The sequence below is a fragment of the Actinomadura flavalba DSM 45200 genome (assembly GCF_000374305.1).
In the GTDB taxonomy this organism is placed as follows: domain Bacteria; phylum Actinomycetota; class Actinomycetes; order Streptosporangiales; family Streptosporangiaceae; genus Spirillospora; species Spirillospora flavalba.
In genome coordinates this window covers 1-228,747 of record NZ_KB894096.1, presented here as the reverse complement: position 1 = coordinate 228,747, position 228,747 = coordinate 1, and the positions used below count along the sequence as shown (strand labels likewise).

Annotated in this window: 200 protein-coding genes, 1 rRNA gene, 1 pseudogene and 3 riboswitches (1 of these 205 only partly in view); of the genes and pseudogenes, 92 read left to right on the top strand and 110 right to left on the bottom strand. The window is 74.3% G+C overall.

Annotated elements, in window-relative coordinates; all coding sequences use genetic code 11:
- On the top strand, positions 1-144 hold the end of the coding sequence (locus C229_RS0117025; RefSeq protein ID WP_018656293.1) for an SDR family NAD(P)-dependent oxidoreductase. Its footprint begins 642 nt before the window's first position; 144 of the gene's 786 nt are visible here — the last part of the coding sequence; its start codon lies off the left edge, out of view; the stop codon is at positions 142-144.
- Between the two features lie 20 nt (positions 145-164).
- Here the strand turns inward: C229_RS0117025 and C229_RS0117020 are convergent, their stop codons facing one another.
- Entirely contained in the window at positions 165-1,805 is a 1,641-nt protein-coding gene (locus C229_RS0117020; RefSeq protein ID WP_018656292.1) for a TlrC/CarA/OleB/SrmB family ABC-F type ribosomal protection protein, read from the bottom strand.
- Between the two features lie 239 nt (positions 1,806-2,044).
- Between C229_RS0117020 and C229_RS0117015 the strand changes: the two genes are divergently transcribed.
- Positions 2,045-2,650: a TetR/AcrR family transcriptional regulator gene (locus C229_RS0117015; RefSeq protein WP_018656291.1), complete on the top strand. Its 606-nt coding sequence runs from the start codon at positions 2,045-2,047 to the stop codon at positions 2,648-2,650.
- A 180-nt stretch (positions 2,651-2,830) separates the two neighbouring features.
- Positions 2,831-4,261, top strand: a complete 1,431-nt coding sequence (locus tag C229_RS0117010) for an FAD-dependent monooxygenase (RefSeq protein ID WP_026313875.1) — start codon at positions 2,831-2,833, stop codon at positions 4,259-4,261.
- Positions 4,262-4,267: 6 nt separating this feature from the next.
- Here the strand turns inward: C229_RS0117010 and C229_RS0117005 are convergent, their stop codons facing one another.
- Entirely contained in the window at positions 4,268-4,741 is a 474-nt protein-coding gene (locus C229_RS0117005) for a MarR family transcriptional regulator (RefSeq protein WP_018656289.1), read from the bottom strand.
- A 99-nt stretch (positions 4,742-4,840) separates the two neighbouring features.
- Between C229_RS0117005 and C229_RS0117000 the strand changes: the two genes are divergently transcribed.
- The 4 genes from C229_RS0117000 (at position 4,841) to C229_RS0116985 (ending at position 10,537) form a co-directional block, all read left to right on the top strand.
- On the top strand, positions 4,841-6,283 hold the full coding sequence (locus tag C229_RS0117000; RefSeq protein ID WP_018656288.1) for an MFS transporter: 1,443 nt from the start codon (positions 4,841-4,843) through the stop codon (positions 6,281-6,283).
- 227 nt (positions 6,284-6,510) lie between these two features.
- A complete protein-coding gene (locus C229_RS32990) occupies positions 6,511-8,709 on the top strand; it encodes a cytochrome P450 (RefSeq protein ID WP_018656287.1) in 2,199 nt (732 codons plus the stop codon).
- A gap of 93 nt (positions 8,710-8,802) precedes the next feature.
- Positions 8,803-9,429, top strand: a complete 627-nt coding sequence (locus C229_RS0116990; protein WP_018656286.1) for an RNA ligase family protein — start codon at positions 8,803-8,805, stop codon at positions 9,427-9,429.
- Positions 9,413-10,537, top strand: coding sequence for an AAA family ATPase (locus C229_RS0116985; protein ID WP_018656285.1), 1,125 nt, complete (start codon positions 9,413-9,415; stop codon positions 10,535-10,537). Before C229_RS0116990 ends, C229_RS0116985 begins: the two co-directional genes overlap by 17 nt.
- A gap of 4 nt (positions 10,538-10,541) precedes the next feature.
- On the opposite strand, the gene C229_RS0116980 is transcribed toward C229_RS0116985, so the two are convergent.
- Positions 10,542-11,324, bottom strand: a complete 783-nt coding sequence (locus C229_RS0116980; RefSeq protein WP_018656284.1) for an alpha/beta fold hydrolase — start codon at positions 11,322-11,324, stop codon at positions 10,542-10,544.
- 113 nt (positions 11,325-11,437) lie between these two features.
- Here C229_RS0116980 and C229_RS0116975 point away from each other — a divergent pair, with 113 nt between their 5' ends.
- Complete coding sequence (locus C229_RS0116975; RefSeq protein WP_018656283.1) at positions 11,438-12,190, top strand: SDR family oxidoreductase; 753 nt, start codon at positions 11,438-11,440, stop codon at positions 12,188-12,190.
- Here the strand turns inward: C229_RS0116975 and C229_RS32985 are convergent.
- On the bottom strand, positions 12,187-12,783 hold the full coding sequence (locus tag C229_RS32985; protein WP_018656282.1) for a hypothetical protein: 597 nt from the start codon (positions 12,781-12,783) through the stop codon (positions 12,187-12,189). The two genes, C229_RS0116975 and C229_RS32985, sit on opposite strands and share 4 nt — an antisense overlap.
- Positions 12,784-12,963: 180 nt before the next feature.
- On the opposite strand from C229_RS32985, the gene C229_RS0116965 reads away from it, so the two are divergent.
- Complete coding sequence (locus C229_RS0116965) at positions 12,964-15,084, top strand: sensor histidine kinase (protein WP_018656281.1); 2,121 nt, start codon at positions 12,964-12,966, stop codon at positions 15,082-15,084.
- 32 nt (positions 15,085-15,116) lie between these two features.
- Positions 15,117-15,791, top strand: a complete 675-nt coding sequence (locus C229_RS30945; protein WP_081639917.1) for a GNAT family N-acetyltransferase — start codon at positions 15,117-15,119, stop codon at positions 15,789-15,791.
- Here the strand turns inward: C229_RS30945 and C229_RS30940 are convergent.
- Positions 15,684-16,631, bottom strand: a complete 948-nt coding sequence (locus C229_RS30940; protein WP_018656279.1) for a helix-turn-helix transcriptional regulator — start codon at positions 16,629-16,631, stop codon at positions 15,684-15,686. The genes C229_RS30945 and C229_RS30940 overlap by 108 nt on opposite strands.
- Before the next feature lie 83 nt (positions 16,632-16,714).
- Here C229_RS30940 and C229_RS0116950 point away from each other — a divergent pair, with 83 nt between their 5' ends.
- On the top strand, positions 16,715-17,449 hold the full coding sequence (locus C229_RS0116950; RefSeq protein WP_026313873.1) for an alpha/beta hydrolase: 735 nt from the start codon (positions 16,715-16,717) through the stop codon (positions 17,447-17,449).
- On the opposite strand, the gene C229_RS0116945 is transcribed toward C229_RS0116950, so the two are convergent.
- The gene (locus tag C229_RS0116945; RefSeq protein ID WP_018656277.1) at positions 17,429-18,091 is read right to left on the bottom strand and encodes a phosphatase PAP2 family protein; all 663 of its coding nucleotides are present in this window, start codon (positions 18,089-18,091) and stop codon (positions 17,429-17,431) included. The genes C229_RS0116950 and C229_RS0116945 overlap by 21 nt on opposite strands.
- 187 nt (positions 18,092-18,278) lie before the next feature.
- On the opposite strand from C229_RS0116945, the gene C229_RS0116940 reads away from it, so the two are divergent.
- Positions 18,279-19,310, top strand: coding sequence for an alpha/beta hydrolase (locus C229_RS0116940; RefSeq protein ID WP_018656276.1), 1,032 nt, complete (start codon positions 18,279-18,281; stop codon positions 19,308-19,310).
- A gap of 145 nt (positions 19,311-19,455) precedes the next feature.
- Here the strand turns inward: C229_RS0116940 and C229_RS0116935 are convergent, their stop codons facing one another.
- Both C229_RS0116935 and C229_RS0116930 read right to left on the bottom strand, forming a co-directional pair.
- Positions 19,456-21,213, bottom strand: a complete 1,758-nt coding sequence (locus C229_RS0116935) for a fatty acyl-AMP ligase (protein WP_018656275.1) — start codon at positions 21,211-21,213, stop codon at positions 19,456-19,458.
- Between the two features lie 50 nt (positions 21,214-21,263).
- Positions 21,264-22,235, bottom strand: a complete 972-nt coding sequence (locus tag C229_RS0116930; protein WP_018656274.1) for an acyl-CoA desaturase — start codon at positions 22,233-22,235, stop codon at positions 21,264-21,266.
- Positions 22,236-22,676: 441 nt separating this feature from the next.
- Between C229_RS0116930 and hxlB the strand changes: the two genes are divergently transcribed.
- Genes hxlB through C229_RS0116910 form a run of 4 tightly spaced genes read left to right on the top strand, consistent with a single transcriptional unit; the run spans position 22,677 to position 25,691 of the window.
- A complete protein-coding gene (hxlB, locus tag C229_RS0116925) occupies positions 22,677-23,303 on the top strand; it encodes a 6-phospho-3-hexuloisomerase (protein WP_018656273.1) in 627 nt (208 codons plus the stop codon).
- A gap of 2 nt (positions 23,304-23,305) precedes the next feature.
- Positions 23,306-24,082, top strand: coding sequence for a triose-phosphate isomerase (locus C229_RS0116920; RefSeq protein ID WP_018656272.1), 777 nt, complete (start codon positions 23,306-23,308; stop codon positions 24,080-24,082).
- The gene (locus C229_RS0116915) at positions 24,079-25,080 is read left to right on the top strand and encodes a sugar phosphate isomerase/epimerase family protein (RefSeq protein WP_018656271.1); all 1,002 of its coding nucleotides are present in this window, start codon (positions 24,079-24,081) and stop codon (positions 25,078-25,080) included. Before C229_RS0116920 ends, C229_RS0116915 begins: the two co-directional genes overlap by 4 nt.
- Positions 25,077-25,691 carry an HAD-IA family hydrolase gene (locus C229_RS0116910; protein WP_018656270.1) on the top strand — a complete coding sequence of 205 codons (615 nt, stop codon included), beginning with the start codon at positions 25,077-25,079 and terminating at the stop codon, positions 25,689-25,691. Before C229_RS0116915 ends, C229_RS0116910 begins: the two co-directional genes overlap by 4 nt.
- On the opposite strand, the gene C229_RS0116905 is transcribed toward C229_RS0116910, so the two are convergent.
- From C229_RS0116905 to C229_RS0116895, 3 genes are all read right to left on the bottom strand, one after another.
- Positions 25,692-27,011 carry an AI-2E family transporter gene (locus C229_RS0116905; RefSeq protein WP_018656269.1) on the bottom strand — a complete coding sequence of 440 codons (1,320 nt, stop codon included), beginning with the start codon at positions 27,009-27,011 and terminating at the stop codon, positions 25,692-25,694. It lies immediately after the preceding gene.
- Positions 27,012-27,086: 75 nt separating this feature from the next.
- Entirely contained in the window at positions 27,087-27,875 is a 789-nt protein-coding gene (locus C229_RS30935) for a hypothetical protein (protein WP_155884892.1), read from the bottom strand.
- 30 nt (positions 27,876-27,905) lie between these two features.
- Positions 27,906-28,871 (bottom strand): EamA family transporter, encoded by a 966-nt coding sequence (locus C229_RS0116895; protein WP_018656267.1) that lies wholly within the window; start codon positions 28,869-28,871, stop codon positions 27,906-27,908.
- 129 nt (positions 28,872-29,000) lie between these two features.
- On the opposite strand from C229_RS0116895, the gene C229_RS0116890 reads away from it, so the two are divergent.
- Positions 29,001-31,904: an ATP-binding protein gene (locus tag C229_RS0116890; protein WP_155884891.1), complete on the top strand. Its 2,904-nt coding sequence runs from the start codon at positions 29,001-29,003 to the stop codon at positions 31,902-31,904.
- A 643-nt stretch (positions 31,905-32,547) separates the two neighbouring features.
- Here the strand turns inward: C229_RS0116890 and C229_RS0116885 are convergent.
- The 6 genes from C229_RS0116885 to C229_RS0116860 all read right to left on the bottom strand — a co-directional run bounded on the left by C229_RS0116885 (position 32,548) and on the right by C229_RS0116860 (position 39,282).
- Positions 32,548-33,579 (bottom strand): DUF5996 family protein, encoded by a 1,032-nt coding sequence (locus C229_RS0116885; RefSeq protein WP_018656266.1) that lies wholly within the window; start codon positions 33,577-33,579, stop codon positions 32,548-32,550.
- Positions 33,580-33,603: 24 nt separating this feature from the next.
- Entirely contained in the window at positions 33,604-34,548 is a 945-nt protein-coding gene (locus tag C229_RS0116880; RefSeq protein ID WP_026313870.1) for an NADP-dependent oxidoreductase, read from the bottom strand.
- Positions 34,549-34,699: 151 nt separating this feature from the next.
- A complete protein-coding gene (locus C229_RS0116875) occupies positions 34,700-36,220 on the bottom strand; it encodes an MFS transporter (RefSeq protein WP_018656264.1) in 1,521 nt (506 codons plus the stop codon).
- Positions 36,221-36,298: 78 nt separating this feature from the next.
- The gene (locus C229_RS34700) at positions 36,299-36,664 is read right to left on the bottom strand and encodes an ATP-binding protein (RefSeq protein WP_018656263.1); all 366 of its coding nucleotides are present in this window, start codon (positions 36,662-36,664) and stop codon (positions 36,299-36,301) included.
- A gap of 686 nt (positions 36,665-37,350) precedes the next feature.
- Positions 37,351-37,557: a DUF3040 domain-containing protein gene (locus C229_RS0116865; RefSeq protein WP_018656262.1), complete on the bottom strand. Its 207-nt coding sequence runs from the start codon at positions 37,555-37,557 to the stop codon at positions 37,351-37,353.
- An 84-nt stretch (positions 37,558-37,641) separates the two neighbouring features.
- Positions 37,642-39,282 carry a glycoside hydrolase family 10-like protein gene (locus C229_RS0116860; RefSeq protein ID WP_018656261.1) on the bottom strand — a complete coding sequence of 547 codons (1,641 nt, stop codon included), beginning with the start codon at positions 39,280-39,282 and terminating at the stop codon, positions 37,642-37,644.
- 821 nt (positions 39,283-40,103) lie between these two features.
- Here C229_RS0116860 and C229_RS30925 point away from each other — a divergent pair.
- The 6 genes from C229_RS30925 (at position 40,104) to C229_RS0116830 (ending at position 46,330) form a co-directional block, all read left to right on the top strand.
- Positions 40,104-41,063 (top strand): Rv2578c family radical SAM protein, encoded by a 960-nt coding sequence (locus C229_RS30925; protein WP_018656260.1) that lies wholly within the window; start codon positions 40,104-40,106, stop codon positions 41,061-41,063.
- Positions 41,064-41,750: 687 nt separating this feature from the next.
- The gene (locus tag C229_RS0116850) at positions 41,751-42,605 is read left to right on the top strand and encodes a ZIP family metal transporter (protein ID WP_018656259.1); all 855 of its coding nucleotides are present in this window, start codon (positions 41,751-41,753) and stop codon (positions 42,603-42,605) included.
- Between the two features lie 112 nt (positions 42,606-42,717).
- Complete coding sequence (locus C229_RS0116845) at positions 42,718-43,023, top strand: hypothetical protein (protein ID WP_018656258.1); 306 nt, start codon at positions 42,718-42,720, stop codon at positions 43,021-43,023.
- Between the two features lie 64 nt (positions 43,024-43,087).
- Entirely contained in the window at positions 43,088-43,828 is a 741-nt protein-coding gene (locus C229_RS30920; RefSeq protein ID WP_018656257.1) for a spermidine synthase family protein, read from the top strand.
- Between the two features lie 48 nt (positions 43,829-43,876).
- Entirely contained in the window at positions 43,877-44,449 is a 573-nt protein-coding gene (locus C229_RS0116835; RefSeq protein ID WP_018656256.1) for a biotin transporter BioY, read from the top strand.
- Between the two features lie 645 nt (positions 44,450-45,094).
- On the top strand, positions 45,095-46,330 hold the full coding sequence (locus C229_RS0116830) for an isochorismate synthase (protein ID WP_018656255.1): 1,236 nt from the start codon (positions 45,095-45,097) through the stop codon (positions 46,328-46,330).
- Positions 46,331-46,341: 11 nt separating this feature from the next.
- On the opposite strand, the gene C229_RS0116825 is transcribed toward C229_RS0116830, so the two are convergent.
- The 3 genes from C229_RS0116825 to C229_RS0116815 all read right to left on the bottom strand — a co-directional run bounded on the left by C229_RS0116825 (position 46,342) and on the right by C229_RS0116815 (position 48,973).
- Complete coding sequence (locus C229_RS0116825) at positions 46,342-46,914, bottom strand: dihydrofolate reductase family protein (protein WP_018656254.1); 573 nt, start codon at positions 46,912-46,914, stop codon at positions 46,342-46,344.
- Between the two features lie 177 nt (positions 46,915-47,091).
- Complete coding sequence (locus C229_RS0116820) at positions 47,092-47,898, bottom strand: Fpg/Nei family DNA glycosylase (RefSeq protein ID WP_026313868.1); 807 nt, start codon at positions 47,896-47,898, stop codon at positions 47,092-47,094.
- A gap of 25 nt (positions 47,899-47,923) precedes the next feature.
- Complete coding sequence (locus C229_RS0116815) at positions 47,924-48,973, bottom strand: fatty acid desaturase family protein (protein ID WP_018656252.1); 1,050 nt, start codon at positions 48,971-48,973, stop codon at positions 47,924-47,926.
- Between the two features lie 276 nt (positions 48,974-49,249).
- On the opposite strand from C229_RS0116815, the gene C229_RS0116810 reads away from it, so the two are divergent.
- A complete protein-coding gene (locus tag C229_RS0116810; protein WP_018656251.1) occupies positions 49,250-50,068 on the top strand; it encodes a tyrosine-protein phosphatase in 819 nt (272 codons plus the stop codon).
- A gap of 81 nt (positions 50,069-50,149) precedes the next feature.
- Here the strand turns inward: C229_RS0116810 and C229_RS0116805 are convergent, their stop codons facing one another.
- From C229_RS0116805 to C229_RS0116785, 4 genes are all read right to left on the bottom strand, one after another.
- Positions 50,150-50,737 carry a hypothetical protein gene (locus C229_RS0116805; RefSeq protein WP_018656250.1) on the bottom strand — a complete coding sequence of 196 codons (588 nt, stop codon included), beginning with the start codon at positions 50,735-50,737 and terminating at the stop codon, positions 50,150-50,152.
- A gap of 482 nt (positions 50,738-51,219) precedes the next feature.
- On the bottom strand, positions 51,220-52,893 hold the full coding sequence (menD, locus tag C229_RS0116795; RefSeq protein WP_018656248.1) for a 2-succinyl-5-enolpyruvyl-6-hydroxy-3-cyclohexene-1-carboxylic-acid synthase: 1,674 nt from the start codon (positions 52,891-52,893) through the stop codon (positions 51,220-51,222).
- A complete protein-coding gene (locus C229_RS0116790) occupies positions 52,890-53,849 on the bottom strand; it encodes an o-succinylbenzoate synthase (protein WP_033424472.1) in 960 nt (319 codons plus the stop codon). Before C229_RS0116790 ends, menD begins: the two co-directional genes overlap by 4 nt.
- A 5-nt stretch (positions 53,850-53,854) precedes the next feature.
- Positions 53,855-54,754, bottom strand: coding sequence for a 1,4-dihydroxy-2-naphthoyl-CoA synthase (locus tag C229_RS0116785; RefSeq protein WP_018656246.1), 900 nt, complete (start codon positions 54,752-54,754; stop codon positions 53,855-53,857).
- Between the two features lie 87 nt (positions 54,755-54,841).
- Between C229_RS0116785 and C229_RS0116780 the strand changes: the two genes are divergently transcribed.
- From C229_RS0116780 to C229_RS0116770, 3 genes are all read left to right on the top strand, one after another.
- Positions 54,842-56,014: an AMP-binding protein gene (locus C229_RS0116780; RefSeq protein WP_018656245.1), complete on the top strand. Its 1,173-nt coding sequence runs from the start codon at positions 54,842-54,844 to the stop codon at positions 56,012-56,014.
- Between the two features lie 12 nt (positions 56,015-56,026).
- Positions 56,027-57,049 (top strand): cation diffusion facilitator family transporter, encoded by a 1,023-nt coding sequence (locus tag C229_RS0116775; protein WP_018656244.1) that lies wholly within the window; start codon positions 56,027-56,029, stop codon positions 57,047-57,049.
- A gap of 174 nt (positions 57,050-57,223) precedes the next feature.
- Positions 57,224-58,603, top strand: a complete 1,380-nt coding sequence (locus C229_RS0116770; RefSeq protein ID WP_018656243.1) for an RNA polymerase sigma factor — start codon at positions 57,224-57,226, stop codon at positions 58,601-58,603.
- Positions 58,604-58,803: 200 nt separating this feature from the next.
- On the opposite strand, the gene C229_RS0116765 is transcribed toward C229_RS0116770, so the two are convergent.
- The 4 genes from C229_RS0116765 to nirB are packed head-to-tail and all read right to left on the bottom strand — an operon-like array spanning position 58,804 to position 63,640.
- Entirely contained in the window at positions 58,804-59,523 is a 720-nt protein-coding gene (locus C229_RS0116765; RefSeq protein WP_018656242.1) for a sirohydrochlorin chelatase, read from the bottom strand.
- Positions 59,516-60,709: a uroporphyrinogen-III synthase gene (locus C229_RS30915; RefSeq protein WP_033424470.1), complete on the bottom strand. Its 1,194-nt coding sequence runs from the start codon at positions 60,707-60,709 to the stop codon at positions 59,516-59,518. The genes C229_RS0116765 and C229_RS30915 overlap by 8 nt, the downstream gene beginning before the upstream one ends.
- Complete coding sequence (gene nirD / locus C229_RS0116755) at positions 60,693-61,088, bottom strand: nitrite reductase small subunit NirD (protein ID WP_018656240.1); 396 nt, start codon at positions 61,086-61,088, stop codon at positions 60,693-60,695. The genes C229_RS30915 and nirD overlap by 17 nt, the downstream gene beginning before the upstream one ends.
- The gene (gene nirB / locus C229_RS0116750; protein ID WP_018656239.1) at positions 61,085-63,640 is read right to left on the bottom strand and encodes a nitrite reductase large subunit NirB; all 2,556 of its coding nucleotides are present in this window, start codon (positions 63,638-63,640) and stop codon (positions 61,085-61,087) included. The genes nirD and nirB overlap by 4 nt, the downstream gene beginning before the upstream one ends.
- A 428-nt stretch (positions 63,641-64,068) precedes the next feature.
- Between nirB and C229_RS0116745 the strand changes: the two genes are divergently transcribed.
- Positions 64,069-64,539 carry an NUDIX domain-containing protein gene (locus tag C229_RS0116745; protein WP_026313866.1) on the top strand — a complete coding sequence of 157 codons (471 nt, stop codon included), beginning with the start codon at positions 64,069-64,071 and terminating at the stop codon, positions 64,537-64,539.
- 27 nt (positions 64,540-64,566) lie between these two features.
- Here the strand turns inward: C229_RS0116745 and C229_RS0116740 are convergent, their stop codons facing one another.
- The 5 genes from C229_RS0116740 to C229_RS0116720 all read right to left on the bottom strand — a co-directional run bounded on the left by C229_RS0116740 (position 64,567) and on the right by C229_RS0116720 (position 69,613).
- On the bottom strand, positions 64,567-64,815 hold the full coding sequence (locus C229_RS0116740) for a hypothetical protein (protein WP_018656237.1): 249 nt from the start codon (positions 64,813-64,815) through the stop codon (positions 64,567-64,569).
- Positions 64,816-64,937: 122 nt separating this feature from the next.
- Positions 64,938-66,521, bottom strand: a complete 1,584-nt coding sequence (locus C229_RS0116735) for a glycosyl hydrolase family 18 protein (protein WP_018656236.1) — start codon at positions 66,519-66,521, stop codon at positions 64,938-64,940.
- A 199-nt stretch (positions 66,522-66,720) separates the two neighbouring features.
- Complete coding sequence (locus tag C229_RS0116730) at positions 66,721-68,112, bottom strand: MFS transporter (RefSeq protein WP_018656235.1); 1,392 nt, start codon at positions 68,110-68,112, stop codon at positions 66,721-66,723.
- A gap of 206 nt (positions 68,113-68,318) precedes the next feature.
- Positions 68,319-68,996, bottom strand: coding sequence for a maleylpyruvate isomerase N-terminal domain-containing protein (locus tag C229_RS0116725; RefSeq protein WP_018656234.1), 678 nt, complete (start codon positions 68,994-68,996; stop codon positions 68,319-68,321).
- 200 nt (positions 68,997-69,196) lie between these two features.
- Positions 69,197-69,613, bottom strand: coding sequence for a hypothetical protein (locus C229_RS0116720; RefSeq protein ID WP_018656233.1), 417 nt, complete (start codon positions 69,611-69,613; stop codon positions 69,197-69,199).
- Between the two features lie 151 nt (positions 69,614-69,764).
- Here C229_RS0116720 and C229_RS0116715 point away from each other — a divergent pair, with 151 nt between their 5' ends.
- Positions 69,765-70,358, top strand: coding sequence for a TetR/AcrR family transcriptional regulator (locus C229_RS0116715; protein WP_018656232.1), 594 nt, complete (start codon positions 69,765-69,767; stop codon positions 70,356-70,358).
- Between the two features lie 269 nt (positions 70,359-70,627).
- A complete protein-coding gene (locus C229_RS0116710) occupies positions 70,628-70,831 on the top strand; it encodes a DUF5999 family protein (protein WP_018656231.1) in 204 nt (67 codons plus the stop codon).
- A 126-nt stretch (positions 70,832-70,957) separates the two neighbouring features.
- On the opposite strand, the gene C229_RS0116705 is transcribed toward C229_RS0116710, so the two are convergent.
- On the bottom strand, positions 70,958-71,566 hold the full coding sequence (locus C229_RS0116705) for an alpha/beta hydrolase family protein (protein ID WP_018656230.1): 609 nt from the start codon (positions 71,564-71,566) through the stop codon (positions 70,958-70,960).
- Positions 71,567-71,636: 70 nt separating this feature from the next.
- Between C229_RS0116705 and C229_RS0116700 the strand changes: the two genes are divergently transcribed.
- Positions 71,637-72,062: a PPOX class F420-dependent oxidoreductase gene (locus C229_RS0116700; RefSeq protein ID WP_018656229.1), complete on the top strand. Its 426-nt coding sequence runs from the start codon at positions 71,637-71,639 to the stop codon at positions 72,060-72,062.
- On the opposite strand, the gene C229_RS0116695 is transcribed toward C229_RS0116700, so the two are convergent.
- Together C229_RS0116695 and gcvP are read right to left on the bottom strand one after the other, a co-directional pair.
- Positions 72,059-73,156, bottom strand: a complete 1,098-nt coding sequence (locus tag C229_RS0116695; RefSeq protein ID WP_018656228.1) for a tetratricopeptide repeat protein — start codon at positions 73,154-73,156, stop codon at positions 72,059-72,061. The two genes, C229_RS0116700 and C229_RS0116695, sit on opposite strands and share 4 nt — an antisense overlap.
- A gap of 188 nt (positions 73,157-73,344) precedes the next feature.
- Positions 73,345-76,221, bottom strand: a complete 2,877-nt coding sequence (gene gcvP / locus C229_RS0116690; RefSeq protein ID WP_018656227.1) for an aminomethyl-transferring glycine dehydrogenase — start codon at positions 76,219-76,221, stop codon at positions 73,345-73,347.
- Positions 76,222-76,297: 76 nt separating this feature from the next.
- A riboswitch (glycine riboswitch) is annotated at positions 76,298-76,404 on the bottom strand.
- Positions 76,405-76,500: riboswitch (glycine riboswitch) on the bottom strand.
- Between the two features lie 197 nt (positions 76,501-76,697).
- Here gcvP and C229_RS0116685 point away from each other — a divergent pair.
- The gene (locus C229_RS0116685) at positions 76,698-79,172 is read left to right on the top strand and encodes a flippase-like domain-containing protein (protein ID WP_018656226.1); all 2,475 of its coding nucleotides are present in this window, start codon (positions 76,698-76,700) and stop codon (positions 79,170-79,172) included.
- Between the two features lie 16 nt (positions 79,173-79,188).
- Here the strand turns inward: C229_RS0116685 and C229_RS0116680 are convergent, their stop codons facing one another.
- The 9 genes from C229_RS0116680 to clsA form a co-directional block, all read right to left on the bottom strand.
- A complete protein-coding gene (locus tag C229_RS0116680) occupies positions 79,189-79,782 on the bottom strand; it encodes a MerR family transcriptional regulator (RefSeq protein ID WP_018656225.1) in 594 nt (197 codons plus the stop codon).
- A gap of 232 nt (positions 79,783-80,014) precedes the next feature.
- Positions 80,015-80,485, bottom strand: coding sequence for a bifunctional nuclease family protein (locus C229_RS0116675; protein WP_018656224.1), 471 nt, complete (start codon positions 80,483-80,485; stop codon positions 80,015-80,017).
- 143 nt (positions 80,486-80,628) lie between these two features.
- Entirely contained in the window at positions 80,629-81,369 is a 741-nt protein-coding gene (gene ftsR, locus C229_RS0116670) for a transcriptional regulator FtsR (protein WP_018656223.1), read from the bottom strand.
- Positions 81,370-81,442: 73 nt separating this feature from the next.
- Positions 81,443-81,979, bottom strand: coding sequence for an FHA domain-containing protein (locus tag C229_RS0116665; protein ID WP_018656222.1), 537 nt, complete (start codon positions 81,977-81,979; stop codon positions 81,443-81,445).
- 322 nt (positions 81,980-82,301) lie between these two features.
- On the bottom strand, positions 82,302-83,015 hold the full coding sequence (locus C229_RS30910; RefSeq protein ID WP_018656221.1) for a DUF881 domain-containing protein: 714 nt from the start codon (positions 83,013-83,015) through the stop codon (positions 82,302-82,304).
- On the bottom strand, positions 83,012-83,344 hold the full coding sequence (locus C229_RS0116655; RefSeq protein WP_018656220.1) for a small basic family protein: 333 nt from the start codon (positions 83,342-83,344) through the stop codon (positions 83,012-83,014). The genes C229_RS30910 and C229_RS0116655 overlap by 4 nt, the downstream gene beginning before the upstream one ends.
- Complete coding sequence (locus tag C229_RS0116650; protein ID WP_018656219.1) at positions 83,341-84,207, bottom strand: DUF881 domain-containing protein; 867 nt, start codon at positions 84,205-84,207, stop codon at positions 83,341-83,343. Before C229_RS0116650 ends, C229_RS0116655 begins: the two co-directional genes overlap by 4 nt.
- A 35-nt stretch (positions 84,208-84,242) precedes the next feature.
- Positions 84,243-86,741 (bottom strand): mannose-1-phosphate guanyltransferase, encoded by a 2,499-nt coding sequence (locus C229_RS0116645; RefSeq protein WP_018656218.1) that lies wholly within the window; start codon positions 86,739-86,741, stop codon positions 84,243-84,245.
- Complete coding sequence (gene clsA / locus C229_RS0116640; protein ID WP_018656217.1) at positions 86,738-87,472, bottom strand: cardiolipin synthase ClsA; 735 nt, start codon at positions 87,470-87,472, stop codon at positions 86,738-86,740. The genes C229_RS0116645 and clsA overlap by 4 nt, the downstream gene beginning before the upstream one ends.
- 258 nt (positions 87,473-87,730) lie before the next feature.
- Positions 87,731-87,844, top strand: a riboswitch (TPP riboswitch).
- Between clsA and thiC the strand changes: the two genes are divergently transcribed.
- Positions 87,840-89,576: a phosphomethylpyrimidine synthase ThiC gene (thiC, locus tag C229_RS0116635; RefSeq protein ID WP_018656216.1), complete on the top strand. Its 1,737-nt coding sequence runs from the start codon at positions 87,840-87,842 to the stop codon at positions 89,574-89,576. It overlaps the preceding riboswitch by 5 nt.
- Here thiC and C229_RS0116630 read toward each other — a convergent pair.
- Together C229_RS0116630 and C229_RS0116625 are read right to left on the bottom strand one after the other, a co-directional pair.
- Positions 89,573-90,073, bottom strand: coding sequence for an anthrone oxygenase family protein (locus tag C229_RS0116630; RefSeq protein WP_018656215.1), 501 nt, complete (start codon positions 90,071-90,073; stop codon positions 89,573-89,575). The two genes, thiC and C229_RS0116630, sit on opposite strands and share 4 nt — an antisense overlap.
- A gap of 30 nt (positions 90,074-90,103) precedes the next feature.
- On the bottom strand, positions 90,104-90,934 hold the full coding sequence (locus C229_RS0116625) for an NAD(P)H-binding protein (RefSeq protein WP_018656214.1): 831 nt from the start codon (positions 90,932-90,934) through the stop codon (positions 90,104-90,106).
- A gap of 81 nt (positions 90,935-91,015) precedes the next feature.
- Here C229_RS0116625 and C229_RS0116620 point away from each other — a divergent pair, with 81 nt between their 5' ends.
- Positions 91,016-91,954, top strand: coding sequence for an AraC family transcriptional regulator (locus C229_RS0116620; RefSeq protein ID WP_026313864.1), 939 nt, complete (start codon positions 91,016-91,018; stop codon positions 91,952-91,954).
- A gap of 198 nt (positions 91,955-92,152) precedes the next feature.
- Complete coding sequence (locus C229_RS0116615; protein ID WP_018656212.1) at positions 92,153-92,407, top strand: EF-hand domain-containing protein; 255 nt, start codon at positions 92,153-92,155, stop codon at positions 92,405-92,407.
- An 84-nt stretch (positions 92,408-92,491) separates the two neighbouring features.
- On the opposite strand, the gene pgi is transcribed toward C229_RS0116615, so the two are convergent.
- A complete protein-coding gene (pgi, locus tag C229_RS0116610; RefSeq protein WP_018656211.1) occupies positions 92,492-94,156 on the bottom strand; it encodes a glucose-6-phosphate isomerase in 1,665 nt (554 codons plus the stop codon).
- Between the two features lie 91 nt (positions 94,157-94,247).
- Positions 94,248-95,480, bottom strand: coding sequence for a DUF2252 family protein (locus C229_RS30905; protein ID WP_018656210.1), 1,233 nt, complete (start codon positions 95,478-95,480; stop codon positions 94,248-94,250).
- A 129-nt stretch (positions 95,481-95,609) separates the two neighbouring features.
- On the opposite strand from C229_RS30905, the gene C229_RS0116600 reads away from it, so the two are divergent.
- Both C229_RS0116600 and C229_RS0116595 read left to right on the top strand, forming a co-directional pair.
- The gene (locus C229_RS0116600) at positions 95,610-96,644 is read left to right on the top strand and encodes a lactonase family protein (RefSeq protein WP_018656209.1); all 1,035 of its coding nucleotides are present in this window, start codon (positions 95,610-95,612) and stop codon (positions 96,642-96,644) included.
- 45 nt (positions 96,645-96,689) lie between these two features.
- Complete coding sequence (locus tag C229_RS0116595) at positions 96,690-98,063, top strand: NADP-dependent succinic semialdehyde dehydrogenase (protein WP_018656208.1); 1,374 nt, start codon at positions 96,690-96,692, stop codon at positions 98,061-98,063.
- A 13-nt stretch (positions 98,064-98,076) separates the two neighbouring features.
- Here C229_RS0116595 and trxA read toward each other — a convergent pair whose 3' ends face one another.
- Entirely contained in the window at positions 98,077-98,451 is a 375-nt protein-coding gene (gene trxA / locus C229_RS0116590) for a thioredoxin (protein ID WP_018656207.1), read from the bottom strand.
- A 154-nt stretch (positions 98,452-98,605) separates the two neighbouring features.
- Here trxA and C229_RS0116585 point away from each other — a divergent pair, with 154 nt between their 5' ends.
- Complete coding sequence (locus tag C229_RS0116585; protein WP_018656206.1) at positions 98,606-99,580, top strand: Gfo/Idh/MocA family protein; 975 nt, start codon at positions 98,606-98,608, stop codon at positions 99,578-99,580.
- Here C229_RS0116585 and glpK read toward each other — a convergent pair.
- The gene (gene glpK, locus C229_RS0116580) at positions 99,577-101,094 is read right to left on the bottom strand and encodes a glycerol kinase GlpK (RefSeq protein WP_018656205.1); all 1,518 of its coding nucleotides are present in this window, start codon (positions 101,092-101,094) and stop codon (positions 99,577-99,579) included. The two genes, C229_RS0116585 and glpK, sit on opposite strands and share 4 nt — an antisense overlap.
- A 113-nt stretch (positions 101,095-101,207) precedes the next feature.
- Between glpK and C229_RS0116575 the strand changes: the two genes are divergently transcribed.
- A complete protein-coding gene (locus C229_RS0116575) occupies positions 101,208-102,143 on the top strand; it encodes a tellurite resistance/C4-dicarboxylate transporter family protein (protein WP_018656204.1) in 936 nt (311 codons plus the stop codon).
- Here C229_RS0116575 and narI read toward each other — a convergent pair.
- The 4 genes from narI to C229_RS0116555 are packed head-to-tail and all read right to left on the bottom strand — an operon-like array spanning position 102,130 to position 108,704.
- Positions 102,130-102,855 carry a respiratory nitrate reductase subunit gamma gene (gene narI, locus C229_RS0116570; protein WP_018656203.1) on the bottom strand — a complete coding sequence of 242 codons (726 nt, stop codon included), beginning with the start codon at positions 102,853-102,855 and terminating at the stop codon, positions 102,130-102,132. The two genes, C229_RS0116575 and narI, sit on opposite strands and share 14 nt — an antisense overlap.
- A complete protein-coding gene (gene narJ / locus C229_RS0116565; protein ID WP_018656202.1) occupies positions 102,852-103,445 on the bottom strand; it encodes a nitrate reductase molybdenum cofactor assembly chaperone in 594 nt (197 codons plus the stop codon). The genes narI and narJ overlap by 4 nt, the downstream gene beginning before the upstream one ends.
- Complete coding sequence (gene narH, locus C229_RS0116560; RefSeq protein WP_018656201.1) at positions 103,442-105,103, bottom strand: nitrate reductase subunit beta; 1,662 nt, start codon at positions 105,101-105,103, stop codon at positions 103,442-103,444. The genes narJ and narH overlap by 4 nt, the downstream gene beginning before the upstream one ends.
- 1 nt (position 105,104) lies before the next feature.
- Positions 105,105-108,704: a nitrate reductase subunit alpha gene (locus C229_RS0116555; RefSeq protein WP_018656200.1), complete on the bottom strand. Its 3,600-nt coding sequence runs from the start codon at positions 108,702-108,704 to the stop codon at positions 105,105-105,107.
- Between the two features lie 216 nt (positions 108,705-108,920).
- Here C229_RS0116555 and C229_RS0116550 point away from each other — a divergent pair, with 216 nt between their 5' ends.
- Both C229_RS0116550 and C229_RS0116545 read left to right on the top strand, forming a co-directional pair.
- Positions 108,921-110,048, top strand: a complete 1,128-nt coding sequence (locus C229_RS0116550) for a serine hydrolase domain-containing protein (protein WP_018656199.1) — start codon at positions 108,921-108,923, stop codon at positions 110,046-110,048.
- Positions 110,049-110,162: 114 nt separating this feature from the next.
- On the top strand, positions 110,163-111,005 hold the full coding sequence (locus C229_RS0116545; RefSeq protein WP_026313862.1) for a siderophore-interacting protein: 843 nt from the start codon (positions 110,163-110,165) through the stop codon (positions 111,003-111,005).
- On the opposite strand, the gene C229_RS0116540 is transcribed toward C229_RS0116545, so the two are convergent.
- The 4 genes from C229_RS0116540 to C229_RS0116525 all read right to left on the bottom strand — a co-directional run bounded on the left by C229_RS0116540 (position 110,995) and on the right by C229_RS0116525 (position 116,621).
- Positions 110,995-112,326 (bottom strand): ABC1 kinase family protein, encoded by a 1,332-nt coding sequence (locus tag C229_RS0116540; RefSeq protein ID WP_051109002.1) that lies wholly within the window; start codon positions 112,324-112,326, stop codon positions 110,995-110,997. The two genes, C229_RS0116545 and C229_RS0116540, sit on opposite strands and share 11 nt — an antisense overlap.
- 160 nt (positions 112,327-112,486) lie before the next feature.
- A complete protein-coding gene (locus C229_RS0116535; protein WP_018656196.1) occupies positions 112,487-114,706 on the bottom strand; it encodes an MMPL family transporter in 2,220 nt (739 codons plus the stop codon).
- Between the two features lie 185 nt (positions 114,707-114,891).
- The gene (locus tag C229_RS0116530) at positions 114,892-115,518 is read right to left on the bottom strand and encodes an acyl-CoA-like ligand-binding transcription factor (protein ID WP_018656195.1); all 627 of its coding nucleotides are present in this window, start codon (positions 115,516-115,518) and stop codon (positions 114,892-114,894) included.
- Between the two features lie 92 nt (positions 115,519-115,610).
- Positions 115,611-116,621, bottom strand: a complete 1,011-nt coding sequence (locus C229_RS0116525; protein WP_018656194.1) for a sigma-70 family RNA polymerase sigma factor — start codon at positions 116,619-116,621, stop codon at positions 115,611-115,613.
- A gap of 223 nt (positions 116,622-116,844) precedes the next feature.
- Between C229_RS0116525 and C229_RS32340 the strand changes: the two genes are divergently transcribed.
- Positions 116,845-117,381, top strand: a complete 537-nt coding sequence (locus tag C229_RS32340) for a universal stress protein (protein WP_169513846.1) — start codon at positions 116,845-116,847, stop codon at positions 117,379-117,381.
- Here the strand turns inward: C229_RS32340 and C229_RS0116515 are convergent.
- The 3 genes from C229_RS0116515 to C229_RS0116505 form a co-directional block, all read right to left on the bottom strand.
- The gene (locus C229_RS0116515) at positions 117,310-118,725 is read right to left on the bottom strand and encodes an amidohydrolase family protein (RefSeq protein ID WP_018656193.1); all 1,416 of its coding nucleotides are present in this window, start codon (positions 118,723-118,725) and stop codon (positions 117,310-117,312) included. The genes C229_RS32340 and C229_RS0116515 overlap by 72 nt on opposite strands.
- A 121-nt stretch (positions 118,726-118,846) precedes the next feature.
- Positions 118,847-119,899 carry an acyl-CoA dehydrogenase family protein gene (locus tag C229_RS0116510; protein WP_018656192.1) on the bottom strand — a complete coding sequence of 351 codons (1,053 nt, stop codon included), beginning with the start codon at positions 119,897-119,899 and terminating at the stop codon, positions 118,847-118,849.
- Complete coding sequence (locus C229_RS0116505) at positions 119,896-121,116, bottom strand: acyl-CoA dehydrogenase family protein (RefSeq protein ID WP_205624500.1); 1,221 nt, start codon at positions 121,114-121,116, stop codon at positions 119,896-119,898. Before C229_RS0116505 ends, C229_RS0116510 begins: the two co-directional genes overlap by 4 nt.
- Positions 121,117-121,296: 180 nt before the next feature.
- Between C229_RS0116505 and C229_RS0116500 the strand changes: the two genes are divergently transcribed.
- The 4 genes from C229_RS0116500 to C229_RS0116485 are packed head-to-tail and all read left to right on the top strand — an operon-like array spanning position 121,297 to position 124,936.
- On the top strand, positions 121,297-122,361 hold the full coding sequence (locus C229_RS0116500) for a hypothetical protein (RefSeq protein ID WP_018656190.1): 1,065 nt from the start codon (positions 121,297-121,299) through the stop codon (positions 122,359-122,361).
- Positions 122,348-123,124 (top strand): ATP-binding cassette domain-containing protein, encoded by a 777-nt coding sequence (locus C229_RS0116495; protein WP_018656189.1) that lies wholly within the window; start codon positions 122,348-122,350, stop codon positions 123,122-123,124. Before C229_RS0116500 ends, C229_RS0116495 begins: the two co-directional genes overlap by 14 nt.
- Before the next feature lie 38 nt (positions 123,125-123,162).
- The gene (locus C229_RS0116490) at positions 123,163-123,717 is read left to right on the top strand and encodes a TetR/AcrR family transcriptional regulator (protein ID WP_018656188.1); all 555 of its coding nucleotides are present in this window, start codon (positions 123,163-123,165) and stop codon (positions 123,715-123,717) included.
- Between the two features lie 37 nt (positions 123,718-123,754).
- The gene (locus tag C229_RS0116485; protein ID WP_018656187.1) at positions 123,755-124,936 is read left to right on the top strand and encodes an acyl-CoA dehydrogenase family protein; all 1,182 of its coding nucleotides are present in this window, start codon (positions 123,755-123,757) and stop codon (positions 124,934-124,936) included.
- Between the two features lie 4 nt (positions 124,937-124,940).
- Here the strand turns inward: C229_RS0116485 and C229_RS0116480 are convergent, their stop codons facing one another.
- Positions 124,941-125,879, bottom strand: a complete 939-nt coding sequence (locus tag C229_RS0116480) for an alpha/beta hydrolase (RefSeq protein WP_018656186.1) — start codon at positions 125,877-125,879, stop codon at positions 124,941-124,943.
- Between the two features lie 72 nt (positions 125,880-125,951).
- The gene (locus tag C229_RS0116475; RefSeq protein WP_018656185.1) at positions 125,952-126,689 is read right to left on the bottom strand and encodes a gamma-glutamyl-gamma-aminobutyrate hydrolase family protein; all 738 of its coding nucleotides are present in this window, start codon (positions 126,687-126,689) and stop codon (positions 125,952-125,954) included.
- Positions 126,690-127,227: 538 nt separating this feature from the next.
- Here C229_RS0116475 and C229_RS0116470 point away from each other — a divergent pair.
- Complete coding sequence (locus tag C229_RS0116470; RefSeq protein WP_018656184.1) at positions 127,228-128,370, top strand: globin domain-containing protein; 1,143 nt, start codon at positions 127,228-127,230, stop codon at positions 128,368-128,370.
- A 72-nt stretch (positions 128,371-128,442) separates the two neighbouring features.
- On the opposite strand, the gene C229_RS0116465 is transcribed toward C229_RS0116470, so the two are convergent.
- Entirely contained in the window at positions 128,443-129,264 is an 822-nt protein-coding gene (locus C229_RS0116465) for a helix-turn-helix transcriptional regulator (RefSeq protein WP_018656183.1), read from the bottom strand.
- A complete protein-coding gene (locus C229_RS0116460; RefSeq protein ID WP_026313856.1) occupies positions 129,261-129,977 on the bottom strand; it encodes a dienelactone hydrolase family protein in 717 nt (238 codons plus the stop codon). Before C229_RS0116460 ends, C229_RS0116465 begins: the two co-directional genes overlap by 4 nt.
- Before the next feature lie 159 nt (positions 129,978-130,136).
- On the opposite strand from C229_RS0116460, the gene thyX reads away from it, so the two are divergent.
- Genes thyX through C229_RS0116445 form a run of 3 tightly spaced genes read left to right on the top strand, consistent with a single transcriptional unit; the run spans position 130,137 to position 133,941 of the window.
- Positions 130,137-130,934: an FAD-dependent thymidylate synthase gene (gene thyX / locus C229_RS0116455; RefSeq protein ID WP_018656181.1), complete on the top strand. Its 798-nt coding sequence runs from the start codon at positions 130,137-130,139 to the stop codon at positions 130,932-130,934.
- A complete protein-coding gene (locus C229_RS0116450) occupies positions 130,919-132,997 on the top strand; it encodes a molybdopterin-containing oxidoreductase family protein (RefSeq protein WP_240487314.1) in 2,079 nt (692 codons plus the stop codon). Before thyX ends, C229_RS0116450 begins: the two co-directional genes overlap by 16 nt.
- Positions 132,979-133,941 (top strand): helix-turn-helix transcriptional regulator, encoded by a 963-nt coding sequence (locus C229_RS0116445; protein WP_018656179.1) that lies wholly within the window; start codon positions 132,979-132,981, stop codon positions 133,939-133,941. Before C229_RS0116450 ends, C229_RS0116445 begins: the two co-directional genes overlap by 19 nt.
- On the opposite strand, the gene C229_RS0116440 is transcribed toward C229_RS0116445, so the two are convergent.
- Positions 133,932-134,843, bottom strand: a complete 912-nt coding sequence (locus tag C229_RS0116440; RefSeq protein ID WP_018656178.1) for an SDR family oxidoreductase — start codon at positions 134,841-134,843, stop codon at positions 133,932-133,934. The two genes, C229_RS0116445 and C229_RS0116440, sit on opposite strands and share 10 nt — an antisense overlap.
- Before the next feature lie 56 nt (positions 134,844-134,899).
- Positions 134,900-137,047: an anthranilate synthase component I gene (locus tag C229_RS0116435; protein ID WP_018656177.1), complete on the bottom strand. Its 2,148-nt coding sequence runs from the start codon at positions 137,045-137,047 to the stop codon at positions 134,900-134,902.
- A 262-nt stretch (positions 137,048-137,309) separates the two neighbouring features.
- Between C229_RS0116435 and C229_RS0116430 the strand changes: the two genes are divergently transcribed.
- The 6 genes from C229_RS0116430 (at position 137,310) to C229_RS0116405 (ending at position 141,768) form a co-directional block, all read left to right on the top strand.
- A complete protein-coding gene (locus tag C229_RS0116430; RefSeq protein WP_018656176.1) occupies positions 137,310-137,858 on the top strand; it encodes a VOC family protein in 549 nt (182 codons plus the stop codon).
- 10 nt (positions 137,859-137,868) lie between these two features.
- The gene (locus tag C229_RS0116425; protein ID WP_026313855.1) at positions 137,869-138,525 is read left to right on the top strand and encodes a carboxymuconolactone decarboxylase family protein; all 657 of its coding nucleotides are present in this window, start codon (positions 137,869-137,871) and stop codon (positions 138,523-138,525) included.
- A 124-nt stretch (positions 138,526-138,649) separates the two neighbouring features.
- Positions 138,650-138,898 (top strand): DUF3311 domain-containing protein, encoded by a 249-nt coding sequence (locus tag C229_RS0116420; protein WP_018656174.1) that lies wholly within the window; start codon positions 138,650-138,652, stop codon positions 138,896-138,898.
- Positions 138,888-140,498: a monocarboxylate uptake permease MctP gene (gene mctP / locus C229_RS0116415; RefSeq protein WP_018656173.1), complete on the top strand. Its 1,611-nt coding sequence runs from the start codon at positions 138,888-138,890 to the stop codon at positions 140,496-140,498. Before C229_RS0116420 ends, mctP begins: the two co-directional genes overlap by 11 nt.
- 144 nt (positions 140,499-140,642) lie before the next feature.
- Positions 140,643-141,140, top strand: a complete 498-nt coding sequence (locus C229_RS0116410; protein WP_155884886.1) for a hypothetical protein — start codon at positions 140,643-140,645, stop codon at positions 141,138-141,140.
- A complete protein-coding gene (locus C229_RS0116405) occupies positions 141,127-141,768 on the top strand; it encodes a class F sortase (RefSeq protein WP_018656171.1) in 642 nt (213 codons plus the stop codon). The genes C229_RS0116410 and C229_RS0116405 overlap by 14 nt, the downstream gene beginning before the upstream one ends.
- Here C229_RS0116405 and C229_RS0116400 read toward each other — a convergent pair.
- The gene (locus tag C229_RS0116400) at positions 141,753-142,145 is read right to left on the bottom strand and encodes a phosphomannose isomerase type II C-terminal cupin domain (RefSeq protein ID WP_240487312.1); all 393 of its coding nucleotides are present in this window, start codon (positions 142,143-142,145) and stop codon (positions 141,753-141,755) included. The genes C229_RS0116405 and C229_RS0116400 overlap by 16 nt on opposite strands.
- 2 nt (positions 142,146-142,147) lie before the next feature.
- Positions 142,148-142,807, bottom strand: coding sequence for a TetR family transcriptional regulator (locus C229_RS0116395; protein ID WP_018656169.1), 660 nt, complete (start codon positions 142,805-142,807; stop codon positions 142,148-142,150).
- Between the two features lie 225 nt (positions 142,808-143,032).
- Here C229_RS0116395 and C229_RS0116390 point away from each other — a divergent pair, with 225 nt between their 5' ends.
- The 3 genes from C229_RS0116390 to C229_RS0116380 all read left to right on the top strand — a co-directional run bounded on the left by C229_RS0116390 (position 143,033) and on the right by C229_RS0116380 (position 147,062).
- Complete coding sequence (locus tag C229_RS0116390) at positions 143,033-143,554, top strand: acyl-CoA thioesterase (protein ID WP_018656168.1); 522 nt, start codon at positions 143,033-143,035, stop codon at positions 143,552-143,554.
- A 113-nt stretch (positions 143,555-143,667) separates the two neighbouring features.
- On the top strand, positions 143,668-145,581 hold the full coding sequence (locus C229_RS0116385; RefSeq protein WP_018656167.1) for a hypothetical protein: 1,914 nt from the start codon (positions 143,668-143,670) through the stop codon (positions 145,579-145,581).
- The gene (locus C229_RS0116380) at positions 145,578-147,062 is read left to right on the top strand and encodes an ABC transporter substrate-binding protein (RefSeq protein ID WP_018656166.1); all 1,485 of its coding nucleotides are present in this window, start codon (positions 145,578-145,580) and stop codon (positions 147,060-147,062) included. The genes C229_RS0116385 and C229_RS0116380 overlap by 4 nt, the downstream gene beginning before the upstream one ends.
- 7 nt (positions 147,063-147,069) lie before the next feature.
- Here C229_RS0116380 and C229_RS0116375 read toward each other — a convergent pair whose 3' ends face one another.
- From C229_RS0116375 to C229_RS0116340, 8 genes are all read right to left on the bottom strand, one after another.
- Complete coding sequence (locus tag C229_RS0116375; protein ID WP_240487310.1) at positions 147,070-147,450, bottom strand: nuclear transport factor 2 family protein; 381 nt, start codon at positions 147,448-147,450, stop codon at positions 147,070-147,072.
- Between the two features lie 118 nt (positions 147,451-147,568).
- A complete protein-coding gene (locus tag C229_RS30895; RefSeq protein ID WP_018656164.1) occupies positions 147,569-148,588 on the bottom strand; it encodes a YihY/virulence factor BrkB family protein in 1,020 nt (339 codons plus the stop codon).
- 39 nt (positions 148,589-148,627) lie between these two features.
- Positions 148,628-148,882, bottom strand: a complete 255-nt coding sequence (locus tag C229_RS0116365) for a DUF4235 domain-containing protein (protein WP_018656163.1) — start codon at positions 148,880-148,882, stop codon at positions 148,628-148,630.
- Positions 148,879-149,433 carry a DUF3618 domain-containing protein gene (locus C229_RS32980; RefSeq protein ID WP_018656162.1) on the bottom strand — a complete coding sequence of 185 codons (555 nt, stop codon included), beginning with the start codon at positions 149,431-149,433 and terminating at the stop codon, positions 148,879-148,881. The genes C229_RS0116365 and C229_RS32980 overlap by 4 nt, the downstream gene beginning before the upstream one ends.
- Positions 149,430-149,858 carry a phage holin family protein gene (locus C229_RS0116355; protein WP_018656161.1) on the bottom strand — a complete coding sequence of 143 codons (429 nt, stop codon included), beginning with the start codon at positions 149,856-149,858 and terminating at the stop codon, positions 149,430-149,432. Before C229_RS0116355 ends, C229_RS32980 begins: the two co-directional genes overlap by 4 nt.
- 220 nt (positions 149,859-150,078) lie before the next feature.
- Positions 150,079-151,308, bottom strand: a complete 1,230-nt coding sequence (locus tag C229_RS0116350; RefSeq protein WP_018656160.1) for an acyl-CoA dehydrogenase family protein — start codon at positions 151,306-151,308, stop codon at positions 150,079-150,081.
- Between the two features lie 148 nt (positions 151,309-151,456).
- Positions 151,457-152,434 (bottom strand): glucosyl-3-phosphoglycerate synthase, encoded by a 978-nt coding sequence (locus tag C229_RS0116345; RefSeq protein ID WP_018656159.1) that lies wholly within the window; start codon positions 152,432-152,434, stop codon positions 151,457-151,459.
- 200 nt (positions 152,435-152,634) lie between these two features.
- On the bottom strand, positions 152,635-152,823 hold the full coding sequence (locus tag C229_RS0116340) for a hypothetical protein (protein ID WP_018656158.1): 189 nt from the start codon (positions 152,821-152,823) through the stop codon (positions 152,635-152,637).
- Positions 152,824-153,039: 216 nt separating this feature from the next.
- Between C229_RS0116340 and C229_RS0116335 the strand changes: the two genes are divergently transcribed.
- Complete coding sequence (locus C229_RS0116335; protein WP_018656157.1) at positions 153,040-153,852, top strand: phosphotransferase family protein; 813 nt, start codon at positions 153,040-153,042, stop codon at positions 153,850-153,852.
- A 160-nt stretch (positions 153,853-154,012) separates the two neighbouring features.
- Here C229_RS0116335 and C229_RS0116330 read toward each other — a convergent pair whose 3' ends face one another.
- The 4 genes from C229_RS0116330 to C229_RS0116315 all read right to left on the bottom strand — a co-directional run bounded on the left by C229_RS0116330 (position 154,013) and on the right by C229_RS0116315 (position 158,679).
- Positions 154,013-155,722 carry a proline--tRNA ligase gene (locus tag C229_RS0116330; protein WP_018656156.1) on the bottom strand — a complete coding sequence of 570 codons (1,710 nt, stop codon included), beginning with the start codon at positions 155,720-155,722 and terminating at the stop codon, positions 154,013-154,015.
- Positions 155,723-155,739: 17 nt separating this feature from the next.
- Entirely contained in the window at positions 155,740-156,555 is an 816-nt protein-coding gene (locus C229_RS30885) for an ABC transporter ATP-binding protein (RefSeq protein ID WP_018656155.1), read from the bottom strand.
- Positions 156,548-157,567 (bottom strand): FecCD family ABC transporter permease, encoded by a 1,020-nt coding sequence (locus C229_RS0116320; protein WP_240487309.1) that lies wholly within the window; start codon positions 157,565-157,567, stop codon positions 156,548-156,550. The genes C229_RS30885 and C229_RS0116320 overlap by 8 nt, the downstream gene beginning before the upstream one ends.
- Positions 157,568-157,662: 95 nt before the next feature.
- Positions 157,663-158,679, bottom strand: a complete 1,017-nt coding sequence (locus C229_RS0116315; RefSeq protein ID WP_026313853.1) for a FecCD family ABC transporter permease — start codon at positions 158,677-158,679, stop codon at positions 157,663-157,665.
- A 60-nt stretch (positions 158,680-158,739) separates the two neighbouring features.
- On the opposite strand from C229_RS0116315, the gene C229_RS0116310 reads away from it, so the two are divergent.
- The gene (locus tag C229_RS0116310) at positions 158,740-159,717 is read left to right on the top strand and encodes an ABC transporter substrate-binding protein (protein WP_018656152.1); all 978 of its coding nucleotides are present in this window, start codon (positions 158,740-158,742) and stop codon (positions 159,715-159,717) included.
- 23 nt (positions 159,718-159,740) lie between these two features.
- Positions 159,741-161,531: a siderophore-interacting protein gene (locus tag C229_RS0116305; protein WP_018656151.1), complete on the top strand. Its 1,791-nt coding sequence runs from the start codon at positions 159,741-159,743 to the stop codon at positions 161,529-161,531.
- Positions 161,532-161,567: 36 nt separating this feature from the next.
- On the opposite strand, the gene C229_RS0116300 is transcribed toward C229_RS0116305, so the two are convergent.
- Positions 161,568-163,004, bottom strand: a complete 1,437-nt coding sequence (locus C229_RS0116300) for a helix-turn-helix domain-containing protein (RefSeq protein ID WP_026313852.1) — start codon at positions 163,002-163,004, stop codon at positions 161,568-161,570.
- A 150-nt stretch (positions 163,005-163,154) separates the two neighbouring features.
- Here C229_RS0116300 and aceA point away from each other — a divergent pair, with 150 nt between their 5' ends.
- The 4 genes from aceA (at position 163,155) to C229_RS0116280 (ending at position 167,130) form a co-directional block, all read left to right on the top strand.
- Entirely contained in the window at positions 163,155-164,438 is a 1,284-nt protein-coding gene (gene aceA / locus C229_RS0116295) for an isocitrate lyase (RefSeq protein WP_018656149.1), read from the top strand.
- A gap of 137 nt (positions 164,439-164,575) precedes the next feature.
- Positions 164,576-165,355 (top strand): ABC transporter permease, encoded by a 780-nt coding sequence (locus C229_RS0116290; RefSeq protein ID WP_018656148.1) that lies wholly within the window; start codon positions 164,576-164,578, stop codon positions 165,353-165,355.
- Positions 165,348-166,151 carry an ABC transporter permease gene (locus tag C229_RS0116285; protein WP_026313851.1) on the top strand — a complete coding sequence of 268 codons (804 nt, stop codon included), beginning with the start codon at positions 165,348-165,350 and terminating at the stop codon, positions 166,149-166,151. Before C229_RS0116290 ends, C229_RS0116285 begins: the two co-directional genes overlap by 8 nt.
- A 16-nt stretch (positions 166,152-166,167) precedes the next feature.
- Positions 166,168-167,130 (top strand): ABC transporter ATP-binding protein, encoded by a 963-nt coding sequence (locus tag C229_RS0116280; protein ID WP_018656146.1) that lies wholly within the window; start codon positions 166,168-166,170, stop codon positions 167,128-167,130.
- Here the strand turns inward: C229_RS0116280 and C229_RS0116275 are convergent.
- Positions 167,097-167,615, bottom strand: a complete 519-nt coding sequence (locus C229_RS0116275; protein WP_205624499.1) for a hypothetical protein — start codon at positions 167,613-167,615, stop codon at positions 167,097-167,099. The genes C229_RS0116280 and C229_RS0116275 overlap by 34 nt on opposite strands.
- A 205-nt stretch (positions 167,616-167,820) precedes the next feature.
- Between C229_RS0116275 and C229_RS30880 the strand changes: the two genes are divergently transcribed.
- The 5 genes from C229_RS30880 to C229_RS30870 all read left to right on the top strand — a co-directional run bounded on the left by C229_RS30880 (position 167,821) and on the right by C229_RS30870 (position 171,990).
- Positions 167,821-168,603, top strand: a complete 783-nt coding sequence (locus tag C229_RS30880) for a hypothetical protein (RefSeq protein ID WP_018656144.1) — start codon at positions 167,821-167,823, stop codon at positions 168,601-168,603.
- Between the two features lie 4 nt (positions 168,604-168,607).
- Positions 168,608-169,210, top strand: coding sequence for a hypothetical protein (locus tag C229_RS32975; RefSeq protein ID WP_051109000.1), 603 nt, complete (start codon positions 168,608-168,610; stop codon positions 169,208-169,210).
- Positions 169,211-169,337: 127 nt separating this feature from the next.
- Positions 169,338-170,744, top strand: coding sequence for an aldehyde dehydrogenase family protein (locus tag C229_RS0116260; protein ID WP_018656143.1), 1,407 nt, complete (start codon positions 169,338-169,340; stop codon positions 170,742-170,744).
- Between the two features lie 83 nt (positions 170,745-170,827).
- The gene (locus tag C229_RS0116255; protein WP_018656142.1) at positions 170,828-171,568 is read left to right on the top strand and encodes a hypothetical protein; all 741 of its coding nucleotides are present in this window, start codon (positions 170,828-170,830) and stop codon (positions 171,566-171,568) included.
- 47 nt (positions 171,569-171,615) lie between these two features.
- Positions 171,616-171,990 (top strand): YkvA family protein, encoded by a 375-nt coding sequence (locus C229_RS30870; RefSeq protein ID WP_018656141.1) that lies wholly within the window; start codon positions 171,616-171,618, stop codon positions 171,988-171,990.
- A gap of 2 nt (positions 171,991-171,992) precedes the next feature.
- Here the strand turns inward: C229_RS30870 and C229_RS0116245 are convergent, their stop codons facing one another.
- Positions 171,993-173,099: a helix-turn-helix domain-containing protein gene (locus C229_RS0116245; protein WP_018656140.1), complete on the bottom strand. Its 1,107-nt coding sequence runs from the start codon at positions 173,097-173,099 to the stop codon at positions 171,993-171,995.
- Positions 173,100-173,217: 118 nt separating this feature from the next.
- Between C229_RS0116245 and C229_RS0116240 the strand changes: the two genes are divergently transcribed.
- Positions 173,218-174,012 carry a class II aldolase/adducin family protein gene (locus tag C229_RS0116240; protein ID WP_018656139.1) on the top strand — a complete coding sequence of 265 codons (795 nt, stop codon included), beginning with the start codon at positions 173,218-173,220 and terminating at the stop codon, positions 174,010-174,012.
- Positions 174,013-174,161: 149 nt separating this feature from the next.
- The gene (locus C229_RS0116235; protein ID WP_018656138.1) at positions 174,162-175,046 is read left to right on the top strand and encodes a hypothetical protein; all 885 of its coding nucleotides are present in this window, start codon (positions 174,162-174,164) and stop codon (positions 175,044-175,046) included.
- Here the strand turns inward: C229_RS0116235 and C229_RS0116230 are convergent.
- Both C229_RS0116230 and C229_RS0116225 read right to left on the bottom strand, forming a co-directional pair.
- Complete coding sequence (locus C229_RS0116230) at positions 175,019-176,449, bottom strand: sensor histidine kinase (RefSeq protein WP_018656137.1); 1,431 nt, start codon at positions 176,447-176,449, stop codon at positions 175,019-175,021. The genes C229_RS0116235 and C229_RS0116230 overlap by 28 nt on opposite strands.
- Positions 176,446-178,080: an NAD(P)/FAD-dependent oxidoreductase gene (locus tag C229_RS0116225; protein WP_026313850.1), complete on the bottom strand. Its 1,635-nt coding sequence runs from the start codon at positions 178,078-178,080 to the stop codon at positions 176,446-176,448. The genes C229_RS0116230 and C229_RS0116225 overlap by 4 nt, the downstream gene beginning before the upstream one ends.
- A gap of 1,126 nt (positions 178,081-179,206) precedes the next feature.
- On the opposite strand from C229_RS0116225, the gene C229_RS0116220 reads away from it, so the two are divergent.
- A complete protein-coding gene (locus C229_RS0116220) occupies positions 179,207-180,253 on the top strand; it encodes a Gfo/Idh/MocA family oxidoreductase (RefSeq protein ID WP_018656135.1) in 1,047 nt (348 codons plus the stop codon).
- Between the two features lie 362 nt (positions 180,254-180,615).
- Here the strand turns inward: C229_RS0116220 and C229_RS0116215 are convergent, their stop codons facing one another.
- The 7 genes from C229_RS0116215 to C229_RS0116180 form a co-directional block, all read right to left on the bottom strand.
- A complete protein-coding gene (locus C229_RS0116215) occupies positions 180,616-181,584 on the bottom strand; it encodes a coiled-coil domain-containing protein (protein ID WP_018656134.1) in 969 nt (322 codons plus the stop codon).
- 569 nt (positions 181,585-182,153) lie between these two features.
- On the bottom strand, positions 182,154-182,594 hold the full coding sequence (locus C229_RS0116210) for an HNH endonuclease (RefSeq protein WP_018656133.1): 441 nt from the start codon (positions 182,592-182,594) through the stop codon (positions 182,154-182,156).
- Positions 182,595-183,320: 726 nt separating this feature from the next.
- The gene (locus C229_RS0116205) at positions 183,321-184,358 is read right to left on the bottom strand and encodes a hypothetical protein (RefSeq protein ID WP_155884882.1); all 1,038 of its coding nucleotides are present in this window, start codon (positions 184,356-184,358) and stop codon (positions 183,321-183,323) included.
- 836 nt (positions 184,359-185,194) lie between these two features.
- A complete protein-coding gene (locus C229_RS30865) occupies positions 185,195-186,151 on the bottom strand; it encodes a GNAT family N-acetyltransferase (RefSeq protein WP_018656130.1) in 957 nt (318 codons plus the stop codon).
- A 28-nt stretch (positions 186,152-186,179) separates the two neighbouring features.
- The gene (gene meaB / locus C229_RS0116190) at positions 186,180-187,151 is read right to left on the bottom strand and encodes a methylmalonyl Co-A mutase-associated GTPase MeaB (protein WP_018656129.1); all 972 of its coding nucleotides are present in this window, start codon (positions 187,149-187,151) and stop codon (positions 186,180-186,182) included.
- On the bottom strand, positions 187,148-189,334 hold the full coding sequence (gene scpA, locus C229_RS0116185) for a methylmalonyl-CoA mutase (RefSeq protein WP_018656128.1): 2,187 nt from the start codon (positions 189,332-189,334) through the stop codon (positions 187,148-187,150). The genes meaB and scpA overlap by 4 nt, the downstream gene beginning before the upstream one ends.
- A complete protein-coding gene (locus C229_RS0116180) occupies positions 189,331-191,154 on the bottom strand; it encodes a methylmalonyl-CoA mutase subunit beta (protein ID WP_018656127.1) in 1,824 nt (607 codons plus the stop codon). Before C229_RS0116180 ends, scpA begins: the two co-directional genes overlap by 4 nt.
- Positions 191,155-191,279: 125 nt before the next feature.
- Between C229_RS0116180 and C229_RS0116175 the strand changes: the two genes are divergently transcribed.
- The 5 genes from C229_RS0116175 (at position 191,280) to crcB (ending at position 196,071) form a co-directional block, all read left to right on the top strand.
- Positions 191,280-192,458: an acyl-CoA dehydrogenase family protein gene (locus C229_RS0116175; RefSeq protein ID WP_018656126.1), complete on the top strand. Its 1,179-nt coding sequence runs from the start codon at positions 191,280-191,282 to the stop codon at positions 192,456-192,458.
- A gap of 112 nt (positions 192,459-192,570) precedes the next feature.
- Positions 192,571-193,665 carry a carboxylate-amine ligase gene (locus tag C229_RS0116170; RefSeq protein ID WP_018656125.1) on the top strand — a complete coding sequence of 365 codons (1,095 nt, stop codon included), beginning with the start codon at positions 192,571-192,573 and terminating at the stop codon, positions 193,663-193,665.
- A 115-nt stretch (positions 193,666-193,780) separates the two neighbouring features.
- Positions 193,781-194,995: a PP2C family protein-serine/threonine phosphatase gene (locus tag C229_RS0116165; protein WP_018656124.1), complete on the top strand. Its 1,215-nt coding sequence runs from the start codon at positions 193,781-193,783 to the stop codon at positions 194,993-194,995.
- A gap of 40 nt (positions 194,996-195,035) precedes the next feature.
- On the top strand, positions 195,036-195,506 hold the full coding sequence (locus C229_RS0116160; RefSeq protein WP_018656123.1) for a fluoride efflux transporter FluC: 471 nt from the start codon (positions 195,036-195,038) through the stop codon (positions 195,504-195,506).
- A 190-nt stretch (positions 195,507-195,696) separates the two neighbouring features.
- On the top strand, positions 195,697-196,071 hold the full coding sequence (crcB, locus tag C229_RS34325; RefSeq protein ID WP_155884881.1) for a fluoride efflux transporter CrcB: 375 nt from the start codon (positions 195,697-195,699) through the stop codon (positions 196,069-196,071).
- Between the two features lie 102 nt (positions 196,072-196,173).
- Here crcB and C229_RS35425 read toward each other — a convergent pair.
- From C229_RS35425 to C229_RS0116140, 4 genes and pseudogenes are all read right to left on the bottom strand, one after another.
- Positions 196,174-196,716 (bottom strand): annotated as a pseudogene (locus tag C229_RS35425) (glycosyltransferase); the annotation flags it as partial.
- A gap of 779 nt (positions 196,717-197,495) precedes the next feature.
- Positions 197,496-198,680, bottom strand: a complete 1,185-nt coding sequence (locus C229_RS0116150) for a L,D-transpeptidase (RefSeq protein WP_033424485.1) — start codon at positions 198,678-198,680, stop codon at positions 197,496-197,498.
- A 228-nt stretch (positions 198,681-198,908) separates the two neighbouring features.
- On the bottom strand, positions 198,909-200,090 hold the full coding sequence (locus tag C229_RS0116145; RefSeq protein ID WP_169513845.1) for a L,D-transpeptidase: 1,182 nt from the start codon (positions 200,088-200,090) through the stop codon (positions 198,909-198,911).
- 146 nt (positions 200,091-200,236) lie between these two features.
- Positions 200,237-200,944, bottom strand: a complete 708-nt coding sequence (locus tag C229_RS0116140; RefSeq protein ID WP_018656119.1) for a VC0807 family protein — start codon at positions 200,942-200,944, stop codon at positions 200,237-200,239.
- A gap of 184 nt (positions 200,945-201,128) precedes the next feature.
- Between C229_RS0116140 and C229_RS0116135 the strand changes: the two genes are divergently transcribed.
- Positions 201,129-201,608: an SCP2 sterol-binding domain-containing protein gene (locus tag C229_RS0116135; RefSeq protein WP_018656118.1), complete on the top strand. Its 480-nt coding sequence runs from the start codon at positions 201,129-201,131 to the stop codon at positions 201,606-201,608.
- Here the strand turns inward: C229_RS0116135 and C229_RS0116130 are convergent, their stop codons facing one another.
- Positions 201,609-202,535, bottom strand: coding sequence for a LysR family transcriptional regulator (locus C229_RS0116130; RefSeq protein WP_018656117.1), 927 nt, complete (start codon positions 202,533-202,535; stop codon positions 201,609-201,611).
- 81 nt (positions 202,536-202,616) lie between these two features.
- On the opposite strand from C229_RS0116130, the gene C229_RS0116125 reads away from it, so the two are divergent.
- The 3 genes from C229_RS0116125 to C229_RS0116115 all read left to right on the top strand — a co-directional run bounded on the left by C229_RS0116125 (position 202,617) and on the right by C229_RS0116115 (position 205,396).
- Entirely contained in the window at positions 202,617-203,966 is a 1,350-nt protein-coding gene (locus C229_RS0116125; RefSeq protein WP_240487307.1) for a pyridoxal phosphate-dependent aminotransferase, read from the top strand.
- Positions 203,967-204,112: 146 nt separating this feature from the next.
- Positions 204,113-204,685, top strand: a complete 573-nt coding sequence (locus C229_RS0116120; protein ID WP_018656115.1) for a hypothetical protein — start codon at positions 204,113-204,115, stop codon at positions 204,683-204,685.
- Positions 204,686-204,805: 120 nt separating this feature from the next.
- The gene (locus C229_RS0116115; protein WP_018656114.1) at positions 204,806-205,396 is read left to right on the top strand and encodes a CGNR zinc finger domain-containing protein; all 591 of its coding nucleotides are present in this window, start codon (positions 204,806-204,808) and stop codon (positions 205,394-205,396) included.
- Positions 205,397-205,400: 4 nt separating this feature from the next.
- Here the strand turns inward: C229_RS0116115 and folP are convergent, their stop codons facing one another.
- The gene (gene folP, locus C229_RS0116110) at positions 205,401-206,240 is read right to left on the bottom strand and encodes a dihydropteroate synthase (RefSeq protein WP_018656113.1); all 840 of its coding nucleotides are present in this window, start codon (positions 206,238-206,240) and stop codon (positions 205,401-205,403) included.
- A 225-nt stretch (positions 206,241-206,465) separates the two neighbouring features.
- Here folP and C229_RS0116105 point away from each other — a divergent pair, with 225 nt between their 5' ends.
- From C229_RS0116105 to C229_RS0116090, 4 genes are all read left to right on the top strand, one after another.
- Complete coding sequence (locus C229_RS0116105) at positions 206,466-207,500, top strand: GDP-mannose 4,6-dehydratase (RefSeq protein ID WP_026313847.1); 1,035 nt, start codon at positions 206,466-206,468, stop codon at positions 207,498-207,500.
- A 28-nt stretch (positions 207,501-207,528) separates the two neighbouring features.
- Positions 207,529-207,792, top strand: a complete 264-nt coding sequence (locus tag C229_RS0116100) for a UBP-type zinc finger domain-containing protein (RefSeq protein WP_018656111.1) — start codon at positions 207,529-207,531, stop codon at positions 207,790-207,792.
- Positions 207,793-207,887: 95 nt separating this feature from the next.
- Complete coding sequence (locus C229_RS0116095; protein WP_018656110.1) at positions 207,888-208,745, top strand: LysR family transcriptional regulator; 858 nt, start codon at positions 207,888-207,890, stop codon at positions 208,743-208,745.
- A 32-nt stretch (positions 208,746-208,777) separates the two neighbouring features.
- Positions 208,778-210,376, top strand: coding sequence for a Na+/H+ antiporter (locus tag C229_RS0116090; protein ID WP_018656109.1), 1,599 nt, complete (start codon positions 208,778-208,780; stop codon positions 210,374-210,376).
- A 24-nt stretch (positions 210,377-210,400) separates the two neighbouring features.
- Here C229_RS0116090 and C229_RS0116085 read toward each other — a convergent pair whose 3' ends face one another.
- A complete protein-coding gene (locus tag C229_RS0116085; protein ID WP_018656108.1) occupies positions 210,401-211,312 on the bottom strand; it encodes an Lrp/AsnC family transcriptional regulator in 912 nt (303 codons plus the stop codon).
- Between the two features lie 629 nt (positions 211,313-211,941).
- Between C229_RS0116085 and C229_RS0116080 the strand changes: the two genes are divergently transcribed.
- The 4 genes from C229_RS0116080 to C229_RS0116065 all read left to right on the top strand — a co-directional run bounded on the left by C229_RS0116080 (position 211,942) and on the right by C229_RS0116065 (position 216,756).
- Positions 211,942-213,381, top strand: coding sequence for a GuaB1 family IMP dehydrogenase-related protein (locus C229_RS0116080; protein WP_018656107.1), 1,440 nt, complete (start codon positions 211,942-211,944; stop codon positions 213,379-213,381).
- Between the two features lie 160 nt (positions 213,382-213,541).
- Positions 213,542-215,053, top strand: coding sequence for an LCP family protein (locus C229_RS0116075; RefSeq protein ID WP_018656106.1), 1,512 nt, complete (start codon positions 213,542-213,544; stop codon positions 215,051-215,053).
- A gap of 63 nt (positions 215,054-215,116) precedes the next feature.
- The gene (locus C229_RS0116070) at positions 215,117-216,187 is read left to right on the top strand and encodes an enolase C-terminal domain-like protein (protein ID WP_018656105.1); all 1,071 of its coding nucleotides are present in this window, start codon (positions 215,117-215,119) and stop codon (positions 216,185-216,187) included.
- Complete coding sequence (locus C229_RS0116065; RefSeq protein WP_018656104.1) at positions 216,184-216,756, top strand: P-loop nucleotide/nucleoside kinase family protein; 573 nt, start codon at positions 216,184-216,186, stop codon at positions 216,754-216,756. The genes C229_RS0116070 and C229_RS0116065 overlap by 4 nt, the downstream gene beginning before the upstream one ends.
- Before the next feature lie 259 nt (positions 216,757-217,015).
- On the opposite strand, the gene C229_RS0116060 is transcribed toward C229_RS0116065, so the two are convergent.
- The 7 genes from C229_RS0116060 to C229_RS0116030 form a co-directional block, all read right to left on the bottom strand.
- Positions 217,016-218,830 carry a choline/carnitine O-acyltransferase gene (locus C229_RS0116060; RefSeq protein WP_018656103.1) on the bottom strand — a complete coding sequence of 605 codons (1,815 nt, stop codon included), beginning with the start codon at positions 218,828-218,830 and terminating at the stop codon, positions 217,016-217,018.
- On the bottom strand, positions 218,827-219,669 hold the full coding sequence (locus C229_RS0116055; protein ID WP_018656102.1) for a hypothetical protein: 843 nt from the start codon (positions 219,667-219,669) through the stop codon (positions 218,827-218,829). Before C229_RS0116055 ends, C229_RS0116060 begins: the two co-directional genes overlap by 4 nt.
- Positions 219,670-219,738: 69 nt before the next feature.
- Positions 219,739-220,614, bottom strand: a complete 876-nt coding sequence (locus C229_RS0116050; RefSeq protein ID WP_018656101.1) for a HalD/BesD family halogenase — start codon at positions 220,612-220,614, stop codon at positions 219,739-219,741.
- 309 nt (positions 220,615-220,923) lie between these two features.
- Positions 220,924-222,078 (bottom strand): acyl-CoA dehydrogenase family protein, encoded by a 1,155-nt coding sequence (locus C229_RS0116045; RefSeq protein WP_018656100.1) that lies wholly within the window; start codon positions 222,076-222,078, stop codon positions 220,924-220,926.
- Between the two features lie 20 nt (positions 222,079-222,098).
- Positions 222,099-224,060 carry an acetyl/propionyl/methylcrotonyl-CoA carboxylase subunit alpha gene (locus C229_RS0116040; RefSeq protein WP_018656099.1) on the bottom strand — a complete coding sequence of 654 codons (1,962 nt, stop codon included), beginning with the start codon at positions 224,058-224,060 and terminating at the stop codon, positions 222,099-222,101.
- A 4-nt stretch (positions 224,061-224,064) separates the two neighbouring features.
- Complete coding sequence (locus C229_RS0116035) at positions 224,065-225,597, bottom strand: acyl-CoA carboxylase subunit beta (RefSeq protein ID WP_240487333.1); 1,533 nt, start codon at positions 225,595-225,597, stop codon at positions 224,065-224,067.
- A 56-nt stretch (positions 225,598-225,653) separates the two neighbouring features.
- Entirely contained in the window at positions 225,654-227,567 is a 1,914-nt protein-coding gene (locus tag C229_RS0116030) for an acyclic terpene utilization AtuA family protein (RefSeq protein WP_018656097.1), read from the bottom strand.
- 102 nt (positions 227,568-227,669) lie between these two features.
- On the opposite strand from C229_RS0116030, the gene C229_RS0116025 reads away from it, so the two are divergent.
- Positions 227,670-228,284, top strand: a complete 615-nt coding sequence (locus tag C229_RS0116025; protein WP_018656096.1) for a TetR/AcrR family transcriptional regulator — start codon at positions 227,670-227,672, stop codon at positions 228,282-228,284.
- Positions 228,285-228,293: 9 nt separating this feature from the next.
- Here the strand turns inward: C229_RS0116025 and C229_RS0116020 are convergent, their stop codons facing one another.
- Together C229_RS0116020 and rrf are read right to left on the bottom strand one after the other, a co-directional pair.
- The gene (locus C229_RS0116020) at positions 228,294-228,434 is read right to left on the bottom strand and encodes a hypothetical protein (protein ID WP_155884880.1); all 141 of its coding nucleotides are present in this window, start codon (positions 228,432-228,434) and stop codon (positions 228,294-228,296) included.
- 70 nt (positions 228,435-228,504) lie between these two features.
- Positions 228,505-228,621: ribosomal RNA gene (gene rrf / locus C229_RS0116015) — 5S ribosomal RNA — on the bottom strand.
- Between the last annotated feature and the right edge of the window lie 126 nt (positions 228,622-228,747).

The window sequence follows — 228,747 nt, the reverse complement described above, 5'->3', positions numbered from 1 at the left end:
ATCGACGGGCTCAACGCGCGGACGCCGCTGGGCCGCGCCGCCGACCCGCTGGAGATCGCGCAGGCGGCGGCGTGGCTGCTGAGCGACCGCGCCTCCTACGTGACCGGCGCGGTCGTGCCGGTGGACGGCGGCATGCTCGCCTGAGCGCCGCCGCCCACGCGGCGTCACGCGGCCGCGTACTCGGCCACCCGGCCGTCGCGCAGGACCAGGTGCGATCCGGTGAAGCGGGCGCGCATCCGGCGGTCGTGCGTAACGATCGCCAGCGCGCCCGGGTAGTCGGTCAGGGCGTCCTCCAGTTCCTCAACGAGGGCGGGCGCGAGGTGGTTGGTGGGCTCGTCCAGCAGGAGCAGGTCCACCGGCTCCGCGACCAGCCGGGCCAGTTCGATCCGGCGCCGCTGCCCGTAGGACAGGACGCCGACGCGCAGCCGCAGTTCGGCCGCCTCGAACAGGCCGAGGGCGAGCAGCGCGTCGGCGTGGTCCTCCGGGTCGCCGTCGCGGCCTTGCGCGAACGCTTCCAGGACGGTGCAGCCGGGAGGCCAGGGCGTCTCGTCCTGGCGCAGGTGGCCGACGCGCCCGGCGACGCGCACCGCGCCGCCGTCCGGGCGCAGCTCCCCGGCCAGCACGCGCATGAGCGTGCTCTTCCCGGCGCCGTTGGGGCCGGTGACCAGGAGCCGTTCGCCGGGCCGGATGCGCAGCGAGCCCACCTGGAGGCGGTCCCCGACGGACACGCCCGTCAGCTCGGCGGCCGGTCCGGTCCCGGCCACGCCGCCGCCGCGCAGGTCGGCGGTGAGGACGAGCGGGTCGGCGGGCGGTGCCACGGGCGCGGCGGTGAGGCGTTCGGCGCGTTCCTTGGCGTTGCGAATCCGTACCATCGCGCCGTGCCCGCGCCCCCGAGCCCGGAAGCCGCCGTGCCCGAAGACGCTCAGCGGGACCTTGCGGGGGATGGCGTCCAGCCGGGCGACGTTGGCGGCGGCGAGCCGCCGGTTGCGGGCCAGCTCGTCCTTCCATTCGGCGTGTTCGCGGAGCCGCCGCCGGCGTTCGGCGGCCTTGGCGGTCCGGTAGCCGTCGTAGCCGTCGCCGTAGCGGGTGATCGTGCCCGCGTCGACCTCCAGGATCGTGGTGGTGAACCGTTCGAGGAACACCCGGTCGTGGGTCACGGCGACGACCGTGCCCCGGTGGCGGCGCAGGCGTTCCTCCAGCCAGGCGACGGCCTGGTCGTCCAGGTCGTTGGTGGGTTCGTCCAGCAGAAGCAGCTCGGGGTCGGCGGCCAGCGTCGCGGCCAGCGCGAGCCGGGAACGTTCGCCGCCGGACAGGGTGCCCAGCCGCCGGGCGGGGTCCAGGTGCGGCAGGCCCAGTCCGTGCAGCGCGATGCCGACCCGCGTCTCCGCCTCGTAGCCGCCCCGGGCCTCGTAGCGCTCCACGAGCGCGGCGTACCCGGCCTGCGCGGCGTCCAGGGCCGCGCCGGTCGCCGTGGCGAGGACGGCTTCGGCGCGGCGCAGCGCGGTCTCGATCGCGCGCAGGTCGGCCAGCGCGAGGTCGACGGCGTCCTGGACGGTCGCGTCGAGCGGAAGCGGCAGCGCCTGCGCCAGGTGGCCGACGCCGCCGTCCGCGACGACCGTCCGCTCACCGGAGTCGAAGCCCTCGACGCCCGCCAGGACGCGGAGCAGCGTGCTCTTGCCCGAGCCGTTGTCACCGATGACGCCGACCTTCTCGCCGGGACGGACGGTGCAGGTCACGCGGTTCAGGACGAGCCGGTCGTCGTAGCGCTTGGTGAGGTCGTGGAGTGCGAGTTGTGAGGTGCGCACAGAGCTGTCCCCCTTGTCTCGGCCGGGCCGATCGGTTCGGAGCGATGACGGGTCCGCGTGCACGCCGCCCGCGCGGAACGGGGTGCGGCGGGGCTGAGGAGGGGATGCCGGAAGCTGTATGGGAGTGCCCTTTCGTCGACCAACGAGACGATCCGTCTCGCGAACGGGCCCCACTCTGCATCATCCGTGGCGACTTGTCAAGACGGTCCGTCTCGTCTTGTTCGGATAGGATCGCCGCCATGACGACGCAGAGCCGCAAGGCCCCCGACGCCACCCGCCGCCGCGAGTCCTCGCGCCGCGCCATCCTGACGGCCGCGTTCGAGCTGGTCGGCGAGGTCGGCTACGGGAGGCTCAGCATCGAGGGCATCGCCGCCCGCGCGGGCGTCGGCAAGCAGACGATCTACCGCTGGTGGCCGTCCAAGGGCGCCGTGCTGTTCGACGCTTTCCTCCTGCTCGCCGCAGGCTCCGAGGGCGCGGACGCGTCCCTGCCCGACACCGGCGACCTGGCCGCCGACCTCAAGCTCGTCCTGCACGCCACCGTCGACGAGCTGAACGACCCGGCCATGAGCGAGCCGATGCGCGCGCTCACCACCGAGATCCTGCTCGACCCCGCCCTCGCCGCGACCTACGCCGAACGGCTGGACGCCCCGATGCGCGAGCTGAAGCGCGCCCGCCTGCGCAGCGCGCAGCGCGCGGGCGAACTGCCCGCCGACCTCGATCTCGACCTGGCCGTGGAGATCCTGTGGGGCACGCTGCGCAACCGCTGGCTCGAACGCACCGGCCCCCTGGACCACGCCTACGCCGACCGCCTGGTGGACACGGTCCTGAACGGGCTGCGCGGATAAAGCGCTGGACGCGGCGACGCCCGGCCTTGTACCTTGCGGACGGCCGCGACCCCGCCCGAGGAGGTGAGTCCCATGAACGCTGTAGCGCCGTGGGTGCTCCCCGTCCCGTCACGGTCGGGCGACTGACGCAGGTGTCGCCGGGAGCGCCCTTTCACTGGGCTTTCCCGAAAGGCACCACCGATGCATTCTGCTTTCGCAACTGACGTCGTCATCGCCGGATGCGGTCCGGCCGGCGCGATGCTGGCCGCCGAACTCCGTCTCCACGAGGTGCGGGTCCTCGTGCTGGAACGGGAGATCGAGCCCGCGTCCTTCGTCCGCATCGTCAGCCTGCACGTCCGCAGCCTCGAACTGATGGCGATGCGCGGGCTGCTGGACCGGCTCCTGGAGAACGGACGGCGGCGCCCGCTCGGCGGCCTCTTCGCCGCCCTTCCCGCGCCCGCGCCCACCCATCTGGATTCCCCGTACGCCTACCAGCTCGGCATTCCGCAGCCGGTCGTCGTCCGCCTGCTGGAAGAGCACGCCACCGCGCTGGGCGCCGAGGTCCGGCGGGGCCGCGCGGTGACCGGATTCGCGCAGGACGACGCGGGCGTCACCGTCGAACTGGACGACGGGGAAAGGCTGCGCGCGCGTTTTCTCGTCGGCTGCGACGGCGCGCGCAGCACCGTCCGCAAACGGCTCGGCGTCGGTTTCCCCGGCGAGCCCGCGCGGACCGAGACGCTGATGGGCGAGATGGAGGTCGGCGCCTCGCCGGAGGAGATCGCGGCGAAGGTCGGCGGCGCCCAGCGGCGCTTCTGGCTCCGGCCCTTCGGCGGCGGAATCTACAGCGTCGTCGTCCCCGCGGCGGAGGTCGGTGACCGGACGCGGCCGCCCACCCTCGACGATTTCCGGACGCAGTTGCGCGCCGTCGCCGGAACGGATTTCGGCGTCCATTCCCCGCGCTGGCTCTCCCGTTTCGGTGACGCGACCCGGCTGGCCGAGCGGTACCGGGTCGGGCGCGTGCTGCTGGCCGGAGACGCGGCGCACATCCACCCGCCCATCGGCGGGCAGGGCCTCAACCTGGGCGTCCAGGACGCCGTCAACCTCGGCTGGAAACTCGCCGCGCACGTCCACGGCCGGGCACCGGACGCGCTGCTGGACACCTACGAGGCCGAGCGTCGTCCCGTCGCCGCCGACGTGCTGGACAACACCCGCGCCCAGACCGAACTGCTGTCCGCCGAGCCGGGGTCGCAGGCGGTGCGCAGGCTGCTCACCGAGCTGATCGGCATCGAGGAGGTGAACCGCCGCCTGACCGAGAAGATCACCGCGACCGGCGTCCGCTACGACCTCGGTGACGGCCCCGTCCTGCTCGGCCGCCGCCTGCCCGACCTCGACGTGGCCGGGGGCCGCCTCTACGGCCTGCTCCGGCACGGCCGCGGCCTCCTGCTGGACCGCACCGCGCGCCTGCGCGCCGACGGCTGGTCGGACCGGGTCGACCACCTGCCGGACCCCACCGCCGACCTGGACGCTCCGTGCGTGCTGCTGCGCCCGGACGGCCACGTCGCCTGGATCGGTGACGACCAGCGGGACCTGGACGGCCACCTCGCCCGCTGGTTCGGCCCGCCCACCGGCTGACCCGCGTCAGGAGCGGGCGTGCTCGTCGTCGCGGGGCCAGGGGCGGCCCTCCCGGTCCTCGATGCTGGTGTTGAGGAGGGTGAGCAGGCGGGTGAGATCGGTGACGTCGGCGGCGTCCCAGCCCGACAGCACCCGGGACAGGCCGCCCATCGCCCACTGCCGGTCCCGGTCCAGGCGGCGGGCGCCCTCGGCGGTGATCCGGAACTTGCGGGCCATGCCGCCGTCGGGGTCGGGGATGCGCTCGACGACGCCGGAGCGCAGCATCGCGGCGGTCTGCCGGTTGACGGTGGAGACGTCCAGCCCGAACGCGGCGGCGAGCTGCCCGATCGTCAGCGGGCCCTCGGCGTCGATGCGGCGCAGCAGCAGGTAGGCGCTGCGCTCCAGGCGTCCGGTGGACGCGCCGTCGCGGACGGCGCCGATGGCGGCGTGCCGGCCGAGCAGCATCAGCTCGCGTTCGAGCGTGCTCAGCGGGTCCTGCATGAAGGGTCCTTTCCGCCGTTCGGCCCGCATCCCGGCTATGTAGGATGCACGCATTGTGTAGCACGCACGGTACAGGCGCCGTCCCCCGAACGGAGCGTCGTGAGCGCATCCCAGCCCGCCGCGCGCGGCGGCGCCGTCGTGGCCGTGCTCGCGGGCGCGGGCATCGTCGTGTCGCTGATGATGACACTGATCGTCCCGCTGATCCCCGACCTCCCCCGGATCTTGGGCACCGGCGCGGCGAACGCGTCATGGGCGATCACCGCGACGCTGCTGGCGGGCGCGGTCGCCACGCCCGTCGCAGGCCGCCTCGGCGACCTGTACGGCAAGCGGCGGATGCTGCTGGCGTGCCTGACGGCGATGGCGGCGGGCTCGGCGGTGTGCGCGCTGTCGGGGTCGCTGGTGCCGGTCGTGGCCGGACGGGCGTTGCAGGGTCTCGGCCTGCCGGTGATCGCGCTCGGGATCAGCGCGATGCGGGACGCGCTGCCGCCCGAGCGGCTGGGCCCGGCGGTGGGGCTGATGAGCTCGTCGCTGGGCGTGGGCGGCGCGCTCGGGCTGCCGCTGGCGGCGCTGCTGGCGCAGCACGCCGGGTGGCGGGCGCTGTTCTGGGCGGCGGCGGGGCTGGGCGCGCTGATGGCGGTGCTCGTCCGGGCCGTGGTGCCCGCCTCGCCGGCGCGGGCCGTGCCCGCGCGGTTCGACGTCCCGGGCACCGCCGGGCTGCTGGCGGCCCTCCCGGCGTTCCTGCTGGTGGTCTCCAAGGGCGGCGACTGGGGCTGGACGAGCCCGCGCACGCTCGGCCTGGCCGGTGGCGCCGCCGCCGTGTTCGCCGTGTGGGCGTGGTGGGAGCTGCGCACGGACGCGCCGCTGATCGACCTGCGCACCAGCGCGCGCCGCCAGGTGCTGGTGACGAACCTGGCGTCCGTCCTGGTCGGGTTCGCGATGTACGCGCTGTCGCTGCTGGCGCCGCAGGTCCTCCAGCTCCCGGCCGCGACGGGGTACGGGCACGGGCTGTCCATGGTGGAGGCCGGGCTGTGGATGGCGCCGGGCGGCCTGATGATGATGGTGACGGCCCCGCCCGCCGCGCGGCTGTCGCGGGCGCGCGGCCCGCGCACCACGTTGCTGGCCGGGGCGCTGACGATCGCGGCCGGATACCTGCTCGGCCTGCCGCTCATGGGTTCGCCGTGGGGGCTGCTGGTGTTCTCCGCGGTGATCAGCGGCGGCGTCGGGCTGGCGTACGCGGCGATGCCCGCGCTGATCATGGGGGCGGTGCCGCCGGCGGAGACCGCGTCGGCCAACGGGCTGAACTCGCTGGCGCGGACGGTCGGGATGTCGCTGTCCAGCGCTGTGCTCGCCGTGGCGCTGGCCCGGCTGACGGTCCCGCTCGGCGCGGTGGACGTCCCCTCGCGCGACGGCATCCGCGTGGGGCTGCTCATCGGCGCGGGCGCCGCGCTGCTGGCGGCGGCGCTGATCCCGGCGATTCCGGTGCGGGGCCGTCCGGGGCGCCCGGACCCGGCGGACGCGACCGTCCCGGTCCGCAGTCCCTGATCACAGCCGTCCCGAATTTTCGGGCGTCCGAAACTCGCGTGTCAGGATGCGAGACGGCGCGGGTCCGAGGGTAAAGCCCGGTCCAACGCGGGCGCGGCGCGCGCCGTAGCGCGTGGCGATGGCGCAGATTGCGGAGCACGAACGCGAACCCTATCCCCGGAGGTGGCCATGCCCCGCGGCATGACCGAAACGTTTCCGCCGCTCCCGATCGACCGGGACGAGGTGCCGTGACCCCCATCGATACGACGCACGACGCCCCGTCCCCGTTCACCGAAGCCGACGCCGGGTGTCCGGCCGCCTTCCGGCTGCCGGACCTGACCCTGCCCTTCGCTCCCCCGCCGTCCCGGCCCGACGCCGCCGCGCTGCGCGCCGGAGCCTGCGACCGGGCGCTGGAGCACGGCGTCCTGGGTCCGCGCGGCCACGAGCGGCTGTCCACCGGCCGCAACCTGGAGCTGGGGCTGGCGCTGACCGGCACCGCCCCGGCGGCCCGCGCGGCCGTCGCGATGGACTGGTTCGTGTGGATCCTGCTGCTGGACGACCGCATCGACGACGGCCCGTGGGCCACCGACGGGACGCTGGTCCGGTTCACCGAGCGGGTGCTGGCGGTGGTGCGCGGCACCGAGGTCCCGCACGGCGGCCTGGGCGAGGAGCCGATGCTGCGCGCGCTCGCCGGTGACCTGTGGCCGCGCACGGCCGCGCTGGCGGGCCAGGCGTGGCAGGACCGATTCGCGGCGGCGCTGGCCCGCCACCTGTGGGCGCAGTGCGACCTGGTGCACCGCCGCGACGAGTGCAAGACGATGGACGTGCAGGGGTACGTCCGCGAGCGCCGCGACCTGTTCGGCGCCGAGCTGTTCTTCGCGCTGATGGAGGCCGCCGACGACCACGTCGTGGCGGCGGGGGCCCGTCCGGCGGAGCTGCGCGAGGCCGCCGCCGACGTGCTGGCCTGGACCAACGACGTGTACTCGCTGGAGAAGGACCTGGCGTTCGGTGAGCCCGCCAACCTGGTGTGCCTGCTGCGCGACGAGCGCGGGGGTTCCTGGCAGGACGCGGTCGACCTCGCGCACGCGATGCTGGCGGGCCGCGTCGCGGACTTCGAGCGCGCCGCGCCGGGCGCCGACGCCCACTACGCGGCGCGGCTGGCGGGGGTGCTGCGCGCGTCGCTGGACTGGCACCGGTCGGTGCCGCGCTACCACTGGCAGGCGGCGGCCGACGTCGACACGCGCCGCACGCCGCCGAGCCTGCTGTGGCCGGCGTTCGAGCGCGACCCGTATCCGCTGTACGCGCGGCTGCGCGAGGAGTTCCCGGTGGTGCGCGACGAGCCGCTGGACGCCTGGCTCGTCAGCCGCCACGCCGACGTGCGCGCGGCGCTGACCGAGCCCCGGCTGACGCCGCGCAACTACGGCTGGCAGCTCGCCCCGATGTTCGGCGTCACGGTCATGCAGATGGAGGGCCGCGAGCACACCGCGCACCGGGCGTTCCTGACGCCGGCGTTCCGGGGGCGGGCGCTGGCGCGGCTGACGGCGTCGATCGAGTCGACGGCGCGGCGGCTGGCGGCGGGCGTCGCCGCGCGGCTGCGCGAGCACGGCCGGGCCGACCTGGTGGAGGGCTTCTGCCACCACCTGCCGATCAACGTTGTGGTGGAGGCGCTGGGGCTGCCCGCGCGGGACGCGCCGCTGTTCCAGGACTGGTACCGGGCGGGCTTCTCCTACCTGGGCAACTACCGGCAGGACCCGGCGACGCTGGCGCGGGGGCTCTCGTCGCGCGACGAGCTGTACGCCTACCTGGAACCGTTCGTGGCGGCGCGGCGGCGATGTCCGGCCGACGACCTGCTGTCGGTGCTGTGCTCGGTGGAGGTGGACGGCGCGCCGCTGCCCGACGACATGATCATGGGGTTCTGCGGGGCGCTGCTGGGCGCGGGCGGCGAGACGACCGACCGGGCGATGGCGTCGATGCTGACCAACCTGCTGGACGATCCCGGGCTGCTGGCGGCCGTGCGGGCGGACGCGGACCTGATCGCGCCGGTGTGGGCCGAGTCGCTGCGCCGCAACCCGCCGGTGCACGTGATCCTGCGGCAGGCCGACGGGGCGGTGGACCTGCCGTCGGGACGCGTGCCGGACGGGGCGACGGTGGCGTGCCTGATCGGCGCGGCCAACCGCGACCCGGCGCGGTTCGCGGACCCCGACCGGTTCGACCCGTTCCGTCCGGCGTCGGTGGACCGCGAGTTCACCGGCGCGGCGACCCATCTGGCGTTCGGCGCGGGCCGCCACTTCTGTCTGGGGTCGCAGCTCGCCCGGATGGAGGCGGAGATCGGGGTGCGCATCCTGCTGGAGACGCTGCCGGAGTTCGGCTACGCCGAGGGCTTCGTCCCGGTGGAGACGGGGTTGCTGACCCGCGCGCCCGAGCGGGTGCTGGTGGAGCCCCGCTGACGTCGCGCGTCCGCCCGCCGCGCCCGGCGGACGGGCGGACGGCGCCGGAAAACCGCTGTACCGCCGAGACGGCGACTCGCTACAACGGTGTCCATGATGCACAGATATCCCCGGACCCGGCATCTGGCCGGGTCGCGGCTCCAGCCCGGGGACCACGACCTGGCGGCGGCGCCGTTCGCGGAGATCGCGGGCCGCCACCTGGTCGTGGAGGAGAAGCTGGACGGCGCCAACGCCGGGATCAGCTTCGACGCGGCGGGAACGCTGCTGTTGCAGAGCCGGGGCCACTACCTGGCGGGCGGACCGCGCGAGCGGCAGTTCGGGACGTTCCTGTCCACCGCGCGCCGCGACGCGCTGCTGGCGGGCACGCCCGTCGTGGGCGTGCCCGTCCTGCACACCGGCGAGGTGCGGGACGCGGCGGCGTTGACGGCGCTGGTGGGCCCGTCCACGTGCCGGACGCCGCGCTGGCGGGAGGCGCTGGCCGAGGCGGCCGTCGCGGGCGGCGCCGACCCGGCCCGCACGGCCGCCGAGACCGACGCGGCCGAGGAGATGGAGGGCCTCTACGTCAAGGTCGAGGAGGACGGCCGGACGGTCGGCCGCTACAAGTGGGTGCGGGCCTCGTTCCTGACGGCGATCAGGGACGCGGGCTCGCACTGGCACGACCGGCCGATCGTCGCCAACGCCCTGGCCGATCCGGAGGCGCTGTATGCGCGTGTTCGCTGAGCTGTGCCCGGCGCCGCCGCGCTGGGAGGTGCCCTGGGACGACGTCGCGGCGGCGTTCGCGTGGGTGCGGCGGCTGGAGGGCGTGCCGCAGGACCGGCTGCACCACGCCGAGGGCGACGTCGCGGTGCACACCCGGATGGCGTGCGAGGCGCTGGCCGGGCTGCCCGCGTGGCGGGCGCGTCCGGCGGAGGAACGGGTGCGGCTGTTCGCGGCGGTGCTCCTGCACGACGTCGCCAAGCCGTACTGCACGCGGACCGACGCCGACGGCCGCGTCACCGCCCACGGCCACTCGCGGCGCGGCGACCTGATGGCGCGCCGCGTCCTGTGGGAGCTGGGCGCGCCGCCGGAGTGGCGCGAGCACGTCGCGGCGCTGGTGCGCCACCACCAGGTGCCGTTCTGGGCGCTGGAGCGCCCGGACCTGGCGGCGATCGCGTTCCGGGTGAGCCTGCTGGCCCGCAACGACGACCTGGTGCTGCTGGCGACGGCCGACCTGCTCGGCCGGATCTGCGGCGACACCGCCGAGATCCTGGAGAACATCGCGCTGTACGAGCAGTACTGCGCCGAGCAGGAGTGCCTGACCGGCCCGCGCCGGTTCCCCTCGCCGCACGCGCGGTTCTGGTGGTTCCGCAAGCCGGGCCGCGATCCGGACTACGACGCCTGGGACGACACCGGGCCGACGGTGACGATCATGTCGGGGCTCCCGGCGGCGGGCAAGGACACCTGGCTGGCCGCCCGTCTCCCGGACGTGCCGGTGGTGGGCCTGGACGCGCTGCGCGCCGAGCTGGGCGTCGATCCGGCCGGTGACCAGCGGGCCGTCGCGGCGGCGGCGTACGCGCGCGCCCGCGAGCATCTGCGGGCGCGCGAGTCGTTCGCGTGGAACGGCACGAACCTGTCGCGGGACGTCCGCGACCGGTGCACGGGCCTGGCCGCCGCCTACAACGCGCGGGTGGAGATCGTCGCGGTGGAGGCGCCGCCACCGGTGCTGCGGCGCCGCAACCTCGCCCGCGCCGCGCCGGTGCCCGAGGCGGTCGTCGAGCGGCTGCTGCGCCGGTGGGAGCAGCCCGACCCGACCGAGGCGCACGGCGTCCGCTGGATCACCACCGGCTGAGCGCTCAACCGGCGAAGAACACCGCGAGTTCCGGGGCCAGCGCCTCGGGCGTGACGTTGTGGTCCTGGTCCTTCAGGACGGCGTGCTGCGCGGCGGGCACGGCGGCCAGCACGCCCTGCACGGCGCGTTTGAGCACTTCGGGGCCGTGCTCGCCCTCCATGGCCAGGACGGGCGGGGCGAGCCGGGCCAGGTCGCCTGCGGGCAGCAGGCCGTCGTCCAGGACGGCGGCCTCGTAGGCGAGCGTGGGCGCGAGACGGACCATGGCGCCCCAGCCGGGCGCGGCGCGCAGGCCGGTGACGGCCTGCGCGGGCATGCCGACGTGGCGCAGGAACAGTTCGACGGCGTCCTCGTGCTGCCCGTCCGACAGCAGTTCGGTGAGGCGGGTGCGGTAGGCGGCGTGCTCGCGGCCCGCCTCGCCGTCGGTGCCGTAGGGCGGTTCGTACAGGGCCAGCCGGGTGATCGGCAGCCCGGCGAGGGCGGCGCGGGCGGCCAGGACGGCGCCGGAGGAGTGCCCGAAGACACCGGCGCGCCCGCCCGCCGCGTCGATGACGGCGGCCAGGTCCTCGATCTCGCGGTCGACGGCGTAGGGCGGGGTGTCGCCGCTGTCGCCGCGTCCGCGCCGGTCGTAGACGTAGGTGACGTGGCCGAGGGCGGCGAGCGCGCCGGCGTGCACGGCGAAGGCGCGGCGGTCGCACTGCGCCCCGGCGGCGAACACGACGGCGGGACCGGTGTCGCCGAACCGCTCGTAGGCCAGCGGCGTCCCGTCGGCCGAGTGGGCGATCTGCATCGGTCCTCCAGCGTGGGCGGAAAGGTGTCCTTCCTGCATCGTGTCCGCTGAGGCCGCCGCTACACCGTGCGACGGGTGTGATGGGATGGGCGCCGCCGGAGGGAGGGCGCGTGATGGCGGAGCGGGAACGGGTGGCGCTGGTCACCGGGGCCGGGTCGGGGATCGGCGCGGCGGTCGCGGCGGCGCTGCTGGAGCGCGGCTGGCGGGTGGCGCTGGCGGGACGGCGTCCCGGTCCGCTGGAGGCGGGCGCGGCGCGGGCGCCGGAGCGGGCGCTGGCCGTCCCGGCGGACGTGACGTCGGCGGCGTCGGTGGACGCGCTGTTCGCGGCGGTCGCCGACCGGTTCGGGCGGCTGGACCTGCTCGTCAACAACGCCGGGGTGTTCGGCGCGACCGCGCCGGTGCCCAACTTCTCCCCCGCCGTCTGGGACGAGGTCATCGCGGTGAACCTGACCGGGGCGTTCCTGTGCGCGCGGGCGGCGTTCGCGCAGATGCGCGACCAGGACCCGCGGGGCGGGCGCATCATCAACAACGGGTCGCTGTCGGCGCACACCCCGCGCCCGCACGCCGTCGCCTACACCGCCAGCAAGCACGCGGTGACGGGCCTGACCAAGACGCTGTCGCTGGAGGGCCGCGCGTACGGGATCGCGTGCGGGCAGATCGACGTCGGCAACGCCGCCACCGACATGTCCACCGGTTTCGGGGCGGGCACCGTGCAGGCCGACGGGTCGGTCCGCGCCGAACCGGTGATGGACGTGTCCGCGGTGGTGGAAGGCGTCCTCTACATGGCGGAGCTGCCGCCGGAGGCCAACGTCCAGTTCATGTCGGTGCTGGCGACGGCGATGCCGTCGTTCGTGGGCCGGGGCTAGGCGCGCGGCAGGACGGCGGCGGGGGCGACGGCGAGCCGGACGCCGAAGGTGGCGTAGGTGAGGACGAGCCATCCAGCGCCCAGGTAGGTGCCGCCCGCGTCGCCGAGCAGCGCCTGGCCGGGCAGCGTGACGGGCAGCCACAGCGACGCGGCGAGCAGGTGCCAGCGGGCGCCGCCGCGCAGCCGTCCCTTCCGGACGGCGGTGATGCCGACGACGAGCATGCCGAGCATCGACAGCGGCCAGCACAGGTCCAGCGGCAGCGTCCAGGACGGGCCGTCGTCGCCGTAGGCCAGGGCGGTGACGCACCAGAGGGCGGCGGCGGTCAGCAGCGCGGTCTCGACGGTGAGCAGCACGCGCCCGGCGCGGTCGCCGGTGGCGCGGACGGCGCGCAGCAGCAGCACCAGCGCGAGGACCGACAGCACGAACGCCATGCTCCCGGCGATCTCGGCGGGCAGGACCTCCTTCACCCGGTCCCCGGCGGCGAGGAGGGTGGCGGCCCAGGCGGTGGCGCCTGCGGCGAGCGCGGCGCCGGTGGCGCGCGCGGCGGTGAGGGGGGCGACGGCGGGGGTCGCGGGCGCGGCATGGAGCGTCATGGGGGTCCTTTACGTCCGTTGCGGTGGCGGGAGGCACCCTCACACTGCCGGTCCGGCGTCCCGGGCGACCAGGGCCGGGGCTCCCTGATGATCGGGGACGCGGCGCGGTGACCGATGTCCCGGTGGCGCGGGGACGCCGCTCCCGGGTGACCGGGACGGGATCACGGTCATGCTGGGACCGTGACCTCCGTTTCTTCTCCCGACGCCGCCGCGCGCCGCCGCCCGGCGGGCGCGGCCGTGGCGGTGGCGGTGCTGTGCGTCGTGGCGACGGCCGCGACGGTGTGGCTGGACGTGGCGCTGGGCGACGCGCGCCCGCCCGGGCCGCTGGACTGGCCGTTCTGGGGCTCGGCGCTGTCGGGACTGCCGCTGGCGCTGGCGGGCGGCGTGCTCGGGACGCGGCTGCCGCGCCATCCGATCACGTGGCTGATGCTGGCGGGCGGGGCGGTCGCCGTCGCCAACGGGTTCGGCGCCGCCTACGCCTCGACGTCGGTGCTGCTGCACCACGGCGACCTGCCCGGGACGGGCCTCGCGGTGTTCGTCGGAGGCCGCGCCGGACCGCTGATCAACATGATCGTGCCGCTGACGCTGCTGTTCTTCCCCGACGGGCGGCTGCCATCGCGGCGCTGGTGGTGGCCCGCCGGGATCGCGGTCGGGCTCCAGGCGCTCGGCGCGCTGGTGCTGCTGACGATCCCGTGGGACGTCATGTCCGGGGACGAGGGGCGCGCGCCGGGGCTGGCGGGCGTCCCGCTGGACCCGCTGACGCCGCCGCTGCCGGACGGGTTCTGGCCGCTGACGCCGCTGGTGTTCTGGATCGGGTTCCTGCTCGCGTTCTTCCTCGGCGTGGCGGCGTTCGCGACGCGGTTCCGCCGGTCTGACGAGGCGCGCCGCACGCAGCTCCGGTGGATGCTGCTGGCGCTGGTCACCGACGTGGTGCTCCTCGTGGCGCTGATGGCGGGGACGGCGTCGGCGCCGCAGTGGGCCAAGGTGTTCCTCGGGGACGTCACGCTGGTGCTCATGCACGTGGTGATCGCGGCGGCGGTCGTCGTCGCGGTGGCCCGGTACCGGCTGTACGACGTCGATCTGCTGCTGGGCCGCACGCTGCTGTACGCGGGCCTGGCGGCGGTGGTGGTCGGCATCGACGTGGCGGTGTTCGTCACGGCGGGCATGGTGATCGACGAGCCGGTCGCGGCGGTGGCGGGCGCGGGCGTGGTCGCGGTGCTGTACGCGCCGCTGCGGGTGCGGTTGCAGCGGTGGGTGGAGCGGGTGCTGACGGGCCGCGCCGAACCCTACGACGTGGTGTCGGCGCTGGCGGCGCGGCTGGAGGAGTCGGTCGGGCCGGACGAGCTGCTGGCCGAGGTGGCGCGGGTGGTGGCGTCCTCGTTCCGGTCCCCGTACGTGCGGGTCGAGCTGGACCGGCCGGACGGCCGCACGGTGGTGGTGGAGCACGGCGGGTTCCGGGAGGGGGCGGTGGTGCTGCCGTTCGAGTACCGGGGGACGGCGATCGGGCGGCTGGCGCTGGTGCCGCGCGCGGGGGCGCGGTTGTCGGACGCCGACCAGCGGCTGCTGGCCGACGTCGTCCGGCAGGCCGCGGCGGCGGCGCACGCGACGGCGCTGAGCGAGGAGCTCCAGGCGGGCCGGGAGCGGCTGGTGACGGCGGTGGCCGAGGAGCGGCGGCGGCTGCGCCGCGACCTGCACGACGGGCTGGGCCCGGCGCTGGCGGCGGCGACGCTGAAGATCGAGGCGGCGCGTCATCTGGCCGTGCGGGACGCGGCGGGCGCGGACGGCACGCTGGTGTCGGTGCGCGGCGACCTGTCGGCGGTGCTGGGCGACGTGCGGCGGCTGGTGCACGACCTGCGCCCGCCGTCGCTGGACCAGTTCGGCCTGGCGGGCGCGGTGGAGCAGGTCGCGGCGCGCTTCCACGGCCGTTCGCTGCGGGTGTCGGTGCGCTGCTCGGGCGAGTTGGGGTCGCTGCCGGCGGCGGTGGAGGAGGCCGCGTACCGCATCGTCGGCGAGGCGCTGTCGAACGTGGCGCGGCACGCGGCGGCGTCGGCGGCGGTGGTGTCGCTGGCGGCGGTGGCCGGGGCGCTGGAGGTCGAGGTCGCCGACGACGGGCGGGGCGTGCGGGCGTCGGCCCCGGCGGGCGTCGGGCTGGTGGGGATGCGGGAACGCGCGGCGGAGCTGGGCGGTCTGTGCACGGTCGAGCGGCGTGCGCAGGGCGGCACGCGCGTGCACGCGCATCTGCCCTTCGGCCCCCGGCCCGCGACGCTTCCGGTCCAGGGGGCGACCGCGCTGGCGGGCTGACGCGCCGCTGGGCGCGCCCCTAGGATCGGAGCGTGCTGCGCCCCGATTATCCCTTGCTGACCGAACGATTGCTGTTGCGCCCGTTCGAGACGGGTGACCTGGAAGAACTGTTCGCGTACCAGTCGCTTCCGGAGGTGGCGCGGTTCCTGTACTGGGAGCCGCGCGACCTGGAGGAGTCGCGGGTGTTCCTCCAGCAGAAGATGGCGGCGTCCACCCTGGGCAAGGAGGGCGACTGGCTCGTCATGGCGGTGGTGGACCGCGCGGACGGGCGGCTGATGGGCGAGATCAACCTGCGCTGGCACAGCCGCGAGCACCGGCAGGGCGAGCTCGGCTACCTGTTCCACCCCGACTTCCACGGCCACGGGTACGCGACCGAGGCGGCCGAGGTGGGGCTGCGGCTGGGCTTCGAGGTACTGGGACTGCACCGCGTCACCGGGCGGCTGGACGCCCGCAACGACGCCTCGGCGCGGGTCCTGGAGCGGCTCGGCATGCGCCGCGAGGCGCACCTGCGCGAGAACGAGTTCGTCAAGGGCGAGTGGAGCGACGAGATCGTCTACGCGATGCTGCGCCGCGAGTGGGACGCGCGCCGTCCGGGCCGGTCAGCGGCGGGCGCGGGCGTCCAGGCGGGCGGCCAGGTCGATGACGGCGCCGCGCAGCGCGTCGGGCCGCCGGATCGTGAAGGGCACGCCGAGCCCGGCGAGCAGTAGCGCGGCGCCGTCCAGGCGCTCGGTGCGCAGCGTCAGGACGACGCCGCCCTCGACCGCGCGCAACCCGGCGACGGTGGGCGGGACGCGGCGGCGCGCCTCGGGCAGCGTGGTCTCCAGCAGCACCTCGACCTCGTGGGCGTAGGGGACGGCGGCCAGCGCGCGGGTGACCAGGGCGACGGCGTCGGTCCCGTCGGGGACGGTGAACCGCGCGTCGTCGAGGACGGCTTCGGCGACGCGGTCGACGCGGAAGGTGCGGGTCTCGCCGGAGGCGTGGTCGTGGCCGGTGACGTACCAGCGGCCGGAGTGGAACACCAGGCCGTAGGGGTCCAGGTCGCGCCGGGTGGCGCCGCCGCGCCAGTTGCGGTAGGCGAGGCGGACGCGGCGGTGGTCGCGGGCGGCGGCGGCCAGGGTGAGCAGCGGGCCGGTGGCGGGGGCGGCGCCGTCGCGTCCGGCCAGGGTGAACTCCAGCGTGCCGCGCAGCGCCTGCACGCGGTCGCGCAGCGCGGCGGGCAGGACCCGCTCGACCTTGGCCAGCGCGCTCTCGGTGGCCTGGCCGGGCAGTCCGACGCGGCGTCCGGCCAGCAGGCCGAGGACGACGGCGGTGGCCTCGTCGTCGGTGAGCATGAGCGGCGGCAGCTTGAACCCGGGCATGAGCCGGTAGCCGCCGTGCCGGCCCCGGTCGGCGACGACGGGGACGCCGAGGTCGGCCAGGCGGGCGGCGTAGCGGCGGACGGTGCGCTCGTCCACCTCCAGCCGGGCGGCCAGTTCGGCTCCGGTGAGGCGGGGGCGGGACTGGAGGAGTTCGAGCATGGCCAGGATGCGCGTCGTCGGATGTGACATGGACCACTCCCCTATCCGGACGGCTTCTGACCGGATTCGATCCTAGGTTGGTGATCAACGGATGCACCGAGAAAGGCGTGACGATGGCGACGTTCGTACTGGTCCCCGGATTCTGGCTCGGCGCGTGGGCGTGGGACGGGGTGGCCGCGCGGCTGCGCGCGTCCGGCCACACCGTGCGCGCGGTCACGCTGCGCGGGCTGGCGGAGCGCGCCGACGAGGCCGACGGCGCGGGCGTGGACGACCACGTGGCCGACATCGTCGCGGTCGTCGAGGACGGCGACCTGCGCGACGTGGTGCTCGTCGGGCACAGCGGCGCGGCGGTGCCGGTGACGGGCGCGGCCGAGCGGCTGGCGGACCGGCTGGCGCGCGTCGTCTACGTGGACACCGCGCCGCTGCCGTCGGGCCTGGGCGTGCTCGACTTCTGGGAGCCCGAGCAGCGGGCCGAGGGCGAGAAGGCCATCGCGGCGACGGGCGGCCGCTTCCTGCCGCCGCCGCCGTTCACCGCGAACCCGGACGCTCCCGACCTGGCGGGCCTGTCGGAGGCGGACCTGGCGCTACTGCGCGAGCGCGCGACGCCCGAACCGGCGGGCGCGGTGACCGGGGCGCTGCACCGGGCGCCCGAGCCGCCCGCCGTCCCGGCGACGATGGTGGCGACGTCGATCCCGCTGCCGGCCGTCCGGCAGATGATCGAGGGCGGGGCGCCGATGTTCGCCGAGCTGGGCGGCGAGCGCTGGAGCTTCGCCGAGCTGCCGACCGGGCACTGGCCGATGCTGTCCGAGCCGGAGCGGCTGGCCGACCTACTCGCCGGGCTCGCCTGACCGGCCGGGCACCAGCAGCGCCCCGGCGCAGCCGAGGGCGGTGCCCAGGGCCCATCCGGCCAGGGCGTCGGTGGGCCAGTGGTAGCCGAGCGTGACGGTCGCGACGGCGACGGCCGCGGCCAGCACGGCGGCGGCGGCCGTCCAGCGGCGCGACGCGCGCAGCAGCACGGCGATCATGAGCAGGCATCCGGCGGCGTTGGCGGCGTGCCCGGACGGATAGGACAGGAACCCGTCCTGGAAGAGCGCGTCGCGGCCGTCCAGCGGCGGCGTCCGCGCGAACAGGTACTGGGCGCCGCGCGTCGCGGCCAGCGCTGTCACCAGCCACAGCGCGGCGCGGACCGCGACGCCGGGCGCCCGGTCGCGCCACGCGGCGTACAGGGCGGCCAGCGCGGTGAGGGAGCCGACGATCCAGTACTGGCCGCCGTTGACGATCGTGCGCCAGATCATGTGCCGGACGCCGGTGCGGGGCGGCAGCCCGCTGGCGAACGTCCAGGCGTCGAACCGGCGCAGCGCGCCGCCGGCCAGCACGTCCGCCGTGGTGAGGACGGCCAGCACCGCCGCGAGGACCGCCGCTGCGGCGATGACGGAGGTGCGGGACGGCGCGCGGGTGCGGCGCCCGTCCCGCGTTCGGAGCACCTGCATCCCCGCATCCTGCCGCATGGACCGCGATGGCCGGGCCCGCCGCTGACCTGGGGGGCTCACCCGCCGACACACATTGATCACTGTTTTGTCACTTAAGGACATAGAGCACAACACGCAGATACGGGACACTCTGCGGCTATCAGTGCGATCATCCGGGTCGCCCCTGCCCTGAAGCTCTGGGAGTGCCATGTCCCCCTCCACGCCCGTCCGTCCGCCCGTCCGGTGGCGTCGTTCCCTGGCCGCGTCGGCGATCGGCGTGGCGCTGGTCTCCGGTGCGGGCGTGGCGGCGGTCCCGGCGCAGGCCGCGGCGGCTCCGGCCAAGGCGGCCGACACCGGCGCGCGGATCACCTCCGTGCAGCAGATCGCCGCGGGCCAGATCGACCTGACGATCAACTCGCCGTCGCTGGGCAAGTCGGTCAAGACGCGTGTCCTGCTGCCGACGGGCTGGCGCGAGGGGTCGACGACCAAGTACCCGGTCATCTACGCGTTCCACGGCGGCCAGGACGGCTACCTGTCGTGGTCGCGCAGCACCGACATCGAGGGCTGGGCCCGCAAGTACCAGGTCATCGTCGTGATGCCCGAGGCCGAGAACGGCTCGTACGCTGACTGGCGCAACTACGGCAAGGGCGGCACGCCCAAGTGGGAGACCTTCCACACCAAGGAGGTCTTCCAGCTCATCGAGCGCAACTACGGCGCCAGCACGGTGCGCGCGGCGATCGGGAACTCCTCGGGCGGGCACGGCGCGTTCAGCTACGCGGCGCGGCAGCCCGGATCGTTCAAGTACGTGGCGTCGCTGAGCGGCATCCTGTCGATGCGCCAGCCGGGCATCCCGGCGCTGCTGATGTTCACCAACATGGGCAACGGCCAGGACCCGTACGCGATCTGGGGCATCCCGTGGTGGGACGACGCGTCGTGGCAGGCCCACGACCCGTACACGCTGGCCGACAAGCTGCGCGGCACGGGGCTGTTCTTCTCGGCGGGCACGACGGGCCGTCCGGGCCCGGGCGACCCCGACGTCGCGCCGTGGGACATCGGCCTGCTGAGCGAGATCGCGATCGGCTCGAACAACGAGGACTTCCGCAAGCGCCTGGACACCCTGAAGATCCCCTACACGGCGCACATCTACGACGACGGCCGCCACAACTGGCCCGCCTGGATTCGCGAGGCGACCGCCGTCTGGCCCAACCTGATCAAGGCGGTCGGCGCCAAGCCCGCCTGACCCCCGCACGCACACGAACGCCCGGACCCGCCGAGGGTCCGGGCGTTCGGTCGTTCTCCGGGCGCCGCGCGGGCGCCGGACGTGGGAGCGGCCCGGTGCCCGAGCCCCCTTGTGCTCGGGCACCGGGCCGCTGTCGGGGGGCGGGTCAGCCGGTGGCGGCGGACAGGTCGGTGACCGGGAGGGTGCCCTCCAGGTACGCCTTGCGGCAGGCGTGCCGGGAGACCTTGCCGCTGCTGGTGCGGGGCAGGCCGCCCGGCTCGATGAGGACCAGCTCGTGGACGCGCACGTCGTGGTGCTGCTTGACGGCGGCGCGGACGGCGTCGGTGACGGCGTCCAGGTCCAGGCGCTTGATGGGGACGCGGCGGTTGCGCTCGGCCACGACGACGAGCCGCTCGGTCTCCTCGCCGCCCAGGGCGAACGCGGCGACGTACTCGCGGCGCACGCCCTCGTGGGCGTGGTAGGCGGTGTACTCGATGTCCTGCGGGTAGTGGTTGCGGCCGTCGACGATGACCAGGTCCTTGATGCGGCCGGTGACGTACAGCTCGCCGTCGTACCAGACGCCGAGGTCGCCGGTGCGCAGCCACGGCCCGGCGGGCAGGTCCCCGAGGGTGCCCTGTAGGACGGCGCCGAACGTCTCGGCGGTCTCCTCGGGGCGTCCCCAGTAGCCGGCGGTGACGTTGGGGCCGTGAATCCACATCTCGCCGATGTGCCCGTCGGGCAGGCGGACGCCGGTCTCGGCGTCGACGACGGCGACGTGCTGCCCGTAGGGCTGGCCGCAGCCGACCAGGACGGTGGCGCGTTCGGCGTCGCGGTCGCAGGGCTCCAGGACGCCGCGGCCGAGGGCGTCGCGGTCGAAGGCCCGGACGGTGGGGACCTCGTAGCGCGAGGAGGAGGAGACGTAGACGGTGGCCTCGGCGAGCCCGTAGGCGGGGACCTGCACCTCGGGGCGCAGGCCCTTGGGGCCGTAGGCGTCCAGGTAGCGGCTGAGGGTCTCCTCGCGGATGGTCTCGGCGCCGTTCATGAAGACCTGCACGCCGGACAGGTCCAGGCCCTCCTTCTCCTCCTCGCTGACCTTGGTGGACAGGTAGTCGTAGGCGAAGTTGGGGGCGCAGGTGAACGCGTGGCCCTGCTGGGACAGCAGTTCCAGCCAGCGGATCGGCCGCATGATGAACGCGACGGGGTCCATGAGGACGGCGGGGCTGGCGTAGGCGATGGGCAGGCCGACGGCGGTGACCAGGCCCATGTCGTGGAAGAGCGGCAGCCAGTTGACGCCGGTGGACACGCGCGGGATGCCGTCGAAGGTGCCCCAGCACTGCTCGGCGTTGGCGGCCAGGTTGCCGTGGGTGAGCATGACGCCGGCGGGGACGCGGGTGGACCCGGAGGTGTACTGGAGGTAGGCCAGGTCGTCGGCGGAGATCGGCTCGTCGTCCCAGGTGCGGGTGGTGTCGATGGTGTCGACGGTGATGATCTGCTTGGGGCGCGGCAGGGTGTGCTGGTCGAAGAACGCCTCGACGTGCGGCAGCGCGGAGGTGATCGTCAGGACGGTCTCGGGCTCGGCGTCGCCGTAGACGGCCACGAGGCGGTCGGCGTGGCCGGGCAGGTCCGGGGAGAACAGCGGGACGGCGATGACGCGGGCGTAGTGGCAGCCGAGGAACCCGATGATGTAGTCGAGCGTCTGCGGGGCCAGGATGGCGGCGCGCTGGCCGGCGTCGGTGCCGTCGCGCAGCACGGCGGCCAGGGCGCGGGCGCGGCGGTCCAGCTCGCCCCACGTCATCTCGACGGCGACGCCGTCGACGTTCTCGCTGTAGTCCATGTACGTGTACGCCCGGTCGTCGGGGTACTGCTGGGCCCAGCGGGCGAGGCGGTGCACGAGCGGGGTGCGGTCCAGTTCCTTCAGGGTCATGCGAGGCGCTCCAAAGAAGCCAAGGGGGGCCGGAGGTCGGAGGGGGTGGGTCAGCGGGTGCCGGTGGGCTCGGGGTGCAGGCGGCGGGCGGCGAGGCGTTCCTCGTCGGGCCAGCGCACGTCCCAGACCCAGCCGAGCTTCTCGAAGAGCCAGATGGCGCGGGCGCTGATGTCGATCTGGCCCTTGAGGACGCCGTGCCGGGCGCAGGTGGGGTCGGCGTGGTGCAGGTTGTGCCAGGACTCGCCGAAGGACGGCAGGGCCAGCCACCACACGTTGCGGGACTCGTCGCGCGTCTTGAAGTGCTTCTTGCCGAAGACGTGGCAGATCGAGTTGATCGAGAACGTGATGTGGTCGCCGGCGAAGACGCGCAGGATTCCGGCCCAGAACAGGGCGGTGACGGCGCCGTGCCACGACCAGGTGAGCAGGGCGCCCAGGCCCATCGGGACCAGCAGCGTGCTGGCGGCGATGAGGACGTAGACGTCGTTGCGGCTCATGAACCGCAGGTCGGGGTCCTTGAGCAGGTCGGGCGCGTACTTGGTCCGCGAGGTGCGGGTCTTGCGGAACAGCCAGCCCATGTGGGCGTGGAACAGGCCCTTGGTCAGACCCCAGACGCCGGGTCCGAACGCCCACGGGGAGTGGGGGTCGCCCTCGCGGTCGGAGTACTTGTGGTGGCGGCGGTGGTCGGCCACCCAGAAGATCACCGAGCCCTGCCACGCCTGTCCGCCGAGAACGGCCAGGACGATCTTCAGCCACCGTTTGGCCTTGAAGCCGCCGTGGGTGAAGTAGCGGTGGTAGCCGACGGTGATGCCGAGCGCGTTGAACGGATACAGGAGCGCGAAGATCGCGACGTCGGTCCAGCCCAGGCCCCAGCCCCAGAAGAAGGGGACGGCGGCGGCCAGGGCGATGACGGGGCCGACGACGAAGACGACGACGCTGATGCGTTCGACGAGCGGGACGGCATTGGGAGAGATGTCGGGCAGCGGCGTTCTGCTGTTGCCCACATCGGCGACGCCCGCGGTCATGGGGGCTCCTTTGGCGTTCCGGTTCGCGGTGCAGGGTTCGGCCGGACGTGCTTCGGCCGCGATAGGGGACGACCGTACGGTCATGTCCGCGGGCAGGTCTTCACCTCGGGCGCAGCACTTGCCCGGCGGGGTGTGAAGCTCGTTGACAAAAACCGCCGGGAAGCCCGTCGTGGCGCACGACCGGGCGACATACCCGACTTAACTCGTCGGGTTCACCACCGCCCCCGGCATTTATTCATGATCTTTCATATCCGCGCCGGACCACTTCTATTTTTTCTCGGAAATGCGACTAGTGATCTCACCGCGGGGTATCGCCTTATCCGCGCCCCCCTCCATGAGAAAGACGGACGCGGGCCCACCAGGACACCGTTGAACTGCGATCACTCCGGATCGTCGCGGTGTTCCCGATTCCTTTCCGGTGACCGGACGTTGGGAGATTCCATGATCCGACCGGCCTCGTCGCCGCACTCCCGCGACGACTCAGAACGTTTCACCCCGGCGCACCGCGAGCGGTATCTCGGCCATTTTCCGGCGGCGCGTTCGTGCGTCCTCGGCGAGGTGGCCGCCACGGTCGGGGCGGTCCGGGCCGAGCAGGCGGTGGCGCTGCTCGGCGAGATCGGGGCCGCCGACCGGGTCTACCTGCTGGGCGCGGGCCGTTCGCGGCTGGCGGCGGAGGGGTTCGCGATGCGGCTCGTGCACGTCGGCGTGACCGCGCACGTCGCCCAGGAGGTGACGGCCCCGGCGGCGGGCGAGGGCGATCTGCTCATCGCGTGCAGCGGGTCGGGCGCCACGCCGACCGTGCTGGCGCTGGCCGAGTCGGCGCGGGCGGCGGGCGCGCGGGTGGCGGCGGTGACGGGCGATCCGGCGGCGGCGCTGGCGGAGGCCGCCGACCTGGTGGTGGACGTGACCGAGCACGAGACGGCCGGGCGGCCGGGCTCGGAGCAGTTCGTCGGGACGCTGTTCGAGCAGTGCGCGCTGCTGCTGTTCGACGTGCTGATCCTGACGCTGGAGCGGTCGGGCGCGGCCGATCCGGACTACATGTCGGCGCAGCACACCAACCTGGAGTAGTCATGGGCGTTGCGGCGGGACCGGCCGCGCTTCCGGCGCGGGTGACCGGCACCAACACCAAGGGGCTGCTGGGCCGTCGCGGCCTGGCGGCGTGGCTGGCCGAGCTGCGCGCCGACGCCGCGCCGCTGGCGGCGGCGGGGTTCTTCGTGGCCGTGCCGGGGCCGCTGACGGGCCCGGCGGCGCGCGCGCTGGAGGACACCGGGATCGCGGTGGCCGGTCAGGACTGCTGGCACGACGGGGACGCGGGGGTGCCGACGGGCGAGGTGGCGCCAGCGCTGCTGGCCGAGGTCGGGTGCACGCACGTGCTGCTCGGGCACGCCGACCGCAGGGCGCTGGGCGAGGACGACGCGCTGGTCGCCCGCAAGGCGGCCGCGGCGGCGCGGGCGGGCCTGGTGCCGGTGGTGACCGTCGGGGAGACGGGCCGGGGCCCGGCCGCCGAGGCGGTCACGGCGGCGCAGGCGTCGGTGGTGGCGGCGGCGCTGCCGCCGGGCGCGCCGCTGGTGCTGATGTACGAACCGGCGTGGACGATCGGCGCCGAGCAGGCCGCGGCGCCGGAGTACGCGGCGCCCGTCCTGCACGCCCTGCACGCGATCGGCCGGGGCCGCGCGGGCCCGGTGCGCGTCCTGTACGGCGGCGCGGTGGTGCCGGGGGTGTTCTCGCGGCTGGCGGCGGTGGCGCCGCTGGACGGCGTGGGCCTGGGCCGGGCGGCGCACGACGCGGGGATGCGCCGCGAGGTGCTGGCCGAGGTCCTGCACGGCGCGGCCGGGGAGGCGGGATGAGCGCGGACGTGGCCGGGCGGCCGGTGACGCTGCTGACGTTGCAGTGGACGGACCTGGAGCTGGCGGAGGTGTGCCGGCTGGCGGAGTCGTGGGGGTACGACGGGCTGGAGCTGGCGTGCCATCCCCGGCATCTGGACCTGCGCCGCGCCGGCGACCCGTCCTATCTGCGCGAGGTCCGGGCGACGCTGCGCCGCCACGGCCTGCGCGTGCACGCGCTGGCCGCGCACATGATCGGGCAGGCGGTGTGCGATCCGATCGACGACCGGCATCGCGGGATCGTCCCGCCGTGGGTGTGGGGCGACGGCGACGCCGAGGGGGTGCGGCGGCGGGCGGCCGAGGCGATGCGGGCGGCGGCCCAGGCGGCGGCGTGGCTGGAGGCGCGGACGGTGGTGGGGTTCACCGGGTCGTCGATCTGGCCGATGTTCCTGCGGTTCCCGCCGGTGAGCGAGGCGCGGATCGCGGCGGGCTTCGGCGACTTCGCCCGCCGCTGGACGCCGATCCTGGACGCCTTCGACCAGGTCGGCGTGCGGTTCGCGCTGGAGGTCCATCCGGGCGAGATCGCCTACGACTACTGGACGGCGCGGCGCGCGCTGGAGGCGGTGCAGGGCCATCCGGCGTTCGGGTTCAACCTGGACCCGAGCCATTTCGTGTGGCAGGGCCTGGACCCGGCGGTGTTCGCCGGCGACTTCCGCGACGTGCTGCTGCACGTGGACTTCAAGGACACGCGGCTGGCGCTGGACGGCCGCAACGGGCGGCTGGGCTCGCATCTGCCGTGGGCCGATCCGCGGCGCGGCTGGGACTTCGTGTCGGTGGGGCACGGCGAGGTCGACTTCGAGGCGATCGTGCGGGTGCTGAACGCGATCGGTTACACCGGGCCGATCTCGGTGGAGTGGGAGGACGCGGGCATGGACCGGGAGGCGGCGGCGGCCGAGGCGCTGACGCGGGTGCGGGCGCTGCTGCGGGTGGTGCCGGGCGCGCGGGACGGGGAGGGCCGGTGACGCCGGAGCTGGTGGTGTTCGACTACTCCGAGGTGCTGTCGCGCAACCTGCCCCCGGCGGTGCGGGCGCGGATCGAGCGGGCGGCGGGCGTGGACCCGGAGGTGTTCTGGGCGGCGTTCTGGGGCCGTCGCCGTCCCTACAACCTGGGCGGGTCGGCGGCGGAGTTCTGGGCGGGGGTGGCGGCCGACACGGGCGCGGGCTGGGACGAGGCGGCGCGGCAGCGGCTGTGGGCGCTGGACATCGGCGGGTGCCTGAACCCGCATCCGCCGACGGTGCGGCTCGCGCGGGACCTGGCGGCGCGGGGGGTGCGGCTGGCGCTGCTGTCGGACGCGCCGCCGGATCTGGCGGCGGCGCTGCGGGTGTCGCCGTCGATGGCGGTGTTCGAGCGGCTGTTCTTCAGTTGCGATCTGGGCGCGGTGAAGCCGGAGGACGCGGCCTTCGAGCGGATGCTGTCGGCGCTGCGCGCGGACGCGTCGCGGTGCCTGTACGTCGACGACGGCGCGGCCAACGTGGCGGCGGCGGCGCGGCACGGGTTCGTCGCGCACCGGTACCGGGGGGCGGGCGGGCTGGCGCGGTTCCTGGCCGGGCACGGGCTGCTGCCCGCGTCCTGATCAGCGGCGTCTGCGGCGGCGTTCGGGGCGGGCGGGGACGGTGGTGAGGGGGTGGTCCTCGACGGTGTAGCGGCGGATGTAGGCGGAGAAGAACGCCTGGATGCTGGCCCCGGCGGGCAGGGCGAGCAGCGCTCCGACGGGGCCGATGACGGCGGCGCCGGCCAGGACGAGCCCGAACGCGACGGCGGGGTGCATGTCCAGGGTGCGGGCGGTGATGCGGGGTTGCAGGACGTAGTTCTCGAACTGCTGGTAGGCGACGATGAACAGCAGCACCCACAGCGCGGTGGCGGGGCTCTGGGCGAGCGCGACGACGACGGGCAGCGCCCCGGCCAGGTAGGTGCCGACGGTGGGGATGAACTGGGACACCACGCCGACCCACAGCGCGAGGGTGAGTCCGTAGGGGACGTCCAGCAGCGACAGCGCGATGTAGTGCGCGACGGCCGAGCACGCGGCCAGCAGCGCGCGGGAGTAGATGTAGCCGCCGGTCTTGGTGACGGCGATCTCCCAGGCGCGCAGCACCTGCCGCTGGCGGTGCGGGGGCAGCACCGAGCAGACGGTGCGGCGGAACTGGGGGCCCTGCGCCGACAGGTAGAAGGTGAACAGCAGCATGCCGAGGCCCTTGACCAGGACGCCGGCGGCGGTGGCGCCGATCCCCCACACGTTCCCGGCCAGGTCGGACACGTGCCGGGACAGTTCCTCGGTGATCGACGGCAGTCGTTGCAGGAGGGTGCCGGGTGACAGGTCGGTGCCGAAGGCGTCGTTGATCCAGCCGACGACCTGGTCGGCGTAGCCGGGGACGGCGTTGATGAGGTGGGTGGTCTGGGCGATGAGCAGGGAGCCCAGGACGCCGCCGAACAGGGCGGCGACGGCGGCCAGGAGCAGGAACATGAGGCCGGTGGCGGGGCCGCGCCGCCAGCCGTGCCCGGCCAGCCAGTTGACGGCCGGTTCGATGGCGAACGCCAGGAACAGCGAGGTGAGCAGCAACAGCAGCAGGTCGCGCAGCCGTCCGAGCAGCCACAGCCCGGCGATGAACGCGAGGACGGTCGTCCCGGCCAGGACGAACGCGCGCGGCAGCCAGGGCGGCATGCGGCGCGGATCGGCGGCGGCGCGCGCCTGCTGCGCGGCGACCTCGGGCGTGTGCGTGCTGACGGTCCCGGGCCGCCGCGCCTCCCCCGCCTTGTCCCCCGCCTTGTCCCGAGGCTTGCCCGCCGCGTCGTCCGGTGCGTCGTCCGGCGTTCTGCTCGCGGCGTTCTCCGGCGTGCTGCCCGGGTTCTCGTCCGGCGTCTGGTCCGGGGAGTCGGCGGGGTCGGGTTCGGGCATGGTCGGACGGTAGGCGCCCGGCCGCCGGGACGGGGGCGGGGCGCCCGGGCGGGCGGGGTTTCTTTGCCGGGGTTTCTAGGGGTTGTGGGGGTGCAGGTCGTCCAGGCGGGCGCGCAGGGCGCGGCGGAGCCGTTCGGCGGCGTCGGGGGCGGGGGCGTGCAGGAGGGCGGCGAGCCGGTCGTCGCGGGCGTCCAGGGTGCCGGGCGCGGGCGGGTCGGCGGGGACGGCGCCGGGGCCGGGCGGGGGCCCGTACAGGGCGGTGACGCGGGGCAGGGCGGTGGCGGGGTCGGTGAGGAAGCGCAGCAGGCGGCGGCGCAGGTAGTCCGAGCCGGTGTCGCCGGCGGCGGCGCGGCGGGCGCAGCCGCGCGCGGTGGCGGCGCCCAGGGCGTGTTCGAAGCAGTCGGTGAGGGCGGCGCGGCGGGCGGCGATGAGGGCGTCGGCGTGCGGGTGTTCCAGGACGAACCGCAGGATGGCGCGGGTGGTGTGCTTGTGGTTGGCGCGCAGCCGCCGCAGGGCGAGCAGGGCGGTGACGACGTGGCCGGGCGGCAGCGCGCGGGTGAGGACGGCGGTGAGGCGGGCCAGGTCGGCGCGGTCGGCGTCGGGCAGCCCGGCCTGGGAGGCGGCCAGGACGCCGAGCAGCACGCGGGCGCGCTGCCAGGCGGCCAGGCCGGGCACCAGCGGCAGCAGCGGGTACAGGCGCGGGGCGGAGGCGTGCGCGGTGTGGTGCAGTTCGGCGTCGTCCCAGCACAGGGTGCCGCCGCGCGGCAGGGTGAGCGGGCGGTCGTGGTCGCGCAGATGGGCCAGCAGCGCCGGGATGTCGATGGGGTGACCGGTGAGGGTGTCCATGAGTGCCTCCGCAGTCATGGAGTTTAGGCAGTGCGGGGCGCCGGGCGGTCAGCCGGTGTGGACGGGCGGCGTGGTGGGCTGGGCGGCGGGGGCGGTGCCGGGGGTGACGGCGCGCTGGGCGAGGTAGGCGCCGGTCAGGACGGTGAGGCCGCCGGCGATCTGCACGGGGGTGAGGGTCTCGCCGAGGACGGCCCAGGCGATGAGGGTGGCGGCGACGGTCTCGGTGTAGGCGACGGCTCCGGCGATGGGCGCCGACAGGCGGCGGACGCCCGCGGCGCCGGCCAGGTAGGCGACGACGGTGGAGACGAGCACGATGACGGCGACGAGCAGCCAGCCGGGCGCGGTGGTGCCGGCGAAGTCGACGCGGCCGGGCAGGACGTCCCACGGCAGCGACCAGGGCGTCGCGGGGACGGCGAGGGCGACGGCGGCGACGCAGGTCCCGGCGGCGGTGGTGACGAGGGGGTCGACGGCCGAGCCGAGGTGGTCCAGGAGGAGGAAGTATCCGGCGGCGCAGGCGGCCGAGCCGATGCCGGCGGCCAGGCCGAGCGCGTCCAGGTCCAGTCCGGTCCAGACCCGCACGACCAGGGCGAGGCCGATCAGGGCGACGGCGACCCCGGCGACGGCCGAGCGGGGCACGGCGGCGCGCCGCACGACGCGCGTCCAGACCAGGACGAGCAGGGGCCCGGTGAACTCCAGCAGGATCGCGATGCCGACGGGCAGCCGGGACGCGGCCAGGAAGTACAGGGCCTGGGCTCCGGCGACGGCGGTGAAGCCGTAGGCGACGAGCTGGGGGGCGTGCGCGCGGGCACTGCGCAGCCCGGCGCGGCCCCGGGCGAGCAGCGCGACCGGCAGCAGGACCAGGGCCGCCCCGGCGATGCGCAGCCAGACGGCCTGCCAGGAGGTGAGCCCGGCCTCGATGAGGGCCTTGCCGAACGGCCCCGAGGCGCCGAAGCACACCGAGGACAGCAGCATGAACGCCAGACCGTGCGCGCGCAGCCGCGCGGTGCCGTCCACGGGCGCCTCCCCCTCCGTCCGGGCGGCGCCCGGAAGCCAGCAGCATCCTGGCACAAGGGTCCTTACATCCGCGACGGGGAGATGCCGGGAATGCGGCCGGCCGGGGCGCGGCCCACTACTATGCGCGGGGTGAGCGGGCAGGGGACCGGGGGAACCGGAACAGGCGCAGGCGGACCGTCCACCGACCTCTTCACGGCGGTCGAGGGCAACGTCCGGGAGCTGGTCGCGGCCCCTTGGTGGGCGTCGGCGACGCCGCCGCAGCGGGCCGAGCAGATCGCGGCGCGGATGCTGTGGGGCGCGGGCGAGTGGTGGCTGTACGGGGCGTGGGGCCGCTGGTACCGGTGCGGCCTGGACGGCTCGTGGCAGCCGTGCCCGCCGCCGTCGCAGCCCGCCGACCGCGCCGCGGCCGTCCCGGCGCCGCAGGGCGCGGGCACCCCGCCGATCCCGCCGCAGCTCTTCCCGACCGGCCCGGACCTGTCGGCGGGGCGCGTCAACCCGCACGGGTTCCTGGGCGCGTTGCCCGACACCGGCGTCGTCGCGCGGATCTCGCAGGCGCTGACGACGGCGCTGGCGGTGAACCCGGCGCAGTTCGCGCAGCGCGACCCGATGTTCCAGCCGGGGACGCCGTCGACGGTCGCGGCGGCGTGGGGGGCGCTGCTGTGGTGCGCGGGCGCGCCGGTGGCGCTGACCGAGCATCCGCTCATCGAGTCGTTCACCTACTACCTGACGACGCCCGCCGAGCGGCTGCACTGGATGATGCCGCCGGACTTCTCGACGCTGGCGGGGTACTACGCGCACCGGCTGGGCGCCGGTGACGGCGGCGGCGCCGCCCACATCGCCCGCGTCATGTACGAGGTCGCGACGGGGTTGCAGGGCGACGCGCGGTTCCGTCCGGGCGCCGACGCGCTGGCGGCGGTGACGGGCGCGTCGCTGCGCTACGTCCAGCAGGACCTGGCGATGGCGCGGTACGGCCCGGCGGCGATCGTGCAGGAGTGGCGGCGCCGGTGCCCGCCGGAGTTCGCCACGCCGATGATGCGCGACACCGCGCCGGGCGAGTTCCTGCGGCTGGCCCTGTACGACCTCCAGGAGATCGTCGCCGAGCTGGGCGCGGCGGGCGGCGCGGCCCCGGCGGGCCCGTTCGCGCGCGGCCAGGACCGGGTGCGGCACGCGGGCCTGGCGGTGCTGGCGGCCGATCTGGCGGCGGCGCCGGGGGCGCTTCCGGCGTTGCAGCGGTGGCTAGACACCGACAGTGCCCGCACGGTGCAGGCGGTCCTGGCCGATCCGGCGCATCCGCTGCGGGTGCTGTGGCCGCGCGACGGGCGGCTGCCCGCGGCGCTGCGCACCCAGGACGCCGACGTGCTGGCGTCGCTGCTGGCCACGACCTACGGGCTGGGGCTGACGTGGTGCCGCCTGGCGCAGGTGCCGCCCCCGGCGACGGGGTTCACGGTGCCGCAGGCGGTCGCGGCGGAGCTGACCAGCCCGGCCCTGTACAGCCCGCCGTCGACCGACGAGCTGTCGGCGTGGGACATCATCTCGGCGGCGCGGGCGCATCTGGCGGCGGCGCGTCCGGAGGGGCCGCCCGCCGACGCCCCGGTGGCGCCGGTGCCGGGCCCCGAGGACACCGGGGCGCCCGAGCCGCCCCCGGCGGTGGCGCCGTCGGCGCCGCCGCGCCCGCCCCAGCACGACGCCCAGCACCCGCCGCACGAGCCCGGGTACGGGTCGTCGCACGAGCCGGGGCGGTCCATGCACGGCCCCTCGCACGAGCCCGAGCACGGGCCCTCGCACGAGTCCTCGCACGGGCCCGGGCACGGGTCGCTGCATGGGCCGTCGCACGAGCCCCAGCACGAGTCGGCGCGCGAGCCCGGTTACGGGCGGCCGCACGCTGGGTGGCCGCACGACGGGCCGTCGGGCGCGGGCGCGGTGCGGGACGCGGCGCCGCAGCCGTTGCCGCTGCCGCACGCCGCCGGGCAGCCACCCGGCCCGCCGCCCGTCCCCCCGCCGGGTCCGCCGCCGGGTGCGGCGCCCGCCGGGCCGACGGCGCCGGTGTGGCCCGAGTCCGGTGCCGCCGCCCCGCCGGGAGCGGCGGGCACGCAGGTGGATTCGGGGGCGTTCGCGACGCAGTTCGACGATCCGGGGCGTGCGCGGCATCCGGCGTCGCCGCCCGATCTTCCGCCGCCGCCGGTGCCGGTGCCCGAGACGCCGCCGCCGGTGGTCCCGGCGGCCGAGCACCCGGCGGGGCCGCGGGTGGTGGAGTTGTACGGGGTCCGGTTCCTGTGCGGCGCCGACGACATCGAGCGGGTGGTGACCGAGGCGCGGCGGCGCGGCAAGTGGGCGGCGCGGCTGCGCGGGCAGGAGGTGTCGAGCGCGTCGGTGCCGGCTCTGCTGCTGATCGGGGAGCGTTCCAGCGGGCAGCGGCGGCTGGCGCGGATGGTGGCGCGGGCCCTGGCGGAGGTGGAGGTGTCGTCGGGCGAGGTCCGCACCGTGCACGCCGAGGATCTGCGGGCGGGCGGCGCCGAGCGGCTGGGCGCGGCGCTGGACGAGCATGCGGGGCACGCGCTGCTGCTGGACGGCCTGGACGAGCTGATCCTGGACGACGCGCAGGGCCGCGCGTTCGCTTCGGCGCTGTACCGGGCGCGGCTGGAGGGGGTGAGCGACACGGCGCTGCTGGCGACGTGCGCGCCCGAGCGGGTGGGCGAGCTGTCGGCGGCGGCGCCCGAGCTGCTGACGGATCTGCGCGCGGTGCGGCTGCCCGACACCGGCGCGGCCGAGGTCCGCGAGGCGCTGCTGGGGCTGCTGGCCGACGAGCGGCGGCTGCGGCTGGCGCCCGACGCGTGGGAGGCGGCGCGCGGCGACCTGCCGTCGCTGCGCGGGCGGGGCCGTCTGACCGGCGCGCGCCTGGTGGAGTCGTATCTGGACCGGGCGGCGACGCGGCGGCTGGGCCGCGCCGAGGAGACCCACGCCCTGGGCGACGCGCTGGAACTGACGTTGACGGCAGAGGACTTCGAGGGCGTGGCCCAGGAACTGGCGGGCTGACCCGCACCACACCGACCCAACGCCGGTCCGACCCGACGCCGGGCTGGATCGACGCCGGGCTGGATCGACGCCGGTCCGACTCGACGCGGGGCGGGGTCGGCGCGGCGTCGAATCTGCCCCGCACCGAATCGGTGCCGCACCGGATCAGGCCCGCACCGAATCGGCGACGCGTCGAGTCGGCGCCGGGCTGGGTCGGCGCCGCACCGGATCGGTGCCGCGTTGAATCGGTGCCGCGTCGGATCGGCACGGGGCAGGGTCGGTGCCGCGTCGGATAGGCGGCGCGTTGAATCGGCGCGGGGCTGGATCGGGGCGGGGCTGGATCGGGGCGGGGCTGAATCGGCCCCGCCCCGGATGGCGCGGGGCTGGTCGGCGGCGCGTCGGATCGGCACCGGGCGGTGGCGTGTCCAGTCGGCGCGGGGCGTGGTCGGCCCGGGCGTCGGACCGGCGCCGTGTCGGACCGGTGGCGCGTCGGATCGGCGCCGTGTCGGTGGCGCGCCCGGTCGGTGCGGGGCTGGGTCGGCCCGGCGTCGGGTCGGTGGCGTGTTGGGTCGGTGGCGCGTCGGGTCGGTGTGGGGCTGGCGTCGTTGCCGGGATGGTCGGTGCCGGTTTTAGGCCGGGCTGCGCTGGGTCGTTCTCGGGATGGTCAGGGGGTGTCGGTGGTTTCGGGGGTGGGGTGGGCGTAGGGGTCGGTGACGCCGTGGGGGCTGGTGAGGTCGTCGGTGTCGCCTTGGGTGAGGTGGGCGCCGGCGGTGTAGGCGGTGTCCAGGAAGCGCAGGACGGTGCCGACGGGGTCGTCGGTGGTGCGGGCGTCGTCGTACTTCAGGACGGCCAGGTGGCTGCCGCCGCCCGATTCGGTCCAGTGCGCCCAGTCGGGCCACAGGGGCTGGTCGGCGAGCCCGGCGGGTTCGGGCGCGGTGTAGGAGTAGAAGGCGGGCCAGGGGCGTTCGTCGTCGCCGAACCAGAACCCGGCGGAGATGACCTCCTGGCTGTAGGCCTCGCGGGTGACGGGGTCGGCGTTGGCGCTGACGGGGACGTGGCGTCCGGTGAAGCGGGTGACGGCCAGGTCGAAGGTGTGCCAGAAGTGGTGGACGGGGGAGGTCTTGCCGCAGAAGTCGGCGGCGTGCCGTTCCAGGACGGCGGCGACCTGGGACAGGATGCGCCAGTAGCGGGTGATGAGGGCGGGGTCGTAGTCGGCGTGGCGGGTGTCGTCGGCGAACGGGGTGGCGTCGTCCAGGTCGAACGGGACGTCCCAGATGTCGGGGTGGACGCCCAGGTCGGCCAGGGCGGCGAAGACGGCGTCGTGGAAGGTGGCGACGGACTGGCCGATGAGCGGGATCTGGATCTGGGCGCCGTCCATGCGGTCGACGCGCACCTGGTGGGAGCACAGGTCGAAGTCGACGCAGAACTGCGCGGCGGGGTCGCCCATGGGGCGGGTGGTGAGGCCGCGTCCGGTGAGGTGGAAGGGGACGTTCCACCAGTGGTTGCGGCGTACCGAGCACGCGAGCCGGATCTTGCCGACGATCTGGGCGAAGCGGTGGAAGGTGTCCTTGGTGGCGCGCCAGTCCTCCAGGGGCATGGCGGGGAACAGTTCCAGTTCGGCGCCGGGCGGGACGACCGGCGCGGTGCCGGTGCCCGGTTCGGTGCGCGGCGGGTCGTCCTGGGCGGTGCGGGTCATGGTGTCCCCCGGTTCGGGTGGCGGTCAGATGCGGAAGACGGTCTTGCCGCGCGCGTCGCCGTCGCGGGCGGCGTCCAGGGTGGCGGGCGCGTCCGACAGCGGCACCTGGTGCTCGATGCGGATCTTCAGGCGGCCGGCGTCGATGAGGTCGGCCAGGTCGGCGAGCCGCCGGGAGGTGGCCTGGTTGGAGTAGTTGACGCCGTGGACCTGCCGGGCGGCGAGCCCGTCGGGGTTGAGCGCGAAGACGGTGGACAGGTAGGTGCCGCCGGGCCGCAGCAGGTTGGCGTAGGGCTCGATGCCGGCGGCGGGCGTGACCAGGTCGATGATGACGTCCACGCCGCCGGGGTGGGCGGCGACGATCTGGGCGGGGACGGTGCCGGTGGTGTAGTCGACGGTCTCGGCGGCGCCGAGCGCGGTGAGCAGGTCGGCCGAGTCGGGGGCGGCGGTGGCGACGACGTGGGCGCCGCGGTCGGCGCAGAGCTGGACGGCGGCCTGCCCGACGCCGCCGGTCGCGCCGATGACCAGGACGGTCTGGCCGACGTCGACCTGGGCGGTCTCGACGAGCCCGGCGGCGGTGGTGGCGGAGGTGGGGACGGCGGCGGCCTGCTCGTAGATCATGCCGTGGGGCATGGGCGCGATGGGGCCCTCGGCGTCGGCGACGGCGTATTCGGCGTAGGAGCCGATGCCGCGGGTGACGTCGAGGAACTGGCCGTAGACGTGGTCGCCGGGGCGGAACCGGGTGACCTGGTCCCCGACGGCCTGGACGACGCCGGCGCCGTCGCTGCCCAGGACGAGGGGGAAGTGGTGGTCGGCGGCGTCCTTGAGGGCGCCGTCGGCGACCTTGAGGTCGAAGGGGTTGAATCCGGCGGCGTGCAGCCGGACCAGGACCTGGTGGGGGCCGTGCTCGGGTGCGGGCAGGTCGGTCAGGACGGGTTCGGCGCCGAACCCGCTGATGGTGATCGCGCGCATGACGGCCTTCTTTCCCTCGGCGTGCTGGTCGGCGTGCTGCACGGGGCGGGCGGCCCCGGTGGGGCTGATCCCCGCGCGGCGGCGCCGCGCAACCGTGTTTGGCGCAACCTTGGCGGGGTCTTGCCCGGCCGCTGGGCGCGCGTGCCCGGTGTCAGTCCCCCGGGGCGTTGAGGCGGGTCGCGGGCGACTGGCACGCCTGGTGGACGCCCGGAGGGATGTGGGTCTGGACGGGCACGTCGCGGCGGATGGTCAGCCAGGACGCGGCGCCGCCGAGCGCGCACAGCGCGGCGGCCAGCAGCATGGCGCGCGGATATCCGGCGCCCAGGGGCCCGTCGCCGCGGGTGTGGAGTCCGGCGGCCAGCGGCAGGACGGCGACGGCGAGCAGGTTCGCCAGCCGCGACACGGCGTTGTTGGTGCCGGAGGCGGCGCCGACGTGGTCCTCGTCGACCGAGGCGAGCACGGTGGAGGTGAGCGGCGCGACGGTCAGCGCCATGCCGAGGCCGAACACCACGACGCCGGGCAGCACGCCGGTGAGGTAGGACGCGCCGGGCTGCGCCAGCGCCATCAGCGCGACGCCCGCCCCGGCGATCAGCGGCCCGGCGGTCATGGGCAGGCGGGCGCCGGTGCGCTGCGCCAGGGCGCCGATGCGGCTGGACAGCAGCAGCATGATGACCGTCATGGGCAGGGTGGCGGTCCCGGCGGCCAGCGCCGAGTAGCCCAGGGACGTCTGGAGTTGCAGGGTGAGCAGGAACAGGGCGCCGCCGAGCGCGGCGTACACGGCCAGGGTGGTGAGGTTGGCGCCGACGAACTGGCGGGAGCGCAGCATGTGCAGGGGCAGCAGCGGGTTGGCGGCGCGGCGTTCGATGAACGGGAACGCGATCAGCCCGGCGGCGCCGGCGAGGGCGGCGGCGGTGGCCAGGGGCGTCCAGCCGTGGGCGGGGATCTCGATGAGGGCGTAGACGGCGCCGCCGAGCCCGGCGGTGACGGCCAGCGCGCCGGGGTAGTCCAGGCGGCGGCCGGTGGCGGCGCGGGTCTCGGGGACGCGCCGCAGCGCGTACAGGGTGGCGGCGGCCAGCGGGACGTTGATGAGGAACACCCAGCGCCAGGAGGCGGCGTCGACGAGCCAGCCGCCCAGGAAGGGGCCGAGGGCGGAGGCGACGCCGGCCAGGGCGGCCCAGCGGCCGATGGCGGCGCCGCGGTCGCGTTCGTCGATGGTGGCGTCGATGATGGCCAGGCTGCCGGGGACCAGCAGGGCGCCGCCGACGCCCTGGGCGACGCGGGCGGCGATGAGCGCTCCGGCGCCGGGCGCCAGCCCGCAGGCCAGCGACGCCGCGGTGAACACGACGAGCCCGGCGGCGAAGACGCGGCGGTGGCCGTAGCGGTCGCCGAGGGCGCCGCCGAGCAGCAGCAGCGCCGAGAGGGTGAGCAGGTAGCCGTCCAGGGTCCATTGCAGGACGGGCAGGCCGCCGCCGAGGTCGCGGCCGATGGCGGGCAGGGCGACGTTGACGACCGAGCCGTCCAGGAACGCCACGCCCGAGCCCAGGACGGTGGCGGTGACGATGTGGCGTCCGGTGGCCGAGCCGAGGCGGACGCGGCCGGTGCCCGGCGCCGGGCCGGGGGTGGGCGCGGGGTGCGTGGACAGGGTCGCCTCCGGTGCTGGTCGGGTGTTCACCGGGAGCGTGCCGTCCCGGGCGGGGCCCCCAAACCGCCTTTGAAGGTTACGGGAGGGGCGCGTGACCGTCCCGGGGGTTCAGGGCAGGGCGCGGGTGAACCAGACGGTCTTGCCGCCGGGGGCGGGGCGGGTTCCGGTGGCGGTGGCCAGGGCGGCGACGATGAGCAGGCCGCGGCCGTGTTCGGCGAGGGGGCCGGGGTCGGTGCGCGGGCCGGGCGGCGGGGCGTGGTCGGTGATCTCGGCGTGCAGGGTGCGGGGCGGCCCGGGGACCAGGGTGAGGCGCAGGGTGACGGGCCCGTGCCCGTGGACGACGGCGTTGGCGACCAGCTCGTCGATCATGAGGACGATGTCGCCGGTGGCGGCGTCGTCGGTGACGCGCCAGTCGGCCAGCGCGGCACGCCCGCGGGCGCGCGCGGCGGCTGCGGCCCGGGGCCCGACGGGCAACCGCAACCGCACACTGGGCCACGCCCCGCCAGTCGCCCCGCCGGTTGTGCCGCCGGTAGGCCCGTCGATTGTCACGCCGGTTGCCCCACTGCTCGCGCCGCCGCTCGTGCGGCTGCTCGTGTCTCCGGTTCTCCCGCCGATTGTGCCGCTGCTCGTGTCGCCGGTTGTCGCGTTCCGTGTCGTGTCCGGTGTGCCGTTGGGGGTGCCGGGTGGTGGGGCGGGTGGTGCGGTGAGCGGGCTGCTCGGGCGGGTCATGGTGGTCCTCTCCCCCGGTGGTCCGGCGGCCGGGCGGCCGTGCCGGTGCGTCGTCCCGACCGGTGGGACGCGCCGCGCGGCGGGCGGGTGCACGGGCGCGGGGGCGGGCTCGCCGTGGCGGGAGGGAACCGTCACCGGCGGGTGAGGGCGCGGCGGGGTCGCGGCGGGGTGAGGTGCGCGACACGGCGCGCCGTGGGGGCGGCGGTGGGAGGAGGCAGGGCCGGGAAGCGGTTACAGTGGACGCGGTCGGTGTGGCATGTGTCCCCCGGGCTCTATTCACAGCCTTCGTGGAATACCGCCGGGTCCTCGTGGCCCGGGCCGGAGCCGCGTTGTGCCTTTCGCCGTGAGGCGACCACCACACCGGCCTTGAACGTCGAAGGCCCCGGCAGGGTCTCCCTGCCGGGGCCTTCGACGTTCGTCGGGTGCGGTGGTCAGGTCAGAGCGGTCAGTGCCGCGGCCGTGAGAGCGGCGACCGCGGCGACGGCGACGAGCACGATCGCGGCGATGAGCCGGAGGTCGGTGCGGCGTGGCGGGCGGCGGCCGTGCGCGGTGAGGCGGGCGGCCAGGCGGGGGTCGTCGGCGGTGAGGTGGGCCTCGATCTCGGCGAGGAGCCGCCGTTCCTGCATCGACAGCGCCATGGGGACGTCCTCTGGGGTGAAGGCGACGGGGTGTGGTGGTTCTCCCCCGGCGAACGGGTTTTACCCGTCGCCTTCACTGCGGAGTCAGCGGCCGGGTGCGGTGACGGTGGCGGCGCGAGCGGGCGCCGACTCGTGGTGCAGGCGGTCCAGCGCGGTGACGTAGTAGGTGTAGGTCTGCCCGGCCTTGGCGGTGGGGTCGACGATGCCGCCGCCGCGCACGGACGTCAGCAGCCGGTCGGCGGGGACGGCCGCGCACGCGGCGCCCTTGCCGTCGACGCGGTAGACGGCGTAGGCGGTGGCGTCGCGGGAGGGCTGCCAGCCGACGCGGACGCCGCGGTCGCCGTCGGCGGCGGCGGTGACCGAGCGGACGGCGGCGGGCGCCTTGCCGCCGGGGGCGGGCGGCGGGAGGGCGGGGCGTCCGTAGTGGTCCTTGCGGACCCGCTGGGCGAGCCCGGCGCGGTTGCCGACCATGTCCTTGGCGGAGAAGTACACGTCGCCGCGCACCTGGGGGTGGCGCTGGTTGAGCGTGAGGTGCTTGGACAGTTCGGCGGGGTTCTTCCACGGCCCGGACTCGCCGCCGCGGTAGGCGGCCTGCCCGATCGTCAGTTGCACGCCGGTGCCCTGGACGAGCTTGGACCACCAGGCGACCAGGGTGCCGTAGTCGGCGCGTGAGTCGCCGATGGCCCAGTAGAGCTGGGGGGTGACGTAGTCGATCCAGCCCTCCTTGATCCAGCGGCGGGTGTCGGCGTACTGGGCGTCGTAGGACTGGAGGGCGCGGGTGTCGGACCCGGCGGGGTCGCTGGACTTGTTGCGCCAGACGCCGAAGGGGCTGATGCCGAACCGCACGTGCGGTTTGGCGCGGCGGATCTGGCCGTGCAGGTCGCGCACGAGGGTGTCGACGTTGCCGCGCCGCCAGGCGGCCTTGGTCTTGCCGTCGCCGAAGCGGCGGTAGGTGGCCTCGTCGGGGTAGTCGCCCGATCCGTCGGGATAGGGGTAGAAGTAGTCGTCGAAGTGGACGGCGTCGATGTCGTACTTGCGGACGACGTCCAGGACGGCCTTGGTGGCCAGGTCGCGGACCTCGGGAAGCCCCGGGTCGTACCAGAGGCCGCCGCCGTACTCGCGGACCCAGGAGGGGTTCTTGCGGGCGGGGCTGTCGGGGGCGAGCTTGGAGCGGTCGGTCTCGCGGGCGACGCGGTAGGGGTTGAACCAGGCGTGGAACTCCAGGTTCCGCGCGTGCGACTCCTTGATCATGAAGTCGAGGACGTCGTAGCCGGGGTTCTTGCCGGGCGTCCCGGTGATCCACTTGGACCACGGTTCGTAGGGCGAGTCGTAGAACGCGTCGGAGTTCGGGCGGATCTGGACGAACACCGAGTTGAGGTTGAGGTCGCGGGCGCGGTCGAGCAGGCGGCGGTAGTGGGCCTTCTGCTGCTCGGCGTCGTCGCCCTTGTCGGGCCAGTCGATGTTGCCGACCGTCGCGATCCACATCGCCCGCAGCTCGCGTTCCCGGGAGTCGCCGGGGGCGGCGACGGCGGGGCACTCGGGGCTGGTGCCGGTGCCGCCGCCGGCGACGGGCGCTCCGGCGGGCGGTGGCTCGGCGGCACCGCCCAGACCGCACGCGGCCAGTCCCGCGGCCAGGGCGCCGGTGAGCGCGGCGGCGGTGAGCGTGCGCGCGGGGCGGCGCGCGGGACGGGGCGGGATGGGGTCGTGCTGGATGGGTCGGACCATAGTGCGGCCCATTGTTACGCATTCGTCACCGTGCTCGGGACGATTCGGCTCCGACTTGCCGTGTTCGAACACCAGTTCTAGTGTGGGGCGGGTGGCCGAGGCGTCACCCCAGGTCAGACGGCCGGGTAACCGTGAGGGAGGCCCGCATGCGGTGGGATCACCTGCGCACCGACACCACCGGGGACGCGGCGCTCCGCACCCCCGGCGCGACGCTCGACGATCTCTTCGAGGAAGCGCCCGGCGATCCGAGCGGTGCCCGACCCGGGGATGCGAACGCGACGTCGGGCCGCCCGCCCGGTGCAACGTCCGGCGATCTTTTCGAGGGGGCGCCCGGCGATCTGCGCGGCGCCCCGTCCGGGCGTGCGAAGACGGCGTCGGGCCGCCCGCCCGGCGCAGAGCCCGGCGATCTTTTCGACGGAGTTCCCGGCGATCCGGGTGGCGCGTCATCCGGGGGTGCGAACGCGGCTTTGGGCCGCTCGCCCCGAGAGACGCCCGGCGATCTTTTCGAGGGGACGGCAGGCGATCCGGGCGGCGCTCCGGGCGGGAGCGCGAACGCGGCGACGGGTCGCCCGCCCGGCGCGACACCCGGCGATCCCTTCCAGGGGGCGCCCGGCGATCTGCGCGGCGCTCCGTCCGGGGGCGCGAACGCGGCGTTGAGCCGCCCGCCCGGAATGACGCCCGAGGATCTTTCGGAGGGGGCGGCAGGCGATCCGGGCGGTGCCGCGCTCCGGGGCGCGGCTCCGGGGCGCGCGCCCGGGGCGACGCTCGGCGGTGTCCCGGAGGGGGCGGCCGGTGGTTCCGGCGGCGCGCGCGGGACGCCGGTGCCGCTGCTGGAGCGCGGCGCGGTCGCGCGCACGTTCGCGACGCCGGCGTTCGCCGGGATGACGTTCTACGAGGTCCGGGCGCGCAGCGTCGTCAACCGCGTCCCCGACGGCTCGCACGTGCCGTTCCGGTGGACGATCAACCCGTACCGGGGCTGCTCGCACGCGTGCGTGTACTGCTTCGCCCGCAAGACGCACGAGTACCTCGATCTGGACTCGGGGGAGGATTTCGACCGTCGTGTCGTCGTCAAGGTCAACGCCGCCGAGTGCGCCCGCGCCGACCTGGCCGCGCCCCGGCTGCGCGGCGAGCACGTCGCGATGGGCACCAACGTCGACTGCTACCAGCGCGCCGAGGGCCGCTACCGGCTGATGCCGGGCATCATCGCAGCGCTGGCCGACGCGGGGAACCCGTTCTCGATCCTGACCAAGGGCACGCTGATCCTGCGCGACCTGCCGCGGCTGGCCGAGGCGGCGGCGCGCGTCCCGGTGTCCACGGCGGTGTCGGGCGGCGTCCTCGATCGCGACCTGGCGCGGCTGCTGGAGCCGGGCACGCCCGCGCCGCGCCGCCGGCTGGAGGCGTGCGCGCGGCTCAACGACGCGGGCATCGGCTGCTCGGTGCTGCTGGGGCCGGTGCTGCCGTACCTGACCGACTCCCCCGCGCAGCTCGACGCCGCCGTCCGCGCCGCCGCCGAGGCGGGCGCCACGTCGGTGACCGCGATCCCGCTGCACCTGCGTCCCGGCGCCCGCGCCTGGTTCCAGCGCTGGCTGCGCGAGCACCGCCCCGACCTGGTCGTCCCCTACGCCCGCCTGTACCGGGGCGGTTCCTACACGCCGCGCGCCTACCAGGACCGCATCGCCGCGCAGGTCCGCGACCTGGCGGCCCGGCACGGCGTCGGCACCCGCCCGCGCCCGCGCATCGCACCGCCCCCGCCCGAACCGCGCCAGCTCACCCTGCTGTGACCCGCGCACCCCAGGCCGCACCCGCGCCCCCGGGATGTGACCGCGCCCCCGGATGTCGCCGCGCCTCGCCAGTGCCCGCGCCCCGGCCGTGCCCGTGCCCGCGCGACCCGGGCCGTCGCCACACGCGGCGCGTCCGCGGCCGTGCCCTCGGCGGTGACCGTGCCTAGCCTGTGCCCGCGTCCCGGGCGTGGCCGCGCCCCCGGCGGTGGCCGTGCCTCGCCAGCGCCCGAGCCCCCGGGATGTGGCCGCGCCCCCAGGCCGTGGCGGCGGCCCCGGCGGTGGCCGTGCCTCGCCAGTGCTCGCGCCCCGGGCGTGCCCGCGCCCGCGGATGTGGCCGCGCCCCGGGATGTGGCCGTGGCTCGCGCGCGCCCGTGCGCCCCAGGCGGTGGCCGCGCGGCCCGGGCGGTGGCCGCGTCCGGGCCGTGGCCGTGGCTGTGGCCGTGGCTGTGGCCGTGGCTGTGGCCGTGGCTGTGCCCGCGTCCCGGGCGTGCCCGCGCGCCCCGGAACGTGGCCGTGCCCCTGGCGGTGGTTGTGTCTCGCCAGTGCTCGCGCCGGGATGTGGCGTGCCGCCGGGTGTGGCCGTGTCTTGCCGGTGCTCGGGTTGCGGGTGTGTCGGTGTCGTGGTGGTTCGTGGTGGGGGCCGGGGCGGGTTAGAGGGGGTGCGGCGGGGGCACGACACCAGGGTTCGTGATCATCGAGGTCGGGGGGCCGGGCGTGGCGGTGCTGCTGGCGCTGGTGTCCTCGGTGATGATCGCGGCGGGCGGCGGGGTGGCGCTGCGGATCGGGGACCGCCGTCATCTGGTGCTGGGGCTGGCGGGCGGCATCGTGCTGGGGGTGGTGGCGTTCGACCTGCTGCCCGAGGCGCTGCACGCGTCGGACGCCGAGCTGCTCCACGTCCCCGCGCCGATGATCGCGTTCGCGGCGGGGTTCGCGTTGCTGCACGTGGTGGAGCAGGCCACGGCGATGCACCACGCGCACGAGCACGAGTACGCCCCGCACCGTCATCCGGCCGCGCATCCGGCGGTGGACGCGTCGGCGGGCCCGGTGGGGGCGACGGCGAGCACGGCGGGGTCCGGGCACCGGCACGGCGCGACGGCGGGCCGGCTGGCGGCGATCGCGTTGATCACGCACACGTTCCTGGACGGCCTGACGATCGGGCTGGCCCTGGACGCGCCGGGCGCGACGGGGCTGCTCGTCACCGTGGCGATCTTCGCGCACAACTTCGCCGACGGGTTCAACACGGTGACGTTCGCGTCGCTGCGCGACCCGGCGCGCCGTCCGGCGCTGGGGTTCCTGGCGGCGGCGATGCTGGCCCCGGTCGCCGGTGCGGCGCTCACCCAGCTCGTCGAGGTGCCGCACGGGGTCCTCGGCCCGTATCTGGGTTTCATCTCCGGCGTGCTGCTCTATCTGGCGGCGGCCGACATCCTGCCCGAGGCGCACAGCAACCATCCGCGCGTGGCGACGCTGCTGATGACGGGCGCGGGCCTGGCCGCGATTCTGCTCGTCGTCGCGCTGGCGCACGGCGGCGGCCACGCGCACTGACCGCCCGTTCCGGGAGAATCGCCCGGCACCGGGTGTTACCGATCTTTCACGGCGGGTAGATGCCGCTCAGCCGCCGTACCCGCGCGGCGGCCCCGGCGGGAGGAGCACACCCGTGAACACGCGCGCCCGGACCGCAGCCCGCACCTCGACCCGGCATCTGGAACGGCACGGCCCCGTCATCGACCATCTGCGCCGCCGGTTCCCCACGCTCGATCCGGGCGCGGTCGAGGACGCCGTCCGCGCCGCCGCCGACTGCGCCGAGCATCTGGACCGCGTCGTGGACGACCGCGTCGTGGAGCACCTGGCCGCCGACCGGCTGCGCGGCCGCCTGGCCACCCATCATCTGCTGCCCGAGGCGAAGCCCGCCGATCCGCCGGACGGGCGCCGGCGCCATCCCGGCGACGGCGCCCGCCGCTGACCCCGGGCGCGGCGGGGGCGTGCGGCGTCCCCGTCCCGGCGCGGGTTCTGGCTACGCTGCCCTCATGGACGCGACACGGCCCACGCCGGGCGGACGGCCGGTCGTCGTGGAGCGCGCCGTGGGCGTGGGCGGGGAGCTGGTGCTGCGCCGCGCCGGAGCGCACCACGAGATCATCAGCAACGGCGTGTTCCTCATGGACACCCGCGACGGCACCAGCGAACGGCTCCTGGTCGACCTGGCCGTCGCCGGGCTGCAGGCACCGGCGGCGCTGGCGATCGGCGGGCTGGGCGTCGGGTTCTCGCTGGCCCGCGCCGCCGCGCACGCGCACCTGACCGCGATCACCGTCGTCGAGCGCGAACCGGCGGTCGCGGCCTGGCATCGCGGGCCGCTGCGCCGGTGTTCGGACGGCGCGCTGGACGATCCGCGCGTCCGGCTGGAGGTCGCCGATCTGCTCGACTGGGTCGCCGCCGCGCCGGGCCCGTTCGACGCGCTGTGCCTGGACGTCGACAACGGCCCGCACTGGACCGTCACCCCCGGCAACGCGCGCCTGTACGACGACGCGGGGCTGGCGCGGCTGGCGGCGCTGCTCACGCCGCGCGGCGCCCTGGCGCTGTGGTCGGCCGGGCACGCTCCCGGGTTCGCCGACCGGCTGGCGGCGCGTTTCGCCGACGTCGCCGTCCATCCGGTGCCGGTGCCGCGCGGCGAACCGGACCTGGTCTACGTGGCGCGGCGGCCCCGTCCTCCAAAGGACTCGGGCCGGAACTTGTCGCCCCGCCCCACCCCTACCGGACATCCCCTTCGCTAGGTTGCGACCACACCGAAATCTCCTATCGACCTCAGCGGAGGAACCACCGTGGCCCTCACCCACGCCCCCCAGCGCCTCGTCCTGGGCGACCTGCTCCCGGGCGCCCGCGTCCGCGACGCCGCGCTCGTCGCCGGTTCGGCGCTGGCCGTCGGCCTGGCGGCGCAGATCATCGTGCCGTTGCCGGGCACGCCGGTGCCCGTGACGGCGCAGACGTTCGCGGTGCTGCTGTCGGCCGCCGCGCTGGGCGCGCCGCGCGCCGTGCTCGGCATGGTGCTGTACCTGGTCGCGGGCGTGGCGGGCGTCCCGTGGTTCAACGAGGGCCAGTCCGGCGCGTCGCTGCCCACGCTCGGGTACGTGCTGGGCTTCCTGCTGGCGGCGGCGGCCGTGGGCACCCTGGCCCGCCGGGGTGGGGACCGCACTCCGGCGCGCACGCTGGCGACGATGGCGCTGGGCACGCTGATCATCTACGCGGTGGGCGTGCCGTACCTGGCGGTGTCGCTGGACGTGGGCCTGGCCAAGGCGCTGTCGCTGGGCGCGACGCCGTTCCTGGCGGCCGACGCCCTGAAGATCGCGCTCGCGGCGGCCCTCCTGCCCGCCACCTGGAAACTGACCCGCCACTGACCGACACCCGCGAAGCTCCCCGCCCTACCCACCAAGAAAACCCGGGTACCCCGGACTCGCCGCGCTCCGGCGGCCGCCGGAGCGCGGCGAGTCCGGGTCGGGGCGCGAAGCCGCCCCGGCACGCGGCGGTGCCGGGACGGTGGGAGCGAGCGTCCTCCGCGTGGGCGGGGGGACGAGCAGCGGGCCCGGTCGCGGCCCCGGACGACCTTGACCGCCTCCCCCACGCGGGGCGGCCCGTGTGGCCAAGCAGAACAGCGCGGAGACCCGCGCCCTCCGCGCGGGGGGGGGCCCTGACCCGTGACGGCTGGCGTTCGGGCGATGTTTTCTGGGCTTGGAGATTGAGACGCTTCCGTGCTCGCGTCCGGAGGGCGCGGGCGGGGGGGGGGGAGAGAGAGGCGGGTCGTGAGCGAGTCGTGGACTTCTGAATGCAGGGTGTTTTCCGCGCGCGGAGGCGTCGGCTGGGCGGTGACGGTCGTGGAGGCCGGGGCCCGTCCGGGGCGTCGGCGGTGCGTGGGCGGGACTCGGGTGGGCTGGGGTGGTCGCTTCGGGTGGGGGTGTCGCGGGGGCGGTGGGGTGGGTGTGGTGCGTGCCTCACCGTCGGGGCGTGCGTTTGAACGGGTTCAACTCTCCCGTACAGTTGGGCGCGTGAAGCTCGCCGCGACTGCAACGGACCGTCTGACCGTCCGCACCGCGCCGGTCGCCGATCCCGGTGACCTGCTCGCGCATCTGCCGGCGCCCGACGCGCTGGCGTGGGTCCACCGCGGCGACGGCGTCATCGGCTGGGGCGAGGCGGCCCGCATCACGCTGCCCGCGGGCGCGGGGCGTTTCACCGACGCCGCGTCGCGGCTGCGCGAGCTGTTCGCCGGCGCCCACGTCGACGACCCCCTGGCCTTGCCCGGGACCGGTCCGGTGGCGTTCGGCAGTTTCGCCTTCACCCCGCACGCGCCCGGTTCGGTGCTCATCGTGCCGCGGCACGTGCTGGGGCGCCGGGACGGGACGGCGTGGCTCACCACCATCGGCGCCGAGCCGCCGCACCCGGGCCTGGTGCAGCCGTCCACCGCGCCGGGCCCGCTGACGTGGAGCGACGGGGCGCTGCCCGCCCCGGCGTGGCAGCACGCGGTCGCCACGGCCCGCGACCACATCCGGGCGGGCCGCCTGGGCAAGGTCGTCCTGGCCCGTGACCTGCGCGCGCACGCGGACGCTCCGCTGGACGCGCGCGTCCTGCTGCGCCGCCTGGCCGCCCGCTATCCCGCCTGCTACACGTTCGCGGTGGCGGGCCTGGTGGGGGCGACGCCCGAGCTGCTGGTGCGCCGGCACGGGGGGCGGGTGGAGTCGCTGGTGCTGGCGGGCACGTCGGCGCGCGGGACGGGCCCGGCCGCCGACGCGGCGCGCGGCGAGGCGCTGCTGGCCTCGGCCAAGGACCAGCATGAGCACGCCTACGCCGCCGACATGGTGCGGGACGCGCTGGGGCCGCTGTGCAGCGACCTGCACGTCCCCGACCGGCCCCGGCTGCTGCGGCTGCCGAACGTGATGCATCTGGCGTCGGCGATCCACGGCCGCCTGTCGGGCGACCGGTCGGTGCTGGACGTGGTGGCGGCGCTGCATCCGACGCCTGCCGTCGGCGGCGCCCCCACGGCCGCCGCGCTCGACCTGATCGCGGAGCTGGAGGGCATGGACCGGGGCCGTTACGCGGCGCCGGTCGGCTGGATCGACGCGCGCGGCGACGGCGAGTGGGGCATCGCGCTGCGCTGCGCGGAGGTGGACGGCGCGTCGGCGCGGCTGTTCGCGGGGTGCGGCATCGTCGGCGGTTCCGACCCGGCGGCCGAGCTGGCCGAGGCGCAGAACAAGTTCCGCGCGATGCAGTACGCCCTGGAGGGCTGAACCCGGCGGGTTCAGCGCACGACGTCCAGGACGTTCATCTGGAGCCCGTTGCCGTACGCGCGGTGTTCGACGAGTTCGAGTTTCTGGGTGTCCTTGTCGGTGTCGCTGAACAGGCGCTGCCCGGCGCCGAGCAGCAGGGGGAACACCAGCAGGTGGTAGCGGTCGATGAGCCCGGCGTCGGACAGGTTCTGGTTGAGGGTGGCGCTGCCGTGGACGAGGATCGGGCCGCCGTCGGTCCGTTTGAGCGCGGCGACGTCGTCGAGGGTGCGCAGCAGGGTGGTGTCACCCCAGCCGGTGGCCAGGTCGCCGTCGGCGAGGGTGGTGGAGACGACGTACTTGGGCAGGGCGTTGTAGTCGGCGAACTCCTCCATCTTGGGCCAGACGGCGCTGAACGCCTGGTAGCTGACGCGACCCAGGAGCAGCGCGGCCGCCTCACGCTGTTCGCGTTCCTTGATCTCGAACGCCTCGGGGAGGAACGCGGTGTGCTGGAACGTCCAGCCCGAGTTGCGGTAGCCGGGTTCGCCGCCGGGCGCCTGCATGACGCCGTCCAGGGAGACGAAGGCGGTGGTGATCAGGGTGCGCATGGATCGTCCTCGATGTCGGGCCGGGCGAGCAGGGTGGTGAGCCAGTGCCGCCAGGCGGCTTCGGCGCCGCCGGCGGGCCGCTCGAACAGGTGGTGGAAGAGCGCGGCCGGGCAAGCGCCAATCGACGCGCGTCAGAGCCGGGCGCGCTCGTCCAACGCGGGCGCCCGGTGGCGGGGGTCAGCGTTGGCAGTGGGGGCACCAGAAGAGGTTGCGGGTGGCGAGGACCTGGGTCCGGATCTCGGTGCCGCAGATCAGGCAGGGCTGCCCGGCGCGGCGGTAGACGTAGACCTCGCCACCGTGGCCGTCGACGCGCGGGGGGCGGCCCATGGCCTCGGGAGTGTGCTCGGGGCGGACGGTGTCGATGCGCCCGTCGCGGACGCCGTCGGCCATGAGGGCGGCCAGGTCGTCCCAGAGGGCGGTCCAGCGGTCGACGCCCAGGTCGCGGCCGGGGATCTCGGGGTGGACGCCCTGGCGGAACAGCACTTCGGCGCGGTAGATGTTGCCGGGTCCGGCGACGACGGCCTGGTCCATGAGCAGGACGGCGACGGGTGCGCGGCTGCGCGCGATGCGCGCGTAGGCGCGGGCGGGGTCGGCGTCGGCGCGCAGCGGGTCGGGGCCGAGCCGGTCGCGCAGGCGTTCGACGTCGCCGGGTTCCAGGAGTTCGCACGCGTTGGGGCCGCGCAGGTCGGCGTGGCCGCCGGCGGCGGCCAGGCGGAGCCGGACGGCGCCGACGGGCGGAGGCGCGGGGGCGGGCCCGAAGGTGTACTTGCCGTAGATGCCCAGGTGGACGTGGAGGGTGCGGTCGTCGTCGAAGTCCAGGAGCAGGTGTTTGCCGTGGGCGTCGGCGCGGGTGAGGACGCGGCCGTCGATGCGGGCGGCGCCGCCCGCGAAGCGGCCCTGGGGGCTGGTGGCGGCGACGGCGGTGCCGCCGAACACGCGGTGGTGCTCGGCGGCCAGGCGGTGGACGGTGTGACCCTCGGGCATGGCGGCCAGCATACGGCCGGGCGGGTCACCCGGCGCCGGCGTCCTTCATGTGGGCGAGGGCCTGCCGGTAGGAGGTGAGGGCGCCGGTCTCGGTGTAGGGGAGGCCGACGCTGGCGCAGTGCTCGCGGACCAGGGGCCGCAGCCGGGCGAGGGAGGGCCGGGGGACGCTGGGGAACAGGTGGTGCTCGATCTGGTAGTTGAGACCGCCGGTGAGGTAGTCGGTGACGGGCCCGGGGCGCACGTTGCGGGAGGTGAGGACCTGGCGGCGCAGATGGTCCCACCGGTCGCCGGGGCCGGGCATGGCCATGCCCTTGTGGTTGTGGGCGAACGAGGCGCCCAGGTGCAGCCCGAACAGTCCCTGGTGGACGGCGATGAGCGCCAGTCCCTGCGGGACGGGCAGCAGCGTGAACACCAGCGCGAGGTATCCGGCGGTGTGCAGGGCGAGCAGCGTGCCTTCCAGGAGCCGTTCGCGGCGGGCGCGGCCGCGCAGGTACAGGACGCTGGCGACCTTGAGGTTGAGCCCTTCCAGGAGCAGCAGCGGGAAGAACAGCGCGGCCTGGTGGCGGATGATCCAGCGTCCGACGCCGCGCCGCCCGGCGGCCTGCTCGCGCGTCCAGGCCAGGACGCCCTCGCCGACGTCGGGGTCCTTGCCGACGTGGTTGGGGTTGGCGTGGTGCCGGTTGTGCTTGTCGTTCCACCAGCCGTGGCCCATGCCGAGCATGAGGTCGCCGAGCAGCAGGCCCAGCAGGCGGTTGACGCGGTGGGTGGCGGCGATCTGCCGGTGCCCGGCGTCGTGGCCGAGGAACCCGGTCCGCGCCGACAGGACCGCCAGGGGGACGCCGAGCGCGACGGCCCACCAGGCGGCGCCGTGGGCGGCCAGGACGCCCACGCCCGCCCACGTGGCGGCGGTCGCCGCGACGTTGAGCCCGATCATCAGCGTGTACCGGCCGCGGCGGCGGCGCAGCAGTCCCTGGTCGCGGACGCGGCGGGCCAGCGGCCCGAAGTCGCCGCCGGTGCGGGCGGGCGGGCCCGGGACGGGCGGCGGGGCGGGCGGGTCGGTCACGGCGACGGTCATGCGGCCTCCATCGGTCGGGTGCGTCCATGACGCTACGGAGCCGGGGGCCGCCCGGTCGTCCCGCGCGGGAGCCAACCCCGACGTGGTCCTGCGGTATCGGGTGGCCGGGCGGCCCCGGCGTTCTCCCACCCTGGACGCCCGCGCCGCCGGGCGCAGGGGGGCCTGCACCCGTCCCGGAGGGGGCCTGCCCCCACCACCCCGGACGACCACCGCGAACGCCGCAAAGCGGACCCTGGGTAAGAGAAAGGTCGAGAGCGCCCGTTAAAATCACAAGTCATGACCCTCAGTACGCGCTGGATCACGCTGGACGGCGCCGTCAACGTGCGGGACCTGGGCGGCCTGCCGACCGCCGACGGGCGGCGGACCCGGCTGGGGCGCGTGCTGCGCGCCGACAACCTCCAGAGCCTCACGGTCGCCGACGTCCGTGTCCTGCTCGACGACTACGTCCTGAAGAACGTCATCGACCTGCGCAGCGACGCCGAGGTGCGGCTGGAGGGCCCCGGCCCGCTGACCCGCACGCCCTCGGTCACGCTGCACCACCTGTCGCTGTTCGCCGAGGGCGGCGCGCACACCGACGTCGCGGCCGACACCCCCGGTACCGCCGCCGGGATCGACCTCGACCGGATTCTGCCCTGGCAGCGCCGCGACGACGGCGACCTGCCCGAGCAGGACCGTTCGATCGCCCACTACGAGGGCTACCTCGACCACCGCGCCGACTCGATCGTCGCGGCGCTGCGGGTGATGGCCCGCGCCGACGGCGCCGCGCTCGTGCACTGCGCGGCCGGCAAGGACCGCACCGGCGTGGTGTGCGCGCTCGCGCTGGAGGTCGCGGGCGTGCACCGCGAGGCGATCGTGGACGACTACGCCCAGACCGGGGAGCGCCTGGAGGCGATCCTGCGGCGCCTGCGCGGCAGCGACACCTACGCCGCCGACCTGGACGCCCGTCCCGCCGACTCCCACCGACCGCACGCGGCCATCATGGACAAGTTCCTGGGCCGCGTGGACGAGCGGCACGGCGGCACCCTGGGCTGGCTGGGCACCCACGGCTGGACCGACGAGGACTCCGCCGCCCTGGTGGACCGCCTCGTCGGCTGACCCCCCGCCCCCCTCAGAGCCGAGGGGTCTCGGGGTCTCGGGGCCGAAAAGTCTCGTGGCCTGGGGTCTCGGGGCCGGGGGTCACAGGGTGCGGTCGACGCGGGCGGCGGCCAGGTCCGGCCAGGCGAAGGTGAGCGCCTGGCCGGGTTCCAGTGCGCCCCAGCGCGGCGCCAGCTCGTCCAGCCGCGCCACGATCCGCTCCACGGCCGCGCGTTCCGCGCCGGGCAGCTCGCCGGGGTCGGCGAGCGCGGCCGACCCGGGTTCCAGCAGCGCGGCGGCGCGGGCGTGCGGCGGGACCTGCCCGTGACGGCGCCGCCACACCACGTCGCACAGCGCCGCCAGACGCTCGGACCGCGCCATGTCCGAGTCGCCCGTGCCATGGTCGTCGCGGCGCAGCGCGTCCTCCTTGCGGCGCCGCCGGCGTTCGGCGCGGCGCCGCTCACGCGCGTCCCCGCCGCCGGCGTCATGGAACGAGCCGCCACCGGCGGCGGCACGGCCGTAGACGCCACCGGTCAAACGCAGCTCGGCCTCCACCACGTAGTGGACGAGGTCGTGCGGGATGTCGGGGTCGTAGCCGGGCGCCGGGTTCATCAGCCGTTCGGGCCGCCCCGGCACCGCCACGATCGTCGCGTAACGCCGCCACCCCGTCCGCGCGAAGGTCACCTGCATGCCCCCACGCTAGGCCGACCCCCCTCCCCCGGTCACCCCGTTTTCGCGCCGCCCGCCACCTGGAACAGGTCCCACCACCGGGCAGCCGCTCGATCACCCTCCTGTCCCCCGCCATCACCCCCCACCCCGCGCGGCCTCGACCCGCTCACCACCCGCGAACGCGAGGTCACCGCCCTGGTCGCCCGCGGCCTGTCCAACCAGGAGATCGACGCCCACATGGTGATCAGCCACCCACCGCCAAGACCTACGTCAGCCGCGCCATGACCGGACTCCGCGCCCGCGACCGCGCGCAGCTCGTCATGCTCGCCTGCGAATCCGGCCTGGTCACTCCTCAACGCGACTGACCGGAACCATGTACTGGGCTAGTCCCCTGCTGAGGGGTTTTTCTTTTTCCTTAAAATGAAGAGGGTGCAACTAACCCGACACCTTTACACAGTAAGGTAAGACAGGGGTGGAACGGCCGAGCCCTCGCGGGGTGACGGTCAGCCGGTCGTCAGCGTCTCTCGGACGGCCGCGTGCGCCGCCGTCCGCAGGTCGGCGTGCAGGGCCGCGTTCCTCTCCCGGTCGGTGCGGGCCTCCACGATCCGCAGCCCCTCCCCCGTCAGCGCCTTGGACAGGTCCCCCGCCGTCTCCAGGCGCCGGTACGGCAGCCGGTGCGCCTCCGCGACCGCCGCGAAGTCCACGCTGTGCGGGGTGCCGAAGACCCGCTCGAACGGGTCGGCCAGCGCCGCCTGCGGCAGCAGCGAGAAGATCCCGCCGCCCTGGTTGTTCACCACGACGATCGCCAGATCCGGACGGCGCTCGTGCGGACCCAGCAGCAGCCCGTTCTGGTCGTGCAGGAACGCCAGATCGCCCAGCAGCGCGTACGACCGGCCTCCGTGCGCCAGCGCCGCCCCCACCGCCGTCGAGACGAGCCCGTCGATGCCGCTCGCCCCCCGGTTGGCCAGCACCCGGATGCCGCGCCGGGGCCGCATCACCTGGTCCAGGTCGCGGATCGGCATGCTCGCCGCCGAGAACAGCAGCGCCCCGCCCGGCAGCCCCGCCGCCAGGTCCCGCGCCAGCCCCGGCTCGGTGACCTCCGCGACGGAGTCCAGCACCGCGTCCACGGCGTCGGCGGCGGCCAGGTCGGCCGTCTGCCACGACCGCAGCCACGCCCCGTCCCCCGACACGACCGGGATCTCCACCTCCTGCGCCACCTGCGTCGCCGACCGCACCGGGTCGGGCCAGCGCGTCAGGTCCGGCGCCAGCACGATGTGCTCCTCGGCCCGCCGCAGCAGCGCCAGCAGCGGCCGCGACAACCCCGGCTTGCCCAGCGTCACCACCACCTCCGGACGGTGCCGCTCCACGAACTCCGGCACCCCCAGCAGGAAATGGTGCGCCGACAGCGCGTGGTCGCCGTACCGGGCGTTGCCCGACGGCTCCGACAGCACCGGCCACCCCGCCATCGACGCCGCCGCCACGTACCGCTTGACGTTCACCGCCCCGTCCCCGACGACCAGCAGCCCCCGCCGCGTCGGCGGCACGTGCAGCACCGACCCCGGCGTGGCCGCCCGCACCTTCGTCCACGCGCCGGTCGCGTCACCGTCCAGCGGCTCGCACCAGTTCTCGTCCCCGTCGGGCACCAGCGGCTCACGGAACGCGACGTTCAGATGCACCGGCCCGGGCGCGGGCGCCAGCGCGATCCCCCACGCGCGGCTCACCAGCGACCGCCAGTACGCCACCATCCCCGGCCGGTCCTCCGGCACCCCGACCTCGCTGCTCCACCGCACCGCCGTGCCGTACAGCTTCACCTGGTCGATCGTCTGGTTCGCGCCCGTGCCGCGCAGTTCCGGCGGACGGTCGGCCGTCAGCACCAGCAGCGGGACGCCCGACTCGTGCGCCTCCACGACCGCCGGAAGGAAGTTCGCCGCCGCCGTCCCCGACGTGCACACCAGCGCCACCGGACGCCCCGACCGCTTGGCGAGCCCCAGCCCGAGGAACGCCGCCGACCGCTCGTCGATCCGCACGTGCAGCCGCAGCCGGCCCGCCCGGTCGGCCGCGTCCAGCGCCAGCGCCAGCGGCGCCGACCGCGACCCCGGCGCCAGCACCACGTCGGTCATGCCGCAGCGCGCCAGCTCGTCCACCAGGACGGTCGCCAGCGCCGTCGCCGGGTTCACCGCGCGTCCAGATACACGGCCGCGGCGTCCGCGCGCTCACGCCACCCGGACGGATCGGCCTCGAACCGGGCCAGCGCCGCCTCGTCCACCTCCGGACGCCGGACGGCCAGGACGCCGTCCACCGGCGCCAGCGGCTCGTCCACCACGTCGCCCTCCAGCAGCGACAGCGTCCCCAGCCCGCACGCGTACGGCAGCTCGGGCAGCGCCGCCGCCAGCGCCACCCCCGCCGCCAGCCCCACCGACGTCTCCACCGCGCTCGACACCACCACCGGCAGGCCCGTCGCCTCGGCCACCCGCAGCGCCGCCCGCACCCCGCCCAGCGGCTGCACCTTCAGCACCGCGATGTCGGCGGCGCCCGCCGCCTTCACCTTCAGCGGGTCCTCGGCGCGGCGGATCGACTCGTCGGCCGCGACCGGCACGTCCACCCGCATCCGCACCGCCGCCAGCTCCTCCAGCGTCGCGCACGGCTGCTCGGCGTACTCCAGGTCGAACCGGCCCAGCGACCGCAGGATCGCCACCGCGTGATCGACGTCCCAGGCGCCGTTGGCGTCCACCCGGATCTTCCCGGCCGGGCCGAGCGCGTCCCGGACGGCCTCCACCCGCGCCAGGTCGTCGGCGTCGGTCTGCCCGCGCTCGGCGACCTTCACCTTCGCCGTCGAGCACCCCGACGCCCTGGCCAGCGCGTGCGCGGTCGCCGCGTCCACCGCCGGGATCGTGGCGTTCACCGGCACCCGGTCGCGCACCGGCGCGGGCCAGCCCACCCCGGACGCTTCCCGGGCCGCCGCCAGCCATCGGGACGCCTCCGCCGGGCCGTACTCGGCGAACGGGGAGAACTCCCCCCACCCGGCGGGGCCGTGCAGCAGCGCTCCCTCCCGCCGCGTGACGCCGCGGAACCGCGTCCGCATCGGGATCGCGAACACCCGCACCCGTCGAACCCCCTGCACCGCGTCGGACAAGACGCCTAGTAGTACCACGGGTACGGAGACCAGTCCGGATCACGCTTTTCCAGGAAAGAGTCCCTGCCCTCGGCCGCCTCGGCGGTGCCGTAGGCCAGCCGCGTCGTCTCCCCCGCGAACACCTGCTGCCCCACCAGACCGTCGTCGATCGCGTTGAACGCGAACTTCAGCATCCGCTGCGCCGTCGGGCTCTTACCGTTGATCTTGCGCGCCCACTCCAGCGCCGTCCGCTCCAGCTCCGCGTGCGGGACGACCGCGTTCACCATGCCCATCCGGTGCGCGTCCTCGGCCGAGTAGGTGTCACCCAGGAAGAAGATCTCGCGGGCGAACTTCTGCCCGACCTGCCGCGCCAGGTACGCCGACCCGAACCCGCCGTCGAAACTGGCCACGTCGGCGTCGGTCTGCTTGAACCGGGCGTGCTCGCGGCTGGCCAGCGTGAGATCGGCCACCACGTGCAGGCTGTGCCCGCCGCCCGCCGCCCAGCCCGGCACGACGCAGATGACGACCTTGCCCATGAACCGGATCAGCCGCTGCACCTCCAGGATGTGCAGCCGACCCGCCCGCGCCGGGTCGATCGTGTCCGACGTCTCACCCTCGGCGTACTTGTAGCCGTCCCGGCCCCGGATGCGCTGGTCGCCGCCCGAGCAGAACGCCCACCCGCCGTCCCGCGGCGACGGCCCGTTCCCCGTCAGCAGCACGCAGCCGACGTCCGACGACATCCGCGCGTGGTCCAGCGCCCGGTACAGCTCGTCCACCGTGTGCGGCCGGAACGCGTTGCGGATCTCGGGCCGGTCGAACGCGATCCGCACCGTGCCGTGCTCGACCGCCCGGTGGTAGGTGATGTCGGTGAACCCGAACCCCTCCACCTCCGTCCAGGCGTCCGCGTCGAACAGCTCCGAGACCATGGGTGCTCCTTCTCCGGTGGGCGACGACCCTATTCAACCCGCCCGGAAAGTGAACACGTTCAGCGGGGTCGTCTACGCTGAGGGATCATGGACCGCCGCCTGCACGCCCTCGTGCTGCCGCCCGGCCCGCGCCTGCTCAGCGCCCTGGCCGCCGCGCTGGACGGCACCGGCCCGGCGATCTGCCCCCTCTCCCCCGCCCTGCCCGCCCCCGCCCGCGACGCCCTCCTCGACGCCGTCGCCCCCCACGCCGTCGAGACCCCCGACGGCCTCACCCCCCGCCCCGGCGGCATCCCCGTCGACGACGCCACCGCCGTCCTCGTCGCCACCTCCGGCTCCACCGGCGCCCCCAAGGCCGTCGAACTCACCGCCGCCGCCCTGCGCCACTCGGCCACCGCCACCCTGCACCGCATCGGCGCCGCCCCCGGCGACCGCTGGCTGTGCTGCCTGCCCACCGACCACATCGCCGGACTCCAGGTCCTCGTCCGGTCCCTGGTCGCCGGCACCGACCCCGTCATCGTCCCCCGGTTCGACCCGGCCGCCGCCGACGGCGTCGCGCACCTGTCCCTCGTCCCCACCCAGCTCCGCCGCCTCCTCGACGACGGCACCGACCTCACCCGCTTCCGCACCGTCCTGCTCGGCGGCGCCCCCGCCGCCCCCGGCCTGCTCACCGAGGCACGCGCGCGCGGCGCCCGCGTCGTCACCACCTACGGCATGAGCGAGACCTGCGGCGGCTGCGTCTACGACGGCGTCCCCCTGGACGGCGTCCGCGTCACCACCGGCGCCGACGGCCGCGTCCGCCTCGCCGGACCCGTCCTGTTCAGCCGCTACCGGCTCCGGCCCGACCTCACCGCCGCCGCCCGCGACGGAGCCTGGTTCCGCACCGCCGACCTCGGCGCCCTCACCGGCGGCGTCCTCACGATCTCCGGCCGCGCCGACGACGTCATCAACACCGGCGGCGAGAAGGTCGTCGCCGGAGACGTCGCCACCGTCCTGTCCCGCCACCCCCGCGTCGGCGACGTCGTCGTCGTCGGCCGCGCCGACCCCCGCTGGGGCGAACGCGTCACCGCCGTCGTCGTCCCGCGCGGCACCGCCCCCGCCCTGGACGAGCTGCGCGCCTGGGTCCGCGCCACGCTCCCGCCCTACGCGGCCCCGCACGAACTCCAGCTCGTCACCCAGATCCCGCTGCTGCCGTCCGGGAAACCCGACCGCGCCCGGCTCAGGAACCCCGACCCGCCCGCCCCGGTGCCGAACGTCACATGACACGCTGGACGCATGCCTCGCGCCCGTGACCAGCACTCCGAGAGCACGCTGACGGTCTTCCTGGCGTTCGCCGCCAACCTCGGCATCGCCATCGCCAAGATCATCGCTGCGGTGCTGACCGGATCGGCGTCCATGGCGGCCGAGGCCGCGCACTCGGTCGCCGACACCTTCAACGAGGTGCTGCTCATGGTCGGGCTGCGGCGCAGCGCCCGCGCCGCCGACCGCCGCCACCCCTTCGGCTACGGCAAGGAACGCTACATCTGGACGCTGCTCGTCGCCGTCGCGATCTTCGGGATGGGCGCCCTGTTCGCGTTCTACCAGGGCGTCGAGGCGTTCCTGCGCACCGAGGAGGAGGAGACCTCCTACCTTGTCGCCTACACCGTGCTGGCCGTCTCGTTCGTCCTGGAGGGGATCTCCTGGCGGCAGGCGCTCAAACAGGTCCGCGCCGACGCCCGCGCCGAGGGGCTGCCGTTCCTGACGTTCCTGCGCCGCACCGACGAGCCCACCTCGCTGAGCGTCCTACTGGAGGACTCGGCGGCCCTGCTCGGCCTGCTCATCGCGTTCGCGGGCCTGGCCCTGCACGAGCTGACCGGCTCGGCCGTCTGGGACGGCGTCGGATCGCTGCTCATCGGCGTGCTGCTCACCACCGTCGCGCTCGTCCTCGGCCGCGTCAACCTCAACCTGCTGATCGGCAACCAGGCCGACCCGCGCCTGGTCGCCGACGTCCGCGAACGCCTGGCCGCCGCGCCCGAGATCGAGTGGGTCGTCGACCTGGTCACGATGACGGTCGGCGCCGACCGCATCCTGGTCTGCGCCCGGCTGGACTTCACCGACACGCTGACCGCCGGCGACGTCGAGCGCGCCTGCGTGCGGATGGCGCAGGAGCTGGGCGAGGCGCACCCGGAGATCGACGAGGTCTTCCTCGAACCGGTCCCCCGCGACGACCCCGACCTGCGCGCCCGCGTCGTCGCCCGCTACGGCAAGGCCCTCGGTGAGACGCGGGGCGAGTCCGGAGACGCGTCCGTCGAGGGGTAAATCCCCCGCCCGCGTCCTTTACATAGTAAGATCGAGGTGGTGGAGCGACCGTTATGTGTCGACGCCTACCGGCCGGGAACAAGAACCCCTCCATCCGACGTTCCCGCTATTGCGCGCGTCACGAGAGAAAACGTCTCCGCCGCACCACCACACGGAAGGGAGGGGGGCGTCACCATGCCGCGATCCGCCGCCAAGACCCCGCTCACGCAGCCCGCGAACCCCGCGCTGGAAGCCCTGCTCGAGCGCGGCCGTGCCAACGGCCGCCTGTCGCTCGACGAGGTCCGCCGGGCGTTCGAGACCGCCGGGATCAGCCCGGCCCAGGGCCGGTCCATCCTGCGCGGGCTCTCCGAGGCCGGCGTCAGCATGGCCGGTGACAACTCCGGCGAGGAGGACACCGCCCCCGGCGGCAAGCCCGCCGCACCCCGCAAGCGCGCCCGCAAGGCCGCCGCCGACGGCACCGCCGTCCCCGCCAAGCGCGCCCCCCGCGCCAAGACCGCCGCCGTGACGGCCGTCACCGCCAAGGCCGCCGTCCAGGCCGCCCCCGCCTCCCCCTCCCCCGCCGACGACGCCACCGAGGACGACGGCACGTTCGAGGTCACCGAGGTCGAGACCGAGCCCCCCGCCGACCTGGACGACACCTCCACCGTCATGGGCGACTCGGTGCACACCTACCTCAAGGCGATCGGACGGCGCCAGCTCCTCACCGCCGAACAGGAGGTCGACCTGGCCCAGCGCATCGAGGTCGGCCTGTACGCCGAGCACAAGCTGGAGAACGAGGTCGGCCTCGACCACGAGACCCGCCTCGAACTGGAGTGGGTCGCCGCCGACGGCCGCCGCGCCAAGGCCCACATGCTGGAGGCCAACCTCCGGCTCGTCGTCTCGGTCGCCAAGAAGTACTCCGACCGGGGCCTGTCGCTGCTGGACGTCGTCCAGGAGGGCAACCTGGGCCTCATCCGCGCCGTGGAGAAGTTCGACTACTCCAAGGGCTACAAGTTCTCCACCTACGCCATGTGGTGGATTCGCCAGGCCATCCAGCGCGGCTTCGCCGACTCGGCCCGCACGATCCGGCTGCCCGTCCACGTGCTGGAGATGCTGAGCAAGCTCAGCCGCATCGAACGCGAGATGCACCAGCGCCTCGGCCGCGAGCCCACCCCCGAGGAACTGGCCGTCGAACTCGACAAGAGCCCCGAGCAGGTCCGCGAACTGCTGCGCACCAGCCGCCAGCCGATCAGCCTGGACTCCACGATCGGCGAGGACGGCGAGACCCGCATCGGCGACCTCATCGAGGACACCGACAGCCCCGAAGCGGGCGACCTGGTCGACCGGCAGCTCATGGCCGAGCAGCTTCGGCGCACCCTCGACATCCTCAACCCGCGTGAGGCGAAGATCATGGCGATGCGGTTCGGGTTGTACGACGGGACGCCTCGGACGTTGGACGAGATCGGTAAGGCGTTGGGGCTTACCCGGGAGCGGATTCGGCAGTTGGAGAAGGAGTCGCTTTCCAAGCTGCGGCATCCTAGTAATGCCCGGCCTTTGCTGGACTTTGCCGTGTAGGGCGGTGGGGCTGGTGGCTGTGTAGGGCTGGGGTTGCTGGTCTTGCTGGGGGATGGTGCGGCGGGACTTGTTGGTGCGAGGGGCGTGTTTGCTGCCGCGACTGCGTCGCGGGGGGTCAGGGCCTCTTTGGCACCGACCCCGGGCCCGGTTGTTCGCGTGTATACGGGTGTGCCGGGCCTTGCGTGGTTCGGGTTCACTCTTTAGGGCACGGGGATCATGGTCTGGGTTCTTCTTCGGGCCTCGTCGTAGCGGCGGAGTAGGAGGCGGGCCACCGTGTCGTGGGCGCCTAGTGGGGCGGCTACCGCGTCAGCGTCTGCCTTGGTCATTCGGGTGTGGAACTCGCCCGGGGCCAGTACGTACGAGGCCACCAGGACGCGTCTTGCGCCGTTCGCGCGGGCCGCCGCCACCGTCGCGCGCAGGGACGGGCCGCCCGACGCGACGAAACCGCACAGCACCGGGCGCCGCAGCCGGCGGCCCAGCAGCCTTGCCGCCGCCCGCACGTCCGCGACGCCCGCCGGGTCCGACGAGCCGGGCGCCGCCAGCACCACCGCGTCGCCCGCGCGCGGCGCCGCCGCCTCGCGCAGCCGCGCCGCCAGCGCCTCGGCCAGCAGCCCGTGCGGCCCCAGCGGACGGCCCGGCACCGCGTCCGGACGCCGCCGCTCCACCCGCCCCGGAATGTCGATCAACGCGTGGTAGCCGCGCGCCAGCAGCAGCGGCACCGCGACGACCGGCGCCCCGGCCAGCCCGTCCAGCGCGTCCTCCAGCCGCGGCGCGCTGATCTCGGCGAACGCGCCGTGCACCGGCAGCCACGGCCGCAGCTCCCGCACCCGCGCCAGCAGCCGCCCCGCCGTCGCCGCGCCCTCCGCGCTGCGCGTGCCGTGCGCCACCGCCAGCAGCGCGGGCACGCCCGGCTCACCCACCGGAGAACTCCGCCCGCACCGGCTCGATCAGCCGCGGGTCGCACGCCAGCCGGTACCCGCGCTTGACGACCGTCTCCACGATCCCCGACCGGCCCAGCCCCCGCCGCAGCCGCGCCACCGCCATCTCCACCGCGTGCTCGTCGGCCTGCGGACGCGGATCACGCGACCACGGCGCCCCGCTCAGCACCAGCCGGCTCGGCAGCACCCCGGTCAGCTCCGCCCGCGACACCACGTGCCCCGGACGCCGCGCCAGCGCCCGCAGGATCGCCATCGGCGCCGGCGCGATCGGCCGCAACTGCCCGTCCAGCACCACCGCGTGCCCGCGCAGCTCCAGCGACGTGCCGCGCACCTCCAGCAGCCGCGACCGGTGCCGGGGCAGCTCGGCCGCCAACGTCCGCACCAGCGCCCCGATCCGGGGCCGCTCCGGCTGCACCGTCGGGACGCCCCGCTCGGTCAGCGCCTGCGCCGTCACCGGGCCCACGCACGCCGCCACCACCTGCCGCCGCAACGCGTCCAGCAGCGGCTCCTCCAGCCCGTCCTCGGCCGCCACCGCCAGCGTCGCCGCGACCGCCGGGGCGCTGGTGAACGTGATCGCGTCCACCGTCCCGGCCACCGCCTGCCCGACCAGGCGCCGCAGCGGCGTGGAGTCGTCGGTGCGCGACCACCGGTACACCGGGATCTCCACCACCTCCGCGCCCGCCGCCCGCAGCGCCTCGGTGAACTCCGGAAGCTGCTCGCCGTAGAGCTGCACCGCCACCCGGCGTCCCGCCAGGTCGTGCTCCAGCAGGTACTTCAGCACCTCCGCGCAGCTCTCCGACGCCGGAGACCAGCGCTCCTGGAGCCCCGCCGACCGGATCGCCCCGCGCGCCTTCGGGCCGCGCGCCAGGATCGACACCCCCGACAGCCGCTCCATCAGCGCGTCCCGCAGGCCCCAGCCGTCGGCGGCCTCCAGCCACGCCCGGAACCCGATCGCCGTCGTCACCACCAGGTGGTCGAACGGCCGCGCCGCGCACGCCCGCGTCGCCTCCAGCAGCTCGACGTCGTCGGCCAGCGGGATCAGCCGGATCGCCGGGGCGTGCACGACGCGCGCGCCGCGCCGCTCCAGCAGCGTCGCCAGCTCCTCGTGCCGGCGGGCCGCGGTCACCCCGACCGCGAACCCGGCCAAGGGTTCATTCGCGGTGCTCATCGCTCGTCCCCACCTCCACCCGATCCCCCGCCGCCGTGCGGCGGACCGGGAAGACGCGCAGGGACACCGCCGGATCGTCCAGGCAGACCCCCGTCTCCAGTGCGAAGACCTGCTTGTACATGGGCGAGGCGACCGTGGCGGCATCGCCGCGCGTCCCGAGCAGGCCGCGCGAGATCACCTGCGCGCCGCTGAACGGGTCGAGGTTGGACAGCGCGTACAGCGCCCCGTCGTGGGTGCGGAACACCGCGACCTGGACGCCGCCGACGATCGCGCAGGCACCCCGTTCGGGCAGCAGATCGGCGTAGGCGCACACGTCGGTCCAGCGGGGGCCGCCCGGAGGAGCCTCCCGGGCGAGCGTCGGAGCGGGCGTCGGGGTCATCGGGCGGCAACCTCCAGGCGGGTTCCGGCCACCAGGACCGGCTTGATCTGGTCGCGTTCGGGCTCGAAGACGATGCTGGGATCGGGCGTCCCGGGAGCGTTCACGAAGGACACGAAGCGCCCGAGCTTCTCCGGGTCGTCCAGCGTGTCGCGCCACTCGTCGGAGTAGGCGGCGACGTGCCGCGCCATGGCGGCGTCCAGCTCGGCGCACAGGCCGAGCCGGTCCTCCACGATGACCTCGCGGAGGTAGTCCAGGCCGCCGTCCAGGTTCTCCAGCCAGCTCGCGGTGCGCTGGAGACGGTCGGCGGTGCGGATGTAGAACATCAGGAACCGGTCGATGTAGCGGACCAGGTCCTCGTCGGTGAGGTCGGTGGCGAACAGGTCGGCGTGGCGCGGGCGCATCCCGCCGTTGCCCGCCAGGTACAGGTTCCAGCCCTGCTCGGTCGCGATGATCCCGAAGTCCTTGCCCTGCGCCTCGGCGCACTCGCGGGCGCACCCCGACACCGCCGACTTCAGCTTGTGCGGCGCGCGCAGCCCCCGGTAGCGCAGCTCCAGCCGGATCGCCATCGCCACCGAGTCCTGCACGCCGTACCGGCACCACGTCGACCCGACGCACGACTTCACCGTGCGCAGCGACTTGCCGTAGGCGTGCCCGGACTCGAACCCCGCCTCCACCAGGCGCCGCCAGATGTCGGGAAGCTGCTCGACGCGGGCGCCGAACAGGTCGATCCGCTGCCCGCCGGTGATCTTGGTGTACAGGCCGAAGTCGCGGGCGACCTCGCCGATGACGATGAGCCGTTCCGGCGTGATCTCCCCGCCCGGGATGCGCGGCACCACCGAGTACGTGCCGTTCTTCTGGATGTTGGCGAGGAAGTGGTCGTTGGTGTCCTGGAGGGCGGCCTGCTCCCCCGCCAGGATGTGGCCGTTGCCCAGGCTCGCCAGGATCGACGCCACCACCGGCTTGCAGATGTCGCAGCCGCGGCCCCGCCCGTGCTCCTCGATGAGCCGGGTGAACGTCGTGATCCCCCGCACCCGGACGATGTCGAACAGCTCGGCGCGGCTGTGCTCGAAGTGCTCGCACAGCGCCCGGCTGACCTGGACGCCCGCCGCCGTCAGCTCGGCGTCCAGCAGGTTCTTCACCAGCGGGACGCAGCTCCCGCACGTGCTGCCCGCCCGGGTGCAGTTCTTGACCGCCGCCAGGTCGGTGAGACCCTCGTCGCGGACCGCCGTGCGGATCGTCCCCGCGCACACGTTGTTGCAGCTACAGATGACGGTCGCGTCCGGCAGATCGCCGCCGGACGCCGCCTCGGTGCCGCCGAACAGCGTCTGCTCCGGGCTGCCCGGCAGCTCGGCGCCCAGCAGCGCCCGCAGCGTCGGGTAGGCGGCGGCGTCGCCGACGAGCACGCCGCCGACGAGCGTGCGGGCGTCGTCGCTGACGACCAGGCGCTTGTAGACCCCGGCGACCGGGTCGGTGTAGGTGACGTCCAGGTGGCCGTCGCGGGCTCCGGCGAACGGGTCACCGAAGCTGGCGACGTCCACGCCCATCAGCTTGAGCTTGGTGGACGCGTCGGCGCCCTCGAACCGGGCGCCGCTCGCGCGCCCGGCGGCGCGGGCCAGCAGCGCGTCCGCGACGACCTCGGCCATGGAGAAGCACGGCGCGACCAGGCCGTGCACCTGGCCGTCGACGCAGGCGCACTCCCCCACCGCGTAGACGTCCGGGTCGGCGGTGCGGCAGCCCGCGTCCACCGCGACGCCGCCGCGCTCGCCCACCGGCAGCCCGGCGGCGCGGGCCAGCTCGTCGCGCGGGCGGATGCCGGCGGAGAACACCACGACGCCCGCCTCGACGGCGCCGCCGTCGGCCAGGGCGACGCGGGCGACCGCGCCGTCCTCCCCCGCCTCCAGCCCGGCCATCGGCGTGCCCGCGTGCACGGTCATGCCCAGCGCCTCGATGTGGCGGCGCAGCATGGCGCCGCCGCCCTCGTCGAGCTGGCGCGGCATCAGCCAGGGTGCGATCTCGACGACGTGGGTGCGGACGCCGAGTCCTTGCAGGGCGCGGGCGGCTTCGAGGCCGAGGAGTCCGCCGCCGATGACGACGCCGTTCGCCCCGGGCCTTGACATAGTAAGGTTGGTGCAGTGGGCGCGGAGGGCGTCCAGGTCGTCCAGCGTCCGGTAGGCGAACACGCCGGGCAGGTCGTGCCCGGCCACCGGCGGGACGAACGGCGCCGAGCCGGTGGCCAGCACCAGCGCGTCGTAGCCGATCGCGCGGCCGGCGGCGGTGCGCACGGTCCGGGCCGCGCGGTCCAGCGCCACGACCGGGTCGCCGGTGACGAGCGTGACGTCCGCGTCGTGCGGCGCGCAGGCCAGGTCGGCGTCCTCCGTCAGGTAGGACGTGAGCGCCACCCGGTCGTAGGCGGGCCGCGTCTCCTCCCCCACCACGGTGACCCGCAGGACCCGGTCCGGGTCACGCTCCCGCAGTGCCTCCACCAGCCGGTGACCTGCCGGGCCGTGCCCGACGATCACGACGTCGCGTACCGCGTGCCCTTCGTCGTTCATGGGCCGATCCTCAGCAGCGGCCGTTTCGCGGTTGCGTCGCCTCTGTCACCGGCGTGTTAAAAGCCGCTCACTTTGCAACCTAATCGTGGTCATACCGCAACCGTATCCTTGTGAATTATGGCGATTCTTCCGGGCCGGGAAAATACGCACGGATGATCACCCGCCGATGCCGGTCGGCGCCCCGCACGGGGGTCACGCGACGGCGGCCGGAAGGCCCGCGCACCGGCGGGCGCGGCGGCGGGCCGCCCTCCCCTCGCCTTGACGGTCGCGGGTCAAGCGTTCTGCCGCGAATGCCGGGCGCCGTTCGCCGTCACACCCGCACATACCCGCACGGATCGGTGGCGATTCCCCCGCCGCGCGGCCCGATGCGGCCGGACCCGTCCCCGGCCCGGGGCGGCGGCCCGTCCGCGCGGTTTAGCCTCAAGGCCATGCCGGACCTCGCCTACTACGCCTCGCTGCCGCGCACCCGCGGCGCCGCCGCCGCCCTGCTGCTGGACGACCTCGGCCGCGTGCTGCTGGTCAAACCGACCTACAAGGAGGGCTGGTTCCTGCCCGGCGGCGTCATCGAGGCGGGCGAGTCGCCGCGCACCGCGTGCCTGCGCGAGTGCGAGGAGGAACTGGGCCTCGTCCCGGCCGTCGGCGGCCTGGTCTGCGTCGACTGGGCGCCGCCGCGCGAGGGCGTGGACGCCGCCAACGTCTTCGTGTTCGGCGGCACCGTCACCGCCGACGAGACCGCCCGGCTCACACTGCCGCCCGACGAGCTGTCCGACCACGCCCTGGTCCGGCCGGAGAAGATCGACGAGTTCGCGCCGCCGCACATCGCCCGCCGGATGGGCCCGGCCCTGCGGGCCCTGGCCGGGGGACGCACCGTCTACCTGGAGGACGGCCGCGAGCCCTGACCCGGCCCGCCGGGTCAGGACGGCGAGTCAGACCGAGACGTGGTCGCGGGCCTCCGCGCCGCGCTCGGGATCGGCGACGCGGGCGCAGTGCGCCGAGCAGTACCAGTGCCGGTCGACGTCGATTCCGTGCCCGATGACGCGGCAGCCGCAGTTCTCGCAGACCGGCGCCAGGCGGGTGATCGCGCACTCGAACGAGTCGAATGTGTGAACTCCCCCCTGCGCGTGGACTTCGAAGGACAGCGCGTAGTCGTTTCCGCAGACCTCACAGGTCGCCATGGTGGTCCCTTCCCCCGTGTCACCACTGCTGACCGCCCTACCCCGCCCGGTCCGCCGCGACGCATGGAAAGGTCCCGGAAGGCGGGTCGTCCGCCGTCCGGGACCTTTCGTCTCGGGGGTGCCTAGCCGAGGCCGCCGCGCAGGGCGCCGATCAGCTCACCGTTGCCGGTGTCGCCGCTCAGCTCCCAGAAGAACGCGCCGCCGAGGCCCTGCTGCTTGGCGTACGTGGTCTTCCCGCCGAGGGTGGCCGGGGTGTCGTAGCTCCACCACTGGTCACCGCACTTGGCGTAGGCGGTGCCGGCGACGGTGCCGGTGGCCGGGCACCGTTGCTTGAGGACCTTGTAGTCCTCGATGCCCGCCTCGTAGGTGCCGGGCGCCGCGCCGCCCGCCGAACCGCCGGGGGCCGCCTGCGTGACGCCCTTCCAGCCGCGTCCGTAGAACCCGACGCCGAGCAGTAGCTTGCTCGCCGGGACGCCCTTGGCCTTGAGCTTGGTGATCGCCGCGTCGGAGTTGAACCCCTGCTGCGGGATGCCGGGATACGACGTCAGCGGCGAGTGCGGTGCGGTCGGGCCGTTGGCGGCCCAGGCGCCGAAGAAGTCGTACGTCATCGGCAGGTACCAGTCGACGTACTGGGCGGCGCCGCCGTAGTCGGCCGCGTCGATCTTCCCGCCCGCGCTGGCGTCGGCGGTGATCGCCGCCGTGACGAGCTTGCTCGACCCGAACTTGGCGCGCAGCGCCGCCATCAGGTTCCGGAAGGACGCCGACCCGCTGGTGTCGCAGGTGAGCCCGCAGGCGTTCGGGTACTCCCAGTCGATGTCGATGCCGTCGAAGACGCCCGCCCAGCGCGGGTCGTTGACGAGCTGGTGGCACGACTCGGCGAACGCCGCCGGGTTGGCCGCGGCCTGGCCGAAGCCGCCCGACCACGTCCAGCCGCCGAACGACCACAGCACCTTCAGGTGCGGGTACTTCTTCTTGAGCTTGCGGAGCTGGTTGAAGCTGCCGCGCAGCGCGCCGGTGTCCCAGGTGTCGCCCACGCCGTCGACGCTCTCGGCCGCGCTGTAGGCGCGGTCGTAGTCGGCGTAGCTGTCGCCGATGGTGCAGCGGCCGTTCTGCACGTTGCCGAACGCGTAGTTGATGTGGGTGAGCTTGGCGGCCGAGCCGCTCGTGTCGATGTTCTTGACGTGGTAGTTGCGCCCGTAGACGCCCCACTGCGCGAAGTAGCCGACGATCTTCGCGCCCGCCGGGCCGGGCGGCGGCTCCTCCGGATCGGGGTCCGGGTCCGGGTCGGGATCGGGGTTGCCCGAGCCGTCGCAGGCCGCGCCGTTGACGGTGCAGGCGGTGGCCCAGCCGGGTCCGGACCCGTTGAAGCCGAAGCTCGCCTTGGCCCCGGGAGCGAGGGAGCCGTTCCAGGCGAGGTTGGTGAAGGTGTGGCGGTTCCCGGCGGCGGTCCGCGTGGCATCCCACACGGACGTGATCGTCGTCCCGGCCGGGAGGTCGAGGACGAGCGTCCAGCCGTTGACGGTGGCGGTCGTCCCGTTGGTGATCGTGCAGTTCCCGCCGAAGCCGGAACCCCAGTCGGTGCTCTTGGCGCACACGGCGGTGACTGTCGCGGCGGACGCTGCCGGTGCGACCGCGACGGCGGCGCCGGCGGTCAACGCCAGCGCTCCCGCCACGGCGACCCAGCGCCGCACACCCTTGTCGGACATCGTTCTCCTGTCAGCTCGGCCCCCGAACCCACAGACTCCGTCCACTGTTAGGAAAGTTTCCTAACAATTAGCGCGATGCTAACCGGGCGGATTGCCCACGGGCAAGAGCCATGCCGGAACACGCGTGGGCGCCCCGGTTCACCACCGGGGCGCCCACGTTCAGTGCCTGAAGGAGCCGATTCCGTCGTTCAGCGGGCCGTCACACTCCGGCCGACGCGAGACTGCGTTCCGCGTCCGCCTTCCCGCGCGGACGCCGCAGGTAGCAGGCCCAGGTCAGCAGCACGCAGACACCGTAGAACCCCGCCAGCGTGAGCAGCGCCGGGGCGATCCCGCCGGTCTGCTCGATCGACACGCGGAACGTCTGCTGGATGAGGACGCCGCCCGCGGCGCCGACCGCCGAGATGAGGCCGATCGCGGCGGCGGCCTCGCGCCGGGACGCCGCCACCGCCTGCTCGACCGCGCCCGCCTTGGTCGCGTCCGCCGCGGCCACCGCGCGGCTGCGGAAGATCGCCGGGATCATCTTGTACGTCGAGCCGTTCCCCAGTCCGGTGGCCACGAAGACCAGCAGGAACGCCGCCAGGAACCACGGCCAGCTCCCGGCACCGACCGCCGCCGCGACCGCCGCGATCCCGGCGCCCATCACCAGGAACGTCACCAGCGTGACGCGGGCGCCGCCGAGCCGGTCGGCGAGCCAGCCGCCGAACGGCCGGGCCACCGAGCCCGCGAAGGCGCCGAGCCAGATGAAGTGCGACCCCGTCACGTCCGGGAACTGCGTCTTGATCAGCACGCCGAAGCTGAACGAGTAGCCGATGAACGACCCGAACGTCCCCACGTACAGGACGGACATGACGACGGTCTGCCGGTCCCGGGCGCTCGCGCCCATCTCCCGCAGCGTGTACGACGACGCGGCGCTCGTCAGGTTGTTCATGAACAGGTAGGCCAGCACCGCCGCCAGCAGGATGAACGGCATCCACACCCAGCCGACCGCCACCAGCCCGAACGCCACGATCAGCGGCGGCATCGCGAGCTGTGTCACGCTCGTGCCGAGGTTGCCGCCCGCCGCGTTCAGCCCCAGCGGCAGGCCCTGCCGCGACGCCGGGTAGAAGTGCGTGATGTTCGCCATCGACGACGCGAAGTTCCCGCCGCCGAGACCGGTCGTCGCCGCGATGAGGAGCAGCACCCAGAACGGGATCGACGGGTTCTCGATCGCGTAGACGAACAGCCCGCACGGCACGAGCAGCAGCAGCGCGCTGATCACCGTGAAGTTCCGTCCGCCGAACAGCGCCGGGGCGAACGTGTACGGCACCCGCAGCACCGCGCCCACCAGGTTCGGCACCGTCGTCAGCCACAGCGTCTGCCCGACCGACAGCCCGATCCCCACGCTCGGCAGGCTCAGCACCGCGATGCTCCACAGCAGCCACACCGAGAAGCCGAGGTGCTCGGTGAGGATGGAGAACACCAGGTTCCGGTTGGCGATCCGGCGGCCCCTGTCCGCCCAGAACCGCTCGTCGTCGGGCGCCCAGTCGTCGATCCAGGCCCGCCCGCGGCCGGCCGGGGCCACGGTCACGGGTTCATCGGTCAGCGCGGTCATCTCGTCTGCCTCCAGGCTCGTCGGACAGCGCCGAACCTAGAAACCCCGCGTTACACCGAACCATGCCCCACGTGCCCACCCTGCTACATCCTGCGCACACCGAAAACACCCGACTGTGAGACACACCCACCGCCGGGCGATCTCAGACGCCGTGACGAGATGAAAGGTCTCCGTGTCCGGTCGACGCGGCGGCCCCTGGCATCCCGCTACATCCTGCGCGCGGAGGCGCGCGCGGGCGCCGTCCGGTGCGGGCGCGGCGGATGCCAGGACGGGTCGCGGCCGGACGAGCGGAGGACCGCTTCCCAGGGGTCGGTGGTGGCCAGGGGGCGCAGGCGCAGGTGCGGGACGCCCCAGTGCCAGGCGGAGACCAGGAGGGCCGGGTCGGCGGGGCGGTGGTCGGTGCCGAGGGCGCGGGCCATGTCCCAGGCGTGCAGGTGGAACTCGACGCAGGCGGCGCCGGTGTGGTCGCCGACCGAGTACTTGGTGCCCCGGTAGATCAGGTGGGTGCGGTCCCACTGGTCGGGGACGAGATCGGCGTAGGCGCCCGCCGACACGGTGAACGCCGTGACGCGGTCGGGGCCCGGCTCGGCCGGCAGCACCGCCAGCTCGGCGGCGTTCTGCCGGGCCTGCTGACGGATCAGCACGGCCGCCACCGCGTCCCGCGCGAACAGTTTGGCCAGCCGGCTGTCGGGCGCGTCCTGAAGGTACTCCAGGTAGTTCTCCGCGACGCACCGCAGATGCCCCGCCAGGTCGATCAGCAGCCAGTCGCCGCACGGAGTCGGCGTCTCCCAGTCGCCGGCCCGTCCCGCCAGGGCGCGGATCGCCCGCACCCCGTCCGTGTAGGACGCCAGGACGCGTGACCGGTCCGGAGGCGTGCGCTCCACGATGTGTCTCAACCCCCCGTGCTCGCGCGCGGCCGGAACCCCCTCCGGACCGCTGCGGCCTGCCCTTCCGGCCGCGCCCCCGCGCGGCCCCGCCCCGGTGCGCCGGGACGTTCCCCGGTGGGCAGGCTCTCAGAGATCGGTGGCCGGTGCCACCGTGTGACCTGGTGCCGGACGTAGCGCGCGCCGCGCCCGGCCGCGCGTCAGACGGCGATCGTCGGGACGGTGCGGAACCCGAGCCGGTGCGCCTCGCGGGCGGTGCGCAGCCGGTCGACCTCGGCCGTCCACGGCTTGACGGCGGGCTTGGCCTTGCCCCGGCGGCGGGCGATCTCGGCGGCGCGGCGCGTCTTGGCGTCCTGCTCGGGGAGCGCGTAGCCGCGCGGGCCGATCGCCTCGCGCTCGGCGGCCTCGGCCCCGGCCAGCGCGGCGGTGAGGGCGCGGTCGAAGGCGAGCGTCAGTTCGCGCAGCTCGGGCTCGGCCGCGTCGCGCGCCTCGGCGTCGCGCAGGGCGCGCTCGGCCGCGCCGGCCTCGGCGAGGCGGGTGCGGTACTCCCCGGCCAGGCGCCGGTCGGCCTCGTACGGCCCGGCGACGTCCTTGCTGACCCGGCGGCCCAGCGGCATGACGGTGCTCCTTCGATCTGCGATCACACGTTCCGATCGAGGCCAGCGTACGCGGGTGACCCGCCGAGTGTGAGCCGGGACACCGAGAATCGGCTCTTTACGCAGTAAGGTGACGTCCGTCCGCGCAGACTCCAGGCAGGGAGACGTCCCGATGGTCCGGCAGCCCAGCATCAACGCCCAGAACCGCCCGCCCCTGTCGATCGACCGCATCACCGACGCGGCCCTGTCGATCGTGGACGGCCAGGGCCTCGGCCGGCTGACGATGCGCCGCCTCGGCGACGCGCTGGAGGTCGAGGCGATGGCGATCTACCACCACCTCCCGCGCGGCAAGGAGCAGCTGCTCGACCACCTCGTCGCGCACGTCGCGGTGCTGCCCGCGAGCGAGGGCGACGCGACCGGCTGGCGGGACGCGCTGCACCGCTGGGCCGTCGCCTACCGGGCCCGGCTGCTCACCCACCAGGGCGTGCTGCCGCTGCTCGTCACCCGCCGCAACCCGGCCGCGCTCACCACGACGACGGCGTCGCTGCTGGAGCTGATGCGCGGCGGCGGCGTCCCGGAGGACACCGCGCGCGTCGCCGCCCACGTGCTGCTCGGCTTCGTCCTCGGCCACGCGGCCCTGGAGGTGCGCGGCACGCCCGCGTTCCCGGGCGACTCGGTCGGCACGCCCGGCGAGGCCCCGATCGACTGGGACGCGCGCTTCGCGGCGGGGCTCGACCAGGCCCTCGCGGGCGTCAATCCCGGCTAGGGCGTGGCCGCTCCAGGACGCCGTGCGTGACGGTGACCGCACCCTCCGGAACGTTTGGGCGGCGTCCGGCGTGTCGCACCCGTCCGTTCACGCGCACCGGGCACGCTGTGCCCAGCGCCTCGGCGTGACACGGCTCACAGCACGACGCCACGGCGGGCTCCCCTCATAATCGCCCGTTCGGACTATGGCGAGCGGACGGCGAACCGTTCCACACTGAGACGCGTCCCACATTTCGACAGCGATCACCGCACGGAACCGGAGGCACGCCGATGTGCCCGCACCAGCCGCCCTGTCCCATCGCCAGCGCGTCCGACCGCGACGCCGCGCGCACCGTCGCCCACCACCCCGAACAGGGGTGGAGCCTGCTGTGCAACGGCGTGGTCACCTTCGAGGACACCGGTGAGCTGCTGCCCGACGGGGGAATCATCGCACCGCACCGGCCGACCGACCTCGGGGTCGTGTCCGCCGCCTGACGTCCGCGCGGACTAGGGGGACTAGTCCGGACGGGTGATCTTCCTCGGGGGGCCGCCGCCCACCGCACGACCAGCAGAGACCGTCGCCGACCGGTCCGCCCCCGGCGGGCCGGTCTTCCCATGCGCTCAGCCCGCGCCGAGCCCGCCCCAGCGCCGCAGCCACGGCTCCACCGCCGCGCCGACCGCGTCCGGTGCCCGGTTCAGGTCGTGCCGCTCCCCCGGCAGCACGACGACGGCCGCCGCGTCCGCCGCGTCGGGGACGCCGAACGGGTCGCGGTCGCCGTTGACCACCAGCACCTCCGTGCCCGCGCCGCGCAGCTCGTCGACCCGGGTCTTCTCCGGGCGGCCCGGCGGGTGCAGCGGGAACGCCAGCGCGAGCACGCCCGTGGCGCCCGCCTCGGCGGCCGTCCGGCAGGCGACGCGCGCGCCGTTGGACCGGCCGCCCTGGACGAGCGGCACCGCGTCGCCGTACCGGCCCCGGACCCGCTTGAGGATCTCCAGCCAGGCGGCGTCCTGCGCGGCGGCCGGTCCGGGCGCCCGCCGCCCCGCCTTCCGGAACGGCTGGAGCACGCGGGCGACCGCGCCGCCGAGCCCGAGCGCGGTGTCGCGGACGGCGAGCAGGTCGGGCGCGTCCACGCCGCCGTTCGAGCCGTGCGTGAGGACGAGCAGGAACGCCGGACCGGCGACGTCGTCGAACGTGACCTCGGCCGGGCCCGCCCCGGTGGCGATCTCCATGGCGCCCAACCTAACGCGCCGCCCCGACCCGCTCACGCACCGGGATGATCACGTGCGGCAGACTGAGCGCATGGAGCACATGACCGAGAGTGAATGGCGCGCGTTCGTCTCCCACGGCACCCGCACCGCGAAGGTCGCGGTCGTCCGCGAGGACGGCTCGCCGCACGTGACGCCGGTGTGGTTCGTCCTGGACGGCGACGACCTGGTCTTCAACACCGGCGCCAGCACCGTCAAGGGCAGGGCGCTGCGCCGCGACCCGCGCCTCGCGCTCTGCGTCGAGGACGACGAGCCCCCGTTCTCCTTCGTCACGATCCTCGGTGCGGTCGAACTCACCGACGACGTCGAGGCGATGCTGCCCGTCGCCACCGCGATCGGCGCCCGCTACATGGGCGCCGAGCGCGGCGAGGAGTTCGGCCGCCGCAACGCCGTCCCGGGCGAGATCCTCGTCCGCGTCAAGATCGGCAAGGTGATCGCGGAACGCGACCTGGCGGACTAACCGGCGTCGCCGAGGGCGAGGCGGAGGCGTTCGGCGAAGCTCTCCTCCAGCAGCGGCCCCCAGGGGTAGGCGGCCGGGACGCGGACGGCCTCGGTGAGGGCCGCGTGCGCGGCGGCGGGCGTCTCGCCGGAGGGGTCCTCGGCGTGCCGGACGGCCAGCAGCGCGTACATGTGGTCCAGGGCGCCGAACGCCTCACCGGTGAGGACGGGCAGCGCGCCGTCGGCGGCGGCGCGTTCCACGACCGGTTCCCACCACAGGTCGGCCGGGTCGTCGGTGTCGGCGTCGTCGGCGAAGTCGCGGCGGAGCCGGGCGCGGACCTGCCCGGCGACGCCCGGGTCGGCCAGGCCGCGGCGCCAGGCGTCGCGGGCCTCCTCGTCGCGGCCGCGCAGCGGCAGCGTGCGGGCGAGCAGTTCGGTGGCCAGCGGGCCGACCTCGGGGTCGGCGGGTCCGTCGCCGAGGGCGGCGCCGAACGCGCCGATGGCCTGGTCCAGGCAGGCGATGCCGAGCGCGACGGCCAGCCGCGCGTACGCGTAGGGGGCGGCGTCGCGGTCGATGAGCTTGAGCCCGGCGGTCAGGACGCGCTGCGCGCGGGCCGCTTCGCCGCGTTCCAGCAGCCGCTGGGCGAGGTCGTGCGCGGCGAGCGTGCCGTACTCGGCGTCGCCGGTGCCGATCGCCTCCTCCCAGTGCTCCCGGGCGGCGTCGAAGTCGCCGCGGTCGTCCGCGAGCCGGGCCAGCGCCAGGTGCGCGGGCGGCAGGTACTCGGGGGTGCCGAACTCCAGGACGGTCCGCCACACGGGCGCGGCCTCGTCGCGTTCCCCGGCGCGCTCGTGCCCGAGCGCGAGGTGGTAGGCGGCGCGGGCGCCGTACTCGGGGTCGCCGGTGGCGATGGCGGTGCGGCCCGCCGCGCGGGCCCCGGCGACGTCGCCGGCGTCGTCCAGGACGACGGCGAGCCCGAGCGCGGCACGCGCCCGGTACGGGCCGTCACCGAGCCCGAGGACGCGCGCGAACAGCTCGGCCGCGCGGTCGGGCTCACCGTCCTCGGCCAGCCGCCGGGCCCGCTCGCACCACTCCGCCGCATCGGGCGTCTCCGTCATCGCTCTGCTGCCCTCGGGGGTCGGTCGGCCTCGGATCTCGGGGCCCGCGTCACAGGGGCGGCGGCCCGCAGACTCCCGGCCCGCGTCCGCCGCCCGGAGACGGCGGACGCGGGCCGGGAATTCGTCGACACAGCCTAGCGATCCGGGCGCCCGGCGTCGCGCCCCGACACCCGGAGGGCCGGTGGCGGTCAGTCCTCGAACGCCTCCGGCGGGGGGCAGGAGCAGACGAGGTTGCGGTCGCCGTACGCCTGGTCGATCCGGCGGACGGGCGGCCAGTACTTGTCCTCGCGCAGGGAGGGCAGCGGGTAGGCGGCCTCCTCGCGGGTGTAGGCGTGCTTCCACTCGTCGGCCAGCAGGGCGGCGGCGGTGTGCGGGGCGTTCTTCAGCGGGTTGTCGGCGGCGTCCCACTCCCCCGCGGCGACGCGCTCGATCTCGCGCCGGATCTCCACCATGGCGGCGACGAACCGGTCGAGTTCGGCCAGGTCCTCGCTCTCGGTCGGCTCGATCATGAGCGTCCCGGCGACGGGGAACGACAGGGTCGGCGCGTGGAAGCCGTAGTCGATGAGGCGCTTGGCGACGTCCTCGGCGGTGATCCCCGTCTCCTTGGTGATCTTGCGCAGGTCGGCGATGCACTCGTGCGCGACCAGGCCGTCCCGGCCGGTGAACAGGATCGGGTAGTGCGGGGCGAGCTTGGCCGCCAGGTAGTTCGCGGAGATCACCGCGCCCTCGGTGGCGGCGCGCAGGCCGTCCGGGCCCATCATGGCGATGTAGGCCCAGGAGATCGGCAGGATGCCCGCCGACCCCCACGGCGCCGCCGAGATCGGCCCGACGCCCGTGGCCGCGTCGCCCACCTCGGGACGCAGCGGGTGCGTCGGCAGGAACGGCACCAGGTGCTCGCGGACGCCGACCGGCCCGACGCCGGGGCCACCGCCGCCGTGCGGGATGCAGAACGTCTTGTGCAGGTTCAGGTGGGAGACGTCGGAGCCGAACTCGCCCGGCCGGGCCAGCCCGACGAGGGCGTTGAGGTTGGCGCCGTCGACGTAGACCTGGCCCCCGGCGGCGTGCACGAGGTCGCACACCTCGGTGATCGACTCCTCGAACACGCCGTGCGTGGACGGGTACGTCACCATGATCGCCGCCAGCTCGGCGCCGTGCTTGTCGATCTTGGCGCGGAGGTCGTCGAGATCGACGTTCCCGCCGTCGTCGCACGTCACGACGACGACCCGCATCCCGGCCATGACGGCGCTCGCGGCGTTGGTGCCGTGCGCCGACGACGGGATGAGGCACACGGTGCGGTGCCCGTCGCCGCGCGAGGCGTGGTAGCCCCGGATGGCCAGCAGCCCGGCCAGCTCGCCCTGCGACCCGGCGTTGGGCTGCACCGACACCTTGGCGTAGCCGGTGATCTCGGCGAGCCGGTCCTCCAGCTCGGAGATCAGTTCGACGTACCCGGCGGCCTGGTCCAGCGGCGCGAACGGGTGGATCTGCGCGAACTGCGGCCAGGTGACCGGTTCCATCTCGGTCGTCGCGTTCAGCTTCATCGTGCAGGAGCCGAGCGGGATCATCGACCGGTCCAGCGCGATGTCCTTGTCCTGGAGGCGGCGCAGGTAGCGCAGCATCGCCGTCTCGGACCGGTACCGGTGGAACACGGGGTGGCTGAGGTAGGGGCTCTCGCGGCGCAGCTCCGCCGGGAACGCCTCGGTGGCGGGACGCACCTCGGCGGGCGCGCCGAACGCCTCCAGGACGGCGGCGACGTGCTGCTCGGTGGTGGTCTCGTCGCAGGCGACGGCGAGGTGGTCGGCGTCGACCGGGCGCAGGTTGACGTTCCGCTCGCGCGCGGCGGCCAGCACCTGCGCGGCCCGGCCCGGCACGCGGGCCAGGACGGTGTCGAAGAACGCCCCGTGCACGACCTCGACGCCCGCGTCCCGCAGCCCCTCGGCCAGCGACGCGGCGCGCTCGTGGGCGCGGCGCGCGATGGCGGCCAGCCCCTCGGGGCCGTGGTAGACGGCGTACATGCTCGCCATGACGGCCAGCAGCACCTGCGCGGTGCAGATGTTGCTGGTGGCCTTCTCGCGGCGGATGTGCTGCTCGCGGGTCTGGAGCGCGAGCCGGTAGGCGGGCGCGCCGTCGGCGTCCACCGAGACGCCCACCAGACGGCCGGGGAGCTGCCGCTGCAACCCCTCGCGGACGGCCAGGAACCCGGCGTGCGGGCCGCCGAACCCGTACGGGACGCCGAACCGCTGCGCGGAGCCGACGACGATGTCCGCGCCGGACTCCCCCGGCGGGCGCAGCAGCGTCAGCGCCAGCAGGTCGGCGGCGACGACGGCCTGCGCGCCGCGCCCGTGCGCCGCCTCGATCACCGGGGCGAGGTCGCGGACGACGCCGGACGCGCCCGGGTACTGGAGCAGGACGCCGAAGACGTCGCCGTCGGGCAGCCCGCCGGACAGGTCCGCGACGGCGATCTCGACGCCGAGCGGTTCGGCGCGGGTCCGGATGACCTCGATCGTCTGCGGGAGCACGTCGGCGTCCACCAGGAACGTTCCCGGCTCCCTGCGCCGTCCGGCGCGGTGCGCCAGCGTCATCGCCTCGGCGGCGGCGGTGCCCTCGTCCAGCATCGACGCGCCCGACACCGGCAGGCCGGTCAGGTCGGACACGACGGTCTGGAAGTTCAGCAGCGCCTCCAGCCGGCCCTGCGAGATCTCCGGCTGGTAGGGCGTGTAGGCGGTGTACCAGCCGGGGTTCTCCAGCACGTTGCGCAGGATGACGCCGGGCGTGGTGGTGCCGTGGTAGCCGAGGCCGATCATCGAGGTCAGCACCGTGTTGCGGGCGGCGATCTCGGCCAGCCGCTCCAGCGCGGCGGGCTCGCTCAGCGCGGGCGGCAGGTCCAGCGGGCGGCCGGTGCGGATCGCGGCGGGGACGGCCGCGTCCAGCAGGGCCTCGGCGCCGGAGTAGCCGATGGCGGCGAGCATCCGGTGCAGGTCGCCGGCGGCGGGCCCGATGTGGCGGTCGGCGAACGCCGCGCGGGGCTGCTGCGGCGACGCCACCGGGGCGAAGTACTGGGCCGTCATGTGAGAGAAGCCTCCTGGGCTAGCGGTCGCTCAGGGCCGCCACCGGCGCACGGCCGGACGGCGGGCCGGTGTGGCCTTCTCCCCCTCTGTCACGGCACCTGAGAGCTTCACCCGCGTACGGCGGGGTTTCCCCTTCGGTGAGGCGGCTCCGCGACGGTGCGGCCGCCTGCTTTCCAGAGGTGCCTCGCCCGAGCGGTCCTGGGTGCCTGAGAGGTTCCGGGGAGGTTGCCCCTTCGGCGTCCCGCGCCGGCTGCGTGGGATCTCTCCCGCTCAGGGTCGACGGCTTTCCTCCCGGCAGCCTATCCAATGGACCGCCGTGACGATCACTCCGGGGATGCGCTCCGGCCGTGGCCGGGAGCACGGTCCGCGACGTGATCGGTACGATGACCACAGCGACGGCTCCCGGTGGCGCGGCATCATGCGACCTCTCGCGGGGAAGGGCCGTCCCGAGGCGGTGCTGTGTCAGGCGGTGATGGGTGACGCAGACGCGCGACACCACGGCGGATTCCGGGCGGGCCGAGCCCACCGGCGTCCTCGGCGTGCCCGTCGACGAGCCCGACCTGCCCGAGCGCATCCGGCGCCCCGCCGACGCGCTGCGCTTCGCCACCTCGCTCATCGGCCTGGCCGCCGTCATGCTGCTCGTCTCGATCGCGCAGCAGACCACGCACGGCCTCGCCAACGACATCGCCGAGGGCACCGCGCACGCGCCCCGCCCGCTGCTCACCTTCGCCACGCTGATCTCCGGGTTCGGCGTGCTGGCCGTGCCCGTCGCGTTCGCGATCGAGCGGCTGCTGCACCGGGGCGGCATGCGCGTCGCGATCGCGCTGTTCGCCGCCGTGATCACCTTCGTGGTGACGGTCCTGCTCGACGACCTTGTCGCGCCCGCCACCGACGGCGGCGTCCTCGACTCGCTCATCTGGGGCGGCGCCGGCACCGCCCCCGTGCACACCGCCATCGCCCCCGTCATCGCGTTCGTCAGCGCCGTCGGCATGTCCGGCCGCACCCGCTGGCAGATCGCCACCTGGACGATGATCGGGCTGGCCGCCCTCACCGGCCTGACCGCCGCCTACGCCTCGGTCGCCGCCCTCGCCGAGACCTACTTCCTCGGCCGCGCCATCGGCTTCGGCACCCTGTACGCGCTCGGCACCCCGAACCCGCGCCCGTCGGGCACCGCCGTCGTCGCCGCCCTCACCCGCATCGGGCTGCGCCCGGTGCGCGCCGAACGGCTCGCCGACGCCCCCGACGAGCCCCGCCGCTACGGCGTCGCCCTCGCCCGCGCGCAGGGCGCCGCCCCGGCCGACGCCACCGGCGCCACGCTGCCGCGCGGCGAATGGCAGCTCGACGTCCGCGTGCTCGACCGCGACATGCAGAGCGCCGGGCTGCTGTACCGGGTGTGGCGGCTGGTGCGGGTGCGGGCGGCGGTGCAGCGCCGGGCCGTCCGGTCGCTGCGGCGCTCGCTGGAGCAGGAGTCCCTGATGGCCTACGCCGTCAGCGCGTCCGGCGCCCGCACCGCGCGGCTCGTCGGCACCGTGGAGGTCGGCACCGAGGCGGCGCTGCTCGCCTACGAGCACGTGCCCGGACGGCTGCTGTCCGAACTCGACGACGACGAGATCACCGACGCGCTGCTGGTCGACGTGTGGCGGCAGTTCCGCCGCCTCCAGGCGGCGCGGCTGGCGCACCGGCGGCTGGACGCCGAGGCGCTGCTGGTCACCGGCGACGGCCGCGTCCGGCTCGCCGCGCTCGGCGCCGGGGAGATCGCCGCCGGCGACCTCACGCTCCGCCTCGACCTGGCCCAGCTCCTCACCACGCTCGCCCTGCGCGTCGGGCCGGAGCGCGCGGTCGCCACCGCCGCCACCGTGCTCGGCGAGGGGACGCTGGCGCACGCCGTCCCGCTGCTCCAGCGGGTCGCGCTGTCGCGCGCGACGCGGACCGCGCTGCGGCACGAGAAGGAACTGCTCGCCGCCATCCGCGAGCAGATCGTCCGGCTGGAGCCCGAGAGCGAGGCGCCGCCGATCCGGCTGGAGCGGTTCCGGCCGCGCACGATCGTGTCGATCGTCGCGCTGAGCGTCGCGGCCTACATCGTCGTCCCGCAGGTCAGCAGCGTCGACATCGTCCACCTGGTGACGACCGCCGAGTGGTGGTGGATTCTGGTGGCGTTCGGCGGCGCCGCCCTGACCTACCTGGCGGCGGCGCTCATGCTGCTCGGGTTCGTGCCCGAGCGGCTGCCGCTCGGCCGCACGGTGATCGTGCAGGTCGCGGCGTCGTTCGTGAAGCTCGTGGCGCCCGCCGCCGTCGGCGGCGTCGCCGTCAACACCCGGTACCTCCAGAAGTCGGGGGTGCGGCCGACGCTCGCCGTGGCCAGCGTCGGCGCGTCGCAGCTCGTCGGGCTGGGCGTGCACATCCTGCTGCTGGTGCTGTTCGGCTTCCTCACCGGGTCCACCGGCAACGCGACCCGCGACCTGGCGCCGTCCCGGATGATCGTCATCGCGGTGCTGACGGTCGCGATCCTCGCGGCCGCCGCGCTGACGATCCCGCGCGTGCGGCGCATCGTCGCCGGACGGCTGCGCAGCATGTTCTCCGGCGTCGTGCCGCGCCTGGTGGACGTCGTCCAGTCGCCCCGCAACATGCTCACCGGCCTGGGCGGCACGCTGCTGCTGACGGTCGGGTTCGTGCTCTGCCTGGACGCCTCGGTCCGCGCGTTCGGCGGGGCACTGCCCTGGACGACGGTCGTCGTGGTGTTCCTCACCGCGAACGCGGTCGGCTCGGCCGCGCCCACCCCCGGCGGCCTCGGCGCCGTCGAGGGCGCGCTGACGCTGGCGCTGACGATCTCGGGACTGACGGCGGAGACCGCGACGTCGGCGGTCCTGCTGTTCCGTCTGCTGACGCTGTGGCTGCCGGTGCTGCCGGGGTGGGGGGCCTTCGCCTATCTCCAGCGCAAGGAAGCGATCTAGCGGACGTGCGGCGCGGCTAGCCGGTCCGGCGGGCGCGGCGGCGGGAGGCCAGTTCGTCGTGGCCGCCGTCCTCGTCGCCCACGGCGGACTCCCCCGGAAGTTCGGCCAGCGTGCCCTCGACCTCCTGCCAGACGCGGCCGAGCGCGATGCCGAACACGCCCTGGCCGCCCTGGAGCAGATCGACGACCTCGTCGGCCGAGGTGCACTCGTAGACGCTGACGCCGTCGCTCATCAGCGTGATCTGCGCCAGGTCGCGCACGCCGCGGTCGCGCAGGTGCGTGACGGCGGTGCGGATCTGCTGGAGCGAGACGCCGGTGTCGAGGAGGCGTTTGACGACCTTCAGCACCAGGATGTCGCGGAACCCGTACAGCCGCTGGCTGCCCGAGCCGTGCGCGGCGCGCACGCTCGGCGTGACCAGCCCGGTGCGGGCCCAGTAGTCGAGCTGGCGGTAGGTGATCCCCGCCGCCGCACATGCCGTGGGACCGCGATAGCCGACGTCCTCGGGCGGCGCCGACACCTGCGCGTCGAAGAGCAGGCCCTGCTCACCGGCGTGCTCGGACGCCCTGCGCCTGTCGGGGGTCGCCTTGCCCTCGCCGCTGCTCACCGCCACGCGGACCTCCGGCTTCTATCAGCCCGCGGCGTTCCGTCAAGGGGGTTTGGCGGAGGAGGCCACGGGTGTTCCACCAGCACGGTAGGTGCCGGTCAGAGTGTGGTCAACGTTCGTCGTCGGCGCGTCGCATGCCCGGATGAACCGGCTTCACGTGGGCAAACCGCGCACCGGCGGCGTCCTCCCGACTCCTACCCCGCTCCCCACCGGGGGAAAACGGTCCCGCCCGGGCGGCTCAGCCCGCGCGGCCGAAGTCCTCCGGGGAGATCGTGTCGAGGAACTCGCGGAACTTCTCCACCTCGTCCTCCTGCTCGTCGGGGATGGCGACGCCCGCCTCCTCCAGCACGTCCTCGCTGGCGAAGATGGTGGCCCCGGTGCGCAGCGCCAGGGCGATGGAGTCGGACGGGCGGGCGCTGACCTCGACGCCGTTGGAGAAGACGAGGTCGGCGAAGAAGATGCCGTCGCGCAGGGCGGTGATGTTCACCGTCCGGAGCTGGACACCGAGCGCCTCCACGACGTCGCGGAAGAGGTCGTGGGTGAGCGGCCGGGCGGGCAGCACGCCCTGCTGGGCGAAGGCGATCGCGGTCGCCTCGACGGCCCCGATCCAGATCGGCAGGTAGCGTTCCCCACCCGTCTCCCTGAGCAGGACGATCGGCTGGTTGGAGGGCATCTCGACCCGTACGCCGACGACCTCCATCTGCTTCACTGCGGCTCCCTGCTGGTCCTGGACATCGCGGTCGGCCGTGCGCGGGAGCCGCCGCGTACGCGCGGCCCCTCGAACCAACGTACACCCCGACGGATTCGATGGCTCCGGGCCGTACCGGATGAAACGGGCGGAGCCGGGCGGCGTCAGGAGTCCAGGATCTCGGCGAGACCGGCCGTGACCAGGGCGGCGTGCAGCCGCACCGACAGCTCGGCGACGGCGCGGGCGGCGTCGGCGGCCTCCGCGTGGGCGCCGGGGGCGCGGCGGCGCAGCCGGGGCGCGACCGTCTGCTCGACGAGCGCGACCTGCCGGTCGGCGGCGGCCTTGGCGGCGCGCAGGTGCCGGACGCCGAGCCCGTGCTCGCCGAGCGCGGCGACGGTGCGGGCGATCGTGAGCGCCTCGCCGTCGTAGCGGTTGCCGGTGGCGCGGACGAGCCCGTACTCCTCCATCTCGGTGAGGAGCCCGGCGTCGATGCCGGCGCCCGCCAGGAGCTGGCGGCGGGTGAGGCGGACGGGCGGCGCCCCCTCGGGCGTCCGGGCGTCCGCCGCGACGAGCGTGCGCGGACGCGGCGCCGGGACGGCGGGGCTCCCGTCGTCGCCCGCCGGGGCGGTCTCGCCCCGGTCCTGCGCGCGCAACTGCTCGCGGATGACGCGCAGCGGCAGGTACCGGTCGCGCTGGGCGGTGAGGACGAACCGCAGCCGCGCCACGTCGGCGGCGGAGAACTTGCGGTACCCCGCGGGCGTGCGCTCGGGCTCGACCAGGCCCTCGGCCTCCAGGAACCGGATCTTGGAGACGGTGACGTCCGGGAAGTCGGCCCGGAGCAGCGCCAGGACGTCCCCGATGGTCATCGGGGCGGCGTCCGGGCGGGGCGCCGGTTGCGCGTTCATGGACCTCCGTTCGGTGCTCGCCCCCGCTCGCGGTGTGCCCGTCCGGACGGGACCGCCGAGCGGGGGCGCCGGGTCAGCCGTGCTGCGGGTTGGTCAGGAACACCAGCCGGAACTTCCCGATCTGGACCTCGTCGCCGCTGGACAGCCCCGCCTGGTCGATCCGCTGCCGGTTGACGTACAGCCCGTTGAGGCTGCCGACGTCGCGGACGGAGAACCGGCCGCCCTGGCGGCCGAACTCGGCGTGCCGCCGGGAGACGGTGACGTCGTCCAGGAAGATGTCGCTCTCGGGGTGCCGTCCGGCGGAGGTGCGCTCCTTGTCGAGCAGGAACCGGCTGCCCGCGTTGGGGCCGCGCCGGACGACGAGCAGCGCGGTGCCGGGCGGCAGCGACTCGGCGGCGACCTGGTCGGGGCCGGCGGGCTCGGCGTCGCCCTGGTCGGCCTCGTAGGCGTCCAGGTTGCCGATGGTGATCGTGGAGGTGGACTCGCCGGGGGACTCGCGGGGCGGCAGCGGAGGCTGGCCGCTCCGGGTCAGCGGAGTGCCGCAGTTGGAGCAGAAGCGGGCATCATCCGGGTTGGCGTGACCGCACTGCGTGCAGTAGACGCTCGGCATAGATCGGCTCGGCCTCCTACCATCGGCGCGCCGCGCACCGCCCCTTCCGGGGCCGCCCGCAACGCGCGCATCCACTCAACCAACCCACGCCGGGGACCCGCCCCCGAACGGCCTGCCCGCGGCCGGGGCCGCAGGCGGTTGCCGCAACTTACGCGGGTAGTACCCGAGGGGTCAACCGGAACGGTCACGCCGGCCGCCCCCAAGCTACCGCCGTCAATGATCGCAGGTCCACGCCGCCGCGCGGAACGCCCGTGCGGTCACGGTCGCGCAGCCTGTGATGACCGGGCGGTCAGCCCCGTTCGGCCCGATCCGTCAGCACCCCTCACCCCGACCGTACCGCGCGGACGGTCACCTTCGCGCGCTGGGAGAGCGCGACCGTGGCGCCCGAGCCCTGGAGCGTCCGCACGACGCCGCCCGGGATGTTCAGCGCCGTGGTCAGCGTGTGCGGGTCGCCGATGGCCAGGAACCGGTAGGGCGCGCTGAGCAGCCGCCCGTCGGCGGCGATGCCGCCCGCGGCGTCCACGAAGTGCGTGCCGACCCCGGCGCGCACGTCACCGATCTGCACCACCTCGGCGCCCGCGTCGCGCAGTTCCTCCAGCGCGTCCAGCAGGTGGACGGCGCGCAGCCGCCCGGCCGGGTCGGCCGCGACCAGCTCGACGCCGGGCCCCTCGGCGGGCAGCGTCCCGGCGAGCAGGCCGTAGACGGTGGCGCGGCGCCGCGCCTCCTCCACCGCGGCGGCGCCCTCGCCGTCGCGGACCAGTTCCTCGCGGGTGCGTTCCAGCTCGCGCAGGTCGCCGCGCAGCCGCTCAGACCGCTGCCCCAGGTCGGACAGGATGCCGACCAGCTCGTCCTGGCGGGCCGTGGCGAACGTGGAGTCCCGGTCGGTGGACCGGACCTGCGCGACGACGGCGAAGCCGAGCACGACGCACAGCAGCGCCCCCACCCACTGCCCGGGCGTCGAGCGGGGCCGCAGCATGTCGGCCAGGACGCGCCACCCGCGCAGGTCCTCCGGCCGCGTCCGCTCCGGCTCGCTCATGCGCCGAACACCCGGCGGCGGATGGCGGCCGCGTTGGAGAAGATCCGGATGCCGAGCACGACGACGACGCCGGTGGAGAGCTGGGAGCCGACGCCGAGCTGGTCCCCGAGGAAGACGATCAGCGCGGCGATGACGGCGTTGGACAGGAACGAGACGACGAACACCTTCTCGTCGAACACGCCCTCCAGCCGGGCGCGGACGCCGCCGAAGACCGCGTCCAGCGCGGCGACGATCGCGATCGGCAGGTAGGGCTGGAGCCACAGCGGGACCGCGGGGTCCAGCAGCAGCCCGAGGGCGATGCCGGCCAGCAGGCCGAGCAGGACGATCATCGGCCTCTCTCCCCCTCTTCCACCGGCCGGGCGTGGCGCGGTTCAGGAACGGTCCCGGCGGGCAGCCGCGCGTCGGACCGGACGCGGCGCTCGTACCGGAGCCGGTAGCGGTCGCGCAGCGCGGCGAGCCGCCGGTCGGCCGCCGAGCCCGCCAGCGCGGCCGACAGCCGCTCGGGGTCACCGAGCGCGGTCACCGTGTACGGCCGCGTCAGCGGCCGGTAGTCGACCAGGACGGCCTCACCGGCGCCCCGGATCGCCGAGGTGGCGGTGAGCCGCAGCCCGTTGACGCCGATCGCGGTCGCGCCGGCCCCCCACAGGTCGTTGACGAGCACCTGGAGGTCCTGATCGTAGACCCGGCCGCCGCCGTCCCCGGCCCCGTGCGGGGCGTCGTCCACGGTGACGACCAGCGCGGCGCCGCGCGCCGGGGCCGCCGCCGCGGCGGCCTGGGCGGCCGACAGCGCGCGGCGGGCGCGGTGCCCGGCGTCGGTTCCGGCGAGCGCGGCGGCGCGCAGCCGCTCGGCCTCGGCGCGGGCGGCGTCGGCGCGGCGGCGCAGCGCGTCGGACTCGGCCGTGCGGGCGCGGATCTCCTTGACCAGACGGGCACGTTCCTGCGCGGCGACGGGTTCGCGGCGGCGCGCCTCGGCGCCCGCTACGGCCAGCAGCACGCCGACGAGCGCGACGACGAGCAGCACGCCCGCGCCGCGCCCCCGGGTGCCGGGCGGTTCGCCGCGCGCGGCGCGGCGGGCGGCGGCGTCGGCGTAGCCGGGGTCGGCGGCGCGGGCGGAGAACAGCTCGGCGAGCAGCGACATGGACGCGTCGGGCCGCGCCGCCCCTCGCGTCTCGTGCCGTTCCTCCCGTTTCACCGGCTCATCATGCCAACCCGCGCCAAACGCGCGGCTCAGCTCACCGCGCGTTCGACCACGGCGGCCCACTCGGTGATCAGCTCCTGGGCGGCGTCGGCGTCGGGGCCCTCGGCCCACAGGTGCGTGACGGGCTCGGACGGGTCGGGCAGGACGAGCACCCAGCGGCCGTCCTCGGCGACGACGCGGACGCCGTCGGTGGTGTCGATCTCGCGTCCGGCGGCGGCCTCCACGACGTGCCGCATCACCCCGCCCTTGGCGGCCCACGGGGTCGGGACCGAGCGGCGCAGCAGGTGCGCCTCGGGGATGCGGCGGTCGATCTGGGAGAGGGTGAGCCGGGTGCGGGCGACGAGGCCGACGAGCCGGACGAACGCGGCGATGCCGTCCACGGCGGTGCTGAACTCGGGGATGAGGAACCCGCCGCGCCCGTCCCCGGCGAAGATCACATCGGGCCGGGCGGCGGCGCGGGTCAGCACGTCCTGGGAGGTGGAGGTCCACTCGACCTGGACGCCGTGGAAGCGGCAGACCTGCTCGGCGACGCGGGTGGTGGTGACCGGGAGGGCGACGCTGCCGCCGCGCCGCTCGGCGGCGACCAGGTCGAGCAGGACGAGCAGCGCCCGGTCGTCGCTGATCAGCGCGCCGTTCTCGTCGACGAGCGAGATCCGCTCCCCCACCGGGTCGAACCGGACGCCGAACGCGGCGCGCGACGACGACACCAGCTCCCCGAGCCGTTGCAGGTCGCGCATCCGCTCGGCCAGGGTCTCGGTGGGGTTGGCCTCGTCGAGGGCGTTGTTGCGGGTGAGGACGTCCACGCCGACCTTGCCGAGCAGCGTCGGCAGGACGAGCGAGGCGGCGCCGCCCGCGCAGTCGAGCACGATCTTCAGCCCGGCCTCGCGGACGCCCGTCATGTCGATCTGCCGCAGCACCTCGCGGGCGTAGGTCTCCATCGTGCGGGCGGGGTAGCTCAGCTCCGCGATCTCGCCGGGGAACGCGCGGCGGTACTCCTGGCGGCCGTAGACGCGCTCCAGCTTGCGCTGGGCGCCCTGGGACAGGTCGGCGCCCCGGTCGTCCAGGAAGAGGATGTCGACGCCCTGCGGGTCGCCCAGGGTGGTGCGGATGTAGACGCCGCCCGCGCCCTCCTCGCGGCCGGTCTGGAACCGGGCGGTGGGCAGCGGGCACGCCTCCAGGTCGCGGACGTTGATCGCGCTGGCGGTGAGCGCGGCGATGACGGCGCGTTTGAGGGTGCGGGCGGCGCGGGAGGCGTCGCGGCCGGTGACGACCGTGGTGCCCTTGCGCAGCGTGGTGGCGTAGGCGCTGGCCAGCCGCACCGCGAGTTCGGGGGTGATCTCGACGTTGACCAGGCCGGAGACGCCGCGCGGGCCGAACAGGTTGCGCTGCCCGCGCGACTCCCAGATGACGCTGGTGTTGACGACGGCGCCGGCCTCGATCGTCTTGAACGGGTAGACCTTGACGTCGTTGGACACGTATGCCTCGGCCTCGATGACGCACTCGTCGCCGATGACCGCGCCCTCCTCGACGCGGGCGCCGGACATCAGGTCGGTGTTCTTGCCGATGACGGCGCCGCGCAGGTTCGTGGACGGCCCGACGAACACGTTGTCGTGGACGACGGCGCGGTGCAGGAACGCGCCCTCCTTGACGACGACGTTGCTGCCGAGCACGGTGAACTCGCGCAGCTCGACGCCCGCCTCGACCTTGGCGTAGTCACCGACGTACAGCGGGCCCTTCAGGACGGCCTCGGCGTCGACCTCGGCGCCCTCGGCCACCCAGACGCCGGGCGACACCTCGAACCCGTCGATCTGGACGTCGACCAGGCCCGACAGCATGTCGGCCTGGGCCTTGAGGTAGCTCTCGTGGGTGCCGACGTCCTCCCAGTAGCAGTCGGCCACGTACCCGTACAGCGGCGCACCGGCGGCGAGCAGCTTGGGGAACACGTCGCCGGACCAGTCGACGGACTCGCCGTCGGCCACGTGGTCGAGGACCTCGGGCTCCATCACGTAGATGCCGGTGTTGACGGTGTCGGAGAACACCTGGCCCCAGGTGGGCTTCTCCAGGAAGCGCTGGATGCGCCCCTGCTCGTCGACGATGATGATGCCGAATTCGAGCGGGTTGGGGACGCGCTTGAGCCCGATGGTGACCAGGGCGCCGTTCTCGCGGTGGAACCGCACCATGTCGGTGAGGTCGATGTCGGTGAGCGCGTCGCCGGAGATGACCAGGAAGCGGTCGTCGCGCAGCGCCTCCTGCGCGTTCTTGACGCTGCCCGCGGTGCCGAGCGGCACCTCCTCGGTGGCGTAGCTCAGCGTCATGCCGAGTTCCTCGCCGTCGCCGAAGTAGTTGCGGATGAGCGCGGCGAGGAACTGGACGGTGACGACGGTCTCGTCGAAGCCGTGCCGTTTGAGCAGGCGCAGCACGTGTTCCATGATCGGCCGGTTGACGACGGGGAGCAGGGGTTTCGGCTGGTTGGCGGTCATCGGACGCAACCGCGTCCCCTCACCGCCCGCCATCACGACGGCCTTCATCGGGGTGTCTGCGCTCCCTTCTGGTCGCCGGGCGGGATGTCCCGGCGCGGATCGGGATCGGGATCGGGTTCGGGGGGCGCGCCGGGCTCGCCGACGGCGGGCGGCGCGGTGCGGGCCCGGCGGGCGGCGACGAGCAGGCGGCGGGTCTGCTCCCAGTACAGCAGCGCGCCCCACCAGTACAGGGCCGTGCCCCAGATGGCGAAGGACCAGCCGACGACCTTGGCGCCGGTGGCGACCGGGCCGTCGTAGTCGCCGAGGAGCAGCAGCGGGAACGCGTAGAGCAGGCACATCGTGGCGGCCTTGCCGACGAAGTGCACGGGCAGCGTGCCCGCGTAGCCGAGCCGCCGCATGATCGGCCAGATGGGGAAGATGGAGACCTCGCGCGCCACCAGCAGCACGATCAGCCACGGCGGCACGATGTCGCGGACCGTCAGGCCGATGAGCGTGGCGAGGATGTAAAGCCGGTCGGCGGCGGGGTCGAGCACGATGCCGAGGCGGCTCGTCTGGTTCAGGGCGCGGGCGAGCTTGCCGTCCAGCCAGTCCGACAGGCCGGCCACGACGAGCACGACGAGCGCGGCGGCGTCCTGCTCGGTGAGGATCAGCCAGAGGAACAGCGGCACGCCGAGCAGCCGCGCGAAGCTCAGCAGGTTGGGGACGGTCAGCACCCGCGACGGCGGCTCGTCGTCCGATCCGCCTCGCGCGTCGCGGTCCCCGTCGACCTTGGCACTCACCTTCCGGCTCGCTCCCCTTCGCTACCCGTCCCCTATGATCCTGACCCTACCGGTGCGGATCCGAAAGCCCCGTGACGGCACCTGTGACACTCGATGGGGTACTTCTCCCCCAACGTCCGGACCGTCCGGCCCGCTCCCGGCGCCGCCGGTGTCATCTTCGCGGACGGCTCCGACAGAACGTCACCCGCCCCTGCCCCGCGCGTCATACCTCCGTGTCCCGGGTTGCGGCAAGCCCGGTGCGCCGGGTTACCGTCGTGCACGGCAGATCGCGGGGGCCCGGCGAACCGGGCTGAGACTGCGGCTGAGACGGCCGCTGACCGCTCGAACCTGACCGGGTAATGCCGGCGTAGGGAGAGATCGAGTCGTCATGACCGACGTGAACAGTGTGCTGACGCATGCCCGCAAGACCTACCTGACGGGCGACCGGCCCGGCCTGCGGGTCCCGATGCGGGAGGTGCCGCTGACCGACGGCGGCGCCGTGGTGCTGTACGACACGTCCGGGCCGTACACCGACCCGGACCAGGCGATCGACGTGCGGCGGGGCCTGCCCGCGCTGCGGGCGGAGTGGATCGCCGCGCGCGGCGACACCGCCGGTTACGAGGGCCGCGCCGCGCGGCCCGAGGACGACGGGCGCCGCGCGGGCGCCCCGGCCCTGGACCGGGCGGAGTTCCCCGAGCGGCGGCCGCGTCGCGCCACCGGCGGCGCGGTGACGCAGCGCGCGTACGCGCGGCGCGGGGAGATCACGCCGGAGATGGAGTTCGTGGCGCTGCGCGAGGGCGTGGAGCCCGAGTTCGTGCGGGCGGAGATCGCGGCGGGGCGGGCGGTGCTGCCCGCCAACGTCAACCATCCCGAGATCGAACCGATGATCATCGGGCGGAACTTCCTGGTGAAGATCAACGCGAACATCGGCACGTCGGCGGTGACGTCCTCCATCGAGGATGAGGTCGCCAAGATGACGTGGGCGACGCGGTGGGGCGCCGACACCGTGATGGACCTGTCCACCGGCCGCGACATCCACACCACGCGCGAGTGGATCCTGCGCAACGCGCCGGTGCCGATCGGGACGGTCCCGCTGTACCAGGCGCTGGAGAAGGTCGGCGGCGACCCGGCGGCGCTGACCTGGGAGGTCTTCCGCGACACGGTGATCGAGCAGGCCGAGCAGGGCGTGGACTACATGACGGTCCACGCGGGCGTCCTGCTGGCGTACGTGCCGCTGACGGCGCGCCGCACGACCGGCATCGTCTCGCGCGGCGGGTCGATCATGGCGGCGTGGTGCCTGGCGCACCATCAGGAGAACTTCCTGTACACGCACTTCCGCGAACTGTGCGAGATCTTCGCCGCCTACGACGTCACCTGGTCGCTGGGCGACGGGCTGCGCCCGGGGTCGATCGCCGACGCCAACGACGAGGCGCAGTTCGCCGAGCTGCGCACGCAGGGCGAGCTGACGCGGATCGCGGCCGAGTACGACAACCAGGTGATGAACGAGGGCCCCGGCCACGTCCCGATGGACAAGATCAAGGAGAACGTCGACCTCCAGCGGGAGTGGTGCGACGACGCGCCGTTCTACACGCTCGGCCCGCTGACCACCGACATCGCGCCCGGCTACGACCACATCACCTCGGCGATCGGCGCCGCGATGATCGGCTGGTACGGCACGGCGATGCTCTGCTACGTCACGCCGAAGGAGCACCTGGGGCTGCCCGACCGCGACGACGTGAAGGCCGGTGTCATCGCCTACAAGATCGCCGCGCACGCGGCGGACCTGGCCAAGGGCCATCCGGGGGCGCGGGCGTGGGACGACGCGCTGTCGCGGGCGCGGTTCGACTTCCGCTGGGAGGACCAGTTCAACCTCTCGCTGGACCCCGACACCGCGCGGGCCTTCCACGACGAGACGCTTCCGGCGGCCCCGGCCAAGACGGCGCACTTCTGCTCCATGTGCGGCCCGCACTTCTGCTCGATGAAGATCACCCGGGACGTGCGGCGGTACGCCGAGGAACGCGGCCTGGACGCCGGGGACGCCCTCGGCGCGGGACTGGCGGAGAAGGCCGCCGAGTTCCGCGCCGCGGGCGGGAGGCTGAACCTGCCGCTGGTGCCGGGCGACTAGCCCCGGCCCCACAGGTAGGCGCCCGCCGCGAGCAGCAGGACCGAACCGGCGCTCGCGGCGCCGCGCACGTGGTTCCAGGCCGTCCAGCGTCCGGCGTAGTCGTTCCAGGCGCGGGCGGCCTCGGCCGCGTCGGCCGGGATCGTCAGCGCGTCCAGGGCGTCGTTCATCGGGACGTTGACCGCCATCGTCGGCACGAGCGCGCCAACGACGTAGACGGCCGCCGCCGCGAAGAACAGCAGCGCGGCGGCGCGCCGGTCCAGCGTCAGCAGGACGATCCCGGCGGCGATCGCCGCGACGGGCGCGAACAGGAACGCCAGCAGGAACACCGGGTTCTGGATGCGCTGGTTCATGCCCTGCATGGCCGCGATGGCGACGGCGCCCGGTGTGGCGTTCAGGCCGGGCATGACGCCGACGGAGAAGCCGAAGAAGGTGCCCGTCATCCCGGCGGCCGTCAGGAAGGAGAGGGCGGCCGGAACGGCCGCCAGGAAGGTGCGCACGAGAAGTTCCTCTGCGGTCGGGTGTCGGTTTCAGGGGTTCCAGACGCCGGTGGCGGCGGTGGCGCGGGCATAGTCGGTGAAGTCGGCGGGTTCGCGGCCGAGGGCGCGGCGGACGCCGTCGGCGGGCGCGGCGTTGCGGCCGTCCAGGACGGTCCCGAACAGGTAGGCCAGCAGCCCGCCGACCTCGTCCGGCACGCCGTGCTCGGCCAGGACGCCCAGGTAGGCGTCCAGCGGCACCGGCACGTAGGCGACGTCGCGGCCCGCCGCCGCGCCGATCTCGGCCACCGCCCGCGCGAACGTGAGGGCGCGCGGGCCGGTCAGCTCGTAGACCTCGCCGTGGTGGCCGTCCTGCGTCAGCGCCGCGACCGCCGCGTCAGCGATGTCGGCGGCGTCCACGAACGGCTCGGGCACGTCCCCGGCGGGCAGCGCGACCTCCCCGGCGCGGACGGGGTCGAGCAGGTGGTCCTCGCTGAAGTTCTGCGCGAACCACGAGCAGCGCAGGACCGTCCACTCCAGCCCCGAGGCGCGCACGACGTCCTCGCACTCGGCGGCCTCCGGCTCGCCGCGCCCCGACAGGAGCACGATCCGCCGCACGCCCGCCTTGACGGCCGCCTCGGTGAACGCCGCGATGGTCTGCGGGGCGCCGGGGGCGGCCAGGTCGGGCTGGTAGGAGAGGTACACCGCGCCGGCGCCCGCCAGTGCCGGGCCGTAGGTGTCCTCGCGGGTCCAGTCGAAGGGGAGGGCGGCCGACCGGGAGCCGATGCGGACCGGCAGGCCGCGTTCCATGAGCCGGTTGGCGACGCGGCGGCCCGTCTTGCCGGTACCGCCCGTGACCAGGTGCAGGGTGTCGTCGTTCGTCATGTCCTCAGTCCACCGGACCCGGCCGCGCGCGGACATGGCTCGGACGCGCGTCCGCATACGCGAGCGTCTAGAGTGCGCCGCGTGGACGCTCTCGCCGATCTCCTCGACGGCCCCCGGGCGCGGGGTGCCTTCCTGCTGCGGGTCACGATGGAGCCGCCGTGGTCGGTGCGGGTCCAGGACCGGGCGCCGCTGACGCTCGTCGCGATGGTGCGCGGCACGTCGTGGCTGGTGTCCGGCGACGGCCCGGCCGTGCGGGTCGCGCAGGGCGACGTCGCGATCGTGCGCGGGCCCGAGCCGTACACGATGACGTCCGACCCGGCCACGCCCGTCCGGGTGATCATCCATCCGGGGCAGCGCTGCTCCGCGCCCGACGGGACGAGCCGCACCGAGCAGATGACGCTCGGCGTCCGGGCCTGGGGCGACGCGCTGGACGCCCCCGACGTGATGCTGGTCGGCACCTACGGGCTGCGCGGCGCGGTCACCGGGCGGCTGCTGGCCGCGCTGCCGCCGGTGCTGACCGTGCCGGGCGCGGACGCGGGCGCGGCGGCGGCACTGGCCGGGCTGCTGGAGAGCGAGATCGGCCGCGACGAGCCCGGCCAGGACGTCGTCCTGGACCGGCTGCTCGACCTGCTGCTCATCGCCGTGCTGCGCGCCTGGTTCGCGCGGCCGGACGCGGCGGCGCCCGGCTGGTACCGGGCGCACGGCGACCCGGTGGTCGGGCCCGCGCTGCGGGCGGTGCACGCCGATCCGGCGCGGCCGTGGACGGTCGCGGCGCTGGCCGCCGAGGCGGCGGTGTCCCGCGCGGCGTTCGCCCAGCGGTTCGGGCGCCTGGTCGGGGAGCCGCCGATGGCGTATCTCACCGGGTTCCGGCTCGCGCAGGCCGCCGACCTGCTGCGCGAGACCGACGCGACGCTGGAGGCGGTGGCGCGGCGCGTCGGCTACGGGACGCCGTTCGCGCTCAGCACCGCGTTCAAGCGCGCGCACGGGGTCAGCCCGCAGGAGTACCGCGACCGGCGCTGAAGGACCGCGCGCATTTCCCGCGCACGCAATTCGGCGTTTTCCGTCCCGGAACACGGTTGTTTCACCGGCGTCATGTATTGCACGCGGTCCGGAACCCGGTGACCGGGAACTTTCCCGTGCGGCGCGGCGTTTCCCCTCCTGAAATCACCGGCCGCTATGGCATGATGCGGGCACATCGGACCCATGCGAGGGAGTGATATGACCATCAAGCCGACCGAGGACGACCTTCTTGCCGTGTTCTCGCGGGCGGACCTCGGCGGTGACGAGAAACTCGACCTGATGGAGTTCTCGCTCGTTCTGGACCATCTCGGATTGTCCTGGAACAAGGCGCAGGTACAGCATCGGTTCGAGCAGGCCGACCTCAACCGCGACGGATTCATCTCCTTCTCCGAATTCACGCAGGTCCTGCGGACGCAGGGCTGGACGAGCGGCGGCCTGGCCGCGGCCGGCTGACGGCCTGATCGGCGCACCGCCGGAACCCCGGGCCCACTACCCCGCGGTGTGGGCCCGGTCGGCTGTCCGGAACGGGAGGGGCGCTCAGACGCTCCGGCCGCGCAGCTCCCGGTAGCGGCGCACGAGCGCGGCCGTGGACGCGTCCGGCAGGCCGGACGGCGGCGCCTGCTCCGTCAGCGCGGGCACCAGGTCGTTCGCCATGACCTTGCCCAGCTCGACGCCCCACTGGTCGAACGAGTCGATCCCCCAGACGGTCCCCTGGACGAACACGACGTGCTCGTACAGGGCGACGAGCTGCCCGAGCGTGGACGGCGTCAGCTTCGGCGCGAGCAGCGTGCCGCTCGGCCGGTTGCCCGGCATCACCTTGTGCGGCACCAGCTCGGCGGGCGTCCCCTCGGCGACGATCTCGGCGGCGGTCTTGCCGAACGCCAGCGCGGACGACTGCGCGAGCAGGTTCGCGGTGAGCAGGTCGTGCATGCCGGGACCGTCCCCGGCGGCGGCGTCCTCGAACGGCTCGGCGAACCCGATGAAGTCGGCCGGGACGAGTCGCGTCCCCTGGTGCAGGAGCTGGTAGAACGCGTGCTGGCCGTTGGTGCCCGGCTCGCCCCAGTAGATCTCGCCGGTGGGCACGGTGACCGGTGCGCCGTCGGCCCGCACCGACTTGCCGTTGGACTCCATCGTGAGCTGCTGGAGGTAGGCGGGGAAGCGGGCGAGGCGCTGGCTGTAGGGCAGCACGGCGCGGGTCTGGGCGCCGAAGAAGTCGGTGTACCAGATGCCGAGCATTCCCATGATCACCGGCATGTTGGCGGTGAACGGCGCGGTGCGGAAGTGCTCGTCCATGGCGTGGAATCCGGCGAGCATCTCGCGGAACCGCTCGGCGCCGACGGCGAGCATGAGCGACAGGCCGATGGCGCCGTCGAAGGAGTACCGGCCGCCGACCCAGTCCCAGAAGCCGAACATGGCCGAGGTGTCGATGCCGAACTCCGCGACGCGCTCGGCGTTGGTGGACACCGCGACGAAGTGGTCCGCGACGGCGGCCTCGTCGCCGAGGCGGCCGACGAGCCAGGCGCGGGCGACCTTGGCGTTGGTCAGCGTCTCCAGCGTGCCGAACGTCTTGGACGCGACGACGAACAGCGTCCGCTCGGGGTCGAGGCCGGCCAGGACGCCGGTGATGTCGGCGGGGTCGACGTTGGAGACGAACCGGGCGTCGATGCGTTCGCCGGGCCGGTCCGGCAGGTCGGCGTAGTCGCGCAGCGCCTCGTAGGCCATCGCGGGGCCGAGGTCCGAGCCGCCGATGCCGATGTTGACGACGGTGGTGACGCGCTTCCCGGTGAACCCGGTCCACTCCCCCGACCGGACCTTCCCGGCGAACGCGGCCATCCGGTCCAGGACGGCGTGCACGTCGCCCGCGACGTCCTGGCCGTCGACGGTGAGGGACGCGCCGGGCGGCAGCCGCAGCGCGGTGTGCAGGACGGCGCGGTCCTCGCTGACGTTGATGTGCTCACCGGTGAGCATCGCCTCGGTGCGCTCGCGCAGCCCGGCGCGTTCGGCGAGACCGGCCAGCAGCCGCAGCGTCTCGTCGGTGACCAGGTGCTTGGAGTAGTCGAGGTACAGGTCGGCGGCGGTGACGGTGAGGCGTTCGGCGCGGCCGGGATCGGTGGCGAACAGCTCGCGCAGCGTCACCTCCGCCAGGTCCGCGTGGTGCCCGGTGAGCGCCGACCATTCCGCCGAAGCGGCGATGTCCGTCATGTGTCCCCTTCTCCGCCGTGCCTGAGACGGGCGCGCGGCGCCCGCACCGCCTCCCCCAGGCGATCATAGGGCGGGGCCTTCCCGCCGGGCTTCACGTCAACCGCGCGGCGCGGAACTCCCGGTGGTCGGCGGCGTTCTGTGCGGCGTAGGCGACCGCGAACGCGGCGACGGCGCGGTCGAACCGGTCGGCCGAGCCGAGGTATCCGGCCAGCGCGATCCGGTCGCCGGTGAGGGCGTGGGCGCGGGCGAGCGCCTGCGCGCACGCCGCGCCGTAGGCGGCCAGGCTCTCCAGCCGCATCCGCGTCGGGTCGGGCGTGGCGGGGACGTCCCGCAGCCAGCACCACACGTGGCGGCGTCCGCCGGGACCGGCGCCCCAGCCGAGGAAGGGATCGGGGACGGGCTGGATGCGGCGCCGCCCGGCGACGACGCGGTGCCCCGGGTCGGGGAACGCGGCGGGCCGCACGTGCGGGGCCAGGGCCGAGCGGCCCGCCGGGCGGACGGCCAGCACGAGCGGGTCGTGCTCGTCGCGGCCGGTCAGCGCGACGAGGTGGCCGCCGGACGCCTCGCGGGCGGCGTCGGTGACGCGGTAGCCGCCGAGCAGGGCCGCGGCGTCCTCGCCGAGGGTGCGCAGGTAGCCGGTGAGCGCGGCGGCGAACGCGTCCGGCGGGCGGGCTCCGGCGTGGTCGAGCAGCGGCGGGTCGTCGGTGATGCGGCGGGCGCCGTCGCACGCCTCGGTGAGCCGCCACAGCGGCGGGAGCCCGTCGCGCGCCGTGCCGGGCCGGGTGGGGCGCCGCCGCCGCAGCGGGGCGCCGTCCAGGACGCCGCACGCGGCCTGGCGGAACGTGAACACGTCGATGTCGGACATCTCGGCGAAGCCCCGGACCCACTCCCGGTAGGCGGTGGCCGCGCACCGCGCCGTGTACCGGGCGGCGCCCTCGGCGTGGCCGTTCTGGAGCGCGGCGACGGCGAGGCTCGCGGCCAGCCGCTTGACGTCCCACTCCCACGGGCCGGGATGGGTGTGGTCGTAGCCGGTGAGGCCGAACAGCGGCGGCCCGGCGTCGGCGGTGTGGGCGCCGAAGTTGAGCAGGTGCGCGTCTCCGGCGGCCTGGACGTCCAGGCCGGTGACGGGGGTGCGGGCCAGGTCGGCGGCCATCGCGGCGGGCGTCGCGCACAGCAGCGCGAGCGGCGTCGCCGCCGGGCGCAGCGCGGCCGGGGCGGCGGGCGGGCGGCGGCCGGACGGCGGCGCCCACACGGCGTGCGCGGCGCGGGGAACCTGCGCGCGCAGCGCGCGGCCCCGCCGGTACCGCTCGCCCGCAGTCGTCACGCGCACCCTCCTCTGGGGCGTCGTTCCAACGGCCGGGGTCGCATAACACCAAGAACCAGGCAAGACCCGCTCGGACCGCCCGGCGAGGCCGTAGGGTCGGAGAAGATCATCGAGCGTTGGGGGGCGGATGTGAGCACGCGCGCGTGGTGGGCCGGTACCTACACCGGCGACATGGGCCGGGGCCGGGGCGTCTACCTGCTGCGGCAGGGCGCGGACGGCGCGCTGGACGGCCCGTCGCTCGCCGCCGAGACCGTCGCGCCGTCGTACCTGGCGGCCGGGCCGCGCGGCGACCGCCTCTACGCGGTCCGCGAGCAGCCCGAGGGCGGCGTCGTCGCGTTCGCCGTCGGCGCCGACGGCACGCTGCGCGAGACCGGTTCCCGGACCCTCCCGGCCGACCCGTGCCACCTCGCCGTCTCCCCGGACGGCCGCACGCTGCTCGTCGCCTGCTACACCGCCGGGACCGTCGCCGCGCTGGCGCTGGACGAGGCGGGCGACCTCACCGGCGACCCGGGCCTGTTCCACGGCCGGGGCAGCGGCCCGCGGACCGACCGGCAGGACGCCCCGCACGCCCACAACGTCCTGTGGACCCCGGACGGCACCGCGCTGGCCACCGACCTCGGCACCGACACCGTCCGCACCCTGCGGGCGCGCGGCGGCGAGCTGGAGGTGCTGGCCGAGCTGGCGGTGCCGCCCGGTCACGGCCCCCGGCACTTGGCCCTGCACCCGTCCGGACGCGTCTACCTGATGTGCGAGCTGGAGCCCCGGCTGCTCGTCCTGACGCCCGGCGGCTCCTACGCCGACCTGAGCGTGACCGCCGAGTCGGCGGCGACCGCCGGGGCGACGCCGAACGGCTCGACCGGCGCCGCGATCAAGATCGGCGCGGACGGCGCGTTCGTCTACACGTCCATGCGCGGCGCCGACGTCGTCACGGCGCACCGCGTCGAGGACGGCGGCGCCCGGCTCAGCCCGGTCGCGGACGTGCCGTCCGGCGGCGCCGGGCCGCGCGACCTGTGGGCGGACGCGGCGGCGCTGCTCGTCGCGAACGAGAACGGCGGCGGGGTCACGGCGTTCGCGATCGGCGCGGACGGCGTGCCCGTCGCGACCGGCGCGAACGTCGACGTCCCGTCCCCGGTCTGCCTGATCACGGCGCGTTTCCCCAGGTAAGCGGCGGGAACGGGCCCCTTGGAACCGATCAGGGGGGCAACGGTCATGGGGATCGCCAGCACGAATCCGGCCACCGGCGAGGTGGAGAAGACGTTCGACGCGATGAGCGGGGAGGAGGTCGACCGCGCGCTCGGCCGCGCCGCGCACGCGTTCGGCTCCTACCGCCTCACCCCCTACGAGGACCGCGCCCGGTGGATGCGCGCCGCCGCCGACCTGCTCGACGCCGAGACCGACCGGATCGCGGCGGTGATGACGGCCGAGATGGGCAAGACGCTCGCCGCCGCCCGCGCCGAGGCGGGCAAGTGCGCCAAGGCGCTGCGCTACTACGCCGACCACGCGGAGGACCTGCTCACCGAGCGCGTCGTGGACGCCGGGGCGGTCGGCGCGAAGCGGGCGTTCGTCCGCTACGACCCGCTTGGGCCGGTCCTCGCCGTCATGCCGTGGAACTTCCCGCTGTGGCAGGTGATCCGGTTCGCGGCGCCCGCGCTGATGGTCGGGAACGTCGGGCTGCTCAAGCACGCGTCGAACGTGCCGCAGACCGCGCTGTTCCTGGAGGAGCTGTTCCGCCGCGCCGGGTTCCCCGAGGGGGCGTTCCAGACGCTGCTGATCGGGTCGGGCGCGGTCGAGGGGATCGTCCGCGACCCGCGCGTCAAGGCCGCGACGCTCACCGGCAGCGAGCCCGCCGGACGGGCGGTGGCCGCCGCGGCGGGCGCGGAGATCAAGCCGACCGTGCTGGAGCTGGGCGGCAGCGACCCGTTCGTCGTCATGCCGTCCGCCGACCTGGAGCGCGCCGCCGCGACCGCCGCCGAGTCGCGCTGCCTCAACAACGGGCAGAGCTGCATCTCGGCCAAGCGGTTCATCGTGGACGAGGAGGTCGCGGACGCGTTCGAGCGGCTGTTCGTCGCCGCGATGCGCGCCAAGAGGGTGGGCGACCCGCGCGACGCGGACACCGACGTCGGCCCGCTCGTCAGCGAGTCCGCCCGCGAGGAGGCCGCCGCGCTCGTCGCGGACGCCGTGGAGAAGGGCGCGACGGTGCTGTGCGGCGGCGAGATCCCCGCGGGGCCGGGCTGGTACTACCCGCCGACCGTCGTCACCGGCATCACCCGGGACATGCGGATCTTCGGCGAGGAGGTGTTCGCGCCGGTCGCGTCGCTGTACCGGGTGCGGGGCGTGTCGGCCGCCGTCGAGCTGGCCAACGCGACCGGGTTCGGGCTCGGCTCCAACGCGTGGACGAACGACCTGGCCGAGCAGGAGCGCTTCATCCGCGAACTGGACGCGGGGCAGGTGTTCCTCAACGGGATGGTGACGTCCTACCCCGAGCTGCCGTTCGGCGGCGTGAAGCGCTCCGGCTACGGCCGCGAGCTGGCCGGACCGGGCCTGCACGCGTTCGCGAACACCAAGACGATCTGGGTGGGCTGAGCGCCCGGGGCGCTCAGCTCCCCTGGGCGTCCCGCCGCTCGGCGACCTGGCGCTGCACCTCGGTCATGTCGATCGCCTTGGCCTGCGAGATCAGGTCCTCCAAGGCGTTCTCCGGGAGCGCGCCGGGCTCGGAGTACAGCACGACCTTGTCCCGGACGATCATCAGGGTGGGGATCGAGCTGATCTCGAACGCGGCCGACAGCTCCGGCTCGGCCTCGGTGTCGACCTTGGCGAACGTCACGTCCGGGTGCTTCTCCGAGACGCGGTCGTAGACGGGCGCGAACGACCGGCACGGGCCGCACCAGGACGCCCAGAAGTCGACCAGGACCATGCCCTCCTTGTCGAGGGTCGCGTCGAACGTCTCGCGGGTCAGCTCCACGGTGGCCATCGGGTGCTCCTCTCCTGCCTGCACTGGGCTCGTCGTCCACGTCAACCCCGGCGGCGCCGGGCGCATTCCGGCCCCTACCCACCGCCCGCCGGGCGAACGCGCGGCCCGGCGGGCGCAGCGTACGATCACGATCGGGACGGCGGAGGGAGCCGGGATGGGCGAGCGTGCGATCCGCTGGGGCGTGCTCGGCACGGGCGGCATCGCCGCCGTCTTCACCGAGGACCTGCTGGCCCTGCCCGATCACGAGGTCGTGGCCGTGGGGTCGCGGGCCGAGGGCACGGCCCGCGCGTTCGCCGACCGGTACGGCGTCGCCCGCGCGCACGGCTCGTACGCCGCGCTGGCCGCCGACGCCGGGGTGGACGTCGTCTACGTCGCGACCCCGCACCCGCTGCACCGCGAACCGGCGGCGCTCTGCCTGGAGGCGGGCCGCGCGGTGCTGGTGGAGAAGCCGTTCACGACGTCGGTGGCCGACGCGGCCGCGCTGGCGGCGCTGGCCCGCGAACGGAACCTGTTCGCGATGGAGGCCATGTGGACGCGGTTCAACCCGCTGGTCCGCCGTGGCTACGCGCTGGCCGCCGACGGCGCGATCGGGGAGGTCACCGCCGTCTACGCCGATTTCTCCATCGCCCCCGCCTACGACCCGGCGAACCGCCTCTGGGACGCCGACCTGGCGGGCGGCGCCCTGTTCGACCTCGGCTGCTACGCGCTGTCGTTCACCTGGCCGCTGCTCGGCGCGCCGGACACCGTCCGCTCCGTCACGGCCCCCGCCCCGACCGGCGTGGACGCCAACACCGGCATCCTGCTCGGCTACGACTCGGGCGCGCTGGCGCTGCTGCACTGCGGCCTGCGCGGCGACTCCCCGCACACGGCGACCGTCGTCGGCACCCGGGGGCGGCTGGAGTTCGCGGCGCCGTTCTACCGGCCGGGCGCGCTGACGCTCGTCCGCACCGGCGCCGAACCGGAGACGTTCACGACCGAGCTGCCCGGCCACGGCTACGGCTACCAGGCGCGGGAGGTGGCCCGCTGCCTGCGCGCGGGACTCACCGAGTCGCCGCTGATGCCGCTGGACGAGACCGTCGCCATCCTGGCGACGATCGAGGCCGTCCGCGCGCAGGCCGGCGCGGGCTAGTCCACGTCCACCCAGCCGAAGGTGCGCTCGACGGCCTTGCGCCAGCCCGCGTAGCCGTCGGCGCGGCGGTCGTCGTCCCACCGCGGTTCCCAGCGCCGGTCCTCGGCCCAGTTGGCGCGCAATTCGTCGGTGTCGCGCCAGAACCCGGTGGCGAGCCCGGCGGCGTAGGCGGCGCCGAGCGCGGTGGTCTCGGCGACGACGGGGCGGGAGACCGGCACGCCGAGGATGTCGGCCTGCAACTGCATGCACAGCTCGTTCGCGGTGACGCCGCCGTCCACCTTGAGGACGTCCAGGGAGACGCCCGAGTCCCGGTGCATGGCCTCCACGACGTCCCGGCTCTGGTAGCAGATGGCCTCCAGCGTGGCGCGGGCCAGGTGCGCGTTGGTGTTGTACCGCGAGAGCCCCACGATGGCGCCGCGCGCGTCGCTGCGCCAGTACGGCGCGAACAGCCCGGAGAACGCCGGGACGAAGTACACGCCGCCGCTGTCCTCGACCTGGGCGGCCAGGGACTCGCTCTGCGCGGCGCCGGAGATGATGCCGAGCTGGTCGCGCAGCCACTGCACGGCCGACCCGGTGACGGCGATCGAGCCCTCCAGCGCGTAGACGGGGGCGTCGTCACCGAACCGGTAGCAGACCGTCGTGAGCATGCCCGCCTCGGAGCGGACGAGTTCGGTGCCGGTGTTGAGCAGCAGGAAGTTGCCGGTGCCGTAGGTGTTCTTGGCCTCGCCCGGCGCGAAGCAGACCTGCCCGACGGTGGCGGCCTGCTGGTCACCGAGCACACCGGTCAGCGGCACCTCGCCGCCGAACGGCCCGGACGCGAGCGTGACGCCGTACGGCTCGGGCGCCGAGGACGGCATGATGCGCGGCAGCATCGCGCGCGGGAGGTTGAAGAAGGACAGCAGTTCGTCGTCCCAGTCGAGCGTCTCCAGGTCCATCAGCATGGTGCGGGAGGCGTTGGTGACGTCGGTGACGTGCACGCCGCCGTCCCGGCCGCCGGTGAGGTTCCAGAGGATCCAGGTGTCCATCGTGCCGAACAGCGCGTCGCCGCGTTCGGCGTCGGCGCGGACGCCGTCCACGTTCTCCAGGATCCACTGCGCCTTCCCGGCGGCGAAGTAGGTGGCGGGCGGCAGCCCGGCCCGGTGCCGGATGACGTCGCCGCGCCCGTCGCGGTCGAGCGCGGCGGCGATCCGGTCGGTGCGGGTGTCCTGCCAGACGATCGCGTTGGCGTACGGGCGGCCGGTGCGCCGGTTCCACACCACGGTGGTCTCGCGCTGGTTGGTGATCCCGGCCGCCGCGAGGTCGGAGGCGTCCAGGTTCGCCTTGGTCAGCGCGGTCTCGACGACCGCGCGGGTCCGCTCCCAGATCTCCAGCGGATTGTGCTCCACCCACCCCGAGCGCGGCAGGATCTGCTCGTGTTCGAGCTGGTGGCGGGCGACCTCGGCGCCGCCGTGATCGAAGATCATGAAGCGGGTGCTGGTCGTGCCCTGGTCGAGCGCTCCGACGAAGTCGGCCATGGTCCGGCTCCTTCCACGGGTGGGGGCTCGGGAGAACATATCCCGGACCACCGCCCGGCAAAGCGCAGCGTGTCCCCCGACCGGCGCGTCGCACCGGACGGCACGATCCCCGGGTGGACGGACTGCGGCGCGGCACCGGCATCGTGACTCCCGCGTGGGGCGCGGAGGTGATGGCGACCGGCATCGTGTCGGTCGGGTTGCATCTGGCGGGCGTGGAGTGGGCGTCGCTGGCGCTGCTGGTGATCGCGGCGGTGCTGTGGGTGCTGCTCGGCGCGGTGTTCGCCGGGCGGCTCGGCGCCGACCGGGCGCGCTGGACGCGGGAGGCGGTGACGCCCGCCGCGCTGACGGGCGTGGCGGGCACGGGCGTCCTCGGGGTGCGGCTGTCGCTGCTCGGGTGGCGGGGCGTCGCGGCGCTGCTGCTGGTGATCGCGGCGGTGCTGTGGGCGGTGCTGCTGCCGGCCGTCGTGCGGCACCTGCGCGACCGGCTGCCGGGCGCCGCGTACCTGGTGTGCGTCTCGACGCAGTCCCTCGCGGTGCTGGCGGCGACGCTGGCCGCGACCGAGCCCGGCGCGTGGCCGTTCGGGTGGCTGCTGTGGCCCGCCGGGCTGCTGTTCCTCGTCGGCCTGGCGCTGTACGCGATGGTGCTGTCGCGGTTCGACCTCGCGCAGCTCCGCGTGGGGGCCGGGGACCACTGGGTCGCGGGCGGCGCGCTGGCGATCTCCGCGCTGGCCGCCGGGAAGCTGGCCGCCGCGACGCCCGCGACGGCCCGCGACCCGCTGGTGTGGGCGACCCTGGCCGTGCTGGCCGCCGCGCTGGCCTGGTACGCGGTGCTCGTGGTGTGCGAGGTCCGCTGGCCCCGGTGGCGCTACGACGTGCGCCGCTGGTCCACCGTGTTCCCGCTCGGCATGACGGCGGTCGCGACGATCACGGCGGCGTCCGTCGCGGGCCTCTCCTGGCTCGGCACCGCCGGCGAGGTGCTGCTGTGGCCCGCCGTGATCGTGTGGGCGGTCGTCGGGACGGGCGCGCTGCGCCACCTCAGTCGCGGCTGACCGGCTCCCAGCCGCGCCGCGCGGCGCGGGTGGCCGGGGCGGTGCCGGTGCGGCGGCGGTAGACGATGTACGGCCGGAACGGGTACTTCACCGGCACCGCGAACGCGTGGATCAGCCGCGTGAACGGGAACAGCGCGATCAGCGCGAACCCCAGGACCACGTGGAAGCGGTACAGCAACGGCGCTCCTTCCATCAGCTCCGGACGCGGGTCCAGCAGGAAGATCCCCCGGAACCACGGCGAGACCGTCTGCCGGTAGTCGTACCCGCCGAGCAGGCCGTTCTCGATCGTCGTGACGCCGATGCCGAGCAGCAGCGCGCCGCCGAGCAGCAGGTACATGACCTTGTCGTTGCGGGTCGTGGCGGCGAACACCGGGCCCGTGCGGCGGCGCCGGTAGACGAGCAGGACGAGCCCCGCCCCGGCCGCGAGCCCCGCCGCCGTCCCGGCGTACAGCGACACGGCGTGGTAGGTGGTCTCCGAGCCGACCAGCGACGTCCACTGCTCGGGGATCAGCAGCCCGAGCGCGTGGCCGCCGATGACGAACAGCAACCCGTAGTGGAAGAGCGGGCTGGCGACGCGCAGCAGCCGCTTCTCGTACAGCTCCGAGGAACGGGTCGTCCAGCCGAACCGGTCGTAGCGGTACCGCCAGACCGTTCCGCCGACGAGCGAGGCGAGCGCGACGTAGGGGAACGCGACCCACAGCAGCAGGCTCACGCGGGCGCTCCCGGGCCGAAGGGGATCAGGCCGACCTGCTCGGCGGGCGGCCCGGACCGCGCCATCGCCAGCGCGGCGGCGCGGTCGCGCGGCGAGACGCCCGGCAGCGTCGCGCAGACCGCCTCGACGGGCGCGGCGTAGGGCGAGCCCCGGTCGGTGAGCGCGATGCGCAGCAGTTCCAGGCCGGGCCGGTGCTCGGCGAGCAGGTCGCCGCCGCCGTGCAGCGCGGCGAACTCCAGCACGACCGGCAGGAAGTCGGGCAGTTCGCTGGTCGCCGGGACGACGCCCGCCGCCCGGTACCGCTGGATGAGCGCGGCCAGCGACGCGCCCCGGCGGCGGGTGTCGCCGTCGCGGTAGTAGGTCAGGTAGAGGCAGCAGCGGCGCCGCAGGTCGAACGTCTCGACGTAGTGGCGGGCCAGGTCGCCGTGCGCGGTGGCGTCCAGGTGGTCCAGGAACGCGGCGAGCCGGGACGCCGGGACGCCGCGCGGCAGCTCGGCCACGGACGCGCGCAGCAGGGCGCGGCGGTCGTACAGCGCGGTGTCGGGGTAGCTCAGCAGCAGCGACGCGGCCTGCCAGACCGGCGCGCTCACCGCCCGTCCCCGTCGCGTCCGGGGAACAGCCCGTCCGGGCTGCCCTTGCCGTCCCAGTTCAGCAGGTTCACCCTGCCCCTCCGATCCTGCGGGCGGGTGAGCGCGCCGCTCGTCTGCCGGTCCTTGAGCGCGTGGAAGTTCTCGGCGGTCGGTGTCGGCGGCGGCCCGGACGCCTCACCGAACGGGCCGGACACCGGCGCGGCGCCGTCCAGGCCGCCGGAGCCCGGCACCGAGCACGCCGTCTCCTCCAGCGCCGCCGCCTCGGCGGCGGCCTGCGTGGGGATGACGTAGCGCTCGTCGTACTTGGCGAGCGCCAGCAGCCGGTACATCTCCCCCATCTCGGTCTCGGTGAGGCCGACGGCGGCGGCCTTACCGGGGTCGGCCGGGTCGCCGAGCGTCACGTCGCGCATGTAGGAGCGCATCGCGGCCAGCCGCCGCAGCACGGCCGTGACCGGCTCGGTGTCGCCCGCCGTGAACAGCTCGGCCAGGTACTCGACGGGGATGCGCAGCGTCTCGATCGCGCCGAACAGGTTCCCGGCGTCCTCGCCGTCGTGGCCGCTGTCGCGCAGCGCCTCGACGACCGGCGACAGCGGCGGGACGTACCAGACCATCGGCAGCGTCCGGTACTCCGGATGCAGCGGCAGCGCGACCTGGTACTTGCTGATCAGCGCGTGCACCGGCGAACGGCGGGCCGCCTCGACCCAGGCGTCCGGGACGCCGTCGCGGCGGGCCCGCTCGCGAACGGCCGGATCGTCGGGATCGAGGAAGACGTCGAGCTGCGCGGCGTACAGGTCGCGGTCGTCCTCGACGCTCGCGGCCTCGGTGACGCGGTCCTGGTCGTACAGCAGCACGCCGATGTAGCGCAGCCGTCCCACGCACGTCTCCGAGCAGACGGTCGGCAGCCCGACCTCCACGCGCGGATAGCAGAACGTGCACTTCTCGGCCTTGCCGGTGCGGTGGTTGAAGTAGATCTTCTTGTACGGGCAGCCGGTGACGCACATCCGCCAGCCCCGGCACGCGTCCTGGTCGACCAGGACGATCCCGTCCTCCTCGCGCTTGTAGATCGCGCCGGACGGGCACGCGGCCATGCACGTCGGGTTCAGGCAGTGCTCGCAGATGCGCGGCAGGTAGAACATGAACGCGCGCTCGAAGTCGAGCCGGACCGCGTCGGAGATCCTCTCCACGACCGGGTCGCGGCGGGCCAGGTCGGGGCCGCCGCCCAGGTCGTCGTCCCAGTTGGCGCTCCACTCGACCTTCATCGGCTCGCCGCTGATCAGCGAATGCGGCCGGGCGACCGGGAAGTCGTCGCCGAGCGGCGCGGACGTCAGCGTCGCGTAGTCGTAGGTCCAGGGCTCGTAGTAGTCCTGGATCGAGGGCAGCAGCGGGTTGGAGAACAGCGTGAACATGCGCCGCGCGCGGCCGCCCGACCGCGGTTTGAGGCGGCCCTTGCGGTCGAGCGTCCAGCCGCCGCGCCACTGCTCCTGGTCCTCGTAGCGGCGCGGGTAGCCCTGGCCGGGGCGGGTCTCGACGTTGTTGAACCACACGTACTCGACGCCCGCGCGGTTGGTCCACGTCTGCTTGCACGTGACCGAGCAGGTGTGGCAGCCGATGCACTTGTCGAGGTTCATCACCATCGCGAGCTGGGCCATGACGCGCATGTCAGTACTCCACGTCCTGGTCGCGGCGGCGGATCAGCGTGATCTCGTCGCGCTGGTTGCCGGTCGGGCCGAGGTAGTTGAAGGCGTAGGAGAGCTGCGCGTAGCCGCCGGCGAGGTGGGCGGGTTTGACGAGCAGCCGGGTCAGCGAGTTGTGGATGCCGCCGCGCCTGCCGGTGCGTTCGGTCTTGGGCATGTCGATGACGCGTTCCTGGGCGTGGTGGTAATAGACGGTTCCGCGCGGCATCCGGTGCGAGACGATCGCGCGGGCGACCACGACGCCGTTGCGGTTCTCCATCTCGACCCAGTCGTTGTCGGCGGCGCCGATCGTCGCGGCGTCCTGCACGCTGAGCCAGACGGTCGGGCCGCCGCGCGACAGCGTCAGCATGAGCAGGTTGTCCTGGTACTCCGAGTGGATCGACCACTTGGAGTGCGGCGTCAGGTAGCGGACGGCGAGCGCGACGCCGTCGCGGGTGCCGGGCCTGGGCTCGCCGAACAGCCTGTCCATGTCGAGCGGCGGCCGGTACACGGGCAGTTGCTCGCCCAGTTCCGCGATCCAGGCGTGGTCGAGGAAGAAGTGCATGCGGCCGGTGAGGGTGTGCCACGGCTTGCCGTGCTCGACGTTGATCGTGAACGGGGCGTAGCGGCGGTCGGGCGCCTCGATGCCGGACCACTCCGGGGACGGGCCGACGGCGACCGGGTGGTCGCGGGTGTCGGCGAACGTGATGCGCCGGTCCGCACCGGCCTCGATGAGCGCGTCGAAGGAGCGGCCGGTGCGTTCCGCGAGCTGCGCGAAGCCCTGGGCGGCCAGCCGCCCGTTGCTGGTGCCGGACAGGGCGAGGATCGTCTCGCACCAGTCGGCGGCGGTGCGCAGCCGGGGGCGGCCGTCGCCGGTGGTGCCGTTGCGTTCCGCGAGCCACCCGATCTCGCGGTCGGGCGTGAACGTGACGCCCTTGACGGCCAGGCCGCCGTTCTCGGCCTTGGGGCCGAGCGCGGCCATGCGCGCGCCGACGGCGGTGTAGTCGCGCTCCACGACGGTGAAGGCGGGTCGCGTCCCCTCGGGGGCGCCGTAGGGGGCGCCGCGTTCGGCGGGGGTGTCGTGCTGGAGCGGGACGGCGACGACGTCGCGCCGGACGCCCAGCCGCCCGGCGGCCAGCTCGCTGAACCGGGTCGCGATGGCCTGGAAGGCGTCCAGGTCGCTGCGGGCCTCCCAAGGCGGATCGACGGCCGGGTTGAAGGCGTGCACGAACGGGTGCATGTCGGTGGACGACAGGTCGTGCTTCTCGTACCAGGTCGCGGCGGGCAGCACGATGTCGGACATCAGCGTCGTGGACGTCATGCGGAAGTCCAGGGACAGCAGCAGGTCGAGCTTGCCGCGCGGCGTCTCGTCGCGCCACGTCACCTCGGCGGGGCGCCGGTCCTCCGGGGACTCGTGCGCGCGCAGGTCGGCGTCGGTGCCGAGCAGGTGCCGCAGGAAGTACTCGTCGCCCTTGGCGGAGCTGCCGAGCAGGTTGGCGCGCCAGACGGTCAGGACGCGCGGCCAGTTCGCCGGGTCGTCGGGGTCGGCGGCGGCGTGCCGCAGCGAGCCGTCCGCGAGCGCGGCCTCGACGTACTCACCCGGCGGGCGGCCGTCGGCGGTGATGGCGTCGGCGAGGTCGAGGGGGTTGCGGTCGAAGAACGGCGCGAACGGCATCCAGCCGCGCGCCGCCGACTCCGCGACCAGGTCGGCGGTGTGCCTCCCGGCGAACAGCCCGGTGCCGAGCGGGGAGGACAGCGCGTCGGCGCGGTAGCCGTCGTAGCGCCACTGCCCGGTGTGCAGGTAGAAGTACGGCGTCGCGGGGATCTGCCGGGGCGGGCGCGTCCAGTCCAGGCCGAACGCGAGCTGCGCCCAGCCGGTGAAGGGCCGGACCTTCTCCTGCCCGACGTAGTGCGCCCAGCCGCCGCCGTTGCGGCCCTGGCAGCCGGTCAGCATGAGCAGCGCCAGGAACGTCCGGTAGATGGTGTCGGAGTGGAACCAGTGGTTCGCCCCGGCCCCCATGATGATCATGCAGCGGCCGCCGGACTTCTCCGCCGTGGCGGCGAACTCGCGGGCGATCCGCGCCGCCACCGCCGCCGGGACCGAGGTGATCTCCTCCTGCCAGGCGGGCGTGCCGGGCTGGGAGGCGTCGTCGTAGGACGCGGGCCACTCCCCCGGCAGCCCGGGACGGGAGACGCCGTACTGGGCGAGCATCAGGTCGTAGACGGTCGTGACCGTGCGGCCGCCGACCTCGCGGACCGGGACGCCGCGCCGCAGCACGCCCGCCGAGCCGTCCGGGGCGTCGAAGCGGGGCAGCAGCACCTCGGCCGACGTGCCCGCGCCCTCCGCCGACAGCAGCGGCGTCACGCCGTCCAGGTCGAGGTTCCAGCGGCCCTTGCCGCTCTCGGACCAGCGGAACCCGAGCGACCCGCCGGGGACGACGGGCGCGCCGCCCGCGTCGAGCAGGACGGTCTTCCACGCGGCGTCCTCGCCGGTGTCGCCCAGGTCGGCGGCGGTGAGGAAGCGGCCCGGGACGCGGGCGCCGTCGCGCTCGTCCAGGGTGACCAGGAACGGCAGGTCGGTGAAGCGGGAGACGTAGTCGGTGAAGGCCGGGACGGCACGGCCGACGAAGAACTCGCGCAGGATCACGTGGCCCATCGCCAGGCCGAGCGCGCCGTCGGTGCCCGGGTGCGGGGCCAGCCACTCGTCGGCGAACTTGGTGGCGTCGGAGTAGTCCGGCGACATCACCACGACCTTCTGGCCCCGGTAGCGGGCCTCGGCCATCCAGTGCGCGTCGGGGGTGCGGGTGACCGGGACGTTGGAGCCCCACAGCATGAGGTAGGCGGCGTCCCACCAGTCGGCCGACTCGGGCACGTCGGTCTGGTCGCCGAACACCTGCGGGGACGCCACCGGCAGGTCGGCGTACCAGTCGTAGAACGACAGCATCGCGCCGCCGAGCAGCGACACGAACCGCGACCCGGCCGCGTGCGACACCATCGACATCGCCGGGATCGGGGAGAACCCGGCGATCCGGTCGGGGCCGTGCGCGCCGATCGTGTGGACGTGCGCGGCGGCGATCATCTCGACGGCCTCGTCCCAGCCGACGCGGACCAGGCCGCCCTTGCCGCGCGCCGACTGGTAGCGGGCGCGTCTCTCCGGATCGCCGACGATCTCCGCCCAGGCCGCGACGGGGTCGTCGAGCCGTTCCCGGGCCTCGCGGTACATCTCGGCCAGCACACCGCGCGCGTACGGGAACCGGACGCGGGTCGGCGAGTAGGTGTACCAGGAGAACGCGGCGCCGCGCGGGCAGCCGCGCGGCTCGTACTCGGGCCGGTCGGGGCCGACGCTCGGATAGTCGGTCTCCTGCGTCTCCCAGGTGATGACGCCGTCCTTGACGTACACCTTCCACGAGCAGGACCCGGTGCAGTTCACGCCGTGCGTGGAGCGGACGACGCGGTCGTGGCTCCAGCGGTCGCGGTAGAAGACGTCGCCGTCGCGCCCGCCGTCCAGGTGCTCGGTGCGCAGGTCGCCGGAGACGTCCCGGCTCCGCGTGAAGAACCGTCCGGTGCGCAGCAGCGCGTCGCCCATCACACCCCCCGTTGGTGATCGCGAACCGATCATGCCCGCGACGGAGGGCGATCATGCGGTGCCGCGCCGCGACGGCCGGGACGGGCGCTATGCAACTGAACACACATCGCGCCGTCAGAGTCGTACGTCCTCGCCATTTACGGCAAGCGGTTCAGCACTCACACTCTGTGCATCCGTGTGTCCGACCTCACTTCGCATGCCGCCCCCGGAGGATTCATGCGCCGCTTCACCCTGGTGGCGGGCGCCACCCTGGCCGCCGTCGCGCTCGGCGCCGGCACCGCGCCCGCGCAGGCCGCCCCGCGTCCGCCCGCCCCCGCCGCCCAGACGACCGAGCTGCGGTTGCCGAACTTCGACCCGCTGCCGCCGTCGTCGACGCCGGTCGCGCTGCGCGACGCGTACCGCGACCTGAAGGTGACCTACACCTTCAACGGCCAGCAGCGGACACTCCAGGACTACCTGACGCTGACCAACACGCACGGCTTCGTCGTGCTGGACGGCCAGGACGTCGTGTTCGAGAAGTACGCGTACTCCACCCGCGACACGCTGTTCCAGTCGTGGTCGATGGCCAAGTCGTTCACCTCGGCGGCCGTCGGCATCGCGCTCTCCGACGGGAAGATCTCCTCGATCGAGGACCCGGTCACCAAGTACGTGCCGGAGCTGCGCGGCTCCGGGTACGACGGCGTCTCGCTGAAGAACCTGCTGGCGATGTCGTCGGGCATCCAGTGGAACGAGGGCGTGGACGTCCCGCCCGTGCACGTCGCCGCGAGCCTCGGCATCGCGCTGCCCGACCTGGCCAAGCAGCGCAAGCGCGGCTGGGAGCCCGGCAGCCGGTTCGAGTACACGTCGATGAACTCGTTCGTGCTCGGCTGGGCCGTCGCCAAGGCGACCGGCACGCCGTTCCACAAGTTCGTCGCCGAGCGGATCTGGAAGCCCGCCGGGATGGCCGACCGCGCCTACCTGGGCAGCGACTCGCGCGGCAACAGCATGGCGTACTGCTGCACCTACGCCACCGGCCGCGACTTCGCCCGGTTCGGGCTGCTCTACCTCAACGGCGGGCGCGCCAACGGGCAGCAGGTCGTGCCGCAGTCGTGGGTGACCGAGTCGACGCGTCCGTCCGCCCCGTTCAACAAGGGCTACGGGCTGCACTGGTGGCTGGGCGAGGACGGCGACTTCATGGCGCAGGGCCTCGGCGGCCAGACCATCTACGTCTCCCCGAAGACCGGCGTCGTGATCGCCAAGACGACGCTGTTCACGGTGCTCGGCGCCGACGAGACCGGCGCCGCGTTCCGCGCGGTCGCCGAGGAGGTGGCCCGCACCCGCGCCGCGGCGCGGCCCGCGGCCTAGGTCCTCCGGTTCCCCCGCCGGCCGCGCCACGGCGGGGGAACCGGAACATCCCGCGCACCGAGCCGGTTGACAGGTTAGGCTTACCTAACAAACTTCTCGGTGATCGGAGATCGCATGGCGACGGAGCCCGCGCGTAAAGGACCCGCAATCAGCACCGGCACGGTGCTGCGGAGCGAACGGCTCACCCCGCACCTGATCCGCGTGGTGCTCGGCGGCCCCGGCCTGGACGGGTTCGCGGCGGGCGAGTTCACCGACCACTACGTCAAGCTGCTGTTCCCGCGCCCCGGCGTCACCTATCCCGACCCGTTCGACATGGCCGTGATCCGCGCCGATTTCCCGCGCGACCAGTGGCCGGTCACGCGCACCTACACCGTCCGCGCGTTCGAGAACGGCGAACTGACCCTCGACTTCGTCTACCACGGCGACGAGGGCCTGGCCGGGCCGTGGGCCGCGAACGCCGCGCCGGGCGACGAGATCCGCTTCCTCGGCCCCGGCGGCGCCTACACGCCCGACCCCGAGGCCGGCTGGCACCTGCTGGCGGGCGACGAGAGCGCCCTCCCGGCCATCGCCGCGTCCCTGGAGCGCGTCCCCGGCGACGTCCCGGCGCACGTCTTCGTCGAGGTCGCCGACGCGTCCGAGGAACTGGACCTCAAGGTCCCCGGCGCCACCGCCCTCACCTGGCTGCACCGGGGCGACGCCCCCGTCGGCGCGAAGCTGACCGAGGCCGTCCGCGCCCTGGACTTCCCCGACGGCACGATCCACGCGTTCGTCCACGGCGAGGCGGGCTTCGTCAAGGAGCTGCGCCGCTTCCTGCGCGTCGAGCGCGGCATCCCGCTCGACCGGCTGTCCATCTCCGGCTACTGGCGCGTGGGCCGCGACGAGGACGGCTGGCAGTCGTCCAAGCGGGACTGGAACCGTCAGGTCGAGGAGGAGGAGTCGGCCGCGCTCAAGCGGTGATCCCGGCCGGGTCGTCGTCGCGGAAGCCGGGCAGCCAGCGCTCGGCCTCCGCGCGGAACGGCCCCTCGGTGCCGAGCTGGCACAGCACGCCGCCGCAGCCGGACAGGGCGCGGCTCACCGCGAGGTACTGCGGCGGCAGGCGGAGCTGGCGGGCCAGGCCGCCGGGCCGCAGGTCGCCCGCCAGGCCCATGCCCCGGGCCGTCTGGCCGCGCAGCCACTCGCGGCTGTACCGGAACGTCTCCTGGGTGAACGGGATGACGTGCGGGGCGATCAGCGCCGCGAGCTGGTCGGCGTCCACCTCGCCCTCGGGGGCCAGGAAGCCCTCGGCGCGCAGCGCCTCCACCATCGCCTCGGGGTCGCCGTAGGTGCCGATGCGCAGCAGCCGCCCGATCGACCACTGGAGGTCGGCCGGGACGCGCGCGGCGCCGCCGAAGTCCAGGACGCCCAGCCTCCCGTCCGGCATGAGCCGGAAGTTGCCCGGGTGCGGGTCGATGTGGATGCGCTCGGCGCGGACCGGCCCCGACAGCAGGAAGCGGAACAGCAGCAGGCCCGCGCGGTCGCGTTCCTCCTGCGTGCCCGACGCGATGACCTTCGCCAGCGGCGTTCCCTCCAGCCACTCGGTGACCAGCACGTCGCCCGCCTGCGCGACGACGGCCGGGATGACGTAGTCGGGATCGTCGCGGTAGGCCGCGTGGAACGCCTTCTGCGCCGCCGACTCGTCCAGGTAGTCCAGTTCCTTCTCCAGCCGCCGCCGCAGGTCGGCGATGACCGGCTTCATCTCGATGCCGGGGAACAGCGGCGTGACGAGACGGCTCAGCCGGGAGAGCTGCCGGAAGTCGCTCATCAGCGCCTCCCCCGCCCCCGGGTACTGCACCTTCACCGCGACCTCGCGGCCGTCGTGCCACACCGCGCGGTGCACCTGCCCGATGGACGCGGCGGCCGCCGGACGGTCGTCGAACGCGGTGAACAGGTTGCGCCACCCCGGCCCGAGCCCCTCGGCCAGCACGCGGTGCGTCGTCGCGGCGGGCATCGGCGGCGCCGCCTCCTGGAGCTTGGTCAGGCTGGCCCGGAACGGCGCGGCGACCTCCTCCGGCAGCCCGGCCTCGAAGATCGACAGGAGCTGCCCGACCTTCATCGCGCCGCCCTTGAGGTCGCCCAGGACGGCGAAGAGCTGCTCGGCGGTGCGGCGCTGGACCTCGGCGGCGACGGCCTCGGCGGGGCGGCCGACCGTCCGCTTGCCGAACCCGAGCGCGGAGCGCCCGGCGTAGCCGAGCGGCAGCGTCGCCAGCTTGGCCGTGCGGGTCACCGCACGGCGGGGCATGTCACTCACGGCACCGTCCCCACATGGTTCGCGACCTCGGTTCGCGTCTTTCCGGGAGATCGCACTGTACTCATACGGTACGGCGCGGGACGAGCGTTCTGCTCCCGTCCCGGGACGCGTTCGAGGGCCGCCCCGTCCGGGGCGGCCCTCGGTCCTGCGGTCAGGACCCGGTCGCGACCCTCTCGGCCGCGTCCCGGTCACCGGCCTCGCGCTCGGCGGCCAGCCGGTGCCGCAGCCGCTCGCCCTCGACGTCCACGTTCGGCAGCACCCGGTCGAGCCACCGCGGCAGCCACCAGGCGGCCTTCCCGGTCAGCGCCATGACGGCCGGGACGATCGCCATCCGCACCACGAAGGCGTCGAACAGGACACCGGCGGCCAGCGCGAACCCGATCATCTTGATCATCGGTTCGTGCGCGAACAGGAACCCGGCGAACACCGCGATCATGATGACGGCCGCCGCCGTGACGACCCGCGCGTTGTGCCGGAACCCGGTCACCACCGCGTCCTTGGGCTCGGCGCCGTGCACGTACTCCTCGCGCATCCGCGTCACCAGGAACACCTGGTAGTCCACGGCGAGGCCGAACACGACGCCGATCATCAGGATCGGCATGATGCTCATGATCGGGCCGGTGGTCTCCACGCCGAGCAGGCCCGCGAGCCAGCCCCACTGGAACACCGCGACGACGGCGCCGAACGTCGCCACGACGGTGAGCAGGAAGCCCAGCGCCGCCTTGAGCGGGACGAGCAGCGACCGGAACACCAGGAGCAGCAGCAGGAACGCCAGCCCGATGACGACCGCGAGGTAGGGCACGAGCGCGTCGGCGAGCTTGTCGGACACGTCGATCGCCATGGCCGTCTGGCCGGTGACCATCGCGGCGGCGCCGCCGGACGACGCCTCGAACCTCCCGGCGGCGTCGCGGATGCCGGAGACGAGCGTCTCGGTGCCCGCCTCGCTCGGTCCCGTCTTGGGGATCACGGTCAGCAGCGCGGTGTCCCCGGCGGGGTTCGGCGCGGGCGGCGTCACCGCCGCGACGCCGGGCAGCCGCTGGAGCTCGCCGGTGAACCGCTGCGCGGCGGCCGGGGCGGGCCCGCCGCCGTCGGCGGTGTCCACGACGACGAGCAGCGGGCCGTTGATGCCGGGGCCGAAGCCGTCGCTGAGCAGGTCGTACGCCTTGCGCTGCGTGGTGTCGGTGGAGGCGACCTCGTCGCCGGGCAGGCCGAGGCGCAGGTCCAGCGCGGGGATCGCGACGACGCCGAGCGCCGCCACGGCCGCGATCAGCACCGGCAGCGGCCGGCGCACCACGAACCGCGCCCACCGCTCGCCGACCGGCCGGTGGCCGGGCCGGGCGCCGCCGCGCAGTCCCGGGATCTTCCCGCCGAGCACCCTGCGCCCGGCGAAGCCGAGCAGCGCGGGCAGCAGGCTGAGCGCGATGAGGACGGCGACGGCCACGGCGAACGCGGCGGCCAGCCCCATCTCGGTGAGGATCGGGATGCCGACGACGGTGAGCCCGGCGAGCGCGATGAAGACGGTCAGGCCCGCGAACACGACGGCCGACCCGGCGGTGCCGACGGCCCGTCCGGCCGCGTCGGCGCCCTCGCGTCCCTCCAGCAGCTCGGCCCGGTAGCGGGACACGATGAACAGCGCGTAGTCGATGGCGACGGCCAGGCCCAGCATGAGCGCCAGCGTGGAGGTCATCGAGCTCATCTCGATCAGGCCGGTCGCGGCCGTGATCACGGCCATCGCGATGGCCACGCCGAGGATCGCGTTGAGCAGCGGCAGCCCGGCCGCGATGAGCGACCCGAACGTGATGATCAGGACGACGGCCGCGACGGCGATGCCGATGACCTCGGCGGCGCTCTGCTCGGGCATCGTCTGCATCGCGTCGCCGCCCATCTCGACGGTCAGCCCGGCCGCGCGGCCCTGGTCGGCGGCGGCCGCCAGGCCGTCGCGGGCGCCGTCGGACAGGTCGATCGGTGAGACCGTGAAGGTGGCCTGCGCATAGGCGACGCGGCCGTCCGGCGAGACGGCCTTGGCCTGGTACGGGTCCGCGACCTGGGCGATCTGCGGCGTCTGGCCGAGCCGCGCGACGACCTGGTCGACGGCCGTCTTCACCTGCGGGTCGGTGACCTTGGCGCCCTCGGGCGCGGCGAACACGACGCGGGCGGTGGCGCCGTCGGCGTTGGCCTGCGGCATCCGCTCGCCGAGCAGGTCGATGGCCTGCTGCGACTCGGTTCCGGGGATGGAGAAGTCGTCGGCGGTGGGTCCGGACAGCGTCGCGGCGCCCGCGCCGCAGGCGAGGACGAGCGCCGCCCACAGCAGGGCGACGAGCCTGCGCCGCCGGTAGGAGAACCGGCCGAGCCGGTACAGGAAGGTGGCCACGAGTAGACAAGTCCCATCGACGCCGGGCCGTGGTGGCGGCCCGGAGAGGTTCGGTGGTCGGCGGTCACCGCCGCGCCGGGTCGGCGCGGTGGCTGCGGGGTGGATGCCGCCCTGACGGGGGGAGCCTGTGCCCGCCGGGCGGCGGCCGGGCACCGGACGTGCGGTGGGGTCGGGGGGTGCGGCGGTCAGGTGCGCGCGGGCACCGCCCGTGGTTCGGGCAGCCCGGCGCGCATCAGCGTGAACGCCTCGTCGATCATCGGCGCGAGGCCGCCGGGCCGGGCGTCGCGGTCGAGCCACAGTTCGAGCACGACGCGCATGGCGGTCCCGGCGGCGCAGGCCAGCAGGTGCGGGTACAGGTCGCGGCCGGCGTCGGTGCCGGTGCGCTCGGCCAGGACGGCGGCCAGGTCGTGCTCGATGGTGTCCAGGCCGCAGAGCTGGCCCGCGAGCAGGCCGGGGTTGCTCCGGATGACGCGGACGAGCGCGAAGATCTCGGCGCGTCCGGGGTCGTCCTCGGGGAGCAGCACGTCGTGCACGACGTGCTGGACGGCGTCCCAGGCGGGTTCGCCGTCCGGCCGGGCGCGCAGCGCGGCGATCGCGTCCTGCGCGAGGTCGGTCAGCGGGGAGACGATCGCGTCTTCCTTGCCCGGGAAGTAGTTGTGGAACGTGCGGGGTGAGACATCGGCGGCGGCGGCGATGTCCTCCACGGTCACGGCGTCCACCCCGTGCTCCAGGACGAGGAGCATCGCGGCGTGCCCGAGGGCCGCCCGGGTGGCGGCCTTCTTGCGGGCCCGCAGGCCGAGTTCCGCAGTCATACCGTCACGGTACGACTAAGTTGCAGAAGGCGCAAAATTTCAGACACTGCACGGAAGTGACGTTTATCGCACCTCGCGGTGATTCGCGCCTTCTACCCCTCGTCCGGCAGGTCGAACGCCCGGTACAGCCGGGTGTCGAAGAACGAGGCGACCCGGGCGACGCGCCCGTCGGCCAGCGTGAGCACCTGGAGCTGGAACGGCCGGTACACGCCGCGATCGTCGCGCCGGTACATGGCGAAGGCGGGCTGGCCGTTGGCGGCGGTGGGCCGCATCCGCAGCTTGCCGGGCGCCGGGTCGCACTTGGCGCGGACGAGCCGCCCGATCACCTCGGCGCCCCGGTACCATTCGGGGTAGGGCGGCATCTCCCAGACGGCGTCGCGGCGCAGCACCGCCACGAACGCGGCGATGTCGCCCTCCTCCAGCGCGCGGGCGTAGGCGTCGAGCAGGGCGCGGGCGGCCGGGTCGCCGGGTTCGGTGACGGCGTCGCGCTCGGGCGCGGCCTCCCGCAGCCGGGCGCGGGCGCGTTGCAGCGCGCTGTTGACCGACGCGACGCTGGTGCCGAGCAGTTCGGCGACCTCGGCGGCGCGCCACTTCAGCACGTCGCGCAGCAGCAGCACCGCGCGCTGGCGGGCCGGGAGGTACTGGAGGGCGGCGACGAACGCGAGCCGGGTGCTCTCCCGGTGGGCGACGACGGCGGCCGGGTCGACGGCGCGGCCGGGCGTCTCCTCGGCGGCGAACAGCGTCTCGGGCGCGGGCTCCAGCCACGGCACCTCCGGCGCGGCGGTGACCGGGGCCTCCGGGTCGTCGGCGGGGGCGCCGAGGCCGGTCGGGAGCGGCCGCCGGCCGCGCTGCTCCAGCGCGGTGAGGCAGGTGTTGGTGGCGATGCGGTAGAGCCAGGTGCGCAGCGACGAGCGGCCCTCGAAGCCGTCGTAGGCGCGCCAGGCGCGCAGGTAGGTCTCCTGGACCTGGTCCTCGGCGTCGTGCAGGGAGCCGAGCATGCGGTAGCAGTGCGCGGTGAGTTCGCGCCGGTAGGGCGCGGTGCGGCGCTGGAACTCGCCCGCGTCGGGCTGCTCGGTCACGGACGCCGTCGTCGTGCCGGTCATCTCGGTCATCCTCCGGGTCGGCCTGGTGTGGTCCGACCGTAGGCGACGCCACCGACAGAACGGCGGCCGCGGACGGACACGGACCGCGCGAGCACCGTCACGTCAGGTCATGCCGGGCCAAAACCTCCGCCAGGAAGGGCAAAACCCTTCCGTGTGGGAAGGGAACCCTGCACCCTGGAAGCAGGTCCGGACGGCACCGCGAGTGCCGGTCACCCGGGAGGACATGGTGATCGTGAGACCCGAGGGCGGCCCGCGCGTGGTCGTGGGGGTCGACGATTCGGCCGGTGCGCGCTGCGCGCTCGCGTGGGCCATCGGTGAGGCCCGGCTGCGGCGGATGCCGCTGCTGGTCGTGCACGCCACCCCGCTGCCGCCGCACGTGTCGGCGGCGGGGCAGCTCGGCGGCGGCGTCACCGAGGCGCTGCGGGCGAGCGGCGCCGAACTGCTCGACCGGCTGCTGGACGAGGTCGCGGCGCCGGGCGAGGAGCGTCCCCGCACGCTGACGCTCGTCGGTGAGCCGGGTGCGGCGCTGGTGCTGCTCACCCGCGAGGACGACATCCTCGTGGTCGGGCACGGCGGCCGGTCGGCGCTGTCGCGGCTGCTGCGGCCGTCGGTGCGGCTGCACTGCGCGCGGCGCGCCAGGGCGACGCTGGTCTGTGTGCGGCCCCCGTCGGTGGAGTCCCTGCTGACGTCACTGGCCACCCGGGACGACTCGACCGGCCGGGCGCGGCTGCGCCGGTTCGGGTGGCGGCAGGACGGCTGAGGCGCGTCCGTCCAGCAGTGCGGGCGGCGCGGCGGCGACGGCGCGCTCGATGAGGTCGCGTTCGTCCAGCCGGGTGCTGCGGCCGTCGGCGATCAGCACCTCCCCGTCCACCAGCACGGTGTCCACGACGCGGTTGCTGCCGGTGGTGAGCAGCGTCGCGCCCGGGTCCAGGACGGGCACGCACGCCAGGTCGCGGTCGAAGCGCAGCAGCGCCAGATCGGCCTGGACGCCGGGTACCACGCCCTCGGGCCGCTCCTCGGCGCCGAGGACGGCGTTGGCGCCGGTGGTGGCCAGCTCCAGCATCGCGGCGAAGCCGAGCAGGTCGGCCCGGCCGTGCACGGCGCGCTGGAGGTAGGCGCCGATGCGCATGGTCTCCAGCGCGTCCTGGGTGTCGTTGCTGGCGGCGCCGTCGACGCCGAGGCCGACGCGCAGCCCCGCGTCGAGCATCTGCGGGACGGGCGCGACGCCGCTGCCGAGCCGCATGTTGCTCAGCGGGTTGTAGGAGACGCCGACGCCGTGCGCGGCCAGTTCGCGGCGTCCGTCGTCGTCCAGCGCGCAGCAGTGCACGGCGAGCAGCCGTTCCCACAGGAACCCGGCGTCGCGCAGGTAGCCGACGGCGCCGGTTCCGGCGTGCTCGCGGCACATGGCGTCGTCGGTGGGGGTCTCCAGCAGGTGGATGCTGACGGTCATGTCCCGCTCCCCCGCGAACGCGCGGACGCGGCGCAGCCCGTCCGGCGTCATCGAGCGCGGGTTCGGCACGGCGACGCCGAGCGTCACGCGTCCCCCGGCGGTGCGGGCGGCCAGCTCGTCCACGTGGGCGAGCGCGACCTCCAGCGGGTCCATCAGCCGGGGCTCGAACCCCCATTTGCGGGTCGTGTCGGGCCGGTCCGCGACGCCCCGGCAGACGACGGCGCGGATGCCGGTGTCCGCGAGCGCCGCCAGGATCGCGGTGTGCACGGCGGGGTCGGGGTGCGGCCACATGTGCTCGACGAGCGTCGTGGTGCCGCTGCGCAGCGCCTCGACGGACGCGGCGGCGGCCGCGACGTACGCCTGCTCGGGCGTGAGGGCGACCGTGCCCTCGGCGACGTACCGCAGCCAGCGGATCAGCGGCTCCCCCTCGGCGACGCCGCGCATGATCGACTGGTGCAGGTGGGTGTGGGTGTTGACCAGTCCCGGGATGAGGTGGCCGCCCGTCCCGTCCAGCACGTCGCCGCCGGGGGCGCGCAGCCCGTGCGGCTCGACGGCGGTGACGCGCCCGCCGGAGAGCCGGACGTCCTGCCCGGCGAGCCAGCGGCCCTGCGACCAGACGGTCGTGTTCGCGATGACGGTGGGGGTGCTGCGCACGGTGCGGGTCCTCTCGCCGGGATGCCGCCAGTCCAGCAGCCCGGCGCCGCGCCGTGCGAGGGCGTGAACCTACGAACCCGGGCCGGGCGGGGCGCCCGGGTTCGTAGGTTCACGCCATGCCTCACACCGGGGGCAGGTCGGCCAGTTCGGCCAGCGCCGCCCGGTGGCGCCCGGCGGTGCCGAGCGCGATGGCGTCGCTCTTGGCCCGCTTGAGATAGAGGTGGGCGGGGTGCTCCCAGGTGAACCCGATGCCGCCGTGCATCTGCACGCACTCCTCGGCCGCGCGGACGGCGATGCCCGAGCAGTGCGCCTGCGCCAGCGCGGCGGCGACGGCGGTGTCGGCGTCGCCGGACGCGACGCACCCGGCGGCGTACCGGACGACGGCGCGGGCCTGGCTGACGGCCGCCCACAGGTCCGCGACGCGGTGTTTGAGCGCCTGGTAGGAGCCGATGGGGCGGCCGAACTGGTACCGGGTCTTGAGGTGGGCGATCGTCAGTTCGAGGCAGCGTTCGGCGAGGCCGAGTTGTTCGGCGGCCAGCAGCGCCGCGCCCGTCGTGAGCGCCGCCGTGACCGCGTCCGCGCCGCCGATCCGCCGGGCGGGGGCGCCGTCGAGGGCGACGTCGGCGAGGCGGCGCGTCATGTCCAGCGACGTGACGTGCGTGATCCGCGCGGCGGAGCCGTCGACCGCGTACAGGGCGCCGTCCGCCGGGACGAGCAGCGTGCGCGCGACGGCGGCGTCGGCGACGCTGGTGACGACGCCGGTGAGCGCGCCGCCGTCGGCGCGGACGTCCGGCACCGGGTCGCCGGGCGCCGTGGACAGCGGCACGGCCAGCACCGCCGGGCCGTCCGCCAGGACGTCCGCCGCACCGGCGGCCAGCAGCGCGGCCGTGCCGAGGACGGCGGCGCCGAGGAACGGGACGGGCGCCACGGCGCGCCCCAGCTCCTCCATGACCACCGACGTCTCCCGCCACGACGCGCCCGCGCCGCCCGCGTCCTCGGGGACCGGCAGCGCGGTGACGCCCATCGCGACGAGCCCGTCCCAGGGCGCGGCGGCGTGCGGGGCGTCGGTCTCGGTGCCCGCCAGGACGTCGGCCCAGCCGCAGGTGTCGTCCAGCAGGGAGCGGACGCCGGCGCGCAGGTCGTCCTCGATCTCGCCGTACAGCAGGTCGCTCACTTGGGCAGGTCCTTCCACGGCACGTCCTTGTCGGTGCGGATCTCCCCCGGCAGGCCGAGGACGCGTTCGGCGACGATGGTGCGCAGGATCTCCGAGGTGCCGCCCTCGATGGAGTTGCCCTTGGCGCGCAGGTAGCGGTAGCCGGGCGAGCGGCGGGTGAAGTCGACCTCGGTCGGGCGGCGCATCGTCCAGTCGTCGTAGCGCAGGCCGTCCTCGCCGAGCAGTTCCAGCTCCAGGCCGGACAGCTCCTGGTTGAGGCGGGCGAAGGCGAGCTTGGCCGCCGACCCCTCGGGGCCGGGGTCGCCGGCGGCGAGCCTTTGGCGGAGCCGTTCGCCGGTGAGCCGCGCCGCCTCGGCCTCGACCCACAGCCGCATCAGCGCGTCGTGCCCGGCGGCGGTGCGGACCTCGGGGCGCTCGCGCCACAGTCTCGTGACGACGCCGAGCATGCCGCCCTCGCGCGGCGCGGCCTGGCCGCCGATCGCGACGCGCTCGTTCATCAGCGTGGCCGTGGCGACGCGCCAGCCGTCTCCGACGGCGCCGAGCCGGTCGGTGTCGGGGATGCGGACGCCGGTGAGGAACACCTCGTTGAACTCGGCCTCGCCGGTGAGCTGGCGCAGCGGGCGGACGTCGACGCCGGGGGCGTGCATGTCGCAGACGAAGTACGTCATGCCCCGGTGCTTGGGCACCGCCGGGTCGGTGCGGGCGACGAGGATGGCCCACCGGGCCTCGTGCGCCATCGACGTCCAGACCTTCTGCCCGTCCACGACCCAGCCGTCGCCGTCGCGGACGGCGCGGGTGCCGAGCGCGGCCAGGTCGGACCCGGCGCCGGGCTCGGAGAAGAGCTGGCACCAGACCTCCTCGCCGGTCCAGAGCGGGCGCAGGAACCGGTCGAGCTGCTCGGGGGTGCCGTGGGACAGCAGGGTCGGCGCGGCCATGCCGAGGCCGATGCCGTTGCGTTCGGGATGGTTGCCGGGGGCGCCCGCGCGCGCGAACGCGCGGTCGACGGCGGGCTGCGCGGCGCGGGCGGCGCCGAGGCCGCCGCGTCCCTCGGGGTAGTGGACCCAGGCGAGCCCGGCGTCGTAGCGGGCCCGCAGGAACTCCCGGGGCGGGACGGCGGCCGGGTCGTGCGCGGCCAGGAACGCCGCGACGCGCCGTTCGATCTCGGCCGCGTCGGGCGGGGCGGTGCTCACGGGGCGGGACCTCCACGGAGACGGCATACCAACCGGTCGGTATGCCGCTCACCCTAGGAACCGCCCGCGACGTCCGTCAACGCCCGCGCCCGCCGCGACGCGAACGCTGTGCGGCGGCACAACCCGGCCAGAACGTTGCCGCGTCCCGGGCGGCGTCAGTATCGTGGGGCGCCCGAGTGACCCACATCACACATGCCCGGAGGTGCGATGCGCGTCCCGCCCCCGTCCTGGCTGCCGTTCGCGGCGGCGGCGGGCGCCCTGGCCCTGGCGCCGGGCCGCCCGGTGGCACCGGCGCTCGGCTACGCCCTCCTCCTGCTGGCCCTCACCCTGACCCGGGCGAACCTCGCCGTCCCGGCCCTGGCCGGAACAGGAGCCTTCGCGGCAACCCTCATCGGAGGCCCCCTGACCCTCCTGACGGCCGCCCTGGCCGCAGCCTGCGCCGCCGCCACCCTCACGACCGCGACCCGCGTGCTCGGCCTCCCCCACGCCCGCGAACGACACGCACCGCCGCACAGCGATCCCCCGGACACGCGCGCGGACGCGGCTTCACCCCGCACGGACGCGCTCGGCCCGCTCCGCGCGCGGGGACGACAGGCGGTGCCGCACGGCGGCGCCCCGGCCGCGATCTCGGTCGGCGGCGCCCGCGCGTTCGGCCCGTCGCTCTCGCGGAGGCGGCACGTGCCGCCGCATGGCGACGGCGAGGACACGCGGGCGGGCGTGGTCGCACCCGGTGGCGCGGCGTGGGGATCGCTGGTGGGCGGGGTCTTCGCCGTCGCGTTCGCGGGGTTGTGCGTGGTCGTCGGGGCTCCCGGAGGGGTTCCGGGGGTGGGGACCGTCGTGGCCGGGGCCGTGGTGGTCGCCGTCGCGGCGTGGGGGGTCGGGCGGACGCGGGCGGGGGCGGCCGGGCGGTTGCTGGCCGCCGTGCGCGACGATCCGCGCGCCAGTGCGGCGCTCGGCGTGGACGGCGCGCGGGTGGCGCTGCTGCTGGCCGTCGCCGCCGCCGCGCTCGCCGGGGCGGCGGGGCCGCTGCTGGCCGCGCCCGGCGCGTCGCTCGCCGACGGGCTGGCGATCGTGCTGCTGGCGTCGCTGCCGGGCGTCGCGACGGTGCCCGGCGCGCTCGCGGCCGGGGCGGGCCTGGCTGCGGCTCAGGCGTTCGTGCCGGGCGCGCACGGCGTGACGCTGCTGCTCGTGGCCGGGGCGGCGGCCGGGGCCGTGCGCCTCGCGCCCCGGCTCGGCGTGCGGCCGGTCGTGGTGGCGCATGCCCGGCGGTGAGCACGGCGGGCTGCGCGTGGACGCGGTGACGGTGCGCGCCGACGGCGCGCTCGTTCTGGACGACGTCGCGCTGCGCGCGCACCCCGGCGCCGTCACCGGCATCGTCGGGCCCCCCGGAGCGGGCAAGACGACGCTCGCCGACGTCGTCACCGGCTGGCGCCGCCCGGAGTCCGGCACGGTGACGCTCGACGGCACCGACCTGACCGGTGCCGCGCCGTACGTCCGCGCCCGCGCCGGGCTGGCCCGCACCGTGCACGGCGGCACCCCGTTCGGCTCGCTGTCGGTGCGCGACAACGTCCGCGCCGCCGTGGAGATCCACGCGCTGACGCGCCCGGTCGCCGGGCGCGGCCCGCGCGACCGGTGGCGGCGCCGCCGCGCGGCGCGGGCGTCGGCGGCGGCCACCGCCGACGTGCTGCTGGCCCGCACCGGCATCGCCCCGTACGCCGGCCATCCCGCCGCGCGGGTGCCGGCGGCGGTGGCGCCGCTGCTGGAGATCGCGCGGGCGCTGGCGACCCGGCCGCGCGTGCTGCTGCTGGACGAGCCGGCGGCGGGCCTGACCGACGTCCGCGCCCGCGCGCTGGAGGTGCTGCTGCGCGATCTGGCGGCCGAGGGGCTGGCCGTCGTCCTCACCGCGCCGGACCTGAGCGCCGTCCTCGGCGTGTGCGACACCGTGCACGTCCTGGACCGGGGCCGGGTGGCGGCGTCCGGTCCCCCGGCGGGCGTGCGCGGCGAGCCGCGGGTCCGCGCCCTGTTCGCCCGGTGATAATCGAGGCACCCTTTTTCCTTCGCGGAGGTGGACGCATGGGCACCCCGGTGCGCGAGGCGCTGCTGGACGCCGCCGCCGATCTGCTGGTCCGGCACGGCTACCGGGGCCTGCGGATGCGCGACGTCGCGGACGCGGCGGGCGTGAGCCGGCAGACCGTCTACAACGAGTTCGGCGGCAAGTGGGGGCTGGCCGAGGCGATCGTCGTGCGCGACAACGAGCGCTATCTGGACGGCATCGACCGCATCCTGGCCGCCCATGACGAGCTGTATCCGGCGGTGGTCGAGGCGGTGCGGTTCACGCTGGAGCTGTCCGCCGACGACCCGATCAAGAAGATCGTGCTGACCGGCGCGGGCGGCGACGAGCTGCTGCCGCTGCTGACGACGCGCGCCGAGCCGGTGCTGTTCGCGGCGAGCGAGCGCATCACCGCGCACGCGCTGGAGCACTGGCCCGACCTGGCCGAACGCGGCCTGACCGAGATCACCGACGCGGCGGTGCGGCTGACGATGAGCCACGCGCTGCTGCCGTCCGGGCCGCCGGAGCAGGCGGCGCGGGCGATCGCGCGGATGGTGGTCCGCTACCTCGCCCCCTGATGTCAGTGCTCACTTACTTCGCGGGTACGGTGGACGCATGGACTTCGACCTTCCGGACAGCGCGACCGCCGTGCGCGAGGGCGTCCGCGCCCTCGCCGCCCGGTACGACCAGGACTACTGGACCGCCTGCGACGCCGGGAAGCGCTGGCCGCAGGAGGTCTGGGACGACCTGGTCGCGGGCGGCTGGCACGCGCTGGCGATCCCCGAGGAGTACGGCGGCGGGGGCCAGGGCCTGCTGGAGCTGGCCGTCGCGCTGGAGAGCCTGGCGGCGGGCGGCGCGGGCGGCGCCGCGTCCTTCCTGTACCTGCTCACCCCGGCGTTCGGCGGCCTGACGATCGCCCGGCACGGCACGCCGGAGCAGCGCGCCGAGTTCCTGCCCGCCATCGCCGCGGGCGAGCTGGAGACGGCGTTCGCGATCACCGAGCCGGACGCGGGCAGCAACGCGCTCAACATCACCACGCACGCCCGCCGCGACGGCGCCGGCTACCTCGTCAGCGGGCAGAAGATCTGGATCTCCGGCGTCGAGCGCGCCGACGTCCTGGTCCTGGTCACCCGGACGACGCCCGCCGCCGAGGCGACGCCGCGCACGCACGGCTTCACGGTGCTGCTGGTGGACGTTCCGGCGGCCCGTGCCGCTGGAACGCTGACGTATCAGCCGATTCCGAAGCTCGGCACGAACACGGTCGCGTCCAGCATGGTGTTCCTGGACGACGTCCGCGTCCCGGCGGACCGCGTCCTAGGCGAGCCCGGCCAGGGGTTCGCGGTGCTGTGGGACATCCTCAACCCCGAGCGCGTCCTGGCGGCGGCGGGCGGGGTGGGGAGCGGCGAGCTGACGTTGGAGATCGCGGTCGCCTACGCCCGTGAGCGCGCACCGTTCGGCACCCCGATCGGGGCGCACCAGGCGGTGGCGTTCCCGCTGGCCCGCGCCAAGGCGCAGCTCGAACTGGCCCGCCTCATGACCTACAAGGCGGCCTGGCTGTGGGACCGGGGGCGGCCGTGCGGCGCGGAGGCCAACATCGCCAAGCTGACGGCCGCCGACGCCGCCTGGCAGGCCGCCGACCGCGCGTTCCAGACGTTCGGCGGCATGGCGTACTCGCTGGAGTACCCGATCGCACGGATCTTCCGCGACGCCCGCATCGCCAGGAACATCCCGGTCGCCGAGGACCTGGTGCTCGCCCACATCGCCCAGCAGCAACTGGGCCTGCCCCGCTCGTACTGAGGCGTCACCCGGGCGTCCCGAACGCCTCCCGCAGCCGCGCGACGGCGAGGGCCTGCGCGTCGCGTCCGGCGTCGAAGGTGTCGGGCATGAGGAAGAACGAGTGCACGACGCCGGGGTACCGGCGGGCCTCGACGGGCACGCCCGCCGCCGCGAGCCGGGCCGCGTACGCCTCGCCCTCGTCGCGCAGGATGTCGTACTCGGCGGTGATGACGGTCGCGGGCGCGACGCCGGACAGGTCGGGCGCGTGCAGCGGCGCCAGGCCCGGTTCGCACGGGTCCGCGCCGGCCCGGTACATCTCCATGAACCGGGACATCTGGTCGGCGTCCAGGCCGTAGCCGCTGCCGTACTGCGCCCAGCTCTCGGTGTCGCGGGCGGTGTCGGTGACCGGGTAGACGAGGAGCTGGTGCACCAGCGGCACCCCGGTGTCGCGGGCGCGCAGCGCGGCGACGGCGGCCAGGTTGCCGCCCGCGCTGTCGCCGCCGACGGCGACGCGGCCGGGGTCGGCGCCGAACCGGGCGGGGTCGGCGAGCACGGCCGCGATGACGCTCCAGGTGTCCTCGGCGGCGGCCGGGTAGGGGTGTTCGGGCGCGAGCCGGTAGCCGACGTTGAGCACGACGCACCCCGCGCCCGCCGCCAGCTCGCGGCAGGAGACGTCCATGGCCTCGATGCCGCCGACCACCCAGCCGCCGCCGTGCAGGTAGACCAGCACGGGCAGCGGCGCGCCGTCGGGCTCGGGCCGGTACAGCCGGACGGGGATCTCCCCGCCGGTGCCGGGCACGCGCAGGTCCTCGACGCGCGGCAGGTCCCGGCGTTCCACCGGGAACACCAGGTCGAGCTGTTCGCGCAGCTCGTGGATCGAGGGTTGCGCGCCGCCGTGCTCGGCCATCGCGGTGAAACCGCGAAGCTGCTCGACGTACCGTTCGGTCTGCGGGTCCAGCGACATCCGTCCTCCTTGCCGGGACCGGTTCCCCGGGAGGGGGCGGCCAATCCGGCGTGCGGTGTGATCCGCGCCCGGTCAGCCGCCGCCGGACGCCGCCGCGACGAGCGCCTCGAACAGCCGCTGGTCGTCGCCCTCCTCCGGGTGCCACTGGACGGCCAGGCCGAACGGGTGGCCGCGCAGCTCGACGGCCTCGACGGTCTTGTCGTCGGCCCACGCGACCTGTTCCAGGCCGCCGCCGACGCGATCGAGCGCCTGGTGGTGGTAGGTGGGGACGTCGGCGGTGGCGCCGAGGACGCCGCCCAGGGCGCTGCTGCCGCTGATGTGCACGCGGTGCGTGCCGACGCGCCCGATCTCGGGGCGGTGCCCGTCGTGGCCGACCTGGTCGGGCAGGTGCTGGACGAGCGTGCCGCCGAGCGCGACGTTGAGCAGGTGCATGCCCCGGCAGATCGCGAGGAACGGCGTGTTCTGCTCCAGCACGGCGCGCAGCAGCGCGAGTTCGGCGCGGTCGCGGTGCGGCTGCGGCGGGGACGTCTCGGCGTGCGGTTCGGCGCCGTACCGGCCGGGGTCGACGTCGCCTCCCCCGGCGAACACGATGCCGTCGAGCCGGGAGACGAGCGTGCGCAGCCCCTGCGGGCGGCCCGCCGGGGGCAGCAGCACCGGCACGCCGCCGGAGCGTTCGACGGCGCGCAGGTACGGCGCGGGGAGCAGGGCCGCCTCCCGGACCCAGGTGCCCCAGCGGGCCGGTTCGAGATAGGTGGTCACGCCGATCAGCGGCGGGGGCGGCGCGGAGGTCGGGCGGGTGTCCTCTGGCATGCCTGGTCCCTGGTCTCCTCGGGAACGCCGGGCGGTGCCCGCGTTCCGATGTGCGGGTTTGCACCGGCTTCGTCTCAGCATCATGGCGTATCCGGCGACTCGGTGATCCCCGGCCCCGCGGACGCGCGGCGGCGGCGCCGCACGGCCGGGGGTAGAGAATCGTCCACCGATGGTAGCAATAGCGACATTTACGGCGGACAGCGAGCATGCCGCCTACCTCGCACCATCGACGGCCATTGTCAGAGATCGTCCGCGACAACTCCCGGCACCTTTATCAATACCGATCAGTATCCTTCTCCCGATCCCTCGGACGGGATGACTACCGAGAATCATGACACGATTACTCTTTGAAGTATTCGTTGCGGCTTGCCGGGAATCGGTTGAGTACCTGCGGCTTTGGGTGCGAGAATTTCACCCAGCCGGACACCCGGGGGCGTACAAAGCGCCGGGGAACGCCGGGATTCGGTGTCCGTAACCTGGGGGGCGAGTGCGGGAAATGACCGTGGAACCCAGAACCATCAGATCGAGTTTTCTCCCCGTGGAGGCATCGGGGGAAAAGGCGGCGGCCTATTTCTACGGCCGTCTCTTCGCGGCCGAGCCGCGCGTGCGGGCCCTGTTCCCGCCCGCGATGGACGTCCAGCGGGACCGGCTGTTCCAGGCGCTCACCACGATCGTGTTCCGCCTGGACGACCCGGACAGCCTGCTGCCGTACCTGCGGCGCCTCGGCCGCGACCACCGCAAGTACGGGGTCCGCCCCGAGCACTATCCGGCCGTCGGTGCCGCGCTCCTCGCGACGCTGCGCAAGTTCGCCGGCCCCGCCTGGTCGGCGGAGGCCGAGACCGCGTGGACCGCCGCCTACCGGACGGCGTCCACCCTCATGATCGAGGCGGCCGAGCAGGACGCGGACACCCCGCCCTGGTGGGTCGCCGAAGTGACCGCGCACGACCGGCGCGCGCACGACCTGGCCGTCCTCACGCTGCGGCCGGGGCAGCCCGTGCCGTTCACGCCCGGCCAGTACGTCACCGTGCAGTGCGCGCGGTGGCCGCGCGTGTGGCGGCCGTTCTCGGTCGCCAACGCGCCCCGCGCGGACGGCTCGCTGGAGCTGCACGTGCGGGCCGTGCCCGGCGGGTGGGTCAGCGGCGCGCTGGTCCGCTCCACGGCCCCGGGCGACACGGTGCTGCTCGGGCCGCCGCTCGGCACGATGACGCTCGACCCCGGCTCGGACCGCGACCTGGTCCTCGTCGCGGGCGGCACCGGCCTGGCGCCGCTCAAGGCCGTGCTGGAGCAGGTGGCGACGACCGCGCCGCACCGCGCGGTCCACCTGGTCGTCGGCGCGCGCGACGAGCGCGGCCTGTACGACCTGCCAGGGCTGCGGGCGCTGACGGAGGCGTGCCCGGGGCTGCGGATCGTGCCGGTCCTGTCGGACGCCTACGGCGAGCACCCGTACCGGGCGGGGCTGCTGCCCGACGTCCTGCCCGAGGTGCTGCGCGGCCTGCCCGACCTGGACGAGCACGAGGCGTTCGTCTGCGGCCCGGCGGACATGACGCGGACGGCGGTCGACGCGCTGCGCCGGCTCGGCGTGCCGTCCGCGAGGATTCACCACGATCTCGCCGAGACCGGCGAGCCGGTCGTCCCGGAGCTTCCGCCCGCGCGGGGCTGCCCGGTCGTGCACCACGCCTGAGCACGGCCGGAGCGCCCGCGCGGCGTCCCGAGGGGGGAATGGGGAGGGAGACGGCCCCGGTCTGAGGCGCGGTCAGACCGGGGCCCCGTCCGCCGCGGCGGCGCGTTCGCGCAGGAACGCCGTCGTCGCGGCGTCGGCCGGATAGAACGCCTCGATGGCCAGTTCCGCGACCGTGACGTCCAGGGGCGTGCCGAACGTGGCGATCGTGGTGATGAACGCGAGGTCGCGGCCGTCCGCGCGCAGCCGCAGCGGCACCAGCACCTCCCCGCCGTCCGGCTCGGCGGCGACGTCGGCGCGCGGGCCGGGGTAGTCCCGCAGTTCGCGGTAGAGCGAGGTGAGCGCGGCGTCGGCGGTGAGCGCGACGTGCCGCCGCACGCGCCCGATCATGTGCGCCCGCCACTCGCCGAGGTTGGCGATGCGGCCCGCCATGCCGTCCGGGTGCATGCTGAGCCGCAGCGCGTTCACCGGCGGGCGCAGCAGCTCGGGGGCGACGTCCTCCAGGAACAGCCCGGCGGCGGCGTTGGCGTCCACCAGGTTCCAGAACCGGTCGACGACGAGCGCGGGCGCGGGCTCGTGCGCCGCCAGCACCTGCCGCAGCGCGCTCCGCACGCCGTCCATGCGGGGTTCGGGCAGCGGCGTCTCCGCGTAGCCGGGGGCGTATCCGGCGGCGACGAGCAGCAGGTTGCGGTCGCGCAGGGGGACGTCCAGGTGCTCGGCCAGGCGCAGCACCATCGCGCGGCTCGGCATCGACCGGCCGGTCTCCACGAAGCTCAGATGCCGGGTGGACACCTGCGCGGCCGAGGCGAGTTCGAGCTGGCTGAGGCGGCGGCGGTGGCGCCAGGCGCGCAGCCGGTCCCCGATGGGCTGGGCCTCGCCCAGCGCGTTCGCCGTCACGTCCTCTCGCCGTGCAGGTGCTCGCCGAAGAATCCGAAGATCCGGTCCCATGCCTCGGGGGCGTTCTCGCGGCCCTTGCCGAGGCCGAAGGTGACCCGGGCGACGGGCATGATCGGGGCGGGCACCGACGTCTCGGTGAGGAAGCCGTGCCCCGCGCCGGGGACCTCCGTCACCTCGTGCGTCACACCGTGCGCGGTCAGGGCGCGCTCCAGCTTGGCCGCCGCGCCGCGCAGCGTGGGGTCCTTCGCGCCGTAGTGGGCGATGACCGGGCACGCGCCGGCGAGGGCGCCGGTGTCGCGCGGCAGGATGCCGTAGTTGGCCGACGCGGCCTGGAAGTCGTAGCGGGCCGCCGCGACGAGCGCGAACCCGCCGCCGAGGCAGAACCCGATGACGCCGACGCGTCCGGTGCAGTCGGGCCGTTCCGCCAGCGCCACCCGCGACGCCTCGATCACGTCGTAGGCGGTGCCGCGCCGCGCGATCATCTGCCGCATCGCGCCCATGACGCACCGCATCCACGGCTTCCCGCCGTACAGGTCCGGCAGCAGCGCCAGGTACCCGCGCGCGGCCAGCCGGTCGGCCTGCGCCCGCATGTCGGCGCTCGCCCCCAGTGCCTCGAACACCACGACGACGCCGGGCCACGGCCCCTCCCCCTCGGGAACGGCCAGATAACCGGGGAACGTACGGCCCCCGACGGTGAGAGAGATCTCGGCCATGTCCGTCACACCCCTGTCCTCGCCACAACGTTGGGCCCCACCCTCACACACACCGCCCGGACCGGGACGCCCACCCCGCCCCACCGCTCGCGATCAGCGCGAAGACCTGGTTTCCTTGACACGCCTCACCGTGAGGCGAAGTGATGCATTGGGGCAGCAGTGAAGAGCGTCGAACCCGAGGTCTTCCTCGTGGCCAAGCCCGAACTCGACTACGACGAGGTCGCGCGGTATCTGCGCGAGGTCGGCGGGGAGAGCTGGCTGGAGCGCCTGGACCGCGGGGACCTGGACGCCGAGCTGAACGACCCGCAGAACCTCGCCGAGTTCGCCGGGCGGCTCTGCTACCGCTCGTGGGAGCCGGGCCTGAACCCGAACGTGACGCGCGTCCGCACCGACCAGACCGAGTACCTGCAGAACATCCTGCGGTCGCTGCACGGGTCGGTGCTGGAGCACGTGTCGTTCAGCTTCGTGCTGCACAACGTCAGCCGGGTGCTGACCCACGAGCTGATCCGGCACCGGCCGGGGGTGGCGATCTCGCAGGAGTCGCTGCGGTTCGTCCGCCTCCAGGACATCCCGTTCTGGTTCCCCGAGTGGGCGAAGGACGACCCGGAGCTGATGAAGCGCGCGACGGCGCTGCTGGAGCAGATGGAGGAGTTCCAGGGCTGGATGGCCGGCCACTTCGGCCTGGACGACGAGGGCGTCCCGTTCGCGGTGAAGAAGCACCGCACGTCGTTCATGCGGCGGTTCGCCCCCGAGGGCGTCGGCACCGGCCTGGTCTGGACGGCGAACGTCCGCACGCTCCGGCACACGCTGGAGGCCCGCACCGCCGAGGGCGCCGAGGAGGAGATCCGCCTGCTCTTCAACCTCGTCGGTGAGGTGCTGCGCAAGGAGGCCCCCGCGCTGTTCGGCGACTACGAGGTCGAGGACGGCGCCTGGACGCCCCGGTGGCGCAAGGTCTGATGCCCGTCCGCGACGTCGCCGGGGCCTGCCCGCTCGACTGCCCGGACGGCTGCTCCTGGGTCGTCTCGGTCGAGGACGGTCAGGCGGTGCGGCTGCGCGGCAACCCGGCCCATCCGTACACGCGCGGCGCGCTGTGCGGCAAGGTCAACCGGTGGCTGGAGCGGGCCGGGCAGCCCGACCGGGTCACCGCGCCGCTGCGCCGCGTCGGCCGCAAGGGCGAGGGCCGGTTCGCGCGGATCTCCTGGGACGAGGCGCTGGGCGAGATGGCCGCGCGGCTGCGGGCGATCGTGGACGAGCACGGCGGCCAGGCGATCTGGCCGTACTGGGGCACCGGCACGCTCGGCTACCTCCAGGGTCTGGAGGGCCAGCCGGGGCGGCGGCTGTTCAACCTGCTGGGCGCGTCGCTGCACAGCGCCGACATCTGCTCGGTCGCGGGCGCGACGGGCATCTCCGACATACTCGGCTCCCCCGCCGGGATGGACCCGGAGGATCTGGCGCACGCCCGGCTGATCCTCCTGTGGGGGACGAACCCGCTCACGTCCGGGCACCACGTGTGGAAGTTCGTGCAGGACGCGCGCGCGGCCGGGGCGCACGTCGTCGCGATCGACCCGGTGGCGACGCGCACGGCGCGGCTGGCCGACGATCACCTGGCCCCGCTGCCCGGCACCGACGCCGCGCTCGCGCTGGCGCTGCTGCACGTGGTCGTTGGCCTGGGCGCGCAGGACGACGCGTTCCTCCGCGACCACACGAGCGGCTGGCCCGAGTTCCGGTCGCGGATCGCGGAGTTCCCGCCCGGCCGCGCCGCGACGATCACCGGTGTCCCGGCGGAGGCGATCGTGGCGCTCGGTGAGCGGATCGCCCGCACCCGGCCGACCGCGATCCGCGCGACGCAGGGTCTCCAGCGGCACGCGGGCGGCGGCAACGCGCTGCGCGCGCTGGCCGCGCTGCCGGGCGTCACCGGCGACTGGCGGCTGCGCGGCGGCGGGCTGGCGACGTCCACGTCCGGCCACTCCAAGATCGACAAGGCGCGGCTGCACCGCTACGACCTGCTCCCCCACCCGTCGCGCATCCTGTCGATGAGCCGCCTGGGCGGGACGCTGCTGGACGCCGACCCGGCCGTGCGGGCGCTGCTCGTGCTGGCGGGCAACCCGGCGGCGAGCAATCCCGACCAGAACCGCGTCCGGCGCGGCCTGTCCCGCTCCGACCTGTTCACGGTCGTGGTGGACCACTTCCGCACCGACACCGCCGACTACGCCGATCTGCTGCTCCCGGCGACGATGCAGCACGAGCACGCCGACCTCAACGACGGCTACGGCCACCTTTACCTGCACTGGAACGAACCGGCGGTCGCGCCGCCGGGCGAGTGCCTGCCCGCCACCGAGACGTTCCGGCGGCTGGCCCGCGCGATGGGCCTGGACGAGCCGTCGCTGTACGACTCCGATGAGGAACTGGCCGCGCAGGCGCTCGGCTCGGGGCATCCGTTCCTGGCGGGCATCGACCTGGACCGGCTGCGCCGGGAGGGGTCGGTGCGGCTGTCCGTCCCCGACCCGTTCCTGCCGTACGCGGACGGGTTCCCGACGCCGTCGGGGCGGCTGGAGTTCCGGTCCTCGCGCGCCGAGCGGCGCGGCGACGCCGACCCGCTGCCCGGCTACGTCCCGCCCGCCGAGGTCACCGACGCCGGCCGCGCCGCCCGGTACCCGCTCGCGCTGATCTCGGCGGCGTCGCACCACTTCCTGAACACGACGTTCGCCAACGAACCGCGTCTGCGCCGCCGCGCGGGCGACCCGGAACTGTGGCTGCACCCCGGCGACGCCGCCGCCCGCGAACTGGCCGACGGCGACCGCGTCACCGCGTCCAACGACCGGGGCGCGTTCGAGGCCGTCGCCCGCCTCACCGACCGGGTCCGGCCGGGCGTCGCCGCGACGACCAAGGGCCACTGGGCCAAGCTGACCGGCGGCGCCTCGGTCAACGCGGTGACCCGCGAGGACGTCACCGACCTCGGCGGCGGCCCGGTCTTCCACGACACCCGCATCGAGGTCGCGGCGTGCGCGCGGCGCGGCTGATCTCGCTCGTCCTGCTGCTCCAGGCGCGCGAGACGATGACGGCCGCCGAGCTGGCGGCCGAGCTGGAGGTCTCCGAGCGGACGGTCTACCGCGACGTGGAGGCGCTGTCGGCGGCGGGCGTCCCCGTCTACGCCGACCAGGGGCGGCACGGCGGCTACCGCCTGGTCGCGGGTTACCGCACGCGCCTGACGGGCCTGTCCCGGGAGGAGGCCGAGGCGCTGTTCCTGGCCGGGCTGCCCGGTCCGGCGGGCGACATGGGCCTGGCCGACGCGGTCGCCGCCGCCGAGCTGAAGGTCGTCGCGGCTCTCCCGGCGTCCCTGCGCGACGCCCCGGCCCGCGCGGGTCAGCGCTTCCACCTGGACGCGCCCGGCTGGTTCGGGCCGTCCGGCCCGCCGCCGCTGCTCCCCGACCTGGCCCGCGCCGTCTGGAACGACGAGACGATCACGCTCGCCTACCGCCGCGACCGCGAGGTCGAACGGACGGTGGACCCCTACGGCCTCGTCCTGAAGAACGGCACCTGGTACCTGATCGCCGCCGTGGACGGCACCCACCGCACCTATCGCGCCGACCGGATCACCGCCGTGACCGCGACCGGCGCCGTCTTCGACCGCGACGCCGCCTTCGACCTGCCCGCCCACTGGGCGGCGAGCACCGACGCGTTCCGCCGGTCGATGCTCCGCGACCGCATCACGGTCCGCATCAGCCCGGCGGGCCTGCGCGTCCTGCGCCTCGCGACCGAACCCCTCGCCGCCGCCGAGGCCGCCGAGCACGCGAGCCCGCCCGACGCGGGCGGCTGGGTCACGACGACGCTCCCGGTCGAGTCCCTGGACGTCGCCTACACCGAACTCCTGCGCGTCGGCCCGGAGATCGAGGTTCTGGAGCCGCCCGAGCTGCGCGCCCGCTTCGCCGAGGCGGGCGCGCGGCTCGCGGCGCTCTACCGGTAGCCGGTGGTGTCGGCGGGCTTGCCGGGGAACACCACCTCGGTGATGTACCGCCAGGCGTCGGGACGGCTGCCGTCCACGTCGGTGAAGCCGTACTCCAGCGCCAGGCCCCCGCTGGACAGCGACCGCCCGGACCACCGCGCCCGGTCGGGGTCGGCGGCCAGCGCGGCGACGGCGCGGCCGACGAACGCGGGCGACTCGGAGATGAGGAAGTGCGGGTCGGTCTTCGCGCCGTCGCGCCAGGTGTCCTCGGTGACGCCGAAGTGCTCCAGCATCGCCTCCGAGCGCAGCCAGCCCGGCGTCAGCGCGACGGCGGTGCCGCCGTGCGGGCGGACCTCGTCGGCGAGGGTCTGGCCCATCCGGATGACCGCCCACTTGGCGAGGTCGTAGAAGAACCCGCAGTCCTTGCGGTACTCGGCGTTGGTCTCGGCGGTGCCGTCGGTGACCTCCACGACGAGACCGCCGGGGTGCCGGTTGAGCAGCGGCAGCGCGCGGTGGCTGGTGATGGCGTGGGTGTCGATCGAGAGCCGCAGCATCCGCAGCCCGTCCTCCAGCGACTGTTCCGGCAGGCTGAGGTCGAACTTGGTGAGGTGGTCGGCGCCCCAGATGTCGTTGACGAGGACGTCGAGCCGCCCCTGCTCGGCGTCGATGCGCCGCACGAGCGCGTCCACCTGGTCGATCTCCAGATGGTCGGTGGGGACGGCGATGCCGGTGCCGCCCGCCGCGGTGACGAGGTCGGCGGTGTCCTCGATGGTCTCGGGCCGCCCGAGCTCCGAGCGGCGTTCGCGGGTGGTGCGTCCGGTGACGTAGACGGTGTGGCCCGCCTCGCCCAGCGCGACGGCGATCCCCCGGCCCGCGCCCCGGGTGGCCCCCGCCACCAGCGCGATCTTCGGTGTGGTGTTCATGCGGGAGAGCCTGCCCGGAAAACCTGACAACGTGTGGCAGGTTTTCCGGGCGAGTCTCAGCCGCGTGCCAGCCGCAGCGCGTTCGCGACGATCCGGTGCCCCGCTCCCCCGGCCGCCGTCAGGATCGACTCGGGGTGGAACTGCACGGCCCAGCGGCGGCGCGCCGGGTCCTCGACGGCCATGACGACGTCGCCGAGCAGCGCCGTCACCTCGAAGCCGCGCACCCGGTCGGGGGTGGCGTGCAGCGAGTGGTAGCGGGCGGCGGTGAACTCGTCCGGCAGGCCGTCGAACAGCCCGCCGCCGGTCACCTTCACCGCCCCCGGCTTGCCGTGCGACGGCTCGGGCAGCAGGGCGAGCGACCCGCCCGCGTGCTCCACCATCGCCTGGAGGCCGAGGCAGACGCCGAACGCCGGCAGGCCCCGCGCGTCCAGGGCGTCGAGCAGGGCGGCGGTGCCGAAGTCCTCCGGGCGGCCCGGACCGGGCGAGAGCACCACCAGGTCGGGGGCGTGCTCGTCCAGCAGCCGTTCGGGGAACCCGTGCCGCAGCGTCACCACATCGGCGCCGCGCTGGCGGAAGTAGTCGGCGAGCGTGTTGACGAACGAGTCCTCGTGGTCGACCAGCAGGACCCGCATCCCCTCCCCGGTCCGCTCGGCGTCGTCGGCCGCCGGGGCGGGCGCGGCCTGCTCGCCGGTCTCGGCGGCGGCCAGCGCCTGGAGCAGTGCGCTCGCCTTCAGGTGCGTCTCGCGCTCCTCCTCCTCGGGGTCGGAGTCGTAGAGCAGCGTCGCCCCGGCCCGGACGGTCGCGACGCCGTCGCGGATCTGCGCGGTGCGCAGCGTCAGGCCCGTGTTCATCGAGCCGTCGAACCCGACGCAGCCGACCGCGCCGCCGTACCAGCGGCGCGGCGCGTCCTCGTGGTCCTCGATGAACTGCATCGCCCACGTCTTCGGGGCGCCGGTGACGGTGACGGCCCACATGTGGGTGAGGAACGCGTCGAGCGCGTCGAACCCGGGCCGCAGCCGTCCCTCGATGTGGTCGACGGTGTGGATCAGCCGCGAGTACAGCTCGATCTGGCGGCGGCCGAGCACCTTGACCGACCCGGGGACGCAGATCCGCGACTTGTCGTTGCGGTCGACGTCGGTGCACATCGTCAGCTCGGACTCGTCCTTGGCCGACGACAGGATCGTGCGGATCTGCTCGGCGTCCTCCAGCGCGTCGGCGCCGCGCCGGATCGTGCCCGCGATCGGGCACGTCTCGACCCGGTCGCCCGACACCCGGACGAACATCTCCGGCGACGCCCCGACGAGGTATTCGCCGTCGCCGAGGTTGAACAGGAACTCGTACGGGGCCGGGTTGGTCTCGCGCAGCCGCTCGAAGAACACGGCCGGTTCGGTGCAGCGGCCGTACATGGCGTGGCCGGGCGTCACCTCGAACAGGTCGCCGCGAATGAACTTGTCCTTGGCGTCGCGGACCATCTGCGCGTACACGCCGGGCACCGGCTGCGGCGGCAGCGGCGCGGGCGGCCGGGCGGCGATCGTCTCGGTGCCGCGCGCCAGGCCGTCGGTGGACGCGCCGTCCGGCGTGGTGAACTCGTAGGAGACGCGGTGCGAGGTCTCCCGCTTGCGGTCCACGACGATCATCTCGTCGGCCAGGTGCAGCACCAGGTCGCGCTGGTCGTCCGGGCGGTCCAGCCGGGTGCGCAGCGGCTCGAACTGGAGCGTGAGGTCGTAGCCGAACGCGCCGTACAGGCCGAGGTGCGGGTCGTCGCAGCCGAACAGGTCCACGACGGCGCGCAGCGCGGTGAACACGGTCGGCTGGCGGCTGCGCTGCTCCTCGGGGAAGAACTCCTCGGTCGCCGGGACGTGCACCGCGACCACGTCGCCGGTCCGCTCGGTGATCTCGCCGGTGGGGGCGAGGACGGCGGCGACGGCGGGCAGCAGCACCCGGCCGCGCGCGTTCAGCGCGGTGACGGTGAGGTGGCGGCCCCGGGCGGTGAACTCCAGGCACGGGTCGACGTAGGCCATGTGCCAGCGGCTGTAGCGGCCCGGATACTCCATGCCGGACGACAGGACCCCGCCGCGCCGCTCGCCGACGGCGGCGACCAGGGCGTTGAGCGCGTCGGACTTGCGCTCGGAGTCGACGGGGACGGCCGTGCGGACGACCCGCACGCCGCCGTTGGTGACGAACTCGGTTGAGACGGTCTCCACCGGGGTGGCCCCTCGCTGTGATCGGCCCCGGAACCGGCGGGAAACGCGAGAGCGACCGCCGGAAGATGGGGCGGTCGCTGGATTGGAACGTTCGAGAACCGGCGCCGCGTCAGCGGCGCCACCACTGGCGGCCTGGGGTTCGCATGGGAGGAACACTATCCGCTCTCCGGGGTGGCGGCCAAGTGGCCGGGCTCGACGCGGCGCGCGCCGCCTGCGAGGATGAGACAAAAGCGTTCACTTATCTCACCGAGGGGTCGCGGCCATGAACACCGAGTTCGAGCTGCGCGGCATCAACCATCTCGCCCTGGTCTGCCGCGACATGAAGGCGACCGTGGACTTCTACCAGGGCGTGCTGGGCATGCCGCTGATCAAGACGATCGACCTGCCGTTCGGCTGGGGCCAGCACTTCTTCTTCGACGCGGGCGGCGGCGACGCGCTCGCCTTCTTCTGGTTCCCCGACGCGCCCGAGCCGGTCCCCGGCGTCACCGCGCCCAAGGAGCTGCCCGACCGGGGCGAGCTGATGTCGGCGATCGGGTCGATGAACCACGTCGCGTTCGACGTCCCGCCGGAGCGGATCGAGGAGTACCGCGACCGCCTGCTGGCCAAGGGCGTCGACGTCGGCGTCCTGCTCAACCACGACGACAGCGAACTCGGCGTCGCCCCCGCGATGCACGACGGCGTCTTCGTCCGCTCGATCTACTTCAAGGACCCCGACGGCGTCCTCGTGGAGTTCGCCGCCTGGACCCGCCGCCCGGACCGCCCCGAGGACGTCGCACACGAACCGAGGACGTCCGCCGACCGCACCGTCTGAGGAGCCCCCCATGCCCCGACTCCGCCGGGTGCCCCGCGCCGAGGCCGAAGCGCGCGAGGACAGGCTCGTCCTGTACTTCTACGACCGGCTGTTCGGCCCCGACCGCGACCCGGGCGCACCGGACGATCCCGGCACCGCGACGGGCTCGCCCGGCGACTGGTGGAGCGTCTTCGCCCTCGACCCGGCGATCTTCAAGCACTGCGTCCAGGGCTTCGGCGTCTACCGGGGCGTCACGCTGGACCCGGTGCTGCGCGAACTCGGCCAGACCCGCGCCGGGTGGGCGCGCGGCAGCCAGTTCGTGTTCTCCCAGCACTGCAAGCAGATGCGCGCCCTCGGCGTGCCGGACGCGACGATCGCCGCGATCCCGTCGTGGGAGGTCTCCGACCGGTTCGAGCCGCTGCAACGCGCCGTCCTCGCCTACACCGACGCGCTCGTCCTGGGCGGCGGGCGCGTCCACGACGGCGTCTTCGCCGCGCTCAAGGAGCACCTGCCCGACGAGCAGATCCTCGAACTCACCTACGTGGTGTGCCTCTACGACATGCACGCCACGATGGCCAAGGCGCTGCGCGTCGAGTTCGACGACCGCGACGATCCGGTCGTGGAGGTGCCCGCGCCCGAGGGGTACGGCACCCGCGACATCGCCGACGATCTCACCGGTCCGTCCTGACCTGGCCTTAAACAGAACGTGATCGCGATGTGACCCGGGCCTGGATACGCTCGCGCCGCCCGCCCCCCGTTCGCGGGCCGTCCCGCGTCCCCGGGGCGGCGCGCGGCCGAGACCGAGGAGGCCCATGTCCTCGCAGTCACCGCCGCCGGAGCCTCGGCGCAGCGACCGCAGCCCCTGGAACTGGCTGCTCGCCGTTCCCGTCGTCCTGCCCCTGCTGACGTTCGTCTACAACCGCGAGGAGCCCCGCGTCGCCGGGTTCCCCGCCTACTACTGGATGCAGCTCACGTTCATCCCGCTCGCCGTGGTCTGCACGCTGGTCGTCTACCGCCGCACCCGGCGCGGCCGGAACCCGGGGGGCGACCGTGTCGAGTGACCACCTCACCGAGCTGATCATCTTCACGACGCTGTTCCTGGTCGTCAGCGGGATGGGCTTCGTCGCCGCGCGGTGGCGCCGCCCCGAGACGATGGGCAGCCTGGACGAATGGGGCCTGGGCGGCCGCTCGTTCGGGAGCTGGATCACCTGGTTCCTCATCGGCGGCGACCTGTACACCGCGTACACGTTCGTCGCCGTCCCGGCGCTGGTGTTCGGCGCGGGGGCGATGGGCTTCTACGCCGTCCCATACACGGTCGTGGTGTACCCGCTGGTGTTCCTGGTGCTGATCCGGCTCTGGTCGGTGTCGCACGTGCACGGGTTCGTGACGCCCGCCGACTTCGTCCGGGCCCGGTTCGGGTCGTCGGCGCTGGCGCTGGCCGTGGCGGTCACCGGCATCGCCGCGACGATGCCGTACATCGCGCTCCAGCTCGTCGGCATCGAGGCGGTGCTGAAGGCGATGGACATCACCGGGCACTGGCCGATCATCATCGCGTTCGCGATCCTGGCCGCGTACACCTACCAGTCGGGGCTGCGCGCGCCCGCGCTGATCGCGTTCGTCAAGGACTCGCTGATCTACGTGGTGATCATCGTCGCGGTGATCTACATCCCGACGCAGCTCGGTGGCTGGGGCGAGATCTTCGGCGCCGCCGAGGAGAAGTTCGCGCGCAGCCCTGCGCCGAACGACGGCGTGCTGCTCAACGGCTCCAACCAGCTCAACTACGCGATGCTGGCGCTCGGCTCGGCGCTGGCGCTGTTCCTGTATCCGCACAGCGTCACCGGCATCCTGGCCGCCCGCAACCGCGACGTCATCAAGCGGAACATGTCGGCGCTGCCCGCCTACAGCCTGCTGCTCGGGCTCATCGCGCTGCTCGGCTTCATGGCCATCGCGGCGGACGTCAAGCCGATCGGCTCCGACACCAACACGGTCGTGCCGGTGCTGTTCGACAGCGTGTTCCCGTCCTGGTTCGCCGGGATCGCGTACGCCGCGATCGGCATCGGCGCGCTCGTCCCGGCCGCGATCATGTCGATCGCGGCGGCGAACCTGTTCACCCGCAACATCTACCGCGAGTACCTGCGGCGCGACGCCACCGACGCCGAGGAGGCGGCCGTCAGCAAGATCGTGTCGCTGGTCGTCAAGCTCGGCGCGGTGGCGTGCATCCTGCTGCTCGACCCGGAGTTCTCCATCGACCTCCAGCTCATCGGCGGCGTGGTGATCCTCCAGACGCTCCCGGCGGTGGCGATCGGGCTGATGACCCGCTGGTTCCACCGGTGGGCGCTGCTGGCCGGGTGGGCGGCGGGCCTGGCGGCCGGGCTGTGGATGCTCTACACGATCCCCAACCCGGCCAAGGGCAAGGACCACTTCGGCGGCTCGGCGTTCGCGCTGAGCGAGCTGGGGTTCGACACGACGATGACCGTGTACGCGGGCGTGATCGCGCTCGCGGTGAACCTCGTCGTCGCCGTCCTCGCGACGGTCGCGCTGCGCGCCGCCAAGGTGCCCGACGGCGCCGACGCGACCCGCCTGACCGACTACACCGCCGACCAGGGCGACCCCCGCGTCAAGGACCTCGACCTGGACACCGGCGCGGGCACGTCCACCTGATCCGGGGCCGCGTGCCGGCGTCCGGGCGCCAGCACGCGGCATGGACTCGGCAAACAACGCCCCAACCCCGCCATGCCGCCCGGCACCCCGGGAAGGACGTGATCAGTGCGGTACATCGCAGACATCACGGACTCGGGAGAAAAGGTGCGTCTCAGAACGGCCGCCCGCGCAGGGCTGATCACCGGGGCCGCGGGCCCGATCCTGTTCGGTCTCGCGTCGGCGGCCCTCGCCGACGACCTCGACATCGACCCGTCCAGCGCCCGGCACGGCCAGACCGTCACGGTCTCCGGCGGCTGCCAGGCGGGCGACCGCTACGTCAACATCTCCGGCGCCGTGAACGCCCAGGGCGCCGTCAACGACGGCTGGTTCAGCGTCCAGGGCAAGGTCACCGCGAGCGCGTCCGGCCGCCACAAGATCACCGCGAAGTGCATCACGTCGAACTACTCGCAGGACGGCACGATCCGCGTCACCGGCGGCAAGAAGGAGGGCGGGAACCAGCCGCACGGCTGGGCCGAGACCGGGGGCGGCGGCACCCAGGGCCCGGACGTCCCCTGGACGCCGGTGGGCGTGACGCTGGCCGCCGGGGCCTTCGCGCTCGGCAGCGTGGCGCTGCTGCGTTCCCGGTCCCGTGGGCGAGCCTAACCGCGGCTACGTCCTCGCCGTCGGCCTCGCCGTGCTCGGCGCGCTCGCGATGGGCCAGGGGATGCGCGGCGACGACGAGCCGCGCCGCTACCGCGACCTCGGCGGCCCGCGCGCCCTGTGGTCCATCCCCGACGGCGAGGCGCTGCCGTTCTCGCCGCCCGCCCGCGTCACGATCCCCGGGATCGAGGTCGACGCGCCGACGATGCGGCTCGGGCAGCGCGACGACGGCACGGTCGACGTCCCGCCGTTCGGCCGCGCCGAGCAGGCCGGGTGGTACGAGCACGGCCCCGCGCCCGGCGCGCGCGGCTCGGCCGTCGTGCTCGGCCACTACGACGACACGGGCGGCCCGGCCGTCTTCTACCGGCTGCGGGAGTTGAAGCCCGGCGCCCGGGTGAAGATCACCCGCAAGGACCGGCGCGTCGCGGTGTTCACCGTGGACGCGGTGGAGCGGGTGCCCAAGTTCGAGTTCCCGCGCACCCGCGTCTACGGCGACGTCCGCTACGCCGGGCTGCGCCTGGTCACGTGCGGCGGCCCGTACGACCGGGCCGACCGCTCCTACCGCGACAACGTGATCGTCTACGCGCACCTGACCGGCGAGGAGGGGCGGCCCGCTCAGGCGCGGCCGTAGTTGTCCTCCAGCCGTTCGATGTCCTCTTCGTCGAACTCGCCGAAGGCGATCTCCATGACGCGGACGGCGGCTCCGGCCGAGCCGAGCCGGTGGGTGTCACCCGCGCGGATGAGCACGCGCTCCCCCACCTCGGGCAGGATGCGGCGCCCGGCGACCTCGAAGACGGCGCCGGGGTCGAGCGCGACCCATAGTTCGTCGCGGTGGCGGTGTCGCTGGAGGCTGAGGCGCTGCCCCGGCTCCACGTGGATGATCTTGACGGTGGACGGCTCGTTCAGCGTGAACTGCTCGAACGCCCCCCAGGGTCGCCGCTCGGTGAGCACGGGCGGGACGTCGGTCGGGGCGTCGGAGGGCACAGCGGCGGGCGCTTCGATCGGCACGGTCACCTCGGGGTTCGTCGTTCCTGGAACAGTTCGAGCACGCGGCCGTCGGACGCCGCGGGCAGCCCGCCGAGGATGAGGTCGGCAAGGCCGTCGACCACCACCTCGCGGGGGACCTCGTCGGTATGGTCCAGCCACCAGTCACCGGCGGTCTGCACCATGCCGACCAGTGCGTGGGCCCACACCTGGGCACGGTTCGGGTCGGCGATCGCCCCCTCCTCGGCCAGCACCTCGGCCAGCTCGCGGCCGATGCCGCCGATCATCGTGCTCATCGCGCTGTGCGTCGCCGCGTCCTCGGCGCTGGCCCGGTGCATGAGGAAACGGTAGAGGTTGAGGTTGGCCGAGACGGTGGCGAGGTAGGTGTCGATGGTCGAGCGGACGCGGTCCAGCGCCTCGCCGGGCCGGGAGAACTCGGCCCGGATGCCCTCGATCACCTTGCGCGTGTGGCGTTCGGCGAGCGCCTGGTACAGGCCGCTCTTGTCGCCGAAGTGGCGGTAGAGGATCGGCTTGCTGATGCCGGCCTCGGCCGCGATCGCCGCCATCGACGCCTCGGGGCCCTCGCGCTGGATGACGCGGTCGGCGGCCTCCAGCAGCGCCCGGCGGCGGCCCGGGTCGCGGCGCGGCGGAGCGGGCGCCTTGGCGCCGTTCAGGGATGGGCTCACACCGCGCCCCGAAGGGCGGCGGGGCGGCGGTGACGCTCCGGGCTCGGTCGCATGACCGAACGGTACTCGGGGGTGTTACCCGGTGACAACACCCCTGGCCTGCGGCGGGACGCGAGCGACGACACGCGTCGCAGAGAGTGATCATTACCTTGCTCTAAGCGATCATTCGGGCCAGACTCGGGGCCTGACCACCCCACTCCCTGACTGCGAAACCAGAGGTGAACCATGCCTGGCGAACCCGCCAGCGTCAGCGTGCTCCACCGGGTCGAACTCTGCGACACCGACGTCACCGGGCACTACCACCACTCGACGGTCATCCGCTGGGTGGAGTCCGCCGAGCAGACGCTGCTGTACCGCATCGGGCTCGACCACCTGCCCGTCATGCCGCGCGTCCGCTACGACGCCAGCTACCGCAACCGCCTGTGGCGGCACGACGTCGTGGAGACGCGGCTGCGGGTCACCGCGGTGGGCCGCACGTCCGTCCGCTACCTGTTCGACGTCTCGACCGGCGGCGACCCGTCGGTGGAAGGAGCCCTGACCGTGGTGAACGTGGACGGCGCGACCGGTGCCCCGCTGCCCCTGAACGACCAGGAGCGCAAGGTGCTGATGGAGTCCGGCGCGCAGGAGGGCGACGGGCTGTCGTCGGTCTTCGGCGCGGCGCCGGTGCCACGCGGTCCAGGTCAGCGCCCGATGACGCGCCCGGCCCCTGAACCGCCCGGCGACGCGTGGGGCATCGGCTACGGCTGATCGAGCGTTCCATGATTCCCTGTCCGCGCTCCGGCGGGCAGGGAATTTTCATTTTCCCTTTCCCGGTGTGGAATCTGCCTTTACCGTTTCCGTGCGAACGGAAGGGGAGAGCGGTGACCCTTGAGGAAGCGGTCCGGCTGACGCACGACGTCAGCGCGCGGCGCGGCGCCCCGGCGCCGCCCGCGCCGCCCGTGCTGATCTTCACCGGACCGCGCGGCCAGGGCAAGACGCACCTGATCGAGACGCTGGGCCGCCGCCTCACCGGCCGCGCGCACGTCGCCGGGCTCGACCTCGCCGACGCCCCGCACGACCCGTTCCCGGGCCCGCCGGAGGGCGTCGCGACGACCGACGGCGACCGGCGGCCCGTCCTGCCCCCGGCCGTCCAGCTCCTGGACCGGATCGTCCGGGACCTCGACCGGGACTGCGCGGCGTACGGCCGTCTGGTCTTCCCGCGCTTCACCGCCGGGCTCGCCGTACTGGGCCGCGGCTTCGCCCGGCCGACGCCGCAGGCGACGCGCGCGGCGATCGGCGCGGCGTTCGGCGCGCGCGGCCGGCTCGGCGCCCCGCTGGACCGTATCCACCGGCTCACCCTCGACGAGATCGTCGGCGGCGCCGCCGCCGGGCCGGTCGGGCTGGCGGCGTTCACGCTGTACCTGCTCATCGGCTGGGCGCGCGGCGACCGCGGCCACCGCCGCGCCGTGCTGCGCTGGTACCGCGACGCCGACCTCGGCGCGGGCCGCCAGGACGCGCTGGACCGGCTCACCGGCCTGCACCACGCGGCCTGGCACCCCGCCGAGGGCGACAACGCCGCCCTGCTCGCCGAGACGCTCACCGCCGCGTTCCTCGCCGACCTGGCGCAGGACATGGACCGCCGGCGCCGCCCGTTCGAGCCGCGCCCCCGCTGCCGCCGCTATGACGCCGTGCTGCTCCTGGACGAGGCCGACGAGCCCCGCGGCGCCGAGCTGCTGACGCTGCTCACCGGCGCGGGCCGCGCCGCCCCGCTGACGATCGTCGCGACGGCGCGCGGCCGTCCGTCCGCCCCCGGGCGGCCCGCCGCCGCGCCCGTCGACCTGGCCGCCGCCGACGCCGCCGAACTGCGCGGCGGAGGCGGATGGCGGCACGTTCCGCTGCCCGACCGGACGCTCGCCGAGGTCACCGCCGCCCTGCCGCGCGCCCTGCCGCGCGCCGAGCGGCACCGCACGGCGACGGCGGTCCACGAGCTGACGGGCGGGCACCCGTACGGCACGGCGCGGCTCCTGGACGCGCTCGGCGACCGGCCCGGCGTCCCCGTCGACCTCCGGGCGCTGCTGTGGGAGCCTCCCGGCGACCCCCTGGTGGACGGCCTGGTGGCGCGCCTGCTGCGGGACGTGCCACCGGCGACGGTCGCGGCGCTGGAGCTGTGCGCCGCCGCCGACCCCGGCGAGCTGGGCCTGCTGCGCGGCGGCATGGTGCCGGTCACCCGCTACAACACCGCGCTCGACGTCCCCGTCTGGCGTCGCGACGCGGCCGGTGACCGGGAGCTGCCGCCGTTCCTGCGCACGCTGCTGCTGGAGCGGCTGCGCGGGTCCGGCGAGCCCTCGCAGCGGTGGCGGGACGCGCACGAGTGGCTGCTCGGCGCCGCCGAGGCGCGCCGCGACCCGGTGGCCGAACTGCGGCACGCGCTGGCGCTCGGCCGCGTCGGGCACGTCGGCCGCCGGCTGCTGGCGCTGCTGGACGAGCGCGAACCGGCCGCCTGGATCGAGCTGGTCGAGGCGGTCGCGACCGCGCCGCCGCACCGCCCGCCCGCGCGGACGGCGGCGCTGACCGGATGGGCGGCGGACGCCTCGGTCGACGAGCCCGGCCAGATCGTCGCGGACCTGCTGGCCGGGCTGTGGGTCGTCTCCGACCCGCTGTGCACGGCCGATCGCGCGACGCAGTACCAGGACGTCGCCGCCTGCCTGCACAACCTGGACTTCCTCCGCAGGCGCGGCGAGCCGTTCCGCCGCGCCGCCGAGCGGTACGCCGAGCGCGCGGGGACGTGGCGATGACGACGTGGCAGGTCCCGGGCCGCCTGGAGCGGCACTGGCCGTGGGCGGTGTACGTCGCGGTCGCGCTGCTGGCCGTCGCCGGGCTCCGGGCCGGGACGGGCTGGCCGCCGCTGCCGTTCCGCGCGGAGTGCGCCCCCGGCGTCGCGGAGGCGACGATTACCCGGGACGGCACGCCGCACCGCGAGTGCGTCGGCGTGACCGACGACTTCGCGTTCGAGCCGAGGCTGGCGGGGGTGGCCGCCGCGCTGCGCGCGAACAACGCGGCGGCGACGCGCGGCAGCCCCGGCAGCTACGTCACGGTCGCCTACGTCGGCCCGCTCACCCATCCCGATCCCCGGGTCGTGCACCGCCTGGAGGGCGCCGTGGCCGGGGCGCAGCGCGCCAACCAGTCGTCGGTGATCGGTGACCGGCCGCGCGTGCGCCTGCTGCTGGCCAACACCGGCAGCGACGGCAGCCGGTGGGGCCCGGTCGTCACCGATCTCATCGCGCGGACCCGCACGCACGAGAACGTGCGCGCCGTGGCGGGCGTCGGCCTCAGCCAGGACTCCACGCTGCGGATCGCCCGGCGGCTCGCCGGGGCGTCGCTGGCGATGGTGGGCGACATCGTGTCGGCCGCCGAGATCGACCGCCGCGCCGCCGACGGCTTCGCCCGCGTGAACCCGCACGTGGGCTCGCAGGTGGCGGCGCTGGCCCGGCAGGTGCGCGCGGACGGGAGGCTGCGGACGGCGACGCTCGTCGGGTCGGCGTCCCGCACCGACCTCTACACGCTCTCGCTGGCGGCGGCGTTCAAGCGCTCGATGGGCGGGCTGTGGCGGGCGGGCGGCGCCAACGAGTACCCGTTCGGCGACGACCCGGAGAACGAGTTCGACGTCATCGCCCGCAACCTGTGCAGCGGCACGTCGCCCGACCTGGTCTTCTACGCGGGTCGCGCGCAGGATCTGCCGCGCTTCATCGGCTACCTGGCGCAGCGGACGTGCCGCGCCGAGCCGCTGACGGTGGTGACGGGCTCGGACGCGGTGATGCTCACCGGCCCGCAGGCCGAGTACCGGCGGGCGCTCGCGGCGCTGCGCGCGGCGCCGCTGACGCTGCTGTACGTGCCGCTGGCCGAGCCGTCGCTGCTGCGCGACCCGCGCCACAACCCCGACGCCGACCAGTGGGCGCGGTTCGAGCGGGACTACACCGGCGTGCTCGGTTTCGACGGCGCCCATCTGCGGTCGGGCTGGGGCATCATGGCGCACGACGCCGTGCTCACGGCCGTCCGGGCTGTCCGGTTGGCGTCCGGCGCGTCGGGCCGCGTCCCCTCGGCGTCGCAGGTGCGGAACATGCTGTACCTGATCAAGACGTCGAGTTCGGCGGTGCCCGGCGCGAGCGGCTACGTGGAGATCGACGCGGCGACGGGGAACCGGGTGGTGCGGCGGCTGCCGGTGGTGCGGCTGCACGCGGACGGCCGCGTGGAGCTGCTCCGGTTCCAGAAGGTGTGAGCCGCGCTCAGACCTGGCGGCCGGGGAAAAGCGTCTCGCGGTGGTCGATGAGGCCGTCGGTGAAGTGCAGCCAGTCGGTGAAGCGCAGCGCGACCTGCTCGCCGCTGTGCAGCCGTCCCTCGAACCGGCCCCGGACGGCGATCCAGCCGTCCTCGCCGCCGAGCACCTGGTCGAGCCGGTGGCGGCCCTCGGCGATGATCCGTTCGGACTCGTAGAACGTCCGCAGCGCGTCCAGGCCCTCGATGGCGGGCGTTCCCTGCCGTTCGTAGCGGACGGCGTCGTGGAACAGCGCCAGGAGACCGTCGAGGTCCTGGGCGTCCACCCGCGCGTAGTAGCGGCGGGCGAGTTCCGCGGGAGCCTGCTGCACTGCCGTGTCGGCTGTCGTCACCGTGATCCGCCTCACATCCGGGGGTGGGAACGGTTCCGGATTCTAGGGCGGAGCGGGGTGAGAAAAACTGTCCGGACCTATGGTTCTTATCGGCCGATTTGTCCGAACGTGACAAGGGTCACCGAGGGTCGCGGGGCCGTCCGTCCTCGGCGTCCTCGACCTCTTCGTCCCGGTCGGGCAGGGCCGCCAGCTCGTCCTCGTCGAACCCGCTGGTGTCGCGCGGCTCCACGTAGGGCTCCTGCGTCTCCTCCAGCCCGCCCGCGATGGCCCGGCCGCGCTCCAGCTCGGCGTTCAGCTCGGCGCCCAGCAGGATCGCCAGGTTGCTGATCCACAGCCACACCAGGAAGACGATCAGCCCGGCGATGCTCCCGTAGGTCTTGTTGTAGGACGAGAAGTTCGCGACGTAGAACGCGAACCCGGCCGAGGCGATCAGCCACAGCACGATCGCCAGCAGCCCGCCCGGCGTCACCCACCGGAACCCGTGCTTGGCGTTCGGTGACGCCCAGTACAGCAGCGCGAACAGGAAGCTGACGACGAGCAGCAGCACCGGCCACTTGGCGACGTTCCACGTCGTCACCGCCGCCGGGCCGAGCCCGATGACGTCCCCGACGCGGCGCGCCAGCGGCCCGGACACCACCACCGCGATGGCCGACGCCGACAGCAGCACCAGCGTCACGACCGTGATGCCGATGCGCAGCGGCAGCGTCTTCCAGATCGGGCGGCCCTCCGGCACGTCGTACACGGCGTTGGACGCCCGCATGAACGCCGCCACGTACCCCGACGCCGACCACAGCGCCGCCGCGAGGCCGATCAGCGCCACGGCGCTCGCCCCGGCCCGCCCGCGCTGGAGTTCGGTGAGGCCCTGGACGAGCACGTCCTTCACCGACCCCGGCGCCATGTCGCCGACGTTGGTGATGAGTCCCTCGGAGACCGACGTTCCCGCCAGTCCCACGAGGGACACCACCACCAGCATCGCCGGGAAGATCGACAGAACGCCGTAGTAGGTGAGCGCCGCCGCCCAGTCGGTGAGGTTGTCGTCCTTGATCTCACCGACGCTGCGGCGGACCGCGCCCCACCACGAGCGCACCGGCAGCCGCGTGGGCGCCGCCGGGGCCTCCTGCGTCACGTGCCTGGCCATCTGCCGTCCTTTGCTTCCCGGGGGGTGGGTCGTGCTTCGCTACGTGGCGTCCTTGCCGCGTTTGGCGGCGGCCTGGGCGCCCGCGCGGTGCGTGGCCGACTTCACCAGGCCGAAGATCGCGCCGTGGATCGCGGCGGCGACCAGGACCTCGGTCCAGCTACGCTCCAGGTCACCGGCGTCGGGGGTGTCGTCGTCCCCGGCGGCCAGTTTCCACACCTGCTTGAAGATGGCACCGGCGACGACACCGCCGGCGACGCTGACGCCGAGTGATCCGGCCTTGTAGACGAGACTCATACCCGGCCCTTCTTCTTCGCGCGGCGGCGCCGGACGCGACCGGCGGCCAGCAGCACGGCGCTCGCGGCGGCGGCGCCCTGGAGGCGTGCCTTGCGGTCGCCCTCGTTGATGCGGGCGATCAGCTCTTCGGTCAGGTCGTGGTCGAGGACGGCGCTGCGCGCGTCGTCGAACGTGGCGGCGGCGCGTCCGCGCAGGGTGGCGCGGGCGGCGCGGCGCCGCTTCCACCGCCAGGCGGCCAGCCCGGCGAGGGCCAGCGCGACGCCGCCGCCGACGACGGCGCCGGTCTTGGCGGCGGGCTCGCCGTACTCGTCGGCGTACTCGTGCGCCTTCTCCTTGGTGGCGTCGGCGTATCCGGCCGCCTTCTCCTTGGTGGCGGCGACCTTCTGCTGCGTCTCGTCCTTGACCTGCGCGGCCTTCTCCTTGGCGCGCGCGGGCACGTCGGCCTTGGCGGCCAGGGCCTCGACGGTGTCGCCGAGGTCTTCGCGGGTGCGCTCGATGTCGGCGCGCAGCTCGTCCGCGGACGGCCCGTCGCCGCCGGGCTTGTCGGTCATCGGTGACTCCTCTCCTTCACCTCGGTGATGTCGCGCTTGGTGCTCTCGATCGCCTCTTCGGGGACCGGCGGCGTGGCCTTCTCGGTCTCCTTCTTGCCGGTCAGGCCGAGGACGCCCGCCACCGCGAACAGGACGACGGCGACGATCAGCGCGGCGGCCCAGACGGGCAGCACCAGCGCGAGCGCGCCGATGGCGGCCGCGACGAGCGCGCCGACGCCGTACAGCGCGACGACGCCCGCTCCGCCGAACAGGCCGACGCCCTTACCGGCGTGCTTGCCCTTGTCCTTGACCTCTTCGACGGCCAGTTTCAGTTCGGCCCGGACCAGCTCGGAGATCTGCTGGGCGGCCTGTTTGACCAGCTCGCCGGTCCCTTCCTGCGCGGCCTGCGGCGGGCGTCCGCCCTCGGCCGGTGCACTGTGTGCCATCACTCCCACCCCTAGGTACTCGCGTGCCTCTGTGCTTGCGCCATACCCGTCTGTCATCGTTCAGGCACTACTGGTGCCCCCGCTGCGGCGGCTAAACGCCCCGGTTCCCGATCGGGTGATGATCACCGGCTGACCTGCGCCGACACCCGGAAATGCTGCGAAAAGCACAACGCCCCGGAACGCTCCCGCGTGGGAGCGTTCCGGGGCGTGCGCGGGGGGACTAGCGGACGGGCAGGCCCGTCACGCGGCGGCCGATGACCAGCCGCTGGATCTCCGAGGTGCCCTCGAAGATGGTGAAGATCTTGGCGTCGCGGTGCATCCGCTCGACCGGGTACTCGCGGGTGTAGCCGTTGCCGCCGAGGATCTGGATGGCCTCGTCGGTGACGCGGACGGCGGCCTCGGACGCGGCCAGCTTGGCCATGGAGCCCTCGGCGTTGACGAAGTCCTTGCCGTTGCGGGCCATCCACGCGGCGCGCCAGACGAGCAGGCGGGCGGCGTCGATCTGGGTGCGCATGTCGGCGAGCTTGAAGGCGATGGCCTGGAAGTCACCGATCTTCTTGCCGAACTGCTCGCGTTCCTGGGCGTACTGGAGCGCGTAGTCGTAGGCGGCCTGGGCGACGCCGAGGGCCATCGCGCCGACGGTCGGGCGCGTGGTCTCGAACGTCTTCATGGCGGCCTGGCCCTTGCCGCTCTTGCCCTCGCGGACGCGGGCGATGCGCTCGTCGAACTTGTCCTTGCCGCCGACGATGAGGTGGCTGGGGACGCGCACCTGGTCGAGGATGACCTCGGCGGTGTGGGAGGCGCGGATGCCGTGCTTCTTGAACTTCTGGCCCTGCTTCAGCCCCGGCGTGTTCGGCGGGATGATGAAGCTGGCCTGGCCCCGGCTGCCGAGGTCGGGGTGGACGGACGCGACGACGACGTGGACGTCGGCGATGCCGCCGTTGGTCGCCCAGGTCTTGGTGCCGTTGAGCACCCATTCGTCCTTGGCCTCGTCGAACGTGGCGCGGCAGCGGATGGAGCCGACGTCGGAGCCGGCGTCGGGCTCGGAGGCGCAGAACGCGCCGAGCTTGACGTCGTCGGCGGTGCCGAACATCTGCGGCACCCACTCGGTGACCTGCTCGGGGGTGCCGACGGCCGCGATCGAGGCGGCCGCCAGGCCGGTGCCGACGATGGCGAGGCCGATGCCGGCGTCACCCCAGAACAGCTCCTCGAAGGCGACGGGGACACCGAGGCCGGACGGCTCCAGCCACTGCGTGGCGAAGAAGTCCAGCGAGTAGATGCCGACCTTGGATGCCTCCTGGATGAGCGGCCAGGGAGTCTCCTCGCGCTCGTCCCACTCCTCGGCGGCAGGACGGATCACGTCCTTGGCGAACTCGTGCACCCACTGCTGGACCTCGCGCACGTCCTCGCTGAGTTCCAGCGAGAACGGAGTCTCCTCGGTGCTCGTCATCTCTATTGACCCTCTCTCCAATATCGCGTGTTACCCACGGTAGCACCGTCTCGGGTTACCGCGGGTAACACCGTGGCAGGCGTCACAGGCGTTACGCCACATGACTCGGAGATTGGGCGGAAATCGCGCACGCGCGCGCGACGGGCGCTCAGGAGAGCAGCGATCCGCGCGCCGCCGCGTACTCCGGCACCTCGATCATCGGCCGCCGCTCCCCCACGCCGACGTCGCTGACGCGCAGATCGTGCCCGTCCGCCGAGCGGCGGAACTGCGTCAGCGCCGTCGCCGGGGCCTCCAGCGGCAGCATCCGGCCGTGCCGCTGGAGCCGCGACCACGCCGTCAGCATGATCTGCCCCGACATCGCGCCCAGGGCCTCGGTGGTCTGGTGCCCGTGCACGCGGCGGCCGAGGTCGACCTGCGCGATGGCGTCCAGGCCGGAGTCCTGGAGGACGTCCAGCAGCAGCCCCAGCTCGACGCCGTAGCCGGTGACGAACGGCAGCCGCTCCAGCAGCGACCGCCGCCCGGCGTACTCGCCGCCGAGCGGCTGCATCACCCCGGCCAGCGACGGCCAGTGCAGGTTGATCAGCGGCCGGGCCACCAGCTCGGTGACGCGCCCGCCGCCGCCCTCGGTGGTGCCGGTCTCCCCGATCAGCGGGCGGTCGTAGCAGCCCTTGACGTAGCCGATGTCCGGGTCGGTGAGCAGGGGCCCGAGCAGGCCGGTGATGTACGACGACGTGAACCCGACCAGGTCGGCGTCCACGAAGACGACCACGTCGCCGGTCGTGGCGGCCATGGACTTCCACAGCGCCTCGCCCTTGCCGGACATGCGGCCCTCGCCGGGCAGCACCGCGTCCTGGGAGACGACGCGCGCGCCGGCCGCCGTGGCGACGGCGACGGTGGCGTCGGTGGACCGGGAGTCCACGACGACGATCTCGTCCACCAGCGGCGCCCGGTCGACCAGGTCGGCCCGGATCGCCCCGACGATCTCGCCGACGGTCTCCTCCTCGTTCCTGGCGGGCAGCACGACGCTCACCCGCGTTCCCTCCTTCGCGGCGAGCAGCGTCTCCACCGGCCAGTCGGCCGCCTTGCTCGTACGGCGGTGCAACCATGAAGCGACCTCGGGCAGCATGGCCAACCCCTCCCCTGCGGACGAACGTCGCGAACACGCCCCGATGACCCGGAACGTACTGTCATCGCAGATCATTCACCGTTGGCACGATCCCGAACCGGCCGACGCAAAGAGTTAACACGACCACAACGCCCACGAAACGCCCCGAAAAGGCACGAAACCCCGGCAACGGGCCGCGCGGAGGCCCGCCACCACGGCCGTCACGCGTTGCTCAGCACCCTCGGGTCTTCCGCGTCGACGCCGGACGTTCCCAGGTCGCCGCCCTCGGCGGGCTCGTCCTCGTCGTCGGGTTCGCCCGGGTCGTCCGCGACCGGGACGACGCCGTACACGTACTTCCCGCCGTCGGACGGGTACCAGACGCCCCACTGCGTGCACGTCTCCCGCAGCACGGCGAACCCGCGCCCGCCCTCCGGCCCGGCCGCACACGACCATTCGCATCCCGGTCACCAACGACTCGATCGCCTCCGGCAGGTCGCTCGACCTCATGGTCCGCGCCATGCGTCACCATGGGTGGAACGTCGATGACCGGATGTGGGAGCGCGGCGCGAGCTGCGGCTCAACGGACAGTTGCGGCCTGTCCGCCGTCAAGATCTCCTAGAGGACTCATGCCCCGTAGCGACTGGACCGACCTGCCCGACGCCATGAGCCGGGCGATCACCGCCCGGACCGGCCCGGTCCTCAGCACCCGCTCGGCCCCCACGGGCAACCACGCCGACGTCGCCATCACCGTGCGGACGGCGGACGGCGCGGTGTTCGTCAAGGCCGCCCGGAAGCTGGACGCCGACCGCGACGGCCCGGAGGTCTGGTCGCTACGCCGCGAGTCCGCCATCGCCCCGCACGCGCCACCCCTCGCACCCCGCCTCCTCTGGCAGGAGGAGGCCGGGGGATGGATGGCCCTGGGCTTCGAGCACGTCCCCGGCCGCACCGCCGTCTTCACCCCCGGCTCACCGGACCTGGACCTCCTCGCACAAGTCGTCCACACCCTCCAGGACCACCCGTGCCCCGACGCGGTGGACCTCAACGTCGAACAGCGCTGGGCGAACCTGACCGACGACGTCTCCCCCATGGCAGGCGACACCCTCCTGCACACCGACCTGAACCCCAAGAACCTCATCATCGACGAGAACGACCACGTCCACGTCGTCGACTGGGCCCTGACCAGCCGCGGCGCCCCCTGGATCGAGATCGGCCAGCTCATCCCCTGGCTCATCCTCGACGGTCACAGCCCCACCCAGGCCGAAGCCTGGGCCACCCGTTTCACGTCCTGGTCGACCACCCCGCCCCCCACCATCGACCTCTACTCCCACCTGGCCACGAAGTTCTGGCAACACCGCTCCGACAACCACCCGGCCCCGTGGATGCCCCCCTACCTGGACGCGTGGAAGCAGTGGACGACCTACCGCACACACGCACCATGACCCACACGCGACGCATGGCGAGAACACACCGGGTTCCGGGACCGTGCAGGAGCGGTCGGGTGTGGCTGACGGCGTGGGACCGGAGCCGGCGGGTCCGGGCGCTGCGGAGTGGTCCCCCGCCGGGGCGGTTCGGCGGCGGGGCTGAGTCAGGCGCCGTTCGTCACCGGGTTGGGCCGGTCACCAGGGCGTGGACGTGGGCGGCGGCTTCGGGTGCCGGGACGGTGGTCGTTTCGCCTGTGGCGCGGGTCGTGACTTCGACCGTGCCGTTCGCCAGGCCGCGTTTGCCCACCGTGACGCGGTACGGGATGCCGATGAGTTCCACGTCCGCGAACTTGGCGCCCGGGCGGAGGGGGCGGTCGTCCAGGATCGTGTCGACGCGGGACGCGCGCAGGCTCTCGTAGATCGACTCGGCGGCCTCGGCCGTGGGGGCGTCGTCGCCGTTGAGGAGGACCACCGCCGCCTCGAACGGCGCCACCGCGACGGGCCACACGATGCCCTTGTCGTCGTGGTGCGTCTCGATGACGGCGGCCATCGCGCGTTCCACGCCGATGCCGTAGCTGCCCATGATCGGGGTGACGCGGTCGCCGTCCGGGCCGAGCACGGTGACGTCCAGCGTCTCGGTGTACTTGCGGCCGAGCTTGAAGATGTGCCCGACCTCGATGGTGCGCACGACGTCGAGGGCGCCGCCGCACGCGGCGCACGTCTCCCCGGCGGTGACCTCGCGCAGGTCGGCCCAGGAACCGACCGCGACGTCCCGGGCGACGTCGACGCCGCGCAGGTGCACGCCGTCGGTGTTGGCACCGGTCGTCATCGCGGTGCGGCCGCGCAGCGCCTCGTCCGCGAGGATCGGCAGGTCCGTGACGCCGACCGCGCCGAGGCTCCCCGGCGCGGCGCCGAGCGCGTCGCGGATCTCCTCCGCGTGCGCCGGACGCAGGGCGAGCGCGCCGGTGGCGTCCGCGAGCTTCTGCTCCACCAGGGCGTGGTCGCCGCGCATCAGCACCAGCGTGAGCCGGTCGTCCACGACGTACACGAGCGTCTTGATCTGCCGGTCGGCGGGCACGTCGTGCTGCTCGGCCAGCTCGTCGATGGTCCGGGCGTGCGGCGTGTCGAACCGCTCGGGGACGGGCGGCGCCGTGCCGTCCGCGACGGGCGCGAGCGCCGACGTCGCCTTCTCGACGTTCGCGGCGTAGTCGCACGCGGTGCACCGCACCACGAGGTCCTCCCCCGCCTCGGACGGGCACATGAACTCGACCGACGCGCTGCCGCCCATGCTCCCGCTCGACGCCTGCACCGGGATCGCCGGAACGCCGAGCCGCGCGAAGATCCGCGTGTACGCGTCGTAGTGCCGGTCGAACGCGGTGTCCAGCCCGTCGGCGGCGACGTCGAAGCTGTAGGAGTCCTTCATGGTGAACTCGCGGACGCGCAGCAGCCCGCTCTTGGGCCGCGGCTCGTCGCGGAACTTGGTCTGGAACTGGTACCAGACCTGCGGAAGGTCCCGGTACGACGCCAGTTCCCGCGCCAGGACAGTGAAGATCTCCTCGTGCGTCATGCCGAGGGCCAGTTCGGCGCCCCTGCGGTCGCGGAGCCGGAATATCTCGTCGCCCATGACGTCCCAGCGGCCGCTCTCCCGCCAGATCTCCGCCGGGTGCAGCGCGGGCAGCAGGAACTCCTGCGCGCCGATCCGCGCCATCTCCTCGCGGACGACCTCGATCACCTTGGCCCGCACCCGGACGGCCAGCGGCAGCAGCGAGTAGTGCCCCGCCATGAGCTGCCGGACGAACCCGGCCCGCACCAGCAGCCGGTGACTCACCGCGTCGGCGCCCGCCGGGGCTTCGCGGAGCGTGGGCGTGTAGAGCTGGGACCAGCGCATGAAGGGCGACCTCGTCGTCAGGGTTGTCCGGGCACAGGGATTGTAGGGCTCCTGGCCGGGACGACGGTGGGCAACCGGTCCACCGGGTCGGGGAAGACGTGCGCGCGCAACTGGAACGTCGCGCCGAGCAGTTCCGGGGTGAGGACGTCCGCCGGGGCGCCCTCCGCGACGAGCGCGCCGTCCTTCATGACGACGAGGTGGTCGCTGTAGCGGGCGGCGAGGCTCAGGTCGTGCAGGACGGTGACGATGGTGCGGCCCGTCTCGTCGCGGAGGCGGACGACGAGGTCCATGACCTCGACGGCGTGGGCGAGGTCGAGATGGGTGGTCGGTTCGTCCAGCAGCAGCACGTCGGCCTGCTGGGCGAGGGTCATGGCGATCCACGCGCGCTGCCGCTGCCCGCCCGACAGTTCGTCCAGCGGCACGTCCGCGAGGTCCAGGACGCCGGTGGCGCGCATCGCGTCCCGGGCGATCTGCGCGTCCTCGCCGCTCCACCGGCGGTACCAGGGCTGGTGCGGCTGGCGGCCCCGGGCGGCCAGCTCACCGACCGTCATGCCCTCGGGCGCGACGGGGTTCTGCGGCAGGACGGCCATGCGGCGGGCGACCTCGCGCGGGCGCAGCGCGTCGAGCCGGTCGCCGTGCAGCGTCACGTGCCCGGACGACGGCGGCATCAGCCGGGCGAGGACGCGCAGCAGGGTGGACTTCCCGCAGCCGTTCGGGCCGATGATCGTGGTGACGCGGCCGGCCGGGACCGTGAGCGTCAGGTCGTCGAGCACGGTCCGGGCGCCGTATCCGGCGCGGACGTGCGCGGCGTGCAGGGGGCTCGGTTCAGACACTGGTTCTCCGGCGGTGGCGGTGCAGCAGGTAGAGCAGGAAGGGGGCGCCGACGACGGCGGTGACGACGCCGACGGGCAGTTCGGCGGGGAGCCGCTGCGCGGTCAGGTCGGCGGCCAGGATGAGCAGCGCGCCGGTGAGGCCGCCCGCGAGCGGCGGCGGCCCGGCGGTGCCGAACAGCCGCATCGCGGCCTGCGGCGCGACGAACGCGGCGAACGCGACGGGCCCGGCGACGGCCGTGGCGCCCGACGCCAGCACGACGGCGACCAGGAGCGCCAGCGCCTCGGTGCGTCCCGGCGCGGTGCCGAGCGCGGGCGCGACGGACCGGCCGAGCCGCAGCGCGGCCAGGTCGCGGGCCAGGTAGGCGCAGGCGAGCCCGGCGGCCAGGACGAACGGCGCGAGCAGCAGCACGTCCGGCATCCGCGCGCCGGACAGGGAGCCGGTGAGCCAGCGCATCGCGACCGCCGCCTGGTCGATGTCGGTGCGCAGCAGCAGCCAGGAGACCCCGGCCATGCCGATCGCGTTGACGCTGATCCCGACGAGGATGAGCCGCAGCCCGTCGAACCCGGCCCGCCACGACAGCGCGAGGATGCCGCCGGTCGTCACGAGCCCGCCCGTGATCGCCGCGGCGGCGAGCATCGCGGACCCGCCGGGCAGCAGCGCCGGATGCGTGATCAGCAGGACGGCGAAGAAGCCGGCCCCGGTCGTCACGCCGAGGATGTCGGGGCTCGCGATGGGGTTGCGGGTGATCGACTGGGTGAGCGCCCCGGCGCAGCCGAGCGCGAACCCGACGAGCACGGCGGCGAGGGTCCGCGCCAGCCGCCGGTCCACGACGACGAGCGTCTCGACGCGCGTCCCGTCCCCGGCGAGCGCCGCCAGCACCCGCGCGGGCGCAATGTCCAGGCTCCCGCTGAACACCGCGACCCCGGCGACCCCCAGCAACGCGACGGCGACCACGAGGCCCGCCACCCCGGCCCGAGGCCGCACCAGCACCCCCACCGGCCCGACCCGCACCCCGAACGCCCTCCGCCCGCGCCGCACAGCGCCGCCCCGCACGCCGGCCGGTCGGCCACGGCCGGAAGCGGCGGGCGCACCCTCCCGCGCGCGCCTCACAGCGCCGCCAGGCGGCGGCGTCGTGTCAAGGCCAGGAGGACCGGGGCGCCGACGACGGCCATCACGACGCCGACGCGCAGTTCGGCCGGGCGGACGGCCACGCGGCCGAGCACGTCCGCGACGAGCAGGATGATCGCGCCGATCAGGCCCGACAGCGGGACGAGCCACCGCTGGTCGTGGCCGGTGATCGCGCGGGCGGCGTGCGGGGCGACGAGGCCGAGGAAGACGATCGGGCCGCAGACGGCCGTGGCGGGCCCGGCCAGCAGCGTGATCGCCGCGATGCCGGTGACGCGGCTGCGCCGCACCCGCGTTCCCTGCGAGCGGGCGACGTCGTCGCCGAGGCCGAGCGCGTTGAGCGACGCGGCGTTCGCCAGTGCCAGGACCGTTCCGGCGGCCAGCAGCGGCACGACGACCCCCGCGAGCGACAGGTCCCGGTCGGCCAGCGCGCCGACCTCCCAGAAGCGCATGACGTCCAGCGTCCGCTTGTCGAGCAGGATCAGCGCCGAGGTGAGCGCCGTCAGCAGCGCGCCGACCGTCGTGCCGACGACCGCGAGCATCACCAGCGCGCCGCCGCCGGTGTCGCGGAGCGCGAACAGCAGCATGAGCGTCGCGACCGACCCGGCGCCGAGCAGCGCGGCGGCCACCACGGCCGCCGGGGCGGTGATCCCGGCGCCGTAGACGAGGCAGGCGACCGCGAACCCGGCCCCGGCGTTGACGCCGAACAGGCCCGGGTCCGCGAGCGGGTTGCGGGTGTGGCCCTGCATCAGCGCCCCGGCGAGGCCGAGCGCGAGCCCGACGGCGAGGCCGAGCAGCGTGCGCGGAAGGCGCTGCGAGGTGATGACGGTGGCGTTGTCGGAGTCCACGCCCGTGAACACCGCGCCGAGCACCTCACCGAACGGGATCGTGTTGCTCCCGACCGCGAGGCTCAGCACGGCGGCGCCGCCCGTCCCGGCCACCAGAACGGCCGTGACCAGGGGAAACGACACCCGCCGCGTCCGTCCTGAGCGATTCATGTAGGTTAGCCTAACCTAACTTGAACGAGCCGCCCGGCTCGCCCCCCGAGGAGCTGGAACGTGACAAAACGACCCCGCGTCAGAGCGGCGCTCGCCCTGCTGACCGCCGCCGGACTGCTGGCCGCGTCCGCCTGCGGCGGCTCGTCCACCGAGGACACCGCCGCGTCCGGCGGGCAGACCCGCACGGTGACGGACACCTTCACCGGCGACGTCACGGGCGTCCCGGTCAAGCCCAAGCGCGTCCTGGCGCTCTGGCGCACCGGGTCGGAGCTGGCCGACCTCGGCGTCGTGCCCGTCGGCGCGCTGGACGGCGAGTTCCTGCCGTCCGAGCTGGGCCCCGAGGTCTACGCCAAGGTCAAGAACGTGCCCACGGTCGGGACGTTCGAGGGCGTCGACATCGAGAAGGTCATCCAGGCCGACCCGGACCTGATCATCGGCATGGACAACGGCGGCCTCAAGATCGACTACAAGGAGCTGGCCACGGTCGCCCCGACCGTCATCCTGAAGATCGCCGAACCGACGGACGTGTGGCGCAACTACCCGCGCGTCGCGGACCTCGTCGGCAAGTCCACCGACTTCTCCCGGCGCGACGCCGCCGTCAACCGCGACCTGGCCGCGATCAAGGCCGCGCACGGCGCCGAGCTCGGCGCGGCGAAGACCGTCGTCGTCAACGCCGCCGAGGGCGGCGCGCTCTGGGTCGACACCAGCAAGTCGCTCAACTACGAGCGGCTGACCAAGGCCGGATTCGGCTACCTGGAGGAGTACACGCGTAACCCCAAGCGGTACGTCACCGAGCTGTCCGGCGAGAACATCGCCAAGCTCGGCGGCGCCGACCTCGTGCTCTACCCCGCGGGCCTGGACGGCAGCGTCGACCCCGCCACCAAGAAGATCATCGACAGCCCGTCGTTCCAGCGGCTGCCCGCCGTCAAGGCCGGGAACCTCCACCCGCTGACCTCCGGGATCATCTACACCTTCGCGGCGGCGACCAAGCAGGTCACCGACCTGAAGGCCATCGCCGCCGAGTACGCCGCGCGCTGACCCCCCACCCCGAAAGGAGCGGCATGGCAGGCCGCAACCACAAGCCGTACCCGATCGTGATCCGCGAGCTGGAGGTCACCGAGGCGTACGACGTGACGCCCCGGATGCGGCGGATCGTCCTCACCGGCGACCAGCTCGGCGCCTTCCGCAACAACGGCTACGACATCGCGCCGTTCCTGACCGAGAACGCCGACGACCACGTCAAGCTCGTGCTGCTCGACCCGGACGACCCGTCCGTCGAGCCGCCCGTCCAGGACGACGGCCACCTGGACTGGACGCGCGCCGCGCTCGCCCGGTCCCGCGACTACACGCCGCGCCGCTACGACGCCGAGGCGCGCAGGCTCGAACTCGACTTCGTCCGGCACCCCGGCGGCATCGCCTCGGAATGGGCCGACCGGGCGCGGCCGGGCGACACGATCCACGTCGCCGGGCCGCGCGGCACGACCGTCCTGCCCGCCGAGATCGACGCCTACTTCCTCGCCGGGGACGAGACGGCGCTGCCCGCCATCGCCCGCCGCATCGAGGAACTGCCGCCGGGCACGCCCGTCACGGCCGTCGTGTCGATCCCCGACCCGGCCGAGGAGCAGACGTTCGAGCACGCCGCCGACCTGCACGTGACCTGGGTGCACCGCGACCGGACCGGGCCCGAGGCGTTCCTCGCCGCGATCGAGGCGGCGCCGTGGCCGGACGGACGCGTGTACGCGTGGGCGGCGGGCGAGGCCGGGGTGCTGCGCCCGCTGCGCCGCTACCTGCGCGACGTGCTGCGCCTGGACCCCGCCTACACCGACATCGCCGGGTACTGGCGGGCCGGGCAGGCGCAGCAGGAGATGGGCGACAACGTCCGCACGCTGCGGCGGGCGGCGAGCCTGGCCGTCCCGTACGCGATCCGGACGGCGATCAGCCTGGACCTCGCCGAGCTGGTCACCGAGGGGCACACGAGCGTCGCGGCGCTGGCCGACGCGGCGGGCGCCGACCCGCGCGGGCTGGACAAGGTGCTCCGGCTCCTGGCGGACGCGGGCTGGTTCACGCTCGACGGCGACGCCGTCGGCCTCACCCCGACCGGCACGATCCTGCTGGAGGACGTCGCGCACGAGCGCCTGGACCACCGCAACGGCTACGGGCGCCTGGACGAGGCGTGGCCCGGCCTGCTGCACGCGGTCACGACGGGCCGGTCCGGCTTCGTCCACGCCCGGGGCCACGACTTCTGGGCGGAGCTGGCCACCGCCGACCGGCTCGGCACGACGTTCGACGGCAGCCTGGAGCACTGGTCCCGGCACTGGGCGCCCGCCGCCGTGAGCGCCCTGGCGCTGACCGGCGGCGAGCACGTCGTGGACGTCGGCGGCGGCACCGGCACGCTGCTGGCCCGCGTCCTCACCGAGCACCCCGGCGCGCGCGGCACGCTGGTCGAGCTGCCCACGACGGCCGACCGCGCCGGCGCCGTCTTCGCCGAGGCGGGCGTCCAGGACCGCGTGACGATCGCGGCCCGCAGCTTCTTCGAGCCGCTGCCCGGCGACGGCGACGTCTACGCGGTCGCCCAGGTGCTGCACGACTGGCCCGACGCCGAGGCCGTCGCGATCCTGCGCCGCGTGGCCGAGGCCGCGCGCGGCGCCCGCGTCGTCCTGGTCGAACGCCTCGCCGACGACCACGCCCACCCCGACCTGGCGTTCGACCTCATGATGTACGCCGTCTTCGGCTCCGGCGAACGCGACCTCCCCGCCTACACGGCCCTGGCCGCCCAGGCGGGCCTGGAGGTCACCGGCGCGACGCCGCTCGGTGAGGGCCTGCACCTCCTCGACCTGCGCACCGCCCCCTGAACCACTCCGCCGAGTGACCCGGTCGGGTGGGCCGGGTCACTCGGTGGAGTGCCGGTCGAGGAAGGCGTAGACGTCGGCCTCGTCGACGCCCGGGAAGGCGCCGGGCGGCAGGACGGACAGGACGTGGGAGTGGGCGCGGGCGGAGGGCCAGGCCATGCCCTCCCAGCGGTCGGCGAGGGCCTTCGGGGGGCGCTGGCAGCAGTCGCCGTCCGGGCAGGCCGACTTCTCCCGGTTCGTACTGTCGCGGCCCCGGAACCAGCGCGAGTCCTCGTAGCGGACGCCGAGCGTGATCGCGAAGTCGCGTTCGTGGCTCGGATCGATGTGCGAGAGGCACCAGTACGTGCCGGTCGGGGTGTCGGTGTACTGGTAGTAGACCGAGAAGCGGTCCTCGGCGTTGAAGACGTGCCGTCCCGCCCAGGAGCGGCACATCCGCTGGCCCTCGATGGCGCCGTCGGAGTCCTGCGGGAACGACAGGCCGTCGTTGGCGTACGCCTTGTAGATCGTGCCGTTCTCGTCGTTCTTGGTGAAGTGGAGCTGGAGCCCGAGGTGGTGCGTCGCCATGTTGGTGAAGCGGTGCGCGGCCATCTCGTAGGAGACCGAGAACACGTCGGCCAGGTCCTCCACCGACAGCTCCCGGTTCGCCTTGGCCTCCTGGAGGAACGGGACGACGGCCCGCTCCGGCATCAGGATCGCGGCGCCGAAGTAGTTGGCCTCCACCCGCTGGCGCAGGAAGTCGGCGAAGTCGGCGGGCTGGTCGTGGTCGAGCGCGATGTGCCCGAGCGTCTGGAGCAGGATCGTGCGCGGCGTGTGCATGCCGAGCTGCTCGCGCTCCAGGTAGATGCGCCGGTTGCGCAGGTCGGTGACCGACCGCACCGAGCGCGGCAGGTCGCGGACGTACTGGAGCCCGAACCCGAAGTGCGACACCAGCGTCATCAGCGTGCCCTGCGAGACGGCGCCGCCCCGGTACCCGACGGCGTCGAGCGTCTGCGCGGCGACGTTCTCGATGTCGGCGAAGTGGTTGCCGCGCTCGTGCATCTGCCGGCGCAGCTCGGCGTTGGCCTTGCGGGCCTCCTCCGGGCTGGCCGTGGGCTTGGTGCGGCTGCGGCGCAGTTCCCCGTACAGCGCGAGGATGTGCTCGATGACCTCGTTCGGCATCCGCTTGCCGACCTTGAGGTGCGACAGGCCGAGCGTGCGGTACAGCGGGTCGCGCTGCGCCTCCTCCAGCGCGATCTCCAGTTGCGCGCGGCGGCTCGGCGGCTGGCGGCGCAGCAGTTCCTCGACGGGCGCCTCCAGCGCGGTCGCCAGCGCCTGGAGCAGCGACAGTTTCGGCTCGCGCCGCCCGTTCTCCAGCAGCGAGAGCTGCGACGGCGCGCGGCCGACGCGTTCGCCCAGGTCGGCGAGGGTCATGCCCCGGCTGCGGCGGAGATGACGCAGGCGCTGCCCGAACGTGACGAGATCTACATCACTCGTCAAGTTGAGGGGTTCTTCTGGCCGCAAGGTCGTCATGGCTTGATGGTAGCGGAAAAACAGCAGATCTTTCGCCGTCGGATCGGTCATTTCGCCCTCGCACTCGCGGCATAGTCGAGGTCAAGCACCCAGGGGACGACACAGAAGGGCAATGCGATGAGCGACAGTCGCCTCAAGGGCGCAGCCGACGAGCTGCGGCAGCAGTGGGCCAACGACGAGCGCTGGAACGGCATCGAGCGGAGCTACTCCGCCGAAGAGGTCGTCAAGCTGCGCGGCTCGGTCCAGGAGGAGCACACCCTCGCGCGCCTCGGCGCCGAGCGCCTGTGGAAGCTCCTGCACGAGGAGCCCTACGTCCACTCGCTGGGCGCGCTGACCGGCATGCAGGCCGTCCAGCAGGTGAAGGCCGGTCTCAAGGCCATCTACCTGTCCGGCTGGCAGGTCGCCGCCGACGCCAACCTGGCGGGCCAGACCTACCCGGACCAGTCGATCTACCCGGCCAACTCGGTGCCGCAGGTCGTCCGCCGGATCAACAACGCCCTGCTGCGCGCCGACCAGGTGCAGTGGTCCGAGGGCTCGGGCGACACGCACTACCTCGCCCCGATCGTCGCCGACGCCGAGGCCGGCTTCGGTGGCGTCCTCAACGCCTTCGAGCTGATGAAGGGCATGATCGCCGCCGGTGCGGCGGGCGTGCACTGGGAGGACCAGCTCGCCTCCGAGAAGAAGTGCGGCCACCTGGGCGGCAAGGTCCTCATCCCGACCTCGCAGCACATCAAGACGCTGAACACCGCGCGTCTCGCCGCGGACATCTCCAACGTCAACTCCCTGATCATCGCGCGGACCGACGCCGAGGCCGCGACCCTGATCACGACCGACGTGGACGAGCGCGACCGCGAGTTCATCACCGGCGAGCGCACCGCCGAGGGCTTCTACCGGGTCCGCAACGGCATCGAGCCCTGTATCGCCCGCGCCAAGGCGTACGCGCCGTACTCCGACCTCATCTGGATGGAGACCGGCACCCCGGACCTGGAGCAGGCCCGCAAGTTCGCCGAGGCCGTCAAGGCCGAGTACCCGGACCAGATGCTGGCCTACAACTGCTCGCCGTCCTTCAACTGGAAGGCGCACCTGGACGACGCGACCATCGCGAAGTTCCAGCGCGAGCTGGGCCACATGGGCTTCAAGTTCCAGTTCATCACGCTGGCCGGCTTCCACTCGCTCAACAGCGGCATGTTCGACCTGGCCTACGGCTACGCCCGCGAGGGCATGTCGGCCTACGTCGAGCTCCAGGAGCGCGAGTTCGCGGCGGCCGAGCGCGGCTTCACCGCCGTCAAGCACCAGCGCGAGGCCGGCACCGGCTACTTCGACCTGGTCAGCACCGCGATCGCCCCGGACTCGTCCACCACGGCGCTCAAGGGCTCCACCGAAGAGGGTCAGTTCCACTGATCCGCTGATACCTCAGTCCTCACGGCTCAACTGAGGATGGAAGGCCCCTCCGGTTCCTACACCCCGGAGGGGCCTTCCGGCTTTTCTGCGCAGAACGCCACGGAAGCGGCGGGCGGGCCGGACTAGGCTCTCGGCAAGTGAGTGTCCATCCGTGGGTCGCCTGGTACGCCTTCCGCAGACACACCGCCTATCCGCTCGGCGCGTTCACCGAGGGCCTGACCAACACCGTCTTCGGCCTCCTCCGCGCCTACATCCTCATCGCCGTCTGGGCCGAGCGCCCCTCCCTCGGCGGCTACGACGTCACCGACGCCGTCACGTTCTGCTTCCTGACCCAGGCGCTGCTCGGCGCCGTCCAGGTCTTCGGCGGCATGGACCTGACGGCCCGCATCCGCACCGGCGACGTCGCCATCGACCTGTACCGTCCCGTCGGGCTGCTCGGCTGGTGGCTCGCCGACGACGTGGGCCGCGCCCTGGCCACGCTGCTGCTGCGCGCCGGGCCGCCGCTGCTGACCGGGGCGATCATCTTCGACCTGCGCGCCCCCTCCCCCGCGCGGGCCGCCGCGTTCGCGGCGGCGTTCGCGCTCGCGGTGCTCGTCAGCTTCGCGCTGCGCTACCTCGTCGCGCTGGCGATGTTCTGGCTCTCCGACGACCAGGGCGTGCAGATGATCTCGCTCGTCCTCACCCTGTTCTTCTCCGGCATGGTCCTCCCCCTGGTGGTGTTCCCCGGCGCGCTCGGCACGGCCGCCGGATGGCTGCCGTGGTCGGCGCTCATCCAGGTGCCCGCCGACGTCTACCTGGGCAAACGCGACGTGGCGGGCGCGCTGGCGTTCCAGGCGGCGTGGGCGGCGGCGCTGCTCGCCGCCGCGCACCTGGTCACCCGCGCGGCCCGGCACCGGCTGGTGGTGCAGGGTGGCTGAGCAGTTGCGCATGTACGGCGTGCTGGTGTGGGCGTGGACGCGCTCGGCCGCGCAGTATCCGGTGTCGCTGGTCCTGCTCGGCGTCGGCAGCGCGGTCGTCACCGGCCTCGACGCGCTGGCGATCGTGATCGTGTTCACCGGCGCCGACCGGCTCGGCGGGTTCACCGCCGCCGAGGTGCTGTTCCTGTACGCGACGGCGGCGCTGGCGTTCCAGGCGTCCGACGCGCTGCTCGGCAACACCGAGCTGCTGTCGCGGCACGTGCGCGAGGGCACCTTCGACACGATGATGACGCGGCCGGTGAGCCCGCTCGTGCAGATCGCCACCGAGCGATTCAACCCGCGCCGCCCGATCAGGATCGTCCTCCCGGCGGTGCTGCTGGCGCTCGTGCTGCCCCGGCTGGACGTGCCGTGGACGCCGGGCCGCGCCGCCGTCGTCGCGGTGATGGTCGTGTCCGGCACGGCGATCTTCTGCGGGATCTGGGTGCTGGCGGCGTCCGTCCAGTTCGTCCTGATGGAGAGCCACGGCGCCACCAAGTCCCTCACCTACGGCGGCGGCTTCCTCACCCAGTACCCGCTGAGCCTGTTCGCCCGCGACTTCGTGCGCGGCGTGACGTTCGTCGTCCCGCTCGCCTTCGTCAACTGGCAGCCCGCCCTGTACGTGCTGGACCGGCCCGACCCGCTCGGCCTGCCCGGCCCGGCCCGGTTCGCGTCCCCGGCCGTCGCCGTCGTCACCTGCGCGGCGGCGGCGCTGGCCTGGCGGACGGGGCTGCGCCGCTACCGCTCCACCGGAAACTGAACGGGAGGCACCCCCCATGATCGAGGTCACCGACGTCGCGCGGACGTTCACCGTCCGCCGCCGGACCGGGCGGTTCCGCCGCGTCCGGACCACCGTCCGCGCCGTGGACGGGATGAGCTTCACCGTCCCGCGCGGCCAGTTCCTCGGCTACCTCGGCCCCAACGGCGCCGGGAAGTCCACGACGATCAAGATGCTGACCGGCATCCTCACCCCGTCGGCGGGGTCGGTGCGGGTGTGCGGGCTCGACCCGTCCCGGCAGCGGACGACGCTCGCGCGCCGCATCGGCGTGGTGTTCGGCCAGCGCACGACCCTGTGGTGGGACCTGCCGCTGCGCGACAGCCTCGCGCTCGTCCGGCGCCTGTACCGGGTCGAGTCGGCGGCGCACCGCGAGCGGCTGGACGAGCTGACCGCGCTGCTGGAACTCGGCCCGTTCCTGGACACCCCCGTCCGGCAGCTCAGCCTCGGCCAGCGGATGCGCGGCGACCTGGCCGCCGCGCTGCTGCACGCGCCCGAACTGCTCATCCTGGACGAGCCGACGATCGGGCTCGACGTCGTGAGCAAGGCGACCGTCCGGGGCTTCCTGGAACGGCTGAACACCGAGCGCGGCACGACGATCCTGCTCACCACGCACGACCTCGGCGACATCGAGCGCCTGTGCGACCGAGTCCTCATCGTGGACCGGGGCCGCCCGGTCTTCGACGGCGACCTGCCCGCGCTGCGCGCCCGCGCCGACACCGGCCGCACGCTCGTCGTCGACCTGGCCGAGCCCGGCCCGCCGGTCGACCTCGGCGGCGTGACCGTCGCGCGCGTCGCGGGGCCGCGCCAGTGGCTCGCGCTGCCGCCGGACGCGAACCCGGCGGCGGTGATCGCGGCGCTGTCGGCGCGGTACGAGATCCGCGACCTCGCGCTGCGCGAACCCGACATCGAGGAGGTCGTCGCGCGCCTCTACCAGGGGGTCGTCTCACCTGCCGCCGGGTGAGCGCGGTGCCGCCCGCTGCCCGCTCCGGCGGGTTCGCGCCAGGGGGCGTCCGCGCCGTCCTCGCGGGCGGACGCCCAGCGGCGCGGCGCCCACGTCGGGACGAGCAGCGCGAACCCGAGCAGCGCGAACAGCCCGGTGCCGAGCAGGGTGCGCAGGCCGTCGTCCAGGTCGCCGCCGGGCGGGACGCGGGCGGGCAGCGCGAGCGCGGCGGCCGGGTCGAACAGGAAGTAGCCCGACAGGCCCAGCAGGGCCAGCGCGGGCACCAGCGAGACCAGCGGGGACGCCCAGCGCGCCACGATGATCACACCGGCGACCAGGCCCGCGGCGGCCAGCACGGCGAACGAGCCGTAGGCGCGGGCGGTGTCGGTGATCTCGCGGGCGAGCGGGTCGTAGGAGGACGTGGCCTGGACGAAGCCCCAGGCGGCTCCGTAGAGCAGCGCCGGGACCAGGAGCAGGCCGAGCAGGAAGCCGAGGGCGTGTCGCACCGGGATCACCTCGCGGGGGCGGGCGGTATTTCCGTCCATCCCAACATGCGCATCACCTGTTGCGCAGTAAATCCTGATTCGTCACTTGACGACCTTGACCGGAACGCACGTTTTTCCTGGTCAGACGGGCTATGGGAGAAAGTTTCGTTTTGACCCTCGGCACCGGGGCATCGGCGGGACGTTATTCCGGCACAGGGAGGACACAATGTCGACCGTCGTGATGGTCGTCGTCGTCATCATCGTGATCGCCGCCGTCGCGGGCGGGGGCTTCGTCCTGTGGACCCAGAGCCGAACCCGGCGTCTGAAGTCCCAGTTCGGCCCCGAGTACGACCGCGCGGTGGAGCGGCACGGTGGCCGCGGCGCCGCCGAGCGCGAGCTGCTCACCCGCGAGCAGCGCCACCAGGAGCTCGAACTGCGGGAGCTGGACCCGCGCCGCCGCGAGGAGGCGCGCGCCCAGTGGACCCACGTGCAGGAGCGCTTCGTGGACGCCCCGAAGGAGGCCGTCGCCGAGGCCGACCGCCTCGTGACCTCCGTCATGGGCGAGCGCGGCTACCCGACGGGCGACTTCGACGAGAACGTCACCCACCTGTCCGTCGAGCACGGCCAGACCATCGACCACTACCGCCGTGGTCACGAGCTGAGCACCAGGTCCGCCGAGGGCTCGGCCGACACCGAGGACCTGCGTCAGGCGATGGTGCACTACCGCGCCCTGTTCGAGGACCTGCTGGCCATCCCCGAGGGCGAGCGCGCCGCCGCCCCCGACCCCGACCTCTCCGGCACCCGGCCGGACACCCCCGCCGAGCACCGTGAGGCCCCCGCTGAGCACCGCGCCGACGCCCGCCCCGACACCCCGGCGCCGCCCGCCGCGCCGGCTGCCACCGACGTCCCCGCCGAACGGCGCGCGGACGCCCCGCGCGACGAGGCGCCCGCCGAGCGCGGCGCGCCGGTGACCGGCACCCGCAACGACGACGAGAACCCGAGGAGCTGACCCCATGTCCGAGCACCGCTTCGACCGCGACGACGAGATCCGCGACGACGCCCCCCGCGACGCCCACGACGGCGACGCCCACGTCGCCGGGGCCCCGCCGCGCGACCCGTTCGCCGAGCCGTCCCCCGGCACCGTCCCCGGCGAGGGCCCCGGCCCGACCGACCCGCCCGCCGGAGCCGGAGCCGAGTTCGGCACCGAGGACGGCCCGTCCGAGTTCGACGCCGAGCCCGACGCGGGCACCCCGCCCCCGGCCGCCGCGCCCGCCACGGACACCGCCGCGCCCGTGACCACCGACACCACGCCCGGCACCCCCGGCGCCGACAAGGACAGCCCGGTGGACCGGCTACTGGACCCCGCCGAGGCCGACCGCTTCCACGAGCGCTGGCACGAGCTCCAGGCCGGTTTCGTCGACGACCCGGGCGACTCGGTCCGCCGCGCCGACGAACTGGCCGACGAGGCCGTGCAGGCCCTCACCCAGGCGCTGAGCAAGCACAAGACGCGGCTGGAGGACGGCTGGCGCAAGGACGGCGGCGAGCCCGACACCGAGACGCTGCGCCAGACGCTGCGCGGCTACCGGGAGTTCCTGGACCGCATGCTGTCGTCGTGATCCCGTCCGGCATCGGCGGGGGTGGCCGTCCGGCCGCCCCCGCCGTTTCCGTCGCGCGCTCTGGTCCGGCCGCCCCGGCCGGGGAATACTGACCGCACCGTCACCCCGAGACCGCAAGGAGCATCCGGTGCCCGAGCACACGATGACGATCGCCGGACGTCCCGCCCCCGCCGAGGCCACGTTCGGCGTGATCAATCCCGCCACCGGCGAGGTCGCCGAGGTCGCGCCGGACGCCACCCGCGCCCAGCTCGACGCCGCGATGCACGCCGCGCACGCCGCCCTGCCCGCCTGGCGCGGCGACGAGGACGCCCGCCGCAAGGCGCTGCTGGCCGCCGCCGACGTCCTGTACTCCCGCGCCGCCGAGATCGGCCGCATCCTCACCCTGGAGCAGGGCAAGCCGCTGCGCGAGGCCACCGGCGAGGTCAAGGGCGCGGGCGCGTGGATGAAGTACTACGCCGGGGTGGAGATCCCCCGCGAGGTCATCCAGGACGACGCGCGCGCCCGCGTCGAGGTCGTCCGGCGGCCCGTCGGCGTCGTCGCCGCGATCACGCCGTGGAACTTCCCGCTTCTGCTGGCCGCCTGGAAGATCGCCCCGGCGCTGCTGGCGGGCAACACGATCGTGCTCAAGCCCTCCCCGTACACGCCGCTGTCCAGCCTCAAGCTCGGTGAGGTGCTGCGCGAGGTGCTGCCGCCCGGCGTCCTCAACGTCGTGTCCGGCGGGGACGACCTCGGCGCGTGGATGACCGGGCACCCCGTCCCGCGCAAGATCAGCTTCACCGGCAGTGTCGCGACGGGCAAGCGCGTCGCGCTGGCGGCCGCCCCCGACCTCAAGCGCGTCACGCTGGAACTGGGCGGCAACGACCCGGCGATCCTGCTGCCCGACGCCGACCCCGCCGCCGTCGCGGACCGGCTGTTCGGCGCCGCGTTCCTGAACAACGGGCAGACCTGCTCGGCCGTCAAGCGCGTCTACGCGCCCGCCTCGCTCTACGACGCGGTGGTGGAGGCGCTCGCCGAACGCGCCCGCGCCGCGAAGGTCGGGGACGGGATGACCGAGGGCGTCCAGTACGGGCCGGTCAACAACCGGCCGCAGTTCGAACGCGTCACCGACCTGGTGGCCGAGGCCGTGGCGGGCGGCGCGCGGGTGGCGGCGGGCGGGGAACCCCTCGACCGGCCCGGCTACTTCTTCGCGCCGACGATCCTGGCCGACGTCCCCGCGGGCTCCCGCGTCGTGGACGAGGAGCAGTTCGGGCCCGCGCTTCCGGTCGTCCGCTACGACGACGTGGACGAGGCCGTCGCCCGCGCCAACGGCACCCACTTCGGCCTGTCGGGGTCGGTGTGGGGCGGCGACGCCGAACGCGCCGCGCAGGTCGCGAGCCGCCTGGAGTGCGGCACCGTCTGGGTGAACACCCACCTGGCGCTGGCCCCGCACCAGCCGTTCGGCGGGTTCAAGTGGAGCGGCGTCGGCGTGGAGAACGGGCCGTGGGGCCTGTACGGCTTCACCGACATCCAGGTGCTGCACACCGCGAAATCCTGACGCGCCCCGCCCCGCCGCCGCGCGCTGTTTGCGACAATGCGAGCAGCGCCCCTGCCGCCGACCCGCATCCCGGAAGGAACCGCTTGGACGAGACCTGGGAGGTCGTCCGCCAGGACGACCTCGGCAACGCGTTCACGGTGTCCACGCACGACACCCGCGTGCAGGCGCTCGCGCGCGTCCTCGTCCTGGAGGGCGGCGTCCCGCACCGGCAGCTCTACCGGGTGGTGGGGCCGCCCGCCGCGACCGACCGCACCAACCGCGACCTGTACCTGCACGTGCTGGGCGTCGGCCGGGACGTGCGGAGCGCGTCGTGGTCGCTGTCGGCGTTCCTGCGCGCGCTGTGGAAGGTGAGCCTGCCGCTGCGCGACCAGGAGGCGCTGGCGCCCGACGACGTCGCCGCGCTGTTCACGGCCGCCGCCGTCGTGGCGCCCGCCCCCTACGACCCGGCGTGGTCCATCAAGGACCTGGCGCTGCCCGGCGACGCCCCGCACGATCATGCCGACTGGGAGCGCGTCATCCTGTCCCAGCTCGCCGACCTGGAGGACTTCGTCCACCACCCGCCCGGCCCCGACGCCCGCTTCGGCGTGGACGCGCCGCGCCCGTCCGGTTCGGGCGAGCGCGCCACGCCGCCGCGCTGGTACAACTTCGAGCCCGCCACCTACCTGGAGTGCGCGGTCGCGGGGGCGCTGGGCGGCTGGGACGCCGCCGACGGGCAGCGCACCCCCCGGCCGGGTGCGCCGCAGAAGTCGCTCGTCCGGCTTCTTCCCCGGCTGACCTGGGGCGACCTGTCCCGGGTGCTGGTCTGCGGGCAACTGTACGAATGATCGGCCGCTGACGGGCTATACCGGGAGCGACCTCCGGGAGGTACGTCATGGTCTGGATCGGATTGGTGCTGCTGGCGGCCGGTTCCGTCACCGCCCTGGTGTCGGACGCGCCGGTCGTCTGGATCGGCGCGGGCGCGATGGCCGCCGGGGCGGTGCTCGTCATCGCCGGGCTGGTGCGGCTGCGGCAGGGCCGGGCGCGGGCCGCGCTCGGCGGCGGCGCGGACGTCCCCTACCGCACCGGCAAGGGGAAGATCGCCGCGATGATCGCGGCGGTCGTCTACATCATCTCCCCGATCGACCTCATCCCCGACGTGTTCCTGCCGGTCGGGATCGTCGACGACGCGACCGCGTTCACCTGGCTCCTGGTCGCGGCGGCCCAGGAGTACACCCGACGCTCACGCCGCGTCGTCCCCCGCTCCTGACGTCACCCCAGCCAGCTCCGCAGCGCCCACCACCAGTGCGCGGACGCGGGGAGGGCGGTACCGGCGGGGCTGTGGCCGGTGAGGTCGCGCAGGCGGCGCAGGCGGTACTTGACGGTGTTGACGTGGACGTGGAGGGCGGCGGCGGCCAGGTCGCCGCGCCCGCCCGCGTCGAGGTAGGCCAGGGCGGTCTCGGCGAGCTCGCGGTGGAACGGGTCGGCCGGGTGCAGGCCCGGCAGCAGGTCGCGGGCCAGCAGGCGGCCCAGGCCGGGGTCCGCGGCGGTCGCCGTCAGCAGGGCCAGGTCGGTCAGACGGCGCAGCCCGGTGAGGTCGGCGGCGTCGGCGGCGTGCAGGGCGCGGCGGGCCAGCGCGTAACTGGGGGCGATCGTCGCCGGGGGCCCGGGCGGGGCCGCGACGAGCAGCGGCTCCTCCGGGAGCGCGGACGGGTCGGGGAGGCGGACGACCAGGGCGGCGAAGCGGCCGTCGACCAGGCCGCAGACGGCCGGGCCGGTGGCCGTCAGGGCGTTCTCCAGGCGGGCGGCGACCGCCGGGTCGCTGACGTCCGACACCACGCAGTGGTAGGCGCCCGACGGCTCCAGCGGCGCCGGCACCGTCGCCGGTTCGCCGTGCAGGAGCTGGCGCAGCGCCTGCTGACGGCCCTCGCGGGCCGTGCGGGCCTGTTCGAGTTCGGTGACGCGGTGCGCGTGCACCATGCGGTGCACCAGCGCCGTCGTGATCGCGTCGACGCGGGTGACGCCGTCCAGCAGCGCGTCGGCCGGGACGCCCCGGCGGCGGCCCTCCGCGACCAGCGCCGCGACGAGGTTCATGCGGCCCGCCTGGAAACCGTCGAGGAACGACGCGACCGGGACGCCCTGCCGGGCCCGGTCCGAGCCGAGCCGCGCCGCCGCGTCCAGCACGGCCGCGTCCGGCTCGCCGCCGCCCTCCAGCGCCGCCAGCACCCCGCGCACCAGCGCCCGCGTGTGCCGCCGCGTCTCCTCGGCGGGCAGCGCCGCGACCAGTTCCGAGCGGGTGCGGGCCGCGCGGACCGTCGCCTCCAGCAGGGCGGGATCGTCCGCGCAGTCGGCGAGCAGCGCCAGGAACGGGTCGGTCATCGCTCCCCCGGTTGTCGGTCGCGGACAACGACGGCCCGGACCGTTGGACCCCTTCACTCTAGGCGGACGGCCGTCCGTGCGATTCCGTGGAAGCGGACGACACCCAAGGAGTTTCACCATGGCGAACGACGAGGACTTCCTCGACAAGCTGCCGACCGACCTGATCTTCCGGTTGCCGCCGAACTTCGACACCGTCGAGGACGAGCGCCGGCACCGCAAGGAGCGCCTCACCGCCGCGCTGCGCGTCTTCGGCAAGTTCGGCTTCGAGGAGGGCGTCGCCGGGCACATCACGGCGCGCGACCCCGAGCGCACCGACCACTTCTGGGTCAACCCGTTCGGCATGTCGTTCAAGCACGTCAAGGTCTCCGACCTGATCCTGGTGAACCACACCGGGCAGGTCGTCGAGGGCCGCTACCCGGTGAACGAGGCCGCCTTCGCGATCCACTCGCAGGTCCACCAGGCCCGCCCGGACGTCGTCGCCGCCGCGCACAGCCACTCCACGCACGGACGCGCGCTGTCGGCGCTCGGGCAGAAGCTCCAGCCGATCACCCAGGACGTGTGCGCCTTCTACGAGGACCACGGCCTGTTCGACGACTACACCGGCGTCGTCACCGACCTGGAGGAGGGCAAGCGCATCGCCGCCGCCCTGGGCGACTACAAGGCCGTCATCCTGCGCAACCACGGCCTGCTGACCGTGGGCGACACCGTCGACGCCGCCGCCTGGTGGTTCATCACCATGGAGCGGTCGAGCCAGGTGCAGCTCCTCGCGCAGGCGGCCGGGACGCCCGTCCCGATCGAGCCGGAGAACGCCAAGCTCACCCACTCCCAGATCGGCAACGACCTGGTCGGCTGGATCAACTACCAGCCGCTCTACGACCAGATCACCCGCGAACAGCCCGACCTGTTCGACTGAGCCCCCGCCACGCGGCCCGGTCGCCCCCGCCGGTGACCGGGCTCGCGGCGCGGCGCACAGATCTTGCTCGGCTTTCCCTTCGCTCGACTTCCGCCAGCCCCGGCACGATTACCGTATGTAGTCGATCATCGGGGAAGGGAGTGAAGCGGGTGAGCGCGCGGGACGCCGCCGACCAGTTGCTGCGGCTGACCCGCCTTCTGGTGCGGGCCGACGACGAGCCGTACGCCGACGAGGGCGCCGCCCACGTCCTCCGCCACAGCCGCGCCGTGCTCACCCCGCGGGAACGCCACGTCCTGGAACGCCTCCTGCGCGGCGAGTGCACGTCCCGGCTGGCCGAGCTGATGGACCTCCCCGAAGCCGGGGTCTCCGAGCACCTGCGCGTCCTCGTGCGCGACTTCACCGGCGGCCAGAGCGCCTATCCGGCCACCACGCCTCCCCCGGTGCGGCGCGCCCGCAACGTCCTCGTGGCGGCACCGCTCGCGACCCTGATCGCCGCGCTGCTCACGGCGGCCGCCATCGCCGCGCTCCGCACCCCGCCGCCGTCCCGCCCCGGCGCCGGACCGGCCGCGCGCCCCGCCCCGGACGGGACGCGGGCCGGGGTGCCGCTCGGGCTGTACGGCGCCGCCTCGCACGGGACGTTCCCGCTGCGGTTGCCCGCCGAGGTCGCCGGGGCGCGGGAGCTGCCGTCCGGGGTCGCGACCGCCACCTCTTTCTGGGACGCGGCCACCGCGCGCGGCGCCCGCATGTCCTACGTGACGATCGCCAGCCCCTACTGGCCGCTCGGCACCCGCGTCCGCGTCACGCACCGGGGCCGCGCCGCGCAGGGCGTCGTGCAGGACTTCGGGCCCGCCGCGTGGGCCGTCGCCCAGCACCGGGTGCCGGCCATCATCGACCTGTCCGAGGCGATGATGGCCGACCTCACCGGGCGCCGCTCGCACGCCGTCCGCGTCCGCTTCGAGGTCCTGAAGTGGGGGCGCGGCCCCGTCTACCGCGCGACCGGACCCGGCTACCGGCTCGCGTTCGGGCGCGGCTGACCCGCCAGCGGCAGCCGCACCCGGAACCGCGTGTCGCCCGGCCGCGACTCCACCGTCAGGTCGCCGCCGTGCCGCCCCACGACGATGCGCCACGAGATGTCCAGGCCGAGGCCCGTGCCCTGCCCGACCGGCTTGGTGGTGAAGAACGGCGTGAAGATCCGGCCCAGGTCCTCCTCCGGGACGCCGCCGCCGGTGTCACCGATCTCCACCACCGCGTGGTCGTTCTCGCGGAACGCGCGGACCGTCAGCGTCCCGTGGCCGCCCATCGCGTCGAGCGCGTTGACGACCAGGTTCGTCCACACCTGGTTCAGCTCGGCCGGGAAGCACGGCACGCGCGGGAGACCGGCCGCGTAGTCCGTCACGACCCGGACGTCCGGCGCGATCTTGCGGCGCAGCATCGTCAGCGTGCTCTCCAGCAGCTCGGCCAGATCCGCGTCCCCGGCGGCGGCGCGGTCGAGCTGCGAGTACTGCCGCGCCGAGTCGAGCAGCGCCGTGATCCGGCCGGACGCCTCCGCGATCTCCGCCTGGAGCTGCGCCACCTCCAGCACCTCCGCGAGCCAGCCGATCGCGGCGGGCAGCCGGTCGCCCGCCGCCTCCGCCACCTGCTCCGCCTCCGCGACGCCGAACCCGGCGGCGACCAGGCCCGGGGCGACGTCCCAGCCGTCCGGGACGCCGTGCTCGTCGAGCCAGTCGCCCAGCTCGTCCTCGGCGTCGCTGACCGCCAGGGGGTCGCGTCCCGGCTGCGCCGCCCCCGCCCCCGTCAGCCGCTCGTGCAGCGACACCAGCGCGCCGATGCGCTCGCAGTCCACGCCCTGCCGGGCCAGGTCCGCCAGCCGCCGCTGCGAGGCGAGCAGCCGGTCGCCCAGCTCGGCGCTCGCCCGCGACACGGCGGCGGCCGGGTTGTTCAGCTCGTGCGTCAGCCCCGCCGTCAGCGTCCCGAGCGCCGTCAGCCGCTCACGCTGGTCCACGACGTGCCGGACCGTCGTCATGCCGAAGAACACGCCCTCCAGCAGGTGCGTCGCCATCGGGAACCACTCGCGCACCGCCTGCGCGAACGACCGCGCGGGCAGCACGAACACCCGGGCGGGCCGCGTCGCGCGCAGCGAGTGCGGATAGATCTGCTCGATGCGGTCCCCGATGTACGCCTGCACCGCCCCGCCGTACAGGCCGGGCCTGCTGTCGCGGTTCAGCTCCAGCTCGGCGTTGCGCACCAGGTGGAACATGCTGATCTCGCCGTCGAGCAGGACGTAGAACTCCTCGGCGGGCTCGCCCTGCGCGCAGAGCAGCTCGCCCTCCGCGAACGTCCGGACGCCGCCGTGGTCGGCGAGCCACGCGAGCTGCGTCTCGTCCAGGCTGTCGAACAGGAACAGCCGGCGCAGCTCGCCGGGGTCGGCCCGTGTCATGAGCGCTCCAGGTAACGGTGGACCATCGCGACGGCCATCGCACCGTCACCGACGGCCGAGGCGACGCGCTTGACGGAGTCGGCGCGCACGTCGCCCGCCGCGAACACCCCCGGCACGCTGGTCTCCAGCCAGTACGGGTCGCGGACCGGCGTCCCGCCGCCGCCGACGTCGGGCCCGGTCAGGACGTAGCCGCGCGCGTCGCGTTCCACGACGCCGTCGAGCCAGTCGGTGCGGGGCTCGGCGCCGATGAAGACGAACAGCCACTGGGCGTCCACGGTGCGGGCGCCGTCCGGGCCGGTGAGGGTCAGCCGCTCCAGGTGGCCGTCGCCCTCCCCCGCCGTCACGACCGTGCCGGTGTGCACGGTGATGTTCGCGATGCCCGCGATCTGCTCGATCAGGTAGTGCGACATCGACGCCCCCAACCCGTCCGCGCGTACCAGCAGGTGCACGCGCGCCGCGTACCGGGCGAGGTTGACGGCGCACTGCCCGGCCGAGTTCGCGCCGCCGACGACGTAGACGTCCTGGCCCACGCAGTCGGGGGTCTCGGCGGGCGCGGCGCCGTAGTAGACGCCGCGTCCGACCAGGCCGTCCAGGCCGGGCGCGGCCAGCATCCGGTAGGAGACGCCGGTGGCGAGGATGACGGCGTGGGCGGCGATCTCCGAGCCGTCGTCCTGCCGCACCACGCGCGCCGGGCCGCGCTCCTCCAGGCCGACGACCTCGCCCGTCGTCACCAGCTCCACGCCGAAGCGCTCGGCCTGGCGGCGGGCGCGGTCCGCGAGCTGGGCGCCGGACACGCCGTCCGGAAAGCCCAGGTAGTTCTCGATGCGGGAACTCTGCCCGGCCTGCCCGCCGGACGCGTGCCGCTCGATCAGCACCGTCCGCAGCCCCTCCGACGCGCCGTAGACGGCGGCGCCCAGCCCCGCCGGGCCGCCGCCGACCACCACGAGGTCGTAGAAGTCGGCTCCCGCGCTGGTGGACAGGCCCACGGCCGCCGCCAGCTCGGCGTCACCCGGCGCCGCGAGCGCGGTGCCGTCCGGCAGCACGACCAGCGGCAGCTCAGGCGACCCGGCCGCCTTCACCAGTTCCTCGCCCTCCGGGACGGTGTCGAGCAGAAACGTGTACGGGAGCTGGTTGCGGGTGAGGAAGTCGCGGATCTCGTACGACCGGGCGCTCCAGCGGTGCCCGACGACGCGCAGCTCCTCGGGGACGCGCCGGTCGGTGCGGGTCCACGCGTCGAGCTGCGCGTCGATCACCGGATAGAACTTCTCCTCCGGCGGATTCCACGGCTTGAGCAGGTAGTGGTCCAGGTCGACGACGTTGATGGCGCGGATCGCGGCGTCGGTGTCGGCGTAGGCCGTCAGCAGCACCCGGCGCGCGAACGGATACAGGTCCATGGCGCGTTCCAGGAACTCGACGCCGTTCATCTCGGGCATGCGGTGGTCGGCGAGCAGGACGGCGGTGTCGTCCCCGCGCAACTTCAGCTCACGCAGCGCCCCGAGCGCCTGCGACCCCGACTCGGCACGCACGACCCGATAGCGCTCGGCGTAGCGACGACGCAAATCGCGAGCGACGGCACGAGAAACGCCGGGATCGTCGTCCACGGTAAGGATGACGGGCTTGACCTGACTCATCCAGCCAGCGTACGACGAACAGCAATCTTCCCAGCACCACCACCCACACCCCCCAACACACCCGACACCCAGCCCACCCACAGACCCGGGACAGACCCGGCACCCCGCGAGCCCGCCCGCAGGCCCGAGGACGGACCCGGCGCCCAGCCTCCCAGCCCGACCACAGGCCCGGACAGACTCGGCGCCCAGCCTCCCAGCCCGATCACAGGCCCGGACAGACTCAGCGCGCAGCCTCACAGCGAGCCCGACCGCGAACGCGGAGCGGACCCGACACCCAGCCTCCCAACGCGCCCGCCCGCAGACCCGGGACGGACCCGGCACCCAGCCTCCCAGCGTCCAGCCACAGGCGCGGGAGCGGACCCGGCGCCCAGCCTCCCAGCGCCCGACCACAGACCCGGAAAAGACTCGGCGCCCAGCCTCACAGCGCGCCCGACCGCGAACGCGGAGCAGACCCGACGCCCAGCCTTCAAGCGCACCCGGCCGCAGGTGTGGCGCGGGCTCAGCGCCAACCTCCCAACGCGCCCGGCCGCAGACCCGGGGCGGTCCCGGCACCCAGCGAGCCTGGCCGCACGCGCGGAACGGGCTCAGCGCGCAGCCTTCAACGCACCCAGCCGCAGACGCGACAACGGACCCAGCGCCCATCCTCCCAACGAGCCCGCCCGCAGGCCCGGAACGGACCCGACACCCAACCTCCCAGCGAGCCCGACACAGGTCCGGGCCAGGCTCGGCGCCCAGCCTCCCGGCGCACCGGGCCGCAGGCGCGGGGGCGGACCCAGCGCCAGCCTCCCAGCGAGCCCGCCCGCAGGCCCGAGGACGGACCCGGCGCCCAGCGAGCCCAGCCGCACGCGCGAGACGGGCTCAGCGCGCAACCTTCCAGCGCGCCAAGCCACAGGCGCGGGGCGAACCCGGCACCAAGCTTCCAGCGAGCCCGCCCGCAGGCGCGGAACGGGCTGGGCGCCCAGCCTCCAAGCGCGCCGGGCCACAAGCGCGGTGGCGGACCCGGCGCCCCAGCGAGCCCGCCACGCGCGCGGGGCGCGCCCGGCGCTCAGCCTTCCGGCGAGCCCGGCCGCAGGCGCGGGGTGGGTCGGTTCACGCACTCCGCTCGGGCATCGGTCATGATCGGAACATGACACTGCGGGTGGCACTCATCGGATACGGGACCGGGGGCGCGGTCTTCCACGCACCGCTGATCAGCTCGGTGCCGGAGCTGCGGCTCGACGCGATCGTCACGAGCCGCCGGGACGACGTCCTCGCCCGGTATCCCGGCGTGGAGGTGCTCGACGGCACCGACCGGCTGTGGGAGGCGACGGACCGGTACGACCTCGTCGTCATCTCGGTGCCGAACCGGAAGCACGTGGCGCTGGCTCGCGAAGCGCTCACGTCCGGCATGCCGGTCGTGCTGGACAAGCCGGTGGCGGCGACGGCGGCCGACGCGCGGTCCCTGGCGGCGCTCGCCGCCGTGCGCGGGCTGCCGGTCATCCCGTTCCACAACCGCCGCTGGGACGGCGACTTCCGCACCGTGGCGCAGCTCGTCGAAGACGGTGCGCTCGGCGCGGTGCCGCGGCTCGAGTCGCGGTTCGAGCGGTGGCGCCCGCGGGTCAAGGAGTCGTGGAAGGAGAGCGCGGACCCGCGCGACGCGGGCGGCGTCCTGTTCGACCTCGGCGCGCACCTGATCGACCAGGCCGTCGCGCTGTTCGGCCGCCCTGGAACGGTCTACGCGGAGATCGACACGCGCCGTCCGGGCGCCACGACGTCCGACGACGTCTTCGTCGCGCTCACCCACCCGGGCGGGGAGCACTCGCACCTGTGGATGAGCGCCACGGCCGCCGACCTCGGGCCGCGTTTCCGCATCCTCGGCGCGGACGCGTCCTACGTCGTCTCCGGCATGGACCCGCAGGAGGACGCCTTGCGCGAGGGCCGCACCCCCGCCGACGACCCCGCCTGGGGACAGGCCCCGTCCGACCGCTACGGCCGCCGCGGCACCCCGGACGACACCCGCCCCGAACCGACGATGCCGGGCGCCTACCAGGAGTTCTACCGCGCGGTCGCCCGCACCCTCACCGAGAACGCACCGCCCCCGGTCGACCTCAACGACGCCATCACCGGCCTGGACATCATCGAAGCCGCCACAGAATCCTCCAAAACCCGAACCACCATCACCCTGAAACCCTGAACAACACCACCGAGACCACCACCGAGCCGCCCGACCAGGCCACCATCACCCAGGACGCCCAGAACAGCCGCACGACACCTCGGCAGGATCGCGACCACCGCGGTTGAGGCGCTTGACGTCGGTAGGGCGGAGCTGGCGTGCGGCCCCACCGAGCCCACGTCGAGTCGCCCGCACGCACAGCACCATGGCGCCAACAACTGAACGGCGACACCACGGCTCGACCAAACCCGTCATCGAGCAACCCCGCACCAGCACCACCCTGACGCCCTGAACAACGGCGCTGCGGCTCGATCTGGACCGCCGCCGAGTCGTCGCGCGCCCGCGCCACCGTCACGCTGACGCCTGATTGCTGGCGCTGCGGCTCAGAGGACGGAGACGTGGACGTGGTCGAAATGGTTCTGGGTGATGCTGCCGCGGTTCTCCATCTGGCGCCAGCCGCCGCTGCTGCGCATGTCGTAGATGCGCTGGCGCCAGATGATGTACTTGATGCCGAGGCGCGAGGCGTTGGCGATGAGGTAGGCCGCGACCGAGTTCCCGTGCGCGGTGGCCGAGGCGCTCGGCATGCGGCCGGCGGTGCTCTCCATGAAGTCGCAGGCGCGGCCGGAGCCGTGGTCCTGGGGGTCGCCGGGACGCGAGCAGCCCACGGTGGGGAACGGCCCGAACTTGCCGTCGACCTCGACGAGCACCGTCCGCATCCGCGGCGTCATCGAATTGCCCGTGATGGGCGACCGGGTGCCGCTGGCGCCGTCGGGGCGTCCCGCGCTCCCCCCGCCGGGGGCGCTCACGCCCGACGCCTCCGGCTTGTACTTGGCGAGCAGCTTGCGGACGCGGGCGCGCTGGCCCTCCAGGTCCTCGATTTCCTTGCGGACGTCGGCCAGCTTGGCCTGCGCGTCCTTGCGCGACTTGTCGGCCTTGGCCGACAGCGCCACCAGGCCGGAGATCCGCCCGTCGTTGTTGCGGGCGATGTGCTCGATCGTCGCGGCGTCGCGGATGGCGCCGCCCGGATCGGCGGAGGTGATCATGGGGATCGCGTCGAGGTGCCCGGACATGTAGGTCGAGGCGGCGAGCGTGCTGACGTCGGCGCGTGCGGCGGCGACCTCGCGGTTGAGACGCTCGGCGTCCTTGGTCGCCTTGGCCGAGGACTTCTTCGCCTCTTCCAGGGAGATCAGTTCCCCCCGGTACTCCTTGGCGAGCTTGTCCGACCGCTTCTTCAGCTTGGCGTACTCCTTGGCGGGGTCCGGCGCGGCGGGCACCGCCACCGCCGTCCCCGACGCTCCGGTCACCACCGCCGACCCGGCCACCAGCACCGCGAGCGCCCACCCCCGCCCCACCCCGCGCCGCCGTCCGCGCCGATGGTCACCAGAGGCCCACGCCACAAGAATCTCCCATTCCTCACCGTCAAGATTGGCGGCACGCTACCACAACGATTCGACCCCTTTAGACAAATGAATCACCACATACAGTGACCCGAACGTCACGCCCCCACCTGCACAGATCCCCCAGATTCACCCACCCCGTCCGCCCTCCATTCCTCCGCCAACCAGTACGCACCCCACCCCACCAAGGCTCAACAGAACCCCAGAACAACACACCACGACCAACACCCGCAGACCACGAACCGGCTCCACCCCAGGACGGCGAACCCCGCCCAGAGCGACCACCCCCAAAAATGACCGACCCCACCCAGGCGAGCCCAACCCACCCGAAGCGCTAGGCCCATCCGAAGCGCTCGGCCCGCCGAGAGGGTCGACGCTGCCGAAGGAGCTCGGCTCTCACCTGCAATCACCGGCCCCCGCCCGGAGCAGTCGACCCGAGGGGGTCGACTGCTCCGAGGAGGTTGGCTCTCGTTCGGAGGGGGTTGGCTCCCAACCCGGGGGTGGTCGGCTTTGGGTTGGGGTGGTTAGCGGATAACCAGTTCCTCCCAGCGGGGGACGCGCGGTTCGGTGCGCAGGCGGAGGCCCGCCTCGGCCGGGGTGCGGTTGCCCTTGCGGTTGTTGCACTTGCCGCACGCCAGGATGGTGTTCTCCCAGGTGTCGGCGCCGCCGCGCGACTGGGGAAGGACGTGGTCGATGGTGTGGCCGCGCCGGCCGCAGTAGCCGCAGAGGCCGCGGTCGCGCAGGTGGACGCCGCGCTTGCTCCAGGCGGGCCGCCTGCCGTGACGCCACCGCATCGCGACGTAGCGGATCAGCCGCAGGACGCGGGGAACCGGGAAGCTGCCGATGGTGCGCCCCTCCTCCGCCTCCTCCACGACGGCGACCTCCCGGACGAGCATCCGGATGGCGTGCCGCAGATCGACTCTCTGCAAGGGCTCGTACGACGCGTTGAGGACCAGGACGTGCACCGGTCGCCTCCCTGCCGCTCAGGGCCGCTCCCCCACCGGGACTCGAACCCGGCCACGCGGTACCGATGCGACGCTCCGCCGCCCCACCACAGGGGAAATGCCAAGGACATTCTCCGGCCCCGGCTTCCCCGGGACCACCTTTAGAGTGCCCACACAAAGCCCCCCGGGCAAAGCTTTTTCCCCAGCGCTTCCACAATGTCAATCCCCGATTCCCCTCCCTCCGCCCTCCACCCACCCCACCCGCACCCCCTCCCAACACCCATCCCTAACCCCCGCCGCCACCCAACCCGCACACGCCGCACTTCACCGACACCCGCTCGTTCTCCCCGACAAGCGCCCGCCCCTCTCCGACCGGCGCGCGCCATCCCGGACCAACGCCCGCCCCTCCTGACCAGCGCCCGCCCCTTCCTGAGCAGTGCACGGCCCTTCCTGAGCAGTGCACGGCCTAATTGACCAGCGCCCGCCTTCCAGCGCGCCTCCCTCCCCAGCGCCCGCCACTTCTTGGCCGACTCGCGGCCCACCCGGCAAGAGCCCACCCCTTCCTCGCCACCGCGCGGCTCTTCTCGGTCAGCGCGCGTCCCCTCCCGGCTGGCGCGCGGCCCTACCCGACCGGCGCACACCCCTTCCTGGCCACCTCGCATTTCTCCCCGGTCGGCGCGCCCCGTCCGGCTGGCGCGTTGCCTACTCGTCGGGGCCTCGGTCTTCTTGATGGAGTTCGGCTTCGCCCTAGCGGTGGCCCACGATGGGTTGGATGACCGGCGCTGCGCGGGTTTCCCACCAGGTGGTGTCGCCGCGCGACGAGGACGGGAGCACCTCGAGGGCCCGGCAGACCGGGAGGGCGCAAGGGGTGGGCGTGGGGACGAGATGGAGAGCGAGCGTGACGCCCGGGTGGTGGGGGCGGGCGCCCCAGAAGCGGAGGACGTCGTCGGGATCGAAGGGATGGTGCTGCGGCCCGTCGCCGGACGGGCGCGGGATCGCACGCCCCGCCAGACGGTCGGTGAGAAGGCGGTGGGTGAGGCCCCGCAGCAGGTTGGCGGCGGTCAGCATGCTTCCGTACGGCACGGCACGCGTCACCAGTTCGGGCAGCCCGAACCGGTGCAGTCCACGCGTCTCGGCGCGGACGCGGCCGTCACCGTCCCGGTCGATGAAGACGGCTGTCCACCCGTCCCGCGCGACGAACACCCCCTCCTCACTCGGCACCACCCCGAAGGCGCTCCCGCCCGAAGGCGTCCCGATTGTGCCCGCACCGAGCACGCGCCCGGCGGCGGCAACACTACCCGCGCCGGTCGGAGACACCCCGACCACATCCACCTCAGCCGGGGACAGACCGAATGCGCCGGTTCCAGTTGAGGGTGTGCCGGGAGTGCCGGATTCAGGCGGTGGGGTGGGCTGCGTGAGGATGCGGCAGGTGGCCAGGTCTGCGACGCGGCCGTGGGTGCGGTGGGCGAGCACGCGTGCGACCAGCCGCACCGCCCGGGCGTGCTCCGGCTGACGTTCCGAGCCGCATGTGCCGCCGACGAACGTGTAGTGCTCGTCGCGGAGAACGTCACGCAGCGAGGAACGGCCGAGCCACGGCACGTCGGGCGGCGCCTCCCGTGCCTCGACGACGAGAGACGGCGTGCCGAGCAACCGCCCGGCCAGGGCCGCGACGGCCCCGCCGCCGAGCCCGCCCCGCCGCCCGGCGACCTCCGGCGGCGCCACCGCCGACGCGACGAGATACCCGCTCTCCACGAACGAACCGGTGCCCTGAGACGACGCGAACACAAGAACCTCCCCCGACTCCGCCCGACCCTCGGCCGAAGACGAGTCCAGCGTCACGCACTGTGTCCACCCACGCACGACCGAACGAAATTCTGTGGATAACTGGGCACCCATGCCTTGACCCGGCCGCTCGGGGCATCGGCTTCGGCGCGACGAAGCCGACACAACTATTCACCCAAGTGCCACATGTCCGCATTTGCAGCGCGTAGCTCGCGACGAATGTCCTGATATAACCGGCCAGGTGGCGACTTTTTTGTTTGCAAAATCACCACCGTTAGCACGCTAACGCGGCTAGTGTTCAGTCGTGTTCGCCGAGCCCGGTCTCGCCACGATACCGAGCCAGGCTTGAGGGACGCCCGGCCGTCCAGCGGCCGGACAGCAAGGAGGGCGCTCCGGGTTCGCCCGGAACGCCCTCACATCACCACGGTCGTGGCGGCCGTTCAGCTCAGATGAGGTGCTGCAACACCTGCACGAGCGCCGCCCACGCGCTTACGAGCGCGGCGGTAGCGGTCGCCGCGACCGCCCAACCACCCCGATAGTCATGCATATCGGCACATCCTCTCGTCAGTTAACGGCCGAGGCGACAGACGTCGCACCGGCCTTTCGGGGTCTTCCGGCCCACCGCAAACGACACGCGGGGATCGGCATCTGCCGACACTATCCCGTCTCACAGCCTAAACATGGCTCGTCGTCTCAAAAAATGGCCGTGCCCCGACTTCGACCTGCCGGACACATGAAGCACAAAGTCGGATTTGCTCGCAAAGAGCAGATATATGTACCGTTCTGCGTCCGTCTCAGCCGACCCGGCCTGGCGTGGTGACCGTACGCTGCGCGGCTCGTCAGGGGAGGTCGGTTACGGTCGCCTGGTATTCGCGGGTTTCGTGTTCGGTGTGGAAGCCCAGGGTGTGGTTGACGGCGAGCATGTGGGGGTCGTCGCCGGAATTGTCGGTCTCGATCTCTTCGATCTCGGGGCGTTCGGCGGTGAGCCAGTCGAGCATGGCCGCCTTCATCCAAAGGCCGAGGCGGCGGCCCCGGTGGGACGGGACGACGGCGGTGTCGTACTGGGCGGCGTGGGCCGGGTCGGCCGACGGGACGACCATCTCGGTGAAGCCCGCGATCACCCCGTCGCGCAGCGCCGCGACCGTGTAGAGGTCGTCGCCGCGCTTGGCGACCAGCTCGCCCATCTCGCGAACCCGGTGCGCGTCCCACGGCGAGCCCTCGTACTCGACGAGGTCGGCCATCGCGTCCTTCGCACGTGCCAGCGCGCCCGCGTGCTCGTCGGGCACGACGCCGCGCCAGCGCGCGAGCGTGTACCCGGCGGGCGGCGCGGCCAGCAGGGACGCGACGTGCCCGGGCGGCAGGTCCGCGAGCCGCAGCCGCAGCTCCCGCACGGTCAGCACGCACGTGAAACCGTGCGACTCCAGGAACGGGACGGCCGCCGTACCGGCCGACACCTGCGCGATCACGCTGCTGCGCCCGTCCTCGCGCAGCCCGCGCGCGGCGGCCGTGAGCAACCGCCGCGCCAGCCCCCGGCGCCGGTGCGCGGGCCGCACCTGGACGTCGATCTCCCCGGGCCGGTCGGCGCCGGGCTCCCCCGGCAGCCGCAGCGCCGCGACGCCCGCGAACCCGCCGGCGTCCGGCGCGGCCCACAGCCGCTGCCGCGCGTTCGCGCCGAGCAGGAGGGCGAAGGTGTGCTCCACCGAGGGCACCTCGGCCGCGGACGGATCGGCCGTCAGCACGTCGTGCCACTGGCGGATCTGCGCGTCCGTGGGATCGACGAGCTCGGTGACGTCCATGCAACCTTTTGTACAGGACGACCGGCGCTCAGCGGGTGAAGGCCGCCAGGATGCGTTCGGCGGCAAGGGCGGGCGTGAGCGTCCCGGCGGCGACCTCCGCCTCCAGCTCCGGGACGACGGCCCGCACCGCCGGTGCGTCGTGCAGCTCCGACAGCAGCCGGTCGCGCACCATCGCCCACGTCCATCCGACGAGCTGGCGCCGCCGCCGCGCGTCCAGTTCGCCGGACGCGCGCAGCCGCTCCCGGTGCGCGACGAGGTGTTCCCACACGGTGTCGAGCCCGGTGTTCTCCCGCGCGGAACACGTGAGCACGGGGATGTCGCCGCGTTCCTCGCTGCGCAGCATCCGCAGCGCCCCGGCGAGTTCCCGCGCGGCCTTGCGGGCGTCCAGCGCGTGCGGCCCGTCGGCCTTGTTGACGGCGATGACGTCCGCGAGTTCGAGGACGCCCTTCTTGATGCCCTGGAGCTGGTCGCCGGTCCGCGCCAGGGTCAGGAACAGGAAGGTGTCCACCATCTCCGACACGGCGGTCTCGGACTGCCCGACGCCGACGGTCTCCACGAGCACGACGTCGTACCCGGCGGCCTCCATGACGACCATCGCCTCGCGCGTCGCGCGGGCGACGCCGCCGAGCGTCCCGGCGGTCGGTGACGGCCGGATGAACGCGGCGGGGTCCATGGAGAGCCGCTGCATCCGCGTCTTGTCCCCGAGGATGCTGCCGCCGGTGCGGGTGGACGACGGGTCGACGGCGAGCACCGCGACGCGGTGCCCGGCGCCGGTCAGGTCGGTGCCGAGCGCGTCGATGAACGTCGACTTCCCGACGCCGGGGACGCCGGTGATCCCGACGCGCACGGCGCCGCCCGCGTGCGGGGTCAGCGCGACGAGCATCTCCTGGGCGAGCGCCCGGTGGTCGGCCCGCGACGACTCCACGAGCGTGATCGCCCGCGCGATCCACGCCCGCGAACCGTCCCGGACTCCGGCGACGTAGTCGGCGGCGGCCTTCACGCGTCCGCGTCCCCCGTGGCCTCGTGCCCAAGCCGCCGACCGAGGTCGTCGAGCAGGTCGACGGCCGCGTCCGCGAGCACGGTGCCCGGCGGGAAGATCGCGGCGGCTCCGGCGGCGCGCAGCTCGTCGAAGTCCTGCGGCGGGATGACGCCGCCGACGACGATGACGATGTCCTCCCGGCCCAGCTCGGCCAGCTCGGCGCGCAGCGCGGGCACGAGCGTGAGGTGCCCGGCGGCGAGCGAGTTGACGCCGACGACGTGCACGTCGGCCTCGACGGCCTGCCGGGCGACCTCGCCGGGCGTCTGGAACAGCGGGCCGACGTCGACGTCGAAGCCGAGGTCGGCGAAGCCGGTCGCGATGACCTTCTGGCCCCGGTCGTGCCCGTCCTGTCCCATCTTGGCGACGAGGATGCGGGGGCGGCGGCCCTCGGCGGCGGCGAACGCGTCGGTGGCCGCGCGGGCCCGTTCGATGGACGACACCTCGCCCGCCTCCTCCCGGTACACGCCGGAGATGGTACGGATCTGCGCGGCGTGCCGCCCGTAGGCGCGTTCGAGCGCGTCGGAGATCTCGCCGACGGTGGCCTTGGCGCGGGCGGCGTCGATGGCGAGCTCGAGCAGGTTGTGGTCGCGTCCCCCGGCGGCCTCGGTGAGCGCGTCCAGCGCGGACGCGACGGCGTCGCCGTCGCGTTCGGCGCGCAGCCGCTCCAGCTTGGCGATCTGCTGGGCGCGGACCGAGGCGTTGTCGACCTTGAGGACGTCGATGCTCTCGTCGGCGTCGGGCCGGTACTTGTTGACGCCGATGACGGGCTGGCGGCCGGAGTCGATGCGCGCCTGGGTGCGCGCGGCGGCCTCCTCGATGCGCAGCTTGGGCAGGCCCTCGTCGATGGCGCGGGCCATGCCGCCCGCCTCCTCGACCTCGGTGATGTGGCCCCAGGCGCGGCGGGCGAGGTCGTGGGTGAGGCGTTCGACGTAGGCGCTGCCGCCCCACGGGTCGACGGTGCGGGTCGTGCCGGACTCCTGCTGGAGCAGGAGCTGGGTGTTGCGGGCGATGCGGGCGGAGAAGTCGGTGGGCAGCGCGAGGGCCTCGTCGAGCGCGTTGGTGTGCAGCGACTGGGTGTGGCCCTGGGTGGCGGCCATGGCCTCGACGCAGGTGCGGGCGACGTTGTTGAACACGTCCTGCGCGGTGAGCGACCAGCCGGACGTCTGGCAGTGCGTCCGCAGCGACAGCGACTTGGCGTTCCGCGGCTCGAACCGCTGGACGAGTTTGGCCCACAGCAGCCGCGCGGCGCGCAGTTTGGCGACCTCCATGAAGAAGTTCATCCCGATGGCCCAGAAGAACGAGAGCCGGGGCGCGAACGCGTCGATGTCGAGCCCGGCCTCGCGGCCCGCGCGGATGTACTCGACGCCGTCGGCGAGGGTGTAGGCCAGTTCCAGGTCGGCCGTGGCCCCGGCCTCCTGGATGTGGTAGCCGGAGATGGAGATGGAGTTGTACTTCGGCATCCGCTGCGAGGTGAACGCGAAGATGTCGGAGATGATCCGCATCGAGGGCGCGGGCGGATAGATGTAGGTGTTGCGGACCATGAACTCTTTGAGGATGTCGTTCTGAATGGTCCCGGCGAGCTTTTCCGGCGCGACGCCCTGTTCCTCGGCGGCGGCGATGTAGAGGGCGAGGACGGGCAGCACGGCGCCGTTCATCGTCATCGACACCGACATCTTGTCCAGCGGGATGCCGTCGAAGAGCTGACGCATGTCCAGGATGGAGTCGATCGCGACGCCCGCCATGCCGACGTCGCCCGCGACGCGCGGGTGGTCGGAGTCGTAGCCGCGGTGGGTGGCCAGGTCGAACGCGACCGACAAGCCCTTCTGCCCGGCGGCCAGGTTGCGGCGGTAGAACGCGTTGGACTCCTGCGCGGTGGAGAACCCGGCGTACTGGCGGATCGTCCACGGCTGCGTGGTGTACATGGCCGGGTAGGGGCCGCGCAGGTAGGGCGCGATGCCCGGGTAGGTGCCGAGGAAGTCCAGGCCGGTGAGGTCGTCGGCGGTGTAGAGGGGCCGGACGTCGATGCCCTCGGGGGTGGCCCACGTCGGCGCGTCGTCGTCGGCGAGGCCCGCCCGCCAGCGCTTGACGGCGTCGGCCTCGGGTTCGGCGGGGCCGAGGGCGAGCCCGGAGAAGTCGGGGATCATCGGTTCACTCCCAGGTCGCCGTGGGTCGTCTCAAGGATCGCGACGGCGTCGCATCCGGCGAAGAGCGCGTCGTCGACGCCGGGGTACTCCCCCTTGCCCGCGAGCCAGATCCGGGCGGCGCCCGCGTCCCGCAGCGTCCGCGCGGCGGCCGCGGCCTCCTCGCCGTAGACGCGGTCGGACGAGCACAGGCACGCGACCGGCGTCCCGGCGGCGGCGAAGTCCTCCGGCGGCCCGGTGACGGTCTCGACGCCGCCCGCCTGGAACAGGTTCGCGGCGAAGCTCGCGCGGGCGGTGTGCACGGCGACGGGGCCGAGCGTCGCCAGGTAGACGCGGGGCCGGGCGCCGGTGGCGGCGGCGTGCGCGTCGGCGCGGTCGCGCAGGTCCTCGTAGTCCTGCGCGTACCGGACGACGGGAAGCCCGCCGCCCGCCCGCGCGGGCGCCGGGGAACGTTCCGGAAGGGTCTCGGTCAGGTGGGGGAACTCGCTGACGCCGGTGAGGGGCGCGCGGCGGGTGGCCAGGTCGCGGCGGCGCCGCTCCCACACCTCCGCGTGCCATCCGGCGATCAGCCCGGACTCCAGCGCGGCGGGCAGGCCGCCCGCGCGCTCGATCGCGGTGAAGCGGTCCCAGGCGGCGTGGGCGAGGGCGTCGGTGAGCGACTCGACGTACCAGGAGCCGCCGGCCGGGTCCATGACGCGGGCCAGGCTGGACTCCTCCAGCAGCAGCGTCTGGGTGTTGCGCGCGATGCGGCGGGAGAAGGCGTCGGGCAGGCCGAGCCGGGCGTCGAACGGGGTGACGGTGACGGCGTCGGCGCCGCCGGTCCCGGCGGCGAACGCGGCGACGGTGGTGCGGAGCATGTTCACCCACGGGTCGCGGCGCGTCATCATCGCGGCCGAGGTGACGGCGTGCAGCCGCGCGGCGGTGCCGTCGGCGGCGCCGCAGACCTGCGCGACGCGGGCCCACAGGCGCCGGGCCGCGCGCAGCTTGGCGATGGAGGCGAACTGGTCGGCGGTGACGGCGAGCCGGACGTCGAGCTGCCCGAACGCCTCGTCCACGCTCAGCCCGGCGCCGGTGAGGGCGCGCAGGTAGGCGACGGCGGCGGCGAGGACGGCGGCCAGCTCGTCGGCGTCGGAGCCGCCCGCGTCGTGGTGGACGGTGCCGTCCACGGTGATCGCGCGCAGGCCGGGGAACGCGCGGGCGCAGCGGACGGCGAGCGCGGCGGCGCCGTCGAGCGGGACGGCGGTGCCGGTGCGGGCGGCCAGCCCGAGCGGGTCGGCGCCGAGGTTGCCGAGCGCGGTGTCCGCTTTGCCCTGCTCGGTGACGAGCGTCAGGAACGCCGCGGCGGCCTCGGCGGTGGCGGCGCCCGCGTCCAGCACGACGGGCGCCAGGTCGAGGTAGACGCCGCGCAGCGCGGCGGCCAGGCCGTCCACCGGCACGCCCTCGGGCCCGGCGGTGAGCCAGACGGACGTGACGCCGTTCTCCAGGTCGGCCAGGATCGCCTCACGCGTGGCGTCCGGGCCGGGGTCGGTGTGCCGCTGCCGGACGTCCCATCCGGCCACGCCCTCGCCGCCGGGCCGCACCGGGCGCGGCGCGGGCGCGAGGCCGGGCCGCCCGGGGACGGCGTCGTCGGCGGTGTACAGGGCCGCGATGGACGGTCCGTCGTAGGTCTCGTGGGCGAGCAGGCCCTCGATCTCGCCGAGGGGGGTGTCGTCATCGGCCGCGCCGGACTTGCGCAGCACCCCCTTCACCATCTCCCGCCATCGCTCCCGGGACGCCGGGGGGAAGGCGGCGGCCAGTTCGAGTTCTTCAGGCGGCACCGTCATGGCAGGGATCGTAAGCGAGTGAGTACGCACGACCCGGGCGCGGGGTACCACTGGCCGGGAATTGTGATCGGGCACACATCGCGAAACCCCTGGTTAACGCGGTAACCGCCGGGAAAGGGGAGCGCATGACTCTTGATCCGCTGCCCGGCGACCTCTACCAGATGCAGGACCTCCTCGACGCCCCCGAGCAGGAGATCCTGGGCCGCGTCCGCGACTTCCTCGCCGCCGAGGTCGCGCCGATCGCGAACGACTGCTGGGCCCGCGCCGAGTTCCCCCACGACCTCATCCCCAAGTTCGGTGAGCTGAACGTCGCCGGGCTCGGCTACGACGAGTGCCCCGGCGAGACGCCGAGCAGCATGCTGACCGGCTTCCTGGCCTTGGAGATGGCCCGCGTCGACCCCTCCATGTCGACGTTCTTCGGCGTGCACACCGGCCTGGCCATGGGCAGCATCGGCGCCTGCGGATCGGCCGAGCAGCGCCGCCGCTGGCTGCCCGCGATGGGACGGATGGAGCAGATCGGGGCGTTCGCGCTGACCGAGCCGCACGGCGGCTCCGACGTCGCGCTCGGCCTCCAGACCACCGCCCGCCGCGACGGCGACCACTGGGTCCTCAACGGCGCCAAGCGCTGGATCGGCAACGCCACCTTCGCCGACCTCACCGTCGTGTGGGCGCGCAGCGAGGAGGACGACAGCGTCCTCGGCTTCGTCGTCGAGAAGGACACCCCCGGCTACACCGCCACCCGCATCGAGAACAAGATCGCGCTGCGGACCGTGCAGAACGCCGACCTGACCTTCGAGGACTGCCGCGTCCCCGAGGCGAACCGGCTGGAGAACGCGTCCGGCTTCCGCGACACCGCCCGCATCCTGCGCGCCACCCGCAGCGGCGTCGCCTGGCAGGCCGTCGGCGTCATGCTCGCCGCCTACGAGATCGCCCGGCAGTACTCGGTCGAGCGCGAGCAGTTCGGCCGCCCCATCGCCAAGTTCCAGCTCGTCCAGGACCTGCTGGTCAAGATGCTCGGCAACACCACCGCCTCGCTCGGCATGGTCGTGCGGCTCGCCCAGGTGCAGGACTGCGGCCTCTACCGCGACGAGCACTCGGCGCTGGCCAAGGCGTGGTGCACCAGCCGGATGCGCGAGACGGTCGGCTGGGGCCGCGAGCTGATGGCGGGCAACGGCATCGTGCTCGACTACGACATCGGCCGGTTCGTCGCCGACGCCGAGGCGCTGTACTCCTACGAGGGCACCCGCGAGATCAACACGCTGATCGTCGGGCGCGCCGTCACCGGGCAGGGCGCCTTCGTGTGACCCGGCCGGGCGCGGCTGGCGCGGGGGTGCGTCCCTTCTCACCGCCCCTCGCCCGGCCGCCCCGCGCGGCGTACCGTCGAGAAGCGTGCCCCCGGAACCACGAGGCGGTGGGATGACCCGAAGGTTCGGCATCGAAGAGGAGTACTTCGTCGTCGATCCGGTCACCCGGCAGGTCGTCCCCCGGGGCGGACCCGTCGTGGCCCGGGCGCACGCGGCGCTCGGGGACCGGGCGTCCAGCGAGCTGCTCAGCTCGCTGGTGGAGGCCAAGACGCCGCCCTGCGACGACCTGGCCAAGCTCACCGACCAGGTCCGCGCGATGCGGGCGGCGATGGCGGGCGCCGCCGCCCGCGAGGACGTCGCGCTCGCCGCGACCGGCACGCCGGTGCTCGGTGAGCTGCTGCCGCCCCCGCTCACCCCCGGCCCCCGCTACGCCGAGAGCCTCGCCACCTACCGGGCGCTGGACGAGGAGCAGTGCATCTGCTCCTGCCACGTCCACGTCGAGGTGTCCTCCCCCGCCCGCGCCGTCGCCGCCGCCAACCACCTGCGGCGCTGGCTGCCCGCGCTGCTCGCCCTCACCGCGAACTCGCCGTACTGGGCGGGCCGCGACACCGGGCACGCGTGCTGGCGGGCGCTGACGTGGGCGCGCTGGCCCGTCGCCGGTCCCCCGCCGCACTTCACGTCCGCCGCCCACTACGAGGAGCTGGTCGGCGCGCTGCTGGAGTCCGGTGCGCTGATGGACCGCGCCACCGTCTTCTGGGACGTGCGCCCCTCCGACCACCTGCCGACGGTCGAGGTGCGCCTCGCCGACGTCGCGCTGACGGCCGCCGACGCCGCGACGTTCGCCGGGCTCGTCCGGGCGCTGGTGACGCGCGGACTGGAGGACGAGGAGGCGGGGCGCCCGCCCAGCCGGCCGTCCGGGGAGCTGCTGCGGGCCGCGTACTGGCTCGCCGCCCGGCACGGCCTTTCGGGGCCCGGGCTCGACGTGGCGACCGGCCGCACCGTGCCCGCCGCCGACCTCGTCACCGGCCTGCTCGACCACGCCGCGCCCGCCCTCGCCGACGCGGGCGACCTCACCGCCGTGCGGCGCGGCGTCGCCGCGATCCTGATGCGCGGCACGGGCGCGGCGCGGCAGCGCGCCGCGTTCCGCCGCCGGGAACGGCTCACCGACGTGGTCGACCTCGCCCTGCTGCGCCCGGACGGCCCTTGAGGCGCCGCAGGTCCGGCCGAGAGCGCAGACTTACCGCCCGCCCCTCGGTATGGTTCGATCATTGAGTCGGTCGTGGCCGGAGGGGAACGGCCCTTGGTCAGGAGCGGGGTCGGAGTTGGCCGAGGCGCGAGGCCAGTCGCCGGGTGTTCTGCCGCCGGACCCGGCGGACGACGCCGGTCCGGACAGCGTCCTGCTCGTCGAGGACGACGCGGGCGACACCCTGCTCATCCAGGAGTTCCTGGCCGACAGCGGCCTGCGCGCGCGGCTGCTCGCCGCCCGGTCGCTGGCCGGGGCGCAGGCGATCATCGCCGACGGCGAGCGCCCGGCGTGCGTCCTGCTCGACCTGCACCTGCCCGACTCCAGCGGGCTGGAGGGCCTGCACACGATGCTCGCGGCGGCGCCGCAGTCGGCCGTCATCGTGCTCACCGGCCTGGCCGAGGCCCGCGCCGGGCTCGCCGCCGTCGCGGTCGGCGCGCAGGACTACCTGGTCAAGGACGAGCTGGAACCGCGCTGGCTCGGCCGCGCCGTCCGCTACGCCGTGCAGCGCAAGCAGGTCGAGCTGTCGGCCGCCGCGTTGCAGGCGGGCCGGTTGCGGGCCGAGGAGAACGCCCGGCTGGAACGCGGCCTGCTGCCCCGGCCGCTGCTGTCCACCGACCGCCTGGAGATCGTCACCCGGTACCGGCCGGGCCGGATGCACTCGCTGCTCGGCGGCGACTTCTTCGACGTGGTGGAGACGCCCGACGGCGCCGTGCACGCGGTCGTCGGCGACGTCGCCGGACACGGCGCGGCCGAGGCCGCCATGGGCGTGACGCTGCGCGTGGCGTGGCGGTCGTTCGTCCTGGCGGGGCTCAGCGGCCCGCCGCTGGTCGCGATGCTGGAACGGCTGCTGCTCGCCGAACGCGACGACAGCGAGGCGTTCGTGACGCTCATCAACGTCACGCTCCCCCCGGACCGGACGCGGGCGCTGGTGACGCGCGCCGGGCACCCGGGGGCGCTCGTCCGCGACGGCGCGGGCGGCGTGACGCTGGTCGAGCCGCCCGGTGGCCTGGCGCTCGGCATGATGCCGGGCCTCGGCGTGTGGCCGCAGACGGAGCTGGCGGTGCCGCCCGGCGGCGGTCTGGTGCTGTTCACCGACGGCCTGTTCGAGGGCGAGACCGGCGAGGAGGAGCGCCTGGACCTGTCCGGCCTGCTCGCCCTGGCCCGCGCCCGCGGCGGCGACGGCGCCGAGGCGCTGGTCGACCACCTGATCGGCGCGGCCGAGGCGGCGTCGGCCGACTACGGCGGGCTCGGCGACGACGTGGCGGTCGTCCACCTGGGCTGGCGCGCCTGACACGGCCGTTAGGCTGGCACGGCGTCCGGACGGGAGGGGCATGGCCGCGAGCGAACCGATCGACCCCGACGTCGATCTCGGCAGCGCCGCGCAGCGCGCGGAACTGCGCCGCGCGCCCTGGTCGGTCCTCGGCGCGGTCGCGGTCGGCGGCGCCCTCGGCGCCCTGGCCCGCTACGGCCTGACGACCGCCTACCCGCTCGCACCGGGCGCGTTCCCCTGGACGACGTTCGCGATCAACCTCGCCGGCTGTCTCCTCATCGGCGTACTCATGGCCGCCCTCGCGGCCTCCCCGAACGCCTCTCCCCTGACCCGCCCCTTCCTGGGCGTCGGCGTCCTCGGCGGCTTCACGACGTTCTCCGCCTACGCCGTGGACACCGTCACCACGGCCCGCGCGGGCTCCCCGCTCCTCGCCGTCGCGTACCTGGCCCTCACCCCGCCCCTCGCGGTGGCGGCCGTCGCGGCGGGCGCCCTCCCCACCCGCCGTCTCCTACGCCGCCGAACCCGCCCGTGACCCCCACCCACGGAACGGCACCAGCCCCGCCCGAGGCGAGGCGGCACGCCGATGACCGCGCGGCCCCCACCCGCTTGCTGCGCCGCCCGACGCGGGGCGGGCGCGCCGGTGAACGCGCCGCTCCGTCTCCACTGCCGCCGAACCCGCCCGCGACCTCAGCCCCGCCCGGCGATATGGGGCGGGTGCGCCGGTGAACGCGTTGCTCGTGGTCGCCGGGGCCGCGCTGGGCGCGCCGCTGCGCTACCTGGCCGACCGGGCCGCGCAGGCCCGGTTCGGCGGCGGTTTCCCGTGGGGGACGTTCGGGGTGAACGTCGCCGGGTCGGTGCTACTCGGGTTTCTGGCCGGTCTGCCCGCCGGTGAGCAGTTCGGCGCGTTCGCCGGTGCCGGGTTCTGCGGCGCGCTCACCACCTACTCCACGTTCGGGCACGAGACCTTCCGGCTCCTGGAGGACGGGCTGCGGGGACGGGCGCTGCTCTACGCCGCCGGAAGCGTGGCCGCCGGTCTGGCCGGAGCCGCGCTCGGGTTCGGCCTGGGCCTGCTGGTCGGCGGTCCGCTCCAGCCGTGAGGTCTCCGGCACCCGGCCGTGCGTGAGGTCTTGGACGAGCCGCGCCCACATCGGGCCGACGCGGTCCATGTCGTAGGCGCGCACGGACGTGCGGGCCCGCTCGCCTAGCCGGTCGCGCAGCGCGCCGTCGGTGATGACGCGGTCGAGCGCCGCCGCGAGGGCGTCGACGTCGCGGGGCGGCGCGAGCAGCCCGTCCACGCCGTCGGTGATCATCTCGGCGGGGCCGGTCGGGCAGGCGAAGGAGACGACGGGCAGGCCCTTGCTCATCGCCTCCAGGATGACCATCGGCATCCCCTCGTGCCGCGACGACAGCACGTACACCGACGCCCGCTCCATCTCGCCGGGCAGGTCGGCGGTGCGGCCCTTGCGCACCACGCTGCCGGACAGCCCGAGGTCGGCGATCATATTGTCGATCTTGGTGTACTGGCGGCCCGACCCGAAGATCCGCAGCGTCCAGTCCGGATGGGCGGCGGCCACCTGCCGCCACGCCTTCAGCAGCAGGTCGAACCCCTTCTGCCGGGTGAGCCGCCCGGCCGCCAGCACGACCTTCTCCTGCCGCCGCGAGGGCGGGCCGCCGGGCGTGACCGCCGCGTTCGGGATGCGGACCACGGGCAGCCCCGGCACCTCCGCGGCGAAGTCGGCCATCGACGCCTCGGTGAGCACCGTCAGCGCCGCCAGGCGCGGGTAGGACCGGCGGATGCCGTTGCGCAGCGTCTCGTCGTAGACGCCGAGGTTCATGTGGTCCTGCCCCACGGCGGCGACGCCGCGCGGCGCGGTCTCGGCGACGATGAGGTTGAGCGCCGGGCGCGTGCCCATCAGGACGTCCGGCTGCGGCCCGGCGAGCATCCGCGCGAGCCGCAGGTCGGTGTACAGGGTCTCGCGGGCGTCCCGGCCGCTGCCGGGCGCCAGCACGCTCGGCAGCCGGGCCAGCAGCCGCGCCACGCGGCCGTGGGGAACGGTCCGGTCGTCGGCGACGCGGACGGTCACGCCGGGCGGGACCGTGAAGAACGGCCGCTCGCGCTCGCGCAGCAGGCTGACGATCTCCACGTCGTGGTCGCGCGCCAGGTAGCCGCTGACGGCGAGCACCGTCCGGATCGTCCCGCCCTGGCCGTAGGCGTGCCGCAGCAAGATGCGCACGCGCGGCCGCTCCCCGGGCAGCCGGACGCGGCGGTGCGGGCGGCGCAGCGCCGCGAGCGCGCGGACGGTGAGCAGTGTGCCGCGCCGGGCGGCGCCGTGGGCGCGGCGCCGCGCGCGGTGGCGGACCCGGCGGGCGAGGCGCCGCCCGCGGGCCGAGGCGGTGGTCGTCGAGCCCGGCACGGTTCCCCCCAAACAACGATCGGGCGCTGTGTTGGGAATCTCCCCGGTGGAACCAGGCTCAATCACCCCGGGATGGCCAAGATCAGCCAGGTTCGGGAGACAACCGGTCAGCCGGTGGCAATCTCCTTCTTCAGGGCACTGCCCTTGACCCACTTGGCCCAGGACATCTCGTAGTAGCTCCAGCCGTTGTTCCAGTCCAGGCCGCGCTTGGAGCCGGTGACGATGACGGGGTCGCCCCGGTGCGAGAAGTTGTAGAACCACTTGGCGGCGGCGGGCGGGGAGTTCAGGCAGCCGTGGCTGACGTTCTGCCGCCCCTGCGCCCAGACGGTCGAGGCCATGGAGTGGACGTACTCGCCGCTGGAGGAGATCCGCACGGCCCACGGGATGACCTCGCGGTAGCCGCCGTTCTTCTTGTCCTTGGGATCGACGCCCATCCACTCCGACGTCATGATCGCCGGGTTCTCCTTGCCCATCGTCAGGTGGACGCCGCTCGTGGTGAGGTAGGTGTCCACGCCGTTGACGACCCGGCCGCCCTTGCCGGCGCTGATCGGCCACGACTTGACCTTGACGCCGTTCTTGCGGGCGACGGCCTTCTTGGTCTTGGTGCTGACGGTGGTGATGTGCGAGTCACCGATCTTGAACTTGCGCGTGAAGTCGGCGACGCCGTAGGTCTGCTTGCCCGTCTTCACGCCGGTGAGGCGCGCCCGCACGCTGACCGCCTGGTTGGCCTGCCAGTACTGCTTGTTCTTCGTGCGGAAGACGACCTGGGTGTCGCTCGTCCAGTACCAGGCGCCCACGGCGGGCTTGCCGGACTTGACCTCCAGGGCCTGTTCCACGGCCTTGCGGTCGCCGACGGCGCGGTTGAACGTGAGGTGGATCGGCATGCCGACCCCGACCTTCTCGCCCGCGCTCGGGATCATGTCGATGACCCGCAGCTCGTTGGCGGCCTTCACGGTGCGGAACTTCGCGGTGACCGTGGTGGTCTTGCCCTCTTTGCTCTTGGCGACGGCCGAGACGTCGTACTCGGTGCCGGGCCGCAGTGTGCGGGACTTCCAGCCGGTCTTGTCGGCGGTGAGCGTGCCGGAGACCGGCTTGCCCTTGCGGCTGACCGTGACCTGCTCCAGCGTGCCGCCGCTGGCCTTGACCTGGACGCCGTCCTCGGGCCGGGCCTTCTTCTCGCCGTTGTCGGGCGAGACGGTGATCTGCGGGGCCGCCGGGTCGGCCGTGCCGCCGATCGTGACGCCGTCGCCCTTCTCGGGCCCGCCGCTGCACGCGGTCGCGAAGACGAGCATGACCGCGGCCACTCCCGCGCTCGTCCGGACACTCGCGGAAAGCCGTCGCTGCACCCTCAACCTCCCAGACCCCACCGACCCGTCCACGCAAGACAGTAGCGAGAGAAATCACCTAGTAAGCCGCGTCTTCCCTCATTACCGGGCCTCTGAGATCAAAGCGTTGCAAGACGGGCGCCGCCCCCGCAAGGGGCGGCGCCCGTCTCAGGCCCTCGTCGTGACGCGCGCCACTCAGCCGCCCGTCGGCGCGGCCTCGGTTCCCGAGCCGGAGCCCGCCGGGGCCTCGGCGCCCTTGAGTGCGCTGCCCTTCTGCCACTGCTTCCAGGAGAGCTGCCAGTAGCCCCAGCCGTTGTCGGGCAACAGCTCACGGCTGGACCCCGTCAGCTTCAGGACGTCGCCGCGCTGCATGATGTCGTAGTACCACTTGGCGTTGGCCGGGCTGAGGTTCAGGCAGCCGTGGCTGACGTTCGCCGAGCCCTGCGAGCCGACCGACCACGGCGCCGAGTGCGTGTACATGCCGCTGTTGGTGAACCGGACCGCGTGGTCGACGACCTGCTTGTAGTAGCCGTCGTCGCCCTCCTTGCGGCCGGGCGAGATCATCGTGACCGGGTTGGCCTTCTCCATGAGCAGGTGCGTGCCGCTCGTGGTCGTGTACTCGCGTGTCTGGCCGTTGCCCGCGCTGAACGGGATCGTGCGCAGCTTCTTGCCGTCCCGGTAGACCGTCATGTGGTGCTTGCCGAGGTTGCCGGTCGTGTACTGCTTGGCGCCGATCGAGATGGTCTCGTCGACGTCCTTGGCGCCGTACACGCCGTTGCCCGCGTTCACCCCGGCCAGCTCGGCGTTCAGGCGGACCTTCTGGTGCGGCTGCCAGAACGTCTTGGTGCGGTAGATCACCTGGTCGCCGGAGATCCACCGCCAGGAGCCCTCGACGGGCTTGTCCGGGGTGACCTTCAGCGTCCGCTCGACGGCGGCGCGGTCGGTGACGGCCCGGTTGAACCGGATGAAGATCGGCATGCCGACGCCGACCTTCTCGCCCTTGCGGTTCGGGGTCACGTCCAGCACCGACAGCGTCTTGGCCGCCGACGGCTTGAGCGTGGTGAACGTGCTCGTCGCCGAGAGGGGCTTGCCCTTGTGGCTGCCCTGGGCCGTCACGGTGTAGGACGTGCCGGGCGCGAGCGTGCGCGACGAGCGCCAGGTGCGCTTGTCGGCGGCCAGCTCGCCGGTGATCGTCGCGCCGTCCCCCTGGACGGTGACGTTCTGCAACGTGCCGTCGGACGCCTTCACCTCGATGACGCCGTCGGGCTTGATCTGGCCCGCGCCGTTCTGCGGCGTGATCGTCAGCGCGGCGGTCTCACCGGCCGCCAGTTCACCGCTGCCGTTGCCGCCGCCGCCCGAGCAGGCGGACAGCAGCATGACCACACCGGTCCCACCGGCCACCACGACCCCGAAACGCCCCTTGACGCGCACCGCGCTCCCCCAAGCCTTCTGTACCGTCCCGTAACGGCAATCTACCGACTCTTTGAGACGCTTGAACCAGGGAAAAGGTTCGCAGCCCGCGTTTAGACGCTGGCGGGGGCCGCGTTGACCTGACGCATACAGCGGTGGAAGCCCCAGATCGAGAGGGCGGCGGCCGCGGCGCCGAGCAGCGCGACGAGCGACGTGCGCACCCACAGGTAGACGCCGATCGACTGGAAGAACAGCATCCACAGGCTGAGCGCGGCGTTGACGAAGAACACCACCGCCCACAGCAGCGAGACGCGCAGGAAGAACCGCCGCACGCGGGCGTGGGCGAGGAACGCGGCCGGCATCGGCACCATGTCGGTGGCCAGCCGCTGCGCGAGCGGGCGCCGCGCCAGCGCCGATACCAGGAACGTCATCGCGACCAGGAGCGTTCCGAGCGTCGGCTGGAGGAAGTACACGACGGCGCTGTGGGTGACGGCGGCCAGCCCGGCGCGGACGGTGACGCTGAGCGCGGCGAGCACGAGCATCGCCGTCACGCCGTGCCCCCGGAACCAGCGCCAGGCGAGCCCGCCGTAGACCCAGGCGACGGCGGCGGCCAGGCCGCCGTTGAGGCCGAGCAGGGCGAACGCGGCGTAGAAGACCGCGACCGGCGCGATGACGCCCTCGACGAAGCGCGGCGCGGCGTGCCGGAGCATCGCGCCGAGGCGCGGCAGCTCGAAGGCGTGCGGCCCGGCGGCGGGCGGCGCGGCGCCGGCGCCGGCGCCGCGGGTATCAGGTGGTTCGGAGCAGGCGGTCGCCGTCGTCATCGCGTTCTGTGCCCCCGCGCGGATGGGCCGGCCGCGGACGCGGCCGGACGGTCTGGTTGCGGAACGCGGCCAACGCTACGTGATCCACGAGGGGAATCCATCCCTTTCGTCCATCCCGGCCCCCTTGACGTTATTGGATAAGACGTTGAATAGTACGGTTCCCGGACGAGCGAGGAGCACGGCGATGACCGAGAACGGCACGCACGAGACCCCTGACGGAAACGAGCTGGGCGACCTGATCGGCGCGGTCGGCACCCCCGAGGAACTGCGCGCCCTCCTGGACAGTCCCGGCGTGGACGACGCCCTGATCCGCGAGTTCGCCGGCGCGGTCGGCACGGCGGCGATCCTCGACCGCATCTTCGCCCTCATCGGCACCCGCTTCCGCCCCGACAAGGCCGGACGCGGCCACGGCACCGTCCGCTGGGACGTCACCGGCCCCGACGGCGTGCACTCCTACCACCTCGTCATCGCCGACGGCCGCGCCGAGGGCGGCGCGGGCGCCCCGGTCAAGGCGAAGGTCACGCTCGGCATGACGCTGCCGGACCTGCTGCGGCTGTGCGCCGGACGGCTCAACGGCGTCACCGCCGTCATGACCGGCAAGATCAAGATTTCCGGCGACCTGATGTTCGCCGCCAAGATGCAGGGCTGGTTCGACTACTCCTGATCAGCTCGCCGGAGGCGCGGGCCGGGCGGCCCGCGCGGCGGTGTAGAGGGCGCGCAGCGTGACCGCGACGGACGGGCGGCGCACGCTCGCCGCGCGCGTCACCGCGTAGACCTCCCGGGCCAGGTCGACGTCCGGGATGCGGCGGACGGCGACGCCCCGGTCCCCCGCCGCCAGGGCCAGCGCGGGCACGGCCGTGATGCCGACGCCCCGGGCGACCAGGCCGAGGATCGTGGACAGCCCCTCGAACTCCCACGGCACCGGCCGCGCCCCGCCGACCGTGTCCAGCAGCGTCTCCACCGCCGCGCGGGACGGCTCGCCGCGCGGCGCCGCCATCCACGGCTCGTCGCGCAGCTCCTGGAGGTCGACCGGGCGGGCCGGGTCCGCCATCGGGTGGTCGGCCGGGACGACCAGCACCAGCGGGTCGCGGACGAGCCGGAAGAACTCCAGCGCGGCGGGCGCCTCCTCGGCCAGCGCGCCCGACCAGTCGTCCACGAGCGCGATGTCGGCCTCGCCCCCGCGCACCTGGCGGATGCCGTCGTCGGCGCGGGTCTGGCGCAGCACGAAGGTGAGCGCGCGGTGCTCGGCGAGGCTGCGGGCCAGCACGGGCGCGAACGCGACGGCGGCGGTCGGGAACGACGTCAGCACGATCCGGCCCGAGGGGACCTCCTCGTGCGCCGACAGTTCGGCCTCGGCCATCTCGACGAGTCCGAGGATCTCCTCGGCGCGGTGCGCGAGGCGGCGTCCGGCGTCGGTGAGGTCGGCGCTGCGCGCGGTGCGGTCGAGCAGCGCGACGCCCGCCTCCCGCTCCAGCGCCGCGAGCTGCTGGGAGACGGCCGAGGCCGTGTAGCCGAGCGCGGCGGCCGTCGCGGCGATGCTGCCGCGCCGGGCGAATTCGGCCAGCAGCCGGAGCCGCCGCAGGTCGAGCATCACTTCTCCTTACGGTCAGCATCGTTGAGAGCCGCTTGTCATGATGCTACGGGGGCGACGAGAGTGGGGCACGTCCCGACCATGTCCTCTGGAGACGTCTTCATGACCGTGCCCGCCGCGCCCGGCCTCGCCCCTTCGCCCGCCGTCCCGCTCCCGCACGGGCTGCGGCCCGTCCCGCTCTCCCCCACCCTCGCGATCAACGAGGCGCTGGCCCGCAAGAGCCGCGAGGGCCTGCCGGTCCTGCCGTTCGGGTTCGGCGAGGCGGGCATCCCCATCCATCCGTCGCTGATCCGCGAGCTCGCGGCGGCGGCCGGACGCGGCGCCTACGGGCCCGTCGCCGGGTCCGCCGCGCTGCGCGCCGCCGCCGCCGGCTACTGGGAGCGCCGCGGCCTGCCCACCGACCCCGATCTCGTGGTGTCGGGCCCGGGGAGCAAGGCCCTGCTGTTCGGTCTGCTGACGGCGCTGGGCGGCGACGTCGTCGTGCCCGCGCCGAGCTGGGTCACCTACGCCGCGCAGACCGAGCTGACCGGCGCCGCGGCGATCCGGGTGGCGACCCCGCCCGGCGAGGGCGGCGTCCCGAGCCCCGCGCTGCTCGCCGACGCGGTGGTGCGCGCCCGCGCCCGGGGCCGCACGGTGCGCGCGGTGGTGCTGACGCTGCCCGACAACCCGACCGGCACGCTGGCGGGCGAGGAGACCGTCGCCCGCGTCTGCGCCGTCGCCCGCGACCTCGACCTGGTGATCATCTGCGACGAGATCTACCGCGATCTCGTCCACGACCCCGGCCGCGTCCTCCCCTCGGCCGCCGCGCACGCCCCCGAGCGCACGGTCGTGACGACGGCGCTGAGCAAGCAGCACGCGGCGGGCGGCTGGCGGATCGGCGTCGCGCGGCTGCCGGACGGGCCGTTCGGCCACGCGCTGCGCGCCTCACTGCTCGGCATCGGCTCGGAGATCTGGTCGAGCCCGCCCGCGCCGATGCAGCACGCCGCCGCCTACGCGTTCGGTGAACCGGACGAACTCGTCGCCCACGTCGCGCGGGGCCGCCGGTTGCACGCGGCCGTGACGACGGCCGTCGCCGCCCGGTTCCGCGCCGCCGGAGCGCTGGTCCGCGAGCCGGAGGCGGCGTTCTACCTCTACCCCGACCTAGAGCCGCTCCGCGACCGGCTGCGCGCCGAGCACGGCGTGCGCACCGGCGCCGACCTCACCGGCCTGCTGCTGGAGCGGTACGGGCTGGGCGTCCTGCCCGGCGTCGTCTTCGGTGACGCCCCCGAGGCGCTGCGCATGCGCGTCGCCCCGAGCCTGGTCTACGGCGCCGACGACGAGCACCGCCACGCCGCCCTGGCCGCCGCCGACCCGGCCGCCCTGCCCTGGATCGCCGCCGCGCTGGACCGCCTGTCGGGCATCCTCGCCGACGTCGCGGGCGGCGGCCGCTGAGCGGATCGCGCCCAGTCCCCCCGCGACCTGCGCACTCGTCCGATCCTGGCTGGGTGGTCATCGCCCCGCCGAGGCGGATAAAGGTGGTGTAGGGTCCAACGTCGCACGGGGTGCGAAGACCGCAAACCAGACGGAGGGGACCCGCCATGAGGCACGCACGCGACGGTGCCGCCGCGGCGATGAGCGCCGCGTCCCGGGTGCTCGTCGCCCGCGGCGGGAACGAGCCGCAGGAGCACGACGACCCCGACGTCGCCTGGGGCCGCCGTCCCCGCGACGGCGTGTGGGTGCCGACCAAGGACGGCCAGCGCGTCCACGTCGGCTTCGACCTGACCGCCACCGACACCGTCGCCCAGTTGCTCCGGCCCACCCTGCGCGCCTTCGTCGGCATCGACGTCGACACCGACATGGTCGCGCAGACGACGCTCGGCGGCATCCGGCTGCTGACCGTCCTGCACGGGCCCGACGCCCCGAGTGAGTTCCGCTTCCCGCTGTCGCTGCCCGACGGGCTGGCGCTGGAGGCGATGCCGTCGGGCGGGTACGACGTCGTCCACCTGCGCTACGGGGCCACGGTCGGCCACCTGTTCAGCCCGTGGGCGTGCGACTCGATGTTCCGTCAGGTGAAGGCCGACTACGCGCTGGACGGCTCGGTGATCACGATGCGCGTGCAGCACGAGGGCGCCGCCTACCCCGTCGTCGCCGACCCGCGTTACGCGCGCTGACGGCCCGTCCCGGGCGCCGGACGGCGCGCTGCGCGCCCGCCGAGGGCCGTTCGGTGCCGCCGGGCGGCATAGGGTGGTCCGCGACCCGCACGCCCCCCGGTCCCCGAGACTGGAGTCATCGTGATCTTCGCTCATGACACCGAGCACGCCCTCGCGGTGGTCGTCGATCTCATCAACACCGGACCGGCGGCGTCCGGGACCGAGCGGCTGGACGGGCTGCCCGCGCTGCGCGACTTCGTCCGGCGCAACGCCTTCAGCGGCGTCACCGCGCTGACCGCCGCCGACCTCGACCACGTCCGCGACCTGCGCGACCGCTTCCACGCGGTGTTCTCCGCGCCCGGCGTGCCCGCCGCCGTCACCCTCGTCAACGCGGTCATCGGCGCCGTCCGCGCCACGCCGCGCCTCACCGACCACGACGGCTACGACTGGCACGTCCACTTCTTCGCCCCCGGCGCCCCGATGGGCGAGCACCTGGCGGCCGACTGCGGGATGGCGCTGGCCTACGTCGTCGCCGCCGGGGAGCTGGACCGGCTGCGGGTGTGCGCGGCGCCGGGCTGCGCGCGCGTCCTGGTCGACCTGTCGCGCAACCGCTGCCGCCGCTACTGCGACAGCCGCACCTGCGGCAACCGGATGCACGTCGCCGCCTACCGGGCGCGGCGCCGCGAGGCGGGCGAGTCCGACCCGGCGGACGCGGGCGCCCCCGCCGGCTGAGCCGTCAGGCCAGGGCCGCGACGGCCGCCAAGGCGCGCCGGGCCGCCGCCGCGTCGTGCACGCGGAAGACGCGGGCGCCCAGCCATACCGAGACGCCGAGCACCGCCATCGTGCCCGCGCCGCGCTCCCCGACCGGGCGGTCCAGCGTCTCACCGATGAAGTCCTTGTTGGACACGGCGACGAGCACCGGCCACCCGGTCGCGGTCAGCTCGCCCAGCCGCCGGGTGATCTCCAGCGAGTGCCGGGTGTTCTTGCCGAAGTCGTGGGCGGGGTCGATGAGGACCGCGTCGCGCCGCACCCCGCACGCGACCGCGCGTTCGGCCTCGGCGGTGACGTGCGCGAGGACGTCGGAGACCACGTCGGTGTAAGCGGCGCGGTGCGGGCGGGTGCGGGGCGCCAGGCCGCCCGCGTGCGCGCAGACCAGGCCGGTGCCGTACTCGGCGGCGACGGCGGCCAGTTCGGGGTCGGGGCCGCCCCAGGTGTCGTTGAGCAGGTGCGCGCCCGCCGCCGCGACGGCCGCGCCGACCTCGGCCCGCCAGGTGTCCACGCTGATCACCACGTCCGGGTGGCGTTCGCGGACGGCGGCGACGACGTCCACGACGCGGCGCAGTTCCTCGGTGACGCCGACGTCCTCGCCGGGCCCGGCCTTGACGCCGCCGATGTCGACGATGTCGGCGCCGCCCGCCACGGCCGCGTCCACGGCGGCCAGGGCCGCGTCGAAGCCGTAGGTGGCGCCCCGGTCGAAGAACGAGTCGGGGGTGCGGTTCACGACCGCCATGACGGCGAACCGGCCGAGGTCGCGCCCGTTCAGGCGCAGCGGGGGAAGCGGGGCGCTGGTGCTCATGTCGGGTCCACGCTCGCACATCACCGAGCACGGCGCCACGCGGCGCGACCGGGCCCGGGTTCCGGCTCCGTCACGAAGGCGAAGCAAATTCGGTGTTTACCGAACCCGCGCTCGTCAGCATCCCTCGGAGGTCGCTAACCTCGTGTTTCACGCCCGTTGCGGTTTTCGTCCGCATCAGGTCCGTCGTCTGATCCTTATATCAGCCAGTCAGCCCAGGAGGATCCGCTGTCCAGGCGAGCACTCATCACCGGCATCACCGGGCAGGACGGCTCGTACCTCGCCGAGCATCTGCTGGAGCAGGGGTATGAGGTGTGGGGACTGGTGCGGGGTCAGGCCAACCCGCACGTGTCGCGGCTGCGCAAGCACATCGGCGACGTGCAGATCACCACCGGTGACCTGCTGGACCAGGGCAGCCTGATCTCGGCCGTGGAGCGCGTCCGGCCCGACGAGGTCTACAACCTGGGCGCGATCTCCTACGTGCCGATGTCGTGGCAGCAGGCCGAGCTGACCGCCGAGGTCACCGGCATGGGCGTGCTGCGCATGCTGGAGGCGATCCGGGTCGTGTCGGGCGTCAGCTCGTCGCGCACCCCCGACGGCGAGCAGATCCGCTTCTACCAGGCGTCGTCCTCGGAGATGTTCGGGATGGTGCGCGAGACGCCGCAGAACGAGCGGACGCCGTTCCACCCGCGCAGCCCCTACGGCGTCGCCAAGACCTACGGGCACTACATCACCCAGAACTACCGCGAGTCCTACGGCATGTTCGCCGTCAGCGGCATCCTGTTCAACCACGAGTCCCCGCGCCGGGGCGCCGAGTTCGTGACGCGCAAGGTGTCGCTCGGCGTCGCGCGGATCAAGCTCGGGCTGGCCACCGAACTCCGGCTCGGCAACCTGGAGGCCCGCCGCGACTGGGGCTTCGCCGGCGACTACGCCCGCGCCATGCGGATGATGCTCGCCCACGACACCCCCGAGGACTACGTCATCGGCACCGGGCAGACCCAGTCCGTCCGCGACCTGGTGGAGTTCGCGTTCCGCACCGCCGGGCTCGACTGGCGCGAGCACGTCGTGCTCGACGCCCGGTTCACCCGCCCCGCCGAGGTCGACCTGCTGTGCGCCGACCCCAAGAAGGCCCGCGAGCAGCTCGGCTGGGAACCCGCCGTCGGGTTCGAGGAACTGGTGACGATGATGGTCGAGTCCGACCTGCGGCTGCTGGGCGGCTCGTCCCGGCCCGACGACGAGCCGGTCAGCCCCGACCACTGGTGACCGGTGGGTCGCGTGCGACGATGAACCCATGGCGACCTGCGAACACGTCAAGGACCTGCCCGCCGACCCGCCGCCGCCGCGCACCCCGCAGGGCTGCGAGGAGTGCCTGAAGGAGGGCACGTCGTGGGTGCACCTGCGGCTGTGCCTGACGTGCGGGCACGTGGGCTGCTGCGACTCCTCGCCCATGCGTCACGCCTCGGCGCACTTCCGGGACGAGGGCCATCCGATCGTCCGGTCGTTCGAGCCCGGCGAGGACTGGCGCTGGTGCTTCGTCGACGAAGTTCTCGTCTGAGACGGTAGGAGTCGGGGGGAAGGGTCTTCTGACCTGGAAGACCCAATCACGCCGTGTGCGGGAACGACGCCGATCCGGTGTCATACCGTCGGCGCATGAACCTGCGGCAGCTCCGCTTCGTCGTCGCCACCGCCGATCACGGCACGATGACGGCGGCGGCGCAGGCCCTGTTCGTCGCGCAGCCCGCGCTGTCGCGGGCCGTGCGGGAGCTGGAGCGCGAACTCGGCCTGGAGCTGTTCACCCGCTCGGGACGCGGCGTCGCGCTGACGCCGACCGGGGAACGCGTCGCCGCGCACGCCCGCGCCGCGCTGGCCGCCGTGGACGCGATCGAGAGCCTGGCGGCGGCCAAGGCGGGCGGGCGCGGCGCCGAACTGCGCATCGCGGTGGCCGCCGCGCTGGAGCCCCGGCTGACCGGCCGGTTCGTGCCCGGGTTCGCCCGCGAGCGGCCCAGCGTCGCGATCCGCGTCCTGCGCGCCGACGACCCGGCGGCGCTGGTCCGCGGCGGCGAGGCCGACCTGGCGCTGACCGTCCTGCCGGTGCCCGGCGACCTCATGGCCCACCCGGTCGAGGAGCGCGAGGCGGTGTTGGTGTGCGCGCCCGGCGCGGCGCCGCGCGAGCCGACGCCGGTGTCCGCATTGGACGGGCTGCCGCTCGTCCTGCCGCCCGGCGGCCCGCTGCGCGCCGAACTGGACGGCCTGCTGCGCGCGACCGGGACGCGCCCGGCGATCACCTCCGACGCCGACGCCGCCGGGCGCGCCCGCCGCGTCCGCGCGGGCTCGGGCGCGGTGCTGGCGTTCCGCGACCGGCTCGGCGACACCCCGGGCCTGGTCGTGCGGTCGTTCACGCCGCCGCTGGCGCAGACGATCGGTTTCGTGCAGGCGCACCGGCGGCTGCCGTCGTCGGCGGTGGACTTCCTGGCGTTCGCGCGGGAGACGGGCCGCGCGCGTCCCTGAATTCCGGCCCGGCGGCGTGCCAGGATCAGACGGTGGAGACGACGCACGCCCTGTGGCTGCTTGCCGTACCGGTGACCGCGCTGATCGTGGCGGGCTTCGCGCGCCGCGCGGGGGTCGCGGCGCCGCTCGCGCTCGTCGTGGCGGGCATGGTGCTGGCGTTCCTGCCGGGCGTCCCGGAGTTCGAGCTGGACCCCGAGTTCGTGCTGTACGCGTTCCTGCCGCCGCTGCTGTTCTCGGCGGCGTGGCAGAGCAGCTACTACAACCTGCGCGAGAACCTGCGGCCGATCGCGCTGCTGTCGGTGGGGCTGGTGCTGTTCACCACGGTCGCGGTCGGGTTCGCCGCCTACGCGCTCATCCCGGAGATGCCGCTGGCGGCGGCGCTGGTGCTCGGCGCGATCGTGGCGCCGCCGGACGCGGTCGCGGCGGTGAGCGTCGCGCAGCGGCTCGGGCTGCCGCGCCGGCTCGTCACGATCCTGGTCGGGGAGAGCCTGTTCAACGACGCGACCGCGCTGACCCTGTTCCGGGTGGCGCTGGCCGCCGCCGTCGGCGCCGGGTTCAGCCTGGGCGAGGGCGTGGAGCGGTTCCTGTTCGCGGCGCTGGCGGGCACGGCGATCGGGCTGGCGCTGGGGCCGCCGCTGCACTGGCTGCGCTCGCGGCTGCGCGATCCGCTGGTGGAGAACGCGGTGGCGATCGTCGCGCCGTACGCCGCGTACCTGGTCGCCGAGTCCGTGCACGGGTCGGGCGTCATCGCGGTGGTCGTCAGCGGCCTGTACCTCGGCCACCGCTTCACCGACTCGCCCGCGCTGACGCGCCTGCTGGGCCAGTCGTTCTGGAAGCTCGTGGTGTTCGTGCTGGAGTCGGTGGTGTTCCTGCTCATCGGCCTGCAACTCCCGCCGGTGGTGGACGGCCTGTCCCGGCACGGCTGGTGGTCGCTGGCCTGGTGGGCGGTCGCGATCTTCGGCGTCGTCGTCGCCGCCCGGTTCGTGTGGGTGTTCGCCACCGGCTACGTGCCCGGGGTGTTCTCGGCCAAGGAGCGCGGGCGCGGCGTCGGCTGGCGCGGCAACGTCATCGTGTCCTGGGCGGGCATGCGGGGCGTGGTGTCGCTGGCGGCGGCGTTCGCCGTCCCGTTCGTCACCTCGGCGGGCGGCGACTTCCCCGCCCGCGACCTGGTGCTGTTCCTGACGTTCACCACCGTGCTGGCCACCCTGCTCGTGCAGGGCGTGACGTTCCCGGCGCTGATCCGCGCGCTCGGCGTCCACGGGCAGCGCGAGATCTACGAGGACACCGTCGCCGAGGCGGGCGCGCAGGACGCGGCGGCGCGCGCGGCGCTGGACCGGCTGGAGGAACTGGTCGGCGCGAGCCCGGCCCCGCTGGACGAGGGGGTCGTGGAACGGCTGCGGACGCTGGCCGAGCAGCGCCGCCTGGGCGCGTGGGAGCGCCTGGGCGGCGGGACGGGCCCGGACGGCGCGGAGGTGCCCAGCGCCACGTACCGGCGGCTGCGCCGGGAGATGCTGGCCGCCGAGCGGGAGACGTTCGTCCGACAGCGGAACGAGCGCCGCATCGACGACGAGGTGCTGAACCGGGTGCTGCGCGAACTGGACCTGGAGGAGGCGGCGCTGGACCGCCACTGACCTCCCCCAGGTCCCGGTGTCGGGTCAGATGCCGTTCAGCGGCTTGTCGGGCAGGTCCACCGCGTAGGACTCCTTGACGACGTCGAGATGGTGCCAGGACGCGTTGACGGTGACGCCGGGCACGGCGCGCACCGCGTCCAGCACCGCGACGAGTTCGGCGCGGGTACCGGCCTCGGCGTGCCCGACCATGTCGTGGCGGCCGAATCCGGTCGCGAGGTAGCGGACTCCCTCCTGCTCTGCGACGGCCTCGGCGGCGCGGCGCAGTCCTCCGGCGACCGACAGCCCGAACCCGGCGAGTTCGGCGGCGCCGAGGGCCAGCGGGTCGGTCAGGCCGGTGACCTGGATGACGCCGGACCGCATCAGCCGGACGACGCGGGCGCGCGTGGCGGCCTGCGACAGTCCGATGATCCCGGCCAGCCGGGTGTAGGGCGCGCGCCCGTCGCGCTGGAGCTCCTGGAGCAGCCGCCAGTCGATGTCGTCGAGGGAGACCTCGCCGAGATCGCGGACGACGGCGTGGGCGTCGCGGACGGTGGCCACCGAGCGGAACACCTCGGCGGTGCGGACTCCGGGGACGCCGCGGATCTGGTCGATCTCGGCGGCGAGTGCGGCGTCGTCGCGGGTACGGACCTGGGCGACCAGGTCGTGCGGCCCGGCGGTCAGCGCGGTGAAGCTGACGGCGGGACGCTCGGCGACGGTCGCGGCGATCTCGCGGGCGGCGCCGTCGACGGTGACCGACACGTGCCCGATGGCCTCGGCGCCCACGACGGCGGCGTGCACGATGCCCACCACCCGGACGACCTCGGTCTCGAGAAGGTTCTGCACGCGGGCCCGCACCGCCGTGCGGGACAGCCCCACCCGGTCGGCGAGCGCCTGGAACGTCGCCCTGCCATCCCGCTGGAGCTCGCGGACGAGCACGGCGTCGACCGCATCCAGCACGGCTCTCCTCCTCGACATGCGTAGAAAGATCGATTTTTCGGCAACTGCAAGATCATTCCATTTCCGGGCGGTATCCCGTCAAATATTGATCCTGCTCGTGTTCCGCACCTCCCGTGGCGATCGAAGCGTCGGTGTCGGCCCTGCCGGGTGACGAAACCGACGCCTCCGAATGCGGTACGGGAGCGCAACGAGATCAGGGGCGGAGGCGTCGGCGGCCCCGGCGGGCCACGCCCCCGGTCGCTCCGAACGTGGCGCTGGTCACGCTCGGACCCCGGCCGGGGCGGCCTGGAACGTGCTCGTGCCGTCGTCCTCTCCGGTCTGACCTGCATGAGCGACTCCCGGTGGCTGTGTCGTGCGGGTCTCGGGGCGGTGATCACCGCCTCAAGGTCATGTAAGAAAAGTGCAACGGACACGCAAGAACGTCAAGAGCTGACTTTACCGAGAGTCCAACCGAACGTCGGGCCGACCTTCACAACACGCCCGGGGCGGGGCCGCGCGCCACTCCGCCCGTGCGGGAGCTTCCGTGCGGAACCCCCGGGAACGGTGGCTTGGCGGGCGCACCGGCGGGTATGGCGCACAATGTACGGTGGCCCAGCCACTTTGATCCGCGATTGGTGTGTAGTACAGACGTGCGCCTGCTGAACGGTGAGCCGCCCGCTCACGACCTCACCTACAACGACGTCTTCATGGTCCCGAACCGCTCGCCGGTCGGGTCGCGGCTGGAGGTGGACCTGTCCACCGCCGACGGCAGCGGGACCACGATCCCGCTCGTCGTGGCCAACATGACGGCCGTGTCCGGCCGCCGCATGGCCGAGACCATCGCGCGGCGCGGCGGCGTGGCCGTCATCCCGCAGGACATCCCCGCCGAGGTCGTCGCCGAGGTGATCGGCTGGGTCAAGCGCCGCGACCTGGTCGTCGACACCGCGATCCGGCTGACGCCCGGCGGCACCGTCGGCGAGGCGCTCGCCCTGCTCGGCAAGCGCGCCCACAACGCGGTGATCGTCGTGGACGGCTCGCGGCCCGTGGGCGTCGTGACCGAGTCCGACTGCCAGGGCGTCGACCGTTTCGCCCAGCTCCGCGACGTGATGTCGCGCGACGTCCTGTCGCTGCCTGCCGGGCTCGACCCGCGCGAGTCGTTCCACCGGCTGCACGAGGGCGGCCACCGGCTCGCCCCCGTCGTGGACTTCGCCGACGGCTCCCTCGTCGGCATCCTGACCCGCACCGGCGCGCTGCGCGCCACCCTGTACAAGCCCGCCGTGGACGCGACCGGGCGGCTGCGCGTCGCCGCCGCCGTCGGCGTCAACGGCGACGTGGCCGGCAAGGCCAAGGCGCTGCTGGACGCGGGCGCCGACCTGCTCGTCGTCGACACCGCGCACGGCCACCAGGAGAAGATGATCTCCGCGCTGGCGGCGGTGCGCGCCCTCGACCCGGGCGTTCCGGTCGTCGCGGGCAACGTGGTGACGGCCGAGGGCACCCGCGACCTCATCGAGGCGGGCGCCGACATCGTCAAGGTCGGGGTCGGTCCCGGCGCCATGTGCACGACGCGGATGATGACCGGCGTCGGCCGCCCGCAGTTCTCCGCCGTACTGGAGTGCGCCGCCGAGGCGCGGCGGCTCGGCCGGCACGTGTGGGCCGACGGCGGCGTCCGGCACCCCCGCGACGTCGCGCTGGCGCTGGCGGCGGGCGCGGCGAACGTCATGGTCGGCTCCTGGTTCGCGGGCACCTACGAGTCGCCCGGCGACCTCCAGCGCGCCGCCGACGGCCGCCTCTACAAGGAGAGCTTCGGCATGGCCTCGGCGCGCGCGGTCGCGCTGCGCACCGCCGACGACTCCCCCTTCGACCGGGCCCGCAAGGCGCTGTTCGAGGAGGGCATCTCCACGTCCCGCATGTTCCTGGACCCGCGGCGGCCCGGCGTGGAGGACCTGGTGGACGGCATCATCGCGGGGCTGCGCAGCTCGTGCACCTACGCGGGCGCCCGGTCGCTGGAGGAGTTCCACGAGCGCGCCGTGATCGGCGTGCAGAGTTCGTCGGGATACGCGGAGGGCATGCCACTCGCCACGAGCTGGTGAGTGCGAGAGAATGATCACGCGGGGAGGAGACCGTGCGACGGCCTGGGAAGTCCGGTTGATCCGGATTTGGTAGCCGTCGCGGCAACCGTTTCCCGGGTTTTGCGCGTCACATATGTAGGTTGGGGGCTGAATGCACCCCGCCCGGGGAATCGGAGCGTACATGTCGAAGCGATCGTTCGGCCGGGAGGCCGCCCCCGGACGCGTCCCCCGGGGCGCGGCGCCGGTTCCGGCGCCGCCCGGGCGCACCGCACGGTCGCTGCCGCATGCGCTGACGCTGACGCTGGCGTCGGCGGCCGTCTGGGGCGTGGCCCACATCTGGACCGGGCGCCGGGCCTCCGGCGGGGTCCTGCTCGCCGTCTACACGTTCCTGCTCATGATCGCCGCGACGACCGCGCTGCTCGGCGACGAGAACACCGCCGCGACGATCGCCGCCGATCCGTCGCTGATGCGCGCCCTCGTCGCGAGCCTGCTGCTGCTCGGCCTGCTGTGGGTCGCGGTGATCGTCCGGTCGTACCAGATCCTGCGGCCCGGCACGCTCGGCCCGGGCCTGCGCACGGCGGGCGTCGGCGCGGTCGCGGTGCTGTGCTTCGCGGTGGCGGTGCCGGTGGTGTGGACGGCCCACCGCACCTACCTCGCCGGCGACCTGATCAGCAGCATCTTCCAGAGCGCCGACCGCAACGGCCAGTCGATCGACGCCGACGACCCCTGGAAGGACACGCCGCGCGTCAACGTGCTGCTCATCGGCGGCGACGCGGCCGGCAACCGCGAGGGCGTCCGCACCGACAGCATGACGGTCGCCAGCGTCGACACCCGCACCGGCGACACGGTGCTGCTGAGCCTGCCCCGCAACCTGGAGCGGGTGCCGCTGCCCGCCGGGCCCGCCCGCGACCGCTTCCCGTACGGGTTCACCGGCGACGGCTACGGCACGCCGGGCCTGCTGAACGAGGTCTACCAGTTCGCCGAGGACCACCCGGACCTGGTGCCGGGCGTCCCCAAGAAGAAGCGCGGCCCCGATCTGCTCAAGCGGACGGTGTCCGGCATCCTCGGCATCCCGGTCGATCACTACATCCTGGTGGACATGTTCGGTTTCGCCGACATCATCGACGCCATGGGCGGCGTCCGGATGCGCGTGCAGGAGCCGATCCCCTACGGGCAGCGCGGCGACGTCATCCAGCCGGGCCTGCGCACGCTGGGCGGCAAGGAGGCCCTCTGGTACGGCCGCTCGCGCACCTTCAGCGACGACTACGCCCGGATGGGCCGGCAGAAGTGCCTGCTGCGCGCCATCGCCCAGCAGGCCGACCCGCAGGCGGTGCTGCTCCAGTTCGACAAGCTGGCCTCGGCGACCAAGCGCGCGGTCTCCACCGACCTGCCGCGCGAGCTGCTGCGTCCGATGATCGCCCTGTCGGGCAAGGTCCGCGAGGGCGCCACCCTGAACAGCCTCCAGTTCGTGCCGCCGCTGATCAGCACCGGCAACCCCGACTGGCGTGAGATCCGCCGGCTGACCGCCGAGGCCCTGGCGCCGCCCAAGCCCCCCACCCCGAACCGCGCGCCGCTGGCGGGCTCCCCCACCGCGCCGTCGGCGGCGGGCACCCCGGCCCCGTCCGAGTCGCCGCAGCGCGAGGAGGAGGCCGGGAAGAAGCCGGTCTCGCTGGAGTCGACCTGCCCCTCGTAACGCCGCGCGGCCCCGCGCGGCGGGGCAGAATGGACACGGATCGAGCGGGAAGGTGGGACCTGCATGCCCCAGATCGTGGGCTGTGACGCCTTCCGGGTGCGGATGCCGCGGGGGCGGCGCCGTGAGAGCGTGCTGGTGCGCGTGGTGGCGGACGACGGGAACGTCGGGTGGGGCGAGGCCGCCCCGGAGGGCGGAGGCGAGCCGGACGGGCTCGGCCCGGCCTGGTGCGACCTGGAGGAGCGGCTGGGCCCGGCGCTGGTCGGGCTGGAGTGGGAGAGCCCCGAGGACGTGGCGGGCGCGGCGCAGCTCGGCGGCCCCGCCGCCGCGGCGGCGGTGGACGTCGCCTGCTGGGACCTGTGGTGCCGGGGGCGGGGGCTGCCGCTGGCGCACGCCCTCGGCGGGACGCGCACGTCGATCGTGACGGCGGCGCGGATCGCGCCGGAACCGAACCTGGACACGCTGCCGGGCCGGGTGAACCAGGCCGTGGGCGCCGGGCACACGCGGGTGACGCTGGCGGTCCGGCCCGGCTGGGACACCGAGCCGCTGCGCGCGGTGCGGCGGGCGTTCCCGGCGCTGGCGGTCGTCGTGGACGCCGGGCACGCCTACGACGCCGACGATCCCGCGCATCTGGCGGCGCTGGAGGCCCTGGACGCCTACGAGCCGGTCGCGGTCGAGCGTCCGTTCGCCGCCGGCGACCTGGCGGCGCACGCGCGCCTGCAACGGCTGGTGGCGGCGGCCGTCGCCCCGGCCGTCGGCGACCTGGACACGCTCGCGGCGGCGGTCGAGCTGGGCGCGGGCCGCGTCCTGAACCTGCGTTTCGACCTGCTGGGCGGGCTGACGGCGGCGCGCGCCGCGCACGACCGCGCCTACGCGGCCGGGTGGGACATCTGGTGCACGGGCGTGGGCGTGTTCGGGGTGGGCCAGGCGGCGGCGGTCGCGCTCGCGTCGCTGCCGGGCTGCACGCTGCCGAGCGAGGTGACCGACCCGTCGGGCGGCCCGGTGTTCGTGTCGCCGCCGGTGCGGTCGGCGGGCGGCGTGGTGGGGGTGCCGCTGACGCAGCCGGGCCTCGGCCACGACGTCGACGAGGAACGCATCGCGCGGCTGGCGACGCGCCGGATGCGGCTGGCGGTATGACGCGGGCGCCGGTGTGGGTGGTGGCGGGGCCGCCGGGCTCGGGCAAGTCGACGGTGGCGGCGCTGCTGCTGGCGCGGCTGCGTCCGGTCCCGGCCCTGCTGGACAAGGACACCGTCTACGCGTCGTTCGTCGCGGCGACGCTGGCGGCGGCGGGCCGCGACGCGGGCGAGCGCGAGGGCCCCTGGTACGACGAGCACGTCAAGCCGCACGAGTACGCGGGGCTGACGGCGGCGGCCCGCGAGATCCGCGCGGCGGGCTGCCCGGTGCTGCTCAGCGGCCCGTTCACCACGGCGATCCACGACGCGGCCCGCTGGCACGCGTGGGAGGCCGAGCTGGGCGGCCCGCCCGTCCCCCTGGTGTGGCTGCGCACGGACGCGGCGACGCTGCGCGCCCGGCTGGAGGCACGCGGCCTGCCCCGCGACGCGGGCAAGCTCGCGGCGTTCGACGCCTTCACCGAACGCCAGCGGCCGGGCGAACCGCCGCCGGTCCCCCACCACGCCATCGACAACCGCCTAACCGCGCGGACACCGCTCACCGAGCAGATCACCGCACTCACCGAACCCCACTAGCCCCCGCCATCCCCGGAGCGAGGCCGCTCACAGGCCAGGCACCGCGCCACCGGGTTCGCGGGGCACGGCCCGCCATGCCCGCAAGCGAGCCCCATCACCCGGCGCGCTCACCGCGCCGCCGGGTTCCACGGCACGGCCGTCTCCCCCGAGCGAGCCCGCTCACCGGCCCGTCGCCGCCGCGCTCGCGGGGTGGGCCGCGCCGAGCGCACCGGGCGGCCCGTCCCGCGTGGGGGCGGGCCGCCGTGCGGGGCCGTCGGGGTCATTCGGAGGCCAGCAGGGCCTCCAGTTCGCGTACGGCGTCGCGGAGGTGGCCCGCGAAGGCGTGCATGGCGTCGGCGACCGACGCCGGGGTGCTGAGGTAGACGTTGAAGCGGTCGGGCAGCAGGACGTAGGCGACGCCGATGCACTGCGGGCTCGTGGAGCCGAACCCGAAGTACAGGACGTTGACCGAGGGCGCCGAGCTGGTGCTGAGGTAGTCGTCGCGCAGCACCGTCCAGCCCGGGGTGCGGAACAGGGCGGGTTCCTCGGTGACGCCGAGTTCGGCGCCGCGCCGCTTCTGGATGAGCTGGAGTTCCCACAGGTGCTGCTCGGGGGCGCGTCCGGCCTGGCAGTCCTTGGCGCGGGCGACGTGGGCCTCGGCGGCGGTGCGCGCGGCGGCGCGGCGGGCGGCGGCGTCGGCGGCCGGGTCGCCCATCGCGGCGACGAACGCCTGGATCTCGGGGGTGACGACGCGCATGGCCTCGGTGCGGCCGCGCCGGTACTGGCGGGTGGCGATGGACTCGTAGGTGGCGCCCAGGTGGCCCTTGGCGCGCTGGTGGGCGAGCTGGTAGGCGAGTTGCGCGAACGCGTCCGGCGAGATCTTGAGCTGCTTGGCGCGGTTCGCGCCGAAGTCCTCGAAGGAGACGGTGGTGGTGGCGGTCGCGGCGGCGTAGTCGGCGAAGGCGTGTCCGGCGTCGGTGACGTCGGCGCGCAGCGCGTCGTCGAGCGTGAACCGCACCGGCGCGGTCGGCGGGGTGCCCTGCGGGCGGGCGCCGGACGCGGCGGCGTGCGCGGCGGCGTCGGCGCCGAGGACGGCGTCCACGAAGCTGAGCACGGTGGTGCCGTCCAGCCCGCAGTGCTCGATGTTGATGCCGGCGGCGCCGTCCTCGAACACCACGAACGTGACGGCCTTGTCGAACCAGCGGTCGGCGCTGTCACCGTGCAGCAGCCGGTCGCACGCCTCCAGGTCGGTCGCGGGGGCGACGTCGTCGAGCGCGACGCAGAACAGCGCGGTCTCCACGGCGTCGAGTGCGTCGGCGTTGGCGGGGTCGAGGGCGAGCAGCGCGGCGCGGCTCGCGGCCCACTCGGCGCGGGCCTTGGTGGTGAGGTGCCCGACGGTGGTCCCCGGCGCGGCGGGGGTGGCGGCCTCCTTGAGGACGGCGCCGATCCCGGCGGCGAGGTCCCCGGGGGCGTAGGGGGCGCCGTCGGGCCCGACGACGTCCATCCGGACCAGGTTGCCGCGATGCAGCACGATGATGTGCCGGGCCTGCGAGGGGCCGGGCCACGCGTCGGTGTAGGGGACACGGACGGTGTCCTGCTCGGCGCCGGGGATGCGCGTGGCGGAGAACAGGTACTTGTTCTGCTCCATCGACAGCGCCCGGCCGCGCTGCACGACGGGCGGGACGCTCTCGTCGTCGAGGGCGAGCTTGTAGGCGACGGCGCCGGAGATGAGGGCGGCGGCGCGGTCCTCGCGGGTCAGGTCGGCGTGCTGGAACAGGAAGAAGAAGTTGGCGTTGAGCGCGATCCGGTCGCGGCGGCCCAGGTACCGGTACGGCCAGAACACGTCGAGCCAGCTCTGCACGCCGGGCGAGCCCTCGTACGCGGCGAGCGCGGCGTGCAGGGTCTCGCCGGGGCCGCCGGGGGCGAGGAACGCCTCGATCTCGGCCTCGGTGGCGGCGCGCTGCTCGGGGGTGAGCAGCGGGGCGCTCCAGGTGAGGAACCGGGTGCAGGTGTCCCGCAGGTCGGGCAGCGGGACGCGCGGCAGCGCGTCCTCGTTGCCGAAGGTGCGTGCGGACAGTTCAGGGGTCGCGGTCACGGTCGTTCCTCGGTCGGGGTAGAGGTGGTGGGATGGCGCGGGCGTGAGACGTGGAGCTGGGCGTAGAACCAGCCGTCGGTCTCATACCCGCTCGGGTCGATGCCGTCGCCGGTCATGGCGTCGAGCACCAGGTCGCGTTCCTGGTCGGTGGCGAAGCGGCGTTGCCGGACGGGCGCCCCGACGGCCTCGGTGGTGTAGCCCGCGGCGTCGAGCGTGTCGGCGATGGGGGCGAAGGAGAACATGCGCAGCACGTAGTGCGCCATCCACGGCAGCCGCCCGTCCTGGGCGGCGATGACGCGGGAGAGGGTGCGGTCGGTGACGTAGCCGAGGCAGCCGGTGGAGATGACGACGTCGGCCCCGGCGAGGCGCCGCGCCTGGTCGGGGGTGGGGTCGGCGGCCTCCAGGTCGGCGTGGACGGCCTCGTCGAGGTAGCCGGCGGCCAGCGCGTAGGCCAGGGCGTCGGCGGAGACGTCCAGCCCGGTGAAGCGGGGAGCGCCGGGGCGGCGGCGGGCGCGCAGCAGCGCGCGGTCGCGGTCCAGCAGCGTGTCGCGGGTGAGGGCGGCGGCGTCGTCGCCGGCGTACCGCTCGTACAGTTCGTCCATGGTCGCCCCGCACTTGGTGAGGGCGGCGTTGATGCCGTAGGAGCAGCCGATGTCCAGCACGCTGGAGGCGGTGGTGCCGTGGACGGCGCGGTGCTCGGCGATCAGCGTGGCGAACGCGGGCTGGGCGAGCTGCGGGATGCAGTAGCCGAGGCCGCGCAGCGTGCCGAAGTAGGCGCGCGGGTCGGGCTGGCGGTAGATGTGGTCGAGCGAGATCTTTCCGGGGGTTCCGGTCTGCACGGCCGTGGGTCCTTCCGGTTCGCGGGCGCGAGGGATCGAGGCGGGGGGTTCCTGATCTCGGGCGCCGCGCTAGTCCAGGAGACCGTCGACGCGGACGCGGCCTTCGGCGGCCAGGTGCTCGGGCAGGACGCGGCCGAAGAGCTGCCGGGTGCGGGCGACGCTGCCGATGACGCCGGGCTTCTCGCTATAGGCGAAGATCGCCGAGTGGCGGGGCCGGTCGCCGCCGACGGGGCTGACGCGGTGCAGCGAGTAGCGGCCCTGGAAGAGCTGGAGGTCGCCGGGACGCAGCGTGAGCGTCCGGACGAGGTGGTCGCCCTCGCCGGTGAGGACGGCGCGGACGTCGGCGAAGTTCTCGCCGGTGGCCGAGCGGATGCCGGGGCAGTACTCGAAGACGCCGCCGTCCTCGGGCTCCTGCGTCAGCATGGAGACGGTGAACTCGTTGGTGTCGAAGTGCCAGGGGTGCTCCATGCCGGGGTTGACGACGTTGAGGCACAGGCCCGACAGCGGGTCCGCGAGTTCGTGCATGGCGTCCAGGCCGAAGCAGTCGGCGACGAACCGCTGGAACACCTCACTGGTGTAGAGCCGCTGGATGAGCGCGGTGGCGGGGATGCGGTCGCGGGCGACGAAGGCGTTGCCGCGTTCGACGGTGAGGCGGCCGGGGTGGTCGTCGGGGAGCGGTGTCGTGATGTCGATGTTGTAGGCGTTGACGGTCTCGACGTCGTAGTGGGCCGTGGGGGCGATGGCGGCGCCCTCGCGGCGCAGCGTCTCGCGCAGCTCGGGCCGGATGAAGTCGGGCAGGACGCTGCATCCGACGTCGCGCAGGTCGGCGCGGACGCGGGCGACGGTGGCGGACCACGCGGGCCCGGCAGGGTCGTGGAGGGGGTAGCGGCCGGTGTCGACGACCTCGGCGAGGGGGCCGGTCGTGTGCGCTGCGACTGCGTTCATGGACGTCCTCTCCGCGCGGGCATGCGGCGGCCGAACGGACGGGACGCGCCCGCCGGCGTCATGCTCCTCCGCGCATCTGTGAGGCGTTCTAGCACAGCGCCCTTGGCCGCTCCGGGTCGCAGGCGCGCGGATTCTTTAGCACGGCGGTCTAAACGCGACCGTGACCTGTGCCTTTGACCGGCCTGTCGAGTGGCCCAGATCACAACCGAACAGGGTTCTGTGTTCCTTCTCACCGTGTCCCGTCACAACGGCCGACGGTCCCGTCCCCACGCGGGGAACTGGACCGCCGACCGGGGTGCTCTACCGGGATCAGTACGACTTGGGCAGCCCCAGGGAGTGCTGCGCCACGAAGTTCAGGATCATCTCGCGGCTGACCGGCGCGATCCGCATGAGCCGCACGACGCCCGCGAGCATCCCCACCCCGTACTCGGAGGTGAGGCCGTTGCCGCCGTGCGTCTGGATGGCCGTGTCGACGATGTGGATGGCGGCCTCGGCCGTCGCGTACTTGGCCATGTTCGCGGCCTCCCCCGCGCCCATGTCGTCGCCCGCGTCGTACAGGGCCGCGGCCTTCTGCTGCATGAGCCGCGCCAGCTCCAGCTCGATCTTGCCGGTGGCGAGGGGGTGCGCGATGCCCTGGTGGGCGCCGATCGGCGTCTTGAACACCTGCCGGTCCTTGGCGTAGCCGATGGCCTTGTCCAGCGCGAGACGGCCGATGCCCGCGCCCATCGCCGACGCCATGATCCGCTCGGGGTTGAGGCCGGCGAAGAGCTGGAGCAGGCCGCCGTCCTCGTCGCCGACGAGCGCGTCGTAGGGCAGCCGCACGTCGTCGAGGTGGCAGATGAACTGCCGCTCGGGCGACACGATCTCCATGTCGATCGGCGTCCAGGTGAACCCGGGGGCGTCGGTCGGGAGGATGAACAGCGAGGGCCGCAGGTTGCCCTTCTGGTCGTGGCTGCGGGCGACGAACAGCACCGCGTCGGCCTCGTCCACGCCGGAGATGAACGTCTTCTGCCCGTTCAGCATCCAGCCGTCGCCGTCGCGGCGCGCCGTGGTGGTGATGCGGTGGGCGTTGGAGCCCGCGTCCGGCTCGGTGATCGCGAACGCCATCTTGACCGAGCCGTCCGCGAACCGGGGCAGCCAGTGCTTGCGCTGCTCGTCGGTGCCGGACCGGGCGATGATCGTCGCGCAGATCGCCGGGGACACCACCATGAGCAGCAGCGGGCACCCGGCGGCGGCCAGCTCTTCGCAGACGGCCGCCAGGTCACCGATGCCGCCTCCGCCGCCGCCGTACTCCTCGGGCACGTTGACGCCGAGGTAGCCGAGCCGCCCGGCCTCCTGCCACAGCTCGTCGGTCTTCTCCCCGGCCTTGGCCTTGCGGACGTAGTAGTCCGGCCCGTACTTGGCGCCGAGTTCGGCGACGGCCGCGCGCAGCGCCTGCCGCTCCTCGGATTCGCTGTAGGTCACGCTGTGGTCCTTTCGGGGGGTCAGGATGCTTCGATCACGGCGAGGACGGCTCCGGCCTCGACCTGCTGCCCGGCGGCGACGCCGAGCTCGGCCACGGTTCCGGCGGCGGGGGCGGCGATGCGGTGCTCCATCTTCATCGCCTCCAGCACGACGAGCGTCTGGCCCTCGGCCACGGCCGCGCCCGCCTCGGTCTCGACGCGCACGACCGTGCCGGGCATCGGGGCCAGCAGCGAGCCGGGCGCGACCAGGTCGCTGGGGTCGGCGAACCGGGGCCGCAGCCGCAGCGCGACCGGGCCGAGCGGGGAGTCGACGTCGACGCGGTCGCCCGCCCGCGTCACCGTGAACGTGCGCCGCACGCCGTCCTGGGTCAGCGTGACCTCGTCCGGCGCCGCGGCGGCCACCGCGACGCCGTCGAACCCCTCGGCGGCCAGGCCGTCGCGGGTGAGGCGGTAGGCGACGTCGATCCCGGTGTCGGAGTCGGCCGTCAGGAACGTCCGGCGCTGCGGCTGCGAGGGCACGTTGCGCCAGCCGGACGGCAGCCCGCCCTGCACCGGCGCGGCGGCGCGGTTCGCGGCGGCGACCGCGAGCGCGGCGGCCAGCGCCGACAGCCGGACGGCCGCCGCGTCCGCCAGCGGCGCGGCGAGCCCGGCCAGGCCGACCTTGTCCAGGTAGCCGGTGTCGGTGTCACCCGCCAAGAACGCCGGTTCGCGCAGGATGTTGGCGAGCAGGTCGCGGTTGGTGGTGACGCCGTGGACGCGGGCGCCGGTGAGCGCGGCGCGCAGCCGCCGCGCGGCGGCGGCGCGGGTCGGCGCCCACGCGATCAGCTTGGCCAGCATCGGGTCGTAGTGGACGCCGACTTCGCCGCCGGACTCGAACCCGCTGTCCAGGCGCAGGCCGGGACCGTCGGGGCGGGCGAACGTCACGTCCACGCCCGGGACCTCGAAGGTGTGCAGCGTGCCCGTCCCGGGCCGCCAGTCCGCCGCCGGGTCCTCGGCGTACAGGCGGACCTCGATCGCGTGCCCGTCGGGCGCCGGCGCGTCGCCGTCCAGCTCCGCGCCCTCGGCGACCTCGATCTGGAGGCGGACCAGGTCCACCCCGTAGACGCACTCGGTCACCGGGTGCTCGACCTGGAGGCGCGTGTTGACCTCCAGGAAGAAGAAGCGGCCGTCGTCCGCGAGCATGAACTCGACCGTGCCCGCGCCGACGTAGCCGATCGCCTGGGCCGCGTCCAGCGCCGCCCGGCACAGCCGCTCGCGCAGCTCCGGGCCGACCGCCGGCGACGGCGCCTCCTCGACGATCTTCTGGTGGCGGCGCTGGATCGAGCACTCGCGCTCCCCGAGCGCCCAGCCGTGCCCGTGCGCGTCGCTGAGGAGCTGCACCTCGATGTGCCGGGCGTTCTCCAGCAGCGGTTCGCAGAACACGGCCGGGTCACCGAACGCCGACTCGGCCTCGCGGCGGGCCGCCGCGACCTCGTCCGGCAGATCCGCCAGGGCGCGGACCACGCGCATCCCGCGTCCCCCGCCCCCGGCGGACGCCTTCACCAGGATCGGCAGGTCGGCGTCGGTGACGGCGTCCGGGTCCAGCTCCGGCAGCACCGGCACGCCCGCGCCCGCCATCAGCTTCTTCGCCTCGATCTTCGAACCCATCGCGGCGATCGCCCGCGGCGGCGGCCCCACCCACGTCAGGCCCGCGTCCAGCACGGCCGCCGCGAACGCGGCGTTCTCCGACAGGAACCCGTACCCGGGGTGGATCGCGTCCGCCCCGGCGGCCCGCGCCGCCTCGATGATCAGGTCACCGCGCAGGTACGTCTCGCCGGGCGCGGCCCCCGGCAGCCGAACGGCCGCGTCGGCCTCGGCCACGTGCGGCGCCCCGGCGTCGGGGTCGGAGTACACCGCGACCGTCCCGATGCCGAGGTCGCGGCAGGTGCGGAAGACGCGGCGGGCGATCTCGCCCCGGTTGGCGACCAGCAGTTTCTCGATCATCAGCTCACATCCGGAAGACGCCGAAGCCGTCGGCTCCGCGTACAGGCGCGTTGTGGACGACGGACAGGCACAGGCCGAGGACCGTGCGGGTGTCGCGGGGGTCGATGACGCCGTCGTCGTAGAGCCGCCCGGACAGGAAGTAGGGCAGCGACTCGGCCTCGATCTGCGTCTCGACCATCTCACGCATCGCGCGGTCCTGCTCCTCGTCGTACACCTGGCCGCGCGCCTCGGTCGCCTGCCGCGCCACGATCGACAGCACGCCCGCGAGCTGCTGCGGCCCCATCACCGCCGACTTGGCGCTCGGCCACGTGAACAGGAACCGGGGGTCGTAGGCCCGCCCGCACATGCCGTAGTTCCCGGCCCCGTACGACGCGCCCATCACCAGCGTGATGTGCGGGACCTTGCTGTTGGACACCGCGTTGATCATCAGGGCGCCGTGCTTGATGATGCCCGACTGCTCGTACTCCTTGCCGACCATGTAGCCGGTCGTGTTGTGCAGGAACAGCAGCGGTGTGTCGGCCTGGTTCGCGAGCTGGATGAACTGCGCGGCCTTCTGCGCCTCGTCGCCGAACAGCACGCCCTGCGCGTTGGCGAGGATGCCGACCGGGTAGCCGTGCAGGCGGGCCCAGCCGGTGACCAGGCTCGTCCCGTACAGCGGCTTGAACTCGTCGAAGTCCGAGCCGTCCACGACGCGGGCGATGACCTCGCGCGGGTCGAACGGGATCTTCAGGTCCTCGGGGACGATGCCCGCCAGTTCCTCGGCGTCGTAGCGCGGCTCCACGACCGGGCCCGGCTGCGGGCCCCGCTTGCGGTGGTTGAGGCGCTTGACGATCTGGCGGCCGAGGCGCAGCGCGTCCGGCTCGTCCACCGCCATGTAGTCGGCCAGGCCCGACGTGCGGGCGTGCATCTCGGCGCCGCCCAGCTCCTCGTCGTCGGACTCCTCGCCCGTCGCCATCTTCACCAGCGGCGGCCCGCCCAGGAACACCTTCGCGCGCTCCTTGACCATGACGACGTGGTCGCACATGCCCGGGATGTACGCGCCGCCCGCCGTGGAGTTGCCGAACACCAGCGCGATCGTCGGGATGCCCGCCGCCGACAGCCGCGTCAGGTCGCGGAACATCCGCCCGCCCGGGATGAAGATCTCCTTCTGGGTGGGCAGGTCCGCGCCGCCCGACTCCACCAGGTTGATCACCGGAAGCCGGTTCTCCAGCGCGATGTCGGACGCGCGGAAGCTCTTCTTCACCGTCCACGGGTTACTGGCGCCGCCGCGCACCGTCGGGTCGTTCGCGACGATCATGCATTCGACGCCCTCGACCACCCCGATCCCGCAGATCACGCTCGCGCCGACCGGGAAGTCGCTCCCCCACGCCGCCAGCGGGCTCAGCTCCAGGAACGGCGCGTCCTCGTCGAGCAGCAGCTCGATCCGCTCCCGCGCCAGCAGCTTCCCGCGCTTGCGGTGCCGTTCGACCTTCTTCTCCCCGCCACCGGCCAGCGCCTCGGCGTGCTCCCGCTCCAGCTCACCGAGCTTGGCGAGCATCGCCGCGCGACGCTCCCCGTACTCGGGACCGGCGGTGTCCAGCGTGCTCTTCAGTGTCACAGCAGCGTCTCCGGAAGATCGACATGACGGGCGCGAAGCCACTCCCCCAGGGCCTTGCCCTGCGGATCGAAACGGGTCGACGCCGAGACGCCCTCCTGGAGCAGCCCGGTGACGACGAAGTTCAGCGCCCGCAGATGCGGCAGCGCGTAACGGGCGACGGCGTACGCCCGCGTCTCGGGCAGCAACTCCCGAAACCGCTCAACGGTGAGGTACCCGTCGAGCCATTCCCACTGAGCATCGTCCCGGGCCCAGACACCAATATTGGCGTCCCCGCCCTTGTCACCACTACGGGCCCCGGCGATACGCCCCAACGCAACCCGGACGACACAGGCGGAGCCCTCCTCGTTCTCCCCGGAGTTGTCCACAGGCTGCGGCGTCGGCCTCTCGCGGCCCCCGTGATGCGAAAGACTTGAATCAAGGGGGTCCCCAGCCAAGTTGCGGGCGCCTTGCACAGCGTGCCCCGCGTCCTGCCCGGCCATCGCAGACGGCGGTACGTCATCCTCTCCCGGCGGGAGGGCATCGCTACCGGCCGCTGTCTGCTTCACAGGCGGGCTCGTTTCGCCCTCCCCTTCGGGCAGCGGACGCGTGACGGTCGGCGGTGCGATCGGCCGCCGGGTGCCGTCCGGAAGGACCGCCACGTGCTCGACGGTCTCGTTCGGCACGAACGCCGGCTTGTACACCCCGTACGGCGCGCCCTTCCCGGGCGGCGACGTCATCGTGAAGCCCGGGTAGCCCGCCAGTGCCAGTTCCACGACCGCGCCGCTGAACGCGCGGCCGACCTTGTCGGCGTCCGGGTCGAGCACCGCGCAGCGCAGCAGCGCCGTCGCCTCGCCCTGCGTCGCCGGGTCGGGCGCCGCCGTCCCGATCGTCGTCCACTCGACCCGCGCGGGACGCCCGTCGCCGAACGCCTCCTCAAGCTGCCGCCGCGTCATCTCGGCCTTCGCCTCGACGTCCAGGCCGGTGAGCACGAACGTCATTTCGTTGCGGTGCCCGCCGAGGTGGTTGAGGCACACCTTCGTCGTCGGCGGGGGCGGCGTGCCGCGCGTGCCGCTGATCTCGACGCGGTCGGGCCCGTCCTGGCGGAGCCGGACGGTGTCGAACCGCGTCGTCACGTCCGGGCCCGCGTACGCCGGACCGCCGATCTCGTAGAGGAGCTGCGCGGTGACGGTCTCGGTCGTCACGGCGCCGCCGGTGCCGTCGTGCTTGGTGATGACGCTGGACCCGTCCGCGTGGATCTCGGCAAGCGGAAAACCCAGCGCCTTTACATTGTAGATCTCGTTGAAGTGGGCGAAGTTGCCGCCCGTCGCCTGCGCGCCGCACTCCAGCACGTGCCCCGCGACGGTGGCGCCCGCGAGCGCGTCCCAGTCGTCGCGCGCCCACCCGAAGTGGGCGGCGGCCGGCCCCACGACGAGGGACGCGTCGGTGACCCGTCCCGTCACCACGATGTCCGCGCCCGCGTTCAGGCACTCGACGATGCCCCACGCGCCCAGGTAGGCGTTGGCCGTCAGCGGAGGCCCGTAGGCACCGCCCTCCAGACCGAGATCGCCTGCGCGTGGCAGCAGATCGTCACCCTCGACGTGCGCGACCGCGACGTCCAGGCCCAGCTTCTCCGCCAGCTCGCGGAGCTTGGCCGCGAGCCCGCGCGGGTTCAGCCCGCCCGCGTTGGTGACGATCCTCGTCCCGCGCTCGACCGCCAGGCCCAGCGTCTCCTCCATCTGGCGCAGGAACGTCGTCGCGTACCCGCCGTGGGGGTCCTTCAGCTTGCTCCGGCCCAGGATCAGCATCGTCAGCTCGGCGAGGTAGTCACCGGTGAGGACGTCCAGCGGGCCGCCCTCCAGCATCTCCCGGACCGCGGAGAACCGGTCGCCGTAGAAACCCGAGGCGTTGCCGATCCGCAGCGGTTCGCTCATGGCCGCAGCCTGCCAGCCCGTCCCGAAAAAATCAATCGCGCTTGATTGTTTTTTGCCGTCGCGGTTTGGTTCACTAGAGATCGCCACCGACCCGAGGACACGATGACGACCCAGGCCGCCCCCCGCGAACCCCGGCAGGACCGCAGCCGCGCCACGCGGCAGCGCCTCCTGGAGGCCGCGATCGACTGCCTGGCGTCCGTCGGCTGGACGGGCACGACCGTGACGGTCGTCGCCGAACGCGCCGGCGTCTCACGCGGCGCCGCGCAGCATCACTTCCCCACCCGCGAGGAGCTGGTCACGGCCGCCGTCGAGTACGGCAGCGAGGTCCGCATGACCCGCATGCGCGACCACCTCGACGCCCTCGCCGACCAGCGCCCCACCGTCCGCGACGTGGTCATGCAGCTCGGCGAGATGTTCGCGAGCCCCCTCTTCCGCGCCGCCCTCCAGCTCTGGGTCGCCGCCAGCTCCGACGACCAGCTCCGCGCCCAGGTCCTCCCCCTGGAGGCCCGGGTGGGTCGCGAAGCCCACCGCCTGACCGTAGAAGCCCTGGGCGCCGACGAGTCCGTCCCCGGCGTCCGCGAAGCCGTCCAGGCCACCCTCGACCTGGTCCGCGGCCTCGGCCTCGCCGACCTCCTGACCGACGACGCCCCCCGCCGCACCAACCTCCTCACCCACTGGGCGACCACCCTCGAATCCATCCTCCGCCCACGCCCATGAAACGACACATCAGCCCGAATGCCCGGCGACGACCTTCTCGCCGCCGGTGTTCATGACGTCGTCGGTGCGGCCGGAGATCGTGAGGACGCCGCCGGTGAGGGCTTGGCCGCAGAACGACAGAACATCGTGGGCGAAGGCAACAGGCGGCAAGGCCAATAAGGAAGAAACCCCAAAAATGCGGAAGGCCCCACCCGTCACGGGTGGGGCCTTCCTAAAGTAAGTCCGGCGGCGTCCTACTCTCCCACACAGTCTCCCATGCAGTACCATCGGCGCTGAAAGGCTTAACTTCCGGGTTCGGGATGGGACCGGGTGTTTCCCTTTCGCCAAAACCACCGAACGTCTCACCCCCAACCCCTGTCCCAGACCACCGAAGCAGTCCGCCCAGGGGCGGGAAATCCTCGTTCGAGCATCAGGCTCGATATTCACTTAACCCACACCCCCCACACCAGACCGACGAAGCCGG

What these genes read in the sequence shown, in the direction of transcription:
- C229_RS0117015 (WP_018656291.1), top strand. Translation starts at nt 2,045, where the DNA reads ATGACGACGCAGAGCCGCAAGGCCCCCGACGCCACCCGCCGCCGCGAG.
- C229_RS0117010 (WP_026313875.1), top strand. Translation starts at nt 2,831, where the DNA reads ATGCATTCTGCTTTCGCAACTGACGTCGTCATCGCCGGATGCGGTCCG.
- C229_RS0117005 (WP_018656289.1), bottom strand. Translation starts at nt 4,741, where the DNA reads ATGCAGGACCCGCTGAGCACGCTCGAACGCGAGCTGATGCTGCTCGGC.
- C229_RS0116990 (WP_018656286.1), top strand. Translation starts at nt 8,803, where the DNA reads ATGATGCACAGATATCCCCGGACCCGGCATCTGGCCGGGTCGCGGCTC.
- C229_RS0116985 (WP_018656285.1), top strand. Translation starts at nt 9,413, where the DNA reads ATGCGCGTGTTCGCTGAGCTGTGCCCGGCGCCGCCGCGCTGGGAGGTG.
- C229_RS0116980 (WP_018656284.1), bottom strand. Translation starts at nt 11,324, where the DNA reads ATGCAGATCGCCCACTCGGCCGACGGGACGCCGCTGGCCTACGAGCGG.
- C229_RS0116975 (WP_018656283.1), top strand. Translation starts at nt 11,438, where the DNA reads ATGGCGGAGCGGGAACGGGTGGCGCTGGTCACCGGGGCCGGGTCGGGG.
- C229_RS32985 (WP_018656282.1), bottom strand. Translation starts at nt 12,783, where the DNA reads ATGACGCTCCATGCCGCGCCCGCGACCCCCGCCGTCGCCCCCCTCACC.
- C229_RS30940 (WP_018656279.1), bottom strand. Translation starts at nt 16,631, where the DNA reads ATGTCACATCCGACGACGCGCATCCTGGCCATGCTCGAACTCCTCCAG.
- C229_RS0116950 (WP_026313873.1), top strand. Translation starts at nt 16,715, where the DNA reads ATGGCGACGTTCGTACTGGTCCCCGGATTCTGGCTCGGCGCGTGGGCG.
- C229_RS0116945 (WP_018656277.1), bottom strand. Translation starts at nt 18,091, where the DNA reads ATGCAGGTGCTCCGAACGCGGGACGGGCGCCGCACCCGCGCGCCGTCC.
- C229_RS0116940 (WP_018656276.1), top strand. Translation starts at nt 18,279, where the DNA reads ATGTCCCCCTCCACGCCCGTCCGTCCGCCCGTCCGGTGGCGTCGTTCC.
- C229_RS0116935 (WP_018656275.1), bottom strand. Translation starts at nt 21,213, where the DNA reads ATGACCCTGAAGGAACTGGACCGCACCCCGCTCGTGCACCGCCTCGCC.
- C229_RS0116930 (WP_018656274.1), bottom strand. Translation starts at nt 22,235, where the DNA reads ATGACCGCGGGCGTCGCCGATGTGGGCAACAGCAGAACGCCGCTGCCC.
- hxlB (WP_018656273.1), top strand. Translation starts at nt 22,677, where the DNA reads ATGATCCGACCGGCCTCGTCGCCGCACTCCCGCGACGACTCAGAACGT.
- C229_RS0116920 (WP_018656272.1), top strand. Translation starts at nt 23,306, where the DNA reads ATGGGCGTTGCGGCGGGACCGGCCGCGCTTCCGGCGCGGGTGACCGGC.
- C229_RS0116915 (WP_018656271.1), top strand. Translation starts at nt 24,079, where the DNA reads ATGAGCGCGGACGTGGCCGGGCGGCCGGTGACGCTGCTGACGTTGCAG.
- C229_RS0116905 (WP_018656269.1), bottom strand. Translation starts at nt 27,011, where the DNA reads ATGCCCGAACCCGACCCCGCCGACTCCCCGGACCAGACGCCGGACGAG.
- C229_RS30935 (WP_155884892.1), bottom strand. Translation starts at nt 27,875, where the DNA reads ATGACTGCGGAGGCACTCATGGACACCCTCACCGGTCACCCCATCGAC.
- C229_RS0116885 (WP_018656266.1), bottom strand. Translation starts at nt 33,579, where the DNA reads ATGACCCGCACCGCCCAGGACGACCCGCCGCGCACCGAACCGGGCACC.
- C229_RS0116880 (WP_026313870.1), bottom strand. Translation starts at nt 34,548, where the DNA reads ATGCGCGCGATCACCATCAGCGGGTTCGGCGCCGAACCCGTCCTGACC.
- C229_RS0116865 (WP_018656262.1), bottom strand. Translation starts at nt 37,557, where the DNA reads ATGGCGCTGTCGATGCAGGAACGGCGGCTCCTCGCCGAGATCGAGGCC.
- C229_RS0116860 (WP_018656261.1), bottom strand. Translation starts at nt 39,282, where the DNA reads ATGGTCCGACCCATCCAGCACGACCCCATCCCGCCCCGTCCCGCGCGC.
- C229_RS30920 (WP_018656257.1), top strand. Translation starts at nt 43,088, where the DNA reads ATGGACGCGACACGGCCCACGCCGGGCGGACGGCCGGTCGTCGTGGAG.
- C229_RS0116825 (WP_018656254.1), bottom strand. Translation starts at nt 46,914, where the DNA reads ATGCGCACCCTGATCACCACCGCCTTCGTCTCCCTGGACGGCGTCATG.
- C229_RS0116820 (WP_026313868.1), bottom strand. Translation starts at nt 47,898, where the DNA reads ATGCCCGAGGGTCACACCGTCCACCGCCTGGCCGCCGAGCACCACCGC.
- C229_RS0116815 (WP_018656252.1), bottom strand. Translation starts at nt 48,973, where the DNA reads ATGACCGTCGCCGTGACCGACCCGCCCGCCCCGCCGCCCGTCCCGGGC.
- C229_RS0116810 (WP_018656251.1), top strand. Translation starts at nt 49,250, where the DNA reads ATGACCCTCAGTACGCGCTGGATCACGCTGGACGGCGCCGTCAACGTG.
- C229_RS0116805 (WP_018656250.1), bottom strand. Translation starts at nt 50,737, where the DNA reads ATGCAGGTGACCTTCGCGCGGACGGGGTGGCGGCGTTACGCGACGATC.
- C229_RS0116785 (WP_018656246.1), bottom strand. Translation starts at nt 54,754, where the DNA reads ATGGTCTCGGAGCTGTTCGACGCGGACGCCTGGACGGAGGTGGAGGGG.
- C229_RS0116780 (WP_018656245.1), top strand. Translation starts at nt 54,842, where the DNA reads ATGGACCGCCGCCTGCACGCCCTCGTGCTGCCGCCCGGCCCGCGCCTG.
- C229_RS0116775 (WP_018656244.1), top strand. Translation starts at nt 56,027, where the DNA reads ATGCCTCGCGCCCGTGACCAGCACTCCGAGAGCACGCTGACGGTCTTC.
- C229_RS0116770 (WP_018656243.1), top strand. Translation starts at nt 57,224, where the DNA reads ATGCCGCGATCCGCCGCCAAGACCCCGCTCACGCAGCCCGCGAACCCC.
- C229_RS30915 (WP_033424470.1), bottom strand. Translation starts at nt 60,709, where the DNA reads ATGAGCACCGCGAATGAACCCTTGGCCGGGTTCGCGGTCGGGGTGACC.
- nirD (WP_018656240.1), bottom strand. Translation starts at nt 61,088, where the DNA reads ATGACCCCGACGCCCGCTCCGACGCTCGCCCGGGAGGCTCCTCCGGGC.
- nirB (WP_018656239.1), bottom strand. Translation starts at nt 63,640, where the DNA reads ATGAACGACGAAGGGCACGCGGTACGCGACGTCGTGATCGTCGGGCAC.
- C229_RS0116745 (WP_026313866.1), top strand. Translation starts at nt 64,069, where the DNA reads ATGCCGGACCTCGCCTACTACGCCTCGCTGCCGCGCACCCGCGGCGCC.
- C229_RS0116740 (WP_018656237.1), bottom strand. Translation starts at nt 64,815, where the DNA reads ATGGCGACCTGTGAGGTCTGCGGAAACGACTACGCGCTGTCCTTCGAA.
- C229_RS0116735 (WP_018656236.1), bottom strand. Translation starts at nt 66,521, where the DNA reads ATGTCCGACAAGGGTGTGCGGCGCTGGGTCGCCGTGGCGGGAGCGCTG.
- C229_RS0116730 (WP_018656235.1), bottom strand. Translation starts at nt 68,112, where the DNA reads ATGACCGCGCTGACCGATGAACCCGTGACCGTGGCCCCGGCCGGCCGC.
- C229_RS0116720 (WP_018656233.1), bottom strand. Translation starts at nt 69,613, where the DNA reads ATGCCGCTGGGCCGCCGGGTCAGCAAGGACGTCGCCGGGCCGTACGAG.
- C229_RS0116715 (WP_018656232.1), top strand. Translation starts at nt 69,765, where the DNA reads ATGGTCCGGCAGCCCAGCATCAACGCCCAGAACCGCCCGCCCCTGTCG.
- C229_RS0116710 (WP_018656231.1), top strand. Translation starts at nt 70,628, where the DNA reads ATGTGCCCGCACCAGCCGCCCTGTCCCATCGCCAGCGCGTCCGACCGC.
- C229_RS0116705 (WP_018656230.1), bottom strand. Translation starts at nt 71,566, where the DNA reads ATGGAGATCGCCACCGGGGCGGGCCCGGCCGAGGTCACGTTCGACGAC.
- C229_RS0116700 (WP_018656229.1), top strand. Translation starts at nt 71,637, where the DNA reads ATGGAGCACATGACCGAGAGTGAATGGCGCGCGTTCGTCTCCCACGGC.
- C229_RS0116695 (WP_018656228.1), bottom strand. Translation starts at nt 73,156, where the DNA reads ATGACGGAGACGCCCGATGCGGCGGAGTGGTGCGAGCGGGCCCGGCGG.
- gcvP (WP_018656227.1), bottom strand. Translation starts at nt 76,221, where the DNA reads ATGACGGCCCAGTACTTCGCCCCGGTGGCGTCGCCGCAGCAGCCCCGC.
- ftsR (WP_018656223.1), bottom strand. Translation starts at nt 81,369, where the DNA reads ATGAACGCGCAACCGGCGCCCCGCCCGGACGCCGCCCCGATGACCATC.
- C229_RS0116665 (WP_018656222.1), bottom strand. Translation starts at nt 81,979, where the DNA reads ATGCCGAGCGTCTACTGCACGCAGTGCGGTCACGCCAACCCGGATGAT.
- C229_RS30910 (WP_018656221.1), bottom strand. Translation starts at nt 83,015, where the DNA reads ATGAGCGAGCCGGAGCGGACGCGGCCGGAGGACCTGCGCGGGTGGCGC.
- C229_RS0116655 (WP_018656220.1), bottom strand. Translation starts at nt 83,344, where the DNA reads ATGATCGTCCTGCTCGGCCTGCTGGCCGGCATCGCCCTCGGGCTGCTG.
- C229_RS0116645 (WP_018656218.1), bottom strand. Translation starts at nt 86,741, where the DNA reads ATGAAGGCCGTCGTGATGGCGGGCGGTGAGGGGACGCGGTTGCGTCCG.
- thiC (WP_018656216.1), top strand. Translation starts at nt 87,840, where the DNA reads ATGACCGACGTGAACAGTGTGCTGACGCATGCCCGCAAGACCTACCTG.
- C229_RS0116625 (WP_018656214.1), bottom strand. Translation starts at nt 90,934, where the DNA reads ATGACGAACGACGACACCCTGCACCTGGTCACGGGCGGTACCGGCAAG.
- C229_RS0116615 (WP_018656212.1), top strand. Translation starts at nt 92,153, where the DNA reads ATGACCATCAAGCCGACCGAGGACGACCTTCTTGCCGTGTTCTCGCGG.
- pgi (WP_018656211.1), bottom strand. Translation starts at nt 94,156, where the DNA reads ATGACGGACATCGCCGCTTCGGCGGAATGGTCGGCGCTCACCGGGCAC.
- C229_RS0116595 (WP_018656208.1), top strand. Translation starts at nt 96,690, where the DNA reads ATGGGGATCGCCAGCACGAATCCGGCCACCGGCGAGGTGGAGAAGACG.
- trxA (WP_018656207.1), bottom strand. Translation starts at nt 98,451, where the DNA reads ATGGCCACCGTGGAGCTGACCCGCGAGACGTTCGACGCGACCCTCGAC.
- C229_RS0116585 (WP_018656206.1), top strand. Translation starts at nt 98,606, where the DNA reads ATGGGCGAGCGTGCGATCCGCTGGGGCGTGCTCGGCACGGGCGGCATC.
- glpK (WP_018656205.1), bottom strand. Translation starts at nt 101,094, where the DNA reads ATGGCCGACTTCGTCGGAGCGCTCGACCAGGGCACGACCAGCACCCGC.
- narH (WP_018656201.1), bottom strand. Translation starts at nt 105,103, where the DNA reads ATGCGCGTCATGGCCCAGCTCGCGATGGTGATGAACCTCGACAAGTGC.
- C229_RS0116555 (WP_018656200.1), bottom strand. Translation starts at nt 108,704, where the DNA reads ATGGGCGACGCGCTGCTGCGCACCGGACGGTTCTTCACGCGGAGCCGG.
- C229_RS0116550 (WP_018656199.1), top strand. Translation starts at nt 108,921, where the DNA reads ATGCGCCGCTTCACCCTGGTGGCGGGCGCCACCCTGGCCGCCGTCGCG.
- C229_RS0116545 (WP_026313862.1), top strand. Translation starts at nt 110,163, where the DNA reads ATGGCGACGGAGCCCGCGCGTAAAGGACCCGCAATCAGCACCGGCACG.
- C229_RS0116540 (WP_051109002.1), bottom strand. Translation starts at nt 112,326, where the DNA reads ATGCCCCGCCGTGCGGTGACCCGCACGGCCAAGCTGGCGACGCTGCCG.
- C229_RS0116530 (WP_018656195.1), bottom strand. Translation starts at nt 115,518, where the DNA reads ATGACTGCGGAACTCGGCCTGCGGGCCCGCAAGAAGGCCGCCACCCGG.
- C229_RS0116525 (WP_018656194.1), bottom strand. Translation starts at nt 116,621, where the DNA reads ATGACCGGCACGACGACGGCGTCCGTGACCGAGCAGCCCGACGCGGGC.
- C229_RS32340 (WP_169513846.1), top strand. Translation starts at nt 116,845, where the DNA reads ATGGTGATCGTGAGACCCGAGGGCGGCCCGCGCGTGGTCGTGGGGGTC.
- C229_RS0116505 (WP_205624500.1), bottom strand. Translation starts at nt 121,116, where the DNA reads ATGCCGTCTCCGTGGAGGTCCCGCCCCGTGAGCACCGCCCCGCCCGAC.
- C229_RS0116500 (WP_018656190.1), top strand. Translation starts at nt 121,297, where the DNA reads ATGCGCGTCCCGCCCCCGTCCTGGCTGCCGTTCGCGGCGGCGGCGGGC.
- C229_RS0116495 (WP_018656189.1), top strand. Translation starts at nt 122,348, where the DNA reads ATGCCCGGCGGTGAGCACGGCGGGCTGCGCGTGGACGCGGTGACGGTG.
- C229_RS0116490 (WP_018656188.1), top strand. Translation starts at nt 123,163, where the DNA reads ATGGGCACCCCGGTGCGCGAGGCGCTGCTGGACGCCGCCGCCGATCTG.
- C229_RS0116485 (WP_018656187.1), top strand. Translation starts at nt 123,755, where the DNA reads ATGGACTTCGACCTTCCGGACAGCGCGACCGCCGTGCGCGAGGGCGTC.
- C229_RS0116480 (WP_018656186.1), bottom strand. Translation starts at nt 125,879, where the DNA reads ATGTCGCTGGACCCGCAGACCGAACGGTACGTCGAGCAGCTTCGCGGT.
- C229_RS0116475 (WP_018656185.1), bottom strand. Translation starts at nt 126,689, where the DNA reads ATGCCAGAGGACACCCGCCCGACCTCCGCGCCGCCCCCGCCGCTGATC.
- C229_RS0116460 (WP_026313856.1), bottom strand. Translation starts at nt 129,977, where the DNA reads ATGGCCGAGATCTCTCTCACCGTCGGGGGCCGTACGTTCCCCGGTTAT.
- C229_RS0116440 (WP_018656178.1), bottom strand. Translation starts at nt 134,843, where the DNA reads ATGAACACCACACCGAAGATCGCGCTGGTGGCGGGGGCCACCCGGGGC.
- C229_RS0116430 (WP_018656176.1), top strand. Translation starts at nt 137,310, where the DNA reads ATGAACACCGAGTTCGAGCTGCGCGGCATCAACCATCTCGCCCTGGTC.
- C229_RS0116425 (WP_026313855.1), top strand. Translation starts at nt 137,869, where the DNA reads ATGCCCCGACTCCGCCGGGTGCCCCGCGCCGAGGCCGAAGCGCGCGAG.
- C229_RS0116420 (WP_018656174.1), top strand. Translation starts at nt 138,650, where the DNA reads ATGTCCTCGCAGTCACCGCCGCCGGAGCCTCGGCGCAGCGACCGCAGC.
- C229_RS0116390 (WP_018656168.1), top strand. Translation starts at nt 143,033, where the DNA reads ATGCCTGGCGAACCCGCCAGCGTCAGCGTGCTCCACCGGGTCGAACTC.
- C229_RS0116380 (WP_018656166.1), top strand. Translation starts at nt 145,578, where the DNA reads ATGACGACGTGGCAGGTCCCGGGCCGCCTGGAGCGGCACTGGCCGTGG.
- C229_RS30895 (WP_018656164.1), bottom strand. Translation starts at nt 148,588, where the DNA reads ATGGCCAGGCACGTGACGCAGGAGGCCCCGGCGGCGCCCACGCGGCTG.
- C229_RS0116365 (WP_018656163.1), bottom strand. Translation starts at nt 148,882, where the DNA reads ATGAGTCTCGTCTACAAGGCCGGATCACTCGGCGTCAGCGTCGCCGGC.
- C229_RS32980 (WP_018656162.1), bottom strand. Translation starts at nt 149,433, where the DNA reads ATGACCGACAAGCCCGGCGGCGACGGGCCGTCCGCGGACGAGCTGCGC.
- C229_RS0116355 (WP_018656161.1), bottom strand. Translation starts at nt 149,858, where the DNA reads ATGGCACACAGTGCACCGGCCGAGGGCGGACGCCCGCCGCAGGCCGCG.
- C229_RS0116350 (WP_018656160.1), bottom strand. Translation starts at nt 151,308, where the DNA reads ATGACGAGCACCGAGGAGACTCCGTTCTCGCTGGAACTCAGCGAGGAC.
- C229_RS0116345 (WP_018656159.1), bottom strand. Translation starts at nt 152,434, where the DNA reads ATGCTGCCCGAGGTCGCTTCATGGTTGCACCGCCGTACGAGCAAGGCG.
- C229_RS0116335 (WP_018656157.1), top strand. Translation starts at nt 153,040, where the DNA reads ATGCCCCGTAGCGACTGGACCGACCTGCCCGACGCCATGAGCCGGGCG.
- C229_RS0116330 (WP_018656156.1), bottom strand. Translation starts at nt 155,722, where the DNA reads ATGCGCTGGTCCCAGCTCTACACGCCCACGCTCCGCGAAGCCCCGGCG.
- C229_RS0116315 (WP_026313853.1), bottom strand. Translation starts at nt 158,679, where the DNA reads ATGAATCGCTCAGGACGGACGCGGCGGGTGTCGTTTCCCCTGGTCACG.
- C229_RS0116305 (WP_018656151.1), top strand. Translation starts at nt 159,741, where the DNA reads ATGGCAGGCCGCAACCACAAGCCGTACCCGATCGTGATCCGCGAGCTG.
- aceA (WP_018656149.1), top strand. Translation starts at nt 163,155, where the DNA reads ATGAGCGACAGTCGCCTCAAGGGCGCAGCCGACGAGCTGCGGCAGCAG.
- C229_RS0116280 (WP_018656146.1), top strand. Translation starts at nt 166,168, where the DNA reads ATGATCGAGGTCACCGACGTCGCGCGGACGTTCACCGTCCGCCGCCGG.
- C229_RS30880 (WP_018656144.1), top strand. Translation starts at nt 167,821, where the DNA reads ATGTCGACCGTCGTGATGGTCGTCGTCGTCATCATCGTGATCGCCGCC.
- C229_RS32975 (WP_051109000.1), top strand. Translation starts at nt 168,608, where the DNA reads ATGTCCGAGCACCGCTTCGACCGCGACGACGAGATCCGCGACGACGCC.
- C229_RS30870 (WP_018656141.1), top strand. Translation starts at nt 171,616, where the DNA reads ATGGTCTGGATCGGATTGGTGCTGCTGGCGGCCGGTTCCGTCACCGCC.
- C229_RS0116245 (WP_018656140.1), bottom strand. Translation starts at nt 173,099, where the DNA reads ATGACCGACCCGTTCCTGGCGCTGCTCGCCGACTGCGCGGACGATCCC.
- C229_RS0116240 (WP_018656139.1), top strand. Translation starts at nt 173,218, where the DNA reads ATGGCGAACGACGAGGACTTCCTCGACAAGCTGCCGACCGACCTGATC.
- C229_RS0116230 (WP_018656137.1), bottom strand. Translation starts at nt 176,449, where the DNA reads ATGACACGGGCCGACCCCGGCGAGCTGCGCCGGCTGTTCCTGTTCGAC.
- C229_RS0116225 (WP_026313850.1), bottom strand. Translation starts at nt 178,080, where the DNA reads ATGAGTCAGGTCAAGCCCGTCATCCTTACCGTGGACGACGATCCCGGC.
- C229_RS0116220 (WP_018656135.1), top strand. Translation starts at nt 179,207, where the DNA reads ATGACACTGCGGGTGGCACTCATCGGATACGGGACCGGGGGCGCGGTC.
- C229_RS30865 (WP_018656130.1), bottom strand. Translation starts at nt 186,151, where the DNA reads ATGGACGTCACCGAGCTCGTCGATCCCACGGACGCGCAGATCCGCCAG.
- scpA (WP_018656128.1), bottom strand. Translation starts at nt 189,334, where the DNA reads ATGATCCCCGACTTCTCCGGGCTCGCCCTCGGCCCCGCCGAACCCGAG.
- C229_RS0116180 (WP_018656127.1), bottom strand. Translation starts at nt 191,154, where the DNA reads ATGACGGTGCCGCCTGAAGAACTCGAACTGGCCGCCGCCTTCCCCCCG.
- C229_RS0116175 (WP_018656126.1), top strand. Translation starts at nt 191,280, where the DNA reads ATGACTCTTGATCCGCTGCCCGGCGACCTCTACCAGATGCAGGACCTC.
- C229_RS0116170 (WP_018656125.1), top strand. Translation starts at nt 192,571, where the DNA reads ATGACCCGAAGGTTCGGCATCGAAGAGGAGTACTTCGTCGTCGATCCG.
- C229_RS0116160 (WP_018656123.1), top strand. Translation starts at nt 195,036, where the DNA reads ATGGCCGCGAGCGAACCGATCGACCCCGACGTCGATCTCGGCAGCGCC.
- C229_RS0116150 (WP_033424485.1), bottom strand. Translation starts at nt 198,680, where the DNA reads ATGCTCGTCTTCGCGACCGCGTGCAGCGGCGGGCCCGAGAAGGGCGAC.
- C229_RS0116145 (WP_169513845.1), bottom strand. Translation starts at nt 200,090, where the DNA reads ATGCTGCTGTCCGCCTGCTCGGGCGGCGGCGGCAACGGCAGCGGTGAA.
- C229_RS0116140 (WP_018656119.1), bottom strand. Translation starts at nt 200,944, where the DNA reads ATGACGACGGCGACCGCCTGCTCCGAACCACCTGATACCCGCGGCGCC.
- C229_RS0116135 (WP_018656118.1), top strand. Translation starts at nt 201,129, where the DNA reads ATGACCGAGAACGGCACGCACGAGACCCCTGACGGAAACGAGCTGGGC.
- C229_RS0116130 (WP_018656117.1), bottom strand. Translation starts at nt 202,535, where the DNA reads ATGCTCGACCTGCGGCGGCTCCGGCTGCTGGCCGAATTCGCCCGGCGC.
- C229_RS0116125 (WP_240487307.1), top strand. Translation starts at nt 202,617, where the DNA reads ATGTCCTCTGGAGACGTCTTCATGACCGTGCCCGCCGCGCCCGGCCTC.
- C229_RS0116120 (WP_018656115.1), top strand. Translation starts at nt 204,113, where the DNA reads ATGAGGCACGCACGCGACGGTGCCGCCGCGGCGATGAGCGCCGCGTCC.
- folP (WP_018656113.1), bottom strand. Translation starts at nt 206,240, where the DNA reads ATGAGCACCAGCGCCCCGCTTCCCCCGCTGCGCCTGAACGGGCGCGAC.
- C229_RS0116100 (WP_018656111.1), top strand. Translation starts at nt 207,529, where the DNA reads ATGGCGACCTGCGAACACGTCAAGGACCTGCCCGCCGACCCGCCGCCG.
- C229_RS0116095 (WP_018656110.1), top strand. Translation starts at nt 207,888, where the DNA reads ATGAACCTGCGGCAGCTCCGCTTCGTCGTCGCCACCGCCGATCACGGC.
- C229_RS0116075 (WP_018656106.1), top strand. Translation starts at nt 213,542, where the DNA reads ATGTCGAAGCGATCGTTCGGCCGGGAGGCCGCCCCCGGACGCGTCCCC.
- C229_RS0116070 (WP_018656105.1), top strand. Translation starts at nt 215,117, where the DNA reads ATGCCCCAGATCGTGGGCTGTGACGCCTTCCGGGTGCGGATGCCGCGG.
- C229_RS0116065 (WP_018656104.1), top strand. Translation starts at nt 216,184, where the DNA reads ATGACGCGGGCGCCGGTGTGGGTGGTGGCGGGGCCGCCGGGCTCGGGC.
- C229_RS0116050 (WP_018656101.1), bottom strand. Translation starts at nt 220,614, where the DNA reads ATGAACGCAGTCGCAGCGCACACGACCGGCCCCCTCGCCGAGGTCGTC.
- C229_RS0116040 (WP_018656099.1), bottom strand. Translation starts at nt 224,060, where the DNA reads ATGATCGAGAAACTGCTGGTCGCCAACCGGGGCGAGATCGCCCGCCGC.
- C229_RS0116035 (WP_240487333.1), bottom strand. Translation starts at nt 225,597, where the DNA reads ATGCTCGCCAAGCTCGGTGAGCTGGAGCGGGAGCACGCCGAGGCGCTG.
- C229_RS0116030 (WP_018656097.1), bottom strand. Translation starts at nt 227,567, where the DNA reads ATGAGCGAACCGCTGCGGATCGGCAACGCCTCGGGTTTCTACGGCGAC.
- C229_RS0116025 (WP_018656096.1), top strand. Translation starts at nt 227,670, where the DNA reads ATGACGACCCAGGCCGCCCCCCGCGAACCCCGGCAGGACCGCAGCCGC.